This is a genomic window from Bacillus sp. SN1 (assembly GCF_002796895.1).
Taxonomy (GTDB): Bacteria; Bacillota; Bacilli; order Bacillales; family Bacillaceae; genus Bacillus; species Bacillus inaquosorum.
On the sequence record NZ_PHIE01000002.1, the window covers coordinates 1 to 230,686 of the forward strand.

Genomic DNA, 230,686 nt, shown 5'->3' on the forward strand with positions numbered 1-230,686 from the left:
CAGTCCCAGTGTGGCCGATCACCCTCTCAGGTCGGCTACGCATCGTTGCCTTGGTGAGCCGTTACCTCACCAACTAGCTAATGCGCCGCGGGTCCATCTGTAAGTGGTAGCCGAAGCCACCTTTTATATTTGAACCATGCGGTTCAAATAAGCATCCGGTATTAGCCCCGGTTTCCCGGAGTTATCCCAGTCTTACAGGCAGGTTACCCACGTGTTACTCACCCGTCCGCCGCTAACATCAGGGAGCAAGCTCCCATCTGTCCGCTCGACTTGCATGTATTAGGCACGCCGCCAGCGTTCGTCCTGAGCCAGGATCAAACTCTCCGATAAAGTAGTTTGACTGACTACGCACATTGCTGTGCGATTTATTAAAAATGAATTAACAGGTACGTTTTGTCTTGTTTAGTTTTCAAAGAACTTTGTGTGCTTCTCTCGAAGCGACTACTTAATAGTAACATTTTTAGTTAACTAGGTCAACACTTTTTTTAAAAAGTTTTACTAGTCATGTTTGTGTCTTTTAAAAGACAACAGAAATGATTATACCATAATTTTTATGACTGTAAAGGGGTATGTACATAAAAAAGCGCAGCTGTTTCAGCTGCGCTTTTCCTCACACTTCTTCTTGTGTTTCTTCTTGCTCATCTTCTTCGTTTTTCTCTACTAGTGCTACTGTAGCAACATGCTCTTCTTCTGCCATTCTAATGAGGCGTACACCTTGAGTGACACGTCCGGTAGTTGAGATGTCATCGATGTCCATTCTAATGAGTACACCGCTGGCTGTAATAATCATTAGATCCTCTTCACCTTTAGTAGCTTTCACTGCTACTAATTGGCCGTTGTTCTCAGTGATTTTCGCTGTTTTGAGTCCTTTTCCGCCCCGGCTTTGGGTTCTATACTCTTCAGCAGGAGTTCGTTTTCCGTAACCTTTTTCAGTTACGATAAGGACATGTGATTCTTCCTCTAATATCTCCATGCCGACAACAACATCGTCATCGGTCAGGGTGATGCCTTTTACGCCTGCCGCAGTTCTTCCCATTTCCCGGACATCTGTTTCAGGGAAACGGATCAGCAATCCATTTTTCGTTCCGATGATAATTTGTTTTGTACCGTCAGTCAGACGTACACCCATCAATTCATCATCCTCACGAAGACTCAGAGCGATCAGGCCATTGTTGCGAATATTAGCGAACTGAGACAGCGAAGTTCGTTTTGAAACCCCGTGCTTTGTTGTGAAGAAAAGGTAAAGATCCGCATTGAATTCAGTGACTGGAATAATCGCATTAATCCATTCACCCTTTTCTACCTCCAGCAGGTTAATAATCGGGATTCCTTTTGCTGTTCTGCCATACTCAGGGATTTCATACCCTTTTGCACGATACACTTTCCCCTTGTTCGAGAAGAAGAGAATCGTGTCATGAGTTGAAGTAGAGATCAAATGTTCAACGAAATCATCTTCGTTTGTTCCCATTCCCTGTACGCCTTTTCCGCCCCGTTTTTGACTTCGGTAAGTTGATGCAGGGAGACGTTTAATATATCCGTTGTGTGTCAGAGTCACTACGATATTTTCTCTCTCAATGAGATCTTCATCTTCAATTGTCTCTAATCCAGAAGTGACGATCTCGGTACGTCTTTCATCGTTAAATCGCTCTTTGATTTCCGTGAGTTCTTCACGGATGATCTCAAGTACTTTATATTCGTTTGCCAAGATGTCTTTTAGCTCTGCAATTAGTTTAACTAGAGATTGGTATTCTTCTTCGATCTTTTCACGTTCCAGTCCTGTTAAACGCTGCAGCCTCATGTCGAGGATCGCTTGTGCTTGCTTCTCTGTCAGTGAGAATTGTTCAATTAAACCTGTTCTCGCGATTTCAGCCGTTTGGGAATTACGGATAAGGGAAATAACTGCATCGAGATGATCCAGAGCTACTCTCAAACCTTCCAAAATGTGAGCTCTCGCTTCCGCTTTACGCAATTCATAAGCAGTACGGCGTCTGATCACGACTTTTTGATGGTCAAGGTAATACTCCAGACATTGCTTTAGATTTAAAACTTTTGGCTGACCGTCAACAAGTGCAAGCAGGTTGATACCAAAAGATGTTTGTAGAGCAGTTTGTTTGTACAGATTGTTTAGAATAACATTACCATTGGCATCGCGTCTGATTTCAATGACAATTCTCATACCTGTACGATCTGACTCATCACGCAGATCTGTGATGCCCTCTATCTTCTTGTCCCTAACGAGATCAGCAATTTTCTCGATTAATTTCGCCTTATTTACTTGGTAAGGTAACTCTGTAACGATAATTCTTTCTTTACCAGAAGATGTTTGTTCAATCTCAGCTTTTGCCCGGATCGTGATAGAGCCTCGGCCAGATTCGTATGCTTTCCGGATACCGCTGCGTCCCAAGATTTGACCCGCAGTCGGGAAATCAGGACCCGGAATGACTTCCATCAGCTCCTGGATTGTAATGTCCGGGTTCTCACTGACCACAAGTACGCCGTCAATGATTTCCCCAAGCTGGTGCGGAGGAATATTTGTTGCCATACCTACCGCAATCCCGGCAGCACCGTTCACGAGCAGATTCGGGAACCTTGAAGGCATAACAACCGGTTCTCTTTCTGACCCGTCATAGTTGTCCTGATAATCGATTGTGTCTTTTGTGATATCTCGAAGAATTTCCATCGAGATTTTAGACATTCTTGCTTCTGTATAACGCATGGCAGCCGCTGAGTCTCCGTCAACAGAACCGAAGTTTCCGTGACCGTCAACGAGCATATAACGATAGTTGAAATCCTGCGCCATTCTGACCATGGATTCATATACCGCTGAATCACCGTGCGGGTGGTATTTCCCGATAACTTCTCCGACGATACGCGCAGATTTTTTATAAGGCTTGTCACTCGTCATGCCCAAATCATTCATTGCGTATAAAATCCGTCTGTGAACCGGTTTTAAACCGTCACGAACATCTGGAAGAGCACGGGACACAATAACGCTCATTGCGTAATCCAAGAAGGACGTACGCATTTCCTGACTGATATTTATTTCACGAACTTGTGGTGTGTTTTGTTCACTCATTAAAAAACCTCCCTGAAGTATCACATGAAATATGTGGGAGTAGATTGTCCATTATGATCTTCAATACGATTTCACTATTCTCCATTATATCAATAAACTTATGATTATACACATTAAATTGCTAGAATATATAGGTATTACAAGCTTTACTGAGTCTGGTCTTGTTCAGAAAAAAGCCTTATTTCTTATTGGAAATAAGGCTTTTTATATTAGATGTCAAGATTTTTAACGTATCTCGCATTTGCTTCTATGAAGTTTCGGCGCGGTTCTACTTTGTCGCCCATCAGCATTTCAAATGTCTCATCCGCATCCATTGCATCTTCAAGAGTTACCTGAAGGAGCGTTCTAGAGCTTGGATCCATGGTTGTCTCCCATAGCTGGGTAGCATTCATTTCACCAAGACCTTTATAGCGCTGCAATCCAGGCTTAGGCGTTTGAGGAAGAGTTTTTAACAGTTCTTCAAGCTCCTTGTCATTGTATGCATATTCAACACGTTTTCCCTGTTGAACCTTGTAGAGCGGCGGCTGCGCAATGTACACATAGCCATTTTCAATAATTTGGCGCATATATCTGTAAAAGAACGTTAACAGCAGTGTTCTGATGTGCGCGCCGTCAACGTCGGCATCTGTCATAATGACAACTTTGTGGTAACGGGCTTTCTCCAGGTTGAAATCTTCCCCGATACCCGTGCCGAGTGCTGTGATCATAGAGCGCACTTCGTTGTTAGATAGGATTTTATCCAGTCTGGCTTTTTCAACGTTCAGGATTTTACCTCTAAGCGGCAAAATGGCTTGGAAATGTCTGTCGCGGCCTTGTTTAGCAGATCCTCCAGCAGAGTCACCCTCTACGATATATAACTCGGAGATGCTCGGGTCTTTTGAAGAGCAGTCCGCTAACTTACCTGGAAGGTTTGAAATTTCCAAAGCACTCTTGCGGCGTGTTAATTCACGCGCTTTTTTTGCAGCCATTCGTGCTCTTGCTGCCATTAAACCTTTATCGACAATTTTTTTGGCCGCATCTGGATTTTCCAGCATAAATGTTTCCATTGCCGCAGAAAATAACGTATCGGTAATTGTCCGCGCTTCTGAGTTGCCTAGTTTTGTTTTCGTTTGGCCCTCAAACTGCGGATCAGGGTGTTTGATTGAAATAATCGCGGTCAGCCCTTCTCTTACGTCATCTCCGCTTAAGTTTGGATCATTTTCCTTAATAAGCCCTTTTTTTCTGGCGTAATCGTTGATAACACGAGTCAGACCCGTTTTGAAACCAGCTTCGTGGGTACCGCCTTCATACGTGTTAATGTTGTTTGTAAACGAGTAAATGTTGCTTGTGTAGCTGTCATTGTATTGCAAAGCCACTTCAACCGTAATGCCGTCCTTTTCGCCTTCAATGTAAATCGGCTCTTCATGGACTACTTCTTTAGAACGGTTTAAATACTCTACATAACTTTTAATTCCGCCTTCGTAATGGTACTCATTTTTGCGCTCTTGTCCTTCACGTTTATCTTCGATCGTGATGTTGACGCCTTTTGTCAAAAAGGCTAATTCGCGCACGCGGTTAGCAAGCAGATCATAATCATACACAGTTGTTTCTGTGAAAATCTCAGGATCCGGGATAAAATGTGTAGTCGTTCCTGTATGATCCGTTTCGCCAATGATTTCAAGGTCTGCAACCGGAACTCCGCGTTTATAGGTTTGGCGGTGGATTTTACCGTCACGGTGTACCGTCACATCAAGCTCCGTTGAAAGCGCGTTTACAACTGACGCACCTACACCGTGTAATCCTCCGGACACTTTATAACCGCTTCCGTCAAATTTTCCTCCGGCGTGAAGCACTGTCATAATGACTTCTACCGCAGGACGGCCCATTTTTTCTTGAATACCGACTGGAATACCGCGGCCATTATCTGTCACCGTGATGCTGTTGTCTTTTTCAATTTGAATGTTGATATCCGTACAATAACCGGCGAGGGCTTCGTCAATACTATTGTCGACAATTTCCCATACCAGGTGGTGAAGGCCTTTGCTGTTTGTTGAACCGATATACATCCCCGGTCTTTTACGAACAGCTTCCAATCCCTCTAGAACCTGTATCTGATTTTCATCATAACTGTTTTGCTGCTGTTCCATAGCCACGTCATTCACCTACACTTTTCTTAACGATATATTCTGATAAAAAATTTCTAAGAATCTATTTCAAACATAAATTGCGCACGTTTTTTTAATGTGCTGGAAGATAAGGGAGAGTAATATATATTCTGAACCGTGACTACGATAGATTTGGGCGTGCCGTTTACGGAAGGCACCACCTTGTGTTTCTGTTTTTTCAGAAATTCTTCAACAATAGGCGACATGTTGGCTTTAAAGTCAAAAATGCCGACAATATCTCGTGTTGAAACCACAAAGTCATCACCTAAATGAATATACAATTGCCCACCTCATTTCTTCACTTCACTAACGCACCGTTTTGCACACGGAACATTCCTGCTTGACGTAAGGTTTCGTGATCAATGCCATCAACGCTTGTCGTTGTGACAAACGTTTGTACACGGCCTTGGATCGTATGAAGCAAGTGTGACTGGCGATAATCATCCAGCTCACTCAGTACATCATCCAATAGTAAAATGGGATATTCTCCGATTTCTTCATGGATCAGGTCAATTTCCGCCAGCTTAAGGGACAATGCCGTCGTTCGCTGCTGTCCTTGAGAACCATACGTCTGCACATCGCGTCCGTTCACATAGAAAAGAACATCGTCACGATGAGGCCCTGACAGCGTAACACCGCGCTCGATTTCTTTTTCTCTTAATTTAGAAAACGCTTCTTGATAGCTATCTCCTATTTTCGACAAGTCTTCAGGATCTGATACCTCAAGAGCCGTATGGTACTTTAGGGTCAGCTCTTCTAACCCTCTTGAGATGCCCGCATGAATTGGCTGCGCCCATTTTTCGAGCTGTGCTGTAAACTGCAGGCGTTTTACGACGACTTTTGCCGCAACTTCCACAAGCTGATCGGTCAAAACATCGAGCATCGTTCTGTCAGTTTGTTTTCTTGTTTGCAGCTGCTTCAAAAAATGATTTCGCTGAGAAAGGATTTTCTGGTAAAGAGAAAGGTCATACAGGTAAACAGGAGAAACCTGTCCGATTTCCATGTCAAGAAACCGCCTTCTCACTTGAGGGCTTCCCTTTACAAGATTTAAGTCTTCCGGCGCGAACATGATGGTGTTGAGGGCCCCGACATACTGGCTGAGCTTTTGCTGTTCAATATGATTGACCTTGCCCTTTTTACCCTTTTTGGAGATGACGAGCTGCATCGGGATCGCCCCGTTTTGCTTCATCACTCTTCCCTCTATTTTAGCATAGTCTTTGTCCCACCGTATAAGTTCTTTGTCATTTGATGTCCGGTGCGATTTCGCCATGGACAAGACATAGATCGCCTCCATGAGGTTTGTTTTCCCCTGGGCGTTTTCTCCGATGATCACATTTACTTTATTTTCAAATTGCAGTTCGGCATGGTCGTAGTTGCGGTAAGATGTCAGTTCTAAGTTCTGGATATACAATCAGTATCACCCGCTTTAATTGACGACTTGAAATGAACCAAATCCTTCAATCTCTACCACATCTCCAACATACAGCTTTCTGCCGCGGCGGTTGTCCAGCTCGCTGTTCACAAGCACTTCATGCTCGCTTAAAAACCACTTTGCCATACCGCCTGACTGAATCACATCGGCTAATTTCAAGAATTGTCCGAGTGTAATCATTTCTGTATCAATTGAAATCGGATTTGCCATTATATCGACCTCTTTCAAATATCACTAATATCTAATTGTACTAAAAAAAAACGAATTAGGGAAAGGGAAAACTTGTCGGAGCAGATACCGAATAGAAAAGCTGCCGAGCGGGTCGGCAGCAGTGTATCGGATTAATAGGTTCTGACAGGAAGGATAAGCTGTACAATCGTTTCATCATTCGGCGTGCGAATTAAGAAAGGTCTCATTGCCCCTGTAAAGCTTACACGTATTTCTGCTCCTTCAAGCACCTTTAGTGCATCCAGCATATATTTTGGACTAAATGAGATATTTAATTCCTCACCTTCAATTTGATCTGCAAGAATTGCTTCCACAACTTTACCGATTTCTGGTGAGTTAGACGAAATCTCAATGGATTCAGCAGGTTTTGCAGAAAGCTTCACCACGTTGTTGCGTCCCTCTCTGGCTAAAAGAGATGCACGATCAATCGCCTGAAGGAAATCTTTTGTTTTCACGATGATTTCGGTTTTGCTGTCTTGCGGAATCAGGCTGGTTGTATCTGGATAATTTCCGTCCAGAAGCCGTGAGAAGAACAAGACGTTTTTCGCTTTAAACAGAACTTGGGTTTCTGTGATGACGATATCTACAAGTTCTTGGTTATCATCCAAAATCTTGCTGAGTTCAGTTAAGCTTTTTCCCGGAATCACGACGTTATAAGAGCTGTCTTCTGGAATATCAAGTTTCGCTTTTCTTAATGCGAGACGGTGACTATCCGTCGCGGTGCATAATAATTCACTTTGCTCCACTTTCCAGTTTACACCTGTCAAGATGGGGCGTGTTTCTGAGGTGGACACCGCGAATACTGTTTGTCTGATTAGATTTTTTAACAAATCAGTTGGAATTTGAATCGCATGATGCTCTTCGATCTGCGGCAAGTGCGGATACTCATCAGCATCAAGCCCGTTTAGATTAAATTCAGCTTTCCCAGAACGGATAATCGTCAAATACTGATTTTGCACTTCGATTTCTACAGTTGCCATCGGCAGTTTTTTTACAATTTCACTAAAGAAGCGGGCTTGTAAAACAATGCTTCCGGGCTGTTCTATTGTGACGATTTCCTTATCTCCTTCTTCTTTAGGAATGAAGGATTCAATAGAAATATCTGAATCGCTTCCTGTAAAGGATACGCCATCATCTGATGCAACAATTTTAATACCAGTCAAAATGGGAATCGTAGTTCTGGATGAAACTGCTTTTAATACATCTTGGACACTTTCAACAAGACGATCTTTTTGAATCGTGAATTTCATTTTTATCCTCCTAACGGATAATGTTTTAATATATATATTTTTAAAAAATAGTAGAAGTAATAGTAGGGCTTGTGGATTTGTGGATAAGTTGTGAAAAAGACAGGAAACACAGCCTATCCACATGTGGACAGACTGTGCATGACTTCTGAAAAGTTATTCACACTTTCCCCGAATAATCCCCGGACCTGCTATTTAAGCTGTTCTTTAATTTCTTTTACATGCTGCTGAAGCTGTTCATCGTCTGCCAGCAGTTTTGAAATTTTTTCGTGCGCATGAATAACGGTCGTATGGTCACGGCCTCCAAACTCTTCACCGATTTTAGGAAGAGAGGAATCAGTCATTTCCCTTGATAAGTACATGGCGATTTGACGCGGGAAAGCCACTGATTTCGTCCGTTTTTTTGCTTTGAAATCCTCGAGTTTAATATTAAATTGCTGGCCTACTACCCTCTGAATTTCTTTTATCGTAATGACTTTCGGTTTTGATGAAGGAATAATATCTTTCAACGCCTCAGCGGCCAGATCAGCATTAATATCTTTATTAATTAAAGATGAGTAAGCAACAACTCTGATTAATGCTCCTTCAAGTTCCCGAATATTGCTGTCGATTTGATTTGCGATGTAAAGCATAACCTCGTTCGGAATATCGAGCCCTTCCGCTTTGGCTTTTTTTCTTAAAATTGCAATTCTCGTCTCCAAATCAGGCGGCGTGATATCCGTAATCAGGCCCCATTCAAAACGTGAACGCAATCTGTCTTCAAGTGTCGGAATTTCTTTTGGCGGTCTGTCACTTGAAATGACGATTTGTTTGCTTTCTTCGTGCAATGTGTTAAATGTATGGAAAAATTCTTCCTGGGTCTGTTCTTTCCCCGCTAAAAATTGAATATCATCTATCAAAAGCACATCAACATTTCGATAGCGATTGCGGAAATCGACGGCTTTATTATCTCGGATAGAGTTGATGAATTCGTTTGTAAATTTCTCAGAAGACAGATAAACCACTTTGGCAGAAGGATTATGATCTATTACATAATGGCCGATTGCATGCATTAAGTGTGTTTTCCCTAAGCCGACGCCCCCATAGATAAATAAAGGGTTGTATGCTTTCGCGGGTGCTTCCGCTACCGCAAGAGAAGCTGCGTGTGCAAATCGGTTTCCAGATCCGATGACAAAAGTATCAAAAGTATATTTTGGATTGAGCATATTTTGGGGAAAATCAGATGTTTCTTCTTTAACCGCTTTTTTGACTTGCGGTTTCGGCATGAAGTCTTCAACATCTTGATTTTGAGGAATGACAAACTTAATGCTCAATTCTTCCCCGGTTAACTCATATATAGTATCTGCAATAAGATGCAAGTATCTGGACTCCAGCCAGTCTCTGGCAAATTCATTAGGAGCAGTGATCGTCAATGTATCTCCCTGCAGTGAGTGGGCTTTAGTTGATTTCATCCAAGTCTCAAAACTCGGTTTGCTCAACTTTTTTTCGATTTGAGCAAGGGCTTGATTCCACAGGTCTAATATATTTTCCATCTTCCGGCACGTCCCTCCTTTTCATAGAAAATGGTGTCTTTCTCTGTTATAGAACACAAAAAAAGAGCAAATGGCGCTTGCCATTCGTACACATTAAATGTTGAAAACATATAATATAGTAGATAAATAGCTTTTCGACAAATTTCACAACTTGTGGACAACCTTCTACACAAGCTGTGTGAAAACAATCCACAACTTATCCACACTTTGTGGATAAAGAGGAAAGGTGAGATCAGTAATCAAGAGTTAAAACACAAATATAATACCAGAATAAATGAGAGCTTGCAATGGTTGTCACAATCTTATCCACAAAGCGGACAACCTGTTGAAAAAATCTTGTCCACAGGGGTTGGTAATGTGAAAATGTTGTCGATAACCTCTGTGGATATTAAAAATAGGCGAAAAAGATATCCACATTCGTGATTTTAGGGGGAAATTGTTTGGATTTGACTTTTTTTCGTTAAATTAAGGAATCTGAAAAATAAGGTTTCGAAAGTTGAAAAGGTATGGTATTCTATTATGGTTGCAAGAAATAAAAGCACTAGTGAAGTTGACAATGAATAGGTAACGCAAATATAATAAGTAAGACTGTCTTTAACAGCTATTCCTCGAGGGAGGTGTCATAAATGAAAAGAACATTCCAACCGAATAACCGTAAACGCAGTAAAGTTCATGGCTTCAGAAGCCGTATGAGTTCAAAAAACGGTCGTCTAGTTTTAGCACGCCGTCGCCGCAAAGGCAGAAAAGTATTATCAGCTTAGGCCACTGAATAATGTCAGTGGTCTTTTTTCACGTTATGGGAAAAGATAGATGTGATGCGTAAGGAACCGGGGCATGCTTCCTGGTTCTGATGCATCTCATTGTCATCATAAATTTTTAAAAGTTTCTGCCAGCCAGTATCGGAGTGAGTCAATTGAAGAAGCGAAATCGTTTAAAGAAAAATGAAGACTTTCAAAAAGTGTTTAAGCAGGGGACATCCGTAGCGAACCGCCAGTTTGTCTTATATACGCTAGATCAGCCTGAAAACGATGAGCTGCGTGTCGGGCTTTCCGTCAGCAAAAAAATTGGCAACGCTGTGATGCGAAATCGGATCAAACGTTTGATTCGGCAGGCCTTTCTTGAAGAGAAAGAGAGACTAAAGGAAAAGGATTACATCATTATTGCCAGAAAACCGGCGAGCCAGCTGACATATGAGGAAACGAAAAAAAGTCTGCAGCATCTATTCAGGAAGTCTTCTTTATATAAGAAATCCTCGTCAAAGTAGGCATTGCCACTGCTTTCTTACAACTTTTAAAAGCGCTTCCTTTCTGGTTGATCAGAAAAAGACACCATTTAAAACTGAAAGATGCTAAAATACATACAAGTATGCTTTGCAATAAAAGAGTGTAGAGATTAATTATAGGAGGAAATGTTGTTGAAAAGGAGAATAGGGTTGCTATTAAGTATGGTTGGCGTATTCATGCTTTTGGCTGGATGCTCAAGTGTGAAAGAGCCGATCACTGCAGATAGTCCGCATTTTTGGGACAAGTACGTAGTATATCCATTGTCTGAGCTCATTACGTATGTGGCGAAATTGACGGGAGATAACTATGGACTTTCAATTATTCTTGTTACCATCTTAATTCGTTTATTAATTTTACCGCTGATGATTAAGCAGCTGAGAAGTTCAAAAGCGATGCAGGCTTTACAGCCGGAAATGCAAAAGCTTAAAGAAAAGTACAGCTCAAAGGATCAAAAAACACAGCAAAAGCTTCAGCAGGAAACAATGGCTTTATTCCAAAAGCATGGTGTCAATCCGTTGGCGGGATGTTTCCCGATTTTAATCCAGATGCCGATTTTAATTGGATTCTATCATGCGATCATGAGAACGCAGGCGATTTCAGAGCATAGTTTCTTGTGGTTTGACTTAGGAGAAAAAGATCCTTTCTATATTCTTCCGATTGTTGCCGGTGTCGCTACATTTGTTCAGCAAAAGCTGATGATGGCGGGCAATGCGCAGCAAAATCCGCAAATGGCGATGATGCTTTGGATTATGCCGATTATGATTATCGTATTTGCGATCAACTTCCCGGCGGCACTTTCTCTTTATTGGGTAGTCGGTAACTTGTTTATGATTGCGCAAACTTTCCTCATTAAAGGGCCTGATATTAAAAAAGATCCTGAACCGCAAAAAGCCGGAGGAAAGAAAAAGTGAGGAATGTGACTGCTGCAGGGCGAAATGTCGATGAAGCAGTACAGTCCGGGTTGCGAGAGCTGGAATTAACGAAGGATAAGGTTGAAATTACCGTTATTGAAGAGGGAAACAAAGGGTTTCTCGGTATTTTCGGTAAAAAGCCGGCGGTCGTAAAGCTGGTTGAAAGGATTGATCCGATTCAGCAAGCGAAGTCTTATCTTCAGACGATTGCCGAAGCCATCGCAGGGAAGTCTGATGTGACTGTTCAAGAAAGCAAAAAGACAGTACGTTTCCATATAACAGGTGAAAAAGCGGCATTGTTGATTGGGAAAAGAGGACAAACCTTAAATGCTCTTGAAACTTTGACGCAGCTTGTCCTTAACCGTTATCCAGGCCAATATAAAAATGTGACGGTAGATGCAGAAAACTATCGTTTAAAAAGAAAAGATACACTGAGCCAGCTGGCCATCAGGCTTGCAGACCAGGTTTTGAAAACGAAAAAAGCAGTACATCTGGAACCTATGCCGTCCAGTGAAAGAAAAATCATTCATGATACTCTTTCTGGATATGCAAATCACCAGATCAAAACGTATTCAATGGGTGAAGGCGAAAATCGCCATCTCGTTATTTCCCATAAAAGATAGCATAAAACCGAAGTCCGGTAAAAATCGGATTTCGGTTTTTTTGTATGAGAAAAGTCTATTTTTCCTAGTAATATCAAGCTTTTGCCGTTTAAGTTTTTTCTTTTTAGGTGTATCCTGTTGATAAAAAGGAAGTTCAGGAAATAAAATTAATTGTTATTCACATGTGGATAAGTTAAAGTAATAGGAGGCGAATTCCTAATTCTGTGGATAACACATCTTCCACTTCGAACCAAACTATGTTATCTTTTAGTTTTGGCATAATAAAAATTTTTTTATATAGATGAAAGTATAAGTAAAGAGAGGTGAACAGCATGGATACAATTGCAGCAATTTCCACACCGATGGGTGAAGGCGCGATTGCGATTGTACGGTTGAGCGGACCAGAAGCAATTCAAATCGCAGATAAAATTTATAAAGGACCGAAGGGAAAAACACTCAGCTCGGTCGAATCACATACGATTCATTATGGTCATATCGTAGACAGACCTTCGGATCGTGTCGTTGAGGAAGTAATGGTATCAGTGTTAAAAGCACCGAGAACTTTTACACGTGAAGATGTCATCGAAATTAACTGTCACGGGGGAATTGTGACTGTGAACCAAGTGCTGCAGCTCGCATTGAGAGAGGGAGCGAGACTTGCAGAGCCGGGTGAATTTACGAAACGCGCATTTTTAAACGGCCGAATCGATCTTTCACAGGCGGAAGCGGTTATGGACTTAATCAGAGCGAAAACGGACCGGGCAATGAACGTCGCTATGAATCAAATGGAAGGGCGTCTTTCTGCTTTGGTGCGCCGTTTGCGCAGTGAGATTTTAGAAACGCTCGCTCATGTTGAGGTAAATATAGATTATCCGGAGTACGATGATGTAGAGGAAATGACGCATCAGCTTTTGGTTGAAAAGGCAACCGCCGTGAAAAAAGAAATTGAGGCACTGCTGAGGACTTCTGAGCAAGGGAAAATCTTGCGTGAAGGTCTTTCTACTGTCATTATCGGCCGGCCGAATGTGGGAAAATCATCTCTTCTGAACAGCCTTGTTCATGAGGCGAAAGCCATTGTGACCGATATTCCCGGAACGACACGGGATGTAATTGAGGAATACGTTAATGTAAGGGGCGTTCCGCTTCGTCTGGTTGATACAGCAGGTATTCGTGAAACAGAGGATATTGTAGAACGAATCGGTGTTGAACGTTCTCGCCAGGTCCTAAAGGAAGCGGACCTGATTTTACTTGTGCTTAATTATAGTGAAGAGCTTTCTGAAGAAGACGTGAAGCTTTTTGAAGCCGTTGAGGGCATGGACGTTATCGTGATTATGAATAAGACTGACCTTGAGGCGAAGATTGACAGTGAGCGTGTCCGTGAGCTTGCCAATGGACGTCCTGTTGTTACGACATCTCTATTAAAAGAGGAAGGTATCAATGATTTGGAAGAAGCGATTCAATCGCTGTTCTATACGGGTGCCATTGAAAGCGGGGATCTGACTTATGTCAGCAACACACGTCATATCTCTATTTTACAGCAAGCCAAACGTGCCATTGAAGATGCGCTTAGCGGCATCGAACAGGATGTCCCGATCGACATGGTGCAAATCGACCTTACAAGATGCTGGGAGCTTTTGGGCGAAATTATCGGAGATTCTGTCCACGAAAGCTTAATTGATCAGCTCTTTTCGCAATTCTGTTTAGGAAAATAATAAAAGGAGGAACTAGAATCATGGGGTATGAAGCAGGCCAATACGATGTGATTGTGATTGGCGCCGGGCATGCCGGTGTTGAGGCTGCCCTCGCATCTGCACGCCAAGGCGCCAAAACGCTTGTCTTGACCATCAACTTAGATATGGTTGCATTTATGCCATGTAATCCGTCTGTCGGCGGCCCCGCAAAAGGGATTGTCGTCCGCGAAATTGACGCGCTCGGCGGAGAAATGGGCAGAAACATCGATAAAACGCATATTCAAATGAGAATGCTGAATACTGGAAAAGGTCCTGCGGTCCGTGCATTACGTGCCCAAGCAGACAAATTCCAATATCAGCACGAAATGAAAAATACGCTTGAAAAAGAACCAAACTTAACATTGCTGCAAGGAATTGTGGAGCGGCTGATCGTTGAAGACGGCGAATGCCGCGGTGTGATTACACAAACCGGCGCGCATTATCGTGCGAAAGCCGTGGTCATGACGACTGGGACATATTTAAGAGGACGAATCATTCTTGGTGATCTGTCTTACTCAAGCGGTCCGAACAACCAGCAGCCTTCTATTAAGCTTTCTGAGCATTTGGAAGAACTGGGCTTTGACCTTGTTCGTTTTAAAACAGGTACGCCGCCTCGCGTCAAAAGCGACACGATTGATTACAGCAAAACGGAAATCCAGCCTGGTGACGATGTGCCTCGCGCTTTCTCATATGAAACAGTGGAATATATTACAGATCAGCTTCCTTGCTGGCTGACATATACAAGCCCTGAGACACATGAGATTATTGACAGCAACCTGCACCGTTCACCAATGTATTCCGGTATGATCAAAGGTACGGGCCCAAGATACTGCCCGTCCATTGAAGATAAAGTTGTCCGTTTTAATGATAAACCGCGTCACCAAATCTTCCTTGAGCCGGAAGGCAGAAATACGCAGGAAGTCTATGTCCAAGGTTTATCTACAAGTCTTCCAGAAGATGTACAGCAAAGAATGCTTGCAACGATTCCGGGTCTTGAAAACGTGCAAATGATGAGAGCCGGCTATGCGATCGAGTACGATGCGATTGTACCGACACAGCTATGGCCGACACTTGAAACGAAAAAAATCACAAACCTGTTTACTGCAGGTCAAATTAACGGAACATCCGGTTATGAAGAAGCCGCGGGACAAGGAATTATGGCAGGAATCAATGCAGGTCGAAAAGCGCTTGGAAAAGAAGAAGTGATTCTGAGCCGTTCTGACGCTTATATTGGTGTTCTGATTGATGACCTTGTGACAAAAGGAACCAATGAACCATACCGTCTATTGACATCTCGTGCTGAATACAGACTGCTTCTTCGTCATGACAATGCTGATTTGCGTCTGACAGAAATCGGACACAGCATTGGATTGATTTCTGATGAGCGCTATGCAGCTTTTGAGAAGAAAAAAGCGGCGATTGAAGCGGAGAAAAAACGTCTGCATTCTGTGATTATCAAGCCGTCTCCGGAAAATCAAGAGTATATCCGTTCTCTTGGCGGAAGCGAATTGAAAGATGGCGTTCGCGGCACAGACTTGATGAAACGTCCTGAAATGAACTATGAAACAGTCACTAAACTGGCGCCGCCAGAAGTGCCGGTTCCGCAAGACGTGGCAGAACAAGTAGAAATCCAAGTGAAATATGAAGGATATATTGAAAAATCTCTTCAACAAGTGGAAAAACTGAAGAAGATGGAAAACAAAAAAATTCCGGATCGAATTGATTATGACGCAATTAAAGGGATCGCGACTGAGGCGCGTCAAAAGCTGAAAAATGTGCGTCCTTTGTCTGTTGCCCAAGCTTCCCGCATTTCCGGTGTAAACCCGGCGGACATTTCAATTCTATTGGTGTATTTAGAGCAGGGACGCATTGCGAAGATAGCCGAATAGAAAGGATGACGGCATGAATATTGAAGAATTCACTTCTAGTTTGGCGGAAAAAGGGATCTCCCTTTCTCCCCGTCAGCTGGAACAATTTGAGCTGTATTACGACATGCTGGTTGAATGGAATGAAAAAATCAATCTGACTTCAATTACAGAGAAAAAAGAAGTGTATCTTAAGCATTTTTATGATTCCATTACAGCCGCTTTTTATGTCGACTTCAATCAAGTGAACACGATTTGTGATGTCGGAGCGGGAGCGGGTTTTCCGAGTCTTCCGATTAAAATATGCTTTCCGCACCTCCATGTCACAATCGTGGATTCACTAAACAAACGGATTACGTTTTTAGAAAAGTTGTCTGAAGCTTTGCAATTGGAGAATACGACATTCTGCCATGACAGAGCTGAAACATTCGGACAGCGGAAAGACGTACGGGAAAGCTATGATATTGTGACGGCGCGAGCAGTTGCAAGACTATCTGTTTTAAGTGAACTTTGCCTGCCTCTGGTAAAGAAAAACGGTTTATTTGTTGCTTTAAAAGCCGCATCAGCTGAAGAAGAACTGAATGCAGGCAAAAAAGCGATCACGACGCTTGGGGGAGAACTTGAGAATATCCATTCCTTTAAGCTGCCTATTGAAGAAAGCGATCGTAATATTATGGTGATACGCAAGAAAAAAAATACACCTAAGAAGTATCCAAGAAAACCGGGAACTCCTAATAAATCGCCAATTGAAGGGTAATTTAGACAGCCTGATATGACAATACCATCATATTTTCATCAAAATTGATGGATGTACAGCAGGAAAAACCATGAGAAAATAGAATTATAAAAATGGCAGTTTTTAAAGGTGGTGTAGGTACATGAAGCATTCATTCTCTCGTTTCTTCGGGCTTGGTGAGAAGGAACAGGAACCGGAGATTGCTGAACATGAAACAAACAAAGAAGAGATTCTGGAAATACCGGTAAATGCTATCGTTCCCAACCGTTTTCAGCCACGCACCATTTTCTCAGATGAAAAAATCAAAGAGTTAGCAATGACCATTCATACTCACGGCATTATTCAGCCGATTGTTGTCAGGCATACAGAAGAAGAAGGCCAATACGAACTCATTGCAGGTGAAAGACGCTGGAGAGCGGTGCAATCGCTCGAGTGGGAAAAGATTCCGGCTATTATTAAGGATTTTTCCGACACGGAAACCGCTTCTGTGGCGTTAATTGAAAACTTGCAGCGGGAAGAACTGTCTTCTATTGAGGAAGCGCATGCCTATGCTCGGCTTCTTGAGCTGCATGACTTAACACAGGAAGCACTCGCACAGCGTTTAGGAAAAGGCCAATCCACAATTGCGAATAAGCTGCGGTTATTAAAGCTGCCTCAGCCGGTTCAAGACGCGATTATGGAGAAGAAAATCACTGAGCGTCATGCCAGAGCGCTGATTCCGCTGAAACAGCCTGAGCTCCAAGTCACACTGCTCACAGAGATTATTGAGAAAAGCTTAAATGTAAAGCAGACGGAAGACCGCGTGGTGAAAATGCTGGAGCAAGGTCAGAGAAAACCAAAGCCGAGACGCAAAGCGTTCAGCAGAGATACAAGAATTGCAATGAACACGATTCGCCAGTCACTATCAATGGTTGAAGACAGCGGTGTAAAATTGAATACGGAAGAAGAAGAATTTGAAGAATATATTCAATTAACGATCCGCATACCAAAATAAAAGCTCTCCTGATAAGCAGGAGAGCTTTTTGTGCTTGTGGTAAAAGGAAATTAATTACTTTTGCTGAATATTATTATATTAGAATTCTTTTCTTCGAGCTTGTGGATAAATTCTTCAGTATTTTGCGGTGAAATCACTGCATGTCCCCATCCCCCCTGATAATATATCGTGATGGCATGACGAGAGCCGATCAGACGAAAACCTGACCACAGCTTCTTTTTTTGAACCACTTTTTCGATTTTTCCGTAAGGAATTTGATGTTTGATCAGTCCGGCTTTAATGATCAGGTGGTGCTCCTTCAATACATATTTCAGGTCAATAAAGCTCCAAATGATGAGCACATTTAAAAGAGTCAGCAGAGCAAAAATGATCCAGCCTAAAACCCTTACATTTCCCAGTACAAAAGGAACAATGGCATCCGCTTGTATCAGTAATATGAGAAACACAATCATCAGCGTAACGGGTATATCTCTTTTTGTTTTATAAACCATATTCTCACCGTCCTGTACGTTCTGCACTGTAACTTCTTCTTTTTTTCTTTAAGAAATTCCTTTTTTAAGTCAAAAAAACATAGAAATTGTAGAATTTATAAGAGAAAGCATATAGCGTGCTTGAATTTTCAATTATTTCCTTTCTGAATTGGAACAAAATGATGAAAAAAATGAAACGCTTTAATCTTTTTTTGATAGAATAGAAGCAAGATAGTACATGTTCATGTGAAAGTAGGTGACATCGTGGGAAAAATCATAGCAATTACGAACCAAAAAGGCGGAGTCGGCAAAACAACGACGTCTGTCAACCTTGGGGCATGTTTGGCTTACATAGGGAAAAGGGTTCTGCTGGTAGATATTGATCCGCAGGGAAATGCGACAAGCGGATTAGGGATTGAAAAAGCCGATGTAGAGCAGTGTGTGTACGATATTTTAGTAGATGATGCAGATGTAATAGATATTATTAAAGCAACGACAGTAGAAAACTTGGACGTGATTCCTGCGACGATTCAGCTTGCTGGAGCTGAAATCGAGCTGGTTCCGACGATTTCAAGAGAAGTGAGGCTGAAGAGGGCGCTTGAAGCAGTAAAGCAGAATTATGATTATATTATCATTGATTGTCCGCCGTCATTGGGGCTGCTGACGATTAACGCGCTTACTGCCTCAGATTCCGTTGTGATTCCTGTACAGTGCGAATATTACGCCTTAGAGGGGCTCAGCCAGTTATTAAATACAGTACGCCTTGTGCAAAAGCATTTGAATACTGATTTAATGATTGAAGGAGTATTGCTGACAATGCTTGATGCCCGGACCAATCTCGGCATTCAAGTGATTGAAGAGGTTAAAAAATATTTTAGAGATAAAGTATATAAGACGGTTATTCCGCGTAATGTCCGTCTGAGCGAGGCACCGAGTCACGGAAAACCCATCATTTTATACGATCCGCGGTCAAGAGGTGCGGAAGTATATTTAGATTTAGCAAAGGAAGTGGCTGCGAATGGCTAAAGGCCTTGGAAAAGGGATTAATGCGTTGTTTAATCAGGTCGATTTGTCTGAAGAGACTGTTGAAGAAATTAAAGTTGCCGATTTACGCCCTAATCCTTATCAGCCAAGAAAACACTTTGATGACGAGGCATTAGCTGAACTAAAAGAATCCGTGCTGCAGCATGGCATTCTCCAGCCGCTTATCGTCAGAAAATCCTTAAAAGGCTATGATATTGTTGCGGGTGAACGGCGTTTTCGTGCGGCAAAGCTAGCGGGTTTAGACACGGTTCCGGCGATTGTTCGTGAATTATCAGAGGCATTAATGAGAGAAATTGCTTTACTGGAAAATCTTCAGCGTGAAGATTTATCGCCGCTTGAAGAGGCTCAGGCCTATGACTCTTTGCTGAAGCACTTAGATCTCACACAAGAACAGCTTGCCAAACGTCTTGGCAAAAGCAGACCGCATATTGCGAATCATTTAAGATTGCTGACATTGCCAGAAAACATTCAACAGCTTATTGCCGAAGGTACGCTTTCTATGGGGCATGGACGCACGCTTCTTGGCCTGAAAAACAAAAATAAGCTTGAACCGCTTGTACAAAAGGTCATTGCAGAGCAGCTCAATGTTCGTCAGCTTGAGCAGCTGATTCAGCAGTTAAATCAGAATGTTCCACGTGAAACAAAGAAAAAAGAACCCGTGAAAGACGCAGTTCTAAAAGAACGGGAATCCTATCTCCAAAATTATTTTGGAACAACAGTTAATATTAAAAGACAAAAGAAAAAAGGCAAAATCGAAATTGAATTTTTCTCTAATGAAGATCTTGATCGGATTTTAGAGCTATTGTCTGAACGTGAATTGTAAATAAAGAAACCATCTTTCCAGCGAAGATGGTTTTTGTTTTATATTCGCCCAGTGAGCCGTTGCAGCGGGCTAAGGCGTTCCTGCCTCCACTCTGTTCGATCTGTTAAACTCAATCCTTCAGCAAGAACATTTGCCATATTCATGACCAAGTGCAGCCTTGTATTTTGTAAAACAAAGTATTCCATAAAACCACTTACATTCACAATTCCGTTAATATGAAGATCTCCTACTTCAGGCAGGTCTTTTTGCACTCCGGCTCCGGGCTTTAATGGCCCGTCTCCGATTTGAAACGATCCTACACTTTTGACGCGTCCTAAGCATGCATCGACTGCTATAATAAATGGATTTTTATGTAATTTTTGAATGTCATTGATTTTATCTTTCATATTCACAGCATGGACTGGGTCAGATAAGGTGCCATAGACATGAAATCTGGTGAGCTGCATCTGTTTGAGTTTCATTCCTACGAGCGGGCCTAATGAATCACCGGTTGAACGGTCTGTTCCGATACAAACCACGACAATTGGTTTGCCGGCAGCTTTACGTAAGGATGATGAAAGGATGGTTTGGATTTGTTTTGCTGCAGCTGCATCTGTATGTGAAACATATTGCTTTACTCGTTCCTGAGAGGAAAAAAGCCCGCCTTTTCGATTCATAGGTTTCACTTCCTTGTTATAGTAGGTAACAGAATAGCTATGGTGTATGTAGATATGTAAGGTTGTTTACAGTATATCCAGCAGTGGGATCTTTTATGCTTTGTGCATGACACTGGATATTTTTTGAGATAGAGGGTATGAATGGTTGGCTGCCGGACATTTATTTTTCGGCGGCATCGGGTATCTGGATGAAGATGCATACAAAGGATTGTTAGAACAAGTGAAGAATGAGGTTCATTCCTTATTTACGCGAACAAATTAATATCGCGTTTTCGACTGCCTGCATTGGCAGTCTTTTTTTATGTGTATTTCGTATGATAATTTCACCTTGTGGTCAATGTCTATGAAAATATGGCATTTTTGCTTTCTGTTATTTATATAGTAACAATAACAGGAACAAGCTGAACTCTGTGCTATGAGGTGATGATGTTGTGGAGAGCCGGAATGAAGTGGATGCTGCTCATATTAGGGAGCCTGATCGGGGCCGGATATGCGAGCGGTCAGGAGATATGGCAGTTTTTTGGGGCGGAAAGCGGACTTGCTATTGTGCTGTTTACAATCATGTTCATTTTTTCGTCTTATATTGTGATGAAAATCAGTTTTAAGGTTCAATCCACTCATTTTCTGCCGGTTCTGGAACATTTGATGGGACCATGGCTGGCGAAAATTTATGATGTCCTCATCGTTTTTTATTTGTTTTCGACGACTATGGTGATGATTGCCGGAGGCGGTGTGACCCTGCAAATGTACAAGCTTCCTTTCTGGTGGGGAATCGCGCTGATTTGCATCGTGACAGTGTGCTTGTTTTTCTGGGATGTGAAAGGAATATTATCAGTAAATGGTTTTTTAATACCTGTTTTAGTAGCGGGGCTGCTGTATGCGCTGATCTCCTTTCAGAGCACCCATCACCATACATGGACGATAGATTTGACTCGGCAGTATAACTGGCCTGCGAGCATTACGTTTACCTCTTTAAATATCCTTTCAGTTGTCGCGATTTTATCCTCCGTTGGGAAAGAAATGAAAGGACTCGGGGAAGCGAAAATCGCAAGTGTGGCAAGCGGACTTATTTTTGGCGTAATCTCTTTTGTTTATAATGAAACGTTAGTGGAGCTGGCGGGCTCCCTTTCTCAGTTTGAAATACCGTTGTTTGCCGTTCTGGAGGGGGCGCCTTATTTCCTTTTTTTATGTATGACGGCGGTGCTGTGCCTGGCGATTTACACGACGACGGTAGCTGGTTTGCTGGGGCTGTCCAGCCGGCTGATGGCGTTTGTTCATATGCCGAGATGGATGATTGTGTTGATTCTGTTAGCGTTGATGGTGCCTTTTACTTCTTTCGGATTTTCTGATTTAATCGCGTTCTTGTACCCGATATACGGGATGCTGAATTTATATTTGTTAGTTTGTCTGCTGTTATATCCTATTTTAAGTAAATGGAAATAAGAGGATATCTTTCTTTTCGGATATCTTGATTGCTCTTATGATCAGTTTTTTTGTACAATAGATACAGCAGTTTATGAAAAGAGGTGAAGGGTCTTGGCGGATAAAGACTTTGGCCTGAATGATATCGTAGAAATGAAAAAACCGCATCCATGCGGAGCGAACAGCTGGAAAATTATACGCATGGGAATGGATATTCGAATTAAGTGTGAGGGATGCTCTCACAGTGTAATGATTCCAAGAAAAGAATTTGAAAGAAAACTAAAAAAAGTACTAGTCAAGCATGAGGAGCCTACTTCGTAAAAAGGCCTGCACTCATGCTTTTTCATATAGTAGGTAAGGAGAAGACGGCGATGAGCAAAGTGCATCAGTCAGCATGTCCGCTGAATTGCTGGGACAGCTGCGGTTTTTTGGTGACTGTTGAAGACGGAAAGGTAACAAAAGTGGACGGAGATCCAAACCATCCGATTACGGAAGGAAAAATCTGCGGCCGCGGCAGAATGCTTGAGACAAAAACAAATTCGCCTGAGCGGCTTCGCTATCCGATGAAAAAACAAAACGGCGAGTTTGTGCGGATTTCCTGGGAGCAGGCGCTTGATGAAATTGCCGATAAGCTTCGGGAGATCAAGGAAACGTCAGAAACGACTGCTGTTTTGCACAGCCATGATTATGCGAATAACGGTTTGTTAAAAGCGCTAGATCAGCGTTTTTTTAATGGATATGGCGGCGTGACTGAAATCGTCGGAAGCATATGCTGGGGCTCCGGTATCGAGGCGCAAAGCTGGGATTTCGGCCGTTCGTACGGGCACGGCCCCCTTGATATTTACAACAGCAATCATGTTGTGGTGTGGGGAAGAAATGTATCCAGAACGAATATGCACTTATACCATCATTTGCAGCAGGTGAAGAAAAAGGGTGCCACGCTTACAGTGATTGATCCGATCTTCAACCCGACTGCCAAGCTTGCAGACCACTATATCTCTGTAAAACCGGGAATGGACGGCTGGCTTGCGGCAGCTGTTTTGAAGGTTCTGATTGAGACAGGAAGAACGGATGAGACGTTTATTTCTGAGCACTCTGTGGGTTTCGATGATGTAAAAGAGCTTTTGAACACCGTTTCCTTAGAAGAGTTTATTGTGAAAACAGAAGCTTCTATGGAGGAGCTGGAGTATCTGGCCGGTTTGTATGCTGACGGCCCGGTGTCTACTTTTATGGGGCTTGGCATGCAGCGATATAAAAACGGCGGCGAAACGATTCGCTGGATTGATGCACTTGTTGCGGCAAGCGGAAATGTTGGAATTAAAGGCGGCGGCGCGAATTTCGGTAACGTTCAGATCGGTGAGAGCTTTGCAAAAACGAAGCTTACGCTGCCGGAATTTAAAACAGCATCACGCTCATTTTCAATGATGACACAGGCTGAAGAGGTGTTGACGGCTGCTGATCCAGCGATTGAGATGATTATCGTGACGTGCGGAAATCCGCTGACTCAGGTGCCGAATACCAATAAAGTAAGACAAGCGTTTGAAAACGTGCCGATGACGGTGGCGATTGATTCTATCATGACAGATACGGCAAAACTGTGTGATTATGTGCTGCCGACTGGCACTGTTTTTGAAGAAGAGGATATCTATTATTCTAGTATGTATCATCATTATGTGCAGTACGGGAAGAAGCTTGTGGAGCCGCAGGGTGAAGCGAAGCCGGACAGCTGGATCTGGTCAGAGCTTGCAAAACGCCTTGGATTTGGCGAGCTGTTTGAATACAGTACTGAAGAATTTTTGGAGATGGGGCTTTCTTCATTGGAAGCAGAGGATGTGACACTAGAGCGATTGAAAGAAAAAGGCCACCTCCCTCTTCCAGTTAAGCAGGTGCCGTGGGATGATTATAAGTTTTTGACGCCGAGCGGAAAATTTGAATTTACTTCGTCGTTAGCTGAGGAAAAAGGATTGAGCGGCTTGCTTCAATTAAACGTGCCCGAAGAATCTGTTTTCCATAATGAGGAGTTAGCTGAAAAGTATCCTTACACGCTTTTGTCCATTCATCCCCAGCGTTCTAATCATTCTCAGCATGTGCCGTTTATTGAAAAGCTTCAACATATTCAAGTGGATATTTCTCCGGATATAGCGGCTGAGCAGAATCTTCAGGACGGAGACGAGGTTGCTATCTTTAATGACCGCGGGCGCTTGACGGGCAAGGTGAAAGTGATGAAGCAGGCTCACCTGAAGACGATTAATATAGATGAAGGCATGTGGGCGGCTTTTGGAGGTTCAGTCAATGCACTGACAAATGATACAAATTCCGATAATGGAATGGGAAGTACGCTTTTTGACTGTTTAGTAGGCTTGAAAAAAGCATAATCAAAGGGCTTGGCAGGCTGAAAATGCAGTTTTGTCAGCTTGTCTTTTCCAGTGAACCTCCTTATAATTGCTCTAGGTTCAAAATACGTTTATACAATGACGGTTTTATATAGAGGAGATGAAAGAATGGCTTTAACAGCTGGAATTGTTGGTTTGCCAAACGTCGGGAAATCAACACTATTTAACGCAATTACACAGGCCGGTGCTGAATCAGCCAACTACCCGTTCTGTACGATTGATCCGAACGTAGGGATTGTAGAAGTACCGGACGAACGTCTGCAAAAGCTGACTGAGCTGGTCAAACCGAAGAAGACTGTGCCGACTGCTTTTGAATTCACTGATATTGCAGGGATTGTAAAAGGCGCATCTAAAGGAGAAGGTCTCGGCAATAAATTCCTTTCTCACATTCGCCAGGTTGACGCGATTTGCCACGTTGTCCGCGCTTTTTCTGATGACAACATTACACACGTTTCCGGAAAAGTTGATCCAATCGATGATATTGAAACAATCAACCTTGAGCTGATCCTCGCTGATATGGAAACGGTTGAAAAGCGGATTACACGCGTCAGCAAACTTGCGAAGCAAAAAGATAAAGACGCTGTATTTGAGTTTGAGATTCTGTCTAAACTGAAAGAAGCGTTTGAGAATGAAAAGCCTGCTCGTTCTGTTGAGTTTACTGAAGAGCAGCAAAAGCTTGTGAAACAGCTTCATTTACTGACTTCGAAGCCTATTTTGTACGTGGCGAACGTAAGTGAAGATGAAGTGGCTGATCCGTCTGGCAATGAAAATGTAGCGAAGATTCGCGAGTACGCTGCCGGTGAAAACGCGGAAGTTATCGTTGTGTGTGCGAAAATCGAATCGGAAATCGCTGAGCTTGAAGGCGAAGAAAAGCAAATGTTCCTGGAAGAGCTGGGCATTGAAGAATCAGGTCTTGATCAGCTGATCAAAGCGTCTTACTCCCTTCTTGGCCTTGCAACATATTTCACAGCCGGAGAACAGGAAGTCAGAGCTTGGACATTCAAAAAAGGCATGAAAGCCCCAGAATGTGCAGGAATTATTCATAGTGACTTTGAGCGCGGCTTCATTCGTGCTGAAACTGTTGCTTATGAGGATCTTCTTGCGGGCGGCGGCATGGCAGGAGCCAAAGAAGCAGGAAAAGTCCGTCTTGAAGGAAAAGAGTATGTGGTCAAAGACGGAGATGTTATTCATTTCCGATTTAATGTATAGGATGCAGTTGTAAAGGGACAAGAGCTTTGGTATAATATAAAATTGTGAGTAATAGAATTATTGCTCCTTGCCCATTATGGGCCGCTTAGTCCAAAAGGAGGTGCAAACAGATGAGAAAGTACGAAGTTATGTACATTATCCGCCCAAACATTGACGATGAGTCTAAAAAAGCAGTTATCGAGCGTTTCAACAACGTTCTGACTTCTAACGGTGCGGAGATCACTGGAACAAAGGATTGGGGTAAACGTCGTCTTGCTTACGAAATCAACGATTTCCGCGACGGTTTCTACCAAATCGTAAACGTTCAATCTGACGCTGCGGCAGTTCAAGAATTTGACCGTCTAGCTAAGATCAGTGACGATATCATTCGCCACATTGTTGTTAAAGAAGAAGAATAAGCAATTTTGAAATATATAATGGTAAAAGGTGGTCTTTCTTATGCTTAACCGAGTTGTATTAGTCGGAAGACTGACAAAAGACCCAGAGCTTCGTTATACGCCAAACGGTGCGGCTGTTGCTACGTTTACTCTTGCTGTGAATCGTACATTTACGAACCAGTCCGGAGAACGTGAGGCCGATTTCATTAATTGTGTCACTTGGAGAAGACAAGCCGAAAACGTTGCGAATTTCCTAAAAAAAGGAAGTCTTGCAGGCGTAGATGGCCGTTTACAAACAAGAAACTATGAAAACCAGCAAGGACAGCGTGTCTTCGTGACTGAGGTCCAAGCTGAAAGTGTTCAATTTCTTGAGCCGAAAAACGGCGGCGGTTCTGGTTCAGGTGGATACAACGAAGGAAATAGCGGCGGAGGCCAGTACTTTGGCGGAGGCCAAAATGATAATCCATTCGGGGGAAATCAAAACAACCAGAGACGCAATCAGGGGAACAGCTTTAATGATGACCCATTTGCCAACGACGGCAAACCGATTGACATCTCGGATGACGATCTTCCATTCTAATGAGATTATCACCTAAAATGAAAAAGAAAGGAGGGAAATGACAATGGCAGGAGGACGCAGAGGCGGTCGTGCGAAACGCCGTAAAGTGTGTTATTTCACTTCTAACGGTATCACGCACATCGACTACAAAGATGTAGATCTTCTTAAAAAGTTTGTTTCTGAGCGCGGTAAAATTTTACCACGTCGTGTAACTGGAACAAACGCTAAATACCAACGTAAATTGACTGCAGCGATCAAACGCGCTCGTCAAATGGCTTTACTTCCGTACGTAAGCGGTGAGTAAGCTTATACGTAAAGAGCAAGGACCTTCGGGTTCTTGCTCTTTTTTATAGGGGGATGAAACATGAAGCTGATTTCTTGGAATGTAAACGGCCTGCGGGCTGTCATGAGAAAAATGGATTTCCTCTCTTATCTGAAGGAAGAGGATGCAGATATTATATGTCTTCAGGAAACAAAGATACAGGACGGCCAGGTTGATCTCCAGCCTGAAGGCTATCTTGTGTATTGGAATTATGCAGTGAAAAAAGGATATTCCGGCACGGCTGTTTTTTCAAAACAAGAGCCGCAGCGTGTCATGTACGGTATCGGAATAGAAGAGCATGACCAAGAAGGCAGAGTGATTACGCTGGAATTTGAAAACATGTTTGTGATGACCGTTTACACGCCCAATGCGAAAAGAGGTTTGGAGCGGATCGATTACCGCATGCAATGGGAAGAGGCTTTATTATCTTATATTCTTGAATTGGATCAGAAAAAACCGGTCATTTTATGCGGCGATTTGAATGTAGCTCATCAGGAGATCGATTTGAAAAATCCAAAGGCAAACCGGAATAACGCTGGATTTTCTGATCAAGAAAGAGGGGCATTCACTCGTTTCTTAGAAGCTGGCTTTATTGACTCATTCCGTCACGTCTATCCTGATCTTGAAGGTGCTTATTCGTGGTGGTCGTATCGTGCCGGTGCCCGGGACAGAAATATCGGATGGCGCATCGATTATTTTGTTGTGTCCGAAAGGCTTAAGGATCAGATTGAGGATGCCAGCATATCAGCGGATGTCATGGGTTCCGACCATTGTCCTGTTGAACTTATGATCAATATATGATGAGATAGCAGTAAGGAATTTACACTTACTGCTTTTTTATATGAAAAAGGAGAAAGAGATGGCAAACATAAAAGAGATTGCAAGACTGGCAAATGTATCTGTTTCGACTGTTTCGCGTGTATTGAATCATCATCCGTATGTGTCTGAAGAAAAGAGAAAACTTGTTCATCAAGTCATGAAGGAATTAGATTACATACCAAATCGAACCGCAATCGATCTCATTCGCGGGAAAACCCATACGGTCGGTGTGATTCTGCCTTATAGCGATCATCCCTGCTTCGATAAAATCGTAAACGGGATCACTAAGGCGGCTTTTCAGCAAGAGTATGCAACGACCCTCCTCCCCACCAATTATAACCCCGCTATTGAAATCAAATATTTTGAGCTGTTAAAAACAAAGAAAATAGACGGTCTCATTATTACATCCCGCGCCAATGACTGGGACAGCATTTTAGCATATCAGGAGTATGGGCCGATCATCGCTTGTGAGGATACTGGAGACATTGGTATCCCATGTGCGTACAACGACAGAAGAGCTGCTTATGCAGAAAGCTTTCGCTATTTAAAGAGCCGCGGACATGAGAATATCGCTTTTACGTGTGTCAGAGAAGCCGACAGGAGTCCGAGCACGGCTGACAAAGCTGCGGCCTATAAAGCCGTCTGCGGGAGCCTGGAAGACCGTCATATGCTGTCCGGTTGCAACGATATGAATGACGGTGAGCGGGCAGCTGAGCACTTTTATACGAGCGGAGGGGTTCCAACGGCTATCTATGCAAATAGTGATGAAGTGGCAGCTGGAATTCATGTATTTGCCCAAAAGAATAAATGGGATGTTGAAATCATTGGAGAGGGGAATTCTTCTATCAGCCGTGTTCTTGGTTTTCCGTCGCTTGATTTGAATCTTGAGCAGCTCGGCATCGCAGCATTCTCTCTATTTTTGCAGGATGAACCCATTGATATAAAAATTCAGCATCAATTCGAGAAAAAAGCTTGAACTGAAATGCATTTCATACCTTATAACTTCATTGAAGGTGAAGGAGGAGGAAGAAATGCGGATTGAACATACAGCGATCTGGGTCAAAGATTTAGAGCGAATGAAGGCTTTTTATGAAACGTATTTTAATGGCAAAGCGAATGATTTGTATCATAATGAGAAAAAAGATTTTAAGTCTTATTTTATTACGTTTGATTCCGGAGCAAGGCTGGAAATTATGAAAAAAGGAAATGTGACTGATCCGCCTTCACAAACGATGACAGGCTGGTCGCACATTGCCTTTTCTGTTGGAAGCCGGGAGAAGGTTGATGAACTGACTGATCGATTGAAGAAGGATGGTTTCGCAGTAGTAAACGGCCCGAGGACAACAGGAGACGGCTACTATGAAAGTGTGATTGAAGATGATGAAGGAAATTTGATTGAGATTACAATTTGACATCACGGAAACCCTGCGAGGATGTTGAAGGAATTGTAATGAGATCAGTGCGGCAGATCCGCACTGACTTTTTTTAAATTTGCTTCGCATTCGTGTTAGGGCCGAAGCAGATTAACAGCACGGAGCATGCGAGCCAGCAGCCGCCGATAAATAAGAAGACGCTGACATAGCCGAGCTGAACGGCGATAAACCCGACGAGCAAGGAGCCGAAAATGTTTGAAAAGCGGCCGAGGCCATAGGCTAAACCGCTGCCAGACGAGCGGTATTCAGTCGGATAAGGTTCTGACGTATAAGCGTATAAGTTCGAGGTGAAAACCCGTTCCGTGATATTGACGATAAAACCAAACACAATGATCATGATCGGAATAAAAGTCATGCCATATAAGAGACCGGCGATGGCCGTCAAAAACGCGCTGGCGGCTAAAATCCATTTTCTTTGAAATTTTTCAGAAATCATCGAACCAAACAATGCGCCAAGAGGAGCACCGACGGAGTGCAGTACGTTATACCACAATGTATTTTCCATTGTGACGCCATTGCTTTTTAGCAGGCTTGGAACCCATGAGGCAAATCCGTAAAATCCAAACGTTTCAAAAATCCATACAGCAGATAAAACGATGGTGATTTTGAGGTTTCTTCCTTTCAATAACCCTGCGTAACCCGCGTGCTGCTGAACGGTATCGCTTGTTTTGGGCTGAGCTGGTGCCGGAAGCGGGCCTTTCTCCTGTTCAACCTGCGCCTCAATTCGATTGAGGATCGCATCGGCTTTCGCATATTCACCGCGAGTTTCGTGCCAACGGGGTGACTCTTCCAGCCGGCGGATAAAGAAAAAATAAATAAGGCCGACGGCACCCCATACAAATACAAGTCTCCATCCCCATGAACCGAGCGGAATGACAAAGGCAGACACAATATTGGTGATCGGAACGCCGATCAATCCAATCATGGCACAGAAAGAAATATATTTTCCGCGGACACTTGAAGGGAAAAATTCCGCCAAATAGCTATTGGTAATGACCATGGCGGCTGCGACACCAAACCCGGTGAGAAAACGGAAAGTCATTAAAGACGGGATGTCCCATGCGGTTGCATTGCATAGCGATGCGATTGAGAAAACGAACACAAATAGATTTAAGGCTTTTTTTCGGCCAATTCGATCAGACAGCCTTCCTCCCAGGGATGCGCCTAAAAACATGCCTAAAAACGAAGCCGCCGTTACATTGGCGATGGTTGAAAGCGGAATGCCCCAATGCTCGATCAGTGCCGGCGCTACATTGCTGAGGGTAAATAAATCTGCAAGATCAAAGAAATAAACAATGCCGAGAGCGGTTAATACTTGGAAGTGAACACGCGAAATCGGAAGGCGGTCTAAACGATTCGCTGCGTTTGAGAAAGGATGTGTATTTTTCTGTTTAAAGATCGTATTCATAAAAAACCCCCTTTTGAGTAGTAAGAAAAGACTGAAAATTCCCCTCTTGTGAATATTATAAGTATCTTGGTTCATTGGCGACAGAGTTCAAATCACTAGATGGGAGAACTAATTTCACACTTTTTATGTTCATTGTGCTTAAAAGATTTCCAAAACAGTAGATTAATAGACCAATTTATGCAAATATATAGGAATATTCTCATTGAAAGGAAGAGACATAGAAGGAATGAATTCATTTATCCGTCCTCTAGAAGGAAACAATACGTTATGGAGATACTTTTTCTCCTTTTTGGTGATGGTAGGGTTATATGTATTCGGGAATATTGCTTACCTTTTCGCTATACTGTTTACAGTTATTGTGAATCCCGATATCACGTTTGATTTGGATGAAGCTGTGCTAAGTGATCCTCTGGTTGATCTTTATTTGTCTCATGTTATTTATTTGTTTGCGATTCCAGGAGTATGGCTGGCTGTTCACTTTATTCTGAAACGGCCTTTCCGAACTGTGATTACACCGAATGCAAAGATCAATTGGCGGAGAATTTTCTTTGGCTTTATTGCTTATTTCTTGCTGATGATCGCTGTACAATTGATTGATTTTGCGATTCATCCTGGCAGCTATTCAATGCAAGACTTTGATGCTTCACGGTTTATCTGGCTGCTAGCGGCGGCCCTCATTTTGGTTCCGTTTCAAACCTCAGCTGAGGAACTGTTTTTCAGAGGATTTTTGCTTCAAGCTTTCGGGAGAGTGACGAAAAATCCTCTTATTTTGACATTGGTTGTCGGTGGCTTGTTTGGCGTATTGCACTTTGCGAATCCAGAGATGAACAATGGCGCTGTCTGGGCAGGAATTGAGTATTTAACATTTGGTTTTGTGTGGACCTATTACACGATTAAAACAGGCAGTATTGAAATCTCACTTGGCGCCCATGCCGCGAATAATATGTTTTTGTGTATGTTTATCACAGAAAAAAACAGTGTGTATGGGGGAATTCCCTCTTTATTTACGGTTACGCGGGGGAACCCGATGTGGGAGGCTTTATTTACGATAGCGGTCAACCTTGTTTTTGCGGGAATCGCGTTGTGGTACCATAAGAAATCACAAAGTAAGCAGCAGGGGTCTTAATCCCTGCTGCTTATTAATGTTTTGATGGCTTCTTCAATATTTGTTGTCGGCTGCTGGCAGGCGAAATTTTCACAAATATACACGGTTGTTTTGCCGTCAATGATGCGGTAGTCTGCCGCGAAAGGCGCAATGTCTTTGCATTGATCAGGGTGCTCTGCCACCAGAATGGAGTCGTTGGGCTTAAAGGCTTTTTGAAGCTCCGTTATGATTTTTTTTCTGGCTGGATCGTCTGCGTTGCCAAAAATAACGATTTCTTTTTTAGGCATCAGATGCCTTAACACACTTTGCATAAAGAAAGCATGGCCGCTCGGATACGCATCGATGTCCGGCTTGAATACGGAAAACATCGTTTCTGCTTTTTCAATCAGTGATAAGTCGCCTGTGACTTGTCCGAGACGCAGCAGCTGAACGGCTGCCACACTGTTTCCGGAAGGCACGGCGCCGTCGTACACTTCTTTTTCCCGGACGATTAAGGCTTCTGCATCGTGTCCGGAAAAATAAAATCCGCCATGCTCCTCATCCCAAAATAAGCCGATCATATCGTCTGCCAATTTCTTCGCTTTTTGTAAATAAGAAAGATCAAACGAAGCTTCATAGAGATCCAGATAGGCCCATAGAAGAAAAGCGTAATCGTCGATAAACCCTTTGTTTTTCACTTCGCCGTCACGATATCGAACCATCACACGGCCGTCGATGATTAACTTGTTTTCAATAAATGTGATGGCGTCTTTCGCTAAGCTGAGATATTTCGGTTCCTGGTATACCTTTGCCGCTTTGGCGAGCCCTGCGATCATTAGCGCGTTCCATGACGTCAGCACCTTATCATCGACATGCGGATAGGTTCTTTCTTCTCGTGTCTTCAATAGCTGTTGTCTTGCGTCCTCGAGCTTGAGGATGAGCTCTTCCTCGGTTAACCCAGCATCTGTTTTGAGTTGTTCCCGCTTTGTGTGAATCAGATTCGGAATATTTTTGCTTTCAAAATTCCCTTTTTCAGTGATGTCATATACTTGGCAATACAGCGTTCCGAGGTCGTCTCCGAGCGTTTTCAGGATTTCATCCTTTGACCACACGTAGTACTTTCCTTCTTCTCCTTCTGTGTCCGCATCTAAAGCGGAGAAAAAGCTTCCGTCTTCATGGGTCATTTCCCGCTGAATGAACGTGATGATCTGCTCGCAAATCTCTTTATACCGGCTGTTTTGCGTGACCTGATAGGCTTCTGTATAAGCGGTCAGCAAAAGCGCATTGTCGTACAGCATTTTTTCAAAGTGGGGAACGAGCCACTCGTCATCGGTCGAGTAACGGGCGAATCCATAGCCAATATGATCGTAAATACCGCCATTCGCCATGCTGTCCAGCGTTTTCGTCACGTTGTATAAAGCATTCTCCTGCCCCGTATTGTGATGATAACGAAGCAAATACATCAGCATATGGGGCATCGGAAATTTTGGAGCCTGTCCGAAGCCGCCGTAGATCGTATCAAACCCGTTGGCAAGCTGCTGGAATGTCCGGTGAATTGCTGACTCGCTAAGGCCTTCTCCTGATTTTGCAGCTGTTTTGGTCTGCAAATGTTTAGCGGCGTTCTCCGCAATATCCTCGACATGTTCGCGATCGTTCGCAAACGTCTCAGACAGATGCTCAAGCACATCAACAAAACCGGGACGATTGAATTTACTCGTCTTTGGAAAATATGTACCCGCATAAAACGGCTTCTGATCAGGCGTGATAAACACATTCAGCGGCCAGCCGCCCTGCCCGGTCATCAGCTGGCAGATTCTCATATAAACAGAATCCACATCAGGCCGCTCTTCCCGGTCGACTTTAATCGCCACAAACCGTTCATTGAGAAGGCGTGCGATTTCTTCGTCCTCGAAGCTTTCGTGGGCCATGACGTGGCACCAATGACATGTTGAATAGCCGATGCTGACGAGAACCGGCTTGTTTTCGCGTTTCGCTTTTTCGAAGGCTTCTTCTCCCCAGGGGAACCAGTCTACTGGGTTGTGGGCGTGTTGAAGTAAGTATGGTGATTTCTCATTGTTTAATCTATTGGTTTTATTGTTATTTGGCATTGGATCACCTACTTTCGTGTTTTTCTTTTATAAACTTGATAACATATTTAACCTTACCACAGATAATAAAAAAAATACCTTAGTCTATAGGGTTAACTAAGGTATTTGGAATAGATAGTTTATAGTACATCTTTTATTTTTATCTAAAATATCCCGACGAGCCATCGATTTCATGTCAGAATCTAATTGTCTTTGTTAATGACTTATACATATATCGTATTTTGTATTCAACCTTGACATATCGGTATATCTAGATATACAATTGCAGCCATGGAACCTATTAACGTATTCAAAGCTTTATCCAATGAAACAAGACTTAATATCCTAGAGTGGCTGAAGGAACCCGAGAAACATTTCCCGAAACAAGGCGCTCACCTGCCAAAGGAGGTAAGTTACAAAGGCGGAGTATGTGTTGGGGATATTCAAGAAAAAGCCAAAGTTTCTCAATCAACAATTTCTAGCTACTTAAGCATGATGCAAAAAGCTGGTCTGCTTGAATCAATCCGTCATGGCCAATGGACTTACTACAGGCGTAACGAAGAATTTATTCAACAGTTAGCTAAATATTTTAAAACAGAGATCTAATTTTATGATGGTTTCTGTTTTTTTACCAGTGAATATCTAATTTTCTAGATATTTAATTATTTGAAAAAGGAGATATTATTTATGCGCTTTATATCTTATGTACTTGCCCTATTGGCTGGAGCAGCACTTAGCTTTGAAGGGGCTATCTATGCTGAACTGGGAAAAACAATTGGACAAATAGAAACAAGTTTTTATAACTTCTTTATGGGCTCAATTATTATGGGGCTATTGTGGCTCTTTTTTGGAAAAGGAGAGCTTTCCTATACATTGAAAGCACCTAAATGGTCATTACTTGGTGGTGTCATGGGTGTTGTTTATTTAACCTCTATTGTTGTAAGTGTTCCATTCGTTGGTGTTGGTATCACCATGGTTGCTGTCATTATCGGGCAATTGGTAATGAGTATGGTTATTGAACATTTTGGATGGCTTGGAAGTAAGAAAACGAGGGTTAATAAAGAAAAGATTTTTGCCGTAATTTCAATGATTATTGCACTTATATTAATAAACTAGGAGGTCTTTAATAATGGGGCTATTTATGATTTTATTCACATTGATTGGCGGTGTTACATTAAGCGCACAGTCATCTATTAATGGTACATTTAGTAGGAAAGCTGGAACAATTGAAACAACATTTTTGACCTATCTCACTGGAACAATGTTTCTGACTATATTCATTTTATTTTTTGGCAGCGGAAATGTGCTTGGACTTCTAGAAGCGCCTAAATGGCAATTAAGTGCAGCATTTTTGGGTACGGCATATTTGCTGCTAACTGTCATAGCCGTTCCAAGAATAGGGGTTATTGCAACTAATATTGCTGGTATAGCTGGCCAACTTGTAATTGGGGTAATGATTGATCATTTTGGATGGTTCAATAGTTTAGTCATAGAATTAGATATTAAACGTGTCTTCGCATTGCTATTTATGATTATTTCCCTTTATTTTATCTATAAGGGGAATAAGCGTTCAAGCAAGGAAGCGCAAACACAGAAAGTTTAAAAAACAAGATGGCTTCCTCTTTATTGAGGACTAATAGCGGATATGGAGGTTCAAGTCCTCTCTCCTCAACAACATCAATGGTACCAAGGTTTTTGAAGACCTTGGTATTTTTTTATCTCTTATTTCTGGCTACTCTAATATACTTGCCACCAATGGCAACAGATGTATCCAATACTTACCAATATAGGTTTGTTTTCTTTTTTTGCTTTGTTGAAGGCTTCTTCTCCCCAAGGGAACCAGTCTACTGGGTTATGAGCGTGTTGAAGTAAATATGGAGACTTCTCAGCGGTTAATTCTATTGGTTTACTATAGGCTCACCTTCTATTTAACTTAACACATTTTTTCAAATTCAAAATAAAGGCTCTATTATTATGGAGTATTGGAGAGTAAGGAGGAGGTTTTTTATGAAAATTTCACTTTATAGTTGTACAAAGTGTTTGTTTGAACACTAAAGCTCTCTTTAGTTGAAGAAAGAATTTTCTTTTTTAACAATAGGATGATTATTTATTTCTAAGCAGTTAAAGCATTTCGTTACTTTTCTCTTTGGTCATTATTTATTTATATTTCTAAAATCTAACTAAACTCCAAATTGTTTTAAATGATGATCAAGGTGCTTGTATATCCCTTTTCCCCATTGCTCGGAAGTAAGTTTACCGAAAAAAGGATGTGGATGAGTCGTACACTTCTCTGGACCATTATTTTGGAAAGTTATAATTTTTTGTTTCAGTTTTTCCTTCTCTGTTTCAAATTCTTTTTCATCTACAATTAAAATGTCAGGAATCGTGGACATATTTTGGGCTAATGGCTTGTCGTTATAAAAAATTGGTTTCACAAAGTTTCCTATTAATATTCCTAACCAACCTCTCGCTGGAAAAGAAAGTCCCATTGCAATGTCTTGAAAGGATGAGAAATGTGCTAACATTTGGGCAACATCCATTTTACCCCAATGGGGTTTTGAAATTGGGCTTAATTTGTCAATGCGATTTAAAATTTCCTCTGAATGCAATTGATTAAAAATATTTTTCATTTATGCATCTCCTTCTATTTTACACCTGCTAATAAAATGATACCTAGTGCACCAGCAAGCACAAAATGAAAATTCCTCCTAAGAAATTTTTCATCTTCTTTAGTATTTATCCTTATATGTATAATATATTCTAAATGTTATGCCGATGTAATTACTTTGTTGAATATTGAATCTTTTTATCTATTTGTGAAAGTTTAAAAGACATAAGAGAGGGAAATGCTTTGAGGGTTCAAATAATGTTTATATTAGTAGAACTTCTGTAACTGTGTGTTAAGGATAAAACAATTTGTTTCAGAAGATATTCAGGATTAGGACAATGCATAATGATATTCTTTTCATCAAGGAACACAAAACTAATTAAAGTTCGGTTATTTTAACAGACATGGCACCAATGACAAGTCGAATAACCGATGCTGACCAGTTCCGGCTTGTTTTCGCGTTTCGCTTTTTCGAAGGCTTCTTCTCCCCAGGGGAACCAATCTACTGGGTTGTGGGCGTGTTGAAGTAAATTGGAGACTTCTCAGCGATTAATCTATTGGGTTTACTTTTATTTGGCATGGGATCATCTTCTTTCCAATTTGATTATATTCAGGTTACCACAGCAACCAAAAACAAATTTAATAACTGACTGTTTATTGATAAAAGAGATGCAAAAAAATAATATAAAGTTTCATTATGCCACCGGAGAGAAAAGTGAATATTTTCTTGTTCCGCAATCAGGCCAAATTGTTGTATAAAATAGTGAAAGTTTAAACCTTAGTCTATATATAATAAGGTTATATTAATCAAATGTAGGGGGAGTTATTATGAAGTGCAATAAAATGAACAGGGTACAATTAAAAGAGGGAAGCGTATCAATGGCCCTATAAACTACGTCTGCCCTCATTAATGGAGGGGAAATTGTGAATACGTCTTATTCACAGCCAACTTTACGACACAACCAAGTGTTAATTTGGCTTTGTGTTCTGTCATTTTTCAGCGTATTAAATGAAATGGTTTTGAACGTCTCATTACCTGATATTGCTAACGATTTTAATAAACTGCCAGCGAGTACAAACTGGGTAAACACAGCCTTTATGTTAACTTTTTCCATTGGGACAGCTCTATATGGAAAGTTATCGGATCAGCTTGGCATCAAAAAGCTGCTCCTATTTGGGATTATGGTAAATTGCTTCGGATCGATAATTGGATTTGTTGGACACTCTTTTTTTCCTATACTCATTCTAGCCCGGTTTATTCAAGGGACTGGTGCAGCCGCATTCCCAGCCCTTGTGATGGTTGTAGTTGCGCGCTATATTCCAAAAGAAAACAGGGGTAAAGCATTTGGTCTGATTGGATCCCTAGTAGCAATGGGGGAAGGTGTTGGACCAGCTATTGGAGGAATGATTGCTCATTATATTCATTGGTCATATTTGCTTCTTATTCCAACTGTAACAATTATCACTGTTCCATTCCTTATAAAACTATTGAAGAAGGAAGAAAGATTAAGAGGTCACTTTGATATGGCAGGGATTCTATTGATGTCTGCAGGTATCGTATTTTTTATGCTGTTTACAACATCATATAGCATTTCTTTTTTGATGATTAGTATTCTAACCTTCCTGTTTTTTGTAAAACATATTAAGGGAGCTCAAGAACCTTTTATTGATCCTGCTCTGGGGAAAAATGTCTTATTTATGATTGGCGTCCTTTGCGGAGGGCTGATATTTGGCACTGTAGCAGGATTTGTCTCTATGGTTCCTTATATGATGAAAGATGTTTACCATTTAAGTACTGCAGCAATTGGAAGCGGGATTATGTTTCCCGGAACAATGAGTGTCATCATCTTCGGTTACATTGGAGGAGTGCTAGTTGATCGGAAAGGTTCTTTGTATGTATTAACAATTGGGATTGCATTGATGTCTTCCAGCTTTTTAATCGCTGCCTTTTTTATAGATGCAACACCATGGCTCATGACCATGGTATTCGTTTTTGTTTTTGGGGGGCTTTCTTTCACAAAAACAGTTATATCTACAATTGTGGCTAGTAGTTTGAAACAAAAGGAAGCTGGTGCTGGAATGAGTTTGCTTAATTTCACCAGCTTTTTATCGGAGGGAACGGGTATTGCGATTGTAGGCGGTTTATTATCCATCCGCTTACTAGATCGTAGGCTGCTGCCTATTGACGTTAATCATTCCGCTTATTTGTACAGTAATATGCTATTCCTTTTTGTAGGAATCATTGCTATTAGTTGGCTAGTAACCTTGATTGTATATAAACGTTCGCGGAGAAATGACTAAAAGGGTTAAAGGATCAATCTCGATAAAGAAACTCAAGGTTGATCCTTTTTTTGTAAAATGAATAAACATGGCACCAATGGTATGTTGAATAACCGATCTACACCTTCTACAGTCGCTAACGCAATAACTCTCCCCAAACCCGTCTGTTGTTATCTAAGGAAAGTCGATGTAATTAAACAAAAGTGAATAGTACTCAGTAAATAGCTAATCATTTGGAATGAATATGTTCATGGTATATGGAATATATTGGAATGAAGGAGTGGATTTACAGGACCTTTCATTACTGATGCAGTAAATAATGATCCGCCAAAGGCGCTTGCTTTAATATTCGGTGAGGGTTTATTAACCTTTGTATCACAGGACTTAAAAGAATGGTCTGCTACTAAATAAACTGGAGTTGGACGTGACAATACCGACACTGCAGGATGGGTGTATGAATAGCAATATTAGTATTATCTAACTGGCCAGCTGGCAAAAATGAAGTTCCTGCAATTGTTGGTAGTGTAAAACGTACAGTACGCCATGGTGAAGGAGCAGCCTGAAAAGTTTCATCCTTTCTTGCTGTTAAAAAAGAAGAAAAAGATTAAACATGAAATTTAATTTGGAGGAGGTTTAAACGATTGGGACAATCACGATTACCAAAATCAGTTATTATAGCTATGGCGTCAAAAAAGCATCGTTTATGGCATTATCTTTGGCATGGATTTCGAAACTCTTGGGAGGGACTTGATTGTAAAGATCGCGAAAAGTTATGTAAGACTCATCCAAATTGGGTGCCGCCACGCCCAGCACTCGATGCCGATGGAAACCCTAAACGGGATAATGATTCTGGTGAGGACTTCCTTTTCATGCATAGAACGATGATTATGATCGTCAATAAAATTTTAGCAGATGAAGGTGATATTAACTATCCATGGGTTCAAGGGTGGAGGTACCTTCCAAAACCTTCTGATCAAAGTTATCCTATTTTACCGGCTTATGATAGTCACCGTATTCCAAGGGAAAGGCTTGAGTTAGAAAAATCTGTCGATAGATATTGGAGTTATTTTTCAGGGCTTGAAAAGAAATTTACTGATCCAGACTACTTAAGCAGTGTAACGCTTGGTCAGCTTGGTTCTGATATTGAATTTACAATTCACAACAGTATGCACGTACGATGGTCAGAAGAATCGAAAGTTGGATATATGACTGAGCCTAAATTAGGAGATCCTATCGATGATATTTGGAATCAACCTGAGTATAACTGGCTGGGTGATGAATACTCTGCTCATGTGCATCCGATTTTCTGGAAATTGCATGGTTGGGTTGACGATCGAATCAATGATTGGATGAGAATAAATCAAAAAGAGGATTATAAATGGAAGGGAACATGGATTGGTGATACAAGTATCCTGCATCTACATGATGATCATACCCATGAAGACCATGAACTAATTGCAAATTTAGAGTACTTGGCGGGTTTCTTAGGAAGTACAGGAAGACGGCGAAGCTCTTTTGACCTTCCAGAAATGTGTTAGTTAGCTAATAACAATGGAAAATTCCTCCCTCTTTCGGAATATCATAATCAAATTCAAAGTGTACGCAATTTACCTTGTTCATGATAGGAATAACTATAATTAGAAACGCAAGTGTCAGAAATTGAAATTGAGGAATTTCCAATATTAAAAGTCCATTTTCTCAATGCTGAGAAGGGCTTTTTTGTTTAACTGGCTCTTGTTGTTCTAAGATTAGTCCTTAATATTATTTGTGTATCTATACGAGCTTAACACCAATGGCATGTTGAATAGCCGATACTGATCAGAACGGGCTTGTTCTCGCGTTTTCAAAGAAGAAGAGGTTGTTTAACCTCTTCTTTTCTTTTTTATAAGACACTGGTATTCACCAATTAATTTACATTTTCGAGGATAAGAAGCGCCGTTCAACAAAAGGCATAAAAAAGTGAAGAATCATTCCTCCTAAACAGACCGTTAAAAGGGTTCCGATGCCGATAGGGCCTTTACATATAATAGCTAATACTAAGAAAAGAGCATATACCAATGTTCTTGAAAATAAGATCGTTCTTTTGGAGATATCTCGGATTATGAGTGTTAAATGATCGATAGGAGTTGATGCAAATGTTGTCTGAAGATAGATGGCTGTTCCAAGACCGATGAGCACCAAACCGATTCCGAAACAAATCAGTTTGCTTACCCACATGTTTGGAGAAATAGTGGTTTTTACTATAAACAACCATAGGTCAATGCCTATCCCAGTAATAAATGCTGTAATCAAGCCCAGCAACATAGGTTTTTTTCTCGTTAAGATAGAGTTACATATTAAGAGGATCACGGAAATAAGAACCTCCCAGCTTCCCACGGTAAGCCCGACTTCTTCGGAAAGACCTACCAAAACGGCATCGAAGGGGGAGGTACCCAGTTCTGATTGTATGGTTAAGGAAATGCCTAAACTTAATATGAGGATACCTAAGCCATAATACATATATTTCATTTTATATTCCGCGATATGTCTTTTGTCATCAAGACGTGTGGGATACCGTCTTCCATAAATTCTTGTGAAGAAGTCTGATAGCCCAGTTTTTTATAAAAGCCTGCTGCCTGTGTTTGCCCATGCAGCTTAAATGTAGTCATTCCTTTTTCTTTCATGATGTTTTCTAACCCGCTTATGATGACTTGGCCCAATCCATACTTACGGTAAGGTTTTAGGATGCAGATTCTTTCCAGCTTACCTGTATGATCAACGATGCGCACACGGCCTGTGCCAACTGGCTGATCCTCATGATATACCAAGATATGCTGGCATTGTTCTTGGAGCGTATCAAATTCATCGAACTCATCGGATTCAGCTACATGTTGCTCCTCAATGAATACCGTTCTTCTAATATCTAAAGCAACGTGTAAATCATTTTCAGTTGTTATTCTTTTTATATTCATATTTGATCAATCCTTTTCTGATATTAATCTGGACTGTACAGCATGCATGTGGTCTTATAGTAGTAAGGTTAAAACAATTTTGTTGTAATTGCAACAAAAATACGTGAGGGGTTTTAGGAATGAATGACATTTTGCGTGAGATCGGCATGATTGCAAGAGCGTTGGATTCCATAAGCAATATTGAATTTAAAGATTTGGACTTAACAAGAGGGCAGTATCTCTATCTTGTACGTATATACGAAAATCCGGGAATTATTCAAGAAAAATTGGCGGAAATGATAAAAGTGGACCGAACAACAGCCGCGCGGGCCATTAAGAAATTGGAAATACAGGGATTTATTCAAAAACAGCCGGATGAGCAAAATAAAAAAATAAAAAAACTGTTCCCGACCGAGAAAGGGAAAAAGGTTTATCCATTGTTAAGAAGAGAAGGAGAACACTCCATGGAAGTGGCCTTGTCGGGTTTTACACCTGAGGAAAAGGAAACCATTTTTAAACTCGTTCACAGAGTCAGGAAAAATATAGAACGTGATTGGGAATATGTGAAGAAGGGGAACAAGAGGGACTATTAATGTACAAAGTAACAGGTCGAGCTGATACTGGCGAGAATCGGCTTCTTCTCAAAAATACCAGTCTGCTGGAGTGTGGGGGCATTTTCAAGATAATCTGCCTTGAAAATGTTCCGTTCACTTAAAAGGAACCCTTCTCTTTTCTGTAAAATCTTTAAAGTCATTTTCATCCATTTTTACTTATATACTCATTTCCCCACATCCTCATGGATGCAATAATAGGAGAAAGTTTTTCACCGAGTTCGGTTAGAGAATACTCCACCTTCTTGGGGACAGTATTCTCTACTTTTCTTTTCACAACGCCATCTGCTTCCAGTTCTCTCAGCTGCAGCGTCAGGATTCTTTGTGTAATACCTGGAATTAATCGTTTCAGCTCATTAAACCGGACTGATTTGTGAGACAGGATGTCGATGATGATTCCTTTCCATTTCCCTCCGATAATATGCAGCGTCATTTCCACGGGACAAGCCTTTTTTACTTCTGCACTGCAAGCGCCAAATCCATTTAACCGGTTACCCATACTCTTCACCTCACAATGTAAGTTACAAAAATGTGCGTAATTACATATCTAGCTCAGATGTATTACAGTAATGATATCAAAAATTTCCAAAAGGAGTGGCTTGCATGAACTTGAGACAATTATCAGAACATGTCTTTCAATGTGAATTTGAGCTTGATGTGCCTCTTCGTATCCCGGTTCATACTTGGTTTATGAAAGATGGTGATGATGTTTATATCATTGATACGGGAATAGAACGTTTTGCTGATACTCAAATTAGGGCAGCACTAGCAATCGGCAATCCAAAAGCCATTTTGCTTACCCATGGCCATAGCGATCATATTCAGGGGGCATCAAAGTGGTTAGAGAGATTTGATATTCCGATTTTTGCGCATCAAAAAGAACTAGTGTATATCAATGGAGAAGCACCTTATCCGAACAAAAATGAAGTGGAGAACACAGGGGTAGCCCATATTGTCCAGCCACTGACAGAGCAAACGCTGGCTCACTTACCTTTGCAATACTATTTAACACCCGGTCATTCCCCGGGGCATGTTGTGTACCATCATGAAATCGATCATACCCTATTAACAGGAGACCTTTTTATCACAAGTAAAGAGGATTTACACCCGCCTATCAGAAGATTCAGTGTTGATATGAATGAGAACATCGACAGCGGCGCGATAATAGATGAAATCAAACCAATGCTCATTTGCTCTTCACATGGTGAAGAAATTTTTTATAACGAAGAGTTGTATAAAAGCTATGTGTTAAGGTATAGGGACTAAAAGAAATAAGAAAAAACATACCAAATGAATTGGCATGTTTAGAGGGGAATTTAAATATATTCCGATATCTCAATAAGGTTCTGATCGGGGTCTCTTATATAAACAGATAGAATCGGGCCGAGTGCACCGGTTCTTTTTACTGGCCCTTCTTCGACATTGACGTTCGTTTTCTTGAGGTGCTCCAGTACTTTACTAATAGGCTCATCAGAGATCAAACATAAGTCGGCAGATCCCGGGAGCGGGTGCTTGGCTTTAGGTTCGAATTCATGATCGGCCTCATGCAAGTTTATTTTTTGATTGCCAAAACGCAAAGCTTTTCTGCCTTCGCCAAATGTTTCTTCTTCCATTCCCAAAACAGATGTATAAAAGTCGATTGTCTCTTGAAGGTTTTGTACCGTTAATACCAAATGGTCAAGTCGTTTGATCAAAACTAACTCCCTCCTTTTAATCGAAATAACGGAAATCATCATGGTCACTAGATTCGCCTAAAGCTCATATAAGACCTGCTTTGTAAGATAGATTACATGTGCTACAGATAAATGCTGACCGCAGAATAAACAAGCAGCAAACACATGATAATGCGAAATGTCTTATCGTGTTTCTCGAAGAGTTTTTTGAACACAGAGCCGAATCCTGACCATAACAGCAGCGCCAGCCAGCCGAGAATGATGGCTAATGTGAGATAAAGAATGATCGATGTCATTGAATGCTGGAACGGCAGGATAAATGCACTCATCAATGTTAAGAAGACAAGATGCTTTTGAAATTGATCATTTGAAAAATAAAACCTGATAGAAAAGAAGAATGCACATCTTCAGAATCCTTCTTTGCTTTTTTGGACATGCCGACCTGCCATGCCAAATAAAGCAGATAGACTGCACCTGCTATTTTGAAGTATGGTTCTGCAACCGGAATCCATTTGTATAGCCCTATCGTAAATACACCGCTGAGAATCCCAAGGACTGCAAAGCCTGCCAAAATGCCGCTATTGAAACGCCATGACCCCAGAAAGCCAAACCGCCGCGCTTCATTCATCATTAAGATGTTGCTCGGGCCAGGCGTAATGGATGTCAACATCACATACGAAAGAAAAGCTATTATACTCATGAAATCACCTACATTTACTAATGTCGTACGGGGCAGTTTTTATTGTATGATAATGATATCTATAAATAAAATTGAAATATAAAAAAGTATTATCATTTTTTTCGATAGATCATAAAAGGAGAAATCGTATGGAAATCAGACATCTTATCACGTTTCAAACCATCGTAGAGCAGGGGAGTTATACAGGCGCCGCGGCGAAGCTAGGTTATACGCAATCCACGATCACCACTCATGTCCAAGCGCTCGAGCAGGAGATCGGCGGGGCGTTATTCACGTACGAGAAAAGGAGTTTAAGACTGACGGCTTTAGGAAGAGAATTGATCCCTTTAGCTGAGGATTTACTATCAACCCATGAACAGATCAAGAATATGCAAAACGTTCACGAAGTTAAGGGTGTGTTGAAAGTAGCGGCACCTGAGTCGTTAACCATTTCCAGACTTGGGCCGATCATAAGGGAATTTTCGCTGAAATATCCTCATGTCAAAATTATTTTAAGCAACGGCACATGCGGGCAGAATCAGGTGGATTTATTAAGCGGACGAGTCGATGTCGCGTTAATGGTCTATCCGGAAATCAATATTGAAAAATGCATACATTATACATTAACCGAGGAGGAGATTGTACTTGTGGGCAGTATGGATGGACCGGATCATTTTGATGATTACAAACAGGAAAACAACAGCCATTTCTTTATTACAAATGAAGAGGGCTGCAGTTATCGGACCATGTTTGAAACATATCTTGTGAAGAATGACATCCGCAGCTTTCAAACAATGGAGCTGTGGAGTATCGAAGCGATCAAACAAACGGTCATGAGCGGGCTTGGATTTTCTGTTTTGCCTTATATCACAGTGAAAGAAGAAGTGGAAGCAGGTAGGCTAAAAATCCTTCATCATGCTGAAACCTTTGATCCGCTTTACTCTCATATGTTAATCAAAAAGAAAAAATGGCAGATGCCTGCCGCAGAGGCTTTTGCGGAGCTTGTTTTACATTCGATTCGTTAGGCGGTGTGCTGAAAATCAGTGGGAAAAGGAGCGGGTGTAACGCTCACTCACTCCTTTTCTATTTAAACTGCAGCTGTAAGCTTTGGTTTTACAAATTTCATAAAAATCCCTCTGACTAATGGGCCCATAATCAGTAATTGCAAGGGATAAGCTAAGATGAAATTTTTCAATACAATCATCAGGTAAGCGCTGAAAATGCTACCCCCGTTAATTCCATTTGATAAAGCGGCTGTCACTAAACCGAACACAGACATACAAAGCACCATGCCGATCACCATACACGTCGACATGGCGAGGATGACATATAATTTCTTAGACTTGTCGAACGGCAAACTGAACGCAATCTTTTTGGCAAGGGGGCCCACTAATAGTAAATCTAACAGCAGTGCGACCATAAAACCGATGACCATTTCAAAAACCGTCACCAGTGAAAAAACCTGTATGGCTCCGTTGATGATAGCATTGTAAATCGACATGACGCAGACCATTCCAAAGCACATCATCACGCCAAATATAAGACCTTCTTTTTTATTTGTTGGCATACAATCAATCCTTCTCTCCATAATCGGTGATTAGTATACCAATGAACCACTCATGCTCATAAGTGACAAATTTGTGAACAATTCATAGGCAGGAATCATCTTTTTTTATCATCAGTACATGCGGAATGCCGTCCAGTATAAATTCTTCTGAAGCTGTCTGATAGCCGAGATTTTCATAAAAGCCTGCCGCTTGTGTCTGGCCGTGCAGTTTGAAGGCAGAAATGCCTTGTTCTTTCACAATGTGTTCTAATGCATCGACGATCACTTTGCCCAGCCCGAATTTGCGATAAGGCTTCAGAATGCAGATTCTTTCCAGTTTCCCCACGTGTTCAACGATACGGACACGGGCAGTGCCAACGGGTTCCTTCTCATGATAAACGAGGATGTGCCTGCAATCTTCACGGAGTGTATCGAACTCATCGAATTCATCGGAAACGGGACAGCCTTGTTCTTCTACAAATACAGTTTTTCTAATTTCAAACGCTGTATGTAAATCATGCTCTGATGTTATTCTTTTCACATTCACGATGTGATCCTCCCTTACTCAGAAAAATGGCTGATGACGTATTGTTTAAAGGTCTCAGCAACCGGCGATAAAAACCGGCCTTCTATCCAGGCGATTCCTATGACACGCTGACATTCCGGCCAGCTGACGCGGATTTTTGTAATTTTGCTTTGGTCTAAGCCTTTCAGGTCGGGCAGAATGGATATGCCGAGTCCTGCAGCGACAAAACCTGCCGCAGTGGCGGCTTCTTCCCCTTCAAACATAATGTTCGGCTGTATATCGGCTTTCTCAAACAGTTCATCGACTGTCATCCGAAGTGCGTAGCCTTTTTTCAATAAAATAAAACGCTCCCTGGCAATCTCACTCAGGGTAATGCTTTCACGATTGGCTAATGGGTGATCGTTTGGCACAAATACAAAAAGTTCTTCACTCCACAGCTTGATCCATTGGATCGGTTTTTCAGGCTTGATCGAAGCGAGGAGGCAGAGGTCCAGATCTCCGGATTTTAATCGTTCAAGCAGCCAATAAGAATGGTTTTGCTTCAACTGGAAGGCAATGTTGGGGTATTCTTGCTGGAAGGAGCCGATGAGATCGGGCACGAGCGTTGTCCCTAAAGTATGCAAAAAGCCGAGAGATACTTCGCCTTGGTCTGGCTTTAATAAGGCTTGGATTTCCTGTTTTCCCTCGGTGTACTCCTTCATCATCGCCTCTACCCTCCGTAAAAAGATGTGCCCATATTTATTTAAGGTAATGGATCGTCCTTGCCTGTCGAATAGCGGGACGCCTAAATGGTTTTCCAGTCTGGCGATAGAGCGTGAAAGCGCAGGCTGTGTGATGGAGAGGCTTTTTGCCGCCTTCGTCACGTGCTGCATCTGGGCCAGTGTTTGAAAATATTCAAGTTGTTCCCATTCCAATCATCATCCCTCCCATATTACATATAAGCATGAAAAGCATATTTTATATGCATTATACAACATATATTAACGGTGCTAAGATAAATGTATAAACAGACTCGAGGATGTTTGAATTCGTAAGAAATAAAGGATGGTTGTTTATGAATGGCAGTGCTCAACAACATGCGGAGGGGCCGATAAAGTCCCGATGACATACATTCAAAAAGGCACACCGGTTTTTCGGAAAATTACGTTTGCTTTCTTTGCCGCGGGTTTTAATACATTTGCGATACTTTATTGCGTACAGCCGCTCATGGAGGCATTCACGCGGGAATTTCATGTAACGCCTACGGCGGCAAGTCTTTCTTTATCTGTTACCACAATGCTGTTAGCTGTGAGTATGCTTGTCTTTGGTTCGTTGTCAGAGGTGTGGGGGCGCAAGCCGATTATGGCTGTATCCATGCTGGCCGCATCCGTGCTCTGTCTGGCGTCGGCCTTCAGCCCGAATCTTCATACGCTGCTCGTATTGAGAACCATTCAAGGGATTGCGCTTGCCGGGCTTCCGTCGATTGCGATGGCTTATCTGGGAGAAGAGATTGAACCCGGAAGCCTTGGGTCGGCGATGGGGCTGTATATCAGCGGAAACGCGATAGGCGCCGTTTTTGGAAGGATCGTTTCAGGGCTCCTGAGCGAGTTTTTTAATTGGCATATGGCGATGGGGGCAATTGGTGTAATTAGTTTGATCGCAAGTATTATATTTTTTATGAATTTGCCTCCATCCAGGCACTTCACGCCGAGAAAATTGGAGATCAGGCAATTGGGAATGTCTTTAATCAGCCACTTGAAGGATCGGAAACTATTAAGCTTGTTCCTCATTGGTTTTTTACTGCTCGGGAGCAATGTTGCATTGTTCAACTACATTGCGTATGTGCTGTTGGAACCGCCGTATTCGTTTAATAAAGCATTTGTCAGCTGGATTTTTATTGTGATGATTGTAGGGATTTTCAGCTCGTCTTTCATTGGAAGAATGGTCGATCAATATGGTTATCCGAAAATACTGATGATGAATATCTTCATCGTCATCGCAGGTGCTTTATTAACGATAAACAGTATGTTAGCAGTGAAAATTCTGGGGATTGCGCTCTTTACATTCGGCTTCTTCGGCGGGCATTCAGTCGCCAGCAGCTGGGTAGGCAGGAGAGCCCTGCACAACAAAGCGCAGGCTTCATCGCTGTACTTGTTCTTTTATTATGCCGGTTCAAGTATTTGCGGAACGGTCGGCGGGCTATTCTGGTCTGCTTTTCACTGGCTGGGTGTCGTCGGTATGATTGTCATCATGCTGCTGGTTGCGTTTGGGCTGTCGGGATACTTGGCTAGAAGTGTGAAAATGCCGGATAAAAGTAACGAAAAAGGATTGGATTGATGGCATAAAAAAGGACCGCAGTCGGGTCCTTTTTTATTTCCAATGGGCAGGGATTTGTAGAGACGGCGGCAGCTTTGTGTTCGAGTCGCCTTTTGCGGCATTCACCTGTGCCTGCGTCAGAAAGATGCTCCCGGTTAGGTCAGCGCCGCTGAGATCAGCGTCTCTTACATCTGCACCGATAAAGTCTGTCATTCTCAAATCAGCATTTCTCAGGTCGGCAGCTATGAGCAGCGCCCCTCTTAGGTTTGCTCCTCGCAGATCAAGCCCTTTCAGTTTTGCGCCGATCAGGACACTTCCCCGGCTGATTTTTTTCGGAAGTTTTCGATTGCAGGCTTGGGCACGCACCAGCTCACTCGTTTTTAACAGCCATTCATTAACCTCGGCTCGATATTCGTTCACCTGCAGTGTCAGCAGGTTTTCCCTGCTGAGTCTGGTGAGCTTGTCTATCTTATCGAAACAGGCCCGAAGCTCACGATGAATCGGCTTGGCTGTCTCTATAGAAAGAGCTTCATGTATATACCAGAGCATTTCGTGCAGCTGCTGCATAATAGGAAAAACGTCAAACATCTTGCTTGCTGTTTCGGGGTTGTTTTGCCAATCCTTTCCCTCATAAGTAATTTGAGATACTTTCTGGCCGGCGCCAAAGCATTCATAAGCAGAACAGCCTCGAAACCCTTTTTCTCTGAGGTCTTTATGTATGGAACATTGATAGTTTGATTGTAAGTTGCGGCAAGGCGTGCCCCCGTCTTTATCAAAAGCAAAATCCGCTGATTTCGCATAAGGCAAGGCGACACAGCACAGACCAAAACAATGCTGGCAATCCGCGCTTAAATCATGATGTATATTGTCATGTAACGTTAATTCCGCAGACAATATCGTTCACCCCTTCACTTGGGAACTTTGTTAAATATATGCTATTTGATTATATAGGAAATATTGATACTTTTCATTTTGTTTTTACGGGTTCGGCTGCAAACGATGTATAATATATCCAATCATGATGATTGGGAGGGAATCCTCTTGGAACAGCAAATAAAAGACATCATCTCTGCATGTGATTTGGCAATCCAAAATGAAGATTTTGATACACTGATGAATTATTACACGGAAGATGCCGTTTTAGTTGTGAAGCCCGTCATGATCGCGCGAGGTAAAGAAGAAATCAAAAAAGCGTTTATGGCAATTGCGGACTATTTCAATCATCATATTGTTCCGACACAAGGGGAAATGATCATTTTGGAAGCAGGAGACACTGCACTGGTCCTTTCTCAGACACTGCTTGATTCGGATAAAAAGGATTCCGAGTATGCGATGGAAAGAAGGGCAACCTATGTGTTTAAGAAGAATGCACAAGGCGAGTGGCATTGTGCAATCGATAATTCATATGGTACGGCTTTAATTGGTGTTTAGCGTCCAGATATGTCTTCGATGTGCCATTCCTGCATATAATGATTCATTCAGCTGATTAGGGAAGGTGACTCCATTGAATCTGTATGACATCAGAATGGCTCCTTATTGGTTTTATGCAGGCAGGCACGGAGGACTTGTTCAACATCCATACTTATTTCGGCAGCCCGTTTCCTCTCGCGCAATCATTACATCGGCCCGCGGGGATGTAACGGGAGACGGCGTTATTGACGAAGTCTTTCTTACTGGCACCCAAATGCCCGGCAGCCCTTTATGGCGAAATATCACATTGGTGATCCGTGACGGCAGAACCCATCAGGAACAGCGAATCCAGCTCCAAAACAATATGGGATACAATCCGTCTCTTTTTCTTGGGGATATGACAGGCGACAAGATTGATGATGTGGCAGTGGTGGTGGATACTGGGGGAAGCGGCGGCGCTATATATGCGTATATTTTTGCCTATCTAAACCGGCAGTTCAGGCAGATTTTCAATTCGGATGTGTTTCATGATGAATTTAAATACAGTGTGAGCTATCAAAATCAATATAAAGTAAATGTCATCAGCCACCATCAGAACGAAACGTATATACTCGATCTTACTTACAAGGGCAGGGAATATTTGAATGAGATTTATACCGCTCAGGGTGTGTTAAAAATGCCGATAGAAGGCTGGGTGAATCCCTTGTCTGGCTTGTATCCGGTTGATTTTGACAGAGACGGCACATACGAACTGCTGGCGTATCAGCGGATCGCGGGGAGGTATAACGCTGACTCGCTGGGATATGTCCAAACCGTATTGAAATGGAACGGGCAAAGATTTATGTTTGACCGCCAGACTGTTTCGATTTTTGGGAGTGACCTATCGTAAGTATTCTTTCGATGCAGAAAAAGAGTGCTTTCAGCAAGCACTCTTTATTCCAGCTTAATTCGTTTCACATCCCCTAATACAAACACATAAAAAACCAATCCCAGCAACAGCACAAAACCGGCTACCAGAAAGCTGAGCGTAAAGGAGCCTGTCACATCAAATAAATATCCCGTCAGTGAAGCAGCAATAATGCCTCCGAACAGGTTGTTTGCCAGGTTCACCATGGAGCTCAGCATGGATACGGAACCGATCGGCGCCAGTTCCGCGGAAATGGACCAGCCGACTGGAGCGGTTGCAGAAATACCGGCAAGGCCGATTGAAATACAGACAATTGCGATGGTGATATTGTTCGTCAGAATCGAGCCTAAAAAGAAAAAGCCGAAGCTCATTCCGACAATGATCACGGTTCGGTACACCTTGGTGTTAGAATAGCCTTTCTTAATAAAGTAATCGACGAGCCATCCGCCGACCACGATTCCTGAGATGGTTGAGATCAGCCACGGCACGGCTGTAAATAAACCAGACGACATGAGATCCATTCCGTATGTATGCTTAAAGAAAGTCGGAAGCCAAGTGAGCAGCAGGTTAAATGTATAGCCGTACCCTGTAAATCCGATCATTAAGCCCCATACTTTGCGGTTGGCGAATAGCTTTTTTAAAAGCGGACCCGTTTTGTAAGGAATTTGCTCTGTTGTGATCGTATTGTGTTTTTGAATATAGTTTAATTCGCTTTTGGAAATGCGTTTGTGCCGTTCAGGCTGCTCATAATACTGCCAGAAAAAGATCGTAAACAGCACATTGATGCATCCAATCGTCAAAAAGGCGACACGCCAGTCAAATGTGGTGACAAGAAAGGCGACCAATGGCGCGCCAATCACGTTTGAAAATTTGGCGGCCGAGTCGAACAGAGAGTTTGCCAATCCCCGCTCACTTGGAGGAAACCATAGAGCGGTTGCCTTAGAGGCGGCAGGGAATGCAGAGGCGCTTGTCAGCCCTATGAGAAACCGGAACAGATACAACAGCAATTTTCCTTGCAAAAAAGCAAGAAAAATCGTTAAAAAGCTCCATATTGTCATCCCAATCCTCGTGACCCACGCCACGCCAAACCGGTCCAGCAAGCTTCCGACAGGCAGCTGCATCAGTGTATAAGAATAGGTGTATATGGAAAACACGATGCCGAGTTCAGTTGCTGTAAGATGAAACGAATCTTGTATCGCAGGGGCCGCTACAGAGATGGCCACTCGGTCAAAATAATTTAGAATAATAATGCCGCTGAGTAACGAAGATATGTACCATCTGGTATGTCCAGGCCGTTTCACGCGCTCTTGACTCATGATGAAAACCTCCTCTGTCATAGCATGATCTCCTGACGGAAATACCATTCAAATTTTAAATACCACAGCGTGCTTTTGCGTAAACGGACAGCAGGAATTTGACTGGAAAAGCCCTGTGCTTTAGAATGAAAGTAATAAAAATGAACACTCCAAAGGGGAGTAGCTTTCACAGTAAAGTCGTCATTACGGGACAAGACGTCCTCGGCTTTGCTGGCAATCTAATTGTTAGCGAGACCTTTGCCAAATCTGATTTGGTGAAGGTCTTTTTGTTTCGGAACTTCACCAAATCGGTGGAGTTTTTTCATTTTTATCAAAAAGGGAGAGGAGCGTCAGGATGTCTAAGCTGAAAAAGTGGCTGAAGCGTGAATTGGTGAAGAAAGGGCTGCCGTTAGCGAAAGAGAAATTGATCCCGATCTTAAAAGAAAAAATGAAGAAGAAACGATGAGGAGGCTGACGATGAAGATCATTTTGACAGTACTTGCCGGAGTGGGGCTTTTGAGTGCAGGCGGATGCGGCATGCTTGATCAGGTGAATGACGGTTTGAACTATACGAGTGAAGCAACGGGCTATGTGGAGAAGGTCAAGACATTTGCAGAGGAGGCGCCTGAATTGGCTGAACAGGCTGTAAATGACACCGAGGCGAAAGAAAAACTAGAGGCACAGCTTGAATCGATTCAGAAGGCCGCCGCTGATTTTAATGAATTAACGCCGCCTGATGCCGCGGCGGAGATTCATCAAACCATTCAAGAGCATAACGAAACATTGCAGAAAAGTGCTGACGATGTGTTGAAACAAGTGGAGGAAGGCAAGGTATCGCTTGAAGAATGGGAGCAGTCAGACCTTGTCCAGAACGCAAAGCAAATCACTGATGTGATGGGACAAATTGAAAAGCTGGGTGAATAAGAAAAAGCATCCCTACACGGGATGCTTTTTTATTAATCAGCCATTGCGTCTGTTAAGACAGGAACGACTTGTTTTTTACGGGAAACAACGCCTTTAAGAAGGGCTGTGTTGTTTTCTAATGTAACGTTGAACGCTTTTTCTACTTTCGCTGCTTCGTTACCGATCGCAAGGGCAAGTGAATCATTTTCTAAGATGTCTGTGATGACAAGAAGGAACAGGTCAAGGTTCTTCTCAGCCACAACTTTTGAAATGACAGCTTCTAATTCAGCTTGGCGTTTTTTCACATCTTCAATGTCTACTGTGTTCACTTGTGCGATTTCGACTTTTTTGCTGCCGAGTGTGAATTCTTTCGCATCAAGAGAAATCAGTTCTTCCACTGTTTTTTTGCTTAAATCAGCGCCCGCTTTCAGCATGTTCAAGCCGTATTCTTCAGCATCTACGCCGGCGATTTCCGCAAGCTCTTTTGCTGCCGCTACGTCTTGGTCTGTGCAAGTTGGAGATTTGAATAACAGTGAGTCAGAAATGATCGCAGACAGCATAAGGCCGGCAATTTCTTTCTCGATTTTCACGTTATTTTCTTTGTACATTTTATTTAAGATTGTAGCCGTACAGCCTACAGGCTCAGCACGATAGTAAAGCGGCTCAGCTGTTTCAAAGTTTGCGATGCGGTGGTGGTCGATCACTTCCAGAACTTGAACATCCTCAATATCCTTGATGCTTTGCTGGCGTTCGTTATGGTCAACAAGGATAACGCCGTTTACTTCGTTTGCAGCTGTTTCAACAAGACGCGGGCTTTCTTGTTTGAAATAGTCAAGCGCGTATTGTGTTTCGCCATTGACTTGTCCAAGACGGACTGGCTCAGCATTGTAGCCGAGTTTGTTTTTCAAATCAGCATAAGCAATCGCAGAACAAATCGTATCTGTGTCTGGGTTTTGGTGTCCGAAAATAAGTATCTTTTCCATGATAGCTCCTTATCTTTTTTTAAGTAGTGTAATCTTTATATAGTTTAACACGTCTTGCTGCAGGTGTAATCATACAAACCCTTAAAAATTGATGTGAATAAGAAGCATTTTCTTTGAGCTGAGGGGGAAAGGTGTGTAAAATACTGGGTAGCTTAGTTGCGAAATGTAATGTAGTATCAAAAAAGGTACTATTGGAGGGGCTAGAATGAGTGAAAAAAAGAATATATACCCGAACAAAGAAGGCTGTCCTGTTGAATTTACGCTAGATGTCATTGGCGGAAAGTGGAAAGGAATTCTTTTTTATCACATGATAGATGGCAAGAAACGGTTTAATGAGTTTCGCCGAATCTGCCCGAGTATCACTCAAAGAATGCTCACCCTTCAGCTGCGCGAGCTGGAAGCGGACGGCATCGTGCATCGTGAGGTGTATCACCAGGTACCGCCCAAGGTTGAATACTCTTTGACGGAATTTGGGCGAACGCTTGAACCGATTGTTTTGCAAATGAAAGAATGGGGAGAATCCAATAGAGATGTCTTGGAATCATATCGTTCGAACGGTTTGCTAAAGGATCAGCAGAAATAGCAGCAAAGGGAATTCCTTTGCTGCTTGTTTTATTTCATCGAAAGGGCTCTGTTGGCGTTTCTGACATCATTTTTTAACAACTCAGAAAGGTTATAAGATGGATAGTATCCATGCTGATACATGTATTGAAAAACTTGCGCATGCAACTGTATGGCAGCATTCAGCTGTTTGACCAGTACGTTTCTTAATTGAGGTGTGGCTGTTTCTGTAATCGCGATGGCATAGCTGCGGACAGATGTTTTGGCAAAACCGAGCAGGTCGCCACTGTAAAAGGGGTCATCCGCACGTTCTTCTTCTTCATCCTCTCGCGGCGCCTGAGGGAAGAATGGGAGAAGCTCTCTTAAATTTTGCTCAACGGCCTGAATGGAGACACTGTAAAGCTGTCTGAGCTGAGGGTCTCTTACTTCTCTTATCATTTTCTTTAGTCTAATGAGTCCATTTGATTGAAAAGCAACCAGCTCATGCATTTCCAATGTTTCATGCCAAGCCAATGTTCTGCGTTCATCCATGTAACAGTTCTCCTTTATCAATCAGATTCCATATCAGCATATGCCCAACGATTAATGTTGTTCATGATGTTTTGAAGTTTTTAAAACGGGAAATTCACCTTATATAGGACACGGGTTGAGAACATGCAAAAAGAGGTGAAACACGATGTGGGACATGATAAAGGACTTTTTCTTGTTTAGCAGCGGCGTTCTGCAAGCAACAACCCTTTTACTGGTCATCTTAATCTTTATGTATGTCAGAAAAACGAAAAAGAAAAACAAGGAATCTTCTGGCTTTATGGATGATAAACATTAATCGTGATGGGCATTCTTTTTAAAGAATGTCTTTTCATTTGCAATGTTCCACATGAAACATTGGCGTCATTTTACTTGCGATTTGGACTTATGTTAAAATATAAAAGTAAAATTTAAAGATGATATAAAAAACATTCGGTGCAAAACATGTTGCAGCGATAAAAAAGAGCAGTCGTTTATGCTGCTCTTTTCTATTCGTATGTTCAGGATGATACGAGGTGACTAAGTGAAACAAACGAGAGCATTATTGGAAGGTGCTATTTTAATCAGTCTGTTTGCGATCATCACGCTTTTGGTCGTTTATGTTCCTGTAATTGGAACAATTCTGTTATTTGCACTGCCGCTGCCCATGATCCTGTATACGATCAGACATGGATTGAAGTTAGGGATATGGATGGGTGCTGTCAGTCTTCCGGTTGTTTTTATAGTCGGGTCTTTTAACGGACTTATTGTAGCTTTTATGTCAGCTTGCGCCGGCATTACCATGGGACATTTTTTCAAAAGGAAAGAGCCCGGGCACGCCATTATTTCGGGCGCTCTTATTTATATGCTTTGTATTGTCTTCTATTTTGTGATAAGCATTCAGTTTTTGGGTATCAATATCATTGATGAAGCGATGACACAATACCGGCAATCCCTTGATATTGTAGAAACTGTAGTGAAGCAGTCGGGCAATGCTGAACAGCTTGAGAAGCAATTGAAACTGATGGAAGAACAATTGGGTATGGTTCAATATCTTTTTCCAACAGCTATTGTGATGGTAGGAGCTATTTTTTCTTTCCTCAGTTACTTTATCGCTAAGCCGCTCTTAAGGCGATTCTCCCCCGATATTCCTAATCTAAAGCCTTTTAGAGAGTTGAAGTTTCCGCAAAGTGTTGTAGTGCTGTATTTAATAATTGTCATGCTTTCATTTTTGCCTTTAGAAAAAGGCCAAATGCTGTACTCTATCGCTTTAAATGGGGAGTTTATACTCGGGTTTCTGATTTTCATCCAAGGTTTATCATTTATCTTTTTCTATTGCCATAAGAAAAAATATCCGAAGGCTGCGGCTGTGATTGCGGTGGTTCTTGGACTGATGCTTCCGATCTTTATGGCAGCCATTCGCGTTTTAGGCGTTATAGATATGGGCTTTAATATAAGGAATAAGGTGAAGTAAACATGAGTTTTACTCACATGGTGGGGAGTGATAGAAATGCCAAGCTTTTATGAAAAACCGCTGTTTCGGTATCCCATCTATGCATTGATTGCTCTGTCAATCATTACAATCCTCATCAGCTTTTATTTTAACTGGATATTAGGAACCGTCGAAGTGCTGCTGCTTGCAGTTATTTTGTTTTTTATTAAACGCGCTGATTCTCTTATTCGACAAGAGATTGATGCTTATATTTCTACGTTGTCCTACAGGTTGAAAAAAGTCGGTGAAGAGGCATTAATGGAAATGCCGATCGGCATCATGCTTTTTAATGACCAATATTATATAGAATGGGCAAATCCGTTTCTTTCTTCTTGCTTTAATGAAAGCACATTAGTGGGAAGATCACTTTACGATACTTGTGAGTCAGTTGTGCCGCTCATCAAACAAGAGGTGGAATCGGAAACGGTTTCATTGAATGACCGCAAGTTTAAGGTTGTCATCAAGCGGGATGAGCGTCTGCTGTATTTCTTTGATGTAACGGAGCAAACTCAGATTGAAAAGCTATATGAAAACGAAAGAACCGTACTGGCGTATATTTTCCTTGATAACTATGATGATGTGACACAAGGATTGGATGACCAGACGAGAAGCACGATGAACAGCCAGGTGACATCTTTGCTGAACGCCTGGGCGCAGGAGTACGGGATCTTCCTGAAAAGGACGTCCTCAGAACGCTTTATCGCTGTACTTAATGAACATATCTTAACTGAACTCGAAAATGCGAAGTTCTCGATCCTTGATGAGGTGCGGGAAAAAACCTCATTTGACGGTGTCGCACTGACGTTAAGCGTCGGTGTCGGGGCTTCCGTCTCCTCGCTGAAAGAACTTGGCGATTTGGCGCAATCCAGCTTGGACTTAGCGCTGGGGCGCGGCGGGGACCAAGTAGCCATTAAGCTGCCGAACGGCAAGGTGAAGTTTTACGGGGGTAAAACAAACCCAATGGAGAAACGAACAAGGGTGCGGGCCCGCGTCATTTCTCATGCCTTAAAGGAAATCGTCTCTGAAAGCAGCAATGTGATTATTATGGGGCATAAATTCCCCGACATGGATTCTATCGGCGCAGCGATCGGAATTTTAAAGGTGGCTCAGGCGAATAACAAAGATGGTTTTATCGTCATTGACCCAAATCAAATCGGATCAAGTGTGCAGCGTTTGATTGAGGAAATCAAAAAATATGAAGAGCTGTGGTCAAGGTTTATTACGCCTGAAGAAGCGATGGAAATTTCCAATGATGATACGCTGCTTGTGATCGTTGATACACATAAGCCGTCACTTGTCATGGAGGAACGGCTGGTCAATAAAATTGAACATATTGTGGTTATCGACCATCACCGCAGGGGTGAAGAGTTTATCAGAGATCCGCTGCTTGTTTATATGGAGCCGTACGCTTCTTCGACAGCGGAATTGGTGACAGAGCTGCTTGAATATCAGCCAAAGCGCTTAAAAATCAATATGATTGAAGCAACAGCCCTATTAGCTGGTATAATAGTGGATACAAAGAGCTTTTCTCTCCGCACAGGCTCGCGGACTTTTGATGCGGCTTCTTATTTAAGGGCAAAAGGCGCCGATACTGTGCTTGTGCAGAAGTTCCTGAAAGAAACCGTTGATTCCTATATTAAACGGGCGAAGCTGATCCAGCATACGGCCCTCTATAAAGAGAACATTGCGATCGCTTCTCTTCCTGAAAATGAAGAGGAATACTTCGATCAAGTGCTGATTGCGCAGGCGGCTGATTCGCTGTTGTCGATGAGTGAGGTTGAGGCTTCATTTGCGGTGGCGAGACGGGATGAACAAACCGTTTGTATCAGTGCGCGGTCACTTGGCGAGGTAAATGTTCAGATCATCATGGAGGCGCTGGAAGGCGGAGGGCATTTAACAAATGCGGCGACTCAGTTGTCCGGCATTTCAGTTTCTGAAGCGCTGGAACGGCTGAAGCACGCCATAGATGAGTATTTTGAGGGAGGCGTACAGAGATGAAGGTTATTTTCTTACAAGATGTAAAAGGAAAAGGAAAAAAAGGCGAAGTTAAAAACGTAGCAGACGGTTATGCGCATAACTTTCTGATTAAAAAAGGCCTCGCAGTTGAAGCGAACGCGACAAACATCAGCGCGCTAAACGGACAAAAGCAGAAAGAGAAAAAAGAAGCCATCGCCGAGCTTGAACAGGCAAAGAGCTTAAAAGAGACATTAGAAAAACTGACTGTTGAGCTCAGCGCGAAATCAGGTGAAGGCGGCCGTTTATTTGGTTCTGTAACAAGCAAGCAAATTACTGAACAGCTCCAAAAAGACCATAAGATTAAAGTAGATAAGCGGAAGCTTGAACTACCGGACGGCATTCGTGCGTTAGGATATACAAACGTGCCTGTGAAGCTGCATCCTGAGGTGCAGGCTGTGTTAAAGGTACATGTGAAAGAGGAAGCTTAATAGAAAAGAGGCTTGGAATGCTCCAAGCCTCTTTTTTTATTCCACGAGATAAAGAGTTTGCTGGCTTTCTCCGCCAGGTCCTCTTCTCATGCCTTGCTGGCTGCTGTTTGTGCTGCTGAAGGAACTGCTGTACTCGTCAGAGGATATTTCTTTTCCGTTTTTCTTAATCCAGGAAACGAGTTCGCTGTTACCTGAGTTATTTCCTGACAGAAGGAAGTATTTCACTTTGCCTTCTTTGACCAGCTTTTTCAGTTCAGACACAGTCAGAATAGGATCTGTGCCGTTAAATCCGCCCATTGCCATAACGGATTCATTTTCATGAATGATGTAAGGCGCAGCCGTTACAGTTGTTAAAGTAGCAAATAGATACTCTTCGCCGGTATTGTGCTTTCTCAGATAGGACAGGAGGCCGGTGTCAACCTCTGAGGAGAACATGTTCCCGCCGTTTGCTGAGCTTTTGAGCTGCGGGCCCGATTCAGGAAGGACGCTGTTGCCTCCGTATAGAAGCGGCGTAGCTGACCAATAGACCGGTGCGAGCAGCAGAACGCATAAGCTGATGATGGTCAGCTGCTTGCTGAACGGATGGCTGCGTTTAAGCATCAGAAGCGCAAGGGTGGTGCCGAGTCCTGAGAGTCCCAGGACATACATCCATACACTGCCGATTTGGCTTGTATAAGCGCTCAGAATATACACCTGGAACGCGGCTGTGATCAGAACAGCTGCCGGCAGCAGGCAGCTGGCCCAGTCTTTATTGTTTTTGTATAAGCGGTACATCGTATACCATCCGATACCGGAAAGTGCGGCAATCGGAGGTGCCAGCATTATTAAATAATACTGGTGAAAGAATCCTGCGATGCTGAAGAAACCAGCCACTGGAACGAGCCAAGCCGCCCAGAATATCGTTTCTTTCATTTCAGCTGCCTGTACGCGGCGATCACGGTACCAGCTGACGATTCCGCCCAGCAATCCGATCAATGCGAATGGAAGCATCCAGCTGATTTGGCCGGAGAGTGCCGATTGGAAGAGACGAAGCGGTCCTGCATCGCCTGTGCCGAACATATTCATGCTTTTTCCGCCACCACCGCCAGGCCCTCCCTTTCCAGGTCCGCCACCGCTTATTGGTGGTGTGCCTCCGCCTCCATTGGAGGTGCCGTTTTGTCCGCTAGGCGGCTGAGGCGCCTGTGAATGATTCCCGAATGATTGATTGCCGTTTTGATTAGCGGCACTTCCGTCAAGCTTGCTGTTTCCGTTCTGAGAGGAAGATGATCCGCTTCCGTTTGGCGCCTGCGTGGTATTTTGACTCTGCATCTTCCCGCCGCCAGCTGCATTCACTTCACCCCTTGCAAGGCCAGTGGTTTGTCCAAGCAGCCGCTCGGTGCCGTTGTAGCCGAAGGCCAGTTCTAGTACTGAGTTTGTCTGGCTGCTTCCTACATATGGCCGGCTGGAGGATGAGGTTGAATCCACCACAACCGCCCATGAGATCGAAAGGCCTGTCAGAAGGACAAGAGACAGAATCAGAGACCCGATTTTTTTCTTCAGAGAAACCCGAGATGCAATCAGGTAGAATAACACAAATGCAGGCAATACCATAAACGCTTGCATCATCTTCATGTTAAAGGCGAGCCCAATCAGGGCAAATGCCGTCAGCAGCCAAATCAGCTTACCTTGTTTCACTGCTCGAAGCAGGCAAGCTGAACCGAGCAATAAGGTAAAGACAAGCATACTGTCGATATTGTTTGTCCGGCTGACGGCAACTGCGATAGGCGTCAGTGCCATAACAAGTGCGGCAATGCGAGCCGCTCCAATTCCAAAGGCCGGTTTGATCATTCTGTAGAGTAGGAATACAGATCCAACTCCGGAGAGAGCCTGAGGAAGGATTACACTCCATGTGTGAACGCCGAAAATCAGTGCGAAAATCGTTTGAATCCATAACACAACAGGCGGCTTATCCACTGTTACAAATCCGGAAGGGTCAAATGACGCATAGAAGAAATTGTGGAAGCTTTGCGTCATGCTTTTCACAGCCGCCAAATAGTATTGGTTCGCTGTGTCATCCTGCCAAATGTGATACGTATTCAGAAAAGCCGCTGTAAGCAAAATAAGAATAAGGACTAAGTCGAATCGATTGGTTTTCATCGTTTTTCACCTCTTTATGGTGTCTTATTGTAAAAAAAAAATATGAAAAACTTATGAATAAACCATAAATATTCGAAGAATTTCATAGAAAAAAGCGGAGAGATCTTCCCCGCTTTTTTATGCTGAATTTCTTTGTTTCTCTGTCTGAAGAATGTATCGATCCCGTCCGGCTCCCAGCCCGGCTGCACCCATTACGATCAGGGCAGCAATCAGAAGCACAATCGGCATTGTCCATGAATGCGTCTGGTCAAAAAGATAGCCGACAAAAATTGGACCGACGGCTGCAAGCAGGTAACCGAATGACTGAGACATGCCTGACAGTGCCGCGGCTTGCTGGGCATTTTCACTGCGGAGACCAATCAAGGTGAGCGCCAGACTAATGCTGGAGCCTTGTCCGATACCGATAATCACCATCCAGATGGCAAGCAGTGTATGGCTGCCACCCGCTAATAATCCGCATAGGCCGATCAGATAGACTGCGGTCAGTCCCGCAACAATGCCGCGCTGATGTTTCAAGCGATCTGCTAAAACAGGTGTCAGAAAAGTGGAAGGCAGACTAGCAAATTGCATGAGTGACACCATCCATCCGGCTGTTGACGTATCAATCCCGTGTGAACGGAGAATTTCAGGAAACCAAGCGATGCTGCTGTAGAATAAAAATGATTGGAGCCCCATAAAGATGGTGACATGCCATGCCACTTTCGAAGACCATATGGAACTTGATTGAAGCTTCATCGCCTGGTTTGCCGTATCCCGATGGCGCAGCTGAGGTATCCAAATCAGCAATGCAAAGAAAGCCAGCCCGCCCCATAAAAGAAAGGCCTGCTTCCATCCGCCATCCATCTGGGTTGCTAAAGGAACGCTGATACCCGATGCTAAAGCCGCGAATATATTCATTGATGTCGTATACAGGCTGATCATGATCCCTGATTTTTCAGGGTATTTATGTTTGATTAAGCTTGGCAAAAGTACGTTGCCAATCGCAATTCCGACTCCAATGAGTGCCGTTCCGAAAAACAAAGCGGCAGTATAGCCGGTAGAACGAATCAAAACGCCGATAAACAGTATCATGAGACCGAGCCATAAGGTTCGCTCATTTCCGAGGCGCTGTCCAACCTTAGGCGCAAGCGGAGAAAGAATGGCAAACGAAAGCAGTGGGAGTGCGGTCAAAAACCCGGCTGCCCCATTGGACATGTGCAGCTCTGCCCGGATAGCGCTGATGACTGGACCGACTGAAGTGATCGCAGGTCGTAAGTTAAACGCGATAAAGATAATGCCGGCGATCAGCCAAAACGATTGGATTTTTTTATTTTGTGGATGTGGCAAAGCAGTTACTCCTTCTTTCTAACATATACTAAATATAATTCCGTAAGATGAAAGCAAGTATGCGAACGAATGCTACGATTGTTTTTCTTCTTTCTGCAATTCAGCCATTTTGGCAAGCAGAATATGCTGAGGCATATGCATGATCTGTTCAAGCGGCAGATTTAAGGACTCTGCAAGCTTTTGTGCAGTTTCAGCGGAAATTTGCAAAGGTCTCACAAAAGATCCCTCCTCTCTTCTGTCCATTGTACAAGAATCAGGTGTGAAATGTAAGAAGATGTAACAAAGGAATGGAGCAATCCGAAAATGCCCGTTATAAAAGAGGGAAGGAGGGTTCTTATGCACGCACCGTTGTCGTTATTAAAACAAATGCTGAATGAACACCAAAAAGACACTGAGAAAGCTGTCACTTTTGAAGAATATATAGCAGTAAGGCTAAAGCTTCAGGAGCTGATGGGGAAATGTGCTTCGTTCGAAGAGTGGGATTTGTATCAAAAGGCGGCCGATCTGATGATGCACACAGGCTTCAAATGGATGAAATAAGCCGATAACCGCTAAAAAACCCCCGCTGCAGCGAAGGGTTTCATTCATTAAAATGAGTGTTCTTCTTCCACATTTTTAAACTGGTCATAAATCACAAGCTTTGCAGGGCTGTTTTCCTTTGCCACCTGTTTGGCTTTTTCAATTGCGGCGTCTTTAGATGTATACAAAGCTGTCGGCGCCACATTCTCCACCTTAATAAACCAGCCGTCCGCATCGACATTGGGTGTAACCGCATATTTTTTTATCATCTTTCATTCCTCCCTCACGTTTTATTGCGTTTTTCCCGCCCTGTTACTGTCCGAAACGATCCAATCGGCTAGCTGAAAAAAACAGGAAACAGACAATTTTTCTATTTTTTTTCTGCAGAAATGGTAGAATGGAGTTTGGAGATTTTTTAATGAGAGGACGGTGCTTAGCATGACAGACCTTCTGAATGATCGGCTTCCTCCGCAAAATATAGAAGCCGAACAAGCCGTGTTAGGCGCTATTTTTTTACAGCCGTCTGCTTTAACACTGGCTTCAGAAGTATTGATTCCAGATGATTTTTATAGAATGTCCCACCAAAAAATCTATAATGCGATGCTGGTGCTCGGTGACCGAGGTGAACCGGTTGATCTAGTGACGGTAACGTCAGAGCTTGCGAACACAGACCTGCTGGAAGAAGTGGGCGGCATTTCGTATCTGACAGATATCGCAAACTCGGTGCCGACAGCGGCTAACATAGAATATTACGCGAAAATCGTTGAGGAAAAATCGATTCTTCGCCGATTGATCAGAACAGCGACAACCATTGCTCAAGACGGGTATACCCGTGAGGATGAGGTTGAGGATTTACTCAGTGAAGCGGAAAAAACGATTATGGAAGTGGCGCAGCGCAAAAATACGAGTGCCTTCCAAAATATTAAGGACGTCCTTGTCCAAACATATGACAATATCGAACAGCTTCACAATCGAAAAGGCGATATCACGGGGATTCCGACAGGGTTTACAGAGCTTGACCGGATGACTGCCGGGTTCCAGCGCAACGACTTGATCATTGTGGCTGCCCGTCCGTCAGTAGGGAAAACAGCCTTTGCCCTGAACATCGCACAAAACGTGGCAACCAAGACCGACGAGAGCGTAGCGATTTTCAGTCTTGAGATGGGTGCAGAGCAGCTCGTTATGCGTATGCTCTGTGCCGAGGGAAATATCAATGCCCAGAATCTCCGTACCGGTAACCTGACGGAAGAGGATTGGGGCAAGCTGACGATGGCGATGGGAAGCCTGTCGAACAGCGGGATTTACATCGATGATACGCCGGGGATTCGCGTGAGTGAAATCCGCGCCAAGTGCCGCCGCTTGAAGCAGGAAAGCGGACTTGGCATGATTTTGATCGACTATCTGCAATTGATTCAGGGAAGCGGACGTTCAAAGGATAACCGTCAGCAGGAAGTATCAGAAATTTCCCGTGAACTGAAGTCGATCGCCAGGGAGCTGCAAGTCCCTGTTATCGCGCTTTCTCAGCTTTCTCGGGGCGTTGAGCAGCGTCAGGATAAACGTCCGATGATGTCTGATATCCGGGAATCAGGAAGTATCGAGCAGGACGCGGATATTGTTGCGTTCCTTTATCGTGATGACTACTATGACAAAGAAACCGAGAATAAAAATATTATCGAAATCATTATAGCCAAACAGCGTAACGGCCCGGTAGGAACCGTGTCTCTTGCGTTCGTAAAAGAATACAATAAATTCGTCAACCTGGAACGGCGTTTTGATGACGCAGGTGTTCCGCCTGGCGCATAACCCCCAAGAGCTGATCTTGGGGTTTTTTTCATTCGAAAGACGGAAGAAATACTGTCCGCTCAGCCGATGTAAATTTGAAAGCGTTTTAATAAAATGGTGCAAAAAGGAGATGGTAATATGGGAAATCGTTTTTCATATTTTCATGCAGCGCAAATACGGATTGCGCGGCCTACGGGCCAGCTTAATGAAATCATTCGTTTTTATGAAGAAGGGCTGGGCTTGAAACGAATAGGAGAGTTTTCGGAGCATAATGGGTATGACGGTGTCATGTTTGGCCTCCCTCATGCCGATTATCATCTCGAATTCACCCAGCATGAGGAGGAAAGCAGTGCCCCTGTTCCTCACCCCGACAGCCTCCTCGTTTTTTATGTGCCGAATGCGGATGAACTGACAGCGATCACTTCAAGGCTGAGACACATGGGCTATCAAGAGGTCGAATCAGAGAATCCGTACTGGAGCCATGGCGGCGTGACGATAGAGGATCCGGATGGATGGCGAGTCGTTTTTATGAATACAAAAGGAATATCAGGCAAGTGATTCTTTTTTGTGCTAAAGGATGAAAGTTTCATGAGCTTTTTATGACAAAACGGTGAGAAAACGCTTATAAAACGAATGAAAGCGAACGAATATAGATTTACAATAATTTAATGTTCGGATTTACAATTGACTTTCTGTTTCTTCACTGATAAACTTGATTTGTTTGAATAGAATCGTTTTGAAAGGTTAACGGAGGTGCACGGACATGTCTTCAGTAGTTGTAGTAGGTACGCAATGGGGCGATGAAGGAAAAGGTAAAATCACAGATTTCCTGTCAGAAAATGCAGAAGTGATCGCCCGTTATCAAGGCGGAAATAACGCAGGGCATACAATCAAGTTTGACGGAGTCACATACAAGCTTCACTTAATCCCGTCAGGAATTTTCTATAAGGATAAAACGTGTGTGATCGGAAACGGAATGGTTGTAGATCCGAAAGCATTAGTCACAGAGCTTGCGTATCTTCATGAGCGCAAAGTCAGTACAGATAACCTGAGAATCAGCAACAGAGCTCATGTCATTCTGCCGTATCATTTGAAATTGGATGAGGTGGAAGAAGAGCGAAAAGGGGCCAACAAGATCGGCACAACGAAAAAAGGGATCGGCCCTGCTTACATGGATAAAGCAGCCCGCATCGGAATTCGCATCGCGGATTTGTTAGACCGTGACGCGTTTGCGGAGAAGCTTGAACGCAATCTTGAAGAAAAAAACCGTCTGCTTGAGAAAATGTATGAGACAGATGGATTTAAAATTGAGGATATCTTAGACGAATATTATGAGTACGGCCAGCAGATTAAAAAGTATGTTTGCGATACATCTGTTGTCTTAAATGATGCTCTTGATGAAGGGCGCCGTGTATTGTTTGAAGGCGCGCAAGGGGTTATGCTCGATATTGACCAAGGAACATACCCGTTTGTTACGTCATCTAACCCGGTTGCCGGCGGTGTCACGATCGGTTCTGGTGTCGGCCCGACCAAAATCCAGCATGTTGTCGGTGTATCAAAAGCATATACGACTCGTGTCGGCGACGGTCCTTTCCCGACTGAACTGAAAGATGAAATCGGCGATCAAATCCGTGAAGTCGGACGCGAATATGGAACAACAACAGGCCGTCCGCGCCGTGTCGGCTGGTTTGACAGCGTTGTTGTCCGCCACGCCCGCCGTGTGAGCGGAATTACAGATCTTTCTTTGAACTCAATCGACGTTTTAACAGGAATTGAAACGCTGAAAATCTGTGTGGCGTACCGCTACAAAGGCGAAATCATTGAAGAATTCCCAGCAAGCCTTAAAGCACTTGCTGAATGTGAGCCGGTATATGAAGAAATGCCGGGCTGGACTGAGGATATTACAGGTGCGAAGAGCTTGAGCGAGCTTCCGGAAAACGCGCGCCACTATCTTGAGCGTGTGTCTCAGCTGACAGGCATTCCGCTTTCTATTTTCTCTGTCGGTCCAGACCGTTCACAAACAAATGTCCTTCGCAGCGTGTACCGCGCGAACTAAATAGAATATGCTTGCAAGCCCCTGATATAGGGGCTTGTTTTTTTGTTTGAAAGCCGCAGATAAGTTGGTCTGAGAAAAAAATATGAAAAAAAACCAAAAAAGTTATTGCCACTTCTATTTGTTCGTGATATTATAAATCTCGTTGTTACGGAAACTGCTTCAATAGAGTACAAGATGAGAACATAATCCAAGTCGTTTGCTCTATGGAAATTCCGACATCTTAAGAGCCATTAGCTCAGTTGGTAGAGCATCTGACTTTTAATCAGAGGGTCGAAGGTTCGAGTCCTTCATGGCTCACCATTTCGTGAAGGCCCGTTGGTCAAGCGGTTAAGACACCGCCCTTTCACGGCGGTAACACGGGTTCGAATCCCGTACGGGTCATTGATTTACTTTAGCGTTATTGCTAAATTCCTTATTTGTCTGTGAGAGCTGACACGACAGCTCTCCGGGCAATTACTGTAAGGTCCGGTAGTTCAGTTGGTTAGAATGCCTGCCTGTCACGCAGGAGGTCGCGGGTTCGAGTCCCGTCCGGACCGCCATTTTACTTTACTTAGTAGAGAAAAATAAAACATTTGGCTCGGTAGCTCAGTTGGTAGAGCAACGGACTGAAAATCCGTGTGTCGGCGGTTCGATTCCGTCCCGAGCCACTTACCAAACGCATCTGCAATCGTAGGTGCGTTTTTTCTTTTAGGAAAAAGGCAAACATGAGGAGTGTTATAATAGAAGAAAAAGGGAGAACCGGCCCTGTGGCCGGCTCAAAGAAGAAGACGTCATTGATAAAGACGCACTCCGGTGAGGGGAGGTTTCAGTAAAGTTATCTTTTTTAAAAAAAGTTGACCAGCATGACAAAAGATAAACAATTGGAGGATAAAGGTGAAACATGTGTTTTTTTCTAAACCTTTATTTTTTTTATCTTTTGACCTTAAACCGTTATAATAGACAAGGACCCATTGTTTACATGGGCCATAAGTGATGAAACGAATGTTATATAGATGAAATGAAGTTATTCGGCAGGAGGAAAATCAAAATGATGGATAAAAAGATCCTTGTAGTAGATGATGAAAAACCGATTGCAGATATATTGGAATTTAACTTAAGAAAAGAAGGCTATGAAGTGCACTGTGCCCACGACGGAAATGAAGCCGTTGAAATGGTAGAAGAGCTTCAGCCTGATTTAATTCTTTTAGATATTATGCTTCCTAATAAAGACGGCGTTGAAGTGTGCCGTGAAGTCAGAAAGAAATATGATATGCCGATCATTATGCTGACGGCAAAGGATTCAGAAATTGACAAGGTCATCGGGCTTGAAATCGGCGCTGATGACTATGTCACAAAACCATTCAGCACACGCGAGCTTCTGGCACGTGTAAAAGCGAACCTGCGCCGTCAGCTGACAACAGCGCCTGCGGAGGAAGAGTCGTCCTCTAACGAGATTCATATCGGCTCTCTCGTCATCTTCCCTGACGCATATGTCGTATCAAAACGAGATGAAACAATCGAATTGACTCATCGTGAGTTCGAATTGCTTCATTATTTAGCAAAACATATCGGACAAGTGATGACACGTGAACATTTGCTTCAAACCGTTTGGGGATATGATTACTTCGGCGATGTCAGAACGGTTGACGTAACAGTCCGCCGGCTTCGTGAAAAAATCGAGGACAACCCGAGCCATCCAAATTGGATCGTCACACGCCGCGGCGTAGGTTATTACTTGAGAAACCCAGAACAGGACTAATGCCCATATGAATAAGGTTGGTTTTTTTCGGTCGATCCAATTTAAGATTACCTTGATTTATGTGCTTTTGATTATCATTGCAATGCAAATCATTGGTGTGTATTTTGTCAATCAGGTAGAGAAGTCGCTGATCAGCTCTTATGAACAATCGCTGAATCAGCGAATCGACAACCTTTCTTACTATATCGAACAAGAATATAAAAGCGATAATGACAGCACCGTCATCAAGGATGACGTCAGCCGTATTTTGAATGACTTCACGAAAAGTGATGAGGTTCGGGAAATAAGTTTTGTAGATAAAAGCTATGAAGTGGTCGGTTCTTCAAAACCGTATGGTGAGGAAGTTGCAGGGAAACAAACGACCGATCTGATCTTTAAAAGAATTTTTTCTACTAAACAATCGTATTTAAGAAAGTACTATGACCCGAAAAGCAAAATCAGAGTCCTCATTTCCGCGAAGCCTGTCATGACTGAAAACCAAGAGGTTGTCGGCGCGATCTATGTTGTCGCGAGTATGGAAGAGGTCTTTAACCAAATGAAGACCATCAACACGATACTGGCTTCCGGCACTGGTTTGGCACTCGTTTTGACGGCCCTTCTCGGTATTTTTCTGGCAAGAACCATTACCCATCCGCTTTCAGATATGAGAAAGCAGGCGATGGAGCTTGCGAAAGGGAACTTCTCGAGGAAGGTTAAAAAGTATGGGCATGATGAAATTGGGCAGCTCGCCACCACGTTTAATCACTTAACGAGAGAGCTTGAAGATGCCCAGGCGATGACGGAAGGAGAGCGCAGAAAGCTTGCCTCTGTTATTGCCTATATGACAGACGGCGTTATCGCCACAAATCGAAACGGAGCGATTATTCTCTTAAACAGCCCGGCGCTCGAGCTGCTGAACGTTTCACGTGAAACAGCCTTAGAAATGCCGATTACGAGCTTGCTGGGGATTCAAGAGAATTATACATTTGAAGATTTAGTAGAGCAGCAGGATTCTATGCTGCTTGAAATTGAGCGCGATGATCAATTAACGGTGCTTCGCGTAAACTTCTCTGTGATTCAGAGGGAACATGGCAAAATCGATGGTTTAATTGCTGTCATTTACGATGTAACCGAGCAAGAGAAAATGGATCAGGAACGCAGAGAATTCGTTGCGAATGTATCACACGAGCTGCGGACGCCGCTCACGACAATGCGAAGTTATTTAGAGGCGTTAGCTGAGGGTGCGTGGGAAAATAAAGACATTGCCCCGCGTTTCTTAATGGTGACGCAAAATGAAACAGAGCGTATGATCCGGCTTGTCAATGACCTGCTTCAGCTTTCGAAATTTGACAGCAAGGATTATCAATTCAACCGGGAATGGATTCAGATTGTCCGGTTTATGTCGCTTATTATTGACCGTTTTGAAATGACAAAAGAACAGCATGTGGAATTTATCCGTAATCTGCCGGACAGAAATCTGTACGTCGAGATTGACCAGGATAAAATTACGCAGGTGCTCGATAATATTATTTCCAACGCTTTAAAATACTCACCGGAAGGCGGACATGTCACGTTCTCCATTGATGTAAATGAAGAGGAAGAACTCCTCTATATCAGCGTCAAGGATGAAGGGATCGGAATTCCGAAAAAAGATGTCGAAAAAGTCTTTGACCGCTTCTACAGGGTTGATAAAGCGAGAACGAGAAAGCTTGGCGGGACCGGTTTGGGGCTGGCGATTGCCAGAGAAATGGTTCAGGCGCACGGCGGAGATATTTGGGCGGACAGCATAGAAGGAAAAGGCACGACGATTACATTTACTCTTCCATATAAAGAGGAACAAGAGGATGATTGGGATGAAGCGTGAAAATATAAAAACGATATTACTTACGGTACTCGTCGTCATCAGTCTTGTTTTTACGTGGGGGATATGGACGTTCCAGCCAAACTTTTCTGAAGGCTCATCATCAACAGAGTCTACTGTGCGTGAGAAGCATAAAATCGAAAAAAACACCCAAAAGCTGTCTGAAACGGTAAGGCCAAGGGAAATGTTTATCCATGATGACGGCGCTCATTATAAAGTGGAAGATGAAGCTCTCTATGAAGAAGTCTGGTCTGACTTGCCGCATTGGGATGTAAAAGGAATTAAAGATATCTCTGATCAGTATGACAAGGTTGGATTCAAGAGCTGGTTTTATGGAATAGGCGGTTATGAAGCGAAGCTTGACTTGCAATTCAGTGACACGATTCCTATTGATATATTCCAAACGCTGTTTAAATGGTCTAATCAGTCGTTTGAATACAGTTCGTTTGATCATATTCTGATTCCGTTCAATGAAACAAAAGCGAACAAGAAAATTTATTTGGTGTCTTACAGCAAACAGCTCATTCTGGAAGTGACCGTTGAATCGGCAAACTACCGGAACATTATGAACGACTTGGAAAACAGGCAATCAAACATGCCGGCGTACAGTTTGTTCTCAATTGGCTCTAAAAAAGAATTCCTGCTGCCGAACAAACCGCTTACGATGGACAAAAAAGAATTTGTCACAGAATCGATTAAAACAAACACCTTTAAGCAGGCTTTGTTCAGCGATCCGAGCATTGTAAGGGAAGATTCGAATTACAACAACAGAAATGTCCTGACAGATGGGATCAGCCGGTTAGATGTGAATCTAAGCCAGCGCCAGGTGCAATTCCAGCAGCGCAATTTAGTGCAGAGCACATCCTATCAAACAGGTGAATTAATCAAAAAGAGCCAAAAATACCTTGAGGATACGGGAAGCTGGACGGATCACTATCAATTTTTCAATATCAATGACAGCCAGCAGCTGAGCTTCTATATCTTTATGGATCAGATGCCGGTCATTAACAGCACTGCCAAACCGTTCGGAGCGACATCAGCGATTACGGTGCAGTGGGCGAACGATGATATTCTCAGCTATAAGCGGCCGAATTACAGTCTCGGAACGAACCCGATTAAAACAAGTGAGACAGAGCTGATGAGCGGCAGCGAGGTGAAGATGCTGCTCTCTAAACAAACCGCTTATGATACGGACAAAATTGATCAGATCTTCCTTGCTTATCAATTGGTATCAACATCAACCAACGATGATCCTCTTGTTGAACTGGAACCGGTCTGGGCGATGAAAGTAAATGGAAAAATTGTGCCGATCACAAAGGATTTATTAATGAAGGAGGGGGCAAACAGTGGAGTGGAATAAGACAAAATCAATCTTCATCGTTGCCTTCCTCATTTTAGATATTTTCTTAGGCTATCAGTTTTTTCAAAAATGGCAGGCGACCAGCAAGGAATATGAGGTCATTAAAAATGATGTCGAGCATGATATGAAGGCCGACCATATCACGTATGAAGGCCTGAATAAGGAAGCGACAGAAGGCTACCGGATCACAGCAAATCAAAAGACCTTCACCAAGGAGGAAATTGAGGCGCTGAAGGATCAAAAGCCTTTGATGGACATGCCTAGTGATGATCATAAAGTAACGAGCCTGAAAATGAAGTTCACGAATCCGATCGCCCTATCAAAGAAGAATATCGAGGACGATGCTCAGACGCTTGTTTCTTCGAACATCCAAGATGGCGAAAAATATAAGCTTTGGAAGGTTGATAAATCGAAGAAAGAAATTGTTTTCTTCCAAACGTATGAAGGCCATTATATTTACCAGAAGACCGACAATTCCTCTAATATGATCGGGCAAGTGGTGCTGCACTTAAACGCTAAAAACGAGGTTGTGTCGTACGACCAGACAACGCTTGAGACCTTTAAGCAAATTCAGAAAGAAAGCTTAATCACGGAAATGGATGCGGTTGAGCTATTGTACTATCAAAATCAGCTAAAAGAATACTGCACGATAAAAAGCGTCAAATTCGGCTACGTAGCACAATATCCGCTGACAAGTACGCAGGTGCTGGCACCGGTATGGAGAATTACGGTCGAGTACGATAAAAAAGTGAACGGTGAGAAAAAGACAGTACAAGAGTATTTTACTGTGAATGCTTTGGAGAGTACGATTTTAGATACAGATCAATGAAAATAATGGAGTGAACAGACATGAGCTTGCAATTTAGCGTACTTGCGAGCGGGAGTACGGGAAATGCGTTTTACCTCGAAACAGAGGATCACGCATTTTTAGTGGACGCCGGTTTGAGCGGGAAAGCCATGGATGGGCTGATGGCGCAGATCGGGCGTAAGCTGGATGATGTAGACGGCATTTTTGTGACGCATGAGCATAGTGACCATATTAAGGGACTCGGTGTGGTCGCCAGAAAGTACAAGCTTCCGATCTATGCGAATGAGAAGACATGGAAAGCGATGGAGAACCAGATCGGCAAAATAGACACCGATCAAAAATTTGTGTTTCCGATGGAGACGGTGAAGTCGTTCGGCGGACTTGACGTGGAATCGTTTGGCGTCTCTCACGACGCGGCGGAACCCATGTTTTATGTATTCCATTATAACGGCCGAAAGCTCGCATTAATGACAGATACGGGATACGTCAGCGACCGGATGAAAGGGATCATCCGCTCAGCGAATGTGTTTGTGTTTGAAAGCAATCACGATGTCGGTATGCTGCAAATGGGAAGATACCCGTGGAGCATTAAGCGGCGGATTTTAAGTGACGTGGGGCACGTTTCAAATGAAGATGCGGCCTTGGCGATGACCGATGTCATTGGCGATGAGACGTCACGAATTTACCTGGCACATTTGAGCCAGGACAACAATATGAAGGAGCTGGCGAGAATGTCTGTGCAGCAGACATTAGCTTCTAAAGGGTTTGTGGCGGGTGAGACATTTGATTTGTATGACACCGATCCGAAGAAGGCCACGCCGCTTTGCGCTGTATAATTTTTCTATGTAAATCATGACTATTATAGGAGTTTCTAACCCACAATATAACCATATTAACGTTCTTGGAAAGGATGGAATATGGTGGATTACGATCGTGAGGAAGAACAGACTACTCCTGAACAGCCAAAGAGAAGCAAAAAAGGATATTTCCTTTCTAGTCTGATTGGCGTGATTGTCGGTGCCGTATTAATGGCGTTTATCATGCCTTACCTGTCAAATGAAGGGTTAGATACGGGTGCCTTAGATCAGCAGCAGAACAACAATGGCCAAGAATCAATCAGGACGGTGAATGTCAGTGTCAACAACGCCGTCACCAAGATTGTCAGCAATGTGTCGTCCGCCGTTGTCGGTGTTGTGAACATCCAAAAATCAGATATTTGGGGAGAGAGCGGCGAGGCTGGGAGCGGCTCAGGCGTCATCTATAAGAAAAATGACAACTCCGCTTATGTCGTGACCAACCATCATGTCATCGAGGGCGCTTCCCAAATTGAAATCAGCCTGAAAGACGGCTCGCGTGTATCAGCTGACCTTGTCGGCAGCGACCAGCTGATGGACCTGGCTGTTTTACGGGTGAAAAGCGATAAAATAAAAGCAGTCGCCGACTTCGGAAATTCAGATAAAGTGAAATCAGGGGAGCCGGTTATTGCGATTGGCAACCCGTTAGGCCTTGAGTTTGCAGGCTCTGTCACACAGGGGGTCATCTCAGGTACGGAGAGGGCAATTCCAGTGGATTCAAACGATGACGGACAGCCTGACTGGAACGCAGAAGTCCTGCAAACAGATGCGGCCATTAACCCTGGGAACAGCGGCGGCGCTTTGTTAAATATGGACGGGAAAGTCATTGGCATCAATTCAATGAAAATTGCCGAGTCGGCGGTTGAAGGGATTGGCCTGTCGATTCCGTCTAAGCTTGTGATTCCGGTGATAGAGGATCTGGAGAAATACGGCGAAGTCAAACGACCGTTCCTTGGCATTGAAATGAAATCGCTAAGCGACATCGCAAGCTATCATTGGGATGAAACACTGAAGCTTCCTAAGGATGTCACCAATGGCGCGGTTGTGATGGGTGTAGACGCCTTTTCACCTGCCGGAAAAGCAGGGCTTAAGGAACTGGATGTCATCACGGAATTTGACGGACACAAAGTAAATGATATTGTTGATCTGCGGAAACGGCTTTATCAGAAAAAAGTCGGTGACCGGGTGAAGGTGAGGTTTTACCGCGGCGGAAAAGAAAAATCCGTTGATATTAAGCTCTCCTCCGCAGACCAATTAGGAAGTTAACAAAAGCAGTCTGGCACCGTTGCCAGACTGCTTTTTTATGCAAAAAAACTGAACGAGGGTCACGCCCGTTCAGTTGAAAAAGGATATATCGAATATGAAGAAAAATACAAGATGGGTGTTACACGTGAAACAGCAGGCAATGCCTGTCAGCACTTCCTGTTTATCGAAAACAAATGGAAATCGATACGCTTGCCATTTCGTTTAATCGCATGCTGGAGCGGATTGAAACGTCATTCAAAGCAGAAAAAGAAGCGAAGGAGCGCATCCGGCAATTTGTATCAGACGCTTCGCATGAACTGAGAACGCCTTTAACATCCATACACGGCTTTATAGAAGTGCTGCTGCGGGGCGCAGCGCTTCAGCCGGAGCAGAGAGAAAGAGCGCTGAATAGTATGTATGAAGAATCGAAGAGAGCCACTCGGCTGATAGAGGATCTGCTGTTTTTGGCAAAAATCGATCGGGTGCCGAGCTTTGAAATGAAGAGAGGCGATCTCGATTCGCTTATAAGGGAAATGGAGCCGCAGCTCAGTCTGCTTGCGAAAGAAAGAAAACTGCAACTGCTGCTTGAGGATCATGCTGAAGCGGTGTTTGACGGGGATAAAATGAAACAGGTCATTTTGAATTTGGTTTACAACGCGGTGCAGTATACGGATGAGAAAACCGGTGCCATCACCATCTCGCTGCAAAAAAACGATGACGGCGCCATGCTGATGATAGCGGACAACGGCACAGGCATCGCACCGGAGCACTTGCCGCATTTATTTGACCGGTTTTACAGGGCAGACCCATCCCGTTCCCGAAAATATGGAGGTTCGGGATTGGGGCTTGCCATTACAAAGTCGATTATCGACAGCCATAATGGGACGATTGACGTCAAAAGTGAAATCGGCAGAGGCACTGTTTTTCTGATCAGGCTTCCTGCCGCAGAATAGGGCTGTTACTCGGCAGGCGAGTGGGAAAATTTCTTCAGCCGATATTGAAGGCTTTGTCTGCTGATGCCAAGCTCCTGAGCAGCTTTCGAGATGTTATGGCCGTGTTTTCTTAACACGTTCTCAATCACATATTTTTCGAAGCTCTCCATTTTTTCTTTTAAGTCCGCGGCCGGTTGGTGTCTTGGTGCTTCAGGCTCTGGGGTATCAGCCGGTTTGATTTTCATGCGGTATTGATAGGGCAGATGGGAAGCCGTAATCGTTTGCTCATCCGTCATGAAATTCATTGCGCCTTCGATCATATGCTCAAGCTCCCGAATATTTCCCGGCCAGTCATAAGACATGAAAAATTGCTTCACGTCTTCGCTGATGTGTTCGACATTCATTTGGAACAGATGGTTGTTTTTTTGGATAAACTCTGACGCGAGAAGCAAAATGTCTTCTTTCCGTTCCCGAAGCGGCGGGATGATCAGTGTTACGACGCTCAGCCTGTAATACAAGTCCTTCCGCATCCGTTCACCCGCAATCGCATCAATCGGGTCTTCGTTCATCGTGGCAATAATACGCACGTCAATCGGCGTATCCTTTGTCGAACCGATGCGCCTGATTTTCCGTTCTTGAAGGGCGCGCAGCAGTTTTGCCTGAAGACTCAGGTTCAGCGAGTTGATTTCATCTAACAGCAGCGTGCCGCCATGGGCTTGTTCAAACAGGCCGGGCTGATCTACAGCGCCGGTAAATGCGCCTTTTTTCGTTCCAAACAAAATGCTTTCCACAAGGCTGTCTGGCAGCGCCGCGCAGTTTTGTGAAATAAACGGGCCCCCTGAGCGGTCGCTGCCATTATGGATGCTTTGCGCGAACAGCTCTTTTCCCGTGCCGGTTTCGCCTGCGAGAAGGACAGATGATGATGTGCGTGTTGCCCGCTTGGCGTTTTCGATGACGTCTTGAATGGCCGGGCTGGTGCCGAGAATGCTGTCAAATGTATAGGTTGTGCTGCCTTTTTTGTTCATATTTTCCCTGATCAGCCGTTCAAGCTTTGTCACATCCTTGGCAATTTCGACTGCGCCCCTGATTTTGCCGTCTTGGACGATGGGATATGTATGATTGATCGTCGTGATTTCCTGACCTTTATTATTGAAGTAGCTCTGCTTCACATTTTTAATTGTTTTGCCTTCCTGAAGAGCCTGTACCAGGGTGCTGTCCTGTTGTTTCGAAAACATAAACACATCCATCAGGTTTTTATTCAGGACGTCATGCTTCTCCATATCTTCAATCTGCATCATTTTGTTGTTATAAACGATCGTGTTTCCATGCTCGTCTACCACGTGCAGGCCAACATCGATTTCATCCAAAATGCTCTGAAAAACCAATGTGAGGAATTCGCTGTCTTTGACCACTGTATAAACCTCCCTCAATTATTTTTAATATTGCTTCTATTTTATAAAAGAATGGAGGGGATATGCAAAAGAATTTTGCACTTGCTGAAATTTTTGCTTGAAATATCAGAATGTTTTTGCACCTTGTCCTCGAAAATTGTAGAAAACACACGAAATCTTGATTTGGCACAGAACTTGCATTTATAAAAAGGGAAAGCAGGATAACATGTGGAAACAGAAAACAAGGGGGAATTCAAATATGCCAGCTTTATCTAAATCCAAGGAAATTATTGATCAGACGTCTCATTACGGAGCTAACAATTATCATCCGCTCCCGATTGTTATTTCTGAAGCGCTGGGTGCTTGGGTAAAGGACCCGGAAGGCAATGAATATATGGATATGCTGAGTGCTTATTCTGCAGTAAACCAGGGTCACAGACATCCAAAAATCATTCAGGCATTGAAGGATCAGGCTGATAAAATCACCCTCACGTCGCGCGCGTTTCACAACGATCAGCTTGGACCGTTTTACGAAAAAACAGCTAAGCTGACAGGCAAAGAGATGATTCTGCCGATGAATACAGGAGCTGAAGCGGTTGAATCTGCGGTGAAAGCGGCGAGACGCTGGGCTTATGAAGTAAAAGGCGTTGCAGACAACCAAGCGGAAATTATCGCATGTGTCGGGAACTTCCACGGCCGCACAATGCTGGCGGTATCTCTTTCTTCTGAAGAAGAATATAAACGAGGATTCGGCCCGATGCTTCCGGGAATCAAACTCATCCCTTACGGCGATGTGGAAGCGCTTCGTCAGGCCATTACGCCGAATACAGCGGCATTCTTATTTGAACCGATTCAAGGCGAAGCGGGCATTGTCATTCCGCCTGAAGGGTTTTTGCAGGAAGCAGCGGCGATTTGTAAGGAAGAGAATGTCCTGTTTATTGCGGACGAAATTCAGACGGGTCTTGGACGTACAGGCAAGACGTTTGCCTGTGACTGGGACGGCATTGTTCCGGATATGTATATCTTGGGTAAAGCGCTTGGCGGCGGTGTGTTCCCAATCTCATGCATTGCGGCGGACCGCGAGATATTAGGCGTGTTTAACCCGGGCTCACACGGCTCTACATTTGGCGGGAACCCGCTGGCATGTGCAGTGTCTATCGCCTCATTGGAAGTGCTGGAGGATGAAAAGCTGGCGGATCGTTCTCTTGAGCTTGGTGAATACTTTAAAAGCGAGCTTGAGAGCATTGATAACCCTGTCATTAAAGAAGTCCGCGGCAGAGGGCTGTTTATCGGTGTGGAATTGACGGAAGCCGCACGTCCGTATTGTGAGCGTTTGAAGGAAGAAGGGCTTTTATGCAAGGAAACGCATGATACAGTCATTCGTTTTGCACCGCCGCTAATCATTTCCAAAGAGGATTTGGATTGGGCGATAGAGAAAATTAAGCACGTGCTGCAAAACGCATAAATCCGCACCATGGCGGGATATTCACTTCGTTTGTATAAATTTACAACAGAAAAATCAGCACTCCCTATTTGCTCAGCTACAGTATTTTAGTATAATGTATCTTTATGAGAAGAAGTGAATTTTATATTAAATAGATAGAGACTCTTTGGACAGCAAACTGGGATACGCACCATGTAGATGTTCCAGCTTAGATCCAATACAAGTTGCTGAAGGGGTGCAGAATGTGAATACTAACCAGGATAACGGAAATCAGCTCCAGCGGACGATGAAATCACGCCACTTGTTTATGATTTCATTGGGCGGAGTGATCGGAACCGGTTTCTTCCTTGGAACCGGGTTTACCATAAACCAGGCGGGACCGCTCGGCGCGGTTCTGTCCTATTTAGTGGGAGGCTTTATCATGTTTTTGACCATGCTCTGCTTAGGAGAGCTGGCAGTCGCCTACCCTGTGTCGGGATCCTTCCAGACCTATGCGACAAAATTTATCAGCCCGGCTTTCGGGTTTTCGTTCGGCTGGCTGTACTGGCTCGGCTGGGCGGTTACATGCGCCATTGAATTCTTATCAGCGGGGCAGCTGATGCAACGTTGGTTTCCGCACATAGACGTGTGGATCTGGTGTCTGGTATTTGCGGCACTGATGTTTGTATTAAATGCGATCACCACAAAAGCCTTTGCAGAATCTGAATTCTGGTTTTCAGGCATTAAAATTTTGATTATCCTTTTATTTATTATTCTTGGCGGAGCCGCCATGTTTGGCCTGATTGATCTGAAGGGCGGAGAGCAGGCGCCGTTTTTGACGCATTTTTATGAAGACGGGTTATTTCCGAACGGCATAAAGGCAATGCTGATTACGATGATTACCGTGAACTTCGCGTTCCAGGGAACTGAGCTGATCGGAGTTGCAGCCGGAGAAAGTGAAGACCCTGAAAAAACGATTCCGCGGTCCATCAAACAGACAGTATGGAGAACGCTTGTCTTCTTTGTGCTTTCAATCATTGTCATTGCCGGCATGATTCCGTGGAAACAGGCGGGAGTCGTGGAAAGTCCATTTGTTGCCGTATTTGAGCAAATCGGAATTCCATATGCCGCTGATATTATGAACTTTGTTATATTGATTGCGCTGTTATCTGTTGCGAACTCAGGTTTATACGCATCGACACGTATCCTGTACGCGATGGCGAATGAAGGACAGGCCTTCAAAGCGCTGGGCAAAACAAATCAGCGCGGTGTGCCGATGTACTCGTTAATCGTAACGATGGCTGTGGCCTGCCTGTCACTTCTGACAAAATTTGCGCAGGCTGAAACCGTATATATGGTGCTATTATCATTGGCGGGCATGAGCGCACAGGTAGGCTGGATTACGATTTCGCTTTCTCAAATCATGTTTAGACGCAAATATATCCGTGAAGGCGGCAAGGTAGAAGATTTGAAATTCAAAACACCGCTGTATCCGGCGCTTCCGCTGATCGGATTGACGTTAAATACGGTCGTTCTCATCAGTCTTGCATTTGATCCGGAGCAGCGTATCGCGCTGTATTGCGGCGTACCGTTTATGGTCATTTGCTACATCATTTATCATGTCGTCATTAAAAAACGCCAGCAGGCAAATCGTCAGCTAGAGCTTTAAAAACGTTGTCCGTAAGTCATCTTTGTTATAACCCGCATAGGACATTATCTTATATGTTGAGGTGGAATCACAGATGGATAAAACGATTTCGGTTATTGGAATGCCAATGGATTTAGGACAAGCACGACGCGGAGTGGACATGGGCCCGAGTGCCATCCGGTACGCCCATTTGATCGAGAGGCTGTCAGACATGGGGTATACGGTTGAAGATCTCGGTGACATTCCGATCAACCGCGAAAAGATTAAAAATGACGAGGAACTGAAAAACCTGAATTCTGTTTTGGCGGGAAATGAAAAACTGGCTCAGAAGGTCAACCAAGTCATCGAAGAGAAAAAATTCCCGCTTGTCCTGGGCGGCGACCACAGTATTGCGATCGGCACGCTGGCAGGCACAGCGAAGCATTACGATAATCTCGGCGTCATCTGGTATGACGCGCACGGCGACCTGAATACACTTGAAACATCACCATCAGGAAATATTCACGGCATGCCGCTTGCCGTCAGCCTTGGCATCGGCCACGAGTCATTGGTTAACCTTGAAGGCTACGGGCCTAAAATCAAACCGGAAAACGTCGTCATCATCGGCGCCCGGTCACTTGATGAAGGAGAGCGCAAGTATATTAAGGAAAGCGGCATGAAGGTGTACACGATGCACGAAATCGACCGTCTCGGTATGACAAAGGTGATTGAAGAAACCCTTGATTATTTATCAGCATGTGACGGCGTCCATCTCAGTCTTGATCTGGACGGACTTGATCCGAACGACGCACCGGGTGTCGGAACCCCTGTCGTCGGCGGCATCAGCTACCGGGAAAGCCATCTGGCTATGGAAATGCTGTATGACGCAGGCATCATCACCTCAGCTGAATTCGTTGAGGTCAACCCGATTCTTGATCACGAAAACAAGACTGGACAAACAGCAGTAGAGCTCGTAGAATCCCTGCTAGGGAAGAAATTGTTGTAATAAGAAAACCCCCGCATCCCGCGGGGGTTTTTCATTTAGCCAATCATTTTCTCAGCGACTTTCATCTCCTGTGAATGGGTTTGATGGTCCGCAATAAACCATCCTGATAAAATTACCGCTGCGACGCCTGCACCAATCAGAAATTTTTTCATTTATATAACCTCCGTTCGTTTGATCAGTTCTTCAATTTGTAAGGCTTCATAAAAAAAGTGGGCAGCTTCTTTGTAAAGCTCATGCTCCCTATACCGTTCGCCAGCCAAAATGGAAAGTTCTCTTACACTGTCATACTCTTTCTCGGACACCAAATCATCCATATGTTGTTTGCATAAGTGAAACGTTTCCGCATGACCTCCTTTTGCATAAATGGCATATAAAATATCTATTTTTGCCTCACATATTCTATTCGGCTCGACAGTCAATTTTTCCTTCGCTTCTTGGTAATAAGATACAGCCTGTTCGTACTTTTTGATTTTAAACAGCTCTCGTATCAGCAAGTAGACAGAATGATAGTAATAGGCAGAGCGGGCGTATTCTTCGTTCTGTAAGGCCTTTTCTAATTTCGAGACCGCTTCTTCTGATTTGCCGCTTTGCGCATGGAGAAGTCCGAAGTTATGCAAAAGCTGGGCTTCAAAAAAATGATCCTCTAATTCTCTCGTGATCCTAATCGCTTCGTCCAAATACGTTTCAGCTTCTTCAAACTGGCCCACCTCGGTAAAATTGCCTGACATGGTGATCAGTGCTGAGGCCAGTTTCTTTTTATAATCGGCCTCTTCCCTGAATGTTTTGACCGCTTGCCGTGTATGATTGAGAGATACAATATTTTGCCCCAGCTTATAATAGAGCTTTCCGACCTTCAGGTGAAATTCGGCTTTTTCAATCGGATCGGGGATGTTGCCGAGATACTGCTCAGCCTCTTTATACAGCCCAATGGCAATGTCATAATTATTTTTATAGGCTTCATACATGCCTTCAAACAGAAAAAAGTAATATTTCAGCATGTCTGACGTAGCATTCATATGGGAAGGCTCTTCATGCTGAAAGCCCTGTCCTCTCGCTTCGTGAAGCAAAACCTTGTGGCGCAGTTCCAATAAGGAGAAGTAGGCAAGCACCTCCTGATCCTCTTCCATGTCATCCAATAAAGGCTTCACTTCTTCAAAACAACGGGCGGACTCTTCAACTTCATGTTTCTTGATCGCAAGGTACCAATCGTTGAGCATGTTAGCGATTTCTGCGGGTGCAATTTTATTCATGTGAAACTCCTTTCTCTAGTGACTTATCAATCTCAGTTGCTTATTCTGATAGTAACACCTCTTTCTATTTTATGTAAAATCCTCTAGTCAATATATGAAGGAGAGATGATATGACAATCATACTGACCCCTATGCAGACAGAAGAATTTCGGTCTTATCTCACGTACACAACAAAGCATTACGCCGAAGAAAAGGTAAAAGCGGGAACATGGCAGCCTGAAGACGCTCTGCATCTGTCTAAGCAGACCTTTTCTAATCTTCTTCCGAAAGGTCTGGAAACACTTCATCACCATGTATGGAGCCTTACGCTGAATGAAAAGGAAAGCGTTGGCTGGCTTTGGATCCATGCTGAGCCGGAGCATCCGCAGAAGGAGGCGTATATTTACGATTTCGGATTATATGAACCATATCGGGGCAAGGGATATGCAAAGCAAGCATTAACGGCTTTAGAACAGACGGCTCGCAGCATGGGAATTCGGAAGCTATCCCTCCACGTCTTTGCCCATAATCAGACGGCGCGGAAGCTATACGAGCGAACCGGATTTCAAGAAACGGACGTGGTGATGAGCAAGAAGCTTTAACGAAAAGGGCCCTGATAAAGGCCTTTTTCTGCGGACAGCCTTCTGTAAATGATTTCTAAAAATTCTGTAAATAACCTAGTTACTTTCCTTATTTTCCTAATATAATGTGGGTGAGGAAAACACCTTTCCTACATTCACAAGAAAAGAGGAGATGTAATGAAGTTGAAGAAACGGGTGTCAATGTTTTTGGTAGCGCTTACAATGTGCGTCGGCCTGTTTGTTTCTCCCGCGAAAGCCGTAAAGACCACAAACTATGCTGAAGAAATCGCCGCGCTGCAGCCAGGCACGACACCAGAAGAAATCATGAAGTCCGCCAGCCAGATTGCCAAACAGCAACACGTAAAGCAAGACGTCATTCTGAAACAGTTCTATAAGGAAATCACAGCTGATAAAGCTGAGGGAGACCGGCTTGCCAAGGAAAGCGGCATGTCCATCATGGGCGGGTCGTCCGGCACGAAAAAACTCCCGACAAGTGCGAAAGGCAATATCTATTACACCAACTCCTACACAGCCTACTACAATCATGGCCACGTCGGCATGTACTCCGCCGCTGACAAAATTGTGGAATCTGTCCCGAGCGACGGCGTCAGGCAGATCGCTTACAATGCCAGAGACGTGGAAGACAACTCCATCGTACAAACAGTCAGCGTCACCTCATCTCAAAAAACATCTGCTGCCGACTGGGCGGTATCAAAAGTCGGCGACCCATACTCATTTAACTTCGTCAATAATAGAAATACCGGCCATGACGGCGCCAAAAACTGTTCAAAGCTCCTATGGTCCGCCTTTTTGCTGAAAGCAGGCATTGATATAGACAGCAACGGAGGCTTAGGCGTGTATCCGCGCGACATCACCAGCTCTTCCTATACGACAACCATCATGACCATTTACTAAGGAGAAGGATATGAAGAAGTGGATGATCGCCATCGCCATGCTGATTCTCGCAGGAATCGCGCTATTTGTCTTCATTTCTCCTCTCACAAGCCATAAAGCGGTGAGTCAGCAGGATCTTAGAGACCCTGATTTTCTGGATGACAAGGACATTTTGCTGTATCTCTCAACCTCTGCGGATCAAGATACATTTGGCGGCGGGAAAAGCTACGCCCTGTTTATCGGCCGGGACGGGTCACTGTCTTCCTTTAAGATGAAGGGCCTTGAGCTGGGATCAGCCAAGGTTCACGGCGACAGTGTGATGCTAGAGGATAAAAACACGATTTACACGATCAAAGACGGCTTGATCTCCCATAAAAGAACCTATCAGCACACAGGCGACAGCGCAGGCTTTCTGCAAAACACGGACGGCTTTTACACCTTATACAACTCCGGCTACGACAAAAAGGGAGACGGGTACCGTTCAGAGTTGTACCGCCAGATGGACGGAGAGTGGAAAAAAGACATCATCCCCTACTACATCCGAGCCTCCGGTTTTCATAACGGCGCCATTTACGCACTCATCCCGACAGCTGACGAAAAAGGCTATCAGCTCCTCCAGATTCAAGCAGATCAAAAGAAGCTCACTTATCACAAGATAACGGAATGGCAGTACCGGGAAGGAGCCTCAGTCGAATCCCAGCTTGCTGTGGACGATCAAGATGTTTATTTTATGGTTCGCGGCCAAAAAGCCCGCAATCTCTATCAAATGGTCAAGATCAACAAGAAAAGCGGCGAAGTTGAGCTACACGACATCGCCGAATACAAAAACGACGAACAAACGATATACAGCTCCATGCCCTTCAGCTTCAAAAAAAGCTTTTTCTCTTATGATGAGTACCTGTACTTCATTGACGGCTTCGGAAAGGTATACAAAATCGATGCAAAGACAGGAAAAACAAGCATCGCCTTCGCCCTATCGCCAGAAAAAATGAAAGCCGATTTTAAAGAAATCACCCAAAAAGGCAGCAGCCTCTATTTCTTCACATACACGTACAACCAGCCTGCATACATTGAACAATACAGTCTGAAAACCGGAAAGAAAGTGAAGGAAAAAGAGATTGGGAAGGTAAAGGAGATCGTGACGCCGAAGAGTCATTTGAAGCTGTATGATTTTGAGGTGATGAAGGGGTTTTAAGGTGAAGGAGGTTAGTATGGGAGCCATCGCCGTGTTATTTATCGTTTTTGGTTTTCCGATCATCGCAGGTGTATTTGGTATAGCGGGTCATTTTTTATTTAAGAGATTTTGGGTGGCGCCGCTCATTGTCCTAATGGCGAGCATCATTTTGTTGTTTACATTAGCATCTGGTAACAGTTCATTCATGTTTTGGGTTGTGCTCTATACTGCAATTGCGTTAGTAACCAGTGTTGTCACATTATTTCTCAGGAAATTATTATTCGACTGATCGCTGTTTATGAAGAGACTTGTGAAGTCTCTTTTTTCTGTTACGCAATTTGATACATATCAATGATAGAACGTTGTCCAGCCTCCATCTAAACGTGGTTCAAAACGATAAATCTCGAATGGCCTTTTAAAACAAAGTGTTAATTGTTGTAAAATAAATATATAAAGTGATGCAGATAAAGGAGGAATCATATGCACACCAAACGTGTCATTCTTCTGGCCGTTATCATCAGTCTGATTTCGGCGGCTACGATGTTCCTGTTAAACGGAGGTAAAGCAGATTGGTTGGACATCCTCGGAATCATTATCGGCTGTTTTCTTGGCATCTTTGTTGTTGTAAGAATACAGAAAAAACAGTCGTGAAAAAGGGAAAGGGTCATGCCGAACCGAAGTCATGTTCAAGGACGCAGAGTCCAAACACATGAATGGGAGGAATGGCGTTGACAGGAAACAAAGCGGTTGTGTATAAAGGCAAAGGGACAGTAGCGGTGGAGGATATCGGGTATCCGGAGTTAATCTTGAAGGACGGGCCCGGCGTCCCGAAGGCGAATGTGAATCGAAAATGTGAGCATGGGGTTATTCTCAAAGTCATTACAACCAACATTTGCGGGAGCGACCAGCATATGGTCAGAGGTCGCACAACGGCGCCTGAAGGCTTGGTGCTCGGGCATGAAATCACCGGAGAAGTGATTGAAACGGGGCGGGATGTTGAATTTATCAAAAAAGGCGACATTGTATCCGTTCCTTTCAATATTGCCTGCGGGCGCTGTGTCATGTGCAGAACGCAGAAAACGCATGTGTGCCTGAATGTCAATCCGGATCGGCCGGGATCGGCTTACGGCTACGTCGATATGGGCGGCTGGGTCGGCGGCCAGTCGGAATACGTCATGGTGCCGTACGCTGATTTTCAGCTTTTGGTATTCCCGGATAAAGAACAAGCGTTAGAAAAGATTCTCGATTTGACGATGCTGTCCGATATTTTTCCTACAGGCTTCCACGGGGCGTACACAGCGGGCGTGCAAACAGGTTCAACCGTTTATATCGCTGGAGCGGGGCCTGTCGGTTTAGCAGCTGCACACTCTGCCCAGCTTCTCGGCGCTTCCACAGTCATTGTCGGCGATTTGAACGAAGACAGACTGGCACAGGCGAGAAGCTTCGGCTGTGAAACGGTCAACGTACAAAAACACGACCGCCTCGGCGAGCAAATTGAACAAATACTAGGTGAACCAACCGTTGATGCCGCAGTGGACTGTGTCGGCTTTGAAGCATCCGGGCATGGCAATCAAGGAGAAGCGCCAGCCGCCGTGCTGAACTCGATCATGGACATCACCCAGGTCGGCGGAATCCTCGGCATCCCGGGCTTATACGTGACCGAAGATCCCGGTGCAAAGGATGCAGACGCCAAAACAGGCTCATTAAAGATCCGATTCGGACTCGGCTGGGCCAAAGCCCACACCTTCGTCACCGGACAAACGCCCGCCATGACATACAACCGCAATTTGATGAAAGCGATCCTGAGCGGTAGAGCGCAAATCGCAAAAGCCGTCAACGCCACCGTCATTTCTCTGGACGACGCGCCAAATGGCTATAGCGACTTCGACAAAGGCGCAGCCAAAAAATTCGTCATCGACCCGCATGGAACGCTGAAATAAGAGAAAAAGCCGGACGTTCTCGGAACGCCGGCTTTATTGCTGGTAATCTATTTCTTCAAAGCGATTTCCCTTTTCATCCTGTACGATTAACGCCTCTTCAATTTTGTCCAGTCCAATCAGAATATAAGGGTTTTTCTCATTTGCCTTGGGAGCAGGCTTTCGTTTCACAGTTACAATCGTTTCTTTAGGTGAATATTTGACGCCTGACACCTCAAGCTTCTTTTCTTTCTCGCTGCTTCCGAGAGAAACCACAACCATTTTTTTGCCTTCTGATATGGTGAAGACTTGATATCCTTTCACGTCATCATGCATTTGAAGATCATTTACGTACATTTTTATATCTGTCACTTCATCAAGTCGATCCTTCTCCAACACCCAATAAGACGGCTGACACCCAGCAAGCAACAACATGATCACAAAAAGCCAAACCCATTTGAGCCGCAAATGCAGACCTCCCCACACATCGGTTACATCCAAACTAACAGACGAGCGAAATAGAGTCATCAACAGCTTGTTTGTCGAATTGTGGATAAAACTCAGCCCGAAGCACTACTAACATGTGAATAAATAGGTTATATTGGGAAGAGAATATTTGCAAAAACGCAAGAAACCATCGGAGGATTTGAAGATGAAACAAACGTATTATTCCTGTGAAGAACACATCGAAACCGTGCTGGATATGTACATAGACGACCACGAGCTGCCGCCCGAAATCAGAAAAATCGAACATACTAACAGTTTATCCACAGCCTGTGAATTATGTGGAGACCCCGCAGTATATATAGTGGGGAACGAATGATCTTACACAAAATACAGAAAAGATATCCACAATTGTGGACAATATATATGAATAACTTGTTTCTAAAGTGGGGATGACCTGTGAATATCAATATTGTGACAATCGGAAAACTAAAAGAAAAATACCTCAAGCAAGGCATTGAAGAATACACCAAACGACTTTCGGCCTACGCAAAAATCGACATCATCGAACTCCCGGACGAAAAAGCACCGGAAAACCTAAGCGACCAGGATATGAAAATCATAAAAGACAAAGAGGGCGAACGCACCTTATCAAAAATCAGCCCCGACGCCCACGTCATCGCCCTCGCCATCGAAGGAAAAATGAAAACATCCGAAGAACTAGCCGATACAATAGATAAGCTGGCTACTTATGGAAAAAGCAAAGTCACCTTCGTCATCGGAGGATCACTTGGATTAAGTGATACGGTGATGAAGCGAGCGGATGAAAAGCTGTCATTCTCGAAAATGACGTTTCCTCATCAGTTGATGCGTCTCATACTAGTTGAGCAGATTTATCGGGCTTTTCGGATTAATCGTGGGGAGCCTTATCATAAGTAATAGCAAATCTCAAAAAGTTCCACCTTTCCAAAATCTATAGCTGAGTGTTATTCTTCAAATTTTGTTTTTAACTTATGGCCTGGACTTTTGCATAAATTTATGTTACAGTTATATAACGAGGTGAGAACATATGTATGCAATTGACCTATTTTGTGGGGCTGGCGGATTCAGTGAAGGAATTCTTCAGGCTGGCTTTCATATTGTATTTTCAAGTGATAGAAGTGCACATGTAATGGAAACTTACATGGCGAGACACGAGCAATTAGGTTTAGTACAAGGGCGTAATACTCACTTTGAATTAGCTGATATACGTGAACTTCATGGTTTTCACATTTTTAACTGTATTAATAATTTAGAGGTTTTTCAAGACCACCCTATCAATGAAATAGACGCTATTTTTGGTGGGCCACCCTGTCAAGGTTTTAGCAGAGCAGGAAGAAGGGACAGAAATGACCCTAGAAATATGTTATTTCGTGAGTATCTCAGAATAATTGACGAAATCACTCCCAAGTATGTTGTTATGGAAAATGTAGCAGGCTTTATGGATACTAGATTAGATAATTTTTTAGGTTTAAGAAATACTACCTATTCTGACAATACACTTGTTGCCGACATCCTTCAGCAAGAGTTAAATTTAATAGGTTATAAAGTTCTTCAACCACGGATATTAGACGCATCGGACTATGGAGTGCCGCAAAGAAGGCATAGGGCCATATTTATAGCTTATAGAGAAGATGTTACTTCGCCAGATTATCCAGAACCAACAACACCCAATGAAGAACAAAAAGTGAAGGTTATAGAAGCGATAGGAGATTTAGTGTTAAATTCTGATTTAAGAGAAGTTGTCGAGATAACGAATACTAATTATATAAATGCTAGTAGGAATGGCCGTACTCCACATTTTAGTCACCGACGTCCTATTGCTGCCACGGATATTAAAAATCACGATTTGGCATCTCATTCAAGAAGTGTGCAGGAAAGGTTCTCATTATATAGAGATGGGGAATCCACAAGGACTGTCGAAAACAAAGTTAGGGAGCAGGGATTAGATTTAACTAATTACCCTAGCTTGTTTTGGGAATGTGTATTTTCTGCAAATAAAGAGGCAAATATCCAAAGCTTAATGCAGTTATTACCCCGGTATTATACAGGTTGGAACTTATTACTGGAAGAGGATCGTACCAAACTTGTTAAGAGTACTTTAAGGATCCTGTCTCAACAATATATAAAGAACACCGTTGAACCTAATAATAGAGAAGTTAATAAGACAATGCTTCAAATTATGAAGCAGCTAGATCTTACTGAAGATATATATAAACAATTTTATGGAAAATGGGTTGAATCAATAAACAAACAACATACTCCAGATTCTTTAAGTCGACAGTTTATAAATGGTGATGTTAGTGATATGTTATTTAGGAATTTATTAACAAGAAAGAACAGTCGGATTCGATTGAATAGAAATAGCGTATCACCAACAATGTTAACATTACCTGATGATTTTATAACCCCATTCGAAAATAGGATTCTTACAGTCCGGGAAATGGCTAGATTACAGTCGTTTGATGATAGCTTTGAATTTAAGGGGAAAAGAACCACTGGTGGGCATCTAAGAAGGGAAGAAGTTCCCCAGTATACCCAAGTGGGAAATGCTGTCCCTCCATTGTTAGCAAAAGCAATAGCTTTAGAAATTAAAAGGGCATTGAAAGGTGCAGGACAAGAGCTGATTACTTAATCATCAGCTCTTATTTTTTATGGTCTTTTAGTATAGAAATGGTAATTTTATTCGTATAGATAGGTGAAAGTATAAACTTTATTATTCAAGTGGCAAAAACATAGTAATGTAAGTAATTTAGAAAATTAATAATCCTTCTTTTATTTAAAGATCAATCGTTTGAATTTCACCAAATAATAAATTCCTATATTTGGGGTTTAATCTAAAGCAATGCCCCTTATCCTTATAACCTGTTCCATCCAATTTTACTCTTCCTCTCCAGTCATAAGTCACTCGATTCTGCGATATTAACAGTAAGAATGAACTGAAAATAGGACTTCGGGTATACTCCACTTTATTGAATATGAAATGGATTTCTCCATTAATCACCACTTCTGTTCCCACTACCCAAACTGTCTCAGGGTGTTTGCTATAAAGTCTTGATTTTACGGTATCTAAAGGCCAGATACAAGTAAGTAGATCTTTACCCGAACTATCAGTTGTTACTTGGTTGAGATAACCGTTTTCTTCATCAACCTCCAACCTTAATCCCTGATTATTTGGCTTACTGTGTACAGTAACATATAAATCTTTAAAATTAGGATATTTTTTAGAAGCATATCCAAAAGTTAAAATCATCTCACTAGCAGATTTAATAATGCTTTTTTTCCAATCTGGAACCATACTAAATAGTGTGTCCTTTGTTTTGGAATCTGCCCGTTTTGCTTTGATTTCCACTTGGGATTTAAAGTCTGCTATCTTACTTGAATTAGGGAGTATTCCTAATTCCCGTTCCAAGGTATCGCCTATGTCTTTTGGGTTTCTCTTGAAAGGAGATACACTTTTAACTGGTCCTTTTTTCTTCAATGCGCTTAATAATCGAATTAGCTCATCTTTAACTGGGTTTTCCTCAGTAATATTAAAAAACTTTTTAATTACATCTAAATCAATGAGAGACTGGACTAATGGAATTACAACGAGCTCACGATTAAACACAGTCAAGTAAAACATTTCACCCTCTTTTATGTATTTTCTGAGATTGTAAATACAAAAACGAGGATCTCCTTTTTTCGTTTTAGGGCGGTAAAAACTTACCTTTTCATCTTGAATATTAGTCATTAAGATTTTTGCTGTGGCCATAATCTTGTCGATGCCAGGTGTTAATGAAGCATAATCAACTAAATTATAATTGGATAATACACTTCGAATATGAGCAGACGCATCAATAATAGATTTTTTGAGCATTGTACGGGTTAAACGCACAAGAGCAAACTCGAAATGCACAACTTTGTTTACTTCACCTAAGATTTTTTCTTCATCAGTATTTGGTGTAAATTCCATTATAATAACGCTCCTTTACAAATACGGTATCACTGAAATAGTTATAAAACATTTATGGGCTTTTTGTCGATAAAGAAATCTTAAAATGTTAATTTTTTAATGGATATTTACAAGTTTATCTAAATTTTTTAAAAACATAATATAAGTGTAATCGATATTTTTTCCTTTTCTTCTTTTTTTGTTAAGTTTAATAGTATAATATAAATAAAATTTCTAACCCCAGAGGAGTTATAAATTATGGGAACTTTACACTTTGAATCATCTACAAATTTAAAGGATTTAATTGGGAGAAGACTAGTAACCAATAAAATTTCTGCAATATTTGAACTTGTTAAAAACTCATTTGATGCCGATGCAGAAGAAGTGCTAGTTGAGATAGATGAAGATAAAGACACGCTTATCATTGCTGATAATGGTAATGGAATGTCTTTAAAGGATATTGCGAATAAGTGGATGGTTATTGGTACTGACAATAAGAAGGGAAAAAATGTTTCTCTAAAAGGAAGGCCTTTAAATGGGGAAAAAGGAATTGGAAGATTTTCTGTAGACCGTCTGGGAAGTAAACTTACATTAATTTCTTCAATTGGTGAGCATGATAAAACTGTCAAAGTGAATTTTGAATGGGAATCTTTCGAAGATCAAGACGGAAAAAAAATTGGTGAGATACCTGTTTATTACAATTTTTTAGAGAAAAGACATAAAAAAGGGGTTAAACTAGTCATATCTGGTCTACGAGATGCATGGGGGCCTTCTGAAGTTGAAAGGCTCGAGAAGAAACTGAGGGGACTTCTATCCCCGTTTTCAAACCTTGATAACTTCCCTTTTAAGATAATTCTTCATTCTGAAAAAAATGGATACAAAAAAAAACTACTCGAGCCATATTCACTTAAGGAAATAAGTTCGTTATGGATAGAATTCGAAATTTCCAAAGAAGATACTAGTTTAATAAGGTACTTATTATACAGAAACGGTGCTCTAATTGATGAGAGAGAGTATGAAAATCCATATACATTTGGTCCATTGAAGTTGACCCTGTATTCTTTTGATAGAGGAGATAAAGCTTCATTTAATAATCGATTTAATGAGTCAGTTAGAAATTTTGGAAGTATTCGTATTTATCGTGATTTCTTTCAAATTTATCCATACGGAGAACCTGATAATGACTGGTTAAGCTTGGACATTAGAAAAGCACAAGGTCATTTTCGTTTTTTGGGTGTACGGGATGTAATAGGTTATATTCAAATTTTTAGAGAATATAACCATGGTTTTATTGATGCTACGAATAGGCAGGGTCTAGTTGAAAATGAAGCTCTCCAGCAGTTAAGGCAATTCATTCAACGAGATGTGATGCCTAAATTAGAAGAGTATTTTTTTCTTAAAAAAAATAAAGATAGTAATAACCAACATAGGATTCACAGGGAAGAGATTACTTCAGCAGCTAAATCTCTAAAGGTTATTGCGAAAGAAATTAAAAAATATTCACCATCTAATGCTGAAAAAGTTATTGAATTAACGAAACTAATCCAAAAAACTAATCAAGAACAGGATAAGATTATTAGGAACCAACAAGATATTGTTGATGTTTACAAGCGAATGGCTAGTAAGGAAACGTTACTTCATGGCATTATACACCAGGTTCTAATAAGAATGACAAACCTTCAAACAGCGATTTATAATCAAAAATTTGAAGTTGAAGAGAAAGATTTACCCAGTGATGTGATTAATTCGTTGATGCAATCCTTTGATTTTCTTATAAAAACATCAAAAGAAATTAGCAGCTTTCTGTTGGATGCTAGAGATCACTTACTTAAAAAAAGAGAAAAATCCAAAATAGACATATCGACTTACTTAAAAAAAGTTTTTCAGGATTATGAAAGTTCTTTGATAAGCGATCAAATCGCGTATACTATTAACGGACCAGAAAAAACGTTCTTAAATATAGATATTAATGATTTTAAAGTAATATTTGAAAATTTATTATCCAATTCAAGAAAATCCCTTCGAAAAGTGAGTGATAGACAGAAAAAAATAGAGGTTAATTTTCAGGTAAATAATAGATCTATAAATTTTCTTTTTAAGGATAACGGGATTGGAATACCAAAAGATGAAGTTCCTCATATATTTACCCCGTTTTATACAACCCATGATGATGGGTTCGGAATGGGACTAGCAATAGTTGATGAACTTGTTCAAACACATAACGGAGAAATCAACGTTGTTATACCAAAAGAAAAAGAGTTTGGGGCAACTTTTCAGATTAGTTTTAAGGTATAGAAAGAAGGCAGGAATCAATGAATTTAATTCGAAATATACTTATAGTTGACGATTCTTTAAATTTAGAATTAGACATAAGGCAATATGATGGAATTTTTAAAAGGATTAAAAGGGATTTATTTTTAGACTATGAGATAAATTTTTTGAATGAGAGAAAATATGATAAGGCTATTGAACTACTGAATTCTACTGATCATACATTTGACGTTTTATTAATAGACTATGATCTTTCTTCTGCAGGCAATGAAAAGAGTGGAATTGATTTAGTCAAGGAGATTAGGAACGGTATTAATAGACACTGTAAGATAATTTTCTATACTATGCATGAATTATCTACTGTTTTTCCTAATAGAAAGGATCTGGTCTTATTATTTAATCAGGGGATATTTAAATTTTTGTCAAAAGATATGGAAAGTCAAAGTGAAAAAGAATATGGTCAACGATCACACCAATTAAGAGTTGAATCTATGATTGAAGCTATTAATAATATCGATTTTATACAGGTTGCTTTAGAGAGATATTTTCTTCAGTACAAAGAAATTATTGATGATGAAAGAATTGTAGTTGATGGAAAAGAATTTAAAGTAGAAGATATTATTACTCTTATTAGACAAGATAATATTACGGGTAAACATTATAAAAGCAATCTGGCGGAATCTGTAATTATTCACAATTTATTAGCTGGTGGACAATGATGAAGATAATTCAATATTTCCCTAATTCACGAGGCACGAAATTCCTTAAACAGTTCCAAAAAACACTTGCTACAAAATATTGTGAAATATATGAGATTTACGATAAAAGTCCAGAACTATTCAATTGTCTGGAAAGCCGTTTACATGCAACAGATTTAATATTAATAACTGCTCATGGAACTGCAGATTTTATTGAAGGCGAGTTAGAAAGAGGCGAGCCTATAAGAATCACTGCAGAAGATTTTCATAGATTTAAAAATTCCTTCGTTTTTGCTTTTTCTTGTTCAACAGCAGATTTAGGAGAAAAAATTTGTACAGAAAGCAATGTACTTTCTTATTTAGGCTTTAACGATATAGTTAATTTACAGGTAAAGACCTCTAATGGACAGTTCGTAACAGAGATAAGTAATATTCTTAGAAAAATTTATAATGATACTTTGTATGAGTCTTTAGTTACCTTTATCCAAAAAAACTATAATATTTCTGAGTTTGCACAGTTAATCTCTTTAAATTTGAAAAGGTATTATGTCAGGTTACTGGGTATGACATCAGAAGATATAATTGCAAAGTATGCAATCCCTCGAAGAGTTGCTTCTAATAGAGAGTTTATAAAGTGTTTACATGCCGACTTATTAACTACAATTGATGCTGTAAGGCAAAGGATAACTGTATATGGCGAACAGAATTTCATTCCTTGGTTATTTATTACCACTGATGATACTGCTATTTTAGAAAACCTATTAGGTAAAGTTTTGGATTCTGAATTTTCTCCTAAAAATATATACTATAAAAATTTCCTGTTAGGATATCTTTATAAAAAGTTGAATATAAAAGATTCGTCAGAGTATTATCTAGGAGAGGCAAAAGCACTTTTTCCTGAGTATGAACCACTTGTAATGGCTTTTCAAGAAAATAGTTAATGAAAAAGGGCTCTAATTATTGAGGGAACCTTTTCTTTTTGAATTGATTAGTAAGGGAGAATTTTAAGAGGTGACACTTTTGACAGCGACCACCTTATTATAGTAAGTAACTAATAAAGGAGAGAGGTCTCATTTTTCTTTATGAGAAGCAAGGTTCTTCCGTTTGGTCATCAAATGATTCCTCCCTCTCCCGCTATCTTTAGACACTTTAAGATCAAAGCTCAGCTCATCTGTTCGGAAGGGATTCACTAGAAATTCGCTATTATTTAGTGAGTTCTCTTTGAGAGTAGCGCCCGGATAAGAAGTCCTTCACGGCAGCGCGTTTTCAGTTTCGCAGAGTAGAACTTATGGTGTTTAGAACGGACCAACGGCTCTCAACTCGGATATTTCGTGCAATGTTTTCCATTCACGAATTGTTCGGTGTGAATGCCATTTTTTTTGCAACCTCTTTCAACGAAGCATTTCCCTGATAACCTTCTGAAAGTATGTTTAGTTTTTTTCTTTTAAGTACCATTTTCAAGCCATGATAAAAACCCCTCCAAGGACAAACAGATTTTTTTGTTTTTTACCTCTTTACCCTTAGGGGAGTATATCATCATCTCTGAACCCCATTTCCCCCTCACTTCATATACCGATACTCCCGTAAACTCTCCAAAATCGCCACTTCCTGCAACAATTCCTCACCCACATTCGTTTCCTTCACTTTCTTCCGCTCAAGCTCTTTGTCCACTAATCGCTTCACTGTTAAGACGTCGGTTCCGGTGCTTAGGACTTCTGCCTTGGAGTTGAAGTGTTTATGGGCGACGAGCTGCATGCCGTAGGAGTTGTATAGCAGCGTGTAGCCGGCGATGCCTGTTGTGGATTGGTAGGCTTTGGAGAAGCCGCCGTCGATGACGATCATTTTTCCGTTTGCTTTGATTGGGTCTTCTCCTTCGATTTCTTTTACGGGTGTATGGCCGTTGATGATATGGCCATGATCTGGATTGAGGCCGAATTCTGCCAGGATGTTTCGGCAGGTTGCCTCGTCTTCGCGTAAATAATAATACGGGTTTTTCTTCTCTTTATGCGTTTCCTTCTCTTTAATGAAATACCGCTCAAATGTCGTCATGGCGCGTTTTCCGAAGAGAGAGGAGTATTCGCCTGTCCATAAATACCAGGCCATATCTGTCGCCAGGTCATCGGTTTCTTCCGGGTGGGCAAACGCTTCCCGCAAGAACCGTTCAAATACATCGAGCAGCTCACGGCCCGCATACGGTTTATCCTCAATCATCATCGTTTCCATATTGCCGTTTTCGTCGACAGGAATACAGCCGTGAATCAACAGGTTGCCGTTATATTTTAAATAAAGGCTGCCTTTTTTCATCATAAAATTCATATGGCGGCCCAGCTTTTCGGAATGCTGGACAGAGAATAGCAGCTTGTCTATGACTTCTGCTTCTTCTTCTAATAGCTGATCTGGCTGTTCCGGATTCACTGTCGCAAAGCAGGTGTTTTCCAGCTGATATGTTTTTCCGTGCAGCGTGATTTCATTTTTATCATAATCAATCTTCTCTAGTAACAGCCGTTCCTCCATGTTAAAGTTCGGCCGTCTCTTGATAATCGGGCTCTCAAGCTTGAATTGGATCATGGCAATCGCTTGATGGATTTTTGTGATTTGCTTAATCTCGGCCTCTGGTCTGTTTTCGTCTGCTTTCGGACGGAACGCTGGATTATCATCGTAATATTTTTCGGCCAGATTCAGCAGCGGTCTCAGGTTGATGCCGTATACGTCTTCAATAATATCCAGGTTGTCATAGCGGGCACAGATACGGATAATATTGGCCAGACATACTTTGGAACCGGCATAGGCACCTATCCAAAGGACATCGTGATTTCCCCACTGAATATCGACAGAATGATAATTGATCAGTTCTTCCATAATCCTATCTGGCTGCGGTCCGCGGTCGTAAATATCGCCGACCACATGCAGATGATCGACCACCAAACGCTGAACGCTGTAAGCAAGACCGGTGATCAGTTTATCGGCTTGGCCAAGTTCAATGATCTGATCAATGATTTCGGAGTAATATTGCTCCTTGTTGGCACCTTCTTCTGTTTTGTATAGCAGCTCCTCCGTAATATAAGCAAACTGGGCAGGCAGTGCTTTGCGCAGTTTGGAGCGGGTATACTTGGAGGAGCAATAAGAAACGAGCTTAATCATTCGGTTAATCGTTTCTTTATACCACTCGTTTAATGCTTCTTTCGCATCGAAGTCATGTTTGATTAACTTCAGTTTGTCTTCCGGATAATAGACCAATGCCGCTAATTCATCAATTTCTCTATCGTAAATGACACCACTGAAAATGTCGCGTATTTTCTCTTTTACTCGTCCTGAACCATTACGCAGCACGTGCTGGAATGCCTGATATTCCCCGTGCAAATCACTGACAAAATGCTCAGTGCCCTTTGGCAGGTTCAGTATCGCTTTTAAATTAATGATTTCCGTTACCACTTTTTCTTCACAATCATATTTTTGTGCGAGTAGATCTAAGTACTTGCTTTCCAAAATCGTCCATCCCCTTTTTAGAATAAACCTCTATTTATGAGCATTTGCATGATAAGGTGAATTTAAAAGTATGACATTATTTTTAAACATTGGACCTTTATATGATAGTACCGCATAACTGGTTTTAGAGACAATTAAAACGAGGAAAGAGGTGCTGAGATGAGCGAGGATATAGATAAAGCAGAAAACAGAAGAGAAAGCTAAGGTTGCAAGAATGTCGGGTAAGTCATTCAGAAAAAAGACCAAGAATAAATTGTTCTTGGTCTCTTTCACTTTCTGCAGGTTGAGCGTTATTTCACAACAAAAAACTATTAGCCTGTACAACAAACTGCGACTGCTCATAATTATAGGAAATCTTCGAGTAATCAAATGGCTGTCCATTCGTCAGGTGAAAAATACTTTCTATATACAGCTTCGGCAGTCTAGCCTCTAGCTCCAAATACTTCGCTTCCTCCTCATTAAGCTGGCCCACGTGTAGAAACAAATCAGAAAAACCAATCTTAAATCCCAGCCCTTCCCGGATGTAGTGGAAGATCGAGTGAGAGACGATTTCGTTGTTTAAATACGTCACGATGGATTTGTTGTAGTAGGATTCTTCGTAGCAAAGAGTTTGCGCCGTTTATCTACATTCTGGCCGCTGCTGGTATTTTGCAAGGTGCACTCATTATGATTAACTTATTGTTTAATGGCTTTGAGAAAACAGGAGTTTATCAGGTTTTCAGTTTCATATCTTGGGCGCGTTTACGTTTTTGCCTATTTTTATCGCGATTACGGCATCAAAGCATTTTAAAACGAACACGTATATAATTATTTACAGTCGTAAGCTAAGGAGGAATAACACATGGGAAACATGCCGAAGGATTTTTTATGGGGCGGCGCATTAGCTGCCCACCAATTTGAAGGCGGATGGAATCAAGGCGGTAAAGGGCCTAGTGTTGTCGATGTGATGACAGCGGGCGAACACGGCGTTCCGAGAAAAATCACGAATACCATTGAAGAGAACGAATTTTATCCGAACCATGAAGCCATTGATTTTTATCACAGATACAAGGAAGATATCGCTTTATTTGCGGAAATGGGATTAAAATGCTTGCGGACGTCCATCGGCTGGAGCCGGATTTTCCCGAAAGGCGATGAGGCTGAACCGAACGAAGCGGGCTTGCAGTTCTATGATGACGTGTTTGATGAATTGCTGAAGCATGGGATCGAGCCGGTGATTACCCTGTCTCACTTTGAAATGCCGCTGCATTTGGCAAGAGAATATGGCGGCTTCAGAAACCGGAAAGTCGTGGATTTCTTCGTCAATTTCGCAGAAGCTTGCTTCAACCGTTACAAAGATAAAGTGAAGTACTGGATGACATTTAACGAGATCAACAACCAAATGGATGTGAACAATCCGCTGTTCCTATGGACGAATTCAGGTGTTACGGTCGGCGAAAAAGAAAATGCCAAGGAAGTGATGTATCAAACGGCGCACCATGAATTAGTGGCGAGCGCATTAGCAGTAGCAAAAGGAAAAGACATCAATCCAGACTTTCAAATTGGGGCCATGGTGTCACACGTGCCGATTTACCCTTTCTCCTCCAATCCTGAAGATGTGATGCTGGCTGAGGAAGAAATGAGACAGCGCTATTTCTTCCCTGATGTACAGGTTCGCGGTTACTATCCAAGCTACGCGTTGAAGGAATTTGAACGAGAAGGCTACAACATCACATTTGAAGACGGCGATGATGAGATTTTAAGAAATGGAACCGTCGATTACTTAGGCTTCAGCTATTACATGTCAACAACTGTGAAAAGCGATGTGAAAAATGATAACACTGGCGATATTGTAAATGGCGGATTGCCGAATAGTATCGAAAATCCGTACATTACATCCAGCGACTGGGGATGGGCGATTGATCCGACCGGGCTGAGATATACGTTAAACCGGTTTTATGACCGATACCAAATCCCGTTATTCATCGTGGAGAACGGCTTTGGCGCGGTGGATACGCTGGAGGAAGACGGCAAGATCCATGACCCGGAACGAATTCAATATTTAAAATCACATATTGAAGCATTGAAAAAAGCGGTCACTTACGACGGTGTTGATTTAATCGGCTACACGCCGTGGGGGATTATTGATATCGTCTCCTTCACAACAGGCGAAATGAAAAAACGCTACGGCATGATCTATGTTGATCGTGACAATGAAGGAAACGGATCCGTGAAGCGGAATAAGAAAGATTCATTTGAGTGGTATAAAAACGTCATTCAAACGAATGGCGAGGAATTATAAGCAGCTGGCCCGAATCGAGCACTTTTACTGAAGTGCCTGGTACGGGTTTTTTTCTATTAAAAAGAAATCCGCAATGCTGCCAATCTGGCAATATTGCGGATTTCTTGTATTAGTTACGGATAAGGTAATCAAACGCGCCAAGAGCGGCAGTTGCGCCTGATCCCATCGAAATAATGATTTGGTTGTATGCACTGTCTGTACAGTCACCCGCAGCGAATAAACCTGGGACGCTTGTCGCGCCGTGTTTGTCGACGATGATTTCGCCGATGCGGTTGCGTTCAACCGTTCCGTCTAACCATTCTGTGTTTGGCACGAGACCGATTTGGACGAATACACCTTGGAGTTCAACGTGTTTTTCTTCACCTGTTTCGCGGTCTACGTATGTGATGCCGTTTACGCTCTGATCGCCTGTGATTTCTTTCGTTTGTGCGTTTTTCACGACAGTGACGTTAGGCAGGCTGTAAAGCCGTTTTTGCAGCACTTCGTCTGCTTTCAGATCCGGAGCGAACTCAAGCACAGTAACGTGTTTAACGATGCCTGCGAGATCAATCGCTGCTTCGATTCCAGAGTTTCCGCCGCCGATCACCGCTACGTCTTTGCCTTCAAACAATGGCCCATCACAGTGCGGGCAGTATGCGACACCTTTGTTTTTGAACTCTTGTTCACCAGGTACGTTGACATTGCGCCAGCGGGCACCTGTTGAAAGGATCACTGTTTTGCTTTTCAGGACAGCGCCGTTTTCAAGTTCAAGTTCGAACAGCTCTTTCTTCTCGAGGCGTTTTGCGCGCTGAAGGTTCATGATATCAATATCATATTCCTTCACGTGCTCTTCAAGACTTGCAGCAAGTTTCGGACCTTCAGTCGCTTTGACGCTGATGAAGTTTTCGATGCTCATTGTGTCGAGAACCTGTCCGCCGAAGCGTTCAGCGACAACACCAGTGCGGATGCCTTTACGCGCAGTGTAGATCGCTGCACTTGCACCAGCAGGCCCGCCTCCGACAACAAGAACGTCAAACGGCTCTTTGTCAGCAAACTCAGATGCATCTGCGCCGCTGCCCATTTTCGCAAGAATTTCTTCAAGCGTCATACGGCCGCTTCCGAAGGATTCGCCATTCAGGTAAACGGTTGGCACTGCCATGATGTTTTTGCTTTCAACTTCTGATTTGTATGCCGCACCGTCGATCATTGTGTGCGTAATGTTCGGGTTCAGCACGCTCATCATGTTTAAAGCTTGTACAACGTCAGGGCAGTTGTGGCATGTCAGGCTGATATAAGATTCAAAGTGGTATTCACCGCTGATCTTCTTCACCTGATCAATGACTTTTTGGTCTACCTTAGGCGGTCTGCCGCTCACTTGGAGCAGCGCCAACACTAATGATGTGAATTCGTGGCCCAGAGGGATACCGGCGAATGTAACGCCAGTGTCTTCTCCGACACGATTGACACTGAAGCTTGGCGTTCTGTTTAATTCAGCTTTTTCAACTGAAATTTTAGATGACATGGAAGCCAGCTCATCAACGAGAGCCAGCATGTCCTTTGAAATGTCATCTTCGCCTGCGCTAACTTTGAGAACAATGTTATTCTCAATTAGCTGCATGTATTGATTTAATTGTGCTTTGATATTTGCATCAAGTACCAATGGAATGCACTCCTTAGATTTTACCTACTAGATCAAGGCTAGGTGTAAGAGTTTCGCCGCCTTCTTCCCATTTAGCCGGGCAAACTTCACCTGGGTTTTGACGAACGTATTGTGCTGCTTTTACTTTGCTGATTAGGTTGCTTGCGTCACGGCCGATACCGCCTGCATTGATTTCTACAGTTTGGATCACACCATCTGGATCGATGATGAATGTTCCGCGGTCAGCAAGACCAGATTCTTCGTCAAGAACATCGAAGTTGCGAGAGATCGTTTGAGATGGGTCACCGATCATTGCGTAAGTGATTTTGCCGATTTTTTCAGAGCTGTCATGCCAGCCTTTGTGTACGAAGTGAGTATCTGTAGAGATAGAGTATACTTCAACACCTAATTCTTTAAGTGCAGCGTATTGGTTTTGAAGATCTTCAAGCTCAGTTGGGCATACGAAAGAGAAATCTGCTGGGTAGAAGCAGAATACGCTCCATTGGCCTTTCAGAGATTCGTTTGTTACATCGATGAATTCACCGTTTTTGAATGCTTTTGCTTCGAATGGAAGTACTTCTTTACCGATTAAAGACATAATGTATATTCCTCCTAAAATGTATTAGAAAGCATATGTGCTTTCAATAATAATTCTAATTATATATGAATTATTAATTAATATATATTTTTTGTCAAGCCATAACCTACTTTTTTTCATCTTATTTAAGGTGTGATAGGTAGGATTTAGGTTTTTCTTTTATAACAAATGAGATTATTGATATGGATTGATTCTCAATTAGACAAGGTTTTCAGGGACTTTTGTAAATCAGAATGCAAGCCGTTTTAGGCATTTGAACATTTAATGACACCATGGGCAAGCGACAAAGGACAATTACCAAAAGCAGAATAGAACGGAACAGCAAGCAAGCTGCTACATGATGATCTTGGGGATTGTTTCTAGCTATTATTGTATCACTGTTTATGATATTTAAAACATAACTTATGTCTCCTGTTATTTGAGATAGAAGAAATCATAGATGAAAAAAACACGGTTCAGTTGAAACTGACCGTGTTTTTTTATGACTGTTATTCAGACCAATTCGTGTGAAAAACGCCGTCCATATCTGTCCGCTCATACGTATGGGCGCCGAAGTAATCACGCTGCGCCTGCAAGAGGTTCGCATTGGAACGGCCTGTGCGGTAGCCGTCGTAATAAGAGAGTGCTGTTGTCAAGCATGGGAATGAGATTCCTGTGCTGATGCCCTCACAAACGACTTTTCGCAGGCCTGTTTGATAGGCTTGGAGCTTATCTGAGAAATAAGGCGCGATCAGCAGGTTTGACAGGTTTGGCTGCTCACTGAATGCTTCGCTGATCACGTTTAGGAAATCAGCGCGGATGATGCAGCCGCCTCGGAAAATCAAGGCAATGTCTTTGAGCGGCAGGTTCCATCCGTAAAGCTCAGATGACATTTTGTATTGGGCAAAGCCTTGTGCGTAGGCGCATACTTTCCCCATGTAAAGAGCCTGTCTGACGTATTCAATCCAAGTGTCTTTATCAAAGTGTTTTTCTTCGGCTTCTGGGCCTGCTAACACGTCTTGAGCTGCCATCCGTTCTTCTTTTAAGGATGACAAGTAGCGGGCGAACAAGGACTCTGTGATGATGGTGGACGGGATGCCGTTATCAATTGCCTGCATGCTCGTCCATTTTCCGGTGCCTTTTTGTCCGGTTTTATCAAGGATGACATCGATCAAAGGCTGTCCTGTTTGTTCGTCTTTTTTGCGTAAAATCTCAGCTGTAATCTCTATTAAATAGCTTTTCAGCTCACCTTGATTCCATGTTTCAAAAATAGATGCAATTTCATCGAGCGGCAGACGCAGCGTTTCTCTCAGAAACGTATACGCTTCTGCAATCAGCTGCATGTCGGCATACTCAATGCCGTTGTGCACCATTTTTGTAAAGTGCCCTGCCCCTTTTGGTCCGATATAGACACAGCACGGGTCATCTCCGACTTGAGCTGCGATTTTCGTCAGGATAGGAGCGGCTTTTTCATAGACTTCGCGATCTCCGCCCGGCATGATGGAAGGCCCTGTTAATGCGCCGACCTCGCCGCCGGAAATGCCGACTCCCAGGTAGCCGATGCCCTTTTCCTTCAGCTCGTCATATCTTCTTTCTGTGTCTTCATAGTGGGAGTTGCCCCCGTCCATGATGACGTCGCCTTCTTCAAGCAAAGGCATTAATGATTGGATGACGGAATCTACGGGTTTACCCGCTGTGACCATCAGAAAGATTTTTCTTGGTTTCTCTAACGATTGAACAAAATCCTGAAGCTCGTAGTACGGGCTGAGAGATTGTCCATCCAGCTTTTGGACAAGCTGGTCCGTTAAATCTCTGGTGTAATTATAGACTGCGACGTTTTCACCTTTGTTTGCCATGTTTAAGGCGATATTGCTTCCCATTACGCCTAAGCCTATGACACCAATCGTATTGAACATGTGTTACAGCTCCTTCATCAATTTCATACAACTAAACTTAACAATAATATGAATCCCAGTCCAGCAACGGAGATAATTGTTTCCAGCAAGGTCCATGTGGCAAATGTTTCTTTCATGCTTAATCCGAAGTATTCCTTGAACATCCAGAAGCCGGCGTCATTGACGTGCGAAGCGATGACGCTTCCGGCGCCTGTTGCGAGCACGACTAATGCCAGGTTGACATCAGAATGTCCCAGCAATGGAATGACCAGCCCTGTTGTGCTTAGCGCGGCAACAGTGGCTGACCCTAGAGAAATGCGCAGGATCGCCGCGATGAGCCATGCCAGGATGATTGGCGATAATGCCGTTCCTTTGAATAAGTCTGCCACGTAATCACCGACACCGCCGTTGATCAGCACTTGTTTGAAGGCGCCGCCTCCCCCGATGATCAGAAGCATCATGCCGATTTGTGAAATGGCTGTTGAACAAGAGTCCATCACGGTTTTGACTGGAATGTTGCGTTTGATGCCCATTGTATAGACTGCGACCAATAACGAAATAATCATAGCAGTCGATGCGTTTCCAATCAATCGGATAAGAGCTAAAACTCCGTTATCCGCAAATCCGATTGTTTCTTGAAGCAGGTCGATAATGGTTGCGACCGACATGATGATAATCGGAAGCATTGCAGTAAAGACGCTGATCCCGAAGCCGGGTGTTTCCTCAAGCTTGAACGTTTTTTGCGTGCCGAGTGATGCAATATTGCCGTTTTTCGAAAATGATGCAGGAACGATTTTTTTCGCGAGCTTTGTAAACAAAGGCCCTGCGATGAGCACTGTCGGAACAGCGACGATAAAGCCGTACAGCAGCACTTCCCCAATGTTTGCGCCGTACTCACCGGCAATCGCCGTAGGTCCCGGGTGCGGCGGCAGGAAACCGTGAGTGACAGACAGTGCCGCGACCATCGGAATTCCGAGATATAAAATAGAAATCTTCAATTCTCTTGAAATCGCAAATACAATCGGAATTAATAGAACCAATCCTACTTCAAAAAATAACGCAATACCGATAATAAAGGAGGCAATGACAACAGCCCATTGAATGTTTTTTTCGCCGAATTTATTGACGAGCGTCATCGCAATGCGCTGTGCGCCTCCTGAATCGGCGATCAGCTTGCCCAGCATCGCACCGAGTCCGAAGATGAGCGCGATGTGGCCAAGAGTTCCCCCTATTCCTTCTTCAATGGAGCTGACAACTTTATCGAACGGCATCCCGAGTGCCAATGCCACGCCGAACGATACGACCAGCAAGGAAATAAATGTGTTTAATTTTAAGCCCATAATCAAAAGCAGTAATGCTAAGATCCCAAGTGCAACGATGATTAACGGCATGGTAATGCCCTCCCCTTCATGTCATGTACTAGTTGTGTGTGATTAAGCCCCTCTGATAATTTGCGATTTGTGTATATTGATTTTCTAATGATCTTGATAGATTGATGAAAATCGGCATTAATTTTCTGTATTCTTTGGCTGAGTCTTCGATCGGCGTATGCCTGTATGTGCTGCCGACCATGTCTGACACGGCGTCGAAAGAATCAATTTTTCCTGTCGCATATAGGCCTAAAATGCAGGCGCCGAGACATGAGCTTTCGTAGCTTTCCGGAACGACAACCTCTGATTCGAAGATATCCGACATCATTTGGCGCCAAACCTCCGACCTTGCAAATCCTCCTGTTGCCTGAATCCGGGTTACCGGGCTGTCCATGCATTCCGTTAACGCCAAGAATACCGTATACAGGTTGTAAATGACGCCCTCCAATGCCGCGCGTATCATATGCTCTTTCTTATGCGACATCGTCAGGCCGAAAAATGAGCCGCGCACATCTGGATTCCACAACGGAGCGCGTTCTCCGGCGAGGTACGGGTGGAACAGCAGACCGTCAGAACCTGGTCTGACGCGTTGGGCAATCTTCGTCAGCACATCATATGGATCAATGCCCAGCCGTGTCGCTGTCTCGATTTCGGAAGAGGCAAATTCGTCTCTGATCCAGCGAAGGACGATGCCTCCATTGTTCACCGGCCCGCCAATGACCCAATGCTTGTCCGTCAAGGCGTAGCAGAAAATCCGTCCCTTTTCATCGGTTTGCGGCTGGTCAATAATCGTGCGGATGGCACCGCTTGTCCCGATGGTGACGGCGATTTCGCCCTTTTTAATGGCGTTGACGCCGAGATTGGACAGCACGCCGTCGCTGGCGCCGATGATAAAAGGTGTTTCCGGATCGATGCCCATCTGGATCGCTAACTCCGGGCTGCAGTGCTGAAAGATTTGAGTCGTTGGCACAAGTTTTGATAAGTGATCAGGCGTGATGCCTGCGATGCGCAGTGCTTCTTCATCCCAATCCAAGCTTTTCAGATTCATCATGCCTGTCGCTGAGGCCAAGGAGTAATCGATGACATACTCATTGAACAGCTGTTTAAAAATGTACTCTTTGATACCGATATATTTTTTGGCTTTGGAAGCGATTTCTTTTCGTTCATTTGTGATCCAAGCAATTTTGCTTAATGGTGCCATCGGATGGATCGGTGTCCCTGTCCGTTTGTACACCTCATGCCCGTTCAATTCCTCTTTAATCTTATGCGCCCAGCCTTCACTCCGGTTGTCAGCCCACGTGATGCATGGCGTCAGCGGCTGATCATGTTCATCGATTGCGATGACGCTGTGCATGGCGCTGCTGAATGAAATGAATGAGATCAGTTTGTCCGGATGCTGTTTTGTAATTCTCGCTGTTGTGTGGATGACTGCCTGAAAAATCTCCTCCGGGTTTTGTTCAGCTGTTGAGATGTCCGGTGTATAGAGCGGGTAGCCGATGCTTTCTTTATGTACCACGTCTCCTTTTTCACTGAACAATACAGCTTTTGTGCTTGTCGTGCCGATATCGATTCCTAACATATAACTAGTCATTGTTGTTTTCAGCTCCTTTTGCCAGCATTTGTTGTGAGAGCCACAGGTCTTCTACCTTTTCTTGCACATCATCAAAGTTTTGGTGAAGGGACTGAATCATCAGCGCCCTATCCTTTGCTTTAATGGCCTGAATATAAAGCTCATGGTTATCTAAAATCCTTGTGAAGTCTTCATATTTTTCCTTTAACCGTACCCGCATGGATAACAGAATAAAGCTTTCCATGACGGGTTTTAGATTGTTCCAGATCATCTGAATGTATGAATGATCGATAGCTCGGATAATCGTTTCATGGAACAGCACATCTTGAAATGAAAATTCGTCAGCATCCTCGTATTTGATGGAGACTTTCATCATTTCAAGAATTTTGCTGAGATCTTTAACTAAAGGCTCAATGTCTATTTTGACAAGCCGTTCAAAGACAAATGTTTCTAATAGTAATCGCACATCATAAATTTCCGCGACTTCCTTTTCAGTTAACCCAATCACAACCGCTCCCATTCGTTCTAAGCGGATGATTTTTTCGGATGCGAGTATTTTTAACGCTTCGCGAACCGGCGAGCGGCTTACTGAAAACTCGGCGGCGATCGTATTTTCTGATAAAATGGTACCGCTTTCAATCATGCCTGAAATGATCCGCATTCTCAGCTCGCATGCGACACGAACACCAGTTGATGCTTTTGAGAGCCATTTTGCAGGATACAACAGGTCCTTGGCGTCTAGCATACACTCACCTTCCTCACTAAAGGAGTATACTTGTATACAAGTATGATAACGTGAATATTTCATTTATGCAAACACTTTCATTTCTAATTTTCCATAAAATTTTTCCCAGTAGAATGGTATTTATTTCTAAACGAGATATGGTACATTGGAGATAGATAGCGTAAGTGAATCATGTTTTGAAAGAGGCGATTTGGATGAAAATCATCATTGCACCTGATTCTTTTAAGGAAAGTTTATCAGCTCTAGAGGCCGCTGACGCGATAGAAAGAGGCTTTAAATCGGTTTTTCCTGGTGCCGATTATAGAAAACTGCCGATGGCGGATGGCGGTGAGGGCACCGTTCAGTCTCTGGTTGATGCTACAAACGGATGGATCAAAGAGCAGGTTGTCACGGGGCCGCTGGGGGAGCCTGTGAAAGCGTTTTTTGGCATGATGGGGGATGAAAAAACGGCTGTGATTGAAATGTCTGCTGCATCAGGGCTGCATCTGGTGTCCGTTGAAAAGCGCAATCCGCTTGTCACTACAACGAAAGGGACGGGAGAATTAATCACAGCGGCTCTTGATGCGGGAGCGGAGCGTTTGATCATCGGGATCGGCGGAAGCGCCACGAATGACGGAGGAGCCGGGATGATTCAAGCATTGGGCGGAAGGCTTCTTGATGACTCAGGCCGTGAGATCGGGCCCGGGGGCGGCGCGTTATCTCAGCTCGCATCCATAGATGTAAGCAGGCTTGATTCCAGATTGCGGACTGTCAAAATCGAAGTCGCCTGCGACGTGGACAATCTGTTAACAGGGCCAAGAGGAGCTTCAGCTGTTTTCGGGCCCCAAAAAGGCGCGACAGCCGACATGGTGGATGCACTGGATCAGCACCTGACCCATTTTGCGGATGTGGCAGAAAAAGCGCTCGGAACAACCTACAGAGAAACAGAGGGCGCCGGCGCAGCAGGCGGTCTGGGGTGGAGTCTGCTGGCTTTTCTTCATGCTGATTTGAAAAGAGGTATTGATATTGTCCTTGAAGCGGTTGATTTTGAAAATGAAGTTCAGGATGCGGACCTTGTGATTACCGGTGAGGGGCGGATTGACAGCCAAACCATTTATGGAAAAACGCCGATCGGCGTGGCCAAAGCTGCTAAATCATATGATGTGCCCGTCATTGGCATTGCGGGTTCAGTGTCACGAGACAGTGATGCCGTCTATCAACACGGAATCGACGCGCTTTTTAGCATCGTTCCCGGAGCCGTGCCTCTTGAAGACGCGTTTGAACATGCCGCAGAATATATGGAAAGAACGGCTCGAGACATTGCAGCATCCATCAAATTGGCAAAAACAATATTTCTGATATAGCCGGCGCACACGCCAATGCATAGCCATCCTCCCTTTGGGGTAAAGACAGTTAACCACACAATGAAGCATTCATCCCAGAAGGAGGACGCAGACATGACTGTACAAGAAATCAAAGGCAAAAAACTCGTAAAAGGCATTGCGCCAAACGTTGAACCAGAAGCCCTGTTAAATGATAAACGAAAAGTATTTTTGTTTGGTTCCCCGAGTTACACAAACATTGGCGACCAAGCGATTGCATATGCGGAAGAGAAATTTATAAAAAATCGTTTTCCGTATTATGAATACATTGAGATTATGGATTATGCGACGGATGAGGGCATTGAACTGGTGAAGGAGATCATCCGTGAAGACGATATTGTCTGCTTTACTGGCGGAGGGAATTTGGGAAACCTTTATCTCGATATTGAGGAAGACAGAAGAAAGGTCTTCTCGGCGTTTAAGGACTACAAATCGATTTCTCTGCCGCAATCTGTGTATTTTGAAGATACAGAGGAAGGAAATAAAGAAAAGAAAAAAACACAGGATGCGTACCATCAAAATCCTAACTTAACGATTGCTACGCGTGAGACGCAGACGTTGGATGTTGTAAAAGAGACATTCGATTCCAATGTGATCTTTACACCGGATATGGTGCTCTCCTTGGATATTGTGCCGAAAGAGCTCGAACGGGACGGCGTTCTCTTTATTTTAAGAGCGGATAAGGAGAAAGTGACAGACGAAGACTTTATTTCACAGATGATGAAATGGGCAGAAAAAACAACCTATGCGGAGCGTACCGATACGGTGCTGGATACGGTCGACACCATTGATTACGCTGATCGTGAAAAGCATTTTATGGAGATGCTTGACCGCATCGGTTCCAGTAAATTGGTGATTACCGACCGCCTTCACGCGATGATTTTCTCGATTATCACCAAAACACCTTGCCTCGTCTTTGGAAACAGCTACGGCAAAGCCAAACATTCGTACCGGAATTGGCTTGAAAGCTTAAACTTCATTGAATATACGGATAAGAATGATGTTGAGGAACTGGAGCGCATGATCGACCGCCTGCTTCAAGTAGAGCCGAATGAAGTTGATTTGTCTAAGGATTTTCAACCGCTCGTTGATTTTTTTGCATCGTGAAGATAAAGAAAGACTGCCCTCCTCCGGGGCAGTCTTTCTTTATTAAATATGAAACAGCCAGACGACGAGCGGGCCGAAAAATGAGCCAAACACTGCACAAAGCGTCATGGAGACGGAACTCATGGATACGGCAAGTTCCCCATATTCAAATGCTTTAGAGGTGCCCAGTGCATGGGAGGCGCTTCCTAATGCGATGCCTTGGCCGAGAGAACTGCGTATGCGAAGCCATTTTAGGACAAGCGGCCCGAGGATGACGCCTGAAAAGCCCGCGATCATCACAAATACGACTGTCATGGAAGGAACACCGCCAAGACCGGCGGCGATCTGAATGGCGACAGGGGTTGTGATTGATTTTGGAAGAATGGATAATAAAAGATCATGATCAATCCCGAATGCTTCCGCGAAGATCAGCCCGCTGATCATTCCCATGCATAGACCGACCAGTACGCCGCCTATGATGGGAACACAATGTTTTACAATGATATGCCATTGTTTATAAAGCGGATAGGCCAGCGCCACAACAGCCGGCCCAAGCAAAGAATTGATCCATTTTCCCCCGATCATATAGCCTTCATACGAAACATGGAACAACACCAAAACCGCGACAATCAATATTGTCGTTGTCAGAACAGGGATAAGAAATGGCAGCGGGAATCGCTTATAGAGTTTGACCATCACTAAATAAGCGGCAACTGTTAAAAGAATTATAATGATTGCGATACATGCTTGCTGCATTTCTCTTTCTCCTCACGCTTTTTTGCTTTTTTCTCTAATAGCTGGCTGACGAATCCAGCCGCAATGATCGTGACGATGGTGCTCAGAACGACTGTAATCAGCAGCATCAAACCATTTAATGAAATGAGAGACGGGTATTTCATCACTCCTGTCATTGCCGGGATGAACAACAATGGAAGAAAGGACAATAAAAAACCAGCTCCGTCTTGAATAATGGAGACGGGAACAATACGGAGACCTAAACAGATCAGCAGCAATACCAGTCCGACTATGCTTCCTGACACTGGTAAATGAAACAGATGCTGAAGGGCTTCCCCAATCATAAAAAAGACATATAAAATCAACACTTGCAAAATAATTCGTATGACTTTCACATCAAGTGCTGCTCTCCAATTAGAACAGCTTCCTCCTTTCTGGTGACTTGCTCTGGCGATTGTTCTGAGGAATCACTTTACTTTCTTTTTGTATGATTGTACTATACAAGTATAAAAATGATTTAGTCATATAACTTGTATTAATGGAGTTAATATACATTTGTATTATACAAGTATATATGGTGTTGTCAATGTCGGAGATTGGAATGGGGAGCGAGAGCGATTGCAAAAACAAAATCCAGTTGAATTAATTGAATATGAGCTGACGACTTTTATCAGGAGAGCTGTTTATCTGGATCAATCAGAGAAAAGAACAGGGAATTTGGAGAGATCATCCTACTTATTGTTAAGACAGTTGGATGAATTTGGGCCTGCCCGCGTAAAGGAGCTGGCCGATTCGTTTAAATTAGATATCTCTACTCTTTCAAGACAAGCAGCTGCATTAGAGGCGAAGGAGCTCATCTATCGTTTCTCAGACCCTTCCGATGGCAGAGTCAGTCTGTTTACCATTACAAAGCTCGGCAAACAAGCATTAAAAGCCGATAAGCAAAAGCGCCTTGAACGTTATGAACAGATGCTGAAAGAGTGGTCAACAAATGAAAAAGAAATGTTTGGGGAACTTCTGCAGCGTATGAACAAGGCCTTTATCGATTAATAGCCAAAAAACCCATGTGTTCGCATGGGTTTTTTATGCCATTCAGGTTTATCTGCTTCGTTTGACGGCAGCCCATGCACAAGCAAGCCCGGCAAGAACAGCCGCCGATACAATCGGGCGCTTCGTGGCTTTCGTGTAGTAGCTTCTTGACCGCATCCATCCTTTATTTGTGCCTCTGTCATGCAGGCCGTAGCCCGCTTCATAAAGCGCACTTTTTTCTCGGGGGTTCGACGGTCTTTCGGCATGCTGGCTGAAATACATGATTTTTTCCATCAGTCTGTCGGTCAGCCGGGGGAAAAGAGCACCCAGCATGGCGATGGCTTTTGCCTGTGAGCCGATGTACATGTCACGCTTCGGGTGTTCGGCGGCAAACAGGATGGCTTCGGCGGCCGCTTCCGGCGGGTAGATCATGGAGCGGTAATGAGCCGGCTGTTTGTCGAGGTAGCTGCGCGCATGTTCGTTGTAAGGCGTGTCAATTCTGCCCGGATGGATGAGCGTAACCGAGACGGGTGCCTGTTCTTTTTCGAGCTCCATTCGGATGCTTTCCGTCCATCCGTGAAGCGCAAATTTGGCTGACGCATATGCGGATTGAATGACCGTTCCCCTGTCGCCGAACAGGCTTCCTACATTGATGAGGGCACCCGGCACGCCTCTGCTGGTGTAGTGTTTGACGGCTGCTCTTGTTCCGTAGACAGGTCCCCAGAAGTTTGTGTCGAACATTCGCTTCATGTCGTCGACGGTGACGTCCATGGCGTGTCCGAAAATCGAGACGGCGGCATTGTTGACCCATGTGTCAAAGTGGCCGAATGTGCTGATCGCGGTTTCTGCGATGCGGTTGATGTCTTCTTCTTTTCCGGTATCCGCTTTCACCCATATGGCGTCGTGCCCTTTTTCCTTTAGTTCATCAGCGAGCTCCTTCAGCGCTTCTTCATTTCGTGCTGCTGCCACGACCTTTGCCCCTTTTTCAGCTGCCATTCTCGCAGTGACAAGCCCGATTCCGCTTGAAGCGCCGGTAATGACAATCACTTGATCCTTAAGTTGTTTCAGTTTGAGCTTCGTTTTCATGCCCGGGTTCTGTTGTTCAAGCTGTTCTGTATTTGTGACTGCATCATCGTTTGCCATTAAGAATCCCTCCTGAACGCGTTTTTGTACCTTTACCCGATCCAGGAGGTTCTTAGCCCTTTTGACAATCACAGGGTTCTTTTTTATATTATATAAGTCGCTCTACCATACCTAGGAGGGAATGTTTTAATGACTAGCAGAGGAGATTCACGTGAAAAAATCCTTCACACGGCGTCACGTCTGTTCCAGCTGCAAGGATATCACGCGACAGGTTTGAACCAGATTGTGAAAGAAAGCGGTGCTCCTAAGGGATCGCTTTATCACTTTTTTCCGAATGGCAAAGAAGAATTAGCAATTGAAGCGGTTACATATACAGGAAAATTAATTGAACTTCTGATACAGCAGAGCATGGACGAATCCTCTGATCCAACAGAAGCGATTCAGCATTTTATCAAAAAAACAGCCAGCCAGTTTGACAATACAGAAAGCATTCAAGGCATTCCAGTCGGTTTGCTGGCGAGTGAGACAGCGTTAATCAGTGAACCGCTGCGGATGGTTTGCATGAAGGTGTTTAAAAGCTGGGAAGCGGTTTTTGCCAGAAAATTAATGGAAAACGGATTTGCAGAAGAAGAAGCAAATCAGCTTGGAATGCTGATCAATTCGATGATTGAGGGCGGTATCATGCTTTCGTTAACGAATAAAGACAAAACGCCCCTTCTTCTCATTGCCGAGCAAATTCCAGTGCTGGTGAGAAAAAAAGGGTAGCATTTTGTTATCCTTTCTCCTACAATTATATAGAACGGTCTAGTCAGATAAACTATATTATATAGACTGGTCTAAATTGGAGGAAGCGATATATGAAAACATTATGTGAAAACGCATTACCTAAAGAAAAAATGCCTTATTTGCTCCGCAGCGGAGAAGGTGAGCGCTATTTGTTCGGCAGACAGGTTGCCACGGTAATGGCGAATGCGAAGAGCACAGGCGATCTGTTTGAGATCGTGCTGCTTTCCGGGGGAAAAGGAGATGCCTTTCCGCTTCACGTCCACAAGGACACACATGAAGGGATTCTCGTTTTGGACGGTAAGCTTGAGCTGACACTTGATGGAGAACATTATTTATTAGTATCAGGCGATTATGCGAACATTCCGGCCGGAACACCGCACAGCTACCGGATGCAGAGCCACAGAACACGACTGGTGTCCTACACGATGAAAGGAAATGTAGCGCACATGTATTCCGTTATTGGGAATCCATATGATCACGCTGAACATCCGCCGCACGCAATCGAAGAAGTGTCAAACGAGCGATTTGCACAAGCGGCCGCTGTGGCGGACATTGCCTTTCTGGATGATGAAAAGCCAGCAGGTGCGGCAACATTAGCTGAACTTACAGAGCTTCCGGATAGAGCCGTTCCATACGTGCTTGAGTCTGGGGAAGGCGACCGTCTGTTGACGGGGGATCAGCTTCACCGCATTGTGGCCGCACAAAAAAATACAGACGGCCAATTTATCGTCGTATCATCGGAAGGCCCTAAAGGTGATCGGATCGTTGATCACTATCATGAACACCATACAGAAACATTTTATTGCCTTGAAGGGCAGATGACGATGTGGGCGGATGGCCAGGAAATTCAGCTGAACCCGGGAGATTTTCTGCATGTCCCTGCGCACACCGTTCACTCCTATCGTCTGGATTCTCATTATACAAAGATGGTGGGCGTACTGGTTCCAGGCTTATTTGAACCGTTTTTCCGGACGTTAGGTGAGCCGTATGAAGGCCACATCTACCCAAGTGAGCCTCAGGCTCTGCGCTTTGATCGCGTCCTGCAGAATATCGAAGCATTAGATTTAAAGGTAATGAAACCATAAAAATGACAAGATTGTAAGGTTCCCATGCCTGCCTGACACCTAAATCGATGTTTGCCCGCCCCTTTTTTTCATACCCTTAAGGTACAGAAAAAAGGAGCGTGATGAATGTGGCTTCATTACAGCCGACTTTGGCAAATGAGCGGATCGGCGTGCTTGATGTACTAAGAGGAATGGCGATTTTCGGCATCTTATTTGTCAATCTGGCACATTTCAGTTATCCGGATATGTACTTGTCTATGCTTGGAAAAGAGAACTTTTTTACAGAAAAGTGGTCTGAAGCAGACTTTGCAGCAGCAGACATACTGACATTTTTTATCCAAACAAAATGTATTTTATTGTTTTCCTTTTTATTTGGATTCGGCATGGTTGTCATGATGGAGAGAGCCGTAAGCAAAGGGAAGCGGTTTGTTCCGCTATATGCGAGAAGGTTAGCGGCGCTTCTCTTGTTTGGAACGGTTCATGCCTTTTTGATTTGGGACGGGGATATTTTAACGGAATACGCCCTGCTCGGCTTTGTCCTGCTCTTATTCCGAAAGGCAAAGCCGAAAACACTGCTGATATGGGCGGTCTCTTTGTATCTTTTGTTTTCCATTCCGTTTATTTTGACCAGCTTTTATCAATCAAACGGACAGGAATGGGTCCAAGCGGCAACTCAGCAAGCAAAGCAAGCACTTCATGTTTACGGAAGCGGCAGCTTGAAGGACATTGCGGAACAGCGGATCCACGATCGTCTTGTTTACATGTCTTCGAATGGCATGCTTACGTATAACCCGCTCAACTTCTTCTTTGCATCGATACCTTATTTCAGCATGTTTTTGTTGGGAGCTGCGGCGGCGAAATCACGGTACTTGCACGATCCGGGAAAGTATCGCAAAGGATTGAAACGAGTGTGGATGGCTGGTCTTGTCATCGGCATGAGCGCCCAAGTGCTGTACACTGTAACAGATAAGGAAATATTCTTGCTGATTGGCGCGCCTTTCTTGATGTTTTTCTATGTCACAACGGTTGTCTATCTTTATCATAAAACAAGAGTGAGAACAGTGCTCCAATCCTTCTCCGCTGTTGGACGGATGGCATTTACCAATTATCTGATGCAGTCTATCGTGTGTACGTGGATTTTCTATCATTACGGCTTGGGATTGTATGGGAAAGTGTACCCTTTTGCTGGTGTGCTTATCACAATTGCCGTTTGCGGCGTTCAAATGGTCTTCAGCCACCTTTGGCTTCGGGTATTCCGGATGGGGCCGTTTGAGTGGCTGTGGAGAAGCGCTACGTATCTGGCATGGCAGCCTATTGCAAAGAAAACAAAAGTCTAGATGCCTATTGGCGTCTAGACTTTTTTCTATTATTTATACACGACACGTGTTTTGCAAATGATGTCATGCAGGCCTTTTTTCTCTCCAAAGGCGATCATGATAAAACCGATATAAAAGATGATTCCTGATAAGATATATGCAAAGTAACGGCCAATTCCTTGTCCGACAGAAACCCGTTCGCCTTGTTCATTGACCACTTTCAGGCCAAGAATTTTTTTGCCGAGTGTGCCCTGCATTTTAGAAGATGTGAGCAGACCGTAATATAATACACTAATGACGATCGTGATCAGCATGGTAGGCAAAAATGCAAGCGTCATGTATTTCACTAAATACTCTTCTTCCGTCATGTAAGGGTCTGCTGCCACAGATCCAGCTACAAAAACACCATTGATAATAAATAGAATAATATAACTAGGAACAGATACAATAATGCCATCGATCAAATAAGCTAAAAAACGAATCCAAAATCCTGCCGGTTTTTCCATGTATTTTTCTCTCTCCTTTGAATTAATCTGGAACAGTATACTTTGAAAAAAAAGCACATGCAATATGATATGGTGATAAAATCCTGATATGCCTGAAAAATGAGTCTTTTATCCTTTATTTTTTACTATATAAATATACTAGGAAGAACCATACGTTTGCGTATGTGTTCTGGAATTTTTTTAAAATATAATGAATTTTCTATTCGGCTTATTTATAATGAAAAGGTTAATATTTCTATTTGAAGGAGGGGTTTGATGTCTAGAAAAAACAGCGTGGCAATCGTAACAATCATTTCCGCGTTCCTTTTTTGCGCCATGATTGCGGCGGCTTCACTTTCGCCGCTGGCCGGAACGGGAGGGGCGGCCAATCAGTTTAATTCAGTTGGCATGTGGTCAGCTATTGGTATGATTCTTGTATTGTATTTTATTCCTTTTATCATTTATATGCTCGGAGTAAATGCGATGAGGTATGTCATGGCGGTGCTTTGCGGCTTTGGGCTGCTGATTCACTTGTCTTCTGCCGGTTTTATCTTGATGTTTAGTTTATTCAGTGACCATCTGCTTTCTGAGGTGATCTTTGTAATTGGGGTTAGTCTCGCTGCGGCTGCTGTCAATGTCATTTGGTTTGTGGCTGCATTTCGTTCAGTTGCTGAAAAAACGTCTGCGAACAGCCTTACATAGTTTTCTAGTTTGTGATGTTTTTGTGAAATGAAATTATTAAATGGATGAATATGTTATGGTGGTCACATATTAGAAAATACATATAATGGGGGGTCTCAATGATGGCCAAGTCATTTCGTATGAAAGCTTTGATTGCGGGAGCTGCGGTGGCGGCGGCTGTTTCGGCTGGCGCTGTTTGTGATATGCCTGCTGTCAAAGTGCTTCAGCCGACAGCTGCTCATGCTGCGGAAACGGTGTTTTCTCAAAATAATGGAGCATCCGGCTTTTTAACAGGAAGGTATGATGTACAAGCTATGGCGCCTGCCATGTTTAACTGGTCACGGGAGAGCCGATTCACTGGAAATACAGACGGGACGCTGAAATGGCAAAGTGATATCAGAACGACTCCGCAAAATGGAGCGGGAGCTGTAATTGACGGAGACGGTACGGTATATCTACACTCCAGAGACGGGGAATTGAAAGCCTTTAATCCGGATGGCTCAGTCAAATGGGTGACGGGCAATCTTGGAAAAACGTACACACAATCTCCCGTACTTGGAACCAACGGGGTCATCTATCTGGCATCCTACGATAAAAAGATTTATTTTATTGACAAGGAAACGGGTGAGATTTTAACAACAATTCCGTTAAGCGGCGGGCCAAGCTCTGAAACGGTGATCGGATCAGACGGCACGCTGTACTTCTCGACGCTTGATAATTATGTTCATGCGATCAAACCGACGTCCAAATCAACTTGGACAGAGCGCTGGAAATTGAAAACAAATGGTGTCGTTAGCTCTGTGCCGGTACTTGCCTCAAACGGGACTGTATATGTCGGCACATATAATTACGTGTTTTATGCGATCAACTCTGGAACCGGACAGGTGAAATGGTCCAGAACGACGTCAAATGCATTTAAAGGATACCCGGTGATTGATAAGGACGGCAACGTTTATGCCGGTAACCAAGACGGACAGTTGTATGCCTATACGTCAACAGGCAGTTTGAAATGGACATTTCCGCTCAAACGGGTTCTCCAGTTCATCACCTGCGATCGACCATAACGGCAACATCTATATCGGCTCAGGAAGCGGCGAGCTGTTTTCCATCAGCAAAAATGGAAATATGAACTGGTCATTCTATACAGAAGGCCCTGTCAGAACGGCGCCGCTAATTGACGCGCAGGGAACGGTTTATTTCGGGTCTGATGATATGAAGGTCTATGCGGCGGACGCAAACGGCAATGAATTATGGAGCTATCAAACCGACAGCAACGTCGTGTTATCTCCTCAGCTTGCTGAGGACGGAACGCTTTATATTGGAAGTTATACGAAGCTGATGGCTTTTGGGAAATAGCAGAAAAGGCTGGCGAGGTGATCTCGGCAGCCTGTTTTTGGTATCAATCAAGTTGTTTATTTTTATAGATAACCTTTGTCCCGCAAATATAATCGTGTAATGCCAGTTTAGAGGGGAAAGCTGCCATAATGTAACCGATATACAAAATTCCTGATGGTATGTAAGCGAAAAAACGGCCAAAGCTGTGCCAAAATGAAATTCGCTCGCCATATTGATTGACAACGATGATACCCATGAGTTTTTTGCCTAGTGTTGCTTGCATTTTTGAAGAAGTCAGCAAGCTATAATAAAGAATGCCGAAGATATATATGATGGCGATAACAGGGATCATCCCGAATATCAGGATATAAAATTTATATTGACCTTCTGTCATATAGGAGCTTCCTGCATCAATCAGAGGCAGGACAATTAAGGTGTTAATTTGGATCATAATAAAAGCAAAAAAATAGATAATTAAATCATCAATAATAGAGGCAACTGCCCGAATCCAAAATCCAGCTGGCTTTTCCATGTATAATATTCTCTCCTTTGAAGTTTTCTGGGATATTATACGTTAGAGGCTGTGCGGTTTCAATGAGATATACTAGAGGAATTTGGTCTCGTAATGAAAATGGTATTTTATCACTATTTATTTCTTTATTTTACCTTTCTATCTTTAGGTGAATAGAATGATAAAAAAAGAACCTGCAAGTTGATGCAGATTCTCTTCACTATGATTATTTAGAGGCTTGAATAAATACACCTTTCTCATGAGAAAACTCTTTAAATCCATATACCCCATGATAGGAGCCGATTCCGCTTGTGTTGACACCGCCGAATGGCAGGTTGACGTCGCTGAAATGAACGACAACATCGTTGATGGCTGCGTTGCCTGATGTCGTATGCTGAAGGACGTTGTCGATCAGGTCTTGGTTGTGGCTGAATACATAAAGCGCAAGCGGTTTATCGCGGTCATTGACGTAATCGATGACCTCATCGATGTCTTCATAGTTCATCATCGGCAGGATCGGTGCGAAGATTTCCTCCTGCATGATTTTCATGTCGGGCGTGACGTTTTTCAAAACGGTTGGCGAGATCGTGCGGTCGCTGGCGTCAAATACGCCTCCGAACACGACTTCTGCCCCTTTTTCGATGGCGTCGTCGAACAGGTCTTTGACGCGGTTAAAGTTGCGGTCATTGACGATCTGCGTAAATTTGCTGCGGTCTGGGTTGTGATCATCCTCCATAAATCCTGCGTTGACGATTGTTTGTAAAATGCCCGCGAACCTGTCTTGCACGTCTTTTTTAATGAACAGATAATCAGGTGCGATGCAGGTTTGGCCGGCGTTTACGAATTTGCCGACGGCGATCTTTTTCGCTGCGTCCATTAGATCGTATTCACTGTCGATGATCGTTGGGCTCTTGCCGCCTAGCTCAAGTGTGACAGATGCCAAGTGTTTGGCAGCGGCTGTCATAACGATTTTTCCGACATTTGTGCTTCCAGTGAAGAATATGTGGTCGAACGGCTGATCTAGAAGCTCGGTTGCCACCTCAACCTCTCCTTCAAAAATCGCGACTTCTTTTTCATCAAAAGCATCTCGAATGACTTTTGCGGCAATGCTGCTCGTGTTCATCGTAAAATCGGACAGCTTCACAATCGCGCTGTTTCCGGCTGCGAGAGAAGCGGCAAGCGGCGCCATCGTCAGCATAAACGGATAGTTCCACGGGCCGAGGATGAGTGTTACGCCTTTAGGCTCGTACATGAGAATCCCGTTTGCCTCAGGGCTTAACGATGAACCGACTTCTTTAGGCGCCATCCATTTTTCAAGGTTGTTCATATTATCTCGGATCGCTTTTTTCGTTCCTTCGATTTCCGCTTTTTTGACCTCGTGATATGGTTTGCGGACGTCTTTGCGAATCGCTTCGATGATTTCTTCTTCATGGGCGATGACGGAATCTAAAAAGCGCTGAAGCTTCTCTATGCGCTGTTCCGCTGTTGATGCGCGCAGTGCTTTTTGCTGTTTTTTCTGAAGCTGAAAGACACGCTGAATGTCGTCTTTTACTTGCTGTTCCATTGTAAAATCCCCCTCATTTGCTTTCTTTTTTTCTCGGACCTATTATAAAGTGGTACCTTTTCTGTAAGGAAGACAACGGTGAACCATCTATACGTTACCGTACATATATCGAACATCTGTCTAATGATTGGGGGTGTCTTTTGTGCCGGAATCTGCTGAAGCTCAAGCGAAACAGGCGCTGCTGGCCTTATTGGAAGAAAGGGATATTCAACATATCACAATGAAAGAAATTGCCGAAAAGGCCAAAGTGAGCCGCGGGACGCTCTACCTTTATTATGAAGACAAGTTTTCGATCATTGAGGATGTGATCGAAGATATGAAGGAAGGGCTGGGTAAAGCGCTCTATGACGCCTTCAAGCATATGGATACCCTTCATTTGAACAAAAAACGGCAAACGGTGCATCCGACTCTGTCTTTTGTTCACGAGCATCGATCCTTTTTTGGTACGATGATGAACAGAGAACATTTTCATCGATTTTTTAAGGATGTGTTTCAGCAGGATGTCTTGCTGGCTCCGATCCATGTGAATTTGACACCGATCGAACAGGAAATTTACGGACATTACCGGGCTTTGTACACGTACGCGATTATCCTGTATTGGCTGAATGAGGATGCAGCCGCGACTCCGGAAGGCATCAGCCAAAAGGTATGGGATCTCGTTTCTCAAAAGCGGTTTTATTGGCTGTTTGGGCAGGCTACGTCAGGGGAGCGGCAGGAAGACAGGCAAATCGACAGGCGTGTGGTTCGAACGAGAGAGGCGCTTCAGAAGGCTTTCCTGGATGTATTGGCGGAGAAAAAAGACTACGCGGCCATCACGATTTCAGACATTACCCGGAAAAGCAATATCCGCCGCGCAACCTTTTATGATCACTATTCCAGTAAAGAGGAATTGCTGCAAACCATGATTCAGCAATCATGTGCGGAGATCATAGATCACCTGACGATTACCTCAAGTCCGAATGCGCTTTCCTTAGAGGAAGCGGAAAAGGCGCTCGCCAGTCTGCTTTCTGCTTTAGACCGCATGCCCATTGTCCATTTTCTCAATCGGGACTGGGATGTTCCTCATGTGATACCTGAGATGTTTAAAGTGCTGGAATCGTTTTACCTGCATCAGCAGACTGATATTCATGCGGGGAAAAAGCTTTATGCCTATTATGTATCCGCGATGATTATCGGGTTGATTATGTATCGGCTGGATGAAGGAAAGATGCATGCGCCGGAAGTGCTGGCGAGGGAGTTTTTGCAGTTTTTGGATGTGAAGAAGTATAAGGTTGTATTGCTTTGAAAGACAAAAGAGAGGGACATCCCCTCTCTTATTTCGTTTCTTCCTTCCATTTCTCATCAATCAGCATCTTCCCAGGCCATGTGTACGCCATGATGCCGCCGTCTGCGGTGATGTCCTCTCCTGTGACGTATGAGCTGTCGTCTGAAGCGAGAAACAGTGCCACTGTCGCCATTTCCTTCGGCTGGCCGAGGCGTCCAAGCGGCGTGATCCATTTGTTGGCTTCACGGAATTTTTCGCCCATGTCCTGTTCTTTGGTGCCTGCCAGTTTATCAATCAGCGGTGTTTCGATTGTGCCCGGTGAAATGGAATTGACGCGGATGCCATTTCGTGCGTAATCAATCGCCATCGCTTTTGTCAGGTTGGTAATGCCGCCTTTTGCGGCGTTGTAGCCGGAACGGTCAAGATCTGCGGCCCGGCCTGACATGGAGGAGGTGTTGATGATGGATCCTCCGTTTTCGAGCATGAGCGGAATCAGGTATTTGCTGCAAAGGAACGTGCCGCGCAGGTCGACGGTGATAATGCGGTCAAACAGGTCAACCGGATATTCGTGCACTTTTCCGCCTTCTTGGTCGACGCCGGCGTTATTAAACAGAATATCAATCGTTTCGCAGGCGTCCTTGATTTGATCAGCAAATGCTTTCACACTGTTTTCATCTGACACATCGAGGTGAAAGGCGTCCGCCTGTCCTCCGTTTTGTCTGATCGCTTCGACTGTTTCTTTCATTTGGTCTTCATTGATGTCTCCGATCATCACACGCGCGCCTTCATTGGCAAAAACCTCTGCCGTCGCTTGTCCAATGCCTGTCGCGGCGCCTGTGATGACTGCGGTTTTGTTTTCAAGTCTGCCCATTGTACAAGTCCTCCTTTTTCTATTTGTCTTCCCGCTGTGTGCAGTGATAAACATGTGAGAAAAGAACTGCCAACATATGTTAAAATGGACTAGAAATTGTTAGGAGGTTTTTGGTGTTGAAGGTGCAGCATAAGAAGGAGCTCAAGTTTTATTGCTTCGTCACGATTCCGTCCGCGTTTGTTGTGCTGACTGTCATCTCTTTTTTATTCCAAGAGATTACGTTTCCGGTCACCGCAAGGGCATTTCTGAATGCTTCATGGCATAATCTATTGTTTTTGATACCATTCGGGTTGTTTTTCTACCCGGTGCATATATGGATGAAGCGGGAGTTTGGCCGCTGGAATGACGCAGAAAAAAAGAGAGGGTGATGACCTCTCTTTTTTTGAGAATAAATAGTGAAAGCGCATCTAAATCATGTTAAATTTACATATATATGCATCTATCAATCTAATTGACAATTGTCACCGCATGTGATAAATAGATGCTGTAAAGAGTTTACATAACCTAACAACCTATCAAAAAGGAGCGATCTAGAGTGGCGAAAAAAGAGTTTAAAGCAGAGTCCAAACGACTGCTGGATATGATGATTAACTCGATTTATACCCAAAAAGAAATTTTCCTGCGTGAGTTAATCTCCAATTCGAGTGACGCGATTGACAAAATCTATTACAAAGCGCTGACGGACGATGCGCTTACGTTTGATAAAGACAGTTACTACATAAAGATCGCAGCTGACAAAAGTGCGAGAACATTAACAATCTCTGATACGGGGATTGGGATGACAAAGGACGAGCTTGAGCAGCATCTTGGAACAATTGCAAAAAGCGGTTCCCTTGCGTTTAAAAAGGAAAACGAGCTGAAAGACGGACATGACATCATCGGCCAATTCGGTGTCGGTTTTTACGCGGCGTTTATGGTTGCCGATGTCGTGACAGTCATCAGTAAGGCGCTCGGCAGCGAAGAGGCATATAAATGGGAGTCTGCGGGTGCAGACGGCTATACGATTGAGCCGTGTGATAAGGATTCTGTTGGTACAGACATTATCCTGAAAATCAAAGAGAACACAGAAGATGATAGCTATGACGAGTTCTTAGAAGAATATCGTTTAAAAGCGATCATTAAAAAGTACTCTGACTTCATTCGCTACCCGATCAAAATGGACACAACCATTAATAAGCCGAAGGAAGGCAGCGAGAATGAATTTGAAGAGGTGCAGGAAGAACAGACAGTCAACAGCATGGTGCCAATCTGGAGAAAGAACAAAAGCGAGCTGACAGATGAGGACTACGAAAAGTTCTATGCTGAAAAGCATTACGGGTTTGATAAACCGCTGACACACGTTCATATCAGTGTGGATGGTGCCGTGCGCTACAACGCAATTCTATTCATCCCTGAAAACATGCCGTTTGACTATTATTCCAAGGAATATGAGAAAGGCTTGGAGCTGTATTCCAATGGCGTGTTGATCATGAACAAATGTGCGGATCTGCTTCCGGACCACTTCAGCTTTGTGAAGGGGATGGTCGATTCTGAGGATCTGTCGCTGAACATTTCCAGAGAAATGCTGCAGCATGACCGCCAGCTGAAGCTGATTGCGAAAAACATCAGCAAAAAAATCAAAAGCGAGCTGCAAAGCCTGCTGAAAAAAGACCGAGAGAAATACGAAACGTTCTACAACTCATTCGGCAGACAGCTGAAATTTGGCGTGTACAATGATTTTGGCGCGAATAAGGATCAATTGAAGGACCTCTTATTATTCTACTCTTCTAAAGAGAAAAAACTGGTCAGCTTAGACGAGTATGTTTCCAGAATGCCTGAGGAGCAAAAATACATTTATTACGCGACCGGTGATTCATACGATCGCATTGAGAAATTGCCGCAAACGGAAATGGTCGCGGACAAAGGCTATGAAATTCTCTACTTTACTGAGGACATCGATGAGTTTGCGATTAAAATGCTGGCATCTTATCAGGAAAAAGAATTCAAATCTGTATCAAGCGGAGATCTTGGCATAGACACGGATGAGGATCAAAAGCAGTCCGAGGAAGAGGAAAGCAAGTACAAGGATCTGTTTGAGGAAATGAAAAACATTCTGTCAGACAAAGTGAAAAACGTCAGAATCTCAAAACGACTCAAATCACATCCGGTCTGCCTTGCTGCTGACGGTGAAGTGACAATCGAGATGGAAAAAATCTTAAACGCGATGCCGGACAGCCAAAATGTAAAGGCGGAAAAAGTGCTGGAAATCAACCCGAATCACGAGGTGTTCCAAACGCTGCAGGACGCATTTGAACAAGATAAAGAGAAGCTGAGCCTGTACACAAATCTTTTGTACAATCAGGCGCTTCTCATCGAAGGCCTGCCGATTCAGGACCCAGTGGAATTTACGAACAATATTTGCAAGGTTATGGTGTAATAGAAAAAGGAATCGTCCCGTGAGGAGACGATTCCTTTTTTTTTTATAATGTGCGCTCATTCAGCACGTGGCTTTGGCTGCTTTTCTTCTTTTTAAACCGTTTTTTCAGGCTTGCTTCAATTTCTTCCAAGCTCTTTCCTTTGGTTTCCGGAACCATGTAGAGGGCGAAGAAAAAGGAGAGAAGACAAATGACTGAGAAAATCATAAAGACCCATGCGATGCCCATTGCGCTGAGCATCAGCGGGAAGACGAGCGACACGATCAGGTTGGCTGCCGATAGCACCAAAGTGGTGAATCCTGTCGCGGCTCCGCGCGCTTTGGACGGGAAGAGTTCAGGCATGAGCACCCAAACCACCGGACCCCATGTCGCCTGGTAAAATACGATATAAACGCCGAGAAAGACAACTGTCATCCACGCTGTTGATGCTGAGAGTCCAAGTGTCAGAAGCACGCCTGATAATGCGGCCAGACTCAGTGTGATGCCGACACTTCCCCAGATCAGAAGCTTTTTGCGGCCGACACGGTCAATTAAGATCATGGCAGTGATGCACATGATGACGTTGAGGACGCCGATGCCCATTGTGCCGAGCGCAGAAGCTGATGTACCAAGGCCAGCCTTCGTGAAAATGGTCGGCGCGTAGTAGATCACCGTGTTAATGCCGACAGCCTGCTGAAAAATGGCAAGGCCGACACCAATCAGAAGCATGGGGCGAATCCATTTGGCTTTCAGCACGCCGAGTGTCGTTTCTTTTTTCTCTGCTTCCCCTTGCTTCATCTCTGCCAATTCCATTTCAATATCCTTGGGATCATGAGTGATGTTCATGATTCGTTTTGCTTCTTCTTCACGGCCTCGCTTCACGAGCCACCTTGGCGATTCCGGCATAAACGCGATGCCGATCAATAAAAGCACGGCAGGCACCGCAGCCAGACCGACCATCCAGCGCCATGCTTCAAACGGTGTGAACAGATAGTTTACGATATAAGCGAGCAAAATCCCGGTGACAATCATTAGATTGTTCATTGTGCCGAGTGTACCGCGGATTTTCGTCGGCGCCATTTCTGACAGGTATACAGGCACAAGCGCTGTTGAACCGCCAACGGCCAACCCGAGAATCACCCGAGACGCAATCAGTATGCCGACTGTTTGAGAAAACGCGCAAGCGAGTGCGCCGACAATAAAAATGATGGAAAGGACAAATACAACTTTTCTCCTGCCCCAGCGATCAGAGCATGTCCCGCTTAAGGCAGAACCGAAAATCGCGCCAAGGAGCAGCATGCTGACAACCAATCCCTCTGTCAATGTAGTTAAAGGAATATCGTTGTTGATAAACAGCAGCGCTCCAGAGATGACGCCCGTATCGTAACCGTAAAGCAGCCCTCCTAAAGCGCCGAAAAAGTAGATCATATATTTCCTTGTGTTTGTCTTCACAAATGTTCCCCCTCAGTTGTTAGGCCAATGAGTATCTCTTATGTTTAACAAAGTTAATAGATTAGTACCCTTTTCCTATCTGATTTGAAACATTTGTTTTGAAAAAACGGACATTACTTTAAAACCAAAACGCGGGGTATTGGCGATTTTTGCGCAAATTATTGATAACAAGAGCGATGATCACGATGACGACAGATCCAATGAGTACGGGAAATACTAAATAACTCCAAGCGTATGCACCTTGAATGACGACAATCGGGTCTGCGCCAGCGGGTGGATGAGTGGTTTTGGTCAGCATCATCAAGCAAATGGCAAGCCCTGTCCCCAATGCAAAGGTCCATGGATGGGCCCCGAATATGTGAAGGACAACAATCCCAGTAAGCGCGGAAATAAAATGGCCGCCAATCACATTTCTCGGCTGTGATAATGGAGCGTTCCAAGCGCTAAATACGAGCACACAGCTTGCTCCAAAAGGCGCCATTAACCATAAGCTTGATGTATAAGCGGTCAACGAAGCGAGTGTCAGTATGGTGATAAATCCTCCTATAAGCCCTGTAACAGCGTCTTTGCCGTTTACCTGTAAAGGTGTTTTTCCTTTTCCTTTCATTTTCAAAAAGAAGTTGTTTTCCAAATTTATCCCTCCAGTATGTATAGAATAATAGCTAAAAACTAACCTGTCAATTTTATTTTTAATGGTTAGTTTTTTGTTTCAATAAAAAAACCGTTCGCAGGGAACGGATTTTTACTCATTATTGGTTTTTTTCTGATGGCGTGAGACCTTTTGTCTGTTGCCGCATATCTTCATGGAGCACCATTTTCGCCTTCCTGTTTTATCAAGAAAAAGCAAAATGCACTTTTCGTTTGCGCACCGTTTCAGCTGTTGGATTTCTTTTGTATGAATGAGCCATAACGCATCGTAAGCGATAAGCGATAAAATGGCATCATCCGGTTTTCCATTCGGAATGCGGGCGAGTTTGTCATCTATGACTTGATAAGAAAAGGGAGCGGCGGCGATTTGGTTTTGCAGGAAGGAGATAAAAGCAAGAGAAGGTTCATTGCCTTCGGCTATACGCTCAAAGTGTTTTCTTAGCTCAGCCCGGAATTGATGAATCCGTTGCAATTGTTCTTGGACTTGCGGTAGCGTAAAAGAACTGAGAAATGGAGCTGTTTCTCCCATTATTTCTAACCACGCCATCAGATCTTTTTCTGACTGGATGAGATCGTGCCGTTTATCATAGCTTATGATTTCAGTATTAACGAGATCGAGAGAAAGGTTTTGTGTGATAAGAGGGAATTGAGCATTTGCCATTGTGATCATTCCTTTCAAACTCATTGTAAGCGTCAAAACCTTTTTCACGCAAGGATATGAGTAAAAGGAGTCTTTACATTTTATCCTTCAGGCGGGCTGCTGATGATAGGGGCGGTGCTCTTCCTGTTTACAAGAAAAGTGCCGGAGGAGAAAACATCATAAAAAAACCTTACTCGCGCGGAGTAAGGTTTTGTTTTTTTATTCTCCCTCATTGACGAAAACCAAGGCGGAGAAGCCTTTTTTCTTATCAAATTGCAATTCAACGACTGTAACGTCTGGATTGAAGTTGTGGTATTCCTCTAAGAACTGAATAATGCCTTCTGAAATGTCATCTGAATCAAGCTGCTTGTGGTGCAGGCCATATTTGGCTTCAGCAAAGAATCCTGTACGCTTGTTGTAAGACAGCTCTTTTACTTCAACGTCCTCAGGGTAAATCTCTTCTTCATTAGATATATACACACAAATCCCGTCTACAATTTCTTGCTCATTTAATACTAATTTCATTCCCTAAAAGCTCCTTCTGTACGTCTTCGGTGATTTGAATGCGCGAATCAGAGCGATGACAATGAGTAAAATAATGATCAGAACGATGACATCAACGATCCAGGCAATCGGCGAAGCGCCATAAGAAACATAGCCCGGGCCTCCGACTGGATGATAGGTGTAACCCCAAGGGTGCATCATGCTGATCATAAACATGCCCGTTGTGAATCCGCTATAATAGCCAAACCACCCAGATGGCGAGAATCCTGCATTGTAGTAATGATTCACTGAAACATAACGTCCGCCCACATAAGCTTTGGATGATTTTCCGCTGTATGTCTTTCCGCTTACTTTTGATGTGGCGCCGGAAAATGTGCCTGACGATTTTTTAGAGCTTGATGAGCTCGACTTTTCCGAAGATTTCTTTTTCAGCGAAATCGACGATGATGAATCGTCAGATGTCTTGGACTTTTTGCTTGAAGAGCTTGATCCCGAACTGTAGCTTGATTTCGGGCTGGATTTATAGCTTCCGCTGTAAGACGAGCTTGAGCTTCGGCTGCTGTAACTGGATGATGAGCGGCCGCTAAAACTTTTGGCATGAGAAATGGTTGATGGCAGCAGTACACCTAAAGCAACAGTTACTGCGACTAAGGCTTTTACATATTTAAGTTTCATTATGTTTCCTCCATAGACCGGCGAAACGATCCGTTATTCTGAGCAGCAAATAAAAGAAGCTTTTTTATTCATATGAGTCTCTTATTCCCATCTAACGTTTCATATCTTGTTTTGCTTTTTCAATCACTTTCTTTCTGAGATAATCTACCTTTATTTTATCGGATTTATGGCTCTTTTTGTAAGCTTTTGCTTAAAATTAGTTAGATTGGAGCTACTAAAGGGCTTTCTCATCATGCAATCATAGAATGATAGATCAATTTTGCCCAAATAAAAACAGCCTTCCCAATGGAGAAGGCTGTTTTATTCTTCTTATACGAACAGCTTATCAATAAACGAAATATCTTCCTGAGAAAGCGTCACGTCTGCTGTTTTGATGTTATCAACCAGCTGATCGGCACGTTTTGCTCCTGGGATGAGAATATCAATTTCCGGTCTTGCCAAATACCAAGCCAATACGATGTGAGGGATGTCCACGTTGTGCTTTTCGGCAATCGGCGCAAGCTTGTTGACCTTTCTGATATTTTCTTTGAAACGCTCTCCCTTGAAGTTTTCCATTTCGTTTCGGAGGTCACCTTCAGGGAACGTTGTATCTTCTGTATATTTTCCTGCCAATAATCCTGATACGAGCGGGAAGTAAGGGATAAACGAGATATTATGCTCCTTCGTATATGGGAAGAATGTGTTTTCCGCTTCACGGTTTAACAGGTTGTATTCGCCTTGCAATACATCTACCAAGCCGTCTCTGTTTGCTTCTTTCAATTGCTCTAAAGAGAAGTTGGATACACCGATGGAACGGATTTTTCCGGCTTGCTTCATTTCATTTAGTGCGTTAACTGCTTCATCCTTCGGCGTATGTTCGTCCGGGAAGTGAATGTAGAACAAATCGATATAATCCGTATTCAAACGCTTCAGGCTTTCATCAACTGATTTCTTAAGAAATTCCGGTGAATTATCAAAGACAAAATCATTTCCTTGTTTTCTGTGCGCGGCTTTTGTTGCGATGACAACATCTTCACGGTTAAATTCGCGCAGCACTTCACCAATTAATTCTTCGGAACGGCCGATCCCGTAAATATAAGCGGTATCTAACATCGTCACGCCATTACGGATTGCCTCGCGCACCAATTCTTTTCCGGTTTCTTCATTCAGGTTCGGGTAGAGGTTGTGTCCTCCGACAGCATTTGTTCCTAATCCGATAGGGAATACCTGCAAGTCTGATTTTCCGAGCTTTGCTTTTTTCATGATCTGCCTCCTAGAATAAAATGGATGAAAGACTCTCAACACTATTGTAAACGTTAGGCCAGATGAATGCTGATTTGGTGCTCATTGCAGTACTGTGTGTACTCGTCATCTAATGGCTGAGATGTCACAATGCAATGCAGCCTGTCAAACGGCGCATACGTCAGAAGCGTTGATTTTCCGAATTTTGAATGGTCAGCCAATAAATACACTTCTTTTGCTTTTTCCGAAATCCTCTTTTTAATTTCGTACTCCAGCAGATCCGAATTGGTCAATCCGTGTGTCAGCGTCGTTCCGGTAGCGGACATAAAGGCTTTGTTGATATTGTACTTATCAAGCATAGCCGGGTCGTCCATGCCGACAAACGAGCGGGTTTTTCTCTTATAGTTGTTTCCGATAATGATTAAGTTGATATTCTTCAAAGCAGATGCCGCATTGATAATGTCTAAGCTGTTGGTTAAGATGGTGACATTTTTGGCCGGATCAAGCGTATCGAGAATAGACTTTGTTGTTGTTCCTGAATCAATGAAGATCAAATCGTGATCTTCAATAAACCGGGAAGCATAATGGGCAATTTTTGTTTTTTCATCTTGGTGCTGAATGGTGCGATTCTCAAAAGGAACTAATGCGGTTTTCTCAATCGATGTTACGCCGCCGTATACTTTTTCAATCGCACCCTTTTCTGTTAACTTGTTGATATCACGTCTGACTGTGTTTTTGGAGACATTGAACACCTGGCACAGCTCATCTAAGGAAACAGTGCCATGCGATAAAATGTACTCCTCCATTTCCTGAATCCGCATCAGTTTCATATTAAAAACTCCTTCTTGAATCTTTACGTAACATAAATATATAATAAAAACCAAAAGTTGATCAATAGTTGCTAAAAAAATGATAACATCGGTGTATTTCTTTTGCAAGATTCGACGGACTTCTCGTGACTCTCTTCATTGGTCAGAAGATTAATATAATAAAAATAATGAAAAAATTTAGTGTTTATGATTGACTTATGGGTATTATGCGATTAGAATATAACCAAGAAATGACCAAAAAGTAACCTGATATGTATGAAATGGTTGCTTGTATCTAAAATTGCATCACCATTTATTTTTTTGGTTTTTTTGAAAGCGTTTAATTCTTGGCTTACTGAAACAGTGGATATTGATATGAATCTATCCTGAACCACCCATACAAGTGTATGTGTTTACTAATGAAGGAGGCAATAAGAATGGCAGAAATCAGAAAATTAAAAAACTACATCAACGGTGAATGGGTTGAAAGCAAAACAGATAAATATGAAGACGTTGTGAATCCGGCGACGAAAGAAGTGCTGTGCCAAGTGCCGATTTCAACAAAAGAGGATATTGATTATGCTGCGCAAAAAGCGGCTGAGGCATTTAAAACATGGACAAAAGTGGCTGTTCCACGCCGTGCCAGAATTCTATTTAACTTCCAGCAGCTGCTTTCTCAGCATAAAGAAGAACTTGCTCATCTGATTACCATTGAAAATGGAAAAAACACAAAAGAAGCTCTTGGAGAAGTGGGACGCGGAATTGAAAACGTAGAATTCGCAGCTGGAGCACCTTCCCTGATGATGGGTGACTCACTTGCTTCCATCGCAACAGATGTTGAAGCGGCCAACTACCGCTACCCAATCGGAGTTGTCGGCGGAATCGCGCCTTTTAACTTCCCGATGATGGTTCCTTGCTGGATGTTCCCGATGGCAATCGCGCTCGGCAACACATTTATTTTAAAACCATCTGAGCGGACACCGCTGTTAACAGAGAAATTGGTTGAGCTTTTTGAAAAAGCGGGCCTTCCGAAAGGGGTATTCAACGTCGTATACGGTGCGCATGACGTTGTGAACGGCATCCTCGAGCATCCTGAAATTAAAGCGATCTCATTCGTAGGCTCCAAGCCAGTCGGCGAGTACGTCTACAAAAAAGGAAGCGAAAACTTAAAACGCGTTCAATCTCTGACAGGCGCGAAAAACCATACGATTGTCCTGAACGATGCGCATCTCGAAGACACAATCACAAACATCATCGGAGCAGCCTTTGGTTCTGCAGGTGAACGCTGCATGGCTTGTGCAGTTGTAACAGTTGAAGAAGGAATCGCTGATGAGTTTATGGCGAAGCTGCAGGAAAAAGTGGCTGACATTAAAATCGGTAACGGCCTTGATGACGGCGTATTCTTAGGACCGGTTATTCGCGAAGACAACAAGAAGCGCACGCTCAGCTACATTGAAAAAGGGCTCGAAGAAGGCGCGAGACTCGTTTGTGACGGACGTGAAAATGTATCTGACGACGGCTACTTTGTCGGCCCGACGATCTTTGACAATGTCACGACAGAGATGACGATCTGGAAAGATGAAATTTTTGCTCCGGTCTTGTCAGTCATCCGCGTGAAAAACCTGAAAGAAGCGATCGAAATTGCCAATAAGTCTGAGTTTGCGAACGGTGCCTGCCTGTTCACATCCAACTCAAACGCAATCCGCTATTTCCGTGAAAACATTGATGCGGGAATGCTCGGCATCAACCTGGGTGTGCCGGCTCCAATGGCATTCTTCCCATTCTCAGGCTGGAAGTCTTCATTCTTTGGAACGCTGCATGCGAACGGAAAAGACAGCGTCGACTTCTATACGCGTAAAAAAGTGGTTACGGCAAGATATCCGGCACCTGATTTCAACTAAACGACGAACAGCCGAACGGCGTCTATGGGCGCTGTTCGGACTCATTCTACCAATAGAAAGAGGAGGGCTTCACTATGAGTTATTTGTTGCGTAAGCCGCAGTCGAATGAAGTGTCTAATGGGGTCAAGCTGGTGCACGAAGTAACGAAATCCAACTCTGATCTCACCTATGTAGAGTTTAAAGTGTTAGATATCGCTTCCGGTTCCAGCTATGCAGAAGAATTGAAAAAACAAGAAATCTGTATTGTGGCGGTAACGGGAAATATTACAGTGACCGATCATGAGTCGACTTTTGAGAATATCGGCACACGTGAAAGCGTATTCGAACGAAAGCCGACAGACAGTGTCTATATTTCAAATGACCGTTCCTTTGAGATCACCGCGGTCAGCGACGCAAGAGTAGCGCTTTGCTACTCTCCATCGGAAAAACAGCTTCCGACAAAGCTGATCAAAGCGGAAGACAATGGCATTGAGCATCGCGGGAAGTTTTCAAACAAACGTACTGTTCACAACATTCTTCCGGATTCAGACCCTTCAGCTAACAGTCTATTAGTAGTTGAAGTCTATACAGACAGCGGCAACTGGTCCAGCTACCCGCCTCATAAACATGATCAAGACAATTTGCCGGAGGAATCTTTTTTAGAAGAAACGTACTACCATGAGTTAGACCCGGGACAGGGCTTTGTGTTTCAGCGCGTATACACAGATGACCGCTCGATTGACGAGACAATGACTGTAGAAAATGAAAACGTTGTCATCGTTCCTGCAGGATACCACCCGGTAGGCGTGCCGGACGGATACACATCCTACTATTTAAATGTCATGGCAGGGCCGACGCGGAAATGGAAGTTTCATAATGACCCGGCGCATGAGTGGATTTTAGAACGTTAACAAGTGAGGAGTGGCTGTTTACGATGAAGTATACATTCAATGAAGAGAAGGCTTTTGATATTGTTGCCATCGGCCGGGCGTGTATTGATCTGAACGCAGTCGAATACAACCGCCCAATGGAAGAAACGATGACATTTTCGAAATATGTCGGCGGTTCACCTGCGAATATCGCGATCGGCAGCGCGAAGCTTGGCTTAAAAGCGGGCTTCATCGGCAAAATTCCAGATGACCAGCATGGAAGATTCATAGAGTCCTATATGAGAAATACCGGCGTTGACACAACACAGATGATTGTGGATCAAGATGGCCACAAAGCAGGCCTTGCATTTACAGAAATTCTCAGCCCGGAAGAATGCAGCATCTTAATGTATCGCGATGATGTGGCGGATCTTTATCTTGAGCCTTCAGAGGTAAGAGAGGACTATATCGCAAATGCGAAAATGCTGCTTGTTTCCGGGACAGCACTTGCTAAAAGCCCATCAAGGGAAGCGGTGTTAAAAGCTGTTCAATATGCGAAAAAGCATCAGGTCAAAGTGGTGTTCGAACTGGATTACCGCCCGTATACATGGCAGTCAGCGGATGAAACAGCCGTTTACTATTCTTTGGTCGCCGAGCAGTCTGATATCGTCATCGGCACACGTGATGAATTTGATGTAATGGAAAACCGTACAGGCGGAAGCAATGAAGAATCCGTCAATCATTTATTTGATCATTCAGCCGACCTTGTTGTCATCAAACACGGCGTTGAAGGCTCTTATGCATACAGCAAATCCGGAGAGGTATTCCGCGCTCAAGCGTACAAGACAAAAGTGCTGAAAACCTTTGGAGCCGGTGACTCCTATGCGTCTGCCTTTATCTATGGCCTTGTCAGCGGAAAAGACATCGAAACGGCATTGAAATACGGCAGCGCTTCAGCCTCCATTGTGGTGAGCAAGCACAGTTCGTCAGAAGCGATGCCGACTGCGGATGAAATCGTACAGCTTATTGAAGCACAGTCATAATTGAAAAAGATCGAGTAAAGGTGGGATCGTTTGTGGGGAAGAAAATTCGCTTAACAACAGCCCAAGCGCTGATTAAATTCTTAAACCAGCAGTACATCCATGTAGATGGAAAGGAAGAGCCTTTCGTTGAAGGGATTTTCACGATTTTCGGCCATGGAAACGTACTAGGGATCGGCCAGGCGCTTGAGCAGGATGCAGGCCATTTGAAAGTCTATCAAGGGAAAAACGAACAAGGAATGGCGCATGCCGCAATGGCGTACAGCAAGCAAATGCTGAGAAGAAAAATATATGCGGTCTCTACATCCGTCGGACCGGGAGCGGCCAACTTAGTGGCGGCGGCCGGCACTGCATTAGCAAACAATATCCCGGTTCTCTTGATTCCGGCAGATACATTTGCGACAAGACAGCCAGACCCTGTACTGCAGCAAATGGAACAAGAATACAGTGCGGCGATTACGACAAACGATGCATTGAAGCCTGTATCGAGATACTGGGACCGCATTACGCGCCCTGAGCAGCTCATGAGCAGTTTGCTGCGCGCGTTTGAAGTCATGACTGATCCGGCAAAAGCAGGTCCGGCAACGATTTGCATTTCTCAGGATGTTGAAGGAGAAGCATACGACTTTGATGAAAGTTTCTTCGTCAAACGGGTTCACTATATTGATCGCATGCAGCCGAGCGAGCGCGAGCTTCAAGGTGCTGCGGAGCTGATTAAAGCCAGCAAAAATCCTGTGATCCTCGTTGGCGGAGGCGCAAAATACTCCGGTGCGCGCGATGAATTGGTTGCCATTTCTGAAGCGTATCACATTCCGTTAGTTGAAACGCAGGCAGGAAAGTCGACAGTTGAAGCTGATTTTGCGAACAACCTCGGCGGAATGGGCATCACAGGTACACTTGCGGCAAATAAAGCGGCCCGCCAAGCTGATTTGATTATCGGTATCGGTACAAGATATACGGATTTTGCGACATCCTCTAAGACCGCTTTTGATTTTGATAAAGCGAAGTTCCTGAACATCAATGTCAGCCGAATGCAGGCGTATAAACTCGACGCGTTCCAAGTGGTAGCGGATGCGAAAGTGACGCTTGGCAAACTGCATGGTTTGCTTGAAGGCTATAAGAGCGAATTCGGCTCCACGATCAAGGAGCTGAAGGATGAATGGCTCGCTGAACGTGAACGCCTCAGCAAAGTGACGTTTAAACGGGAAGCGTTTGATCCGGAAATTAAAAATCATTTCTCTCAAGAGATTCTAAATGAATACGCTGACGCGTTGAACACTGAGCTGCCGCAAACAACGGCATTGCTGACAATCAACGAGACGATTCCTGAAGACAGCGTGATCATCTGTTCAGCAGGCTCCCTTCCAGGAGATTTGCAGCGTTTGTGGCATTCTAATGTTCCGAATACGTATCATCTGGAGTACGGGTATTCCTGCATGGGCTATGAAGTGTCCGGCACACTGGGGCTTAAATTGGCCCATCCTGACAGAGAAGTGTATTCCATTGTCGGAGACGGCAGCTTCCTGATGCTTCATTCCGAGCTGATCACGGCGATTCAGTACAACAAGAAAATCAATGTGCTGCTCTTTGACAACTCTGGTTTTGGATGTATCAACAACCTTCAAATGGATCACGGCAGCGGCAGCTACTATTGTGAGTTCCGCACAGATGATAACCAAATTTTGAATGTTGATTACGCGAAAGTTGCTGAGGGATACGGCGCAAAAACCTACCGTGCCAACACAGTAGAAGAGTTAAAAGCGGCGTTAGAGGATGCGAAGAAACAGGACGTATCAACGTTAATTGAAATGAAGGTTCTGCCAAAAACAATGACTGACGGCTATGACAGCTGGTGGCATGTCGGCGTAGCAGAAGTGTCTGAACAAGAAAGCGTTCAGAAGGCATACGAAGCAAAAGAAAAAATGCTGGAATCTGCGAAGCAGTATTAGAGGGGAGGCTCATAGATGGGCAAAGAAAAAATCCTGTGGGGCATTGCTCCTATTGGGTGGCGGAATGATGACATTCCTGAAATCGGAGCGGGAAACACACTTCAGCATTTGTTAAGTGATATCGTTGTCGCACGTTTTCAAGGTACGGAAGTCGGGGGCTTTTTCCCCGAACCGGCCATCCTGAACAAAGAGCTGAAACTTCGAAATTTAAGAATCGCGGGAAAATGGTTCAGCAGCTTTATCTTGCGTGACGGACTCGGTGAAGCGGCAAAGGCATTTACCCTGCATTGTGAGTATTTGCAACAAGTAAACGCGGATGTCGCAGTTGTCTCTGAACAAACACACAGTGTGCAAAGCTTGGAGAAAAATGTGTTCACAGAGAAGCCGCACTTTACGGATGGTGAATGGGAACGGCTTTGCGAAGGGCTGAATCACCTTGGCAAAATTGCTGATCAGCATGGCTTGAAGCTTGTGTATCATCACCATCTTGGCACTGGCATCCAAACAGCAGAAGAAGTGGACCGCCTGATGGAAGGAACAGACCCTGCGCATGTACACCTCCTCTATGATACAGGGCATGCGTATATTTCTGACGGTGACTACATGGGAATGCTTGAGAAGCATATCGGCCGCATTAAGCATGTGCACTTTAAAGATGCCCGCCTGAATGTCATGGAACAATGCAGGCTTGGAGGGGAATCGTTTCGACAAGCATTTTTAAAAGGCATGTTCACGGTTCCCGGTGATGGATGCATTGACTTTAGAGAAGTATATCAGCTGCTGTTGAAGCACGATTATTCCGGATGGATTGTCGTTGAAGCTGAACAGGACCCCGATGTAGCTAACCCGCTTGAGTATGCATTGATCGCGAGAAACTATATTGATGAGCAGTTGTTGGATCTGGCTTAATGGGGACTGAATATATGGGCAATACCAATGCGGATTCGGCCTTCAATAAACGGACAATCGCGGCAGCATTGGCCAACTATATTGATGCCGGTTCGATTGTGGCTGGATCTGCCGGTTTATCGTTATGGGTCAGTTACCTAAAGCTATCTGATACGCAAATCGGGCTGCTCGGCGCGCTAAGCGCAAATGCAATTTCTGCCGCAGTCGGCGCCCTGCTTGGCGGGTATCTGGCTGATAAAGTCGGGCGGAAGGCTGTTTATACCAATAGCATGCTGGTTTATGCATTAGGGATTTGTTTGGTTCTGTTTGGGGTTAATTTTCCCATGTTGTTAAGCGGTTACATGATTATCGGTTTATCAGTGGGAGCTGACATTACCGCATCATGGACCATTATTGCAGAAAATGCACCAAAGAAAAATCGGGCCCGCCATTGCGGCGTGGCACAAGTCGCTTGGGCCGCGGGCGCTGTCGTTGTGCTGCTTCTCTCCGTACTGGTCGGTGATTTAGGCCTCTTGGGGAATAAAATTGTATTTGCCCATCTGCTTGTGATCGCGCTGATTACGTACATCCTGAGAATCAGGCTTCCGGAGTCAGATGCGTGGCAGCAGAAAAATCAGCCTGCAGACATACAAACAGAGAAGCCGGCCGTACTGAACAAAACATCGTATTTTGATTTGCTCAAGCCAATGTATCTAAAAAGCATACTGTTTTTGATGGGTGTGTACTTGGTTTGGAATTTAGCCGCCGGTGTGATGGGCTTCTTTATGCCATACATTTATCAGCAGGTCGGCGGTGTATCTGCCAATATGGCAAACCTTTTGCAAATGGGACTGTTTATCTTCACAGGGTTGGGGGTCGCTTTCATCTTCATGCCCTTTGCCGACAAATATAGAAAAACCGTTTTCGGAATCGCCGCTTTTATGGCGGTGATCGGATGGACGCTGTTTCTGCTGCCGGTTGAAGGCCTGCCGATTCTGCTCCTGTTTATTGTCGTGATCGGCATCAATAACGGAGCCGGTCAGCAAGCCAACTATCAGTTATGGGCCAGTGAAATCTTTCCTACGCAATATCGTGCTTCTGCACAAGGACTAATGTTTTTCCTCGTACGTATTTCAATAGGGATTTGGAGTCTGTTTGTCCCAATGATTATGACCAATTTCGGCATTGGAACGATGGCTGCAATTCTCCTCGGATGTGTGACGGCCAGTATGATCATCGGGCTTCTCTTCGCGCCGAATACGTCTGGCAAGTCGCTTGAACAAATTCAAGAGGAACTCTACGGATCTCCTCAGAGCCAAGTAAAGCAAGGAACAGAAAGCAAAATGATGTAACCAACAGAAGGAGTGGCTGTCAATGAGTTTACGTATTGGCGTAATTGGAACTGGAGCAATCGGAAAAGAACATATTAACCGCATCACGAACAAGCTGTCCGGCGCAGAAATCGTTGCTGTAACGGATGTCAATCAAGAAGCTGCACAAAAGGTCGTTGATCAATACCAATTAAACGCGACGGTTTATCCGAATGATGACAGCCTGCTTGCAGACGAAAATGTAGATGCTGTCTTAGTGACTAGCTGGGGGCCTGCGCATGAATCGAGTGTGCTGAAAGCCATTAAAGCCCAGAAATATGTGTTCTGTGAAAAGCCGCTCGCGACAACGGCTGAAGGATGCATGCGCATCGTCGAAGAGGAAATGAAAGTGGGCAAACGTCTTGTTCAAGTTGGCTTCATGCGCCGTTATGACAGCGGTTACGTACAGCTGAAGGAAGCGCTCGACAACCATGTCATCGGAGAGCCGCTTATGATTCACTGCGCGCACCGCAACCCGACTGTGGGAGATAACTACACAACGGATATGGCCGTAGTTGATACGCTTGTTCATGAAATTGATGTGCTGCACTGGCTCGTCAATGATGACTACGAGTCCGTTCAAGTTATCTATCCGAAAAAATCGAAAAATGCGCTTCCGCATTTAAAAGATCCGCAAATTGTATTGATTGAAACTAAAGGCGGCATCGTCATCAATGCTGAAATCTATGTGAACTGTAAATACGGCTATGACATTCAATGTGAAATCGTCGGAGAAGACGGCGTCATCAAGCTTCCTGAACCATCAAGCATCAGCATGAGAAAAGAAGGAAAATTCAGCACAGATATTCTGATGGATTGGCAGAGACGCTTTGTGGCTGCGTACGATGTGGAAATTCAAGACTTCATTGATTCGATTCAAAAGAAAGGCGAGGTCAGCGGCCCGACGGCATGGGACGGCTACATTGCTGCGGTTACCACTGACGCGTGTGTAAAAGCCCAGGAATCTGGACAAAAAGAAAAGGTTGAATTGAAGGAAAAACCGGAATTCTATCAATCTTTTACAACAGTTCAAAACTAAAAAACAGAGGAGTGAAAATATGAAATTAGCATTGGATCCATCGATGTATCGAGATGATTTAACTTTGGAGGAAATGGTCTATAAAACGGCGGAACTTGGTTATGAATATATCGAACTATCGCCGCGCGAGGATTTTTGTCCATTCTATAAATATCCGAAAGTCGATTCAGCAAAGATCAAACAATTAAAGCGGCTTTTAAGGGATACAGGTGTTAAGCTTTCATCGCTCCTTCCTCTTTACCACTGGGCGGGTCCTGAAGAAGACCGCCGTCAGGCTGCAGTGCGCAATTGGAAAAGGGCGATCGAAATTGCGGTTGAACTTGAAGTCGATTTGATGAACAGTGAATTCAGCGGTTCAAAATATGATCCTTTAACAAGTGAAGAAAAATTTATCAAATCCATGGATGAGCTTCTGCCAGTCTTTGAAAAAGAAGGCATTAAACTCAATCTTCAAGCCCACCCGTACGATTTTATCGAAACGCACAAAGGTGCGATGGATATGATCCGCGCGCTTGACAAGGATTGGATCAATCTTGTCTACTCGACTGCGCATACGTTCTTCTATGATGACGGCAAAGGCGACATCGAGACCATGTTTGACGAAGCCGGCGACCGCCTCACACACGTTTTATTTGCAGATACCTTTAATCATAAAGCGGCTCACGGCCTGCGCTACATCGTCAATCCGCCTGACGCGAAAGTAACGGTTCACCAGCATTTGGACATTGGCCAAGGCGAGGTTGATTTTGAGACGATTTTCAGAAAGCTGAGAGATATGAAGTTCGACGGAATTGCGACGAATGCCGTTTTTGCTTGGGTTGACGAAAGAGCGGATGAATCAAGCCGATTTATGCTTCGAAAAATGAAAGAAGAATTAGGTCTTGCATAAGCTGAGCATGGAGTTCGGCGGGATATGGCGAACAGCCTTCCTGCCGAACTCCCTTCATATCTAAAACGCAGATGGGGGAGTCTGACATGAAACTTTGTTTTAATGAAGCCACAACATTGGAAAACTCAAATCTTAAACAGGATTTAGAACTATGTGAAAAGCATGGCTATGATTATATTGAAATCCGCACAATGGATAAGCTGCCGGAGTACTTAAAAGGTCATTCATTGGAAGATCTTGCGGAATATTTTCAAACCCATCACATCAAGCCGCTTGCCTTAAACGCACTCGTGTTCTTCAACAACCGTGATGAAAAGGGCCACAATGAGATCATCTCTGAATTTAAAGGCATGATGCAAACGTGCAAAACCCTCGGTGTGAAATATGTCGTGGCCGTTCCGCTTGTGACTGAGCAGAAGATTGTAAAAGAAGAGATCAAAAAGAGCAGTGTAGAGGTGCTGACTGAGCTTTCAGATATCGCGGAGCCGTACGGCGTAAAAATCGCGCTTGAATTTGTCGGCCACCCGCAATGTACGGTCAATACGTTTGAACAGGCGTACGACATCGTAAACACAGTCAATCGTGACAATGTCGGGCTTGTCCTTGACAGTTTCCACTTCCATGCCATGGGTTCAAATATTGAAAGCTTAAAGCAGGCGGACGGAAAAAAAATTTTCATCTATCATATCGACGATACCGAAGATTTCCCAATCGGCTTTTTAACCGATGAGGATCGTGTATGGCCGGGCCAAGGTGCGATTGACTTAGATGCCCACTTATCAGCCCTCAAGGAAATCGGCTTCTCTGATGTTGTATCGGTTGAGCTCTTCCGGCCTGAATACTATAAGCTGAGTGCTGAGGAAGCCATTCAAACAGCGAAAAAAACAACGGTTGATGTCGTATCAAAATACTTCAACATGTAATGGATAAAGGAGGGGTGGACATGGCTTTTGTATCGATGAAAGAGCTTCTTGAAGATGCAAAGCGGGAGCAATATGCAGTCGGCCAGTTTAATATCAACGGCCTGCAGTGGACGAAGGCGATTTTACAGGCTGCGGAGGAAGAACAGTCACCTGTCATCGCGGCAGCATCGGATCGGCTGATCGACTACTTGGGCGGATTCAAAACCGTAGCTGCGATGGTTAATGCGCTGATAGAAGAATTGTCAATCACCGTTCCCGTTGTCCTTCACCTTGATCACGGCAGCAGTGTGGAGCGCTGCAAACAAGCCGTTGACGCAGGGTTTAGCTCGGTGATGATTGACGGATCACATTCGCCGATTGATCAGAATATCGCCATGACGAAAGAGGTAGCGGACTATGCCAAGCTTCACGGTGTGTCGGTGGAGGCTGAAGTCGGAACGGTAGGCGGCATGGAGGACGGCCTTGTGGGCGGTGTAAAATACGCTGATCTTCACGAGTGCCGGCGTCTCGTGGAAGAAACCAATATTGATGCCCTGGCCGCTGCGCTCGGATCAGTTCATGGAAAGTATCAAGGTGAGCCTAAGCTCGGTTTCAAAGAGATGGAGGAGATCGCTAAGACCACGAACATTCCGCTTGTTCTTCACGGCGCATCGGGAATTCCAGCAGACCAAATCGCAAGAACGATCCAGCTTGGCCACGCGAAGATCAACATCAATACAGAATGTATGGTGGCATGGGCAGAAAAAACGCGTGTCATGTTTGAAGAAAATCCGGATTTATACGAACCCCGTACTTATATGACGCCGGGAATTGACGCTGTAAAAGAAACAGTGAAAAGCAAAATGAGAGAATTCGGCTCAGCGGGAAAAGCCGCACGTCAGCAAGTTAGCTGAAGAAAAAGCACTCACAACATCGTGAGTGCTTTTATCATGCCATTATTTCTGATTTTCTTTCTCGCGCTTCACCAGCATATCAGCAATCAAATCAACCTGTTTGCTGACGGAAATCGGATCGTACGGGTAGAACGTGTCAAAGTCGTTGATAAACACGCGGTTATGTTTGACAGCGTCTAGGTTTTTCCAGATGGAGGAGTCCTTCAGCTTGTCGAGTGTTTTGCTTTCGCCTTTCGGATTGTAATCCGTAATGAACATATAATCTGCGGCATACTCAGGAATGACCTCTTGAGAGAGCTGTTTCATCTCTCCTTTTTTGATGACATCTTGTTCAATTTTTTCAGGCGCTTTTAACCCAAGCGCGTTGTATACAGCTTGGCCGCCGCGTCCGCCATTGTCATTGAACACCCAGAATTCGCCCTTGTCGGTGTTTTCATAAATACCGAAAGTTGCATCCTTGTCGATGACACCGGCAATTTTCTTTTTGGCTGCTTCTGCTTTTTTGTTAAAGTCAGCCATAAATGATTTTGCTTCGTCTTTCGCTCCGGCGATATCCCCGAACATGCTGACTGTGTCTTCTACGTTTTTCGCTGTGTTATAAGGAACGACAACCGTTGGAGCGATTTTCTTTAATTTATCGACATTCTCTTCATTCATGACAACAATTAAGTCAGGCTGAAGCTCCATCACTTTTTCAACGCTGATCGGATCACCGACATCCTTCACATCTTTCAGCTTTGATTTTAAAAACGGATTATCAAATGACCATGAGCCCGAGCCGACCACATTGGCCCCGACAGACAGCAATTCTCCGGCATAAAAATCAGTTACGATGCGTTTCGGATGTGCAGGAATGTTGACGTTCCCTTTTGTTGATTTGTATGTTCTCATTTCTGCCTTTTCGGAAGCTGAATCACTTGAGCTTCCTTTCGAAGCCGTGCCGCTGCAAGCACTAACAAACATGAGAAGCAGCACCAGCATGCCCACGAGCAATGTGTTCTTTTTCATCAAGAACCCCCCAATATGTATTTTTGGTTAATTAGTAATGATTATCATTATCAACTAATAATATAGCAAGAAACCCGTGCCCCGTCTATCACTATTTTAAAGAGGGAAAGTTTTTTCGTTTACAGGTGACGCGATTTGCTTAATCGATTATTATAGGTAAATAGGAGGAGAAAAATATGGGAATTACTAAAAGAGGTGCTGCTTGGGAATGGCTGCATAGCTGGTGGATGCTGTTTATTTTCATGCCTTTTGCCATTACCAGTTTTTTTGCCTTTTTATTTATTGGCATTAAGGTTAGAAATAGAAAGTGGATCATGTACGGAATCATTTATTTTTTCGTATTTGCGTTTGGTTTTGTGCTGCCCGATCTGCCCGGGATTTTTATTGTGCTCCCGCTGTGGGCTGTGACGGTTATTCATGGTTTTAAAGTGCGCCCGCTGTATCTGATTCAACTGGAGGTCTACAAGGATCATGTAGAGGCACGGGCCTTTGCCGAGGCAAGAAGTGAAGCGGAGAGCAGATTTCATGCGCCGAAACAGTCTATTCAAGATATACATATTCGCAAAGAACGGTAAGAAGCGGGCTTTTATGAAGGCCCGCTTTCTCTTGTTGCAGAGAACCGATGAAAGCATTATGATGGTGGCATCAAAAAATGATGGCTCTGAAAAGCCGTATCCTTTTGGAGGATGGATTGCATGAATAAAATCATGATTGTAGAAGATAGTGAAGATATTCGGTCATTATTACAAAATTATTTAGAGAAGTACGGCTATGATACGGTGGTTACCACTGATTTCACGTCTGTATTGGATATGTTCTTGCGGGAAAAACCCGATGTGGTGCTGCTTGATATCAATTTGCCGGCATATGACGGATATTATTGGTGCCGGCAGATCCGCCACCATTCGACCAGTCCGATCATCTTCATTTCTGCCAGAAGCGGCGAAATGGACCAGGTGATGGCAATTGAAAACGGCGGCGATGATTATATTGAAAAGCCGTTTTCTTATGATATTGTGCTCGCGAAAATCAAAAGCCAGATTCGCAGGGCGTATGGAGAGTATGCGGTGAAGCAGGGAGAAAGAATCGTGGAATTCGAGGGTGCACAGCTGTATGTAGAGCGATTTGAACTGCGTTATCAAGAAGAAAAGTGCGAGCTGTCAAAGAAAGAAAGCAAGCTTCTTGAGGTGCTGCTGGAACGGGGAGAAAAGGTAACGGGAAGAGACCGGTTAATGGAAAAAACGTGGGATACTGATCTGTTCGTTGATGACAATACGCTGAATGTATATATCACCCGTTTGCGCAAAAAGCTTCGTGACTTAGAGGTGCCTTTTTCAATCGAATCTGTCCGCGGTGAAGGATATCAGTTGAGGCCGTTGTCATGAAACTGTTTTTACGTACTCATGTTCTCTTGATATTGCTTTTTCTGATTCAAGGCATTTTTGTTTTTACGTACTATTGGTTTGCGGGACAGCATTCCCTTGCCCATTTATTCTATATACTCGGCGTGCAGCTGCTGTTGCTAGCTGCGTATTTGATCTATCGCTGGTATCAAGATCGCGGCGTTTATCAGTGGCTCAGCTCCCATCAGGAGGATGCGGAAGTGCCTGATTTGGGTTCTTCCCTGTTTAGTTCTGAGCTTTATGAAAAACAGATGGAACTGAACCGCCTCCACAACCAGAAGCTTCACGAAACAGAAGCGAAGCTGGAAAGCAGGGTGACCTATATGAACCAGTGGGTGCACCAAGTGAAAACGCCGCTTTCTGTTATTAATTTAATCATTCAGGAAGAGGACGAGCCCATTTTTGGGCAAATCAAAAAAGAAGTCCGGCAGATTGAATATGGACTGGAAACATTGCTGTATTCATCAAGGCTCGACCTATTTGAGAGAGATTTCAAAATAGAAGCCGTCTCTTTATCCGACATTCTCCAAACCGTTATTCAAAGCTATAAACGTTATTTTATCGAGCATCGTGTATATCCGAAAACAAATATTCTCACTGACGATACGATTTATACAGACCCAAAATGGCTGAAATTTGCGATTGGGCAGGTCGTGACAAACGCGGTGAAATATTCCGCGGGCATGAGTGACCGGATTGAGCTGACGATTTTTCAGCATGAGGATAAAACCGTGTTAGAAGTAAGAGATTATGGCGTGGGTATTCCCTCGCAGGATATAAAGCGTGTGTTTGATCCCTATTACACAGGCGAAAACGGCCGGCGTTTCCAAGAGTCAACTGGGATAGGTCTTCATCTGGTCAAAGAAATCACGGATAAACTGAATCATGAAGTAGAGATCAACTCTGCTCCGGAAAAGGGCACAGCGGTACAATTTTTATTTCTTACAAAAGTGTAAGGAGTCATTAAGAAAACCGCATAGCACACTGTCATCCCTCTTGATAAGATTTGTTTACCAGCTTATCGGGAGGGTTTTTTTATGAGCTTTCCGCAAACACATGATAAGCCGATTTCTGATGAACAATAACGATAAGGAGGATTCTCATGGCGAATATGCTCGAGGTCAATCATTTAAATAAAACCTACAAAGGACAAGTGTCCCATCAGGCGTTAAAACAAATCTCTTTTTCAGTAGAGGAAGGGGAATTCACGGCGGTGATGGGGCCGTCGGGTTCCGGTAAAACAACGCTCTTGAATATCATCTCAACCATAGACCGTCCCGACTCCGGAGACGTCCTGATCAAAGGAGACAACCCTCACAATCTGAAAAGAACAAGACTGGCACAATTCAGGCGCAAACAGCTTGGTTTCGTGTTTCAGGACTTTAACCTGCTTGATACACTGACGGTTGGCGAAAATATCATGCTGCCGTTAACACTTGAAAAAGAATCTCCTTCAGTGATGGTAAAAAAACTGCATGCCATCGCTGAAAAGCTTGGAATAGAGAACCTTTTACAAAAGCGCCCGTTTGAGGTTTCAGGCGGACAGCGCCAGCGGGCGGCCATTGCTAGAGCGGTGATTCATAAACCTTCTCTGATTCTGGCTGATGAACCGACGGGGAATCTTGATTCAAAAGCTTCAAAGGATGTCATGGAGACGATGCAAAGCTTGAACCAGAACGATCAGATTACAGCATTAATGGTTACCCATGATCCTGTGGCGGCAAGCTACTGCCAGCGTGTGATTTTTATTAAAGACGGTACCCTGTTTAACGAAATTTACCGCGGGGATAACCGCCAGGTATTTTATGACCAAATCCTGGATGTACTTTCTATGCTGGGGGGAAACGCAAATGACCTTTCTTCAGTTCGCATATAAAAATGTTACACGAAACAAACGGTCGTATCTGGCGTTCTTTTTGAGCAGTGCTTTTTCCGTATTGATCTTCTTTACCTTTGCTATGTTTATCTTTCATCCTGCTCTTAAGGAAGGATACTTAAATAACATTGCGAGGAAGGGATTAACGGCAGCGGAGTGGATGATTTTTATCTTTTCAATATTATTTGTTCTATATTCCGTTAATGCTTTTTTGAAATCCAGAAACAAAGAATTTGGAATTCTGCTGATTCAAGGGATTACTCCCGCCCAGCTGCGAGTGCTTGTGACAGCTGAAAACATGATGATCGGCGCCTTTTCAATTGTTGCCGGGATCATCGGCGGACTGATTTTTTCAAAAACGTTTTTTACAATCGGCGCCTATATTTTAGAAATGGACGCTTTGCCGCTGTACATGCCTTGGAAGGCGCTGGGGATTACGATTTGCGGATTTATGCTCTTATTTTTCCTTTTATCACAGTTTACGCTCTTTTTTATTAAATCCAAAACCGTTATTTTGCTGATCAAAGGCGCAGAAAACATGAAACCTGAGCCGAAGCCGTCTATCCTTCTGTCGATTTTCGGAGTGGCATGCCTTGTTATGGGCTACGGAATGGTTTTAAAAGAGAATGTTCACTCCTATATGCCTTTTCTGATTTTGATTTTAACCATTGTCGGAACGTATTTTTTCTTCAGCCAGAGCAGCATTTGGATATTGCGGGCCGTGAAGAAGTGGAAGGGCTTTTATTTGCGCGGGAAAAATGTCATTTGGATTTCTGATTTAGTCTATCGCTTAAAGGATAACGCCCGCCTGTTTTTTATCGTCAGTATTATTTCAGCAGTTGCCTTCACGGCCACCGGCGTACTGGCTGTTTACAAATCTACTGTCGGGGCAGTGGATTCAGCCTATGAAATGGAGTACTTATCCTATGAAGGCAATCAGAAAGAAAAACAGCACTTGCACGATATTGAACACGAACTGAAGCAGAACCATTTCTCATTTACTCGTTATGATATGCAGGTTTCATATGTGCGCTATAAGCGGGGAGATGAAGTGCCGCCTGTGATCTTAATGGATCAGAAAACATTTCAAAAGCACTTCAGCATCAGCCTGAATGATCTGAAAAACGGGGAAAGCATCTATTTCCCAAGCACCTATGAGATCAAGGATAAAACTGAATTTCCGCAGCAATTAGATCTGCTGAACAAGAAAAATGAGCTGGCAAATGAGAAGCTCAAAGTGAAGGAAACGAAAAAACCGCTGATTTCTGTAAACAGTGTTCTTGTCGTAAATGAAACGACCTACAAAGAACTTCATAAGCTTGGAGAAAGCACGAAGCTGATTGGTTACAAATTCAAGAATTGGAAAGACAGTTTAAGCATCAGCCAATCACTTACCAATAAATTGTATGGTGATTATTCTGACGTTCACTTTCAATTTGATGCGAAGGCTAGCACGCACTATCTTACAGTGCAGCTGCCCAGCTTAAGCTTATTTATCGGGCTCTTTATCGCCATTGTCTTCTTTACCGCGGCCGGAAGCTTTTTGTACTTCCGCTTGTTTACAGATTTAGAGGAAGATCAGAAGCGCTACCGTTCATTAGCGAAGATTGGATTTAGTGAAGAAGAAATGTCACAAAGCGTCACCATTCAATTATCGATCTTGTTCTTCTTTCCGTTTGCGATGGCTGTTCTTCATACGGTCTTTGCCATCAGAGCTGGCGACTTTGTCAACGTAACCAAACCAGTGCTGCTGACAATCGGAGGATTTTTGGCTTTTCAGCTGCTGTTCTTCTTGATGGTGCGGTTTAGCTACTTGAAAAAAATAAAAAGCTATTTAACGATGAAATAAAGGAGGATAAGCATGAAAAAAATCTTTTCAGTGATAGTGGGGGCAGGGGTTATCGCAGCGATTTGCGGCGTTCTCTTCATTCATAACGAGATAACAGACAGAATCAACCCGCTTGTTCCCAGACAGGACCTGTATGTCCAAATTAATCGAGATGGCCAGCACCTTAAACCAGGCGGTACTGAATATACGCTAGACGGATACAATCAGTCCGGTGAAAAGAGTGAAGTCACGTTTTTAGCCGGCAGTGATCTTCGGAAGAATGCCTACTTAAGAGTCTACACAAAAGGCAAGTATGTAGAGACTTGGGAAGAAGTGCAATATCAAGATTTACCGAAAAACGTTCAATCACATTTAAAATAATAGACAGGAAAGCGGCATAGGGGGGAACTATGCCGCTTTTTCTGTTACTGCTGATAGGATTGCTGCTGGAATGGCGTGTTTTGGCCGAATGGAAGTGTAGACACATTCGTATTCATCACGCTGGATTGCCCAGTGAGTTCCTGCTGCATTTGGTTGCACATGTTGACAACCTGGTGGCATTTTTGAATCGCCATGTCATGTCCGTGCAGGGCTTGCTGAATGGTATGTGCAGCTTGTTGTTCGTGGTTTAGAATCTGCTGCAGCATCTGGATGTTTTGCTGCTCCTGATGAAGCATTTGGCGATATTGCTGGCTGCTTTGCTGTGTTTGCTGAATGAGCTGCTGAGCAGTCTGGCGGCATTGGTTCAGCTGCTGCAAGCCGTGTTGTGTATTATGCATGAATGATCCCTCCATGTATCGATTGACGTGAGTCGGTATTATCATGCAACCTGATTGAAAAGAAATTCTGCAAATGAGGAACTGCAATTATTTTCCTAACCCCCTCTATCTTTGAATGAAAACGGTAAAGATTGTATACTTGTACAAACCCTTTTTATGTAAATGGTCCGCTTTAATACCATAAGAAGTGCGGAAAACGAAACCCTAAAACCGGGAGAATCGTATTCCGCTTTTTTCTGTGCCTGCTTCAAAAACCGCCTTCGCTTGCAGTAAATGGGATATTCAGCCTGTTTTCTACTGTACGGAGGCGCTGATTGAGCCGGTTTAAGCGGCGTGTATGGCGTTCAACAGCCTGGCTTAGTTGATTGACCTGTTCGGCAATCCGTGCAATTTCCCGATTTTGACGGCGGTCTTCGTTTGTCAGACGGGTTAATTCTCTCGACTGCTGTTCATTTTGCCGTTCAAGTGCTGCGATTCTTCTTTCCAATGCCGGCTGTCTGTCCATTTGGTATGGATCGTATACATCCTGCTGCGGATAAGGATTGTACTCATAGTGGCTATAGTAAGGTTCCTGCTGAGGCAGCTGAGGGCTGTAATATTGATAAGGGTTCATGTGATCAGTCTCCTTAAAAAATGTAAATGTGGGTGAATTCCTTATAACTTATGTAGTCATTGGCACAGTGCCACGGCATTCGCCCAAAAAGAGGAGGAAAGGATGTGAGCTCCTTGAGAAACAAATATGGCATTTTGCTTTTAACTGCTGTATTCATCATGGTATCGGGCTGCCAACAACAAAGGGAGGAGACGCCGTTTTATTACGGAACGTGGGATGAGGGAATTACTCCCGGGCCCATGGACGGCGTGAAATCAGCAACAGTCACATTTACCAGAGACGAGGTAGTGGAGACGGAAGTCATTGAAGGAAGAGGAGAGGTGCAGCTGCCATTTATGGCGTATAAGGTGATTTCCCAAAGCACTGACGGGTCCATTGAGATTCAGTATCTCGGCTCCTATTATCCGATCAAAAGCACGCTGAAAAGAGGAGAAAACGGGACGTTGATCTGGGAGCAAAATGGCCAGACAAAAACGATGACAAGAATCGAATCAAAGACAGGCAAGGAGGAGAAAGATGAGAAATAAAAAAGCAGAAAGACTGGTGGTAACAGGACTTATTTTACATATCATTCAGTGGCTATTTATATTATGGGCTTTTCTCAAGATCAAACATTTATTTAGTGACTATACGATCTATAACCCTAATGTCATCAGCGGATCGATGCAGTCCTTATCGTTTATACAAATGATGCGCGCTATGATCTACTCAGGGGCAATCGTGAATTATGTGTTGTTTTTTGCACTTCTATTTCTTATTTATTGTGTTGTGCTTCATGCCATCTTGATTGTGTTGGAAATGGCGGCTTACGTTATGATCAGACGGAATCCTGCATCTTCATGGGTATACTTTTTGATGGCGGCGGGCGTGAAGCTTGCCATCTTGAATATCACTGGCATTCCTTTTTTAGCTGCCGGCTTCCTGCTGATGAAACAGGAAAAAGCAGAAAACGGCGGCATGGAGACGGAAAGAATGCGGAAACCGCGCACGCGTATCCGAAGACAAGGCCGGCGTCTAAACAGAATCCGGAGAAAATCATCTCTTCAGGTTGAATATCAAAAAGAAAAAACGATATGATGGGACTATAGCCTGAAAACGACACGAAGGAGATGCAGGATGTACAAACTAATTGCAATTGATATGGACGGAACACTTTTAAATGATCATCATGAAGTAACAGAGGAGGTCCGCAACGCGCTTCATGCGGCAAAAGCGGAAGGTGTCAAAATTGTGCTTTGCACCGGCCGGCCTATCGGGGGCGTGCGGAGATATTTAGATGAATTAAATTTAATTGAAGAAGGTGACTATGTCATCGCGTATAACGGAGCGCTTGTTCAAAATACGCATACAAATGAAGTGGTCACGGAGCTGTCTCTCGGATATGATGATTTGACTTCATTATATGACCTGAGCTTAGAGCTGAAGACGCCGATGCATTTCTTTGACTCATCTAACCTGTATACGCCTAACCGGGATATCAGTGAATTTACCGTATACGAATCCTATGTGACACAAGTGCCGCTTCATTACCGCAAGATTGACGAGGTGCCAAAAGATATCCTCATCCCGAAATTGATGTTTATTGATAAACCGGAGAACTTAAGCCACGTCATTACATCAATTCCAAAAGACGTGAGAGAAAAATATACGATGGTCAGAAGCGCGCCTTTCTTTTATGAAATTCTTCATCCTGAAGCCAGTAAAGGAAATGCCGTACGTCAGCTGGCGCAGCTGCTTGGAATTGAACAGGAGGAAGTTATGTGCATAGGCGACAACGGGAACGACCTGACAATGATTGAATGGGCGGGCTGCGGCGTTGCCATGGCAAACGCCATCCCAGAAGTATTGGAAGCCGCAAACTTTCAAACACGTTCCAACAATGAACATGGTGTTGCGCATGCCATTCACGAGCTTGTTTTGGCGAAATAATGAAATCCAGCCTCTTAGAAGGCTGGATTTTTTGTTATCTCGGCTTTATTGTGCCAAGTACGGTCTGTCTTTTTGCGGAATGGACGCTAAGATTTCTTTTCCTGCTGCAGAGGCCTGTAGAAATAAAAAGGAAGCAATCACCATAAACATCAGCATCGTACATTTTTTCTCATGAACGAATTTCATTACCTTTCTTTTGGAAGGTAATGTTAATCTTTTGACGAACCTATTTGACTTTCGTTATGCTGATAAAACAAGTTGTTCACAAAATGTATGATTTTATCCTGAATTGAAAGGGGACTGAATCAGATGTGCACAAGTCTTACATTGGAAACTGCTGACCGGAATCATTTATTAGCGAGGACAATGGATTTCGCATTTCAGCTGGGGACGGAGGTCATTCTCTATCCGCGCCGTTACAGCTGGAAGAGTGAAGCTGACGGAAAGGTGCATCAGACACAGTACGCGTTTATCGGTATGGGGAGAAAACTTGGAAATATATTATTTGCAGACGGTGTTAATGAAAGCGGTTTATCTTGTGCGACGCTTTATTTTATGGGATATGCGGAGTACGAAAAAACGATACGGGGAGACGGCGTTCATATTGCCCCGCATGAGTTTGTCACATGGGCGCTGTCAGCCTGCAAGTCTTTGGAAGACGTAAAAGAAAAGATCCACTCTTTAACGATTGTGGAGAAGAAATTAGATCTACTGGATACAGTTTTACCGCTGCACTGGATATTGTCAGACCGGACGGGACGCAGCCTGACGATAGAACCGAGAGCAGACGGCATCAAAATCTATGACAATCAACCAGGTGTCATGACGAACAGCCCCGACTTTTTATGGCATGTGAGCAATCTTCGGCAATATATAGGAATAAGGCCGAAACAATTCGAGAGCAAGGAGATGGGCGGATTAACGCTGTCCGCTTTTGGCCAAGGCTCGGGTACTGTGGGTCTGCCGGGAGATTATACACCGCCTTCACGGTTTGTAAGAGCTGTTTTTCTGAAGGAACATCTAGAGCCGGCGGCAGATGAAACGAAAGGAGTATCAGCAGCTTTTCAGCTTTTGGCAAACATGGCGATACCAAAGGGTGCTGTAATAACGGAAGAAGACGAAATTGATTATACGCAATATACTTCTGTAATGTGCAGCAACACGGGAAACTACTACTTTCACCACTACGACAATCGGCAAATCCAAAAAGTAAGTTTATTTCATGAAGACCTTGACCGTTTGGAGCCTAAAGTGTTTTCCGCTAAATCAGAAGAAAATATTTTAGAGCTTAATTAAGGTTCAATCAGCTGATTCCGGTATGATTCGGGATCAGCTTATTTTTTTGTGCAATGTCACAGTTTCTGAATGACAACGTCGATCACGCGCGTTTATTTGCAATGAGCAAAAACAGCGACAAAAGAGATGGCGAAATCAAAAATGCGTAAGGTTGGAAGCACAGATAATGTGCAAGCTGCATTCATTTATATAAAAAACTTTGGATTAAAACTGAGTCTCAGCATCATCAGACTCAGTTTTTTTTTCGAATATACAGGTTGCATTAATGCCGCCCCATTTTCAGCTAGAAAAGAAAAATTTTTTCTCAATTCATTGACAAACTCCCAAGACAAATGTACATTTTGATTTATTCATATTAAACAACTAGGAATATAGTAGTTTATTTTTCGGATTTTTCAGCCAAAACATAATAAAAGGAGAAACGTCATGACAAGCAAAAAGAAACAAATCAAATTAGGGGTTTTCCTTGCTGGGACAGGACATCATGTGGCGTCTTGGCGGCACCCGGACGCGCCTTCAGATGCGAGCATGAATTTGGATTATTTTAAAGATCTTGCAAAAACAGCGGAGCGAGGCAAGCTGGATATGCTGTTTTTAGCGGATAGCCTATCAATTGACAGCAAGTCTCACCCAAATGTGTTAACAAGGTTTGAGCCATTTACCTTGCTCTCTGCTTTGGCGCAGGTCACATCAAGAATCGGATTGACAGCAACAGCTTCCACCACATACAGCGAGCCATTTCACATTGCCAGACAATTCGCTTCACTGGATCATCTGTCCAACGGCCGTGCCGGATGGAACGTCGTCACTTCATCTATTGAATCAACAGCGCTTAATTTCAGCGGTGAAAAGCACCTTGAACACCATTTGCGTTATCAGCGGGCAGAGGAATTTGTCGAGGTTGTAAAGGGACTTTGGGATTCATGGGAAGAGGACGCCTTTATCCGCAATAAAGAAACAGGTGAATTCTTTGAGAAAGAAAAAATGCACGAGCTTAACCATAAAGGAGAATATTTCTCGGTTCGCGGGCCTCTGAACGTTTCAAGAACGCCGCAGGGACAGCCGGTGATTATCCAGGCGGGATCATCAGGAGACGGAAAAGCGCTGGCTGCCAGAACAGCAGAAGTGATCTTCACAGCGCAAAACCATCTGGAATCGGCTCAAGAATTTTATCAATCGATCAAAGAGCAGGCAGCCGAATTCGGACGTGACCCAGAAAAAATTGCAATCATGCCGGGGATTTTCCCGATCATTGCTGATACCGAAGAAGAAGCACAAGCCAAGTACGAGGAGCTTCAAGATCTGATTATTCCATCCGTCGGTCTGCAAATTCTCCAAAATTATTTAGGCGGAATTGATTTGTCTTCGTATCCGCTTGACGGGCCGCTGCCGAAGCTTGCCGCGGATGCTTCCAATGCGGTGAAGAGCCGGTTCAAGCTTGTTCAAGAAATGGCTGAACGAGACAATATGACGATCCGTGAGCTTTACAAATACGTTGCTGGCTCCAGAGGCCACCATATCTTCGTCGGCACACCGGAACAGCTCGCTGATAAGATGCAGGAATGGGTGGATCAGAAAGCGTGTGACGGGTTTAATATCATGCCTCCGCTCCTTCCGGAAGGAATTGAAGTGTTTGTTGAGAAAGTGGTTCCGATTTTACAGGAGCGCGGCATGTTCAGAAAAGAATATGAAGGCACAACATTGAGAGAGCACTTCGGTTTGGAAAAGCCGGTAAACCGTTATGCGAAGTAAGGAGGAACGCTAGATGAAGGCACAATATCGTCTTGCAGTTGAACGTGATGCCGAACAGCTTCTCGAGCTGACATTGCGGGCTTATGAACCGATTCGAAAGCTCGGCATTCGTTTTGCAGCCGCTCATGCGGACTTGGATTTGGTGTTAACTAACATCAGGAAAAACGCCTGCTACGTCATGGAAGAGGACGGGCGGATCATCGCGACCATCTCCTTAAGAATGCCGTGGGGACAGCAGCCGGGACCTTATGGCGTTCCGCATATCTGGTGGTTCGCTGTTGACCCTGACACCGGTCAAAAAGGAATCGGAACAAAGCTGCTTCAATGGCTTGAGGAAACGATCCTTCGTGATACGTTAAAGGTTCCGTTTGTCTCACTTGGAACAGCGGATAAGCATCCGTGGCTGATTGAGATGTACGAACGAAAAGGCTATGTCCGCGCGGGTGAACAAGACCTTGGCAAAGGGCATATGACAATCTATATGAAAAAACAATTGCGAAATGATCTATAAAAGAGAAAAGGCGGGGAAATCAAAATGAAAAAGAAAAAGTGGACTGTGCTGTTAGTTGCCGCATTATTAGCGGTGCTCTCAGCTTGCGGCAATGGTAACGGCAGCAGTAAAGAGGATGACAACGTACTTCATGTCGGTGCAACCGGGCAGAGCTACCCATTTGCTTATAAAGAAAACGGAAAACTGACAGGTTTTGATGTGGAAGTGATGGAAGCGGTCGCTAAGAAAATTGACATGAAGCTGGACTGGAAGCTGCTTGAATTCAGCGGGCTGATGGGGGAGCTTCAAACAGGAAAGCTTGACACCATTTCCAACCAGGTAGCAGTGACAAATGAACGCAAGGAAATGTATCACTTTACTGAACCATACGCTTATGCGGGAACACAGATTGTCGTCAAAAAAGACAATCATGACATCAAATCAGTTGACGATTTAAAAGGGAAGACGGTCGCTGCCGTTCTCGGTTCAAATCATGCAAAAAACCTTGAAAGCAAAGATCCTGATAAAAAAATTAATATCAAAACATACGAAACACAAGAAGGCACGCTGAAGGATGTCGCTTACGGCCGCGTAGACGCTTATGTCAACAGCCGAACTGTGCTGATGGCGCAAATTAAGAAAACCGGCTTGCCGTTAAAGCTTGCAGGAGATCCGATTGTTTACGAACAAGTTGCATTCCCATTTGCCAAGGACGACGCGCACGACAAGCTTCGCAAAAAAGTCAATAATGCGCTTAATGAATTGCGTAAAGACGGAACACTGAAAAAGCTCTCCGAAAAATATTTTAATGAAGATATCACAGTAGAACAGAAGCATTAAGAAACGGCGGTGAATCACCAGAATGAACACAATTGATTGGGAATTCATGATATCAGCGTTCCCGACTTTAATTCAGGCTCTTCCGATTACCTTGTTTATGGCTGTAGCAGCTATGATTTTTGCGATTATCGGAGGACTTATTCTTGCACTCATCACAAAGAACAAAATCCCAGTGCTTCATCAGCTGTCAAAGCTGTATATCTCTTTTTTCCGGGGCGTGCCGACACTTGTGCAGCTGTTCTTAATCTACTACGGGCTGCCGCAGCTATTTCCGGAGATGAGCAAAATGACAGCTCTCACAGCTGCCATCATCGGGTTAAGCTTAAAAAACGCAGCTTATTTAGCAGAAATCTTCCGTGCCGCCCTCAATTCTGTTGATGACGGGCAGCTGGAGGCGTGCCTGTCTGTCGGCATGACAAAACTTCAGGCATACAGACGGATTATTCTGCCGCAGGCTGTCCGAAATGCGATTCCGGCAACGGGCAATACATTTATCGGACTACTCAAAGAAACGTCATTGGCCTTTACATTAGGGGTCATGGAGATGTTCGCCCAAGGGAAGATGTACGCATCAGGAAACCTCAAATATTTTGAGACGTACTTGGCGGTTGCGATTGTCTATTGGATTCTTACCATTATCTACAGCATATTGCAGGACTTGTTTGAACGCGCCATGAGCAAGCCATACCGGACTTAGAGGTGAAATCAGTTGATAACAGTAAAAAATATTCGCAAAGCGTTTAAAGACCTCGTCGTGCTCGACGGAATCGATCTAGAAGTGAAACGCGGAGAAGTAGTGGCGATCATCGGTCCGTCCGGTTCTGGAAAATCAACGCTTCTCCGGTGTTTGAATTTACTAGAGCGTCCGGATCAAGGCCTCATTGAAATAGGGGAAGCCAAACTGAATGCGGAAAAGTTTACACGCAAGGAAGCACACCGGCTTCGCCAGCAAACGGCCATGGTCTTTCAAAACTACAATCTGTTTAAAAATAAAACCGCTCTGCAAAACATTACAGAAGCTTTAATCGTGGCTCAACACAAATCACGTGATGAAGCAAAACGCATTGGAATGGATATTCTGAAACAAGTCGGTCTAGAGCATAAAGCTGACAGCTATCCGATCACAATGTCCGGCGGCCAGCAGCAGAGAATCGGCATCGCGCGGGCACTTGCGGTCAATCCGCATGCGATTTTGCTGGATGAACCAACTTCTGCGCTTGACCCTGAGCTCGTCACAGGGGTGCTTCAGGTTATTAAATCCATCGCGGAAAAACAAACAACGATGATCATCGTGACACACGAAATGGCATTTGCAAAAGAGGTCGCTGATAAAGTGATATTTATGGCAGATGGCCATATTGTTGAGCAGGGAACGCCGGAAGAACTGTTTGACCATCCGAAAAATGAGCGGACTAAGAGATTTATCAAGCAGGTGGGAGAGCCTGCAGAGCTTATATAAGAAGGGGAGAAGAACAATGGCCGACAAAACGTTTCATACCCGTTTAATCAATATGCGGCGTGATCTTCATGAACATCCTGAACTGTCATTTCAAGAGATTGAAACGACGAAAAAAATCCGCCGCTGGCTTGAGGAAGAGCATATCGAGATTCTTGACGTTCCTCAATTGGAAACAGGCGTGATCGCGGAAATCAAAGGGCAGGAAGACGGCCCCGTGATAGCAATACGAGCGGACATTGATGCGCTCCCGATCCAAGAACAGACGAATCTGCCGTTTGCATCTAAGGTTGATGGCACGATGCATGCGTGCGGACACGATTTTCATACTGCTTCCATTATCGGCACGGCCATTTTGCTGAATCAAAGAAGAGCCGATCTGAAAGGTACTGTCCGCTTTATCTTTCAGCCAGCGGAAGAAATAGCCGCAGGAGCAAGAAAGGTAATAGAAGCTGGCGCACTTGATGACGTTTCTGCGATTTTCGGCATGCATAATAAGCCGGATCTGCCTGTCGGGACCATAGGTGTAAAAGAAGGTCCGCTCATGGCAAGTGTTGACCGATTTGAGATTGTCGTCAAAGGGAAAGGCGGACACGCCGGCATCCCGAATAACAGTATTGATCCTATCGCTGCAGCCGGACAAATCATCAGCGGCCTGCAATCTGTGGTCAGTCGCAACATCAGCTCATTGCAAAACGCGGTCGTCAGTATTACAAGAGTACAGGCGGGCACTTCGTGGAACGTGATTCCAGACCAGGCTGAAATGGAGGGCACCGTTCGAACCTTTCAAAAAGAAGCGAGACAGGCTGTTCCGGAGCATATGAAACGAGTGGCTGAAGGAATTGCGGATGGCTATGGGGCACAAGCAGAATTCAAGTGGTTTCCTTATTTGCCTTCCGTTCAGAATGCCGGCACATTTTTGAACGCGGCATCTGAAGCTGCGGCACGGCTTGGCTACCAAACCGTTCATGCTGAGCAGTCTCCGGGCGGAGAAGACTTCGCTCTGTATCAAGAAAAGATCCCGGGATTTTTTGTCTGGATGGGAACGAACGGTACAGAGGAGTGGCATCATCCGGCCTTTACATTGGATGAAGAAGCCCTGACGGTTGCCTCTCAATATTTTGCTGAGCTGGCTGTTATTGTACTGGAGACCATCAAATGAGCAGACAAGGGCTGACGGCAGGGCTTGCAGAGGCTGTGAGAACGTCACAGCCTGAGCATTCAATTGACGCGATGCGTGAAGCAAAAAAAGGATTACTCGACTTTACAGCCGCTTCATTCGCAGGAAGAGAAGATAAAGGAATTCAAAAGCTCCTTCGCCTGATTGAGGATGAAGGAGGAAAGCCCCTTGTCCCTATTATCGGGCAAGGAAAAAAGGCCGCGCCATTACAATCCGCGATGCTCAATGGTTTTATCGCCCATGCATTGGATTTTGATGATGTCCACTCCGATGTAAGAGGGCATCCCAGTGCAGTCATCGTGCCGGCTCTTATGGCTTCTGCCGCTCGCGGACATGACGAGCGGCTTCTTGGCGCTTATATTGTCGGTGTTGAAGTGATGGCAAGGCTGGGCGAATCAATTGGCACCCGCCACTATGAAAAGGGCTGGCATAATACAGGAACGCTTGGCGCAATCGCTGCTGCCTGCGCCGCAGGTTACGCAGAGGAACTGACTCAAGAAGAGCTGGAAAAAGCCATTGGTTTTGCAGCTACGCAATCTGCCGGGATGAGGGCGCAATTTGGAACAGAAATGAAACCGCTGCACGCCGGGCTGGCAGCTCAGGCTGGCCTGCTAGCCGTTAAGCTGGCTCAATCAGAATTTGGCGGGTCCCGCACGGCACTTGATGGAGAAGCTGGTTTCTTCGGTCTGTACGGCGATTTGGAAAAAGCACATAACACTTTGCTAAACCGTTGGGGCGCACCATGGAGAATCGTGAAGCCGGGCCTATGGTTTAAAATTTATCCATTTTGCTCCGCGGCACACCATGCCGCAGATGCGATACGCAAACTTGTCTCCGAGCAAGCCATTTCTGCCGCCGATACCGAGCGGGTTGAAGTGATTTTTCCGCCAGGCGGAGATGCTGCATTAACGGAAAGATCGCCGAAAACTGGAGAGGAAGGCCGTTTCAGCGTTGAATATGTCATTGCCCTTGTTTTGCATGGACATGAGCTGACCGCTGAGCATTTCAACAGCCAGCCGATCCCAAGCGGTATTCAAACGACAATAGAACATATTCAGCGAGTGTATGACAATGCCATTCAGCCGGCTCCTCATGCCGTTCCAAAAGGCCGTTTCACAATTATCCGGGCCTATTTATCAGACGGCCGCATATACGAAGCGCGTGTGGACTGTCCAAAAGGAGCTCCCGGCAATGAGCTGTCTGAAGAAGACATAAAAGAAAAACTGACATTAACGGTTCCGTATGAAAAAGCGCGAGACATCATAACAGCAGTTGAGCAAGCAGATATAAAAGAATTTTTGGCGCATATTGAATAAGATTCAGCTCTATTAACCGATTTCAGATGATATGATAAAACCAATCATACGTTTTGAAAAAGGAGAAACCATGACGGTGAATGACGCGGTTGTATTCATTTTGGCTGCCTTTTTACTATGGGGAGCGGCGGATTATTGTTTAGGGAACAGATGGGGGCTTGGCGAGCGGTTTGCGAACGGCTTCAAGGCCATGGGGCCGCTGGCGCTGTCCATGATCGGAATTGTGTCGCTGGCACCCGTACTGGCGTCCATCCTGATTCCAATCGTCTCTCCGGTTTACACAGCGATTGGCGCCGATCCTTCATCCTTTGCGAACACCATCTTGGCGATTGATATGGGAGGATATGCGCTCGCTGGAGAAATGGCGAAAGATCCAGAAGCCGGAGTATTTTCATGGGTGTTTTTAGGAACGATGATGGGGCCGGCAATCGTCTTCACGATTCCCGTCGCTCTAGGCATCATCGAAAAAGAGGATCACCCGTACTTTGCAAAAGGAATATTAATCGGGCTGTGTACAGTGCCAATCGGTTGCTTCATCGGCGGATTATGCGCAGGCTTTGACATCGTCATGATAGGTACAAACCTCCTGATTCCGAGTCTTTTGTCTGCTTTGATCGCTTTTGGGTTATGGCGGTACACCAACAGCATCATTCGTTTATTTCATCTTTTCGGAAAGGCTGTCAGTGTGATTGCGATTATCGGGCTTGCAGCTGTCTCCGTTGAAACGCTAACCGGCATTGTGCTGATACCAGGAATGGAGAACATCGAAACAGGGGTACAAACAACAGGCACCATCGCCATTGCCTTGGCAGGAGCTTTTCCGATGACGGCCTTTATCACAAAAGCCTTTAAAAAACCGCTTCAGGCACTGGGGAGATGCTTTCATTTAGATGAGACAGCAACAGCAGGCTTGGTGACCTCATTGGCTCATCATATTCCAATGCTGGCCTCATTAAAAGATATGACGCCGAGAGGAAAGGTCATCAATGTCGCATTTGCGGTTAGCGCAGCCTTTGTTCTTGGCAGCCATCTCGGTTTTGTGGCCGGAATGAAAAAAGAAATGGCGGCTGCTATGATCATTGGAAAAATAACTGGGGGAATTACAGCTGCGGCAGCGGCTGCCTGGATGACGCCCGCACAATCAGCTGATCAGCAAAAACATGTCTCAGCCGGACATGGCTGAGACATAAGCTGTTTCAACTTCGTCCAATCGGGAATGTTACAGTAAGGATTCTGTGAAAGAGGGTTGGACACATGGCCGTGAAAGACCAGTACATGTCAAAAATCAAACAGGAAACCAAGCCTTGGGTCAAGCGATTCGGGAGGCTTGGTTATTTTGCATTTGGCGTCGTTTTTATCCTGCTCGGGATTTTAGCATGTATGACGGCTGCCGGGGCGGGCGGCGCGAAAGATTCGAGCGGAGCGCTCCAAACGTTATCACGCATGCCGTATGGGTCATTCTTGCTTTTTTTCATAGGCGTCGGCCTTATCGGTTATGTGATCTGGATGATGTTGAGTGCACTTAAGGACACGGAGGGCCATGGGACAAGCAGGCGCGGTCTGTCGCGGAGAACGGGGAATTTTTTCAGCGCCGCCGTTTACGCATCCATTGCTTGGAAAGCCTTGCGCTTTGTATTTGGCCAAGGGGACGGCAGCACTTCAGAGCAGACGTGGTCCGCTTATGTATTGGCGCAGCCGTTCGGCCAATGGCTCACAGGGCTTACGGGAGCAGGTTTTATCCTCTTTGCGATTGTTCAATTTATAAAAGGTATCCGGGCTGCTTTTATGAAAGAATTTGATACGTCAAAAATGAACAAACACATGATATGCATTGCAAAAAACACCGGGCGTGCAGGCAATATCGCCCGCGCCATTATTTTCTCAGCCATCGGCTATTTTCTCATCAAGACAGCCATGACCGCTGATCCTGACGACACAAGAGGCTTTGACGGCGCGCTCGCCGAACTCGCGCAGCAGCCGCATGGTAAAATGATTCTATCTTTTTTAGCGTTTGGACTGATCCTATATGGACTGTACGCTATTATGAAAGGGATTTATCAGCATATGACATGGGAGAAGTAAGCTCTGGTCGGACCCGCATCCAGAGCATTTTTCAGTTTCTGAGAAATCAGGTGGATGAAAGCCGGCGCCAGCCTGTATAATAAAAGCAAATCGAAAGCAGTTGCATCATGAACTGATCCACAGGGAGGTGCGGAATGGATCGGGAAAAACAACAATTAAGCATAGAAGCGGCAAGGCTTTACTATCAGTCTGACTACAGTCAGCAGCAAATTGCTGAGCAGCTCAACATTTCAAGGCCGACCGTTTCCCGGCTGCTGCAATATGCAAAAGCAAAAGGATTTGTCCAGATTCGCGTGATGGACCCTTTTGAAGATTTGGATGCGCTCGGTTCCATGCTTGAAGAGAAATACGGGCTTCTCGAGGCGCATGTTGTGTTTTCTCCGACACCCGATTATGCAGGAATTACACATGACCTCAGCCGCTATGGTGCAGAATATATGCATGAAACGGTAAAAGACGGCGACATTGTCGGTGTCAGCTGGGGAACCACCATGTATCAAATCGCGCAAAACATGCAGCCGAAGCAGGTAAAAGGCGTCGAGGTCGTCCAGCTAAAAGGCGGCATCAGCCATTCCCGGGTAAACACGTATTCCGCTGAAACAATTCAGCTGTTTGCGGAGGCTTTTCAAACGATGCCGCGCTATCTCCCGCTTCCCGTCGTGTTTGATAATGCGGATGTGAAGCGAATGGTGGAGAAAGACCGTCATATTGAGCGAATCATCGAGATGGGCAAGCAGGCGAATATCGCTCTCTTCACGGTGGGCACTGTCCGTGACGAAGCGCTGTTATTCCGGCTCGGTTATTTTAGTGAAGAAGAGAAAGCCCTGCTGAAAAAACAGGCTGTCGGGGATATCTGTTCACGCTTTTTTGATGCGAAAGGGAACATTTGCAGCGCCGCCATCAATGACCGGACCATCGGCGTCGAGCTTGAAGATCTCAGACTGAAGGAACGCTCCATTTTAGTGGCCGGCGGGAGCAGAAAAGTGTCCTCCATACACGGTGCGTTAACGGGGAAATATGCCAACGTTTTAATCATTGACCAGCATACCGCAAGGGAGCTTGTTAATGATTTGTGACACGTTCAAACCGTTTGCTGAACAAAATTTCAATTACCAATTTACATATGTTCAAAAGTCGGTTATGCTAAAAAATATCTTAACAAAAAAGGAAGTGTGCGAAGGATGTCATTAGCTAACATAATTGATCATACAGCTTTGAAACCGCATACACAAAAAGCGGAAATTCTAACATTAATCGAAGAAGCAAAAACATACAAGTTTGCTTCTGTATGTGTAAATCCCACATGGGTGCAGCTTGCTGCAAAAGAGCTTGAGGGAACAGGAGTTGATGTTTGTACGGTCATCGGCTTCCCGCTCGGTGCCAACACAACGGAAACAAAAGCGTTCGAAACAAAAGACGCCATTTCTAAAGGCGCCACTGAAGTGGACATGGTCATTAACATTGCGGCTTTGAAAGACAAGGAAGATGACGTTGTTGAAGCGGATATTCGCGGTGTGGTGGAAGCTGCAGCCGGAAAAGCGCTTGTCAAAGTCATTATCGAAACATGCCTGCTGACTGATGAAGAAAAAGAACGTGCATGCCGTTTAGCGGTTTCTGCTGGAGCGGATTTCGTGAAAACATCAACAGGCTTCTCTACAGGCGGCGCAACGAAGGAAGATATCGCTTTAATGCGCAAAACAGTAGGCCCTGATATCGGCGTGAAAGCATCCGGCGGCATCAGAACGAAAGAAGATGTAGACACAATGGTTCAGGCGGGAGCGAGCCGAATCGGCGCAAGCGCAGGCGTTTCCATTGTAAAAGGAGAAAACGCATCCGGCGGAGACAACTACTAAGAAGCTGACGGAAGGCACATTGCTTTCCGTTGCTTATCTTTCTTTTCAGGGGAAACAGTTATTGTAAGCGAATACAAATAAAGGAGAACACATATGAAGTATTTGATTGGGATTATCGGTTTAATCGTGTTTTTAGGCCTCGCGTGGATCGCGAGCAGCGGGAAAAAAAGAATTAAGATCCGCCCAATTGTTGTTATGCTCATTTTGCAATTTATTCTCGGCTTCATTCTCCTCAATACCGGGGTAGGGAATTTCCTCGTTGGAGGATTTGCAAAAGGATTCAATTACCTGCTTGAATACGCGGCAGAAGGAATCAACTTTGTATTTGGCGGTTTGGTGAATGCGGACCAAACGACATTCTTTATGAATGTTCTCTTGCCAATCGTGTTTATTTCCGCTCTGATCGGGATTCTGCAAAAATGGAAGGTCCTCCCGTTTATTATTAAATATATCGGACTTGCCCTCAGCAAGGTAAACGGAATGGGAAGACTGGAATCGTATAATGCAGTCGCTTCTGCTATTTTAGGGCAGTCGGAAGTATTTATCTCCTTGAAGAAAGAACTCGGTCTTTTAAATCAGCAGCGCTTGTACACGCTTTGCGCTTCTGCGATGTCAACCGTATCAATGTCAATCGTCGGCGCGTATATGACGATGTTGAAACCGGAATATGTTGTAACGGCGTTAGTCTTGAACTTATTTGGCGGTTTCATTATCGCTTCTATTATTAATCCTTACGATGTTGCTAAAGAAGAGGATATGCTTCGTGTTGAAGAGGAAGAAAAACAATCCTTCTTCGAAGTGCTCGGAGAATACATCCTTGACGGATTCAAAGTAGCGGTTGTCGTCGCTGCGATGCTGATCGGATTTGTCGCGATTATTGCCTTGATTAACGGTATTTTTAACGCAGTATTCGGTATTTCCTTCCAAGGCCTTCTTGGATATGTGTTTGCTCCATTCGCTTTTCTTGTCGGTATCCCATGGAATGAAGCTGTTAATGCGGGAAGCATTATGGCAACAAAAATGGTATCCAATGAATTTGTCGCCATGACGTCGCTAACGCAAAACGGCTTCGACTTCAGCGGCCGTACGACAGCGATCGTATCCGTGTTCCTTGTGTCATTTGCGAACTTCTCTTCAATCGGAATCATTTCCGGTGCCGTAAAAGGTCTGAATGAAAAGCAAGGAAATGTTGTTGCTCGCTTCGGCTTGAAATTATTATACGGCGCTACGCTTGTCAGCTTTTTATCAGCGGCAATTGTGGGCTTGATTTACTGAACTTAATCGAAAAGGATCGGTGACTATAATGAGAATGGTAGATATCATCATCAAAAAACAGAACGGTAAAGAACTCACCACAGAAGAAATTCAATTTTTCGTGAACGGCTATACGGATGGAAGCATTCCTGATTACCAGGCAAGCGCGCTTGCCATGGCGATTTTCTTCCAGGATATGAGTGACCGTGAACGTGCGGACTTGACGATGGCTATGGTGAACTCCGGTGAAACGATTGATCTTTCTGCCATTGAAGGAATTAAAGTCGACAAACACTCTACCGGCGGCGTCGGTGACACGACAACACTCGTTCTCGCCCCGCTTGTTGCGGCTCTTGACGTGCCCGTTGCCAAAATGTCCGGCCGCGGCCTCGGACATACGGGCGGGACGATTGATAAATTAGAGGCGATCGACGGCTTTCACGTGGAACTGACGAAGGATGAATTTATTAAGCTCGTGAACCGTGACAAGGTCGCTGTCATCGGCCAAAGCGGCAACTTGACGCCGGCTGATAAAAAACTGTACGCGCTTCGGGATGTAACGGGAACGGTCAATTCCATCCCGCTGATCGCAAGCTCGATTATGAGCAAAAAAATCGCTGCCGGGGCGGATGCGATCGTGCTTGACGTAAAAACGGGGGCGGGAGCCTTCATGAAAACGGAAGAAGACGCGGCTGAACTCGCCAAAGCGATGGTGCGCATCGGAAATAATGTCGGCCGCCAAACAATGGCTGTTATTTCTGATATGTCCCAGCCGCTCGGCTTTGCGATCGGAAATGCGCTTGAAGTCAAAGAAGCGATCGACACGCTCAAAGGCGAGGGACCTGAGGATCTTCATGAGCTTGTCTTAACGCTCGGAAGCCAAATGGTTGTGCTTGCGAAAAAAGCCAATACTTTGGACGAGGCGAGAGCGAAGCTGGAAGAAGTCATGAAAAACGGCAAAGCGCTTGAGAAATTCAAGGACTTCCTGAAAAACCAAGGCGGCGACAGCTCGATTGTTGACGATCCGTCTAAGCTTCCGCAAGCTGCATATCAAATTGATGTGCCTGCCAAAGAAGCGGGTGTCGTCTCCGAAATCGTCGCGGACGAAATCGGCGTCGCAGCGATGCTGTTAGGGGCCGGACGCGCCACAAAAGAAGACGAAATCGATTTAGCCGTCGGCATCATGCTCCGCAAAAAGGTCGGCGACAAGGTAGAAAAAGGCGAACCGCTCGTGACGCTTTATGCCAACCGCGAAAACGTCGATGAAGTCATCGCGAAAGTCTATGACAACATCCGCATCGCAGCGGAAGCGAAGGCGCCGAAGCTGATTCATACGTTAATTACAGAATAAAAATAACAGCACATCCCATCCTGATTGGGGTGTGCTGTTTTAATTAAAGGATATGATCGATCGGATATTCCTCTTGGCTGATTTTTTTTGTTTTCTCAAACTTTCTTTTGAAATAGAAGATAAGATAGCAAAGGATGATACAAGGAATTCCGCAGAATAGTGCGATTCTTTGATTGGGATCAAAAGCAAGACCGATACAAGAAGCTGAGCATAATAAAAGAGCGGCTATAGGCATCAGAGGGTAAAGTGGCGTGCGAAATGTCAGATCTTTTACATTTCCTCCTTTTTTAAGAAATCTCTTGCGAAACAAGAGTTGGGACAGCGCAATGCTCATCCAGACCACGACTCCTGCAAATCCAGCAATCGCTACCATCACCACATATACAGTTCCAGGCGCCACGATACTGGAAACGAGAGATAAACAGGATACGGCCATACTGATCATTAAGGCATTTAAGGGAATGCCTTTAGATGTGACTTTCTTAAAACGGGAGCTGATCATGTTTTCATTTGCTAACGACCACATCATGCGGGTTGAAGCATATAGGCCTGAATTGGCGACGGACAGCAAGGCTGTTAATATCACGAAATTCATAATATCTGCGGCGTAAGGGATTCCGATCTCTGCAAATACGGCTACAAACGGGCTTTCAATCACGCCTGCTTCCTTCCACGAAATTAACCCGGATAATACGAACACAGCGCCAATGAAAAAAATGACTGTCCTCCATGCGACATTACGGATGGACCGCGGAATATCCTTTTGAGGATTTGCTGATTCTCCTGCTGTGACTCCGATTAATTCTGTTCCGGAAAAGGCAAAGCTCACAGATATCATGGCGATAAATACGGCGAGAAAGCCATTTGGAAACAATCCTCCATGATCTGTGAAATTTGACAACATAGGAGCATCAGCCGTCCCGTTTAAAGAGATCAGGCCAAACATGGCGGCTCCTCCTAAAATGATAAATAAAATGATCGTGACAATCTTCACGCTGGAAAACCAAAATTCGGTTTCCGCAAATAACTTGACTGAAAATGCGTTGCATACGAAAAGGAGAACTGCAAAAATCGCACTCCACATCCATACGCTGCTGTCAGGAAACCAACGCTGCATGAGAATACCGGATGCGGTAAACTCAGAACCTACCGTCACCACCCAATTTACCCAGTACATGATGCCGACCATAAAACCGGTTGATGGCCCGATGAATGTTGTGGCGTATTTTTGAAAGGAACCGGTCACCGGCATGGCGACCGACAATTCACCGAGACATTGCATGACGAGATACATCATCAACCCGCCGATTAAATAAGCGAGTATCGTACCGCCGGGTCCGGCTTGGTTTAGCGTATAACCCGTGCTGAGGAAAAGCCCTGTCCCTATGACGCCTCCCAATGAGATCATAAATAAGTGCCTGCTTTTCATCGTGCGTTTTAGCTGTTGACCGCTGTTCTCCTGAAGATTCACCGTCTCGCCCTCCTTTTAGCTGCCGTTCATTAGGCAGATGAGTTTCTCGTGCCCAAAATAAAACCTGCCAGAAGATCACTAGAATTGGGAGCGTTTCATTCCTTTTAATGCGTGTAACAGAACGTGAGCTGCGGCTCTGCTTGTCATATCCCGAAAGTCGAGGGTAGGATCAACTTCAACAATTTCAATCCCGGCAACATTGGATTGCTGTGCGATGTAATTAACTGCTTCGAGCAATTCATCTGTATAGAGGCCGCCCGGGCCAATCGCTGGACAGCCGGGTGCATGGGACTGGTCTAAGACATCCATATCAACGGAAATAAAAATGGAGCCTGCTTTTGTTTGAACGGCAGGAAGAATCTCTTTTATCGTTGGGATTAATCCTTTTTCACGAATCATGCCCATCGTGTGAATGTTCACGTTATGTTTTTTCGCATATGTTTCATATGCCAGGCTGTTGCTGAATTCTCTGATCCCCAGTTGAATCAAATGTTGGCCTTCAATAATTTTCTCATCCAAAAGGCGGCGGAAGGGAGTGCCGTTTGTCGGCCCCCCGTCCTCCGTATTCCGAACATCGTGATGGGCATCAAATTGAATCACTGCTGTCGTTCCTTTCGTTTGCGCGATCGCTTTTATGGTAGAGTAGCTGATCGAGTTATCTCCCCCCAGTATGAGCGGCATCCAATCTGGATGATCCGACAGCAGAGCATGCATGGTATAGAAGATTTGCTGATGTGACTTTACAATATCAGTTACGTGAATATCGATATCCCCCAAATCGTAAAGAAGATCTGATACGACATGTCCGCCAAGCTCAGCAGAATAGGCCGATGAATGTTTCAGTGCCTGGCGGATTGTTCCGGGGGCAAAGGAAGCGCCGGAATGACTGATGGAGGATTTTGATAGGGGGACACCTATCAATGCCGGCCCCTTAATGCCTTGGCCGTCCCATTTTGCTATCAGATCGCCCATTTTTGTTACATCCCGGTCTTTAAACGAAGAACCTGCCTCTCTGAGAAAAGGGTATTTATCCAAGAATGGCTCCCTCCCTGTTGACTACAATTGTTCCGTTTTTCATGACTTGATGTACATGATTGACGCCGTAGTGATATGGAATATACATATAATTCGAGGCTTGCCAAATGACAAGATCAGCTGATCGGCCGGGTTTAAGCTGACCGGCTTCTTCTCCTTTTCCTATGGCATGTGCGGCATTGACTGTGACCGCATGCCATATTTCTTCTGCAGTCATTTTCAGATGAAGAGCGGCAATGGACATGATCAGCTGGATATTTTCAGTCGGCGAGCTGCCAGGATTAAAGTCCGTTGCCAAGCTGACACATACACCCTCATCAATCATGTCTCTTGCCCTGGCGTATGTGCTTTTGCCAAGATAAAATGTCGTGCCCGGCAAGAGGACGGCGATCGTTCCAGACTCAGCTAATTTCTTTATGCCTTCGTCTGAGGCGCCTACCAAATGGTCGGCTGAGACAGCCTTTAGCTCTCCCGCTAATTCAGCTCCTCCAAGCGGATCGATTTCATCTGCGTGTATTTTTAACCCGAAGCCAGCCTCAGCCGCTTTTCTTAAATAGCGGCGGGATTGACTGACGGTAAAAACGCCTGTTTCTGTAAAAATATCTGCATAGCTGGCGAGCTCATTCTCTTTGATTTCCGGCAAAAGGTTAAGCATTTGATCCAGAAATTCATCTGGATTGTTTTGATATTCGGGAGGGATCGCATGGGCTCCCATAAACGTGGAGACAAGGTCAACAGGCTGGCTTTCATGCAGTTTTTTTGCGACACGCAATTGTTTCAGCTCTGTTTCTTTTTCCAAGCCATAGCCGCTTTTCACTTCAGCCGTGGTTGTGCCGTAGGACAGCATTCTTTGCAGATGAAAATGGCCTTTTTGCAGCAAATCTTCCTCTGAAGCCGCCCTGGTGTGTTTGACAGTAGACAGAATCCCGCCGCCCTGCGCGAGAATATCTAAATAAGAGATGCCCTGAAGTTTTAGATTCATCTCCTTTTCCCGAGATCCGCCAAATACAAGATGGGTATGCGGATCGACGAGACCCGGCGTTACAAGCCGTCCCGAACAATCAATGATTTCGTCTGCCTCGTAACCGGCTTCAGCCCCTTTTTTTCCGGCGAACACAATTTTCTGTTCATGGATGCCGACAACAGCGTCTTCGATCACATGAAGATCCTGCATGCTTTTGCCTGCACGGGGGCCGCTGCTTTCCATCGTTAAAAGCTGACCGATGTTAGTGAGAATCGTATCAATTTGTTTCGGCATGTCATCACTCCTTTATTTTTGCATCGGCACGATAATGTCCTGTTTTTTCGCTACTTCAACCGCACGTTCATAACCCGCATCGGCATGGCGGATAATGCCCATTCCCGGGTCGCTCGTTAAGACCCTGGCGAGCCGCTCGTCAGCCAGCTCACTTCCATCGGCAACTGCAACCATACCGGCATGCAGGGAATAGCCCATTCCGACGCCGCCGCCATGGTGGAAGGAAACCCAGCTTGCACCCGCGGCCGTGTTGACAAGCGCATTGAGCACAGCCCAATCGCCGACAGCGTCACTTCCATCCTTCATCGCTTCTGTTTCCCGGTTTGGAGAGGCGACAGACCCGCAGTCTAAATGATCTCTCCCGATAACGACAGGCGCTTTTAGCTCCCCGTTTCTGACCAACTCGTTAATGGCAAGGCCCATTTTTTTCCGTTCTCCGTATCCAAGCCAGCAAATACGGGACGGCAAGCCTTGGAACGTGACTTTTTCCTGTGCCATATCGATCCAGCGGTGAAGGGCTTTATTGGCTGGGAACAGTTCTTTTAATAAAGCATCCGTACGGTAAATATCTGCCGGATCACCGGAAAGCGCCGCCCAGCGGAACGGCCCTTTTCCTTCACAGAATAAGGGGCGGATGTAGGCAGGGACAAACCCCGGAAAATCGAAGGCATTCACCAGGCCTTCATCTTTTGCGACTTGCCGGATATTGTTGCCATAGTCAAATACAACAGAGCCCTTTTGTTGAAATGCCAGCATGGCTTCCACATGTTTTTTCATGCTTTGCTTCGCAAGGCGTACGTAAAGGTCTGGATTGTCTTGGCGCAAACGATCAGCTTCCTCAAGTGAATAGCCCTCGGGAACATAACCGATTAATGGGTCATGGGCGGACGTCTGATCCGTCACAATATCGATTTTGACGCCTCGGTTCAAAAGTGTGTGGTGAACCTCAGCCGCGTTTCCGAGAAGAGCAATGGATAGAGGTTTTCCTGCCAGCTTTGCCTCTTCAGCCCACGCTAAGGCTTCCTCAATCGAGGCTGTTTTTCGATCGCAGTATTTTGTTTCGATCCGCTTGTCGATACGTTTCTCATCAACCTCGACGGCAATGACGACTCCTTCATTCATCGTGACAGAGAGCGGCTGGGCGCCTCCCATTCCGCCGAGACCGGCTGTCAGCGTCAATGTTCCTTTTAAGCTTCCTCCGAAGTGCTGTCTCGCAAGCTCAGCGAAAGTTTCATAGGTTCCTTGCAATATGCCCTGTGAGCCAATGTAAATCCAGCTGCCTGCCGTCATCTGTCCGTACATCATTAACCCTTTTTTCTCAAGCTCGTGGAAATGCTCCCAGTTCGCCCACTTCGGAACAAGAACAGAATTTGCTAAAAGCACGCGCGGCGCCTGCGGGTGAGTACGGAACATGCCAACGGGCTTTCCGGATTGCACGAGCAATGTTTCATCATTTTTTAGTGTTTTCAAGGAACGCTCAATGGCGTGAAAAGCGTCCCAATCCCGTGCGGCTTTGCCAATCCCGCCATATACAATGAGGTCCTCCGGCTTCTCGGCAACTTCCGGATCAAGGTTGTTTCGAAGCATCCGAAGCACCGCTTCTTGTTCCCATCCTAAGCATTCAAGCTCTGTTCCCTTGTTGGCACGGATTGATTTTTTTACATGAGTCATATGTTCATCCCCCTCAGTTCTTCATTCTGATAATCAGGTAATAAAGATTCCTTCTTGAGCCAGTCAGTCAAGCGTTCAATGTCATAGGAAAAAACACGGTCCTGCTGAATGGACGGCACGACTTTTCTCATTTCTTGAAAAAGCTGTTTGGTATAGGATGCCGCATGTTCTATGCCTCTGTATTCAACCGCCTGCAATGCGCAAATCGCTTCGATCGCAATGACTCTTCTTGTATTCGCGATCACCTGATAAGCATGCCGCGCAGCGATGGTTCCCATGCTGACATGGTCTTCTTGGTTGGCGGATGACGGAATAGAATCCACACTCGCAGGATGGGCCAGTGTTTTATTTTCAGAAACGAGTGAGGCCGCGGCATACTGCATGATCATTGCACCGGATTGCAGACCGGGATGAGGGCTTAGGAACGGCGGCAGGTCATTCAGCTGCGGATTCACAAGGCGTTCGATCCTGCGTTCTGCGATATTCGCAAGCTCTGAAATTGCGATTTTTAGAAAATCCATGGCAAAGGCGATCGGCTGTCCGTGAAAGTTTCCGCCAGAAATGACTTTGTCACCATCATTGAAAATGAGAGGATTGTCCGTAGCTGCATTCATTTCAATTTCTAATTTTTCTTTGACATAGCCTAATGTCTGCCAAGTCGCACCGTGTACTTGTGGAATACAGCGCAATGAATATGCATCCTGGACACGCAGTTCTCCTTGAGAGGTAGTCAGGCTGCTGTCAGATAGATAAAAACGAATTCGTTCTGCGACATCGATCTGCTCCTGATAGCCGCGGGCTGCGTGAATATCCTCGTCAAATGCATCTATAATTCCTCGCAGCCCTTCAATCGTTAAGCTGGCAATGCGTTCGGTTTGATAGGCTAGTTTTTCTGCTTCAATGTATGCTACCACACCCATAGCAGTCATAGCCTGAGTCCCGTTAATCAAGGCAAGCCCTTCCTTGGATGTCAGCGTTACCGGCTGAATACCGGCTTTTTTCAAGCCCATCATTGCCGGCATTCTCTCCCCCTCAAAAAAGACTTCTCCTTGCCCGATCAGCGCAAGCGCCAGATGGGAAAGCGGCGCCAGATCCCCGCTTGCGCCAAGTGATCCCTGCTGTGGAATGACAGGATGGACGCGTTTATTTAAAAAGGCAAGCAATTGTTCAATCAGCTCCGCACGTACACCGGAAAAACCTTTTAACAGCGCATTGGCGCGCAAAAGCAGCATGGCCCGAGAAACACACTCAGGAAAAGGATCGCCGACACCGCAGGCATGTGAAAGGATTAAATTCAGCTGCAGCGCCGCCGAGTCTTCTTTCTGAATCAGGACATCACTGAATTTGCCAAATCCGGTGGTGATGCCGTATATTGTCTTTTCTTCGTGAACAATCCGCTCCACTGCCGCTCTGCTTTTTTTCACGCGCTCCATACTTTCCTCGGAAGCCGCTGCCTCTTCAAAATCAAACAGCACACGAGCAACGTCGACTGTTGTCAATGAAGAACCGTCTAAAGTCACCATAAGCCCAACTCCTTTTTCTTTACTTTGGTAAAGCGCCCATACAAAAAGGGGCTATGCTGTGAAAATTTGATTTCACGCATAGCCCCCTATCGTCTATGATCTATGGGCTGTTTCATATGTGATTGATTCCAACGCCGAATGTCTCATGCTCAAGACCTTTAATCGGCGCCCCGATTGTTCCGTAAAGCGAGACAGCAATCCAATCGCCTTCCGCTTCACTTTCATAAGGATTTCCCCTCAAAACGGCAAACCTCAGGCCAACCGTCCGAAGCAGCGATCCAAGCAGCATTTCACCTCTGGTCACGCCATGCAAAGCCTCCATCGTCGCATGATAAAGCGCATGTGACTCGCGATAGCCCTCAGATTGAATGACACCACTCTTTTTGGAAGCGGTTTCAATTGCGGCCACTACTTTATGCGCGTCCATTGATCCTACCTTGCCGAGACAGACCTTCCATCCATCTCGCTCCAGCTCCCCGACCTGTGTGCTTTCTTCCGCTTCATTCAGCAGCAGAAGAACAGACAGCCGGCCGATCCGGCGCTCTTTGTGCAGTGTCATATGAATCACTCAATTCCTAAAAATTCTGATAACTATTAACTGAGTATTATATTAATTGGTTCAGCAGCAGAAGTCAAAAGGTTTTTTACAGTCTTTAACAAGTTAGATTGCTATTGTAATAGCGTGACAGAGAAAGCAGGACGGGTTTTCTTTCAGCACATTGCACACAGTAGCCAGACAGGAGTGCGGGCGGCGGCTGTCGTACTCTAGATATGAGTTTACTAAGTCACATTTTTCACAAGGTATTTTCTCACGAGCCAGCTGAATGACATCCTGCACTGCCAAGCCAACTGACACAGATGTTGACGAGCAGTCAGGCATGATCTTAAAAAACGCCGACAACGAAATGGCTGTCATAATAATGAGGGTGAAAATGGCTTCACAGTCGACGACTTTACGAGACCGGAGCAAGCAGTTATTACGTGTACGCGAATGGAAAAATAGAAGTGATGAAAGAAGGAGAAACAGCAAAAGAGTTGAACTATGAAGTAGAGGATATGCAAGCAGCAGTTCTGCGCAAAACAGACAGACATCAGTCTGGCAATGTCAGAGAACAGTGGGGAATCACCTATCCGTTTGAATATGAAAACATCCGGCTTTCATAGCGGGCCGGTGTTTCTTCATAGAGAAATGTAAGCGCTTAAAAATTTAATAAAAAAGTGAGGCGAATTGTTTAGATGTTCAACCGATTGTTCCGTGTATGCTTTCTGGCAGCCCTTATCATGGCCTTCACCCTGCCAAACTCCGTCTATGCGCAAAAAGCAGAAAAACCAGTATTTAAAGAGGTCAGCGTCCATGATCCTTCCATCATTGAGACAAACGGCACCTTTTATGTTTTTGGATCTCATCTCGCTTCAGCTAAAACGAAGGACCTCATGCAATGGCAACAGCTGACCACCACCGTCAGCAACGACAACCCACTTATTCCAAATGTCTATGAAGAATTAAAAGATACCTTCGAATGGGCGCAATCCAATACCCTTTGGGCTGCTGACGTCACGCAGCTGGCTGACGGCAAATACTACATGTATTACAACGCCTGCCGCGGTGATTCGCCAAGATCTGCCATGGGCGTTGCCGTCGCTGATAACATCGAAGGCCCGTACAAAAACAAAGGCATCTTTTTGAAATCAGGCATGGAAGGCACAAGCAGCGATGGAACACCGTATGACGCAACCAAACATCCGAATGTCGTTGACCCGCATACCTTCTTTGATAAAGAAGGCAAGCTGTGGATGGTGTACGGATCATACTCAGGCGGCATTTTCATTCTTGAAATGAATCCGAAAACGGGCTTCCCGCTTCCTGGGCAAGGATACGGCAAAAAACTGCTCGGCGGCAACCACAGCAGAATCGAAGGCCCGTATGTTCTCTATAACCCAGATACCAAGTACTACTACTTATACCTATCATATGGCGGTCTCGATGCAACAGGCGGCTATAACATCCGTGTCGCCCGCTCTAAAAAACCGGACGGTCCTTACTATGATGCAGAAGGCAACTCAATGCTTGACGTCCGCGGCAAAGAAGGCACATTCTTCGACGACCGTTCGATCGAACCGTACGGCGTCAAACTCATGGGCAGCTATTCATTTGAAACAGAAAATGAGAAAGGAACCGGCTACGTCTCACCAGGCCACAACTCCGCATACTATGACGAAAAAACCGGACGCTCCTATTTAATCTTCCACACCCGCTTCCCGGGCAGAGGTGAAGAACACGAAGTCAGAGTTCACCAAATGTTCATGAACAAAGACGGCTGGCCGGTAGCAGCGCCATATCGTTACGCAGGAGAAACTCTGAAAAAAGTAAAACAAAAAGACATCACAGGAACATACAAACTCATCCAGCACGGAAAAGACATCTCAGCCGACATCAAAAAAACCATCAACATCAAACTAAACAAAAACCACACCATTTCCGGGGAAATGACCGGAACATGGCAGAACACCGGAAAAAATACCGCCGACATCACGTTAGCGGGCAAGAAGTATAAAGGGGTATTTTTACGCCAGTGGGATTCAGTGAGGGAGAAGAATGTGATGACATTTAGTGTGTTGAATGGCAGCGGTGAGGCTGTTTGGGGATCTAAATAAGATGGAGAAGCGCCTTCTAGAGAAGGCGCTTTTTTATGAGCTTTATTGACTATAAGAAATGGTTGAGCGAGAGAAAAAAACGAAGTGATAGCGGGGTTCAAGACCTAAACGAAAAGTCCCCATTATGATGATTCTCCCTCTTACAAAGTTATGAAATCGAATTTTTAGCTATTTAGAACCGGGATAACGATCCTCAAGACAATCCTTTTTACCTATTTATCCAATATGACCCATCATGTAATATGAAAATAGTCTGTATTGTCAGGAATTGACACAGTTTGATAGAAACACGAGGTGTTGCGGCATGCATAGTGAAATGTTGTTACATTCGGTAAAAGCCGACTTACATGAAAAACAGGAACAAATCCATCAGTTAAAACGAGTGCTGCACGAAATCAGGCAAATCAAACACGAATTTTCAGAGGCCCAGCATCTCATTCACCGGCCTCATCTTAACCGGGAGGCATGGAGAGGAACACATGCTGAGCGGTTTGAAGATATTCGTGAAGGAATGAACAAAGCATATCGTCAAATCAAAAGCGAACAGGTCAGCAGAATCATCGAAAGCATAGAAGGAAAAATCCATTCATTAGAGGGCGACGTATATTCCATAAGACGCCAAATCACGAGAATAGAGCATGAAATAGAGAAGGAAAAACATAAAAAGTGAGGTGAACAAAAATGGCTCACGAAATTAAAATGGTATATGGCACGGTTAAGCAAGGGCTTTCTCAGCTCAAGAATTCAGCTGAACTCAAATCCTCCTTGCCCGGTCATATCTCAGGCAGGAACCATTTGAATGTGGTGAAGTCCATCGAGCAATTAAATGAGGACATCAAAGAGCTCACTGAAGCATATGCGTCCGTTCTGGCCAAGCATATTGCACAAACGGAAAGTGCAGTAAATGCCATGAAGGAAACGGATGAAAACATATCATCTTCCATGAAATAAAGCGCGGGAGGACAAGGGATTGAAAACATTAGATGTCCACGCTCTTCACGAGGGCATTCAGCATACGATTGAGAAACTGGACAAGCAAAAACAGCAGCTGGAGAAGCTGGAAAAAAGCGTTGAGCATCTGGCAGGCATGAAGGATGCGCTAAAAGGAAAAGGCGGAGATGCGATCCGGACTTTTTACGAGGAGTGCCACAAGCCTTTTCTCCTTTTCTTTGGCATGTTTATCGACGAATACAAAAAAGTGCTGAAACAAACACAGCACGGGATTGCCTCTGTAGAATCTGACTCCCACGGCATGATCGCAGAGGCTTTTCTCTCACACGACGCGAGACACGGGGTCAAGCATGCACGGGAAGTGACAGAACAGCTCACAGACGCAGTGAATCGCCAGACATCAGCCATTGATCACATCGTCAGCCTACCCACAGTCAATGATACCTTTTTCCGGTTGGAAACAGAACAGGCTGAGCGACTGATTTCGGACACCCTGAATAAGCTCTTTCAATTTGACGGCCAGCAAACCCAAGCACTGGAAACTGCAAAATCAGATTTTCAAACGATGAAAAAATATATCGATCAGCTCGAAACCATGTACACAGGGCCGAAAATTGAAATTACAGGTTATAAAAGCGGCTCGATTTTGAAATCACAGGAAGAAGAAAAGATCAACCAAACCTTCGGCGGCATAAACTCGCAAATGAAGCAGGCGGATGATTCACCGATGGAGTTGATGTTGAAAAAGCTGGAGAAACATAAGCAGTCCAACGTTGATACCGTGATGAAGGATGACAAGCAACAGAAGATCGAGCGTGAGATTCATGCTGATGACAGAAACGTAACGGTATTACAGAAAGAAGCAGCAGCCCACCCGAAAGTCTATGGAGACATACGGGTGATAAATGATAAACTATATAATCATAAAGGATTAAAAAAGATAGATACGATAGAAGTGATTGACGAACTAACTCGCGATACTGCAAGCATCGACTACGTCGGCGGCAAATATTATGTATATAAAAATGGCCAGATCGTAAGAGAATTCTACGCTGGAGGGAAAAAGCGGCTAGAAGAAGTGTCTTACATACCAGAGGATAAAGTAGGCGGAGCTAAGTCACTGGATTCATTTTTGGCTGGAACGCAGTATGAATTTGTTGAGTGGGTAAGTCCTCAGGGCGCTATTAAAAAATTGGCGGTCCGAGGCGGGAAGCGTGTTGTCACAGATGTGGCTAAACATGTTGCGAAGAAGGAAGTTAAGGAGGATGTTGGAAAGGCAGTTTCAAAGTATACTGGAAAGTATTCCACAAGTATCGATCATAAAGTTAAGGTAATTAAAAAACAAAACTTACAAGATTGGATCAGTGATTCGTTTACTGATGGTCATTATAGAACTGTAATTACAGAAGAGAATATAAATTTTTATAGAACCTTTGGCGGAAGTGCAAGAATTAATGGTTCATTTGTTACTACTAGTCCTGCTGGAAATAGAATCAATGCAAAAATAAATACAGCTTTAGTTCCTGATTGGAAAAATTCAAGAGAGTATGAAGCGGTAATAGAAGTTCCTAAAGGGCAAATACTAAATATCGGTAGAGTTGAAAAGCAATACACGAAAACAGGAACATTACTAAAAGGTGAAGGGGATCAAATACTCCTGCCAAAAGATTGGCCGTCAGAATGGATAAAGGAGATAAGAAAAGTTCCAAGTCGATAAGGAGGATAAAAGTTGAATAACAAAGAAAAATTAACTATACAAGTAGAAAAAGTAATAAGTAAACTGGAAAGTGATTATAATAGTGAAATAAATAATGGTATTTATCAACTGTTATATAAAAGATATAAAAATGCATTAGATATATTGGAGAAAAATAAAGATATTAGAGAAATTAACATTATTGGTGGTGTTAGGGGTTATATGGATAGTTTTAATGACTATGAAAATCCATTACTTGAGGAATTGTATAAAGCGGAAAAAATATTAAAAGAGTTATTGTGAAATTTAATTAAGAAAAACAATGGCTACATACATTTTATTACTAAAAGAATATGAAGATGATGAAAGTGTGGTTTACAAATTCGGGCCTAATGAAAATACTATGGGCAAAATTAAATTAAATAAAATAACTAGGAAGTTTTCAGAGTTAGAAGAAATTCCTAATAAAGATCTCCCGTCAACATTTTATTTTGATCGAGCTGCACAAAGATTAGCAGTTTGTTTAGTAAGAGAAGGCGGCGTATTTCCAGAAAAAACAGCTTTTGAGTCTTAGCATATGATAAAACCTTGATTGGCAAAACGTCTTTCAAGGTTTTAATGTATTAAACAATACTCTATTTTGCATTCAATATAATAAAAAAACAAAGAGGTTCTATAATATTTAATCCCCTGTTAAGGGAATTGATCCACATATTGAAGAGGAAGTGATCCAATCCTCGAAGTTGAAGGTATTGAATTTACAGGTTTTTCATCTATTTGCCCTTATGAAATTGAAATTTGGAAAAAATATATCGTATTGGTTGTTTTTACGATTGGATGAGTTAATTATTCGTGAAAATATAGAAGGAATAAAAGATTTAAAACGAAATGGCTTAGGATATCAATATTATATAAGGGGGGTTTTACAAGAGGATTCAATTGATGCAGGAATAGTTCTTACTGATGAAGATGAGTATTTTTCAGAATACCCTCATTTGATTGGGGAAAATGTGGAGATAAAGGTTGACAGGATAAGCATAGAATTTTTAAGAGAATCTGTTTAAGGAATTTAGAAAAAGAAGGAGATTTAATAGCTTTTGTAAAAGGAGCTTTACATGCATATTTGGAAACCAATCTAGTTGAAAGCTATCCAGAACCTCTTGTGGTAGAGCTAGATAAATTAGAAACAATGTTATTTAAATAGTAAAATATTCAAGTTTAACACCAAAAATGAAAGCGTTGACATCATATAAATCTAGTGCTAAAGTATACCTACAAACAAATAAAACGACCCGTCAGGATTGTTACTGCGAAAGCAGGCAAAACCTAAATGATGCAGGTGCAGGAGGAGACTCTCGCAATCTGTGTCATTTAGGTTTTTTTATTCTCTTTTAGGAGGTGATGCGGCATTTGATACAAAAAAAGCTGGTGAAAGGCGGCCACCTTTCATCCAGCAGTCCCCCTCATAAAAAGGAGGTATACACATGGATTATGATAAATTATCGAAAGACATATTACAACTCGTAGGCGGTGAAGAAAACGTTCAGCGTGTGATTCACTGTATGACGAGGCTGCGTTTTAATCTTCATGACAACTCGAAGGCGGATCGAAGCCAATTGGAGCAGCTGCCGGGTGTGATGGGCACCAATATCAGCGGCGAACAGTTTCAAATTATTATCGGGAACGATGTGCCGAAGGTGTATCAGGCGATGCTGAAGCACAGCAACCTCAGTGATGAGAAGAGCGCTGGTTCATCATCTCAGAAAAAGAATGTGCTGAGTGCGGTTTTTGATGTGATTTCTGGTGTATTTACCCCGATCCTGCCGGCGATTGCGGGAGCGGGAATGATCAAAGGGCTTGTTGCGCTGGCAGTTACGTTTGGCTGGATGGCGGAGAAGAGCCAGGTTCATGTCATTTTGACGGCTGTCGGTGACGGCGCATTCTACTTCCTGCCGCTCCTGCTCGCGATGAGTGCGGCGAGAAAATTCGGAAGCAATCCATACGTAGCGGCAGCCATTGCGGCGGCGATTCTGCATCCGGAATTGACGGCTCTGCTTGGTTCAGGGAAACCGATTTCCTTTATCGGGCTTCCTGTAACCGCTGCCACTTATTCTTCAACCGTTATTCCGATTTTGCTGGCGATTTGGATTGCTTCGTACGTGGAAAAATGGATTGACCGTTTCACACACGCGTCTCTCAAATTGATTGTAGTTCCGACATTCACATTATTGATTGTCGTGCCGCTGACATTGATTACAGTCGGTCCGCTCGGAGCTATTTTAGGAGAATACTTGTCTGCTGGGGTCAATTATTTGTTTGATCATGCAGGGCTTGTGGCGATGATTTTGCTTGCGGGAACGTTCTCTTTAATCATTATGACGGGCATGCATTATGCCTTTGTGCCGATTATGATCAACAACATTGCTCAAAATGGCCACGATTATTTACTGCCGGCTATGTTTTTGGCGAATATGGGGCAGGCCGGAGCATCATTTGCCGTTTTCCTTCGCTCCAGAAACAAAAAGTTTAAATCACTTGCGCTTACCACGAGTATTACTGCGCTGATGGGGATTACAGAACCTGCGATGTACGGCGTGAATATGCGATTGAAAAAGCCGTTTGCGGCCGCTTTGCTTGGCGGTGCAGCCGGTGGCGCTTTTTACGGCGTGACGGGTGTTGCTTCCTATATCGTCGGAGGGAATGCAGGTCTGCCGAGCATCCCTGTCTTTATCGGCCCAACGTTTATTTACGCGATGATCGGTCTTGTGATTGCTTTCGCGGCGGGAACAGCGGCTGCGTATTTGCTTGGATTCGAGGATGTGCCTTCTGACGGCAGCCAGCAGCCGGCTGTGCATGAGGGCAGCGGAGAAATCATTCACAGCCCGATTAAAGGAGAAGTGAAAGCATTAAGTGAAGTCAATGACGGAGTGTTTTCTGCCGGGATCATGGGAAAAGGGTTTGCCATTGAGCCTGAAGAAGGAGAAGTTGTCTCACCTGTTCATGGAAGCGTTACCACCATTTTTAAAACAAAACATGCAATTGGCATTACGAGTGATCAGGGAGCTGAAATCCTCATACACATTGGATTGGACACGGTGAAGCTGGAGGGACAATGGTTCACGGCTCACGTCAAAGAAGGCGACAAGGTCGCACCGGGAGATCGGCTTGTGTCCTTTGATCTGGAACAAATCAAAGCTGCGGGATATGACGTCATTACTCCGGTGATCGTGACCAACACAGACCAATATTCGTTTTCGCCGGTGAAAGAAATCGGCAAAGTGCAGACAAAAGAAGCGCTGCTAGCTTTATCTTAATAAAACTGATGGGGTGATCAATATGAGTTCAAATGCAAAGAGATTTCCAGAAGGATTTTTATGGGGCGGCGCAGTTGCTGCCAACCAAGTGGAAGGTGCTTATAACGAGGGCGGAAAGGGGCTTTCGACAGCTGATGTATCACCAAACGGCATCATGTCTCCATTTGATGAATCGATGACTTCTTTAAATCTGTATCATACCGGAATTGATTTTTACCATCGTTATAAAGAGGACATTGCCTTGTTTGCAGAAATGGGATTTAAGGCGTTCCGCACATCGATAGCGTGGACAAGAATTTTTCCGAATGGCGATGAAGAGGAGCCGAATGAAGAAGGCCTCAAATTTTATGACGATCTGTTTGATGAGCTGTTAAAGCATCATATTGAGCCTGTAGTCACCATATCTCATTATGAAATGCCGCTCGGTTTAGTGAAACATTATGGCGGCTGGAAGAATCGCAAAGTCATAGAGTTCTATGAACGCTATGCCAAAACTGTTTTCAAACGCTATCAGCACAAAGTGAAGTATTGGATGACGTTCAATGAAATTAACGTGGTACTCCATGCGCCGTTTACTGGCGGCGGCCTTGTCTTTGAAGAAGGAGAAAATCAATTAAACGCAATGTACCAGGCGGCACACCACCAGTTTGTGGCCAGTGCTCTTGCTGTCAAAGCGGGACACGAGATCATTCCTGATTCGAAAATTGGCTGTATGATTGCAGCTACGACAACCTACCCGATGACATCTAAGCCGGAGGATGTCTTCGCGGCACTGGAGAATGAGCGCAAAACACTTTTCTTCTCAGATGTGCAGGCACGAGGCGCGTACCCGGGATATATGAAGCGCTTCCTGGCAGAAAACAATATTAAAATTGAAATGGCTGAAGGCGATGAAGAGATCTTGAAAGAACATACGGTGGATTACATCGGATTCAGCTACTACATGTCGATGGCGGCAAGTACTGATCCTGAAGATCTTGCAAAATCAGGCGGCAACCTGCTGGGCGGAGTCAAAAACCCTTATTTGACATCATCAGAATGGGGCTGGCAGATTGATCCGAAAGGCTTGCGCATCACGCTCAACACCTTATACGACCGTTATCAGAAGCCGCTGTTCATCGTGGAAAACGGCCTTGGCGCTGTGGACAAAGTTGACGAGGACGGCACGATCCAGGACGATTACAGAATCAACTATCTGCGAGAACATTTAATTGAAGCACGGGAAGCTATTGCTGACGGCGTTGATTTAATCGGCTACACATCATGGGGGCCAATTGACCTTGTCAGTGCATCCACTGCGGAAATGAAAAAGCGCTATGGCTACATTTATGTTGATCGGGACAATGAAGGAAACGGAACATTAAACCGTATCAAGAAAAAAAGCTTCAGCTGGTATCAGCAGGTCATCGCCACAAACGGAGAGAGTCTCTGACAACTTTTTGAAGTCTCGTGCGCTTCAATTGACAATAAGCGGAAGCAGGCGGACAATAAAAGAGAAAGATGAACCACCCACAGTCCGAAAGGCGGGAAGAGCATGTTTAACAAAATGTTAGTTGCGATTGACGGATCAGACATGAGTGCAAAAGCGCTTGATGCCGCAGTGCATCTGGCCAAAGAACAGCAGGCGGAACTAAGCATCCTTCATGTGGGGAGAGAAGCCGTCGTCACGACTTCTTCTCTGACGGGAATTGTCTATGTGCCTGAACATTTTATTGATGAAATCAGGGATGAGGTTAAAAAAGAAGGCATGAAAATCCTTGAGAAGGCAAAAGAAAATGCAGCCGAGAACGGTGTTCAAGCTGAAATCATTTACGCGAATGGCGAGCCGGCGCACGAGATCCTAAATCACGCAAAAGAGAAAGGCGTCAGCCTGATCGTAGTCGGCAGCCGGGGCATCAGCGGCCTGAAAGAAATGATGCTTGGAAGCGTCAGCCATAAAATTTCTCAATTATCAACTTGCCCGGTTTTAATTGTTCGATAGATAAAAATTCAAATATCTGATATGGCGAATGGCCAGCATTCGAGACTTACTGTATTTAAATAGCTAGAAGAGAGTTTGCTTTTCCACAATTTCGTAAACTGTTCATTAAACACAATCTTTTAAAAATTTGTTTTTATTATAACAACAATATCCAAAAGAGGCGCCCCCCTTGATCAGTAAGGGATGACGCCTCTATCTTGTTTGGTTTCAAATATATGTTTAGATGCCCCAATATACTTTCCAGTTTTCTATTCATTGTTGCTTTTTATATCTTTATTTCGTTGCTGATTTATTGGCCGGCGCAAACCAGCCGAATAAAGCAATGGCCACTAATACGCCATAGAAGATTAGCGTCCAGGTGGTGCTGTGTGGAAAGTGATGGTCCAGGATTCCAATATCCTCATGGGCAAGGGTAATGACCACCAGTTTGACACCGACCCAGGCCACAATGGCATATGCGGTTGTTTCCAGTGCAGGGCGCTGATTAAGAAGTTTTACAAACCAAGTTGCTGCAAACTTAATCAGGATAAGGCCGGCAATCCCACCTAGGACAACAACAATAAATTGTCCTCCATCCATGCCGCCGAAATCATCAAGTGGTGAATCCGGAAGCCCGAGAGCTAAAGCAACCGCAGCCAGAATCGAATCAATGGCAAAAGCGAGGTCCGCTAAAGCAATTTTCCCGACTGTGGGCCAGAAACCTTTCCCGGCAGCCTCCTCTTTGTCCTCCTCATGAATATTCTCACTTTTTTTTCCGAAACGGGCCTTAATCACATGCTTTAAGCCCAGGTATAGAAGATACGCTGCTCCTATCGCCTGAATCTGCCAGACATTTGCGATAAACGAAATGGCAAAAAGCGCCGCAAACCGGAAGGCAAATGCCATTATGATTCCATAATTTATCGCTTTTTTTTTCTGATCATTGGGTAAATGCTTGGCGATAACTGCCAATACAAGGGCATTGTCAGCCGATAGCAGTCCTTCTAATCCGATTAAGATTAACAATGTCCAGGCATATTCCAGCCAGATAGACTCCATCAACATCTTTCCTTTCTAAAACGTAAAGTGTGCCGTAAAAGTTTTGATATCAACAGTATTACCCTTCTCATTTATAGTTAACTCTATTGAGTAGGTTGGTATTTCTTGGGTTGCTGTTTCTTGTTAACAAAAAAATTCACCTGGAAGGGCATTTTTGAACAGATATAGATGTAAAAAATCATCTGCTCATTTCATCGTGCACCTGCAGCTTGAACCATAATGATCTCTCTCCTTAAAAAGCAAATGAGTTTTTTGGCAATTTCCTGTATGATAAAAATATGGAAAATGGAGGATGGAACGTAATGCTAAATTATATGAACAAACTATAGTATGCAAGATTATGTAAAATTAACAAAATGAAAAAAGCAGATTTGTAAAATGGCGAAAAAAAATATAATGATTACTGGGGCAAATAGCGGAACGGCAATCGGCTTTTTGGCGGTAAATAATTTTTAGCGGACGGTTTTCGGATCGTTGGAGTAGATATTCATACGAGTAAAATGTCAGAATTTATAGTAAACAGTGACTTCCACATGGAAAAAGCAGACTTGTCTGATGTCCAGCAGGCGGAATTTTTGATGCCAAAGCTTGAACATAGCCCATTGATTCCGGACATCTTAATCAACGTAGCAGGAATAAGGGAAATCACCCCTGTTCTAGAATGATCAGCCGAATCATTCAAATAGTCATATACATTAATCTCACAGCAGCCTTTATTCTTTCCCGGGATGCGGCAAGGCTGTGGTCTACGCTGGGAAAACGAGGCTGTATGATCAATATTGCCTCTGTGTCCGGGCTGATGGCAGAGCCTGTGCGGGCTGCCTATGTGTCTTCCAAGCATGCGGTCATCGGACTGACAAAGCAGTTCGCTATGGAATTCGGGTCAAAGGGAATCAGGGTGAATAGCATTTCACCCGGCGTGATCCAAACAGAATTGACGGAAGAGTATTTTCAAGACGATGAAATGGTTCAGCTGATCAAAGATAATCATGCCCTCCATACGTGGGGGCAGCCGAGGGATATCGTTTCCTGTATGAAGTATTTGGCTTCAGATGAGGCGCACTTTATTACAGGCTCAAACTTTGTCATAGACGGCGGCTGGACGGCCGGCAAGAAACTATAATAAAGGGAAAAGTACCTTGCAGTTGGGGTGCTTTTCCATATACATAACTGGAGGTAGAATACATTTGATGCAGCAAGTTCTCTCAATCACACCAAAACAAAAATCAACAGCCATAATCAAAATGGTCATCTCCATGGTGATTTTCGGTTCCATCGGCTTTTTCTCAGAGCATACCAATCTGCCGTCATTTGAATTGGTATTTGTCCGCTGCCTTTGCGCGACGCTATTTTTAAGCTTTTGCTGGCTGGCGTCCGGCCAGTATAAAACGGAAAAATGGAGTAAGAGAGAAGTGCTGCAAACATTGGCGTGCGGTTTCTTTCTTGTATTCAACTGGGTCTTCTTATTTAAGTCTTTTGAAGAAACATCCGTTACGATCGCCATCTCCGTTTATCACCTTGCCCCGGTGCTTGTTCTTCTCCTGGGGAGCATCATCTATAGAGAGAAATTACATGTCATCTCCGTCAGCTCCATTATTATCTGTTTTCTGGGAACTGCGCTGATTTCTGGGATTAACGGCAGTACTTCATTTACACAGCTGATGGGATCAGGAATCATTTGGGCAGTTCTCGCCGCACTGTTTTATGCGTTCACAACTTTATTGGGAAAAGGCATTCACAACCTCAGCCCATACACGACCACCTTCTTGCAAACCGGTTTAGGGGTCATCATCCTGATTCCGTTTATTCATTTTGGTGCTTTTGCCCATCTGTCTCAAGGGAACTGGATCATGGTGGTATCTACCGGTATCATCCATACGGGCATCGTGTATTTACTGTTTTTTGATAGTTTGCGATTTTTATCAACGAAGTTTATTTCAATCATTGTCTTCCTTGATCCTGCTGTCGCGATCGTTCTCGATACCGTCTTCACAGGCTTCCGCCCTGACCTCTATCAAACACTGGGCATCGTGATGATCTTTGCGGGCATGGCTTTGACGCTTGTCAGGAGGCAGGGGAAGGCGGATCTGGCGGCTGAGGGTAAGGATATTGAACAAATTCAATAAAGATAGAAAAATGTAAAAAGGCCTAAGCGGCCTTTTTTGTTTTTGGGTCAATTTACTCTGGTTAATTCTTAAAATAAGATAAAATTTCTAGAAAAATATTGAAATAACATTTCATGATCATTAAGATTATTTGTTGAATATTACTTTTATTACAAAAGGAGAGAGGAAATGAAAAAAAGAAAGAGGCAGAACTTTAAAAGGTTCATTGCAGTATTTTTAGTGTTGGCTTTAATGATTTCATTATTGCCGGCAGATGTACTGGCAAAAACCACAGAAGAAGAGACTGGAAATCGTATTGTTGCCGATGATCCAGAAGAAACTCCTCGGAATGAACAAACTGAGGAAGCCGTACCTTTTGATCCAAAAGATATAAACAAAGAGGGTGAGATCACCTCAGAAAGAACAGAAAATACAAAGCTGTATTATGAAGGCGACGGTGTCTATAAACAGGAAGTATACCTTGATCCCATTCATACAAAGGAAACACCGAATGCTGACTGGGAAGACATTTCTCCTGAGTTAAAAGAATCGACAAGCAAACAAGTCGAGACAGAGAATGCCATTTTGAATTCAGATTTTCAAAAGCAAATGAAGAACGGGCTTTATGCGACTTTTGAGCATAATGACCATAAGGTTACATATTCACTTGTAGAAGCAAAAGGCCCAAATAAAACTTCACTTACTCCGAAAGATACCTCAGCAGATTATAAGACTGACAGTAATGAGATTGTTTATCCGGATGTTTTTCCGAATATTGATCTTCAGACTTTCACATTCAATGAAAACATAAAAGAAGATTTAGTCCTTCATCAATATGATGGGTACAACACATTTACATTTCAGTTGAAAACCGATTTGCAGGCTAAAGAACAAGAGGATGGATCCATTGATTTTTCTGATGAAAAAGGCAAAGTTGTTTTTTCTGTGCCTAAGCCTTTTATGACGGATTCAAAGTTAGATGAACTTTCCGGCGAGGTTGAAAGGTCGGACAAAGTCAGCTATAAGCTGGAAAAGAATGAAGAAGGGTATTTGCTTCATCTCACGGCAGACGAGAACTGGCTGAAGGATCCAGGACGCGTATATCCGGTATCTATCGACCCGTCAACATCTTTATCTGTTTCATCAGATACGTTTGTCATGAGTGCCTATCCGACAACGAACTACTCGGCGTCCTCTCAAAAGTGGGATGCTAACTTAAAGTCTTATGTGCTGAAAACGGGCTACTATGACAAAACAACAGGCACAAACTATGCGTTCATGAAATTTAACAACCTAAAACCAATTCAAAATATGACTGTCACCAAAGCTACATTAAAAACATACGTCGCCCATTCCTATTATGGAACAAAGGCAACCGGTCTTTGGCTAGATACAGTTAACAGCAATTATGATAATGCAAAAGTGACATGGAACACCAAACCGGCATCTAAAAATATCGGAAAAGCCGATGTCCATAAAGGACAGTGGGCAAGTTACGATGTGACCGCCGCTGTAAAGTCATGGAACTCTGGCGGGGCCAACTATGGATTTAAGCTTCATACAAACGGAAACGGCAAGGAATATTGGAAAAAACTGATTTCATCAGCGAACTCCGCCAATAAACCGTATATTGAAGTGACGTATACCATTCCAAAGGGAAACACACCTACAATTAAAGCCTATCACAACGGCGATTCCACTGGTTATTTCGATATCAGCTGGAAAAAGGTTGAAGGTGCGAAAGGGTATAAAGTATGGATTTACAATGGTAAAGAATATCAAGCAATCTCTGCAGGAAACGTCACGTCGTGGAGCACAAAAGGAAAAAAGATCTGGCCTACGAGCGCAGAAATTGCTTCCAAGCGATATAAACTGCATTTGGACGGCAAGGACGGAGCTGAATTGGCATTAGATCCATCCCCGGTCTATAAGAATTCCGGCGGAAGCTATGCCACAAGCAAAAACTATTGGATCGGCGTCAGTGCAATATTTGATCAGGGAGAAGGCGCGATGTCCGCACCGGCAAAGCCCGTTATCCCTAATGTAGGAAAAGCACAAGCACCGTCCACCAAGGGCTATAATAATGGGAATGCCACAGGGTACTTTGATCTTTCTTGGAAAGCTGTATCAGGAGCCACCGGCTATAAAGTTCAGGTGTTCAATGGGAAAGGCTTTGAGACACTTGATCTAGGAAATCAGACGTCTTGGACCACCAAAGGGAAAAAGATCTGGCCGACAAGTGCTGAAATTAAAGCGGGAAAATATGCTCTTCATCTAAAAGACGGAAACGGAGCAGAGCTGCCAATCAATCCCGGCCCAACTTATAAAAACGCCGGAGGAGACGGAGCCAAAAAAAATTACTCGTTTAAATTGATCGCATATAACAAAGACGGCGAAGCCATTGCATCACCAGTTGCTAACCCGACACTTCCTGATATCGCTAAGCCGAAAAATGTAACTGGCTATTTGTATACAAACACAAAATCAAGTCAAACGGGCTATGTGAATTTAATATGGGAAAAGGTTCAAAATGCGAAAGGTTATAAAGTTAACATCTATAACGGTAAAGAATATCAGTCCTTTGATGTTGGTAACGTGGATCATTGGACAACCCAAAATAAAAACATTTGGCCGACTTCTGAGGAAATCAAAGCCGGAAGCTATAAGCTGCATACAGATGGAAAAGGCGGAGAATTAGCTCTTGATCCGTCACCTGTCTATAACAATGCAAATGGGAATTACAAAGGGAAGAAGAATTATTCTTTCACTCTTGTCGCCTATGATGCGAATGGTGAAACGATTCCGACGGCTCCCTTTAACCCAACGTTCCATGAAGGCGCAGAATTCCTTGGAACAGAAGAATACTGGTCTATCATTGATATCCCAAGCGGCCAGTTAAATGGTGCGACAGGCAATGTTATTGTGAGTGAAGAAGACCTGTCAATTGACGGGCGCGGACCGGGACTTGGCTTATCGAGAACCTACAACAGTCTTGACAGCTCTGATCACTTATTTGGACAAGGCTGGTATGCTGATGCTGAAACATCTGTTATCCCGACGGACGGCGGGGCAATGTATATTGATGAAGACGCTACTACACATCGATTTACTAAAAAAGCCGATGGCACATATCAGCCGCCGACCGGTGTCTATCTTGAATTAACAGAAACAGCTGACCAGTTCATATTAAAAACAAAGGATCAAACCAACGTTTATTTTAATAAAAAAGGCGGCAAGCTTCAAAAGGTAGTGGATGGCCACAACAATGCAACTGTCTACACATACAATGACAAAAATCAACTGACAGCCATTACAGATGCATCAGGCCGCAAGCTCACACTCACATATGATGAAAACGGTCATGTGACTTCCATCACCGGACCTAAAAATAAGAAAGTAACCTACTCATATGAGAATGATTTGCTGAAGAAAGTCACTGATACAGACGGGACTGTCACAAGCTATGACTATGATGGGGAAGGGCGCCTTGTCAAACAATATTCAGCCAACAGTACCGAAGCAAAGCCTGTCTTTACCGAATATCAGTATAGCGGACACCGTCTCGAAAAAGCGATCAACGCTAAAAAAGAAACATATGTCTATAGCTATGATGCTGATAAAAAGACGCTTCTCATGACACAGCCAAATGGCCGGAAGGTACAGTATGGCTATAATGAAGCGGGAAATCCCATTCAGGTCATTGATGATGCGGAAGGGCTAAAAATTACAACAAATACAAAATATGAAGGCAATAATGTCGTAGAAGATGTAGATCCAAACGATGTGGGAACCGGAAAAGCAACGGAAAGCTATCAATATGACAAAGATGGCAACGTTACATCGGTTAAAGACGCATATGGAACTGAGACATACGAATACAACAAAAACAACGATGTCACAAAGATGAAGGATACCGAGGGGAATGTCACGGATATTGCCTATGACGGACTGGATGCTGTTTCCGAAACCGATCAGAGCGGAAAATCATCTTCAGCAGCTGTTTATGATAAATACGGAAATCAGATTCAATCCAGCAAAGATTTATCAGCCTCAACCAATATTCTGAAAGATGGAAGCTTTGAAGCGCAGAAATCCGGCTGGAATCTGACTGCATCTAAAGATAGCGGCAAAATCTCAGTGATTGCCGATAAAAGCGGAGTTCTATCTGGATCAAAGGCATTGGAAGTCTTGAGTCAATCAACGTCTGCTGGAACAGATCTCGGGTATTCGTCAGCGACACAAACAGTTGAACTGGAGCCGAATACAACCTATACATTAAGCGGGAAAATCAAAACGGATCTAGCGAAATCAAGAGCCTACTTTAACATTGATTTGCGAGACAAAGATCAAAAACGAATTCAATGGATTCACAATGAATATAGTGCATTAGCCGGAAACAATGACTGGACAAAACGGCAAATCACTTTTACGACTCCAGCAAATGCAGGAAAAGCTGTTGTGTATATGGAAGTCGATCATAAAGATAAAGATGGCAAAGGAAAAGCATGGTTCGATGAAGTCCAGCTGGAAAAAGGCGAAGTATCATCAAGCTATAACCCAGTTCAAAACAGCAGTTTCACAGCAGTAACGGAAAGCTGGAGTGCAAGCGGGGCATCCGTTGATTCTGAAGAAGGCTTTAATGATGATGTATCATTAAAAGCTGCCCGGACCAGTGCGTCCCAAGCCGGATCAGTAACAAAACAAACCGTTGTTTTAGGGCAAAGCGCAAATGACAAACCGGTTTATCTCACACTGACAGGAATGTCGAAAGCAAGCAGTGTCAAATTTACAGATGAAAAAGACTATTCTTTGCAGGCTAATGTCACTTATGCGGACGGCAGCACAGGCGTCTACAATGCGAAATTCCCTTCTGGAACACAGGAATGGAACCGCGCAGCTGTGGTTATACCAAAAACAAAGCCGATTAATAAAGTCGATATCAGCATACTGTTCCAAAAGAGCGCAACAGGAACCGCGTGGTTTGATGATATCCGTTTGATTGAAGGAAGCCTTCTAACAAAAAGCACGTATGACAGTAATGGTAACTATGTGACCAAGGAAGAAGATGAACTAGGATACTCTACTTCAACTGATTACGATGAAACTGGTAAGAAAACAGCTGAAACGGATGCTAAAGGTGAAAAAACAACCTATACGTATGATCAGGCAGACCAATTGACAAACATGACGCTCTCCAACGGCACGTCTATCCTTCACAGCTATGATAAGGAAGGCAATGAGGTAAGCAAAACCATCCGGGCGGGAGCAGATCAAACCTATAAATATGAATATGATGTCATGGGCAAGCTTGTCAAAACAACTGACCCTCTCGGCAATGTGCTAGCAAGCGAATATGATGCCAACAGCAACCTGACCAAAACCATTTCACCGAATGGCAACGAAGTGTCTCTTTCTTATGATGGAACAGACCGGGTGAAATCAAAATCGTATAACGGTACAGAAAAATACAATTTCACGTATGACAAAAATGGAAATGAAACGTCGGTTGTCAATAAAGAGCAGAACACCACAAAGAAACGGACATTTGACAACAAAAACCGCTTAACCGAACTGACAGACCGCGGCGGCAGCCAAACTTGGACATATCCTAGTGACTCCGATAAGCTGAAAACCTTCTCGTGGACTCATGGGGACCAAAAAGGAACGAATCAATTTACGTATAACAAACTTGATCAAATGGTTGAGATGAAAGACAGTACATCTTCCTATTCATTTGATTATGATGAAAATGGCAACGTCCAAACCTTTATTACGGGCAACGGCGGCGGAACAAGTTTTTCATATGATGAAAGAAATCTTGTAAGCTCGCTGCATATCGGCGACAAAAATGGCGGAAGCATTCTGACGGAAAGCTATGAATACGACGCCAATGGCAATCGCACAACGATAAACAGCTCAGCAAGCGGCAAGGTGCAATATGAGTATGGAAAGCTGAACCAGCTTATCAAAGAAACTCATGAAGATGGTACTGTCATTGAATACACATATGATGGATTCGGAAACCGGAAAACCGTTACAACTGTAAAAGACGGTTCAAGCAAAACGGTGAACGCTTCCTTCAACATCATGAACCAGCTGACAAAAGTCAATGATGAAAGCATCTCTTACGATAAAAACGGCAACCGTACATCTGACGGCAAATTCGCATATACGTGGGATGCAGAAGATAACCTGACAGCCGTTACAAAAAAAGGCGAAGACAAACCATTCGCAACATATAAGTATGATGAAAAAGGAAACAGAATCCAAAAAACTGTCAACGGAAACGTCACGAACTACTTCTATGACGGAGACAGCCTAAACGTCTTGTATGAAACAGACGCAGACAACAAGGTCACAAAATCATACACGTACGGTGACAGCGGCCAGCTGTTATCCTACACAGAGAATGGCAAGAAATATTTCTATCACTACAACGCACACGGCGACGTCATCGCGATCTCAGACAGCACTGGAAAAACCGTTGCCACATATCAGTACGACGCATGGGGAAATCCAACAAAAACCGAAGCAAGTGAAGAAGTAAAAGACAACCGCTACCGCTACGCAGGCTACCAATACGACGAAGAAACCGGTCTGTACTATCTCATGGCCCGCTACTACGAGCCAAGAAACGGCGTGTTCCTATCGCTCGATCCAGACCCGGGCAGCGACGGTGATTCACTGGATCAGAATGGGTATGCTTATGGAAATAATAACCCTGTGATGAATGTTGATCCGGACGGGCATTGGGTATGGCTTGTAGTAAATGCCGGGTTTGCAGCCTATGATGGATATAAGGCATATAAATCAGGTAAAGGGTGGAAAGGTGTTGCTTGGGCGGCTGCTTCTAACTTTGGGCCTGGGAAGATATTTAAGGGTGCTAGTCGGGTTTATAAAGCTGCTAAAACTTATAAGCTCTCTAGAAAGAGTGTGAGAGCTAGAAGAGCATACTCTAGTTATAGAGATATAACTAAAAAAACCTCTAGATTCAACAATTATTCTACTAATGTAAGAAGAAGAACTTTTGAAAAAAATTTAAGAAGACAAGGATGGAGAAAATCAGTTCATCATGGTGGTGTTATCACTATGACAAAAAACGGAAATAAGTATTCTATAAGGAAACATGCTAAGTCAAGTCCTTATCCAACCGCAGAATATACGCCTAAAGGAAGAAAAAAATTCACACACAAAATCAGAATGCGACATTAAAGGAGAAAAAAGATGAATCGCTATTTTATTAATCATCCTAAGGAGTTAAAAGTTTATCAATCCATAATTAATTCCTTATGTCACGTAGATCAAACATTGCCTGAACAAGTTTTTAAACAAAGGAAAAATTATTATTTATTCGAGGAATTTCATTGGGTATTATCTGAAGAAAGTTGGGAAATGTTAAAGAGTTTGGCTAATGATCATCAAGATGAGTTTATATTAATGGCGGTTCTAGATAGTCCTGAACATATAAACCAATTTTATGAAGAAAATGAGTATTCAAACTGGATAAAGATTCCTTTAAATATAACTGCAGATGAATATCTTTCAATCTTAACAGATTATCCAAAGAACAGTAAAAATGACTGTATAATGAATATTGCATCTCGTGTTGTTTGGGCTTCACCGACTTTAAAGTGGGCGATTTATGGAGAGAGAGAATTTGAAATCTGTATTCTAGGTATTGATCATAAGAGTTTAGGAAAAAAGCTAGAAACTTGGAGATCTTTAGATGACGTTGTCTTAGATTGGATATCAGTTGTATTTCCAAATCAGACAGTTCCAGTTGAATTTGAAAAAAAGCTTACGCAACATTACAAATAAGTATAAGTAGCATACTTTTGATAACTCCCACTCCCGGTGGGGTATGGTAGAGTCAATTGATATCATCTACCTATTCTAGGCGGAAATGATTTGAGAGATTCTCCAGATGATTATTTGCATCCAACAGATGATTTAAATGAGGATAAAACAATATACAGTGTAATATATTTTGGGCTTGATGAGAAATTATGATTATCATCAAGCCCCCTTTTATATACGGATTTGTTGATATATAAACAGAGATTAATTAGGAGATGACAATGTACAAAACAATTAATGAATGGGTTGATTACATAGATGAGGGGTGCAGTGTCCTTCATTTAGATTTTAATGTGTTTAAAAAAGAGCTCTCACTTAATATCAAGGTTTTTGAAAGTGAAGCTGAATATACGCATAAAATAGTATTTCAAAATGTGGCATCCGCTTATTATAGTGCAGATGTTGGCGACATGAGATTGGAAAAAATAGATCCGGAAGAATACAATTGGCAAGTATTTGAGATGAGTTATCATCCAGAAGGAATCGGGAATCTATCAAATTCTATAATTCCGGAGTATCAATCAAATGCTAACTTTCTTATTGACATGAACAGAATGCTGATTGCTATAGAAGCTGAAACAGTTCGCTTTGATGATCAATCGTTTTATGCATACCAATTAAACACTAAATGATATAAGACTGAATTGGAAAGTAGCTTTATATCAAAACGATTAATGAAACTAGGCTGTCCGTTACTAATAGCTAATAAATGCATAATTATCACTTCATTTCTAACCTAGGAGCATAACAAATGAAAAAATTAAAAATGAATAAAATCATCAACACGGACACCCAAGATTGTTTTTTCCATGCTGATCCACTGGGGCGTGTCTACATTGGAAAAGGTGTGAAAGGTGATGTGACCATTTCAATCTATGATCCTTCCGGTGATATTCGGGATTTTAGAGTGAAAGAGCAGATTGCATATAGCGATATTCAGCTCTTCCAACAATGTGCAGATGGCTATGTCTTCGTTTATTACGAATCGTATGAGCCGAAGGTAAAGGTTTTTTCAGAAGAGGGAAGGGTGAAAAGTGCTTTTCACTTGCCTTCAGGGGTTTCCTGCTGTCTTTTGGATGAGAAACAACAGCTTTGGGTCGGTTTATGTGATGAAGGGATTTACCATGATGAGAATCCTGACGGCCATAGTGTGTGGTGTTTTACGTTAGATGGTCAGCAGAAGGAAATACATATTGATAGAAAGCTCGAAGAAATGGATGCGCCGGCTGTAGATGATTGTTATGGACTTGCAGAAAAAAACGGCTTGATTTATATGCTGTATTACGGAGATGCAGTCATTGCCGCATTTGATGAAACGGTCGTGAGACGAGTGTGGATTCTGTCGGATGAGGCACCTAAATCAGAAGCACTTGATCAGCTCACAGTATCTAAAGAAGGTTTTTGGATCGGGACGGTCAACTGTTACAGAGCAGACCTTAAGCCGTCTCTTTATTTGATTTCTACCGATGTGAGTCAAGAGATGGAAGAGATAACATGCTGTGATTCGAACGGTGAAGCCCTAGACGTTCAACAGCTGAAATTGACAAGTAACGCTGTTTACGCAGTAGCCTCTTCTGGTGTTTATAAGCAGGATATCCAATAAGGTGTAGGGATGAGATCATGATGAATTGGCACGCTTTAAGTCAGACAAAACAAGACAGCATCTGGTCAGAAGTGAACAAGCTCATAAAATGGAAGCCCGGAAGCAGATTTCATCACATCATCCCGCCTGATCCATATCGAGTGTTTGATATCTCAAGCGCGAGTCATAATGATGTGAGCGGAGTGCTGAATGATTTAGAGACTTCGATTTTAAAAGCATTTCAATCATGTACTGGAAAGCACGATGTGATGTACGCATTAGACTGGCAGCATGACGGATATATCTTTAGCCCTCATCAGACAATGCCTAAGGATGAATTTGGCGAATGGCCTGTTCCGGTATTTCCAAATGGAGACTATTATTTCTTTTTTCATCAGGACCTTTCCTGGGGACTTTTGGGAGACCCGTGGAAATGTACAATCACTGTGTTTGGTGAAGAATTATTGAAGGCGATAGATAAATATCCGCCTATCCTGTTTCAAAATAGATGAGTGTTCTGAAAAACGAGGTGAAACATGGGCTTTTGGGAAGAGAAATATAAGAATAAAAAGATATTCGTAAGTGATGATGGTTTGGATATTTGTCACGACGCCATCGAAGATTTTCACGCTGTGTTCCTTGAACAATTGGATCGCAAGCCTACTCTAAATGAATTTGTTTATACTCTCTTTCAGGTATTAAACTCAGACGGCGATTCATTTTTTAAAGAATTAGAAGGAAAACAAGTCACCGATATCAACCTAAAGATGAAAAAAAGAACTACTTTAAGTGAAGTTAGGCCTGGTGTTGTCATTGAAATCCCTTTAAAGCAAATCAATCAGTTTACATATGCATTAGTGGTAAAAGGAGATTTGGCAGCAGATAAAAATGATGATGTTCTCATTCAGTATTTTGATATTTTTACAGAGGATCACTTGAGTAAAGATGACATTTTTCTCATGATGGCAGAAAAGCAAAGAGCCCTTTTTATTGCGAATACAGGATATACAGGCTTTCTTCAGGGGAACTGGAAGGTTGTTTCCAAGGTGCCGATAGATCTGATGAAGAAATTTGATCATTCTGCTATAACGTTTGTCATGTATGAGGATGGAAAGTATCTCATTAGCCAAGACGATTCATTAGCGGCAGAGAGTGATTTAATAGAAGTTGACAAAAAACAGGGGAAGACCTATAGCAATCCAATTGGGCTATTTGGTCATTTGAGTATTGAGGATGTCCTAAATCAATATTTCAAGGGAACCACGATGGAGGAATTGATCAAGTATGAGTTGTAAAAAGGGACTTTTATTGGGGGAGAGGTACATATGAGCAGGTATTGTCTGGAATATGCTGATTCTGATCTTTTTCTTTTAAATGATTTTTTCAAACAATTCCCTCTCCCTATCACTGAGTATAATTGGGTCATTGGCGATATTTTGAATATGATGGATTTATCCGAGGATAAGAATCATTGGAACGATATCATTGGCGAGCGTGAAGACTATCTTTTTATCACAGGTGAGGAATTTCATCGTATATTAAATGAATTTGAGATTTATGTGATATTTTCTATTTTAACTGCTGTGCCTAAAGAGACGATACCGTACGATTTAACACGCGTTCCGTTTGTTGATGGGAATGCTGACTTTTATGAAGATGACTATATCTCCCCTGTGAAAGAATGTGTTTTTGAAGTCGGTTTTTTTGATTCATCCGATCTTATTTTTACAGTTAATGAAGAAGGAATAGAAAGGATGTTAAAGGCTGCATTCCCTGATTTGAAGCCTTACTGTGAGTATGGAGTATAGGAAAGCGTCAACGGAGGAATCAAAATTGGCAACTGAATTGAATATTTCTGGAGTTTCTCCAATTTTGTTACAGCATATCAAGAAATGGCGTCTTTATCGAGAAACAGATAGAGACGCCATTTATACGATTGAGTTAGCAGTTGTTTATCATTTCCGTTCAATTATTTTTACATTCAAAGACGTTTCAGCCGTTACGATACGAGATTTGGAAACCCTAAAGGACATGTCTGATGTCTTTCTCCGTATTAAACCGCAGCCGCAAGGCATCTACCTTGTGGAAGAATGGGAGGAGGAGACGTTTCGCTTTTATTGCCGGAAATATGAGATGACAGAAGAGAGAGGATCACGTGTTTGAAAAACTGAGAAAAAGACAGCAAGAGCTTGAAGAAAAGCCGTATCCTGATGAATTGTACGGCTTTGAAGCGGAAATGAATGAGTTTTTTATGCTTGTTGATGGCAGTTTGGATTATGTGCTGGCAAATAAAAGGATGCCCCGGCATCAGCGGCGTTCGTTGGAGAAAAGCTTTTTTGAGCTGTATCCTGAAATACAGCCGGATATGATCAAAAACGATACTGATTTGTATCATTACATTCTCTTGTATGACCAAGTCAGACAAGAGATTTGCGTTGCGCTGTCCAACTAATAAGGAGGATTTTATGGAAATAACCTCTATAAGCAGTATTGGTAATTTGGACATGATCGATCTTAAGACTGACCAAACCGTTACATCATGCGAACTTGAAGATGCTGAGTCTTTTTATCGTTTTTGGCAGGTGCTTGCCTATGAGCGAATCATGATACAGGTGATAACGGGGGGTTCATTTATAGAAGACCTGTCAGAGTTTTTCAAAGGCTATGCTTACAAAGTGACGAAGCTGGCGAAAAGGCAATTTCATTTCCAATGCGTAGTACATGAAACAGACTGGGGCATTGCAGGTTATCTCTTTCTGCTAGCTTCCATCAATGATGATGTTTTTCTGATCACTGATCCTCAACTGGATAAAAGCTATTTTGCAGAAGGGAAACTCCAATGTCTCACGGACTCAGGCGAACGGATCATGTGGTTTGAACACGATGCTGTAGACATCTATATGGTTGGCGGTAACTAAAAATAGGGGAAATCCATTTGAATATCACAATACGAGAAATTGAAAAAGCATCATGCGGATACAGGTCCATTTACATTAAACGAGTTTTCTCTCTACATGAAAGAAGATGATCAATATATTCATATTCATGTGTTTGAATTAACACTATCTGCTCAAACCTGTGACATTCATTTGCGGTTTGAAGACATCGGTGCATCGAAGCTGGATGATCTTGAATCTATCGATTCGGTTGAATTGGAGATTTTACCGACTGACGATCAATGGGAAAGACTCCGTTATTATGTGTATGACGAAGAAGACCAAATAAGCTTCTATTGCGGAGGTTGAGATGTGATCAAGTGTGACAAGAAGTCACACTGATTTTCCCCCTTTTGCTTGAGACTCCCCACCTCATTTTTATTCTTCAACGCAATTTTTTTTCTGCCTTCAGCCATCATAAAGAAACAATCACCGAGGAACTGGATCATGGTGGTGTCTACCGGTATCATCCATACTGTTATTGTCTATTTGCTGTTTTTTGACAGTTTGCGATTCTTATCAAAAAAATTATTTCAATTATTGTCTTCCTCGACCCGGCTGTCGCAATCGTACTCGATACCGTCTTTACGGGTTTCCACCCAGACCTCTATCAAACACTAGGCATCGTAATGATCTTTGCGGGCATGGCTTTGACGCTTGTCAGGAGACAGGGGAAGGCGGATGTGGTTGCTGAGAATTCTCAAATGTAAAGAATATCGAATGATAAAAGCAGCTGTCGAAGGCAGCTGCTTTTGTTTTATTTCCAAACATTCTCAAGTAGAACAGGAAATGAATCTAAAGAAACGAGTCTTTAGTCATTATGTATGTGAGATGCATGATAAATCGCCATAATTTAGTATTTTAGAAGGATGCATCATCTTCTAATCATGATTATCATATTTAAAGATGATAAAAGAACTATACGAGAGCGGGAGGAATTACATAATGAAAAAGAAATTGATCATGGCATTCGCATCTTTTGTTATCGCTTTGACAAGCTTTACAGCTATAGATCTTGCTGATAACAAAGCTCAAGCAAAAGATTGGGTGAAAAGAGGCAGTATTTGGACTACCCATTACCATTCAGGCTCATTCAAAAACTATACGTACTCACCTACATTTCAGATTTTTTATTCAGGTCAAGGAACGAATGCAAGCATTAATGCAAAAGGATCTGGAAGCGGGAACATAAAAGCCGAGATGCAACAGAAGACAAGTAAAGGGTGGAAAACTATTAAAACTTTTTATGCAAAGAAAAAGGGTTATACCAACTTGAGCTACAGTAAAGCATCTAAGAGCTATAAAACAAAATACAGATTTAAATTCAGTAATACAGGAACTAAAAAAACGATTAATTATACATTCGCTTCTCTATATTAAAAAGCAAAACCCCAGCCTTCACTCAAGGTTGGGGTTTCTTCGTTTGACTCGCCAAATTCTAAAGACAGCGGCTGCGTAAGTAAGGGTAGCCGGAATAGTGATGGCGATGAGAAAGATAAAAAGGATGTGTATGGTGTTATTAAGTATGGAAGCTTCAGCAGAAATAAGCATACTCCTGATGACAGTGAAAGCTGCAGTAAGACAGAGCATAAACAATGTGATATAGCGAAGGGTATATTCACTTTGTTTGTATTTATCAATCATGGTGGAACGGTCGGAGTAAATCGGCTTCGTTCCGGGTACGGCGGCAAAGATATGTGTGGTGTATTCAGAACAAACATGCTCCCATCCGGCATTTTCGAATATTTCAAGGTACTCATCCATGCTGTCATCATCGACGGCATGATAGTCTAAGCTGTAGATCAACTTCCGCGGCTCAGCTTTTCTAAGCTTATACCCCATAAACGCAAAAGAATCGAGCACCCATCCTTTGCTGGCCATATCACTTAGTCTCTTCATATCCTTTTCTTCTGAAAACGCCAATCCTTCAGACATCATATATTTTTTCTGTTTCATGATTAATCCCCTTTCAATTGTTGAAAAGCGCGTTCCCCGTGTTCAGCCATCACTTTTCTGCGCTGAATTTCTTTTTTGAGTAATTCTTGGCCGTGCAAGGTGGTTTGGTACACTTTGCGGCGCGGGTTTTCATTGTTGACAAGCTCAATGATTTCTTCTTGCAGTAATTTCTTTAACAATGTATATAAGGTAGCTGGGCCGATCGTGAAGGAGTCATCGGTCATGTCCTGAATCTCCTGCATGATCGAATATCCGTGCTTTGGTTCCAGCAATGTTAAGACAATATAATAGGCTGGATCAGTAAGCTGATCCATTTCCTGCGGACGTTGCTTTGGCAAGTGGTCACCTCATTTCCTATATCAATAAATGATATATCACTTATTGATATAATAAAATCTTCCTTTTCATTTGTCAACGCAATTTTTTTCTGCCTTCAGCCATCATAAAGAAACAATCACCGAGTATGCATTAATGTATGCGTTTTCATAGAGGGGGGTTTCTTGATGAAAAAATGGATAGCGGCGGGTTTTGCGATGATGTTGATGCTGGGGTTTGGCGGGATTGAGAGTATGAAAGCTGCGGAGCCGAAGGTGTATCAGTTTGATTTTGGAAGTGGTTCGGTTGAGCCTGGTTACATAGGTGTTAGGGCATCTGACCGCTATGATCTGTCAAAGGGCTATGGTTTTCAAACACCGGAGAATATAAAGAATGTGGCGGCGTCCGGGACTGGTGTGAAGAGTGATGCGGTCCAATTTTTGACGTATGGGACGAAAAGCGGCAATACGTTTAATGTGGATCTTCCGAACGGTCTTTACGAGGTGAAGGTGACGCTTGGCAATACAGCAAGGGCCAGTGTGGCAGCGGAGGGTGTGTTTCAGGTCATCAATATGACAGGTGACGGTGCGGAGGATACGTTCCAAATTCCTGTCACCGACGGGCAACTGAATCTGCTGGTGACAGAGGGGAAGGCAGGCACCGCTTTTACACTCAGCGCTTTGAAAATCAAGAAATTGTCTGATCAGCCGGTGACGAATCGAACCATCTATGTCGGCGGCGATTCGACGGTGTGCAATTATTATCCGCTCAACAGCAGCAAGCAGGCGGGCTGGGGGCAGATGCTACCTCACTATATCGATAAGCATATCTTTCAAGTGAGAAACATGGCGTCTGGCGGGCAGATCGCGAGAGGGTTTCGAAATGACGGTCAGCTCGAGGCGATCTTGAAGTACATCAAACCGGGTGATTATTTTATCTTGCAGCTGGGCATTAATGACACAAATCCGAAGCATAATGAATCCGAAGCGGAGTTTAAGGAGATTATGCGTGATATGATCCGTCAGGTGAAAGCGAAGGGTGCGGAAGTCATCCTATCAACACCACAGGGCCGGGCGACAGATTTTACTTCTGAAGGCATCCATACGTCTGTAAACCGATGGTACAGGGCTTCTATTTTGGCTTTAGCCGAAGAGGAAAAAACGCACCTCATTGACTTGAATGTCCTCAGCTCGGCGTACTTTACATCAATCGGTCCGGAAAAAACACTCGCGTTATACATGGACGGAGATACGCTGCATCCGAACCGCGCGGGAGCCGACGCACTGGCGCGACTGGCTGTTGAGGAGTTAAAACGCCAGGGAATCGATGGCTTTTAACACGTCATTTTTCGGCAAAACACATATGCCTTCGCCAATTAGAGTATAATGAGAACATCTGCAAGAGACAGGAGTTTATACATGAGTCATTTTAAAAACTATCAAATCAGTCATGACATTTTACGAGCATTAGAAGGACTGGGATATACAGAACCGACCAAGGTGCAGCAGAGCGTGATCCCCGCTGCCCTTGAACGAAAAGATCTTGTCGTCAAATCACAGACGGGAAGCGGGAAAACGGCTTCATTCGGGATTCCTCTCTGTGAGCTGGCGGATTGGGATGAAAACAAGCCGCAGGCGCTTATTTTAACACCGACCCGTGAGCTTGCAGTGCAAGTAAAAGAGGATATCACGAACATCGGACGATTTAAACGAATCAAAGCGACAGCCGTGTTTGGAAAATCATCCTTTGACAAACAAAAAGCTGAGCTTAAGCAAAAAAGCCACATTGTTGTCGGCACGCCGGGACGTGTCTTGGATCATATCGAAAAGGGCACGCTGCCGTTAGACCGTCTCTCCTATTTGGTCATTGATGAAGCCGATGAGATGCTGAATATGGGCTTTATCGAGCAGGTGGAGGCGATTATCAAGCATCTTCCGGTTGACCGCACGACGATGCTGTTTTCGGCGACGCTGCCGGAGGATATTGAGAAATTAAGCCGTCAATACATGCAAAACCCGGAGCATATTGAAATCAAAGCGGCCGGACTAACCACCAGAAATATTGAACATGCGGTGATTCAAGTACGAGAAGAGAATAAGTTTCCTTTGTTGAAAGATGTGCTGATGACCGAGAATCCCGATAGCTGTATCATTTTCTGCCGGACGAAAGAGCATGTCAATCAGCTGACCGATGAATTGGATGACTTAGGGTATCCATGCGATAAAATTCACGGCGGAATGATTCAGGAAGACAGGTTCGACGTCATGAATGAATTTAAACGGGGCGAGTATCGGTACCTAGTCGCGACAGATGTCGCCGCGCGCGGGATTGATATTGAAAATATCTCCCTTGTCATCAACTATGATCTACCGCTTGAAAAGGAAAGCTACGTCCACCGTACGGGCCGGACGGGGCGTGCAGGAAACAAAGGAAAGGCCATTTCGTTTGTCACGGCCTTCGAAAAACGGTTTTTAGCCGACATAGAAGAATATATCGGATTTGCAATTCAAAAAATAGAAGCCCCTTCTCAAGAGGAAGTGGCAAAGAAGAAACCTGAATTTCTAGCTAAATTGAATGACCGTCCGGAAACCAAAAAGGACAAAAGCGAAGAGCTGAATAAAGACATTATGAAGCTGTATTTTAACGGCGGAAAGAAAAAGAAAATCAGAGCCGTTGATTTTGTAGGAACGATTGCCAAAATTGATGGTGTGTCAGCTGATGACATCGGTATTATCACGATCATGGATAACGCCTCTTACGTGGAGATTTTAAACGGAAAAGGCCCTCATGTTCTCAAAGCGATGAAGAATACAACCGTCAAAGGGAAAAAGCTCAAGGTGAATAAAGCGAATAAATGATGAATGACCTGCTCCCGGTTAAAGGGGCAGGTCATTTTGCTGCTGGCTGACATCGGCACTGTTCTCTTCCGGCACAAAGGCGAGGATGACGATTCCGATCACAAACAAAATGATCAGGCTGAACACCGCAGTCGAGGATTTCCCGGTCAGCTGGGCTGTCACGGCGATGAGCAGCGGCCCCATAATCGAAGCGAATTTTCCGAAAATGTTGTAGAAACCGAAGAATTCATTGGCGTGGCGCTTTGGCACGAGCTTGGCGAAATAAGAACGGCTCAGAGCTTGAATGCCGCCCTGCGAGGTGGCGACAAGCATGGCCAGTATCCAGAAATCAAGCGTTGTCTCCAGAAAATAGGCGTACACGCAGACAATCATATAAATAACGATCCCAACGTACAGCATTGTTTTTCCCGTAAAGCGTTCTGCCAATTTTCCGTATACAATGGAAAACGGCGCGGCGACGACCTGGGTGACAAACAGGATGATCAGGAGGCTTGTGGGGCTGATCCCTAAATCAGATCCATAGGAAGTCGACATCGTAATAATCGTGCCGACTCCGTCGATATAAAAGAAATAAGCAAGCAAAAAGAGGAACAGCGCCCGGTACTGCCTAATCCGCTTCATCGTTTGGCCGAGCCGCTTAAAGCTGTTGATGACGATATGAGGTTCTCTTTTGATGTAATAGCGCTGATGGACATGCTTCAGCATCGGGATGGTAAACAGCCCCCACCAGGCAGCCGTTATGAAAAAGGACAGTTGGCTTGCGGCAGATACGGACATCGGAATCGTCTCTGCTTGTGCAAGCAGGATGACAGCAATGCTGATGATAAAGGGAATCGTGCTTCCAATGTATCCTAAGCCAAAACCCCGTGCAGAGACGAGATTCATCCGTTTTTCTGAAGTGACGTCAACGAGAAAGGCATCATAAAACACGTTGGCGCCGGAAAAACCGATAGCCGATATCGTATAAAACAGCAACAATAGCAGCCAATGTTCACTTGGGATAAAGGCAAGCATCGCGGTGCTGGCGACACCGGCTGACACAAAGAAACTGAAGAACCGTTTTTTGCATCCTTCATAGTCGGCGATCGTGCCTAAAATCGGCCCGAGCATCGCAAGAATAAACGTTGAAATTGCAATGGTATAGCCTAAATAGGCAGTCGATTGGGCAGCGCTGACACCGCTTTCCGCAACCGCTGATTTATAAAATAACGGAAACACTGCAGTGGTCACCACAATCGAATAAGCAGAATTCGCCCAGTCATATAAAACCCAGCTGTTTTCTTGTTTCGTAAAACGTTTCATCATCAGAGCCCCTCTCCGGTAACGATACTTCTATTGTACGAGAAATAGGCCTGAAAAGAATGGAATTGGCGTCATTTTTTACAAAATGTTTATGTTTTTGCTCTTCAAATCATACTTTTGATTTATTGTTGGGTGTAGGTTTATCTGGTACCATTTAACTATATTTTATCGTATTTTCCAGAAGAGGTTCAGTAGAGAGGAGACAAAGCATGAGGCGAATAGGCTTGTGTATAAGCCTGCTGGTCACAGTTCTTGCGATGAGCGCATGCGAAAGTGAAGGTGAGGCTCAGACGTTTGCAGATCGTGATCAAAAGATGGTAAACCAAACCGCAGTCAAACCGATGAGCAATAAGAAGAAACAGGACTTCCGGGCCCTCCCGAGCGATAGGCAGCTTGCCGTTGTATTCAGTTCCATGATACACGTAAGCGAAGCATTTGATTATGGAATCGGCAACCCTGAATACTTCGTGCGAAGCAGCGTGACTGAAGAAGAGGCAGACATTGCGAAGGAGAACCTTGAATCGATTCAACTCGAAAACAAACCGCTCAAAAAACAAAACAGCGAGGCCTTCGCTTTGCTTCAAAAAACCCGCAATCAAGAAAAGAGCCGCAACGACATTCAGCAGCTAAAAGAAAATAGAGACGCCTTTTTTGAGATCACAGACAGTATGATCGAACTCATCAGCCAAGTCACACCGAAAAACGCGAAGAAGACAAGACAGCAGCTGGATCAGCTGAAAAAACAATATACGCAATACAGCGCCGAAAGCGTCAACATCATGAACAGCATTGTTAAGAAGCAGGGAGCTGACAAAGAATCATTTGAACGCCATCTGGAGGCGCTGCTTCAAAAACAGCCCGGGCAGCCGGTGCTGAGTGAATTATATTGAACTGCTCCCCGCTCTTTCCCTGATGATATTGACCTAGTACAAAAAGAATGTACAATCAAGGTGTAGTCTGTTCTTAGTTGATTGGAGGGACATGTCATGAAAATTGCGAAGGTGATCAACAATAATGTGATTAGCGTGGTCAATGAACAGGGAAAAGAATTGGTCATCATGGGCAGGGGGCTCGCGTTCCAGAAAAAGTCCGGCGATGATGTCGATGAAGGCCGCATTGAGAAGGTGTTTACGCTCGATAACAAGGATGTATCAGAAAAATTCAAAACCCTTTTGTATGATATACCGATCGAGTGTATGGAAGTATCCGAAGAGATTATCAGCTATGCGAAACTCCGGCTCGGCAAAAAGCTCAATGACAGCATCTATGTGTCGCTGACCGATCATATTAACTTTGCCATCCAGCGCAATCAGAAAGGGCTTGATATCAAAAACGCCTTGCTGTGGGAAACAAAGCGGCTGTACAAAGACGAATTTGCGATCGGCAAAGAAGCACTGGAAATGGTAAAAAACAAGACTGGCGTGTCTCTGCCGGAGGATGAAGCAGGCTTTATTGCCCTGCATATCGTAAATGCCGAGCTGAATGAAGAGATGCCCAATATCATCAACATTACAAAAGTCATGCAAGAGATTTTGAGTATTGTAAAATACCATTTTAAGATTGATTTCAACGAAGAATCGCTTCACTATTATCGGTTTGTCACCCACTTAAAGTTTTTCGCGCAGCGTCTTTTTAACGGCACACACATGGAAAGCCAGGACGATTTTTTGCTGGAGACGGTGAAAGAAAAGTACCATCGCGCGTATGAATGCACGAAGAAAATCCAAACCTACATTGAGCAGGAGTATGAACACAAGCTCACCAGTGACGAACTGCTGTATTTAACGATTCACATAGAAAGGGTCGTCAAACAAACATAATGAAAGCGTTGACATTTTTATTTTCTTGTGTTAATTTTTTCTTACATTCAACATACGGTGATATTAGGATTGTTACTGATAAGCAGGCAAAACCTAAATTACAATGAGTGCGGATCATCTCTGTCTGTGCTGATGGTAATTTAGGTTTTTATTTTTTTCAGAGGGAGGGTGATGACGGCGTTTTACAGAAAAAAACGAATGATGGCGTTTCATAGGATTGTTACTGGTCAGGCAGGCAAAACCTAAACTACTTGTTCCTATTGCGATAGGGGTAGTTTAGGTTTTTTATTTTTTAGCAGAAGGGATGAGAGGAAAATGGGGATTCAAGCAGCGGCAAAAAATATACTACAGCTGGTTGGCGGGGAAGAAAATGTGCGTTCCCTTGTACATTGTGCGACACGCCTGCGTTTTACACTAAACGACCGATCGAAAGCAGATAAAGATAAAATCGAAGCTTTGGATGAAGTCGTAACTGTAGTGGAAAGCGGAGGACAGTTTCAAGTCGTGATCGGCAATCACGTTTCAGAGGTGTATCAAGAGATTGGAAGAATATCTCATCTGCTGAATGATGACCGAGCTGAACGTTCTGCCCAGAAAGGAAATCTGTTCGGACGGCTTGTTGATATCGTATCGAGCATTTTTACTCCGTTACTTGGCGTGATGGCGGGAGCGGGAATTTTAAAGGGCCTGCTGATGATATGTACAAATGCCGGCTGGCTCAAACCAGAGGAAACCACTTATACGATACTGTATGCCGCTGCGGACAGCCTGTTTTATTTTCTTCCGCTCTTGCTGGCCATTACCGCTGCCCGAAAGTTTGGCGCGAATCTATTTGTTTCTGTCACGGTTGCCGGGGCGCTTATCTATCCAACGATCATTGAGCTGAAGAACGGCAATGCGGAAACGGACTTTTTCGGGATTCCAGTCGTGTTAATGAACTATACGTCAACTGTGATCCCAATCCTTCTGGCGATTTTTGTGATGAGTTATGTTGATAAGTATTTGAACCGGGTGATTCATGACAGTGTGAAAACCTTCATCACCCCGTTGATTTGTTTGGTAACCATTGTGCCGCTCACATTAATTGTCTTCGACCCGATTGGTGTAAACGCAGGAAATGCCATCGCGTCTGCGATTCTGGCCATCTTCAGCTTTAACCCGATGCTGGCCGGCGCTGTGATCGCGGCACTCTGGCAGATTCTCGTCATCTTTGGCATCCACTGGGGGATTGTGCCGGTCATTTTAAATAACATTGCGGTCAATGGACAGGATTCGATCAAACCGGCTACAGCGGCAGCTGTATTTGCACAAACAGGAGCTGCTGTGGGTGTCATGCTGAAAACGAAAAACAAAAAATTAAAGGCGCTTGCCGGTTCCGCTGCTGTCACAGGGATTTTTGGCATTACAGAACCGGCCGTTTACGGCGTCACGCTTAGGCTGAAAAAACCTTTTGTATGCGGTGTCATTAGTGCGGCCGTTGGCGGGGCGATTATCGGGCAGGCTCACAGCGTCGCCATCGCTTCTGGCGCACCCGGTCTATTGACGATCCCGATTTTCTACGGACAGGGCTTTACCGGTTTTATCTTAGGAATCTCGGTATCTTTTATTCTATCAATCATCCTAACGTATATTGTCGGGTTTGAAGACCCTGCAGAACAAACAGATATCAAAACAGAGCCATCTGCACCCGCAGTCCGCCGTGAAGAGATCAGCAGCCCCTTAGAAGGAAAAGTGGTTCCGCTAACAGAAGTGAAGGATAAAGTGTTTGCATCGGAGACACTCGGAAAGGGAATAGCGATTTTGCCGGAGAAAGGCAGACTCGTCGCACCAGCGGATGGCGTGATATCAACCGTTTTTCCGACTGGCCATGCATTCGGCATGGTAACCGATCAGGAAACGGAAATCCTGATTCATCTCGGATTTGATACGGTGAAGCTGGAGGGTAAGCACTTTTATCCTAAGGTCGTACAGGGACAAACCGTCAAACAAGGAGACTTGCTTGCTGAATTTGACCTGGATGACTTACTAAAGGCGGGATTTGACATGAACACGCCGATCGTCATCACAAACGCAGATCAATATACCGACGTCATTCAAACAGATCAAAAGCAAGTCAAAATAGAAGAAAGAATCTTTTCTTTAATCTAAAACCATTGGAGGAACAGACAATGAACTATAAAACACTTGCAGCATTTCCGGAGAATTTTTTGTGGGGCGCTTCGACCTCTGCCTATCAAGTGGAAGGCGCGTGGAATGAAGATGGAAAAGGCCCGTCAGTGATTGACGCACGCGACAGCTATCCTGAGGGAACAACTGATTTTAAAGTTGCCAGCGATCATTACCATCGCTATAAAGAAGACGTTGCGCTGTTTGCTGAAATGGGCTTTAAAGCATACCGTTTTTCCATTGCATGGACACGGGTAATCCCTGACGGTGACGGAGACATCAATCAAAAGGGAATTGAATTTTACAGCAACCTGATTGATGAGCTGCTCAAATATAAGGTTGAGCCGATTGTTACGATGTATCACTTTGATCTGCCGAATGCCCTGCAGAAAAAAGGCGGCTGGTCGCAAAGAGCCACAATTGATGCGTTTGAACGGTATTCCAAGGTGTTGTTTGAGCACTTCGGTGACCGTGTGAAGTACTGGCTGACCATCAACGAACAAAACATGATGATCCTTCATGGCAGCGCTTTAGGCACACTTGACCCGAATCTCAAAAACCCGAAAAAAGAGCTGTATCAGCAAAATCATCACATGCTGGTGGCGCAGGCAAAAGCCATGAACCTTTGCCACGACATGCTGCCGGAAGCCAAAATTGGCCCTGCTCCGAATATCGCGCTCATCTACCCAGCGTCTTCAAAACCGGAGGATATTGTGGCGGCTTTCAACTATAATGCGATTCGGAACTGGCTCTATTTAGACATGGCAGTTCATGGGCGCTACAATACGACGGCGTGGGCTTATATGAAAGAAAAAGGCTATACGCCAGTCATTGAAAATGGTGACATGGAGATTCTGCAATCTGCGAAACCTGATTTTATCGCCTTTAACTACTACACCTCTCAAACAGCGGCAGCGAGCAAAGGCGACGGATCGGATGAAGTGGCACGCGGAGGAGACCAGCATTTGAAAACGGGAGAAGACGGTGTCTACCGCGGCAGCAGCAACCCGCATTTGAAGAAAAATGACTTTGGCTGGGAGATTGACCCGGTCGGTTTCCGCTCCACGCTGAGAGAAATCTATGACCGTTACCAGCTGCCATTGATCATCACAGAAAACGGGCTTGGCGCTTTTGATCAATTAGAAGAAAATGATACGGTCAATGATGATTACCGCATTGATTATTTAAAACAGCACATCGAACAAATTCAATGGGCCATCACAGACGGTGTGGATGTGTTCGGCTACTCCCCATGGTCAGCCATTGATTTGATTTCTACGCACCAAGGCTGTTCGAAACGCTACGGCTTCATTTACGTCAACCGTGATGAATTTGATCTGAACGATCTGCGCCGAATCCGCAAGAAAAGCTTTTATTGGTATAAAGAGGTGATTGCTTCAAACGGTGAAGTGTTGAAGGGTAGTTAACAATATAAAAATTATGAACATTGATTCATAAATGTCTTCCAGAAGACCAAGTATTTGATACTTCATCTGTCTTGACGAATAATGCTGACGATATGTTTTTCTTCGGCACTTCGTCAGATCGAACACGGATCGCCTGGATTTTGTCTGGCAACAGTCATTACTATGACCGCTTGCATCCGTTTAATTTTCGGAAGAATTCCTTCCTGTTCATATCGCAGCGTTGAAGAAGGAATACCAAACATGTTCTTACTTATTGAATTTGATACATCTCATCATCTTCATTTTGTTAAAGTTGGGTTGCAAAGCCAAATTAATTATCAATCTAAAAGTGATAGTTACAGGATTCTAGGATTCGTTATTATCATTATTATGACCGATGTTCCCTTTTAAAAGAATCATGTATGATCGGTAAAGAAAACGCTTTCGAAGAAAGGGGAATGCCAACATGTCTTATCGTATGAAACGAGTGTTGTTGCTTCTTGTCACTGGATTGTTTATGAGTTTGTCTGCAATCACTTCTACTGCCTCGGCTCAAACAGGTGGATCGTTTTTTGACCCTTTTAACAGCTATAACTCCGGTTTATGGCAAAAAGCAAATGGTTATTCGAATGGAAATATGTTCAACTGCACTTGGCGTGCAAATAACGTATCCATGACGTCATTAGGTGAAATGCGTTTGGCGCTAACAAGTCCATCTTATAACAAGTTTGACTGCGGGGAAAACCGCTCTGTTCAAACATATGGCTATGGACTTTATGAAGTCAGAATGAAACCAGCTAAAAACACAGGGATCGTTTCATCGTTCTTCACATACACAGGCCCAACGGATGGAACGCCTTGGGATGAGATTGATATCGAATTTTTAGGAAAAGACACAACAAAGGTTCAATTTAACTATTATACAAATGGTGCAGGAAACCATGAGAAGGTTGTGGATCTCGGCTTTGATGCAGCCAATGCCTATCACACGTACGCGTTCGATTGGCAGCCAAACTCTATTAAATGGTATGTCGATGGGCAATTAAAACATACTGCGACAAGCCAAATTCCGACAACACCTGGAAAGATCATGATGAACTTGTGGAATGGTACGGGTGTCGATGAATGGCTCGGTTCCTACAATGGTGTAACACCGCTATACGCTCACTACGACTGGGTGCGTTATACAAAAAAATAATGTCAAATGTGATAAGAGCATGCTGCCTCAATATAGCCAGGCTCTTATGATTGTAGTGAGAAGTTGTTGGCATGAATATCTTCTATTCACTCAAAATATCCTATGTGATATATATTTTGATCTTGGGTTTTCGGATGATACAGAACAAAAGGATTTCCGCCAGCGGAAATCCTTTTCTTATTAAAACGAGATAATCCCAATCAAAAGCGCCGCAATCGTCATGACAATCGTTGTCCCCACGGCCCATTTGATAGTGAATTTTTGATGGTCGCCAAAGCTGACGCCTGCCATTCCGACCAATAGATAGGTGGAAGGCACAAGCGGGCTGAGCAGATGCACCGGCTGGCCCAGCAAGGAGGCCCTTCCGATTTCAGCAGCGTCTATTCCGTAAGCGGATGCGGCTTCTGCGATGATGGGAAGGACACCGAAGTAAAAGGCGTCATTCGACATGAAAAAGGTGAATGGCATGCTGACAATGGCGGTGATCAACGGCAGGTGCGGGCCCATGGCATCAGGGATGAGTGAAACGAGAGAATGTGCCATCGCATCGACCATTTTTGTGCCGGAGAGAATGCCTGTGAAAATACCTGCCGCAAACACCATGGAAACAACGTTTAGCGCATTTCCCGCATGCGCCGAGATCCGTTTCTGCTGCTCTTTGACATTTGGATAGTTGACCATCAAGGCGATGGCGAACGCGATCATAAAAAGAACAGGGATCGGAAGCAGGCTGGTGATCAGAGCGGCCATCAGAGCGATAGTCAGCAGCAGGTTAAACCATTGGAGAGCGGGACGTTTAAGCGGCGCTGCATCCGGATCGGAGGACGGCGCGTGTTCAATCGAAATGACGCCGAGCCGCTTTCGCTCTTTCTTTCCGAGGATATAAGCAACGGCGGTCACCCAGAGAACGCCGGCGATCATAGCGGGAATCAGCGGCGTGAAGACCTCCGACGTGTCCAATTTTAAGGAAGCCAAAACCCTCGCTGTCGGCCCGCCCCACGGAATAATGTTCATGACCCCAGAACCGAGCATTGCAATTCCCGCTAATACCAAACGGTTCATGCCGAGCCGTTTGTAAAGAGGCAGCATCGCCGCAATGGTAATCATATAGGTTGTTGTCCCATCTCCGTCCAGCGAAATGGTCATCGTCAGAACCGCGGTGCCGACGGCGATTTTTAACGGATCTCCTTTGACAAGCGAAAGGATTTTTGCAATGAGAGGATCGAACAAACCTGAGTCAATCATAATGCCGAAATAAAGGATGGCGAATAACAGCATGATGCCGGTAGGAGCGAGGTCTGTTACGCCCTGAATCATCATCTCGCCAAGATCTTTTCCAAATCCGCTGATCAGGGCAAACACAACAGGAACAACAATCAACGCAATAAGAGCGGAAAGCCGGTTAGACATAATAAGGTACATAAAGACAATCATCATCACAAAACCGAGTATGGCAAGCACGATATGACCTCCCCCATTTAACAGCACATTTTTAGTAAGCGCTTCCACATTTTCTTTTTGAGAAGAAGGCTTATTTCAAAATGTATGACCTCATCCTGATATGTAGACCTAAAATCCTATTGAGCGGATTAGCAGTTTATATGAAGAATGCCACGGGTAAATGTGCTGTAGAATGTTTCGTTTTAAAAAGGGGGAACAGACATGAATGATGATCAAAACAAACGTGTAAATGAACACTCAAAGGACGAGCAGCTTGAGCAGTACAGGGTCGATAACGGCGGGAAGAAAATGACGACAAACCAAGGTTTGCGGGTGTCAGAGGATGAGCACTCGTTAAAAGCCGGGGTTCGCGGCCCGACGCTGATGGAGGATTTTCACTTCCGGGAGAAAATGACGCACTTTGACCATGAGAGGATTCCGGAGCGTGTTGTGCATGCGCGCGGGTATGGCGTGCATGGCTTTTTTCAGGTTTACGAGCCGATGACCGAGTATACACGGGCCAAATTTCTTCAGGACCCTTCAGTGAAAACACCGGTATTTGTCCGATTTTCGACGGTCGCGGGTTCTAAAGGCTCCGCAGACACAGTGCGGGACGCCAGAGGCTTTGCGACGAAATTTTATACTGAAGAAGGAAACTATGATCTTGTAGGAAATAACATCCCGGTGTTTTTCATTCAGGATGCGATCAAATTTCCGGATTTGGTTCACGCGTTTAAGCCTGAACCTCACAATGAAATGCCTCAGGCCGCGACTGCCCATGATACGTTTTGGGATTTTGTCGCCAATAACCCTGAGTCGGCTCACATGGTGATGTGGACGATGTCTGACAGAGGCATCCCTCGCAGTTACAGAATGATGGAAGGCTTCGGCGTTCACACGTTCCGATTTGTCAATGAACAAGGAAAGGCGCGTTTTGTGAAATTCCACTGGAAGCCGGTGCTCGGCGTGCATTCTCTCGTATGGGATGAAGCGCAGAAAATTGCCGGGAAAGACCCTGATTTCCACCGCCGCGACCTGTGGGAAACGATTGAAAACGGCGGCACGGTTGAATATGAGCTCGGCGTGCAGATGATTGATGAAGAAGATGAATTCCTATTTGATTTTGATATCCTTGATCCGACAAAGTTGTGGCCGGAAGAGCTTGTACCGGTGAAGATCATTGGGAAAATGACGCTGAACCGTAACCAGGATAATGTGTTTGCGGAAACGGAACAAGTCGCATTCCACCCGGGAAATGTCGTGCCGGGCATCGATTTTACCAATGACCCGCTATTGCAGGGACGGCTTTTCTCTTATACCGACACACAGCTCATCCGTCTTGGCGGTCCGAACTTTCATGAGCTTCCGATTAACCGGCCGGTATGTCCGTTCCATAACAATCAATATGACGGCTATCACCGGATGACGATCAATAAGGGGCCGGTCGCTTATCATAAAAACTCTCTGCAAAACAATGACCCGTCGCCAGCGACAGCCGAAGAAGGCGGCTACGTCCACTATCAGGAGAAAGTCGAGGGCAAAAAAATCCGCCAGCGGAGCGACAGCTTCAACAATTATTACTCACAGGCGAAGCTGTTCTGGAACAGTATGTCTCCTGTCGAGAAACAGCACATCATCTCTGCCTTCTGCTTTGAGGTCGGGAAGGTCAAAAGCAAGGACGTGCAGCGGCAGGTCGTTGACGTCTTCAGCAATGTGGATACAGGCTTAGCAGAAGAAATCGCCAAAGGAGTGGGCGTGGCGCCGCCGGCGAAACGGAAAGCATCAAAAGAAATTCTTACCTCACCTGCGTTAAGCCAAGCCCGTACAGTGAAAACAGCGTCAACGAGAAAAGTCGCTGTTCTCGCCGGAAACGGATTCCATGAAAAAGAGCTGCAAACAGTGCTGGACGCCTTAAAGCAAGAAGGGATCACAGCGGATATCATCAGCCAAACGCTGGGGTACATCACAAGCGGCACCGGACAGCAGCTTGAGGCCGGCGGCACGTTCCTGACGGCTGATTCTGTTCTGTATGATGCTGTCTATGCCGCAGGAGGACCGGAGTTAAAAGGCAACAAACAAGCGATGGCGTTTATCAGAGAAGCATACAACCATTATAAGGCGATCGGTGCAGCAAACGAAGGAATTGATCTTCTTCAATCAGCTGTCGGGACAACAGAGGGGCCGGGCATCGTGACTGCGAAAGATGAAGCGGACTACACCGCCTTCAGCAAGGCGTTTATCGAGGCCGTCGCCGCACACCGCCATTGGGATAGACGAATTTGATCCGCTCCTGTATCTTAAGGGAAGATACTTTTCAGAAGGAGCATGACAAATGAACGAAAAACAACTCGCTGAAGCTTACGAACGCGATGAAAATATGATGATTTTGGTGTTTGCCCAATGGTGCGTGAACCATGATCTTGATCCGGTGGAGCTGTACGCCAAAGCATATCCGCAGCAAAAGCTGAATGAAAGCTTGAAAAAAACCATGGACGAACTGGTCGTACCCAAACACGAATCAGAACACATTCCGGATCAGACCGTCATTGCGGTGTTAGAGATGTTTGGAAATACAGATTTGGCACAAGCGGTTCACGAAGCAATTGCTGAGCGTAAACAATAAAAAAGAGACATACTGTGTCTCTTTTTTTATTAGAAAAATCGAGCTATTAGACCTAGAAACTTCTTTTCACTTCCATCAGTCTATAAAAGTGTACCTTGCAGAAAAAAGGGAATAATAAGCAATGCACATCAAAGGAGGAGATCGTATGAAATGGAATAACATGCTGAAAGCCGCGGGGATTGCAGTTTTGCTTTTTGCTGTATTTGCATATGCAGCCCCATCATCAAAAGCAGCTCAAGAGAAAACACCGACTGTCAGCAGCCATACGTACAAAAAGATCAAGGAATTAAAGTATCCACAGGTGCATCACATCGGAAATGACGCGTTTGAAAAGAAAATCAATCAAGAGCTGAAAGCCTACATTGAACAATCGTATCAGGAATACCTGAAAAACAAAAAAGCAGGCGAACAGCAGGGCTTCAAAGCGGAATATCAAACATCCTTCAGCGTCAAATACAATGCGGCAGGCAAGCTCAGCATTCAAACGCTCAATTATATTTATTCAGGCGGCGCCCATGGTTTAACATCTGTTCAGTCCTTCAACTATGACTTGAAAGCACAAAAGCGGGTAACATTGAATCAAATTCTGAACTCCAAAACAAAAATCAGCAAAACGAAAGACTACCTATACAGCTATATCAAAAAACATGACACGCTGTTCTTCCCTGACGTAAAGAAAGAGGATATTACCCTTAACCAAGACACAACGTTTTACTTTACGAAAAACGGGATCGCCATCGTCTTCGGCCAGTATGACTTGGGACCTTATGCAGCCGGAATCCGGGATGTGCAGGTGCCTTCCTCTATTTATCAATAATCAAAAGAGCCATATCCGCAAAAGGGATATGGCTCAATGTTTCTACCACACAAACAGGCCGACAATCGCAGCACTTAGTAAAGATACCGCAATTCCGCTGACGAGCAATTTCCACACGTTTTTCCCGATGACCGTTGACTTTTCGCCGTCAAGGATCGAGTTGTACGTACCATAAATCATGCCGACTGTACTAAAGTTGGCAAATGACGTCAGGAATGTCGTCGCCACCGCAACTGTGTGAGGCGGAAGTGATTTGAGATTTTCTTTCAAGTCAAGCATCGCAACAAACTCGTTCGTTGCCAATTTCATTCCCATCAGCTGAGCGACATACATCGCATCGTGTACCGGCAGCCCAAGCAGGAATGCGAAAGGACTGAAGAGATAAGCAAAAATCGTCTGGATGGTGAGGCCGTGTACGAAAACGCCAAGAATGCCATTGACTGCTGACGTTAATGCGACATATCCGATCACCATTGCCAAAATAACGATAACCATGTTCATGCCGACAAGCATACTGTTAGAAATCGTAGAGAAAAAGTCTTTCTTCTCTTCTTTAGGCGGTGTATAGATGATATCTTCATCTTCCGGCACATGAACAGGGTTCAGCAGGTTTGCGATAATCAGCGCGTTTAAGCAGTTCAAAGGAATTGCTGTAAACACGTATGTCGCCGGCACCATTGACAGGTAAGAACCAATAATGGAGCCGCTGATGCTGCTCATGCTCATTAAGCCGAATGTAAGCAGGCGGTTGTTATTTAATACCGTAAGCTGCTGGCGGATGACCGCAAGTGCTTCCGTATTTCCCAAGAACATCATTTGAATAGAGAAAAAGCTTTCTAATTTCGGCAAGCGGGAAGCCTTTGAAATCACCCATCCGATTTTATCAATCAGCCAAGGCAAAATGCCGAAATATGTTAAAATATCAAAGAATGTGACGATAAAGATAATTGGAAGAAGTGCACTAAAGAAAAAGTCTACTGTTTCATTCGCCATGACAGACGGGAAGGCAAACGCGATACCGTCACTGGCGCAAGCAATCAGCCAAGTGAAGAAATCACCAATTTTGCCGATGGCCCAGCTCCCGACTTTCGTTCCCAGCATAAACCAAGTAATCAGCAATTCCAGAACAATTAACGTAATGATCGGGCGCCACTTGATTTTCTTTTTCTGCGGAGAACATAGGAATACAACTGCCATAATCACAATGAGACCGACAAGGTTTAATAAAAAGTACATGATAGCAACTCCTATGAGGTTTATTATGGAAACAAAAAAAGCTCTTATCCTTCACAAATTCTGGAAGTGCAGAAAGTGTGAAAAATAAGAGCAAACAGAAAAGAACTTGTCCTTTTCAACTCGTTCAAATTTATTCAAACTTTCTTGTAGTCTAGTTTTTTACGGTTACTAGGTAGAAACAATCAGACCATATTACTGATCATATACAAGAATGTCTATTTTCTAAGATGATAGCAGTATTTTATCCTTTCACTTTTTGAAAATCAACCTTTTTAACTATTTTCACAATAATAAAATTTATATTTTGAATTTGAGAAAATAAAGGAAAAACATGTTGGATTGCTATGTTGATATGATGTTAAGAATTCAGGAGGGGAGAAATGAAGCATATCATCATTACGGGCACGTCAAAAGGGATTGGCGAAGCACTAGCCCAAAAACTCATTCATTGTAACCATCGGCTGTATTGTATTTCAAGACAGCCTAATCAAAGCCTGATTGATCAGGACACCCATTTGCAATATTACTCGTTCGATCTCAGAGAGACCCACAAGATTGAAGCACTCTTTCAAGACTTGTTTGAACACATCAAACATGATCCGCAGCCTGAAGGCATTTATTTGATCAATAATGCCGGTGTGCTGTCGCCTGTGGCGCCGATTGAACACAATAAAGCGGAAGACATTGTCCAGCATATGCAGGTGAATTTAATTGCTCCAATGGTCATGACCTCCCAATTTATGAAGCACACGAAGCACATCGAAATGGATAAGCGAATCATGAATATCTCGTCAGCTTCAGCCAAATATTTATTGCCCTCACAAAGCTGCTACAGCACGTCAAAAGCGGGTCTGGATTCATTTACGAAAAGCATCAATCTGGAACAGGCGAATCAGCAGAATCCAGTGAAAATCGCATCGGTTTATCCCGGGATGATTGACACTCAGCTGCAAACTGAAATCCGCTCGGTCCGCAAAGAAGATTTTCCATATGTTGATGAATTCATTCAGTTACAGAAAGCAGGGAAATTACAGTCCCCTGAAGAAACCGCAGACGCATTACTTCATTTTCTGAATCGAGATGACTTTGGTGAACAAGCAGTCGTTGAGCATCTCATTCCGTTTTCTGGCTAATTGTTGTATGATAGGAGCGGGGAAACCCCATACAGCAAAAAAGGGAGTTTTTTTCATGATTATCCAATTCATTCGTTATAGATAATGACAGGTATAGACAATCTGCCAGACCTGGCCAATTTTTGAGAGAGGCCCAGGTTTATTTGTCTATGCCTTTTTCATTTATCTAAAAATGAATGAATGAGGTGTTTTTATCATGAAACGAACAGCTGATGTCAGCCAATTCGCCCCCATGTTTCGATGCCCGCTCTGCGGTTCTTCCATGGATGCGGCTTCAGGAAAAAGCTTGATTTGTACAGAACGAGGGCATACATTTGATAGATCTCGGCACGGATATGTGAACTTCCTGACGAAGCCGGTCAAAACCGGTTACGATGCCGGGCTTTTTGAGGCGAGGAGCAGGCTGATTGGGGAATGCCGGTTTTTTGAACCGCTCCATCATGCAATGGCAGATCTCATCAGTCACTTCAAATCTGGTGAACAAGCTTTCACCATCTTGGACAGCGGATGCGGTGAGGGATCTCATTTGAATTCGCTTTGCGGCTTTGATTATGCAGGGAAAACAGCGATGGGAGCAGGCATCGATCTTTCAAAGGATGGGATTGTAAAAGCTTCTAAGACATTCAAAGATCAAATGTGGGCGGTTGCCGATGTGGCTTGTGCGCCCTTTCATGACCGCCAATTTGATGTTGTCCTGTCAATTTTTTCGCCGTCCAATTATGCAGAGTTTCATAGATTGCTGAAGGATGACGGCATGCTCATCAAAGTAGTGCCGCGAAAAGATTATTTAATAGAATTAAGGCAATTTTTATATACTGATTCACCAAGGCGTACGTATTCCAATACGGCAGCTGTTGAGCGTTTTACAGCGAATGTTGAACGCAGTCATCAAGCGAGGCTGCGCTATATCAAAACGCTTAACCGGCAAGCGATACATTGGCTGCTCCAGATGACGCCGCTCGCCTGGTCGGCGCCGAAAGACCGAGTCAGCCTGCTGAAAGAGATGAAATCAGCCGATATCACGGTTGATGTCGATATCCTAATAGGAATGAAATGAATGGCAGAGGAAAGCTCCGAAAAAAGGAGCTTTCCTTTTTTAATCGGAATAGTTGGCCCCCGCTTCTCGTACATATGGAAAGGGGACGGAAACAGCCGATGCGGGGAGTTTTTGTAAACGCTTTCTAGTCCGTAGAAATGGGGGATGCTTGTGGAACTGATCATTATTCTATTGGCACTAGGCTTGCTGATGTTTACGGCGTATCGGGGATTTTCTGTCATATTGTTTGCGCCGATTTGCGCGTTATTCGCGGTGCTGCTGACTGATCCAAGCCATGTGCTTCCTTTTTTCTCATCGATTTTTATGGAAAAGATGGCGGGTTTTATTAAGCTGTATTTTCCGGTATTTTTGCTCGGTGCGATTTTTGGAAAGGTCGTCGAAATGTCCGGGCTTGCGGCATCGATTGCGAAAACGATTGTCAGGCTTGTCGGGGCAAAAAGAGCGATACTTGCCATTGTGCTGATGGGCGCTATCTTGACGTACAGCGGCGTCAGCCTGTTTGTTGTCGTGTTTGCCGTATACCCTTTTGCAAAAAATCTGTTCCGAGAAGCAAACATACCGAAACGCCTTATCCCGGGAACGATTGCTTTAGGGGCTTTTACGTTTACGATGGACGCACTTCCGGGTACGCCGCAGATTCAAAATGTCATCCCGACGACGTTTTTCAAAACAGACATTTATGCCGCTCCTTGGCTTGGCTTGATCGGCGCAGTGATTGTGCTGGCAGCGGGCATGCTCTATCTGGAATCGAGGCGGAAAAAAGCACAGGCATTCGGCGAAGGCTATAGCGGTTTTGATTCGGAGGATTCAGCCGCTCTCGAAAAGTCTGAGTTCGCGGCAGAACCTGACAAAAGCCCGGTGCAGCATGCGCTTGCCTTTGTCCCGCTTATACTCGTAGGTGCAATGAATAAATGTTTCACCATATACCTTCCAAAGTGGTATCCGAATGGATTTGATTTTTCGTCGATCGGATTAAAGGAGTTCGGAAAGCTTGATATTTCTTCAGCAGCTGCCATTTGGTCGGTTGAGCTCGCTCTGGTAATTGGCATCATTACAACGATTTTATTTGATTGGAGAAGAGTGTTTGCCCAAATGAAGGAAGGGCTGAATGAAGGGATCGGCGGCGCCTTGCTGGCATCTATGAATACGGGTGCCGAGTATGGTTTCGGCGGCGTTATCGCCGCACTGCCGGGGTTTCACAAGCTGAGCAGCGGAATTTCGCACACCTTTACCGACCCGCTTGTAAACGGAGCTGTCACGACAACGGCGCTGGCGGGAATCACCGGGTCGGCTTCAGGAGGTATGGGCATTGCGTTAAGCGCGATGTCGGATCAATACTTGCAGGCGATTCAGGCTTACAACATTCCGCCGGAAGTGATGCATCGGGTCATTTCGATGGCATCAGGCGGTATGGATACGCTGCCGCATAATGGTGCTGTCATCACGCTTCTGGCCGTGACGGGACTGACTCACCGGCAATCATATCGGGATATTTTTGCGATCACGCTCATCAAAACGGCTGCCGTATTTGCTGTGATCGCGATTTACAGCCTGACGGGTCTAGTGTAGGAGAAAACGAAAGGGGCATCAATATGGGAAAAGTGCTGTCATCTAGTAAGGAAGCTGCGGAACTGATTCATGATGGAGATACGCTGATCGCAGGAGGATTCGGGCTGTGCGGCATTCCTGAACAGCTCGTTTTGGCGATAAGAGACCAGGGAGTAAAGGATTTAACCGTTGTCAGCAACAATTGCGGAGTCGATGATTGGGGGCTTGGTTTGCTTTTGGCTAACAGGCAAATCAAGAAAATGATCGCATCCTATGTCGGTGAAAATAAAATTTTTGAGCGGCAGTTTTTAAGCGGAGAGCTTGAGGTCGAGCTTGTTCCTCAAGGAACGCTCGCCGAGAGAATTCGCGCAGGCGGCGCGGGCATACCGGGATTTTACACGGCGACAGGCGTCGGCACCTCAATAGCCGAGGGAAAAGAACATAAAACGTTCGGCGGCCGGACATATGTGCTGGAGCGAGGCATTACCGGCGATGTGGCGATCGTCAAAGCGTGGAAAGCGGACACTATGGGGAATTTGGTTTTTCGGAAAACGGCGAGAAATTTCAATCCCGTTGCCGCCATGGCAGGCAAGATCACGATTGCCGAGGCAGAAGAAATCGTGGAAGCGGGAGAGCTCGATCCAGATCACATCCACACACCGGGAATTTACGTACAGCATGTGGTGCTTGGTGCGAGCCATGAAAAGCGGATTGAAAAACGAACAGTTCGGCAAGCGGCGGGAAAGGGTGAGGCGAAATGAAGGAAGCGAGAAAACGAATGGTCAAACGGGCTGTACAAGAAATTAAGGATGGCATGAACGTCAATCTTGGGATTGGAATGCCGACGCTTGTCGCAAATGAGATACCCGATGGCGTTCACGTCATGCTTCAGTCAGAAAACGGCTTGCTCGGAATCGGCCCCTATCCTGTGGAAGGAACAGAAGACGCGGATTTGATCAATGCAGGAAAGGAAACGATCACTGAAGTGACGGGCGCTTCCTATTTTGACAGCGCTGAGTCATTCGCAATGATAAGAGGCGGGCATATCGATTTGGCTATCCTCGGCGGCATGGAGGTTTCTGAGCAGGGCGATTTGGCCAATTGGATGATCCCCGGCAAAATGGTCAAAGGGATGGGCGGCGCCATGGATCTCGTCAACGGGGCGAAACGGATCGTTGTCATCATGGAGCATGTCAATAAACATGGCGAGTCAAAGGTGAAACAAGCTTGCACCCTTCCGCTGACAGGCCAGAAAGTCGTGCACAGGCTGATTACGGATTTGGCTGTGTTTGATTTTGATAACGGCCGGATGACACTGACTGAGCTTCAGGAAGGCGTCACAATTGAAGAGGTTTATGAAAAAACAGAAGCTAATTTCGCTGTAAGCCAGTCTGTGCTCAAACAAAATTCTTAATGGGAAGGTGTTTGACATGAACAAACAAGTCGCATTGGTGACAGGGGCAGCCGGCGGAATCGGATTCGACATCGCAAGGGAATTCGCCCGTGAAGGCGCCAGCGTCATCGTTTCGGATCTCCATCAGGAAGCGTGTGAAAAGGCCGCCTCCAAGCTTGCCGAAGAAGGCTTTGACGCAGCAGCCGTTCCGTGTGATGTGACAAAGGAAGCGCAAGTCGCTGATACGGTGAACACCATCCAAAAACGATACGGCCGCTTGGATATTTTGGTGAACAATGCCGGTATTCAGCACGTCGCCCCGATTGAAGAGTTTCCCACAGAAACCTTTGAACAGCTGATCAAGGTCATGCTGACGGCGCCCTTCATCGCGATGAAGCATGTGTTTCCGATCATGAAAAAACAGCAGTTTGGCAGAATCATTAATATCGCGTCTGTTAATGGCTTAGTCGGCTTTGCGGGGAAATCCGCTTATAATAGCGCCAAGCACGGCGTTATTGGGCTGACAAAGGTCGGGGCGCTGGAAGGCGCGCCCCACGGCATTACAGTCAACGCGCTCTGTCCGGGTTATGTCGATACTCAGCTTGTCCGCAATCAGCTGAGCGATCTTTCGAAAACAAGAAATGTCCCTTACGACTCCGTACTTGAACAGGTCATTTTTCCGCTGGTCCCGCAAAAACGACTGCTTTCCGTCAAGGAAATCGCGGATTATGCGGTGTTTTTGGCAAGCGGGAAAGCGAAGGGCGTCACCGGGCAGGCTGTCGTCCTTGATGGGGGCTACACCGCTCAATGACATAAAAAAACACACTTGCTCCGTTAGAGAATCAAGTGTGTTTTTTGGCTTATTTCCAAACATCGTTAGCGATCTCAACCACATGGCGGAGCTTCGCCCATTGCTGTTCTTCAGTCAGCTTGTTGCCTTCCTCAGTTGAAGCGAATCCGCATTGAGGGCTGAGACAAAGCTGGTCTAAGCTCACATAACGGGACGCTTCTTCGATACGGCGTTTCACGTCGTCCGGATGTTCAAGCTTACCGAATTTAGATGTGACTAAGCCAAGGACAAGCTGAAGATCAGAGCGCTTTACATAACGGAGCGGTTCAAATCCGCCTGAGCGTGAATCATCATACTCCAGGAATAGACCGTCCAGGTTTAAGCCGTCAAAAATGGTTTCGGCTGCTGCGTCATAGCCGCCTTCTGCTGTCCAAGTGGACTGGAAGTTGCCGCGGCAAATATGCATGGTTACCGTCAGGTCATCCGGACGGTCTGCAATCGCGTCGTTAATCGATTTCGCAAACAGCTGGCGAAGCTCGTCAGGCGTTGTGCCGAACGCTTCGATTTGTTTTAAGCCTTTTTCAGATAAGAAAACAGCCCATGCCGTATCATCAAGCTGGAGGTAGCGGCAGCCTCTGTCATAAAACGCTTGAATCGCTTTTTTATATGCTTTGGATACATCGTGCTGGAAAAGTTGATAATCGTTTTTGTATGCATCCTTTTCCAGTTTTCCGCGGAAAAACAGCATATTCGGGCTTGGGATCGTCATTTTTGGCGTCGCGTCACCGGCAATGCTATGGAGAAATGAGTAATCTTCAAGCATTGGGTGAGTTGAAAAGTCGATATCGCCTGTGACTTTAATGCCGCGTGCTTTTGTCTGTACGTTATGGAATTGAATGCCCTGCTCAGGAGTAAACGGCTCAACGCCATCCAGGTTTTCCAGGAAATCGAAATGCCACCACGCTCTGCGGAATTCACCGTCTGTCACGACGTTCAAGCCGGTTTCCTTTTGTTTTTCCACAATGCGTATGATTTCATCGTTTTCGATCTGGCGAAGCTGCTCAGCCGTAATCTCGCCGGCCGCTTTTTGCAGCCGCGCTTTTTTGACGGGCTCTGATCTCAGCAGGCTTCCGACTTGATCCGCGCGAAACGGCGGTTTTTTTCTTTGAATTGATTTTTGTTCTGCGGGTGTTGTTTGTTGTGACATGTTGTCCATTCCTTCTTTCCATTCGAATATAAAAAAGCTCTTCCTTTGGATAAGGAAGAGCTTGCGTGACAATCTCAACCTTATCTTCAAGAGCAATCATTGCTCTAAAGGATTTAGCACCATTCTGTTAAACAGCGGTTGCCGGGTATCGCAGGGCCAGTCCCTCCACCTCTCTTGATAAGGAAAACCTTTTTATGAAATTTTCTGATAGTATCTATTATTCACACATTTTCTGTTTCTGTCAATGATAGATTATCTCCACACATCGTTGGCGATGTCGACGACATGGCGCAGTTTTGCCCATTGCTGCTCCTCTGTCAAAAGATTGCCTTCTTCTGTAGAGGCAAAACCGCACTGAGGGCTGAGGCACAGCTGATCCAGGCTGACAAAGCGCGCAGCTTCATTGATTCGGCGTTTCACATCATCAGGATTTTCGAGCTCGCCGTATTTCGATGTGATCAAGCCGAGCACAATTTGCAGATCCTTGCGTTTCACAAAACGGAGCGGATCAAAGTTTCCAGAGCGGTCATCATCGTATTCCAAGAACAGGCCGTCCAGGTTTAAGCCGTCCAAAATCGTTTCCGCTACAGCGTCGTAGCCTCCTGATGCCGCCCAAGTCGAACGGAAGTTGCCGCGGCAAATGTGCATCGTGATTGCTAAATCATCAGGGCGGTCTGCCACTGCATCGTTAATCGTTTTGGCAAACAAGGCAGGCAATGTTTCTGGATCGCCGCCGAGCGCCCGGACAACCTCTCTGCCTTTTTCCTCAAAGAAAAGAGACCATGACGTATCATCAAGCTGAAGATAGCGGCATCCAGCGTCATAAAAGGCTTTAATTGCTTTTTTGTACGCTTGGGCCAGATCATGAAAGTATTCCTCTTGGTCGTCATAAATCCCTTTATCCGCTTTTTCACCGAAAAACAGCATATTCGGGCTCGGAATCGTCAGCTTTGGTGTCGCGTCGCCGGCAATCGCATGTAAAAATTGATAATCGGCAAGCGCTGGGTGGCTCGTAAAATCAAGTTTTCCCGTCACTTTGATGCTGCGTGCTTTTGTTTTCGCGTTATGGAACTGAATCCCTTCAGCCGGGATGAACGGTTCCACTCCGTCAAGCCCTTCCAGGAAATCGTAATGCCACCAAGAACGGCGGAATTCTCCGTCTGTTACCACATCGAGACCGATTTCTTTTTGTTTTTCCACAATGCGGGTGATTTCTTGATTTTCAATATCACGAAGCTGTTCCGCTGTGATCTCGCCGGCCGCTTTTTTCTGCCGGGCTTCTTTTACCGGAGCGGAGCGCAGTAAACTGCCGACATGATCGGCGCGGAAAGGAGCTTTGTGTTGTTGTACTGTTTTTTGTCCTGCGGCATTTGTTTGTTGAGCCATGTCATTCGCCTCTTTTCTGAAATGTGTTGAGCATAAAAAAGCTCTTCCTTTGTGTAAGGAAGAGCTTGAACGATCAAATCTCTGCCTCATCTGCAAGAACGCAATGTTCTAAAGGATTTAGCACCATTCTGTTTGAAACAGCGGTTGCCGGGTATCATAGGGCCAGTCCCTCCACCTCTCTTGATAAGGTAATCTTCATATTCAGATTTCAATTATCTTAATATTATTACTTTTGGCTCAATTGTCAACACTTTTTAGAAAATACTTTCATCTTCATCGTCATATAATACCATATCAAGCACGATAGCGATGGCCGTGCAGATCAGCACATCTTCCTCGTTTGCAATCTGCAAGTGATAGGAATCACCCCAGCTCAGCCACTTCTTGCTCACCGACATCCGGACATTCTTTCCGTCCGTCAGCTGGAATTCATCCTTCCACAAGTCACCGTCAATTTCCCAGTTAAGCTTAGAAATTTCAAATTTTGGTTTGAAAAATGTTAGTTTCTTCGTCACCTCACAAACTGTTTCCCCGCCAATTGAAATCACATATCGCGGCAATAAAGACATCACTTTTTGTTCAATGGATACGAGCGTTTTTCCGGATAAATCTGTCATTTGCAGCGAGTCCCCTAACGAAAAGAACCGTCCCTCGACCTTGAATGTCTCCTGTTCATCCCGGTCATAAATGTGAAATGCATCTTTAAACGAGAACATTTTTTGTTTCATAAATAATTCGATCATTGCTGAAGTCTCCTTTTGGATTTGCCTTATAAGAGATTACGGACAGGGGGCAAAAAGGTTTCAAGCACCAAGTCTAGTGATCAGAAACGCTGGATGATAAATTGAAAAAGGCTGCATTGTTCAGCAGCCTTTTCGTTTGATATATGAATTAGGATAGATGCATCCGGCGTTTTTGGCGGATGGCGTCAAGGTCGATTAGGTTGTTGTGATGAGGTGCGGCTGCTGGCAGAGGGCTTGTCTTTTGCGGTTTGCGGCGATTGTCCTTACTGAAAGAAAAAAGAAGATAGCCGCATAATGCGATGATAATAAAAAGGATCATTTTACATTCCTCCCAAAAAAAGTTTTGGTATTCTCTATTGTACGGATAAAATGTCAAAAAGTATTCAAAAAATTCCAAATTGGTTAAAAATAAATAACTGCCCCTCAAAAACAGTCTAACCTGATAACCTGAAAATAGTCTTGCAAATTGGTGATAGTTCATGTTGATGATTGGTTCTATAGTTACTATCGACGATAAAATAAATTCCTTTATATAACTTTTAACCTAAAATTACATAATTCCAATTACCTGTTTTTGGGTGCTGTTTTCTTGCTTGTTAGGTGTATACCCTATTTTTCGGAATCAAACACAAAAAACCCAAATTACGGAGCATTTGGGCGGTACGGGGGAATGCAGATTGTGGTTTTGGGGATTTGGATGACTGATCAGAAGAAGCGTTTGAACATTTTTCTGATCTTTTGAAACGGGCTCGATTTCTTTTGCATTTTAAGAGGCCGGATCGTGATCCATTTTTTAAATAGGCTCTTTTTTGCAGCGATTGCATGTTTTGTCATTGTTTTTCCTCCTTATGTGTTCATACTTGTTTTACGGAGGATGTATTCAAAATGTTTCGTTTTTACGCAAAAAAACCAGCCCTTTTTTGGACTGGCTTTTGGCATTACGCCTGTTCTTCAAACAGCTTTGCAATCTCAACGATGACGTTTACGGCTTTGACCATGTTATCAGCTGAGATGTATTCGAACTTTCCGTGGAAGTTTTCCCCGCCGGTAAAGATGTTTGGCGTCGGGAGTCCCATGTAGGACAGCTGGGATCCGTCCGTGCCGCCGCGGATTGGAGAAATCTTCGGTTCGATGCCGAGGTTTTTCATCGCTTGCTCGGCAATGTTGACGATTTCGATGACAGGTTCGATTTTCTCTCTCATGTTGTAGTATTGATCGTTCATATCAAGCTGAATCCGGTCTTGCCCGTATTCGTTTTGAAGTTCTTCAACGACTCGCTTCATTGTTTCTTTTCTGCTTTGGAAGTTTTCTTTGTCAAAGTCTCTGATAATGTAGTGGAGTTTTGTTTCCTCTACATCT

General features: G+C 44.0%; 222 protein-coding genes, 4 tRNA genes, 1 rRNA gene, 13 pseudogenes and 3 riboswitches (1 of these 243 cut by a window edge). Of the genes and pseudogenes, 159 read left to right on the forward strand and 81 right to left on the reverse strand.

Features of this window, described 5'->3' with window-relative positions:
• From CVV77_RS08695 to dnaA, 8 genes are all read right to left on the reverse strand, one after another.
• Nucleotides 1-330 (reverse strand): 16S ribosomal RNA (locus CVV77_RS08695); the annotation flags it as partial.
• A 280-nt stretch (nt 331-610) separates the two neighbouring features.
• Nucleotides 611-3,076 carry a DNA topoisomerase (ATP-hydrolyzing) subunit A gene (gyrA, locus tag CVV77_RS08700; protein WP_100275169.1) on the reverse strand — a complete coding sequence of 822 codons (2,466 nt, stop codon included), beginning with the start codon at nt 3,074-3,076 and terminating at the stop codon, nt 611-613.
• A 209-nt stretch (nt 3,077-3,285) separates the two neighbouring features.
• Nucleotides 3,286-5,202 carry a DNA topoisomerase (ATP-hydrolyzing) subunit B gene (gene gyrB / locus CVV77_RS08705; protein ID WP_003236659.1) on the reverse strand — a complete coding sequence of 639 codons (1,917 nt, stop codon included), beginning with the start codon at nt 5,200-5,202 and terminating at the stop codon, nt 3,286-3,288.
• A gap of 53 nt (nt 5,203-5,255) precedes the next feature.
• Nucleotides 5,256-5,501, reverse strand: coding sequence for an extracellular matrix regulator RemB (gene remB / locus CVV77_RS08710; protein ID WP_003219266.1), 246 nt, complete (start codon nt 5,499-5,501; stop codon nt 5,256-5,258).
• A gap of 17 nt (nt 5,502-5,518) precedes the next feature.
• Complete coding sequence (gene recF / locus CVV77_RS08715; protein WP_019257226.1) at nt 5,519-6,631, reverse strand: DNA replication/repair protein RecF; 1,113 nt, start codon at nt 6,629-6,631, stop codon at nt 5,519-5,521.
• A gap of 15 nt (nt 6,632-6,646) precedes the next feature.
• Complete coding sequence (gene rlbA, locus CVV77_RS08720) at nt 6,647-6,862, reverse strand: ribosome maturation protein RlbA (RefSeq protein WP_100275170.1); 216 nt, start codon at nt 6,860-6,862, stop codon at nt 6,647-6,649.
• A 131-nt stretch (nt 6,863-6,993) separates the two neighbouring features.
• Nucleotides 6,994-8,130 carry a DNA polymerase III subunit beta gene (gene dnaN, locus CVV77_RS08725; RefSeq protein ID WP_100275171.1) on the reverse strand — a complete coding sequence of 379 codons (1,137 nt, stop codon included), beginning with the start codon at nt 8,128-8,130 and terminating at the stop codon, nt 6,994-6,996.
• 188 nt (nt 8,131-8,318) lie between these two features.
• Nucleotides 8,319-9,659, reverse strand: coding sequence for a chromosomal replication initiator protein DnaA (gene dnaA, locus CVV77_RS08730; RefSeq protein WP_003236652.1), 1,341 nt, complete (start codon nt 9,657-9,659; stop codon nt 8,319-8,321).
• Nucleotides 9,660-10,285: 626 nt separating this feature from the next.
• On the opposite strand from dnaA, the gene rpmH reads away from it, so the two are divergent.
• The 8 genes from rpmH to noc all read left to right on the forward strand — a co-directional run bounded on the left by rpmH (nt 10,286) and on the right by noc (nt 17,780).
• Nucleotides 10,286-10,420: a 50S ribosomal protein L34 gene (gene rpmH / locus CVV77_RS08735; protein WP_003178075.1), complete on the forward strand. Its 135-nt coding sequence runs from the start codon at nt 10,286-10,288 to the stop codon at nt 10,418-10,420.
• A 152-nt stretch (nt 10,421-10,572) separates the two neighbouring features.
• A complete protein-coding gene (gene rnpA, locus CVV77_RS08740) occupies nt 10,573-10,923 on the forward strand; it encodes a ribonuclease P protein component (protein WP_003236647.1) in 351 nt (116 codons plus the stop codon).
• 144 nt (nt 10,924-11,067) lie between these two features.
• Complete coding sequence (gene spoIIIJ / locus CVV77_RS08745; RefSeq protein WP_080010902.1) at nt 11,068-11,853, forward strand: YidC family membrane integrase SpoIIIJ; 786 nt, start codon at nt 11,068-11,070, stop codon at nt 11,851-11,853.
• Nucleotides 11,850-12,476 carry an RNA-binding cell elongation regulator Jag/EloR gene (gene jag, locus CVV77_RS08750; RefSeq protein WP_019260053.1) on the forward strand — a complete coding sequence of 209 codons (627 nt, stop codon included), beginning with the start codon at nt 11,850-11,852 and terminating at the stop codon, nt 12,474-12,476. The genes spoIIIJ and jag overlap by 4 nt, the downstream gene beginning before the upstream one ends.
• A 311-nt stretch (nt 12,477-12,787) precedes the next feature.
• Nucleotides 12,788-14,167 carry a tRNA uridine-5-carboxymethylaminomethyl(34) synthesis GTPase MnmE gene (gene mnmE / locus CVV77_RS08755; RefSeq protein ID WP_003219255.1) on the forward strand — a complete coding sequence of 460 codons (1,380 nt, stop codon included), beginning with the start codon at nt 12,788-12,790 and terminating at the stop codon, nt 14,165-14,167.
• A gap of 20 nt (nt 14,168-14,187) precedes the next feature.
• Nucleotides 14,188-16,074 carry a tRNA uridine-5-carboxymethylaminomethyl(34) synthesis enzyme MnmG gene (gene mnmG / locus CVV77_RS08760; RefSeq protein ID WP_060399975.1) on the forward strand — a complete coding sequence of 629 codons (1,887 nt, stop codon included), beginning with the start codon at nt 14,188-14,190 and terminating at the stop codon, nt 16,072-16,074.
• A gap of 13 nt (nt 16,075-16,087) precedes the next feature.
• Nucleotides 16,088-16,807 carry a 16S rRNA (guanine(527)-N(7))-methyltransferase RsmG gene (rsmG, locus tag CVV77_RS08765; protein WP_100275172.1) on the forward strand — a complete coding sequence of 240 codons (720 nt, stop codon included), beginning with the start codon at nt 16,088-16,090 and terminating at the stop codon, nt 16,805-16,807.
• A 121-nt stretch (nt 16,808-16,928) separates the two neighbouring features.
• Nucleotides 16,929-17,780, forward strand: coding sequence for a nucleoid occlusion protein (noc, locus tag CVV77_RS08770; protein ID WP_003219249.1), 852 nt, complete (start codon nt 16,929-16,931; stop codon nt 17,778-17,780).
• A 50-nt stretch (nt 17,781-17,830) separates the two neighbouring features.
• Here noc and CVV77_RS08775 read toward each other — a convergent pair whose 3' ends face one another.
• Nucleotides 17,831-18,271, reverse strand: a complete 441-nt coding sequence (locus tag CVV77_RS08775; protein ID WP_100275173.1) for a PH domain-containing protein — start codon at nt 18,269-18,271, stop codon at nt 17,831-17,833.
• Nucleotides 18,272-18,514: 243 nt separating this feature from the next.
• Here CVV77_RS08775 and soj point away from each other — a divergent pair, with 243 nt between their 5' ends.
• On the forward strand, nt 18,515-19,276 hold the full coding sequence (gene soj, locus CVV77_RS08780) for a sporulation initiation inhibitor protein Soj (protein WP_003219244.1): 762 nt from the start codon (nt 18,515-18,517) through the stop codon (nt 19,274-19,276).
• Nucleotides 19,269-20,117, forward strand: coding sequence for a stage 0 sporulation protein Spo0J (gene spo0J, locus CVV77_RS08785; RefSeq protein ID WP_088111690.1), 849 nt, complete (start codon nt 19,269-19,271; stop codon nt 20,115-20,117). The genes soj and spo0J overlap by 8 nt, the downstream gene beginning before the upstream one ends.
• 38 nt (nt 20,118-20,155) lie before the next feature.
• Here the strand turns inward: spo0J and yyaC are convergent, their stop codons facing one another.
• Complete coding sequence (gene yyaC, locus CVV77_RS08790) at nt 20,156-20,773, reverse strand: spore protease YyaC (protein WP_084992270.1); 618 nt, start codon at nt 20,771-20,773, stop codon at nt 20,156-20,158.
• 426 nt (nt 20,774-21,199) lie between these two features.
• Between yyaC and CVV77_RS08795 the strand changes: the two genes are divergently transcribed.
• The 10 genes from CVV77_RS08795 (at nt 21,200) to CVV77_RS08840 (ending at nt 29,286) form a co-directional block, all read left to right on the forward strand.
• Nucleotides 21,200-22,216: a YkvI family membrane protein gene (locus CVV77_RS08795; protein WP_019260047.1), complete on the forward strand. Its 1,017-nt coding sequence runs from the start codon at nt 21,200-21,202 to the stop codon at nt 22,214-22,216.
• A 93-nt stretch (nt 22,217-22,309) separates the two neighbouring features.
• Nucleotides 22,310-22,516, forward strand: coding sequence for a DUF951 domain-containing protein (locus CVV77_RS08800; RefSeq protein ID WP_003219236.1), 207 nt, complete (start codon nt 22,310-22,312; stop codon nt 22,514-22,516).
• Nucleotides 22,517-22,566: 50 nt separating this feature from the next.
• The gene (locus CVV77_RS08805; protein WP_100275174.1) at nt 22,567-24,570 is read left to right on the forward strand and encodes a molybdopterin-dependent oxidoreductase; all 2,004 of its coding nucleotides are present in this window, start codon (nt 22,567-22,569) and stop codon (nt 24,568-24,570) included.
• A 126-nt stretch (nt 24,571-24,696) separates the two neighbouring features.
• Nucleotides 24,697-25,797 carry a redox-regulated ATPase YchF gene (gene ychF / locus CVV77_RS08810; protein ID WP_003236624.1) on the forward strand — a complete coding sequence of 367 codons (1,101 nt, stop codon included), beginning with the start codon at nt 24,697-24,699 and terminating at the stop codon, nt 25,795-25,797.
• A 110-nt stretch (nt 25,798-25,907) separates the two neighbouring features.
• On the forward strand, nt 25,908-26,195 hold the full coding sequence (gene rpsF / locus CVV77_RS08815) for a 30S ribosomal protein S6 (protein WP_003236622.1): 288 nt from the start codon (nt 25,908-25,910) through the stop codon (nt 26,193-26,195).
• Nucleotides 26,196-26,235: 40 nt separating this feature from the next.
• A complete protein-coding gene (gene ssbA, locus CVV77_RS08820) occupies nt 26,236-26,754 on the forward strand; it encodes a single-stranded DNA-binding protein SsbA (RefSeq protein ID WP_003219228.1) in 519 nt (172 codons plus the stop codon).
• A 43-nt stretch (nt 26,755-26,797) separates the two neighbouring features.
• A complete protein-coding gene (gene rpsR / locus CVV77_RS08825; RefSeq protein WP_003219224.1) occupies nt 26,798-27,037 on the forward strand; it encodes a 30S ribosomal protein S18 in 240 nt (79 codons plus the stop codon).
• Between the two features lie 60 nt (nt 27,038-27,097).
• Entirely contained in the window at nt 27,098-27,856 is a 759-nt protein-coding gene (xth, locus tag CVV77_RS08830) for an exodeoxyribonuclease III (RefSeq protein WP_100275175.1), read from the forward strand.
• Between the two features lie 58 nt (nt 27,857-27,914).
• On the forward strand, nt 27,915-28,850 hold the full coding sequence (locus tag CVV77_RS08835; RefSeq protein ID WP_100275176.1) for a transcriptional regulator CcpB: 936 nt from the start codon (nt 27,915-27,917) through the stop codon (nt 28,848-28,850).
• A 55-nt stretch (nt 28,851-28,905) separates the two neighbouring features.
• Nucleotides 28,906-29,286: a VOC family protein gene (locus CVV77_RS08840; protein WP_100275177.1), complete on the forward strand. Its 381-nt coding sequence runs from the start codon at nt 28,906-28,908 to the stop codon at nt 29,284-29,286.
• Nucleotides 29,287-29,359: 73 nt separating this feature from the next.
• Here the strand turns inward: CVV77_RS08840 and CVV77_RS08845 are convergent, their stop codons facing one another.
• On the reverse strand, nt 29,360-30,715 hold the full coding sequence (locus tag CVV77_RS08845; protein ID WP_100275178.1) for an MFS transporter: 1,356 nt from the start codon (nt 30,713-30,715) through the stop codon (nt 29,360-29,362).
• 226 nt (nt 30,716-30,941) lie between these two features.
• Between CVV77_RS08845 and CVV77_RS08850 the strand changes: the two genes are divergently transcribed.
• Nucleotides 30,942-31,841 carry a CPBP family intramembrane glutamic endopeptidase gene (locus CVV77_RS08850; RefSeq protein ID WP_100275450.1) on the forward strand — a complete coding sequence of 300 codons (900 nt, stop codon included), beginning with the start codon at nt 30,942-30,944 and terminating at the stop codon, nt 31,839-31,841.
• Here CVV77_RS08850 and CVV77_RS08855 read toward each other — a convergent pair.
• Nucleotides 31,838-33,907 carry a thioredoxin domain-containing protein gene (locus CVV77_RS08855; protein WP_100275179.1) on the reverse strand — a complete coding sequence of 690 codons (2,070 nt, stop codon included), beginning with the start codon at nt 33,905-33,907 and terminating at the stop codon, nt 31,838-31,840. The genes CVV77_RS08850 and CVV77_RS08855 overlap by 4 nt on opposite strands.
• A gap of 270 nt (nt 33,908-34,177) precedes the next feature.
• Between CVV77_RS08855 and CVV77_RS08860 the strand changes: the two genes are divergently transcribed.
• The 3 genes from CVV77_RS08860 to CVV77_RS08870 all read left to right on the forward strand — a co-directional run bounded on the left by CVV77_RS08860 (nt 34,178) and on the right by CVV77_RS08870 (nt 35,489).
• On the forward strand, nt 34,178-34,492 hold the full coding sequence (locus CVV77_RS08860; protein WP_014115879.1) for an ArsR/SmtB family transcription factor: 315 nt from the start codon (nt 34,178-34,180) through the stop codon (nt 34,490-34,492).
• 81 nt (nt 34,493-34,573) lie between these two features.
• Nucleotides 34,574-35,002 carry a DMT family transporter gene (locus tag CVV77_RS08865; RefSeq protein WP_049140534.1) on the forward strand — a complete coding sequence of 143 codons (429 nt, stop codon included), beginning with the start codon at nt 34,574-34,576 and terminating at the stop codon, nt 35,000-35,002.
• Nucleotides 35,003-35,015: 13 nt separating this feature from the next.
• Nucleotides 35,016-35,489 (forward strand): DMT family transporter, encoded by a 474-nt coding sequence (locus tag CVV77_RS08870; protein WP_100275180.1) that lies wholly within the window; start codon nt 35,016-35,018, stop codon nt 35,487-35,489.
• A gap of 134 nt (nt 35,490-35,623) precedes the next feature.
• On the opposite strand, the gene CVV77_RS08875 is transcribed toward CVV77_RS08870, so the two are convergent.
• From CVV77_RS08875 to CVV77_RS08885, 3 genes and pseudogenes are all read right to left on the reverse strand, one after another.
• Nucleotides 35,624-35,788, reverse strand: a complete 165-nt coding sequence (locus tag CVV77_RS08875) for a DUF255 domain-containing protein (RefSeq protein ID WP_100275451.1) — start codon at nt 35,786-35,788, stop codon at nt 35,624-35,626.
• Nucleotides 35,789-36,066: 278 nt separating this feature from the next.
• Nucleotides 36,067-36,516 carry a DUF1569 domain-containing protein gene (locus CVV77_RS08880; RefSeq protein WP_100275181.1) on the reverse strand — a complete coding sequence of 150 codons (450 nt, stop codon included), beginning with the start codon at nt 36,514-36,516 and terminating at the stop codon, nt 36,067-36,069.
• Nucleotides 36,517-36,895: 379 nt separating this feature from the next.
• Nucleotides 36,896-37,074 (reverse strand): annotated as a pseudogene (locus CVV77_RS08885) (DUF255 domain-containing protein); the annotation flags it as partial.
• Between the two features lie 248 nt (nt 37,075-37,322).
• Between CVV77_RS08885 and CVV77_RS22665 the strand changes: the two are divergent.
• From CVV77_RS22665 to CVV77_RS08900, 3 genes are all read left to right on the forward strand, one after another.
• Nucleotides 37,323-37,385 (forward strand): tetracycline resistance efflux system leader peptide, encoded by a 63-nt coding sequence (locus CVV77_RS22665; protein ID WP_106489641.1) that lies wholly within the window; start codon nt 37,323-37,325, stop codon nt 37,383-37,385.
• A gap of 33 nt (nt 37,386-37,418) precedes the next feature.
• Nucleotides 37,419-38,795, forward strand: a complete 1,377-nt coding sequence (tet(L), locus tag CVV77_RS08890; RefSeq protein ID WP_100275182.1) for a tetracycline efflux MFS transporter Tet(L) — start codon at nt 37,419-37,421, stop codon at nt 38,793-38,795.
• Nucleotides 38,796-39,415: 620 nt separating this feature from the next.
• Nucleotides 39,416-40,312, forward strand: a complete 897-nt coding sequence (locus tag CVV77_RS08900) for a Tat pathway signal protein (protein ID WP_100275183.1) — start codon at nt 39,416-39,418, stop codon at nt 40,310-40,312.
• Between the two features lie 245 nt (nt 40,313-40,557).
• Here CVV77_RS08900 and CVV77_RS22670 read toward each other — a convergent pair.
• The 3 genes and pseudogenes from CVV77_RS22670 to CVV77_RS08915 form a co-directional block, all read right to left on the reverse strand.
• Nucleotides 40,558-40,617: pseudogene (locus CVV77_RS22670) on the reverse strand (DUF255 domain-containing protein); the annotation flags it as partial.
• A gap of 68 nt (nt 40,618-40,685) precedes the next feature.
• Nucleotides 40,686-41,282, reverse strand: a complete 597-nt coding sequence (locus CVV77_RS08910; protein ID WP_100275184.1) for a YczE/YyaS/YitT family protein — start codon at nt 41,280-41,282, stop codon at nt 40,686-40,688.
• Entirely contained in the window at nt 41,279-41,725 is a 447-nt protein-coding gene (locus tag CVV77_RS08915; RefSeq protein ID WP_100275185.1) for a GNAT family N-acetyltransferase, read from the reverse strand. The genes CVV77_RS08910 and CVV77_RS08915 overlap by 4 nt, the downstream gene beginning before the upstream one ends.
• Before the next feature lie 119 nt (nt 41,726-41,844).
• On the opposite strand from CVV77_RS08915, the gene CVV77_RS08920 reads away from it, so the two are divergent.
• Nucleotides 41,845-42,297, forward strand: coding sequence for a MarR family transcriptional regulator (locus CVV77_RS08920; protein ID WP_019260031.1), 453 nt, complete (start codon nt 41,845-41,847; stop codon nt 42,295-42,297).
• 163 nt (nt 42,298-42,460) lie between these two features.
• Here the strand turns inward: CVV77_RS08920 and CVV77_RS08925 are convergent, their stop codons facing one another.
• Nucleotides 42,461-42,814 (reverse strand): winged helix-turn-helix transcriptional regulator, encoded by a 354-nt coding sequence (locus tag CVV77_RS08925; protein ID WP_100275186.1) that lies wholly within the window; start codon nt 42,812-42,814, stop codon nt 42,461-42,463.
• Between the two features lie 104 nt (nt 42,815-42,918).
• Between CVV77_RS08925 and CVV77_RS08930 the strand changes: the two genes are divergently transcribed.
• Nucleotides 42,919-43,581, forward strand: a complete 663-nt coding sequence (locus tag CVV77_RS08930) for an MBL fold metallo-hydrolase (protein ID WP_019260029.1) — start codon at nt 42,919-42,921, stop codon at nt 43,579-43,581.
• A gap of 50 nt (nt 43,582-43,631) precedes the next feature.
• On the opposite strand, the gene CVV77_RS08935 is transcribed toward CVV77_RS08930, so the two are convergent.
• Together CVV77_RS08935 and CVV77_RS08940 are read right to left on the reverse strand one after the other, a co-directional pair.
• Complete coding sequence (locus CVV77_RS08935; RefSeq protein ID WP_100275187.1) at nt 43,632-44,009, reverse strand: VOC family protein; 378 nt, start codon at nt 44,007-44,009, stop codon at nt 43,632-43,634.
• Nucleotides 44,010-44,110: 101 nt separating this feature from the next.
• Nucleotides 44,111-44,688 (reverse strand): annotated as a pseudogene (locus CVV77_RS08940) (LysE family translocator).
• Nucleotides 44,689-44,816: 128 nt separating this feature from the next.
• On the opposite strand from CVV77_RS08940, the gene CVV77_RS08945 reads away from it, so the two are divergent.
• Complete coding sequence (locus tag CVV77_RS08945) at nt 44,817-45,692, forward strand: LysR family transcriptional regulator (protein WP_100275188.1); 876 nt, start codon at nt 44,817-44,819, stop codon at nt 45,690-45,692.
• 62 nt (nt 45,693-45,754) lie between these two features.
• On the opposite strand, the gene CVV77_RS08950 is transcribed toward CVV77_RS08945, so the two are convergent.
• The 3 genes from CVV77_RS08950 to CVV77_RS08960 all read right to left on the reverse strand — a co-directional run bounded on the left by CVV77_RS08950 (nt 45,755) and on the right by CVV77_RS08960 (nt 47,653).
• Complete coding sequence (locus CVV77_RS08950; protein WP_100275189.1) at nt 45,755-46,234, reverse strand: DUF2798 domain-containing protein; 480 nt, start codon at nt 46,232-46,234, stop codon at nt 45,755-45,757.
• Nucleotides 46,235-46,316: 82 nt separating this feature from the next.
• Entirely contained in the window at nt 46,317-46,760 is a 444-nt protein-coding gene (locus CVV77_RS08955) for a GNAT family N-acetyltransferase (RefSeq protein WP_100275190.1), read from the reverse strand.
• Between the two features lie 14 nt (nt 46,761-46,774).
• Entirely contained in the window at nt 46,775-47,653 is an 879-nt protein-coding gene (locus tag CVV77_RS08960) for a LysR family transcriptional regulator (protein WP_100275191.1), read from the reverse strand.
• Between the two features lie 187 nt (nt 47,654-47,840).
• Here CVV77_RS08960 and CVV77_RS08965 point away from each other — a divergent pair, with 187 nt between their 5' ends.
• Nucleotides 47,841-49,055 (forward strand): MFS transporter, encoded by a 1,215-nt coding sequence (locus tag CVV77_RS08965; protein WP_100275452.1) that lies wholly within the window; start codon nt 47,841-47,843, stop codon nt 49,053-49,055.
• Nucleotides 49,056-49,088: 33 nt separating this feature from the next.
• On the opposite strand, the gene CVV77_RS08970 is transcribed toward CVV77_RS08965, so the two are convergent.
• Nucleotides 49,089-49,928, reverse strand: a complete 840-nt coding sequence (locus tag CVV77_RS08970; RefSeq protein ID WP_100275192.1) for a pentapeptide repeat-containing protein — start codon at nt 49,926-49,928, stop codon at nt 49,089-49,091.
• Nucleotides 49,929-50,075: 147 nt separating this feature from the next.
• On the opposite strand from CVV77_RS08970, the gene CVV77_RS08975 reads away from it, so the two are divergent.
• Nucleotides 50,076-50,465: a YybH family protein gene (locus CVV77_RS08975; protein ID WP_100275193.1), complete on the forward strand. Its 390-nt coding sequence runs from the start codon at nt 50,076-50,078 to the stop codon at nt 50,463-50,465.
• A gap of 73 nt (nt 50,466-50,538) precedes the next feature.
• Nucleotides 50,539-51,333 carry a hypothetical protein gene (locus CVV77_RS08980; protein WP_100275194.1) on the forward strand — a complete coding sequence of 265 codons (795 nt, stop codon included), beginning with the start codon at nt 50,539-50,541 and terminating at the stop codon, nt 51,331-51,333.
• 44 nt (nt 51,334-51,377) lie between these two features.
• Here the strand turns inward: CVV77_RS08980 and CVV77_RS08985 are convergent, their stop codons facing one another.
• The gene (locus CVV77_RS08985; protein WP_100275195.1) at nt 51,378-52,688 is read right to left on the reverse strand and encodes an MFS transporter; all 1,311 of its coding nucleotides are present in this window, start codon (nt 52,686-52,688) and stop codon (nt 51,378-51,380) included.
• 435 nt (nt 52,689-53,123) lie between these two features.
• On the opposite strand from CVV77_RS08985, the gene CVV77_RS08995 reads away from it, so the two are divergent.
• The gene (locus tag CVV77_RS08995; RefSeq protein ID WP_100275196.1) at nt 53,124-53,570 is read left to right on the forward strand and encodes a DUF6376 family protein; all 447 of its coding nucleotides are present in this window, start codon (nt 53,124-53,126) and stop codon (nt 53,568-53,570) included.
• 32 nt (nt 53,571-53,602) lie between these two features.
• Here CVV77_RS08995 and CVV77_RS09000 read toward each other — a convergent pair whose 3' ends face one another.
• On the reverse strand, nt 53,603-54,532 hold the full coding sequence (locus tag CVV77_RS09000; RefSeq protein ID WP_019260015.1) for a manganese-dependent inorganic pyrophosphatase: 930 nt from the start codon (nt 54,530-54,532) through the stop codon (nt 53,603-53,605).
• 205 nt (nt 54,533-54,737) lie between these two features.
• Between CVV77_RS09000 and hypR the strand changes: the two genes are divergently transcribed.
• Nucleotides 54,738-55,115, forward strand: coding sequence for a transcriptional regulator HypR (hypR, locus tag CVV77_RS09005; protein WP_003236556.1), 378 nt, complete (start codon nt 54,738-54,740; stop codon nt 55,113-55,115).
• Nucleotides 55,116-55,144: 29 nt separating this feature from the next.
• Here hypR and cotF read toward each other — a convergent pair whose 3' ends face one another.
• On the reverse strand, nt 55,145-55,624 hold the full coding sequence (gene cotF / locus CVV77_RS09010; protein ID WP_019260014.1) for a spore coat protein CotF: 480 nt from the start codon (nt 55,622-55,624) through the stop codon (nt 55,145-55,147).
• A gap of 145 nt (nt 55,625-55,769) precedes the next feature.
• Between cotF and CVV77_RS09015 the strand changes: the two genes are divergently transcribed.
• The 4 genes from CVV77_RS09015 to rplI all read left to right on the forward strand — a co-directional run bounded on the left by CVV77_RS09015 (nt 55,770) and on the right by rplI (nt 59,536).
• Complete coding sequence (locus CVV77_RS09015; protein WP_003236551.1) at nt 55,770-55,919, forward strand: hypothetical protein; 150 nt, start codon at nt 55,770-55,772, stop codon at nt 55,917-55,919.
• A gap of 225 nt (nt 55,920-56,144) precedes the next feature.
• Nucleotides 56,145-57,074: a YybS family protein gene (locus CVV77_RS09020; protein WP_100275197.1), complete on the forward strand. Its 930-nt coding sequence runs from the start codon at nt 56,145-56,147 to the stop codon at nt 57,072-57,074.
• Between the two features lie 36 nt (nt 57,075-57,110).
• Nucleotides 57,111-59,090: a cyclic-di-AMP phosphodiesterase GdpP gene (gdpP, locus tag CVV77_RS09025; RefSeq protein WP_003236545.1), complete on the forward strand. Its 1,980-nt coding sequence runs from the start codon at nt 57,111-57,113 to the stop codon at nt 59,088-59,090.
• Nucleotides 59,087-59,536: a 50S ribosomal protein L9 gene (rplI, locus tag CVV77_RS09030; protein ID WP_003236543.1), complete on the forward strand. Its 450-nt coding sequence runs from the start codon at nt 59,087-59,089 to the stop codon at nt 59,534-59,536. Before gdpP ends, rplI begins: the two co-directional genes overlap by 4 nt.
• 36 nt (nt 59,537-59,572) lie before the next feature.
• Here rplI and CVV77_RS09035 read toward each other — a convergent pair whose 3' ends face one another.
• The 3 genes from CVV77_RS09035 to CVV77_RS09045 all read right to left on the reverse strand — a co-directional run bounded on the left by CVV77_RS09035 (nt 59,573) and on the right by CVV77_RS09045 (nt 63,214).
• The gene (locus CVV77_RS09035; protein ID WP_100275198.1) at nt 59,573-61,672 is read right to left on the reverse strand and encodes an ArnT family glycosyltransferase; all 2,100 of its coding nucleotides are present in this window, start codon (nt 61,670-61,672) and stop codon (nt 59,573-59,575) included.
• A 117-nt stretch (nt 61,673-61,789) separates the two neighbouring features.
• Complete coding sequence (locus CVV77_RS09040) at nt 61,790-62,998, reverse strand: CynX/NimT family MFS transporter (protein ID WP_100275199.1); 1,209 nt, start codon at nt 62,996-62,998, stop codon at nt 61,790-61,792.
• Nucleotides 62,999-63,070: 72 nt separating this feature from the next.
• The gene (locus CVV77_RS09045) at nt 63,071-63,214 is read right to left on the reverse strand and encodes a YycC family protein (RefSeq protein WP_003236536.1); all 144 of its coding nucleotides are present in this window, start codon (nt 63,212-63,214) and stop codon (nt 63,071-63,073) included.
• Nucleotides 63,215-63,334: 120 nt separating this feature from the next.
• Between CVV77_RS09045 and CVV77_RS09050 the strand changes: the two genes are divergently transcribed.
• Nucleotides 63,335-63,538 (forward strand): hypothetical protein, encoded by a 204-nt coding sequence (locus CVV77_RS09050; protein ID WP_019260010.1) that lies wholly within the window; start codon nt 63,335-63,337, stop codon nt 63,536-63,538.
• Nucleotides 63,539-63,585: 47 nt separating this feature from the next.
• Here CVV77_RS09050 and CVV77_RS09055 read toward each other — a convergent pair whose 3' ends face one another.
• The gene (locus tag CVV77_RS09055; RefSeq protein ID WP_003236532.1) at nt 63,586-63,786 is read right to left on the reverse strand and encodes a DUF2188 domain-containing protein; all 201 of its coding nucleotides are present in this window, start codon (nt 63,784-63,786) and stop codon (nt 63,586-63,588) included.
• 169 nt (nt 63,787-63,955) lie between these two features.
• Between CVV77_RS09055 and dnaB the strand changes: the two genes are divergently transcribed.
• The 15 genes and pseudogenes from dnaB to CVV77_RS09125 all read left to right on the forward strand — a co-directional run.
• On the forward strand, nt 63,956-65,320 hold the full coding sequence (dnaB, locus tag CVV77_RS09060; RefSeq protein ID WP_003226923.1) for a replicative DNA helicase: 1,365 nt from the start codon (nt 63,956-63,958) through the stop codon (nt 65,318-65,320).
• Nucleotides 65,321-65,437: 117 nt separating this feature from the next.
• A complete protein-coding gene (locus CVV77_RS09065) occupies nt 65,438-65,857 on the forward strand; it encodes a VOC family protein (RefSeq protein ID WP_019260009.1) in 420 nt (139 codons plus the stop codon).
• A gap of 205 nt (nt 65,858-66,062) precedes the next feature.
• On the forward strand, nt 66,063-67,355 hold the full coding sequence (gene purA / locus CVV77_RS09070) for an adenylosuccinate synthase (RefSeq protein WP_088111718.1): 1,293 nt from the start codon (nt 66,063-66,065) through the stop codon (nt 67,353-67,355).
• 224 nt (nt 67,356-67,579) lie between these two features.
• Nucleotides 67,580-67,655: transfer RNA gene (locus tag CVV77_RS09075), tRNA-Lys, on the forward strand.
• Between the two features lie 9 nt (nt 67,656-67,664).
• Nucleotides 67,665-67,736: transfer RNA gene (locus CVV77_RS09080), tRNA-Glu, on the forward strand.
• Between the two features lie 81 nt (nt 67,737-67,817).
• Nucleotides 67,818-67,894, forward strand: a tRNA-Asp gene (locus tag CVV77_RS09085).
• Between the two features lie 35 nt (nt 67,895-67,929).
• Nucleotides 67,930-68,002: transfer RNA gene (locus CVV77_RS09090), tRNA-Phe, on the forward strand.
• 383 nt (nt 68,003-68,385) lie between these two features.
• Entirely contained in the window at nt 68,386-69,093 is a 708-nt protein-coding gene (gene walR, locus CVV77_RS09095; RefSeq protein WP_032731843.1) for a cell wall metabolism DNA-binding response regulator WalR, read from the forward strand.
• Nucleotides 69,094-69,100: 7 nt separating this feature from the next.
• Nucleotides 69,101-70,936 carry a cell wall metabolism sensor histidine kinase WalK gene (gene walK / locus CVV77_RS09100; RefSeq protein ID WP_003236524.1) on the forward strand — a complete coding sequence of 612 codons (1,836 nt, stop codon included), beginning with the start codon at nt 69,101-69,103 and terminating at the stop codon, nt 70,934-70,936.
• The gene (gene walH, locus CVV77_RS09105; RefSeq protein ID WP_084994232.1) at nt 70,926-72,293 is read left to right on the forward strand and encodes a WalRK two-component regulatory system regulator WalH; all 1,368 of its coding nucleotides are present in this window, start codon (nt 70,926-70,928) and stop codon (nt 72,291-72,293) included. Before walK ends, walH begins: the two co-directional genes overlap by 11 nt.
• Complete coding sequence (gene walI / locus CVV77_RS09110) at nt 72,280-73,122, forward strand: WalRK two-component regulatory system regulator WalI (RefSeq protein WP_084994056.1); 843 nt, start codon at nt 72,280-72,282, stop codon at nt 73,120-73,122. The genes walH and walI overlap by 14 nt, the downstream gene beginning before the upstream one ends.
• A 20-nt stretch (nt 73,123-73,142) precedes the next feature.
• Complete coding sequence (locus CVV77_RS09115) at nt 73,143-73,937, forward strand: MBL fold metallo-hydrolase (RefSeq protein ID WP_100275200.1); 795 nt, start codon at nt 73,143-73,145, stop codon at nt 73,935-73,937.
• Nucleotides 73,938-74,018: 81 nt separating this feature from the next.
• Nucleotides 74,019-75,221 (forward strand): serine protease HtrC, encoded by a 1,203-nt coding sequence (gene htrC / locus CVV77_RS09120; RefSeq protein WP_100275201.1) that lies wholly within the window; start codon nt 74,019-74,021, stop codon nt 75,219-75,221.
• A gap of 19 nt (nt 75,222-75,240) precedes the next feature.
• Nucleotides 75,241-75,365, forward strand: a pseudogene (locus CVV77_RS22355) (hypothetical protein); the annotation flags it as partial.
• Nucleotides 75,366-75,373: 8 nt separating this feature from the next.
• Nucleotides 75,374-76,153: pseudogene (locus tag CVV77_RS09125) on the forward strand (sensor histidine kinase); the annotation flags it as partial.
• 5 nt (nt 76,154-76,158) lie between these two features.
• Here the strand turns inward: CVV77_RS09125 and rocR are convergent.
• Entirely contained in the window at nt 76,159-77,544 is a 1,386-nt protein-coding gene (gene rocR, locus CVV77_RS09130) for an arginine utilization regulatory protein RocR (RefSeq protein WP_003236508.1), read from the reverse strand.
• Nucleotides 77,545-77,782: 238 nt separating this feature from the next.
• On the opposite strand from rocR, the gene rocD reads away from it, so the two are divergent.
• The 3 genes from rocD to rocF all read left to right on the forward strand — a co-directional run bounded on the left by rocD (nt 77,783) and on the right by rocF (nt 81,579).
• Nucleotides 77,783-78,988, forward strand: coding sequence for an ornithine aminotransferase (gene rocD, locus CVV77_RS09135; RefSeq protein ID WP_033882758.1), 1,206 nt, complete (start codon nt 77,783-77,785; stop codon nt 78,986-78,988).
• 223 nt (nt 78,989-79,211) lie between these two features.
• Nucleotides 79,212-80,615 (forward strand): amino acid permease, encoded by a 1,404-nt coding sequence (locus CVV77_RS09140; protein WP_084994074.1) that lies wholly within the window; start codon nt 79,212-79,214, stop codon nt 80,613-80,615.
• 73 nt (nt 80,616-80,688) lie between these two features.
• Nucleotides 80,689-81,579: an arginase gene (gene rocF, locus CVV77_RS09145; RefSeq protein WP_003236498.1), complete on the forward strand. Its 891-nt coding sequence runs from the start codon at nt 80,689-80,691 to the stop codon at nt 81,577-81,579.
• Nucleotides 81,580-81,614: 35 nt separating this feature from the next.
• Here rocF and CVV77_RS09150 read toward each other — a convergent pair whose 3' ends face one another.
• On the reverse strand, nt 81,615-81,731 hold the full coding sequence (locus CVV77_RS09150) for a Phr family secreted Rap phosphatase inhibitor (RefSeq protein WP_003219133.1): 117 nt from the start codon (nt 81,729-81,731) through the stop codon (nt 81,615-81,617).
• Complete coding sequence (gene rapG, locus CVV77_RS09155) at nt 81,732-82,829, reverse strand: response regulator aspartate phosphatase RapG (RefSeq protein ID WP_100275202.1); 1,098 nt, start codon at nt 82,827-82,829, stop codon at nt 81,732-81,734.
• 110 nt (nt 82,830-82,939) lie between these two features.
• Between rapG and CVV77_RS09160 the strand changes: the two genes are divergently transcribed.
• The 6 genes from CVV77_RS09160 to fdhA all read left to right on the forward strand — a co-directional run bounded on the left by CVV77_RS09160 (nt 82,940) and on the right by fdhA (nt 87,397).
• Nucleotides 82,940-83,410, forward strand: a complete 471-nt coding sequence (locus tag CVV77_RS09160) for a GNAT family N-acetyltransferase (protein ID WP_100275203.1) — start codon at nt 82,940-82,942, stop codon at nt 83,408-83,410.
• Nucleotides 83,411-83,566: 156 nt separating this feature from the next.
• Nucleotides 83,567-84,304, forward strand: coding sequence for a YiiX/YebB-like N1pC/P60 family cysteine hydrolase (locus CVV77_RS09165; protein ID WP_100275204.1), 738 nt, complete (start codon nt 83,567-83,569; stop codon nt 84,302-84,304).
• A 10-nt stretch (nt 84,305-84,314) separates the two neighbouring features.
• Complete coding sequence (locus CVV77_RS09170) at nt 84,315-85,478, forward strand: hypothetical protein (RefSeq protein WP_100275205.1); 1,164 nt, start codon at nt 84,315-84,317, stop codon at nt 85,476-85,478.
• Nucleotides 85,479-85,494: 16 nt separating this feature from the next.
• Complete coding sequence (locus tag CVV77_RS09175; RefSeq protein WP_100275206.1) at nt 85,495-85,746, forward strand: DUF2651 family protein; 252 nt, start codon at nt 85,495-85,497, stop codon at nt 85,744-85,746.
• 191 nt (nt 85,747-85,937) lie between these two features.
• Complete coding sequence (locus CVV77_RS09180) at nt 85,938-86,108, forward strand: hypothetical protein (RefSeq protein ID WP_100275207.1); 171 nt, start codon at nt 85,938-85,940, stop codon at nt 86,106-86,108.
• 62 nt (nt 86,109-86,170) lie between these two features.
• Nucleotides 86,171-87,397 (forward strand): formaldehyde dehydrogenase, glutathione-independent, encoded by a 1,227-nt coding sequence (fdhA, locus tag CVV77_RS09185; RefSeq protein WP_100275208.1) that lies wholly within the window; start codon nt 86,171-86,173, stop codon nt 87,395-87,397.
• Nucleotides 87,398-87,430: 33 nt separating this feature from the next.
• Here fdhA and CVV77_RS09190 read toward each other — a convergent pair whose 3' ends face one another.
• Nucleotides 87,431-87,841 carry a hypothetical protein gene (locus tag CVV77_RS09190; protein ID WP_100275209.1) on the reverse strand — a complete coding sequence of 137 codons (411 nt, stop codon included), beginning with the start codon at nt 87,839-87,841 and terminating at the stop codon, nt 87,431-87,433.
• A 184-nt stretch (nt 87,842-88,025) separates the two neighbouring features.
• On the opposite strand from CVV77_RS09190, the gene CVV77_RS09195 reads away from it, so the two are divergent.
• The 3 genes from CVV77_RS09195 to CVV77_RS09205 all read left to right on the forward strand — a co-directional run bounded on the left by CVV77_RS09195 (nt 88,026) and on the right by CVV77_RS09205 (nt 90,491).
• Nucleotides 88,026-88,196: a CxxH/CxxC protein gene (locus CVV77_RS09195; RefSeq protein WP_003236479.1), complete on the forward strand. Its 171-nt coding sequence runs from the start codon at nt 88,026-88,028 to the stop codon at nt 88,194-88,196.
• Nucleotides 88,197-88,276: 80 nt separating this feature from the next.
• A complete protein-coding gene (gene rlmH, locus CVV77_RS09200; protein ID WP_100275210.1) occupies nt 88,277-88,756 on the forward strand; it encodes a 23S rRNA (pseudouridine(1915)-N(3))-methyltransferase RlmH in 480 nt (159 codons plus the stop codon).
• Between the two features lie 130 nt (nt 88,757-88,886).
• Complete coding sequence (locus tag CVV77_RS09205) at nt 88,887-90,491, forward strand: DNA cytosine methyltransferase (protein ID WP_100275211.1); 1,605 nt, start codon at nt 88,887-88,889, stop codon at nt 90,489-90,491.
• A gap of 144 nt (nt 90,492-90,635) precedes the next feature.
• Here the strand turns inward: CVV77_RS09205 and CVV77_RS09210 are convergent, their stop codons facing one another.
• On the reverse strand, nt 90,636-91,811 hold the full coding sequence (locus tag CVV77_RS09210; protein WP_100275212.1) for an MvaI/BcnI family restriction endonuclease: 1,176 nt from the start codon (nt 91,809-91,811) through the stop codon (nt 90,636-90,638).
• A 237-nt stretch (nt 91,812-92,048) separates the two neighbouring features.
• Between CVV77_RS09210 and CVV77_RS09215 the strand changes: the two genes are divergently transcribed.
• From CVV77_RS09215 to CVV77_RS09225, 3 genes are read left to right on the forward strand one after another with little or no spacing between them, the layout of a single operon-like run.
• Nucleotides 92,049-94,085 (forward strand): sensor histidine kinase, encoded by a 2,037-nt coding sequence (locus CVV77_RS09215; RefSeq protein ID WP_100275213.1) that lies wholly within the window; start codon nt 92,049-92,051, stop codon nt 94,083-94,085.
• A gap of 17 nt (nt 94,086-94,102) precedes the next feature.
• Nucleotides 94,103-94,780, forward strand: coding sequence for a DNA-binding transcriptional response regulator (locus CVV77_RS09220; protein ID WP_100275214.1), 678 nt, complete (start codon nt 94,103-94,105; stop codon nt 94,778-94,780).
• Nucleotides 94,780-95,700: a hypothetical protein gene (locus CVV77_RS09225; RefSeq protein WP_100275215.1), complete on the forward strand. Its 921-nt coding sequence runs from the start codon at nt 94,780-94,782 to the stop codon at nt 95,698-95,700. The genes CVV77_RS09220 and CVV77_RS09225 overlap by 1 nt, the downstream gene beginning before the upstream one ends.
• Before the next feature lie 619 nt (nt 95,701-96,319).
• Here CVV77_RS09225 and fbp read toward each other — a convergent pair.
• Entirely contained in the window at nt 96,320-98,245 is a 1,926-nt protein-coding gene (gene fbp / locus CVV77_RS09230; RefSeq protein ID WP_100275216.1) for a fructose-1,6-bisphosphatase, read from the reverse strand.
• Nucleotides 98,246-98,540: 295 nt separating this feature from the next.
• A pseudogene (locus CVV77_RS09235) lies at nt 98,541-98,858 on the reverse strand (UTRA domain-containing protein); the annotation flags it as partial.
• On the opposite strand from CVV77_RS09235, the pseudogene CVV77_RS22360 reads away from it, so the two are divergent.
• A pseudogene (locus tag CVV77_RS22360) lies at nt 98,846-99,090 on the forward strand (PTS beta-glucoside transporter subunit EIIBCA); the annotation flags it as partial. The pseudogenes CVV77_RS09235 and CVV77_RS22360 overlap by 13 nt on opposite strands.
• Nucleotides 99,087-100,526, forward strand: a complete 1,440-nt coding sequence (gene bglA / locus CVV77_RS09245; RefSeq protein WP_100275217.1) for a 6-phospho-beta-glucosidase BglA — start codon at nt 99,087-99,089, stop codon at nt 100,524-100,526. The pseudogene CVV77_RS22360 and the gene bglA, both read left to right, overlap by 4 nt.
• A gap of 109 nt (nt 100,527-100,635) precedes the next feature.
• Here bglA and ahpF read toward each other — a convergent pair whose 3' ends face one another.
• The 6 genes from ahpF to gntR form a co-directional block, all read right to left on the reverse strand.
• Nucleotides 100,636-102,165, reverse strand: a complete 1,530-nt coding sequence (ahpF, locus tag CVV77_RS09250) for an alkyl hydroperoxide reductase subunit F (protein ID WP_100275218.1) — start codon at nt 102,163-102,165, stop codon at nt 100,636-100,638.
• Between the two features lie 13 nt (nt 102,166-102,178).
• Complete coding sequence (ahpC, locus tag CVV77_RS09255; protein ID WP_064815472.1) at nt 102,179-102,742, reverse strand: alkyl hydroperoxide reductase subunit C; 564 nt, start codon at nt 102,740-102,742, stop codon at nt 102,179-102,181.
• 488 nt (nt 102,743-103,230) lie between these two features.
• Entirely contained in the window at nt 103,231-104,637 is a 1,407-nt protein-coding gene (gnd, locus tag CVV77_RS09260) for a decarboxylating NADP(+)-dependent phosphogluconate dehydrogenase (RefSeq protein WP_100275219.1), read from the reverse strand.
• A gap of 23 nt (nt 104,638-104,660) precedes the next feature.
• Entirely contained in the window at nt 104,661-106,007 is a 1,347-nt protein-coding gene (gene gntP / locus CVV77_RS09265; RefSeq protein ID WP_003236443.1) for a gluconate permease GntP, read from the reverse strand.
• 28 nt (nt 106,008-106,035) lie between these two features.
• Complete coding sequence (gene gntK / locus CVV77_RS09270) at nt 106,036-107,577, reverse strand: gluconokinase (RefSeq protein WP_100275220.1); 1,542 nt, start codon at nt 107,575-107,577, stop codon at nt 106,036-106,038.
• On the reverse strand, nt 107,570-108,301 hold the full coding sequence (gene gntR, locus CVV77_RS09275; RefSeq protein ID WP_019259978.1) for a gluconate operon transcriptional repressor GntR: 732 nt from the start codon (nt 108,299-108,301) through the stop codon (nt 107,570-107,572). Before gntR ends, gntK begins: the two co-directional genes overlap by 8 nt.
• A gap of 194 nt (nt 108,302-108,495) precedes the next feature.
• Between gntR and CVV77_RS09280 the strand changes: the two genes are divergently transcribed.
• On the forward strand, nt 108,496-109,644 hold the full coding sequence (locus CVV77_RS09280; RefSeq protein WP_100275221.1) for a glycerate kinase: 1,149 nt from the start codon (nt 108,496-108,498) through the stop codon (nt 109,642-109,644).
• Nucleotides 109,645-109,737: 93 nt separating this feature from the next.
• On the forward strand, nt 109,738-110,769 hold the full coding sequence (locus CVV77_RS09285; protein ID WP_100275222.1) for a polysaccharide pyruvyl transferase family protein: 1,032 nt from the start codon (nt 109,738-109,740) through the stop codon (nt 110,767-110,769).
• Nucleotides 110,770-110,811: 42 nt separating this feature from the next.
• On the opposite strand, the gene CVV77_RS09290 is transcribed toward CVV77_RS09285, so the two are convergent.
• Together CVV77_RS09290 and CVV77_RS09295 are read right to left on the reverse strand one after the other, a co-directional pair.
• Nucleotides 110,812-111,504, reverse strand: coding sequence for an LrgB family protein (locus tag CVV77_RS09290; protein WP_100275223.1), 693 nt, complete (start codon nt 111,502-111,504; stop codon nt 110,812-110,814).
• Nucleotides 111,474-111,878, reverse strand: coding sequence for a CidA/LrgA family holin-like protein (locus CVV77_RS09295; protein WP_019259974.1), 405 nt, complete (start codon nt 111,876-111,878; stop codon nt 111,474-111,476). Before CVV77_RS09295 ends, CVV77_RS09290 begins: the two co-directional genes overlap by 31 nt.
• Before the next feature lie 223 nt (nt 111,879-112,101).
• Between CVV77_RS09295 and CVV77_RS09300 the strand changes: the two genes are divergently transcribed.
• A complete protein-coding gene (locus CVV77_RS09300; RefSeq protein WP_003236430.1) occupies nt 112,102-112,533 on the forward strand; it encodes a MarR family transcriptional regulator in 432 nt (143 codons plus the stop codon).
• A 48-nt stretch (nt 112,534-112,581) separates the two neighbouring features.
• Here CVV77_RS09300 and CVV77_RS09305 read toward each other — a convergent pair whose 3' ends face one another.
• On the reverse strand, nt 112,582-113,655 hold the full coding sequence (locus CVV77_RS09305) for an SDR family oxidoreductase (protein WP_100275224.1): 1,074 nt from the start codon (nt 113,653-113,655) through the stop codon (nt 112,582-112,584).
• Nucleotides 113,656-113,784: 129 nt separating this feature from the next.
• On the opposite strand from CVV77_RS09305, the gene yxaF reads away from it, so the two are divergent.
• The 3 genes from yxaF (at nt 113,785) to CVV77_RS09320 (ending at nt 116,782) form a co-directional block, all read left to right on the forward strand.
• A complete protein-coding gene (yxaF, locus tag CVV77_RS09310; protein ID WP_100275225.1) occupies nt 113,785-114,360 on the forward strand; it encodes a transcriptional regulator YxaF in 576 nt (191 codons plus the stop codon).
• 92 nt (nt 114,361-114,452) lie between these two features.
• Nucleotides 114,453-115,466 (forward strand): quercetin 2,3-dioxygenase, encoded by a 1,014-nt coding sequence (locus CVV77_RS09315; protein WP_100275226.1) that lies wholly within the window; start codon nt 114,453-114,455, stop codon nt 115,464-115,466.
• A gap of 107 nt (nt 115,467-115,573) precedes the next feature.
• Nucleotides 115,574-116,782 carry a DUF418 domain-containing protein gene (locus tag CVV77_RS09320; protein WP_100275227.1) on the forward strand — a complete coding sequence of 403 codons (1,209 nt, stop codon included), beginning with the start codon at nt 115,574-115,576 and terminating at the stop codon, nt 116,780-116,782.
• Between the two features lie 29 nt (nt 116,783-116,811).
• Here the strand turns inward: CVV77_RS09320 and CVV77_RS09325 are convergent, their stop codons facing one another.
• A complete protein-coding gene (locus tag CVV77_RS09325) occupies nt 116,812-117,267 on the reverse strand; it encodes an RDD family protein (RefSeq protein WP_019259969.1) in 456 nt (151 codons plus the stop codon).
• A gap of 255 nt (nt 117,268-117,522) precedes the next feature.
• Here CVV77_RS09325 and CVV77_RS09330 point away from each other — a divergent pair, with 255 nt between their 5' ends.
• On the forward strand, nt 117,523-117,948 hold the full coding sequence (locus CVV77_RS09330) for a DUF5391 family protein (RefSeq protein ID WP_019259968.1): 426 nt from the start codon (nt 117,523-117,525) through the stop codon (nt 117,946-117,948).
• A gap of 101 nt (nt 117,949-118,049) precedes the next feature.
• A pseudogene (locus CVV77_RS09335) lies at nt 118,050-119,283 on the forward strand (PQQ-binding-like beta-propeller repeat protein).
• A gap of 43 nt (nt 119,284-119,326) precedes the next feature.
• On the opposite strand, the gene CVV77_RS09340 reads toward CVV77_RS09335, so the two are convergent.
• Nucleotides 119,327-119,794 carry an RDD family protein gene (locus tag CVV77_RS09340; RefSeq protein WP_100275228.1) on the reverse strand — a complete coding sequence of 156 codons (468 nt, stop codon included), beginning with the start codon at nt 119,792-119,794 and terminating at the stop codon, nt 119,327-119,329.
• Nucleotides 119,795-119,999: 205 nt separating this feature from the next.
• Nucleotides 120,000-121,337, reverse strand: coding sequence for an aldehyde dehydrogenase family protein (locus CVV77_RS09345; protein WP_100275229.1), 1,338 nt, complete (start codon nt 121,335-121,337; stop codon nt 120,000-120,002).
• 142 nt (nt 121,338-121,479) lie between these two features.
• On the opposite strand from CVV77_RS09345, the gene CVV77_RS09350 reads away from it, so the two are divergent.
• Entirely contained in the window at nt 121,480-122,622 is a 1,143-nt protein-coding gene (locus CVV77_RS09350) for a TetR/AcrR family transcriptional regulator (protein WP_100275230.1), read from the forward strand.
• Nucleotides 122,623-122,650: 28 nt separating this feature from the next.
• Here CVV77_RS09350 and CVV77_RS09355 read toward each other — a convergent pair whose 3' ends face one another.
• On the reverse strand, nt 122,651-123,472 hold the full coding sequence (locus tag CVV77_RS09355) for an SDR family oxidoreductase (RefSeq protein ID WP_100275231.1): 822 nt from the start codon (nt 123,470-123,472) through the stop codon (nt 122,651-122,653).
• A 116-nt stretch (nt 123,473-123,588) separates the two neighbouring features.
• On the opposite strand from CVV77_RS09355, the gene CVV77_RS09360 reads away from it, so the two are divergent.
• On the forward strand, nt 123,589-123,840 hold the full coding sequence (locus tag CVV77_RS09360; protein ID WP_029316939.1) for a hypothetical protein: 252 nt from the start codon (nt 123,589-123,591) through the stop codon (nt 123,838-123,840).
• 167 nt (nt 123,841-124,007) lie between these two features.
• Nucleotides 124,008-125,888 carry a molecular chaperone HtpG gene (htpG, locus tag CVV77_RS09365; protein ID WP_019259961.1) on the forward strand — a complete coding sequence of 627 codons (1,881 nt, stop codon included), beginning with the start codon at nt 124,008-124,010 and terminating at the stop codon, nt 125,886-125,888.
• Nucleotides 125,889-125,931: 43 nt separating this feature from the next.
• Here htpG and CVV77_RS09370 read toward each other — a convergent pair whose 3' ends face one another.
• The 7 genes from CVV77_RS09370 to iolR form a co-directional block, all read right to left on the reverse strand.
• Nucleotides 125,932-127,317 carry a sugar porter family MFS transporter gene (locus CVV77_RS09370; RefSeq protein WP_100275232.1) on the reverse strand — a complete coding sequence of 462 codons (1,386 nt, stop codon included), beginning with the start codon at nt 127,315-127,317 and terminating at the stop codon, nt 125,932-125,934.
• 118 nt (nt 127,318-127,435) lie between these two features.
• Entirely contained in the window at nt 127,436-127,924 is a 489-nt protein-coding gene (locus tag CVV77_RS09375) for an HPP family protein (protein ID WP_250501488.1), read from the reverse strand.
• Nucleotides 127,925-128,059: 135 nt separating this feature from the next.
• The gene (locus CVV77_RS09380; RefSeq protein ID WP_084994139.1) at nt 128,060-128,626 is read right to left on the reverse strand and encodes a CGNR zinc finger domain-containing protein; all 567 of its coding nucleotides are present in this window, start codon (nt 128,624-128,626) and stop codon (nt 128,060-128,062) included.
• A 198-nt stretch (nt 128,627-128,824) separates the two neighbouring features.
• Nucleotides 128,825-129,130 (reverse strand): DUF2653 family protein, encoded by a 306-nt coding sequence (locus CVV77_RS09385; RefSeq protein WP_003236405.1) that lies wholly within the window; start codon nt 129,128-129,130, stop codon nt 128,825-128,827.
• 3 nt (nt 129,131-129,133) lie between these two features.
• On the reverse strand, nt 129,134-129,784 hold the full coding sequence (locus tag CVV77_RS09390) for a hypothetical protein (RefSeq protein WP_100275233.1): 651 nt from the start codon (nt 129,782-129,784) through the stop codon (nt 129,134-129,136).
• Nucleotides 129,785-130,093: 309 nt separating this feature from the next.
• The gene (locus CVV77_RS09395; RefSeq protein WP_100275234.1) at nt 130,094-131,026 is read right to left on the reverse strand and encodes an aldo/keto reductase; all 933 of its coding nucleotides are present in this window, start codon (nt 131,024-131,026) and stop codon (nt 130,094-130,096) included.
• Between the two features lie 53 nt (nt 131,027-131,079).
• A complete protein-coding gene (gene iolR, locus CVV77_RS09400) occupies nt 131,080-131,835 on the reverse strand; it encodes a myo-inositol utilization transcriptional regulator IolR (RefSeq protein ID WP_084994145.1) in 756 nt (251 codons plus the stop codon).
• Nucleotides 131,836-132,251: 416 nt separating this feature from the next.
• On the opposite strand from iolR, the gene iolA reads away from it, so the two are divergent.
• The 10 genes from iolA (at nt 132,252) to fba (ending at nt 143,554) form a co-directional block, all read left to right on the forward strand.
• The gene (gene iolA / locus CVV77_RS09405) at nt 132,252-133,715 is read left to right on the forward strand and encodes a methylmalonate-semialdehyde dehydrogenase (protein WP_100275235.1); all 1,464 of its coding nucleotides are present in this window, start codon (nt 132,252-132,254) and stop codon (nt 133,713-133,715) included.
• 74 nt (nt 133,716-133,789) lie between these two features.
• Nucleotides 133,790-134,605, forward strand: coding sequence for a 5-deoxy-glucuronate isomerase (gene iolB / locus CVV77_RS09410; protein WP_019259954.1), 816 nt, complete (start codon nt 133,790-133,792; stop codon nt 134,603-134,605).
• A 23-nt stretch (nt 134,606-134,628) separates the two neighbouring features.
• Nucleotides 134,629-135,606 (forward strand): 5-dehydro-2-deoxygluconokinase, encoded by a 978-nt coding sequence (gene iolC / locus CVV77_RS09415; protein ID WP_100275236.1) that lies wholly within the window; start codon nt 134,629-134,631, stop codon nt 135,604-135,606.
• 32 nt (nt 135,607-135,638) lie between these two features.
• Nucleotides 135,639-137,552, forward strand: a complete 1,914-nt coding sequence (gene iolD / locus CVV77_RS09420; protein ID WP_084994153.1) for a 3D-(3,5/4)-trihydroxycyclohexane-1,2-dione acylhydrolase (decyclizing) — start codon at nt 135,639-135,641, stop codon at nt 137,550-137,552.
• 15 nt (nt 137,553-137,567) lie between these two features.
• On the forward strand, nt 137,568-138,461 hold the full coding sequence (gene iolE / locus CVV77_RS09425) for a myo-inosose-2 dehydratase (RefSeq protein ID WP_100275237.1): 894 nt from the start codon (nt 137,568-137,570) through the stop codon (nt 138,459-138,461).
• A 14-nt stretch (nt 138,462-138,475) separates the two neighbouring features.
• Complete coding sequence (iolF, locus tag CVV77_RS09430) at nt 138,476-139,792, forward strand: myo-inositol transporter IolF (RefSeq protein ID WP_088111760.1); 1,317 nt, start codon at nt 138,476-138,478, stop codon at nt 139,790-139,792.
• A gap of 22 nt (nt 139,793-139,814) precedes the next feature.
• Nucleotides 139,815-140,849: a bifunctional inositol 2-dehydrogenase/D-chiro-inositol 1-dehydrogenase gene (gene iolG, locus CVV77_RS09435; protein WP_088111761.1), complete on the forward strand. Its 1,035-nt coding sequence runs from the start codon at nt 139,815-139,817 to the stop codon at nt 140,847-140,849.
• Nucleotides 140,850-140,868: 19 nt separating this feature from the next.
• Nucleotides 140,869-141,738 carry a sugar phosphate isomerase/epimerase family protein gene (locus CVV77_RS09440; protein ID WP_084994161.1) on the forward strand — a complete coding sequence of 290 codons (870 nt, stop codon included), beginning with the start codon at nt 140,869-140,871 and terminating at the stop codon, nt 141,736-141,738.
• Nucleotides 141,739-141,824: 86 nt separating this feature from the next.
• Nucleotides 141,825-142,661 carry a 2-keto-myo-inositol isomerase gene (gene iolI / locus CVV77_RS09445; protein ID WP_100275238.1) on the forward strand — a complete coding sequence of 279 codons (837 nt, stop codon included), beginning with the start codon at nt 141,825-141,827 and terminating at the stop codon, nt 142,659-142,661.
• Nucleotides 142,662-142,681: 20 nt separating this feature from the next.
• Nucleotides 142,682-143,554 carry a class II fructose-1,6-bisphosphate aldolase gene (fba, locus tag CVV77_RS09450; protein ID WP_019259946.1) on the forward strand — a complete coding sequence of 291 codons (873 nt, stop codon included), beginning with the start codon at nt 142,682-142,684 and terminating at the stop codon, nt 143,552-143,554.
• A gap of 42 nt (nt 143,555-143,596) precedes the next feature.
• Here fba and CVV77_RS09455 read toward each other — a convergent pair whose 3' ends face one another.
• Entirely contained in the window at nt 143,597-144,562 is a 966-nt protein-coding gene (locus CVV77_RS09455; RefSeq protein ID WP_100275239.1) for an iron-hydroxamate ABC transporter substrate-binding protein, read from the reverse strand.
• 176 nt (nt 144,563-144,738) lie between these two features.
• Here CVV77_RS09455 and CVV77_RS09460 point away from each other — a divergent pair, with 176 nt between their 5' ends.
• The 6 genes from CVV77_RS09460 to CVV77_RS09485 all read left to right on the forward strand — a co-directional run bounded on the left by CVV77_RS09460 (nt 144,739) and on the right by CVV77_RS09485 (nt 150,050).
• Nucleotides 144,739-145,137, forward strand: a complete 399-nt coding sequence (locus CVV77_RS09460; RefSeq protein WP_019259944.1) for a hypothetical protein — start codon at nt 144,739-144,741, stop codon at nt 145,135-145,137.
• 120 nt (nt 145,138-145,257) lie between these two features.
• Entirely contained in the window at nt 145,258-145,947 is a 690-nt protein-coding gene (locus CVV77_RS09465; RefSeq protein WP_019259943.1) for a response regulator transcription factor, read from the forward strand.
• Nucleotides 145,944-146,921: a sensor histidine kinase gene (locus CVV77_RS09470; protein ID WP_019259942.1), complete on the forward strand. Its 978-nt coding sequence runs from the start codon at nt 145,944-145,946 to the stop codon at nt 146,919-146,921. Before CVV77_RS09465 ends, CVV77_RS09470 begins: the two co-directional genes overlap by 4 nt.
• 146 nt (nt 146,922-147,067) lie before the next feature.
• Nucleotides 147,068-147,841: an ABC transporter ATP-binding protein gene (locus CVV77_RS09475; RefSeq protein ID WP_084994169.1), complete on the forward strand. Its 774-nt coding sequence runs from the start codon at nt 147,068-147,070 to the stop codon at nt 147,839-147,841.
• Nucleotides 147,816-149,690, forward strand: a complete 1,875-nt coding sequence (locus CVV77_RS09480; protein WP_100275240.1) for an FtsX-like permease family protein — start codon at nt 147,816-147,818, stop codon at nt 149,688-149,690. Before CVV77_RS09475 ends, CVV77_RS09480 begins: the two co-directional genes overlap by 26 nt.
• Before the next feature lie 12 nt (nt 149,691-149,702).
• The gene (locus tag CVV77_RS09485) at nt 149,703-150,050 is read left to right on the forward strand and encodes a YxeA family protein (protein ID WP_100275241.1); all 348 of its coding nucleotides are present in this window, start codon (nt 149,703-149,705) and stop codon (nt 150,048-150,050) included.
• A gap of 44 nt (nt 150,051-150,094) precedes the next feature.
• Here the strand turns inward: CVV77_RS09485 and CVV77_RS09490 are convergent, their stop codons facing one another.
• The gene (locus CVV77_RS09490) at nt 150,095-150,448 is read right to left on the reverse strand and encodes a hypothetical protein (protein WP_100275242.1); all 354 of its coding nucleotides are present in this window, start codon (nt 150,446-150,448) and stop codon (nt 150,095-150,097) included.
• Nucleotides 150,449-150,695: 247 nt separating this feature from the next.
• Nucleotides 150,696-151,061, reverse strand: coding sequence for an inner spore coat protein CotNE (gene cotNE, locus CVV77_RS09495; RefSeq protein WP_100275243.1), 366 nt, complete (start codon nt 151,059-151,061; stop codon nt 150,696-150,698).
• 158 nt (nt 151,062-151,219) lie between these two features.
• Here cotNE and CVV77_RS09500 point away from each other — a divergent pair, with 158 nt between their 5' ends.
• Genes CVV77_RS09500 through yidA form a run of 3 tightly spaced genes read left to right on the forward strand, consistent with a single transcriptional unit; the run spans nt 151,220 to nt 152,990 of the window.
• Nucleotides 151,220-151,588 (forward strand): DUF3255 family protein, encoded by a 369-nt coding sequence (locus CVV77_RS09500; RefSeq protein ID WP_100275453.1) that lies wholly within the window; start codon nt 151,220-151,222, stop codon nt 151,586-151,588.
• Nucleotides 151,578-152,138, forward strand: coding sequence for a hypothetical protein (locus CVV77_RS09505; protein WP_100275244.1), 561 nt, complete (start codon nt 151,578-151,580; stop codon nt 152,136-152,138). The genes CVV77_RS09500 and CVV77_RS09505 overlap by 11 nt, the downstream gene beginning before the upstream one ends.
• Nucleotides 152,139-152,177: 39 nt before the next feature.
• Nucleotides 152,178-152,990 (forward strand): sugar-phosphatase, encoded by an 813-nt coding sequence (gene yidA / locus CVV77_RS09510; RefSeq protein ID WP_100275245.1) that lies wholly within the window; start codon nt 152,178-152,180, stop codon nt 152,988-152,990.
• 45 nt (nt 152,991-153,035) lie between these two features.
• Here the strand turns inward: yidA and CVV77_RS22160 are convergent, their stop codons facing one another.
• Nucleotides 153,036-153,176: a hypothetical protein gene (locus CVV77_RS22160; RefSeq protein WP_019259936.1), complete on the reverse strand. Its 141-nt coding sequence runs from the start codon at nt 153,174-153,176 to the stop codon at nt 153,036-153,038.
• Nucleotides 153,177-153,299: 123 nt separating this feature from the next.
• Between CVV77_RS22160 and CVV77_RS09515 the strand changes: the two genes are divergently transcribed.
• The 14 genes from CVV77_RS09515 (at nt 153,300) to CVV77_RS09585 (ending at nt 167,860) form a co-directional block, all read left to right on the forward strand.
• Nucleotides 153,300-154,286, forward strand: coding sequence for a choloylglycine hydrolase family protein (locus CVV77_RS09515; RefSeq protein WP_100275246.1), 987 nt, complete (start codon nt 153,300-153,302; stop codon nt 154,284-154,286).
• Between the two features lie 426 nt (nt 154,287-154,712).
• On the forward strand, nt 154,713-156,038 hold the full coding sequence (locus CVV77_RS09525; protein WP_100275248.1) for an LLM class flavin-dependent oxidoreductase: 1,326 nt from the start codon (nt 154,713-154,715) through the stop codon (nt 156,036-156,038).
• Nucleotides 156,039-156,051: 13 nt separating this feature from the next.
• On the forward strand, nt 156,052-156,549 hold the full coding sequence (locus tag CVV77_RS09530; protein WP_003236337.1) for a GNAT family N-acetyltransferase: 498 nt from the start codon (nt 156,052-156,054) through the stop codon (nt 156,547-156,549).
• A 24-nt stretch (nt 156,550-156,573) separates the two neighbouring features.
• Nucleotides 156,574-157,368, forward strand: coding sequence for an amino acid ABC transporter substrate-binding protein (locus CVV77_RS09535; protein WP_100275249.1), 795 nt, complete (start codon nt 156,574-156,576; stop codon nt 157,366-157,368).
• Between the two features lie 22 nt (nt 157,369-157,390).
• Nucleotides 157,391-158,065 (forward strand): amino acid ABC transporter permease, encoded by a 675-nt coding sequence (locus tag CVV77_RS09540; protein ID WP_100275250.1) that lies wholly within the window; start codon nt 157,391-157,393, stop codon nt 158,063-158,065.
• Nucleotides 158,066-158,077: 12 nt separating this feature from the next.
• Complete coding sequence (locus CVV77_RS09545; protein WP_003236332.1) at nt 158,078-158,827, forward strand: amino acid ABC transporter ATP-binding protein; 750 nt, start codon at nt 158,078-158,080, stop codon at nt 158,825-158,827.
• 16 nt (nt 158,828-158,843) lie between these two features.
• A complete protein-coding gene (sndB, locus tag CVV77_RS09550) occupies nt 158,844-159,986 on the forward strand; it encodes an N-acetyl-sulfur-metabolite deacetylase SndB (protein ID WP_100275251.1) in 1,143 nt (380 codons plus the stop codon).
• Nucleotides 159,983-161,320: an MmgE/PrpD family protein gene (locus CVV77_RS09555; RefSeq protein ID WP_100275252.1), complete on the forward strand. Its 1,338-nt coding sequence runs from the start codon at nt 159,983-159,985 to the stop codon at nt 161,318-161,320. Before sndB ends, CVV77_RS09555 begins: the two co-directional genes overlap by 4 nt.
• A 70-nt stretch (nt 161,321-161,390) precedes the next feature.
• Nucleotides 161,391-162,503 carry an ethanolamine utilization protein EutH gene (eutH, locus tag CVV77_RS09560; protein ID WP_100275253.1) on the forward strand — a complete coding sequence of 371 codons (1,113 nt, stop codon included), beginning with the start codon at nt 161,391-161,393 and terminating at the stop codon, nt 162,501-162,503.
• Between the two features lie 71 nt (nt 162,504-162,574).
• Complete coding sequence (locus tag CVV77_RS09565) at nt 162,575-163,402, forward strand: DUF1206 domain-containing protein (protein WP_100275254.1); 828 nt, start codon at nt 162,575-162,577, stop codon at nt 163,400-163,402.
• Between the two features lie 134 nt (nt 163,403-163,536).
• On the forward strand, nt 163,537-164,478 hold the full coding sequence (gene deoR / locus CVV77_RS09570; RefSeq protein ID WP_100275255.1) for a DNA-binding transcriptional repressor DeoR: 942 nt from the start codon (nt 163,537-163,539) through the stop codon (nt 164,476-164,478).
• A 105-nt stretch (nt 164,479-164,583) separates the two neighbouring features.
• Nucleotides 164,584-165,255, forward strand: coding sequence for a deoxyribose-phosphate aldolase (deoC, locus tag CVV77_RS09575; RefSeq protein WP_100275256.1), 672 nt, complete (start codon nt 164,584-164,586; stop codon nt 165,253-165,255).
• A 93-nt stretch (nt 165,256-165,348) separates the two neighbouring features.
• Nucleotides 165,349-166,530, forward strand: coding sequence for a nucleoside permease NupC (nupC, locus tag CVV77_RS09580; RefSeq protein WP_003236317.1), 1,182 nt, complete (start codon nt 165,349-165,351; stop codon nt 166,528-166,530).
• A gap of 28 nt (nt 166,531-166,558) precedes the next feature.
• On the forward strand, nt 166,559-167,860 hold the full coding sequence (locus CVV77_RS09585) for a pyrimidine-nucleoside phosphorylase (RefSeq protein ID WP_060399867.1): 1,302 nt from the start codon (nt 166,559-166,561) through the stop codon (nt 167,858-167,860).
• Nucleotides 167,861-167,903: 43 nt separating this feature from the next.
• Here the strand turns inward: CVV77_RS09585 and CVV77_RS09590 are convergent, their stop codons facing one another.
• The 6 genes from CVV77_RS09590 to hutP form a co-directional block, all read right to left on the reverse strand.
• On the reverse strand, nt 167,904-169,331 hold the full coding sequence (locus CVV77_RS09590) for an amino acid permease (protein WP_003236315.1): 1,428 nt from the start codon (nt 169,329-169,331) through the stop codon (nt 167,904-167,906).
• A 78-nt stretch (nt 169,332-169,409) separates the two neighbouring features.
• Nucleotides 169,410-170,366: a formimidoylglutamase gene (gene hutG / locus CVV77_RS09595; protein WP_100275257.1), complete on the reverse strand. Its 957-nt coding sequence runs from the start codon at nt 170,364-170,366 to the stop codon at nt 169,410-169,412.
• A complete protein-coding gene (gene hutI / locus CVV77_RS09600; protein WP_100275258.1) occupies nt 170,359-171,624 on the reverse strand; it encodes an imidazolonepropionase in 1,266 nt (421 codons plus the stop codon). The genes hutG and hutI overlap by 8 nt, the downstream gene beginning before the upstream one ends.
• 12 nt (nt 171,625-171,636) lie before the next feature.
• A complete protein-coding gene (gene hutU, locus CVV77_RS09605; protein ID WP_100275259.1) occupies nt 171,637-173,295 on the reverse strand; it encodes a urocanate hydratase in 1,659 nt (552 codons plus the stop codon).
• The gene (gene hutH / locus CVV77_RS09610; protein ID WP_100275260.1) at nt 173,292-174,818 is read right to left on the reverse strand and encodes a histidine ammonia-lyase; all 1,527 of its coding nucleotides are present in this window, start codon (nt 174,816-174,818) and stop codon (nt 173,292-173,294) included. Before hutH ends, hutU begins: the two co-directional genes overlap by 4 nt.
• A 112-nt stretch (nt 174,819-174,930) precedes the next feature.
• On the reverse strand, nt 174,931-175,377 hold the full coding sequence (gene hutP / locus CVV77_RS09615) for a histidine utilization transcription antiterminator HutP (RefSeq protein ID WP_003236310.1): 447 nt from the start codon (nt 175,375-175,377) through the stop codon (nt 174,931-174,933).
• A 373-nt stretch (nt 175,378-175,750) separates the two neighbouring features.
• On the opposite strand from hutP, the pseudogene CVV77_RS22675 reads away from it, so the two are divergent.
• The 11 genes and pseudogenes from CVV77_RS22675 to CVV77_RS09670 form a co-directional block, all read left to right on the forward strand.
• Nucleotides 175,751-175,915, forward strand: a pseudogene (locus tag CVV77_RS22675) (hypothetical protein); the annotation flags it as partial.
• Between the two features lie 139 nt (nt 175,916-176,054).
• Nucleotides 176,055-177,473, forward strand: coding sequence for an arabinan endo-1,5-alpha-L-arabinosidase AbnB (gene abnB, locus CVV77_RS09625; protein WP_100275261.1), 1,419 nt, complete (start codon nt 176,055-176,057; stop codon nt 177,471-177,473).
• A 304-nt stretch (nt 177,474-177,777) separates the two neighbouring features.
• Nucleotides 177,778-178,143 carry a YwqH-like family protein gene (locus CVV77_RS09630; protein WP_100275262.1) on the forward strand — a complete coding sequence of 122 codons (366 nt, stop codon included), beginning with the start codon at nt 177,778-177,780 and terminating at the stop codon, nt 178,141-178,143.
• Nucleotides 178,144-178,154: 11 nt separating this feature from the next.
• A complete protein-coding gene (locus CVV77_RS09635; RefSeq protein WP_084994211.1) occupies nt 178,155-178,424 on the forward strand; it encodes a YwqI/YxiC family protein in 270 nt (89 codons plus the stop codon).
• Between the two features lie 19 nt (nt 178,425-178,443).
• On the forward strand, nt 178,444-180,141 hold the full coding sequence (locus CVV77_RS09640; RefSeq protein WP_100275263.1) for a ribonuclease YeeF family protein: 1,698 nt from the start codon (nt 178,444-178,446) through the stop codon (nt 180,139-180,141).
• A gap of 12 nt (nt 180,142-180,153) precedes the next feature.
• On the forward strand, nt 180,154-180,423 hold the full coding sequence (locus tag CVV77_RS09645; protein ID WP_003236298.1) for a hypothetical protein: 270 nt from the start codon (nt 180,154-180,156) through the stop codon (nt 180,421-180,423).
• A 19-nt stretch (nt 180,424-180,442) separates the two neighbouring features.
• The gene (locus CVV77_RS09650) at nt 180,443-180,694 is read left to right on the forward strand and encodes a hypothetical protein (protein ID WP_003236295.1); all 252 of its coding nucleotides are present in this window, start codon (nt 180,443-180,445) and stop codon (nt 180,692-180,694) included.
• Between the two features lie 127 nt (nt 180,695-180,821).
• A pseudogene (locus CVV77_RS09655) lies at nt 180,822-181,184 on the forward strand (hypothetical protein).
• A gap of 420 nt (nt 181,185-181,604) precedes the next feature.
• Nucleotides 181,605-183,434 (forward strand): PTS beta-glucoside transporter subunit IIABC, encoded by a 1,830-nt coding sequence (gene bglP, locus CVV77_RS09660; protein ID WP_100275264.1) that lies wholly within the window; start codon nt 181,605-181,607, stop codon nt 183,432-183,434.
• Nucleotides 183,435-183,456: 22 nt separating this feature from the next.
• Nucleotides 183,457-184,866, forward strand: a complete 1,410-nt coding sequence (gene bglH / locus CVV77_RS09665; RefSeq protein WP_100275265.1) for an aryl-phospho-beta-d-glucosidase — start codon at nt 183,457-183,459, stop codon at nt 184,864-184,866.
• A 102-nt stretch (nt 184,867-184,968) separates the two neighbouring features.
• Complete coding sequence (locus CVV77_RS09670) at nt 184,969-185,415, forward strand: universal stress protein (protein ID WP_100275266.1); 447 nt, start codon at nt 184,969-184,971, stop codon at nt 185,413-185,415.
• Between the two features lie 273 nt (nt 185,416-185,688).
• Here the strand turns inward: CVV77_RS09670 and CVV77_RS09675 are convergent, their stop codons facing one another.
• A complete protein-coding gene (locus tag CVV77_RS09675; RefSeq protein WP_100275267.1) occupies nt 185,689-186,453 on the reverse strand; it encodes a TerC family protein in 765 nt (254 codons plus the stop codon).
• 661 nt (nt 186,454-187,114) lie between these two features.
• On the opposite strand from CVV77_RS09675, the gene CVV77_RS22680 reads away from it, so the two are divergent.
• From CVV77_RS22680 to CVV77_RS09755, 16 genes and pseudogenes are all read left to right on the forward strand, one after another.
• The gene (locus tag CVV77_RS22680) at nt 187,115-187,576 is read left to right on the forward strand and encodes an SDR family NAD(P)-dependent oxidoreductase (protein WP_250622077.1); all 462 of its coding nucleotides are present in this window, start codon (nt 187,115-187,117) and stop codon (nt 187,574-187,576) included.
• 67 nt (nt 187,577-187,643) lie between these two features.
• Nucleotides 187,644-188,579 (forward strand): DMT family transporter, encoded by a 936-nt coding sequence (locus CVV77_RS09685; RefSeq protein WP_100275268.1) that lies wholly within the window; start codon nt 187,644-187,646, stop codon nt 188,577-188,579.
• Between the two features lie 168 nt (nt 188,580-188,747).
• Nucleotides 188,748-195,770: a tRNA nuclease WapA gene (gene wapA / locus CVV77_RS09690; RefSeq protein WP_100275269.1), complete on the forward strand. Its 7,023-nt coding sequence runs from the start codon at nt 188,748-188,750 to the stop codon at nt 195,768-195,770.
• 12 nt (nt 195,771-195,782) lie between these two features.
• On the forward strand, nt 195,783-196,376 hold the full coding sequence (locus tag CVV77_RS09695) for a hypothetical protein (RefSeq protein WP_100275270.1): 594 nt from the start codon (nt 195,783-195,785) through the stop codon (nt 196,374-196,376).
• A 254-nt stretch (nt 196,377-196,630) separates the two neighbouring features.
• Nucleotides 196,631-197,047: a YxiG family protein gene (locus CVV77_RS09700; protein WP_069838393.1), complete on the forward strand. Its 417-nt coding sequence runs from the start codon at nt 196,631-196,633 to the stop codon at nt 197,045-197,047.
• Nucleotides 197,048-197,166: 119 nt separating this feature from the next.
• Nucleotides 197,167-197,493, forward strand: a pseudogene (locus CVV77_RS09705) (DNA-binding protein); the annotation flags it as partial.
• A 72-nt stretch (nt 197,494-197,565) separates the two neighbouring features.
• Nucleotides 197,566-198,018 (forward strand): hypothetical protein, encoded by a 453-nt coding sequence (locus CVV77_RS09710; protein ID WP_100275454.1) that lies wholly within the window; start codon nt 197,566-197,568, stop codon nt 198,016-198,018.
• 17 nt (nt 198,019-198,035) lie between these two features.
• Nucleotides 198,036-198,509, forward strand: a complete 474-nt coding sequence (locus tag CVV77_RS09715; protein WP_100275271.1) for a DUF2716 domain-containing protein — start codon at nt 198,036-198,038, stop codon at nt 198,507-198,509.
• A 24-nt stretch (nt 198,510-198,533) separates the two neighbouring features.
• Nucleotides 198,534-199,292 (forward strand): hypothetical protein, encoded by a 759-nt coding sequence (locus CVV77_RS09720; protein ID WP_084992739.1) that lies wholly within the window; start codon nt 198,534-198,536, stop codon nt 199,290-199,292.
• Between the two features lie 30 nt (nt 199,293-199,322).
• Entirely contained in the window at nt 199,323-199,805 is a 483-nt protein-coding gene (locus tag CVV77_RS09725; protein ID WP_084992741.1) for a hypothetical protein, read from the forward strand.
• A 25-nt stretch (nt 199,806-199,830) separates the two neighbouring features.
• Nucleotides 199,831-200,160: a hypothetical protein gene (locus CVV77_RS09730; RefSeq protein WP_100275272.1), complete on the forward strand. Its 330-nt coding sequence runs from the start codon at nt 199,831-199,833 to the stop codon at nt 200,158-200,160.
• Nucleotides 200,153-200,449 (forward strand): YxiJ family protein, encoded by a 297-nt coding sequence (locus tag CVV77_RS09735; RefSeq protein WP_019259904.1) that lies wholly within the window; start codon nt 200,153-200,155, stop codon nt 200,447-200,449. Before CVV77_RS09730 ends, CVV77_RS09735 begins: the two co-directional genes overlap by 8 nt.
• 13 nt (nt 200,450-200,462) lie before the next feature.
• Nucleotides 200,463-200,915: a hypothetical protein gene (locus CVV77_RS09740; RefSeq protein WP_100275273.1), complete on the forward strand. Its 453-nt coding sequence runs from the start codon at nt 200,463-200,465 to the stop codon at nt 200,913-200,915.
• Nucleotides 200,916-200,936: 21 nt separating this feature from the next.
• Nucleotides 200,937-201,053, forward strand: a pseudogene (locus tag CVV77_RS22375) (hypothetical protein); the annotation flags it as partial.
• A gap of 309 nt (nt 201,054-201,362) precedes the next feature.
• A pseudogene (locus CVV77_RS09750) lies at nt 201,363-201,643 on the forward strand (DMT family transporter); the annotation flags it as partial.
• Nucleotides 201,644-201,878: 235 nt separating this feature from the next.
• Nucleotides 201,879-202,313: a hypothetical protein gene (locus tag CVV77_RS09755; RefSeq protein WP_084995505.1), complete on the forward strand. Its 435-nt coding sequence runs from the start codon at nt 201,879-201,881 to the stop codon at nt 202,311-202,313.
• Between the two features lie 18 nt (nt 202,314-202,331).
• On the opposite strand, the gene CVV77_RS09760 is transcribed toward CVV77_RS09755, so the two are convergent.
• Together CVV77_RS09760 and CVV77_RS09765 are read right to left on the reverse strand one after the other, a co-directional pair.
• Complete coding sequence (locus CVV77_RS09760; protein WP_084995508.1) at nt 202,332-202,889, reverse strand: DUF2812 domain-containing protein; 558 nt, start codon at nt 202,887-202,889, stop codon at nt 202,332-202,334.
• 2 nt (nt 202,890-202,891) lie between these two features.
• Complete coding sequence (locus CVV77_RS09765) at nt 202,892-203,227, reverse strand: helix-turn-helix transcriptional regulator (RefSeq protein ID WP_100275274.1); 336 nt, start codon at nt 203,225-203,227, stop codon at nt 202,892-202,894.
• 165 nt (nt 203,228-203,392) lie between these two features.
• Here CVV77_RS09765 and CVV77_RS09770 point away from each other — a divergent pair, with 165 nt between their 5' ends.
• Together CVV77_RS09770 and dbpA are read left to right on the forward strand one after the other, a co-directional pair.
• Complete coding sequence (locus CVV77_RS09770; protein WP_100275275.1) at nt 203,393-204,541, forward strand: rhamnogalacturonan acetylesterase; 1,149 nt, start codon at nt 203,393-203,395, stop codon at nt 204,539-204,541.
• 81 nt (nt 204,542-204,622) lie between these two features.
• Nucleotides 204,623-206,062 (forward strand): ATP-dependent RNA helicase DbpA, encoded by a 1,440-nt coding sequence (dbpA, locus tag CVV77_RS09775; RefSeq protein WP_100275276.1) that lies wholly within the window; start codon nt 204,623-204,625, stop codon nt 206,060-206,062.
• Between the two features lie 18 nt (nt 206,063-206,080).
• Here dbpA and CVV77_RS09780 read toward each other — a convergent pair whose 3' ends face one another.
• On the reverse strand, nt 206,081-207,367 hold the full coding sequence (locus CVV77_RS09780) for an MFS transporter (protein ID WP_100275277.1): 1,287 nt from the start codon (nt 207,365-207,367) through the stop codon (nt 206,081-206,083).
• A 206-nt stretch (nt 207,368-207,573) separates the two neighbouring features.
• Between CVV77_RS09780 and CVV77_RS09785 the strand changes: the two genes are divergently transcribed.
• The 5 genes from CVV77_RS09785 (at nt 207,574) to bglS (ending at nt 213,954) form a co-directional block, all read left to right on the forward strand.
• Complete coding sequence (locus CVV77_RS09785) at nt 207,574-208,254, forward strand: hypothetical protein (RefSeq protein ID WP_100275278.1); 681 nt, start codon at nt 207,574-207,576, stop codon at nt 208,252-208,254.
• Nucleotides 208,255-208,350: 96 nt separating this feature from the next.
• Nucleotides 208,351-209,184, forward strand: coding sequence for a transcriptional antiterminator LicT (gene licT, locus CVV77_RS09790; protein WP_100275279.1), 834 nt, complete (start codon nt 208,351-208,353; stop codon nt 209,182-209,184).
• Nucleotides 209,185-209,499: 315 nt separating this feature from the next.
• Nucleotides 209,500-211,332 carry a beta-glucoside-specific PTS transporter subunit IIABC gene (locus CVV77_RS09795; protein WP_100275280.1) on the forward strand — a complete coding sequence of 611 codons (1,833 nt, stop codon included), beginning with the start codon at nt 209,500-209,502 and terminating at the stop codon, nt 211,330-211,332.
• 20 nt (nt 211,333-211,352) lie between these two features.
• The gene (locus CVV77_RS09800; RefSeq protein ID WP_100275281.1) at nt 211,353-212,777 is read left to right on the forward strand and encodes a glycoside hydrolase family 1 protein; all 1,425 of its coding nucleotides are present in this window, start codon (nt 211,353-211,355) and stop codon (nt 212,775-212,777) included.
• Nucleotides 212,778-213,222: 445 nt separating this feature from the next.
• Nucleotides 213,223-213,954: a beta-glucanase gene (bglS, locus tag CVV77_RS09805; RefSeq protein WP_100275282.1), complete on the forward strand. Its 732-nt coding sequence runs from the start codon at nt 213,223-213,225 to the stop codon at nt 213,952-213,954.
• Nucleotides 213,955-214,134: 180 nt separating this feature from the next.
• Here bglS and citH read toward each other — a convergent pair whose 3' ends face one another.
• Nucleotides 214,135-215,415: a citrate transporter CitH gene (gene citH, locus CVV77_RS09810; RefSeq protein ID WP_084995528.1), complete on the reverse strand. Its 1,281-nt coding sequence runs from the start codon at nt 215,413-215,415 to the stop codon at nt 214,135-214,137.
• 201 nt (nt 215,416-215,616) lie between these two features.
• Between citH and CVV77_RS09815 the strand changes: the two genes are divergently transcribed.
• The 3 genes from CVV77_RS09815 to CVV77_RS09825 all read left to right on the forward strand — a co-directional run bounded on the left by CVV77_RS09815 (nt 215,617) and on the right by CVV77_RS09825 (nt 218,834).
• Complete coding sequence (locus CVV77_RS09815) at nt 215,617-217,677, forward strand: catalase (protein WP_100275283.1); 2,061 nt, start codon at nt 215,617-215,619, stop codon at nt 217,675-217,677.
• A gap of 49 nt (nt 217,678-217,726) precedes the next feature.
• Entirely contained in the window at nt 217,727-218,017 is a 291-nt protein-coding gene (locus tag CVV77_RS09820; protein ID WP_003236216.1) for a hypothetical protein, read from the forward strand.
• A 145-nt stretch (nt 218,018-218,162) separates the two neighbouring features.
• Nucleotides 218,163-218,834 (forward strand): DUF3298 and DUF4163 domain-containing protein, encoded by a 672-nt coding sequence (locus CVV77_RS09825; protein WP_100275284.1) that lies wholly within the window; start codon nt 218,163-218,165, stop codon nt 218,832-218,834.
• Between the two features lie 42 nt (nt 218,835-218,876).
• Here CVV77_RS09825 and CVV77_RS09830 read toward each other — a convergent pair whose 3' ends face one another.
• Entirely contained in the window at nt 218,877-220,070 is a 1,194-nt protein-coding gene (locus tag CVV77_RS09830; protein WP_003236213.1) for a NupC/NupG family nucleoside CNT transporter, read from the reverse strand.
• Between the two features lie 127 nt (nt 220,071-220,197).
• Nucleotides 220,198-220,299, reverse strand: a riboswitch (purine riboswitch).
• 151 nt (nt 220,300-220,450) lie between these two features.
• Here CVV77_RS09830 and CVV77_RS09835 point away from each other — a divergent pair.
• The 6 genes from CVV77_RS09835 (at nt 220,451) to CVV77_RS09860 (ending at nt 226,012) form a co-directional block, all read left to right on the forward strand.
• On the forward strand, nt 220,451-221,203 hold the full coding sequence (locus tag CVV77_RS09835; RefSeq protein WP_100275285.1) for a (S)-benzoin forming benzil reductase: 753 nt from the start codon (nt 220,451-220,453) through the stop codon (nt 221,201-221,203).
• Between the two features lie 196 nt (nt 221,204-221,399).
• Entirely contained in the window at nt 221,400-222,260 is an 861-nt protein-coding gene (locus CVV77_RS09840; protein ID WP_100275286.1) for a putative RNA methyltransferase, read from the forward strand.
• A 150-nt stretch (nt 222,261-222,410) separates the two neighbouring features.
• Nucleotides 222,411-223,829, forward strand: coding sequence for a GntP family permease (locus CVV77_RS09845; RefSeq protein ID WP_100275287.1), 1,419 nt, complete (start codon nt 222,411-222,413; stop codon nt 223,827-223,829).
• 23 nt (nt 223,830-223,852) lie between these two features.
• Nucleotides 223,853-224,569: a CoA transferase subunit A gene (locus CVV77_RS09850; RefSeq protein WP_100275288.1), complete on the forward strand. Its 717-nt coding sequence runs from the start codon at nt 223,853-223,855 to the stop codon at nt 224,567-224,569.
• Nucleotides 224,566-225,222, forward strand: a complete 657-nt coding sequence (locus CVV77_RS09855) for a CoA transferase subunit B (RefSeq protein ID WP_019259883.1) — start codon at nt 224,566-224,568, stop codon at nt 225,220-225,222. The genes CVV77_RS09850 and CVV77_RS09855 overlap by 4 nt, the downstream gene beginning before the upstream one ends.
• 16 nt (nt 225,223-225,238) lie before the next feature.
• Entirely contained in the window at nt 225,239-226,012 is a 774-nt protein-coding gene (locus CVV77_RS09860; protein WP_100275289.1) for a 3-hydroxybutyrate dehydrogenase, read from the forward strand.
• 49 nt (nt 226,013-226,061) lie between these two features.
• Here the strand turns inward: CVV77_RS09860 and CVV77_RS09865 are convergent, their stop codons facing one another.
• From CVV77_RS09865 to pepT, 6 genes are all read right to left on the reverse strand, one after another.
• Nucleotides 226,062-227,198: a 5-methyltetrahydropteroyltriglutamate--homocysteine S-methyltransferase gene (locus CVV77_RS09865; RefSeq protein ID WP_100275290.1), complete on the reverse strand. Its 1,137-nt coding sequence runs from the start codon at nt 227,196-227,198 to the stop codon at nt 226,062-226,064.
• Between the two features lie 77 nt (nt 227,199-227,275).
• Nucleotides 227,276-227,382: riboswitch (SAM riboswitch) on the reverse strand.
• 68 nt (nt 227,383-227,450) lie between these two features.
• Entirely contained in the window at nt 227,451-228,584 is a 1,134-nt protein-coding gene (locus tag CVV77_RS09870) for a 5-methyltetrahydropteroyltriglutamate--homocysteine S-methyltransferase (protein WP_100275455.1), read from the reverse strand.
• Between the two features lie 83 nt (nt 228,585-228,667).
• Nucleotides 228,668-228,774: riboswitch (SAM riboswitch) on the reverse strand.
• A 64-nt stretch (nt 228,775-228,838) separates the two neighbouring features.
• Nucleotides 228,839-229,327 carry an LURP-one-related/scramblase family protein gene (locus tag CVV77_RS09875; protein WP_100275291.1) on the reverse strand — a complete coding sequence of 163 codons (489 nt, stop codon included), beginning with the start codon at nt 229,325-229,327 and terminating at the stop codon, nt 228,839-228,841.
• Nucleotides 229,328-229,475: 148 nt separating this feature from the next.
• On the reverse strand, nt 229,476-229,754 hold the full coding sequence (locus CVV77_RS09880; protein ID WP_080030776.1) for a hypothetical protein: 279 nt from the start codon (nt 229,752-229,754) through the stop codon (nt 229,476-229,478).
• 278 nt (nt 229,755-230,032) lie between these two features.
• Entirely contained in the window at nt 230,033-230,161 is a 129-nt protein-coding gene (locus CVV77_RS22380) for a hypothetical protein (protein ID WP_003236190.1), read from the reverse strand.
• Nucleotides 230,162-230,265: 104 nt separating this feature from the next.
• Nucleotides 230,266-230,686, reverse strand: the end of a protein-coding gene (gene pepT / locus CVV77_RS09885) for a peptidase T (RefSeq protein WP_100275292.1). 812 nt of this gene lie beyond the right edge of the window; only the last 421 of its 1,233 coding nucleotides appear in the window; its start codon lies beyond the right edge, outside the window — the gene reads right to left on this strand; its stop codon occupies nt 230,266-230,268.

Bases quoted from the DNA above. Each gene is read 5' to 3' on its own strand.
- CVV77_RS22380 (WP_003236190.1), bottom strand. From the start codon at position 230,161: ATGACAAAACATGCAATCGCTGCAAAAAAGAGCCTATTTAAAAAATGG.
- CVV77_RS09720 (WP_084992739.1), top strand. From the start codon at position 198,534: ATGGGCTTTTGGGAAGAGAAATATAAGAATAAAAAGATATTCGTAAGT.
- CVV77_RS09460 (WP_019259944.1), top strand. From the start codon at position 144,739: ATGGGAATTACTAAAAGAGGTGCTGCTTGGGAATGGCTGCATAGCTGG.
- CVV77_RS09225 (WP_100275215.1), top strand. From the start codon at position 94,780: ATGAAGATAATTCAATATTTCCCTAATTCACGAGGCACGAAATTCCTT.
- CVV77_RS09780 (WP_100275277.1), bottom strand. From the start codon at position 207,367: ATGATGAAACGTTTTACGAAACAAGAAAACAGCTGGGTTTTATATGAC.
- CVV77_RS09820 (WP_003236216.1), top strand. From the start codon at position 217,727: ATGAACGAAAAACAACTCGCTGAAGCTTACGAACGCGATGAAAATATG.
- iolB (WP_019259954.1), top strand. From the start codon at position 133,790: ATGAGTTATTTGTTGCGTAAGCCGCAGTCGAATGAAGTGTCTAATGGG.
- CVV77_RS09160 (WP_100275203.1), top strand. From the start codon at position 82,940: ATGACAATCATACTGACCCCTATGCAGACAGAAGAATTTCGGTCTTAT.
- hutU (WP_100275259.1), bottom strand. From the start codon at position 173,295: ATGACTCATGTAAAAAAATCAATCCGTGCCAACAAGGGAACAGAGCTT.
- CVV77_RS09695 (WP_100275270.1), top strand. From the start codon at position 195,783: ATGAATCGCTATTTTATTAATCATCCTAAGGAGTTAAAAGTTTATCAA.
- CVV77_RS09015 (WP_003236551.1), top strand. From the start codon at position 55,770: ATGTGGGACATGATAAAGGACTTTTTCTTGTTTAGCAGCGGCGTTCTG.
- CVV77_RS08995 (WP_100275196.1), top strand. From the start codon at position 53,124: ATGAAGATCATTTTGACAGTACTTGCCGGAGTGGGGCTTTTGAGTGCA.
- CVV77_RS09825 (WP_100275284.1), top strand. From the start codon at position 218,163: ATGAAATGGAATAACATGCTGAAAGCCGCGGGGATTGCAGTTTTGCTT.
- CVV77_RS09635 (WP_084994211.1), top strand. From the start codon at position 178,155: ATGGCTCACGAAATTAAAATGGTATATGGCACGGTTAAGCAAGGGCTT.
- mnmG (WP_060399975.1), top strand. From the start codon at position 14,188: ATGGGGTATGAAGCAGGCCAATACGATGTGATTGTGATTGGCGCCGGG.
- CVV77_RS22680 (WP_250622077.1), top strand. From the start codon at position 187,115: ATGATCAGCCGAATCATTCAAATAGTCATATACATTAATCTCACAGCA.
- CVV77_RS09760 (WP_084995508.1), bottom strand. From the start codon at position 202,889: ATGAAACAGAAAAAATATATGATGTCTGAAGGATTGGCGTTTTCAGAA.
- CVV77_RS08840 (WP_100275177.1), top strand. From the start codon at position 28,906: ATGCGGATTGAACATACAGCGATCTGGGTCAAAGATTTAGAGCGAATG.
- gyrA (WP_100275169.1), bottom strand. From the start codon at position 3,076: ATGAGTGAACAAAACACACCACAAGTTCGTGAAATAAATATCAGTCAG.
- deoC (WP_100275256.1), top strand. From the start codon at position 164,584: ATGTCATTAGCTAACATAATTGATCATACAGCTTTGAAACCGCATACA.
- wapA (WP_100275269.1), top strand. From the start codon at position 188,748: ATGAAAAAAAGAAAGAGGCAGAACTTTAAAAGGTTCATTGCAGTATTT.
- CVV77_RS08950 (WP_100275189.1), bottom strand. From the start codon at position 46,234: ATGCCAACAAATAAAAAAGAAGGTCTTATATTTGGCGTGATGATGTGC.
- CVV77_RS09055 (WP_003236532.1), bottom strand. From the start codon at position 63,786: ATGATAAAAAAATATGCGGTTACACCCAATGTCGATGCGGACGGCTGG.
- CVV77_RS08775 (WP_100275173.1), bottom strand. From the start codon at position 18,271: ATGGTTTATAAAACAAAAAGAGATATACCCGTTACGCTGATGATTGTG.
- yidA (WP_100275245.1), top strand. From the start codon at position 152,178: ATGTACAAACTAATTGCAATTGATATGGACGGAACACTTTTAAATGAT.
- CVV77_RS09490 (WP_100275242.1), bottom strand. From the start codon at position 150,448: ATGCATAATACACAACACGGCTTGCAGCAGCTGAACCAATGCCGCCAG.
- CVV77_RS09525 (WP_100275248.1), top strand. From the start codon at position 154,713: ATGACAAGCAAAAAGAAACAAATCAAATTAGGGGTTTTCCTTGCTGGG.
- CVV77_RS09390 (WP_100275233.1), bottom strand. From the start codon at position 129,784: ATGAAACTTAAATATGTAAAAGCCTTAGTCGCAGTAACTGTTGCTTTA.
- licT (WP_100275279.1), top strand. From the start codon at position 208,351: ATGAAAATTGCGAAGGTGATCAACAATAATGTGATTAGCGTGGTCAAT.
- cotF (WP_019260014.1), bottom strand. From the start codon at position 55,624: ATGGATGAACGCAGAACATTGGCTTGGCATGAAACATTGGAAATGCAT.
- CVV77_RS08870 (WP_100275180.1), top strand. From the start codon at position 35,016: ATGGGGCTATTTATGATTTTATTCACATTGATTGGCGGTGTTACATTA.
- CVV77_RS09170 (WP_100275205.1), top strand. From the start codon at position 84,315: ATGAAGAAGTGGATGATCGCCATCGCCATGCTGATTCTCGCAGGAATC.
- ahpC (WP_064815472.1), bottom strand. From the start codon at position 102,742: ATGTCTTTAATCGGTAAAGAAGTACTTCCATTCGAAGCAAAAGCATTC.
- CVV77_RS09035 (WP_100275198.1), bottom strand. From the start codon at position 61,672: ATGAAAACCAATCGATTCGACTTAGTCCTTATTCTTATTTTGCTTACA.
- CVV77_RS09180 (WP_100275207.1), top strand. From the start codon at position 85,938: ATGCACACCAAACGTGTCATTCTTCTGGCCGTTATCATCAGTCTGATT.
- iolE (WP_100275237.1), top strand. From the start codon at position 137,568: ATGGGCAAAGAAAAAATCCTGTGGGGCATTGCTCCTATTGGGTGGCGG.
- CVV77_RS08925 (WP_100275186.1), bottom strand. From the start codon at position 42,814: ATGGGTAACCGGTTAAATGGATTTGGCGCTTGCAGTGCAGAAGTAAAA.
- CVV77_RS09065 (WP_019260009.1), top strand. From the start codon at position 65,438: ATGGGAAATCGTTTTTCATATTTTCATGCAGCGCAAATACGGATTGCG.
- CVV77_RS09485 (WP_100275241.1), top strand. From the start codon at position 149,703: ATGAAAAAAATCTTTTCAGTGATAGTGGGGGCAGGGGTTATCGCAGCG.
- htrC (WP_100275201.1), top strand. From the start codon at position 74,019: ATGGTGGATTACGATCGTGAGGAAGAACAGACTACTCCTGAACAGCCA.
- hypR (WP_003236556.1), top strand. From the start codon at position 54,738: ATGAGTGAAAAAAAGAATATATACCCGAACAAAGAAGGCTGTCCTGTT.
- rpsF (WP_003236622.1), top strand. From the start codon at position 25,908: ATGAGAAAGTACGAAGTTATGTACATTATCCGCCCAAACATTGACGAT.
- CVV77_RS09000 (WP_019260015.1), bottom strand. From the start codon at position 54,532: ATGGAAAAGATACTTATTTTCGGACACCAAAACCCAGACACAGATACG.
- rlbA (WP_100275170.1), bottom strand. From the start codon at position 6,862: ATGGCAAATCCGATTTCAATTGATACAGAAATGATTACACTCGGACAA.
- hutP (WP_003236310.1), bottom strand. From the start codon at position 175,377: ATGACACTGCACAAAGAGCGCCGGATCGGCCGGCTGTCTGTTCTTCTG.
- CVV77_RS09700 (WP_069838393.1), top strand. From the start codon at position 196,631: ATGACAATGTACAAAACAATTAATGAATGGGTTGATTACATAGATGAG.
- CVV77_RS08985 (WP_100275195.1), bottom strand. From the start codon at position 52,688: ATGACAGAGGAGGTTTTCATCATGAGTCAAGAGCGCGTGAAACGGCCT.
- CVV77_RS09480 (WP_100275240.1), top strand. From the start codon at position 147,816: ATGACCTTTCTTCAGTTCGCATATAAAAATGTTACACGAAACAAACGG.
- CVV77_RS09340 (WP_100275228.1), bottom strand. From the start codon at position 119,794: ATGGAAAAGCCAGCTGGATTTTGGATTCGGGCAGTTGCCTCTATTATT.
- iolC (WP_100275236.1), top strand. From the start codon at position 134,629: ATGAAGTATACATTCAATGAAGAGAAGGCTTTTGATATTGTTGCCATC.
- CVV77_RS08915 (WP_100275185.1), bottom strand. From the start codon at position 41,725: ATGAATATAAAAAGAATAACAACTGAAAATGATTTACACGTTGCTTTA.
- walR (WP_032731843.1), top strand. From the start codon at position 68,386: ATGGATAAAAAGATCCTTGTAGTAGATGATGAAAAACCGATTGCAGAT.
- dbpA (WP_100275276.1), top strand. From the start codon at position 204,623: ATGAGTCATTTTAAAAACTATCAAATCAGTCATGACATTTTACGAGCA.
- fdhA (WP_100275208.1), top strand. From the start codon at position 86,171: ATGGGAGGAATGGCGTTGACAGGAAACAAAGCGGTTGTGTATAAAGGC.
- CVV77_RS09220 (WP_100275214.1), top strand. From the start codon at position 94,103: ATGAATTTAATTCGAAATATACTTATAGTTGACGATTCTTTAAATTTA.
- CVV77_RS09770 (WP_100275275.1), top strand. From the start codon at position 203,393: ATGAAAAAATGGATAGCGGCGGGTTTTGCGATGATGTTGATGCTGGGG.
- CVV77_RS08930 (WP_019260029.1), top strand. From the start codon at position 42,919: ATGAACTTGAGACAATTATCAGAACATGTCTTTCAATGTGAATTTGAG.
- CVV77_RS09755 (WP_084995505.1), top strand. From the start codon at position 201,879: ATGAAAAAGAAATTGATCATGGCATTCGCATCTTTTGTTATCGCTTTG.
- CVV77_RS09455 (WP_100275239.1), bottom strand. From the start codon at position 144,562: ATGAAAAAGAACACATTGCTCGTGGGCATGCTGGTGCTGCTTCTCATG.
- ssbA (WP_003219228.1), top strand. From the start codon at position 26,236: ATGCTTAACCGAGTTGTATTAGTCGGAAGACTGACAAAAGACCCAGAG.
- CVV77_RS09670 (WP_100275266.1), top strand. From the start codon at position 184,969: ATGTTTAACAAAATGTTAGTTGCGATTGACGGATCAGACATGAGTGCA.
- gnd (WP_100275219.1), bottom strand. From the start codon at position 104,637: ATGTTCAATACGATTGGTGTCATAGGCTTAGGCGTAATGGGAAGCAAT.
- cotNE (WP_100275243.1), bottom strand. From the start codon at position 151,061: ATGAACCCTTATCAATATTACAGCCCTCAGCTGCCTCAGCAGGAACCT.
- CVV77_RS09675 (WP_100275267.1), bottom strand. From the start codon at position 186,453: ATGGAGTCTATCTGGCTGGAATATGCCTGGACATTGTTAATCTTAATC.
- CVV77_RS09375 (WP_250501488.1), bottom strand. From the start codon at position 127,924: ATGAAAGGAAAAGGAAAAACACCTTTACAGGTAAACGGCAAAGACGCT.
- abnB (WP_100275261.1), top strand. From the start codon at position 176,055: ATGTTCAACCGATTGTTCCGTGTATGCTTTCTGGCAGCCCTTATCATG.
- gntK (WP_100275220.1), bottom strand. From the start codon at position 107,577: ATGACTAGTTATATGTTAGGAATCGATATCGGCACGACAAGCACAAAA.
- fba (WP_019259946.1), top strand. From the start codon at position 142,682: ATGGCTTTTGTATCGATGAAAGAGCTTCTTGAAGATGCAAAGCGGGAG.
- CVV77_RS09865 (WP_100275290.1), bottom strand. From the start codon at position 227,198: ATGTCACAACAAACAACACCCGCAGAACAAAAATCAATTCAAAGAAAA.
- gyrB (WP_003236659.1), bottom strand. From the start codon at position 5,202: ATGGAACAGCAGCAAAACAGTTATGATGAAAATCAGATACAGGTTCTA.
- rapG (WP_100275202.1), bottom strand. From the start codon at position 82,829: ATGAATAAAATTGCACCCGCAGAAATCGCTAACATGCTCAACGATTGG.
- CVV77_RS09175 (WP_100275206.1), top strand. From the start codon at position 85,495: ATGGGAGCCATCGCCGTGTTATTTATCGTTTTTGGTTTTCCGATCATC.
- CVV77_RS09875 (WP_100275291.1), bottom strand. From the start codon at position 229,327: ATGATCGAATTATTTATGAAACAAAAAATGTTCTCGTTTAAAGATGCA.
- CVV77_RS09165 (WP_100275204.1), top strand. From the start codon at position 83,567: ATGAAGTTGAAGAAACGGGTGTCAATGTTTTTGGTAGCGCTTACAATG.
- CVV77_RS09355 (WP_100275231.1), bottom strand. From the start codon at position 123,472: ATGGGCAGACTTGAAAACAAAACCGCAGTCATCACAGGCGCCGCGACA.
- CVV77_RS09555 (WP_100275252.1), top strand. From the start codon at position 159,983: ATGAGCAGACAAGGGCTGACGGCAGGGCTTGCAGAGGCTGTGAGAACG.
- CVV77_RS09380 (WP_084994139.1), bottom strand. From the start codon at position 128,626: ATGGCAAATGCTCAATTCCCTCTTATCACACAAAACCTTTCTCTCGAT.
- CVV77_RS09725 (WP_084992741.1), top strand. From the start codon at position 199,323: ATGAGCAGGTATTGTCTGGAATATGCTGATTCTGATCTTTTTCTTTTA.
- CVV77_RS09050 (WP_019260010.1), top strand. From the start codon at position 63,335: ATGCACGCACCGTTGTCGTTATTAAAACAAATGCTGAATGAACACCAA.
- bglS (WP_100275282.1), top strand. From the start codon at position 213,223: ATGTCTTATCGTATGAAACGAGTGTTGTTGCTTCTTGTCACTGGATTG.
- CVV77_RS09535 (WP_100275249.1), top strand. From the start codon at position 156,574: ATGAAAAAGAAAAAGTGGACTGTGCTGTTAGTTGCCGCATTATTAGCG.
- gntR (WP_019259978.1), bottom strand. From the start codon at position 108,301: ATGCTAGACGCCAAGGACCTGTTGTATCCTGCAAAATGGCTCTCAAAA.
- CVV77_RS09115 (WP_100275200.1), top strand. From the start codon at position 73,143: ATGAGCTTGCAATTTAGCGTACTTGCGAGCGGGAGTACGGGAAATGCG.
- CVV77_RS09785 (WP_100275278.1), top strand. From the start codon at position 207,574: ATGAGGCGAATAGGCTTGTGTATAAGCCTGCTGGTCACAGTTCTTGCG.
- CVV77_RS09840 (WP_100275286.1), top strand. From the start codon at position 221,400: ATGAAACGAACAGCTGATGTCAGCCAATTCGCCCCCATGTTTCGATGC.
- CVV77_RS09205 (WP_100275211.1), top strand. From the start codon at position 88,887: ATGTATGCAATTGACCTATTTTGTGGGGCTGGCGGATTCAGTGAAGGA.
- CVV77_RS09850 (WP_100275288.1), top strand. From the start codon at position 223,853: ATGGGAAAAGTGCTGTCATCTAGTAAGGAAGCTGCGGAACTGATTCAT.
- bglA (WP_100275217.1), top strand. From the start codon at position 99,087: ATGGGAAACATGCCGAAGGATTTTTTATGGGGCGGCGCATTAGCTGCC.
- walH (WP_084994232.1), top strand. From the start codon at position 70,926: ATGAAGCGTGAAAATATAAAAACGATATTACTTACGGTACTCGTCGTC.
- iolA (WP_100275235.1), top strand. From the start codon at position 132,252: ATGGCAGAAATCAGAAAATTAAAAAACTACATCAACGGTGAATGGGTT.
- yxaF (WP_100275225.1), top strand. From the start codon at position 113,785: ATGACTAGCAGAGGAGATTCACGTGAAAAAATCCTTCACACGGCGTCA.
- CVV77_RS09285 (WP_100275222.1), top strand. From the start codon at position 109,738: ATGACTGTACAAGAAATCAAAGGCAAAAAACTCGTAAAAGGCATTGCG.
- ychF (WP_003236624.1), top strand. From the start codon at position 24,697: ATGGCTTTAACAGCTGGAATTGTTGGTTTGCCAAACGTCGGGAAATCA.
- gntP (WP_003236443.1), bottom strand. From the start codon at position 106,007: ATGCCGTTAATCATCGTTGCACTTGGGATCTTAGCATTACTGCTTTTG.
- CVV77_RS09280 (WP_100275221.1), top strand. From the start codon at position 108,496: ATGAAAATCATCATTGCACCTGATTCTTTTAAGGAAAGTTTATCAGCT.
- CVV77_RS08845 (WP_100275178.1), bottom strand. From the start codon at position 30,715: ATGAATACGATCTTTAAACAGAAAAATACACATCCTTTCTCAAACGCA.
- hutI (WP_100275258.1), bottom strand. From the start codon at position 171,624: ATGCCGAAACAAATTGATACGATTCTCACTAACATCGGTCAGCTTTTA.
- CVV77_RS09315 (WP_100275226.1), top strand. From the start codon at position 114,453: ATGAAAACATTATGTGAAAACGCATTACCTAAAGAAAAAATGCCTTAT.
- CVV77_RS09630 (WP_100275262.1), top strand. From the start codon at position 177,778: ATGCATAGTGAAATGTTGTTACATTCGGTAAAAGCCGACTTACATGAA.
- rsmG (WP_100275172.1), top strand. From the start codon at position 16,088: ATGAATATTGAAGAATTCACTTCTAGTTTGGCGGAAAAAGGGATCTCC.
- CVV77_RS09325 (WP_019259969.1), bottom strand. From the start codon at position 117,267: ATGGAAAAACCGGCAGGATTTTGGATTCGTTTTTTAGCTTATTTGATC.
- CVV77_RS22160 (WP_019259936.1), bottom strand. From the start codon at position 153,176: ATGAAATTCGTTCATGAGAAAAAATGTACGATGCTGATGTTTATGGTG.
- rpsR (WP_003219224.1), top strand. From the start codon at position 26,798: ATGGCAGGAGGACGCAGAGGCGGTCGTGCGAAACGCCGTAAAGTGTGT.
- CVV77_RS08835 (WP_100275176.1), top strand. From the start codon at position 27,915: ATGGCAAACATAAAAGAGATTGCAAGACTGGCAAATGTATCTGTTTCG.
- CVV77_RS08850 (WP_100275450.1), top strand. From the start codon at position 30,942: ATGAATTCATTTATCCGTCCTCTAGAAGGAAACAATACGTTATGGAGA.
- rocD (WP_033882758.1), top strand. From the start codon at position 77,783: ATGCCAGCTTTATCTAAATCCAAGGAAATTATTGATCAGACGTCTCAT.
- CVV77_RS09685 (WP_100275268.1), top strand. From the start codon at position 187,644: ATGCAGCAAGTTCTCTCAATCACACCAAAACAAAAATCAACAGCCATA.
- CVV77_RS09500 (WP_100275453.1), top strand. From the start codon at position 151,220: ATGGTATCGGGCTGCCAACAACAAAGGGAGGAGACGCCGTTTTATTAC.
- CVV77_RS09795 (WP_100275280.1), top strand. From the start codon at position 209,500: ATGGGGATTCAAGCAGCGGCAAAAAATATACTACAGCTGGTTGGCGGG.
- CVV77_RS09540 (WP_100275250.1), top strand. From the start codon at position 157,391: ATGAACACAATTGATTGGGAATTCATGATATCAGCGTTCCCGACTTTA.
- deoR (WP_100275255.1), top strand. From the start codon at position 163,537: ATGGATCGGGAAAAACAACAATTAAGCATAGAAGCGGCAAGGCTTTAC.
- dnaN (WP_100275171.1), bottom strand. From the start codon at position 8,130: ATGAAATTCACGATTCAAAAAGATCGTCTTGTTGAAAGTGTCCAAGAT.
- CVV77_RS08860 (WP_014115879.1), top strand. From the start codon at position 34,178: ATGGAACCTATTAACGTATTCAAAGCTTTATCCAATGAAACAAGACTT.
- purA (WP_088111718.1), top strand. From the start codon at position 66,063: ATGTCTTCAGTAGTTGTAGTAGGTACGCAATGGGGCGATGAAGGAAAA.
- CVV77_RS09515 (WP_100275246.1), top strand. From the start codon at position 153,300: ATGTGCACAAGTCTTACATTGGAAACTGCTGACCGGAATCATTTATTA.
- CVV77_RS09800 (WP_100275281.1), top strand. From the start codon at position 211,353: ATGAACTATAAAACACTTGCAGCATTTCCGGAGAATTTTTTGTGGGGC.
- rocF (WP_003236498.1), top strand. From the start codon at position 80,689: ATGGATAAAACGATTTCGGTTATTGGAATGCCAATGGATTTAGGACAA.
- walK (WP_003236524.1), top strand. From the start codon at position 69,101: ATGAATAAGGTTGGTTTTTTTCGGTCGATCCAATTTAAGATTACCTTG.
- CVV77_RS09385 (WP_003236405.1), bottom strand. From the start codon at position 129,130: ATGAAATTAGTATTAAATGAGCAAGAAATTGTAGACGGGATTTGTGTG.
- CVV77_RS09870 (WP_100275455.1), bottom strand. From the start codon at position 228,584: ATGGCTCAACAAACAAATGCCGCAGGACAAAAAACAGTACAACAACAC.
- bglP (WP_100275264.1), top strand. From the start codon at position 181,605: ATGGATTATGATAAATTATCGAAAGACATATTACAACTCGTAGGCGGT.
- CVV77_RS09835 (WP_100275285.1), top strand. From the start codon at position 220,451: ATGAAGCATATCATCATTACGGGCACGTCAAAAGGGATTGGCGAAGCA.
- sndB (WP_100275251.1), top strand. From the start codon at position 158,844: ATGGCCGACAAAACGTTTCATACCCGTTTAATCAATATGCGGCGTGAT.
- CVV77_RS09465 (WP_019259943.1), top strand. From the start codon at position 145,258: ATGAATAAAATCATGATTGTAGAAGATAGTGAAGATATTCGGTCATTA.
- CVV77_RS09210 (WP_100275212.1), bottom strand. From the start codon at position 91,811: ATGGAATTTACACCAAATACTGATGAAGAAAAAATCTTAGGTGAAGTA.
- CVV77_RS08945 (WP_100275188.1), top strand. From the start codon at position 44,817: ATGGAAATCAGACATCTTATCACGTTTCAAACCATCGTAGAGCAGGGG.
- dnaA (WP_003236652.1), bottom strand. From the start codon at position 9,659: ATGGAAAATATATTAGACCTGTGGAATCAAGCCCTTGCTCAAATCGAA.
- rpmH (WP_003178075.1), top strand. From the start codon at position 10,286: ATGAAAAGAACATTCCAACCGAATAACCGTAAACGCAGTAAAGTTCAT.
- CVV77_RS08795 (WP_019260047.1), top strand. From the start codon at position 21,200: ATGTTGTGGAGAGCCGGAATGAAGTGGATGCTGCTCATATTAGGGAGC.
- CVV77_RS09330 (WP_019259968.1), top strand. From the start codon at position 117,523: ATGTCTAGAAAAAACAGCGTGGCAATCGTAACAATCATTTCCGCGTTC.
- CVV77_RS09855 (WP_019259883.1), top strand. From the start codon at position 224,566: ATGAAGGAAGCGAGAAAACGAATGGTCAAACGGGCTGTACAAGAAATT.
- CVV77_RS09475 (WP_084994169.1), top strand. From the start codon at position 147,068: ATGGCGAATATGCTCGAGGTCAATCATTTAAATAAAACCTACAAAGGA.
- spo0J (WP_088111690.1), top strand. From the start codon at position 19,269: ATGGCTAAAGGCCTTGGAAAAGGGATTAATGCGTTGTTTAATCAGGTC.
- CVV77_RS09395 (WP_100275234.1), bottom strand. From the start codon at position 131,026: ATGAAAAAAGCAAAGCTCGGAAAATCAGACTTGCAGGTATTCCCTATC.
- gdpP (WP_003236545.1), top strand. From the start codon at position 57,111: ATGCCAAGCTTTTATGAAAAACCGCTGTTTCGGTATCCCATCTATGCA.
- iolR (WP_084994145.1), bottom strand. From the start codon at position 131,835: ATGAAACTGATGCGGATTCAGGAAATGGAGGAGTACATTTTATCGCAT.
- CVV77_RS09505 (WP_100275244.1), top strand. From the start codon at position 151,578: ATGAGAAATAAAAAAGCAGAAAGACTGGTGGTAACAGGACTTATTTTA.
- CVV77_RS09215 (WP_100275213.1), top strand. From the start codon at position 92,049: ATGGGAACTTTACACTTTGAATCATCTACAAATTTAAAGGATTTAATT.
- eutH (WP_100275253.1), top strand. From the start codon at position 161,391: ATGACGGTGAATGACGCGGTTGTATTCATTTTGGCTGCCTTTTTACTA.
- CVV77_RS09195 (WP_003236479.1), top strand. From the start codon at position 88,026: ATGAAACAAACGTATTATTCCTGTGAAGAACACATCGAAACCGTGCTG.
- xth (WP_100275175.1), top strand. From the start codon at position 27,098: ATGAAGCTGATTTCTTGGAATGTAAACGGCCTGCGGGCTGTCATGAGA.
- rplI (WP_003236543.1), top strand. From the start codon at position 59,087: ATGAAGGTTATTTTCTTACAAGATGTAAAAGGAAAAGGAAAAAAAGGC.
- CVV77_RS08920 (WP_019260031.1), top strand. From the start codon at position 41,845: ATGAATGACATTTTGCGTGAGATCGGCATGATTGCAAGAGCGTTGGAT.
- spoIIIJ (WP_080010902.1), top strand. From the start codon at position 11,068: ATGTTGTTGAAAAGGAGAATAGGGTTGCTATTAAGTATGGTTGGCGTA.
- bglH (WP_100275265.1), top strand. From the start codon at position 183,457: ATGAGTTCAAATGCAAAGAGATTTCCAGAAGGATTTTTATGGGGCGGC.
- iolI (WP_100275238.1), top strand. From the start codon at position 141,825: ATGAAACTTTGTTTTAATGAAGCCACAACATTGGAAAACTCAAATCTT.
- iolF (WP_088111760.1), top strand. From the start codon at position 138,476: ATGGGCAATACCAATGCGGATTCGGCCTTCAATAAACGGACAATCGCG.
- CVV77_RS08880 (WP_100275181.1), bottom strand. From the start codon at position 36,516: ATGAAAAATATTTTTAATCAATTGCATTCAGAGGAAATTTTAAATCGC.
- CVV77_RS09470 (WP_019259942.1), top strand. From the start codon at position 145,944: ATGAAACTGTTTTTACGTACTCATGTTCTCTTGATATTGCTTTTTCTG.
- CVV77_RS09150 (WP_003219133.1), bottom strand. From the start codon at position 81,731: ATGAAAAAATTTCTGATTGGTGCAGGCGTCGCAGCGGTAATTTTATCA.
- CVV77_RS09860 (WP_100275289.1), top strand. From the start codon at position 225,239: ATGAACAAACAAGTCGCATTGGTGACAGGGGCAGCCGGCGGAATCGGA.
- nupC (WP_003236317.1), top strand. From the start codon at position 165,349: ATGAAGTATTTGATTGGGATTATCGGTTTAATCGTGTTTTTAGGCCTC.
- CVV77_RS08805 (WP_100275174.1), top strand. From the start codon at position 22,567: ATGAGCAAAGTGCATCAGTCAGCATGTCCGCTGAATTGCTGGGACAGC.
- CVV77_RS08965 (WP_100275452.1), top strand. From the start codon at position 47,841: ATGACATACATTCAAAAAGGCACACCGGTTTTTCGGAAAATTACGTTT.
- CVV77_RS09305 (WP_100275224.1), bottom strand. From the start codon at position 113,655: ATGGCAAACGATGATGCAGTCACAAATACAGAACAGCTTGAACAACAG.
- CVV77_RS09565 (WP_100275254.1), top strand. From the start codon at position 162,575: ATGGCCGTGAAAGACCAGTACATGTCAAAAATCAAACAGGAAACCAAG.
- iolG (WP_088111761.1), top strand. From the start codon at position 139,815: ATGAGTTTACGTATTGGCGTAATTGGAACTGGAGCAATCGGAAAAGAA.
- CVV77_RS09585 (WP_060399867.1), top strand. From the start codon at position 166,559: ATGAGAATGGTAGATATCATCATCAAAAAACAGAACGGTAAAGAACTC.
- CVV77_RS09530 (WP_003236337.1), top strand. From the start codon at position 156,052: ATGAAGGCACAATATCGTCTTGCAGTTGAACGTGATGCCGAACAGCTT.
- noc (WP_003219249.1), top strand. From the start codon at position 16,929: ATGAAGCATTCATTCTCTCGTTTCTTCGGGCTTGGTGAGAAGGAACAG.
- dnaB (WP_003226923.1), top strand. From the start codon at position 63,956: ATGACAGACCTTCTGAATGATCGGCTTCCTCCGCAAAATATAGAAGCC.
- CVV77_RS08865 (WP_049140534.1), top strand. From the start codon at position 34,574: ATGCGCTTTATATCTTATGTACTTGCCCTATTGGCTGGAGCAGCACTT.
- CVV77_RS09815 (WP_100275283.1), top strand. From the start codon at position 215,617: ATGAATGATGATCAAAACAAACGTGTAAATGAACACTCAAAGGACGAG.
- CVV77_RS09830 (WP_003236213.1), bottom strand. From the start codon at position 220,070: ATGTACTTTTTATTAAACCTTGTCGGTCTCATTGTGATTATGGCAGTT.
- CVV77_RS08910 (WP_100275184.1), bottom strand. From the start codon at position 41,282: ATGAAATATATGTATTATGGCTTAGGTATCCTCATATTAAGTTTAGGC.
- CVV77_RS09440 (WP_084994161.1), top strand. From the start codon at position 140,869: ATGAAATTAGCATTGGATCCATCGATGTATCGAGATGATTTAACTTTG.
- CVV77_RS09345 (WP_100275229.1), bottom strand. From the start codon at position 121,337: ATGGAACAGCAAGTAAAAGACGACATTCAGCGTGTCTTTCAGCTTCAG.
- CVV77_RS09715 (WP_100275271.1), top strand. From the start codon at position 198,036: ATGATGAATTGGCACGCTTTAAGTCAGACAAAACAAGACAGCATCTGG.
- yyaC (WP_084992270.1), bottom strand. From the start codon at position 20,773: ATGAATCGAAAAGGCGGGCTTTTTTCCTCTCAGGAACGAGTAAAGCAA.
- hutH (WP_100275260.1), bottom strand. From the start codon at position 174,818: ATGGTGACTTTAGACGGTTCTTCATTGACAACAGTCGACGTTGCTCGT.
- CVV77_RS08855 (WP_100275179.1), bottom strand. From the start codon at position 33,907: ATGCCAAATAACAATAAAACCAATAGATTAAACAATGAGAAATCACCA.
- CVV77_RS09290 (WP_100275223.1), bottom strand. From the start codon at position 111,504: ATGCAGCAAGCATGTATCGCAATCATTATAATTCTTTTAACAGTTGCC.
- CVV77_RS09740 (WP_100275273.1), top strand. From the start codon at position 200,463: ATGGAAATAACCTCTATAAGCAGTATTGGTAATTTGGACATGATCGAT.
- mnmE (WP_003219255.1), top strand. From the start codon at position 12,788: ATGGATACAATTGCAGCAATTTCCACACCGATGGGTGAAGGCGCGATT.
- CVV77_RS09650 (WP_003236295.1), top strand. From the start codon at position 180,443: ATGGCTACATACATTTTATTACTAAAAGAATATGAAGATGATGAAAGT.